The organism is Paracoccus sp. SMMA_5_TC (assembly GCF_009696685.2).
Taxonomy (GTDB): Bacteria; Pseudomonadota; Alphaproteobacteria; order Rhodobacterales; family Rhodobacteraceae; genus Paracoccus.
Window position 1 is genome coordinate 1277296 of the sequence record NZ_CP102355.1, and the last position, 214974, is coordinate 1492269.

Below are 214974 nucleotides of genomic sequence, written 5' to 3' on the forward strand. Positions count from 1 at the left end.
GGCGCCGGTGCCCAGCATGAAGCTGGCCGGATCGCCCGGCACCAGCTCGACCACGGCAAAGATTACCGCCGAGGCCACCAGCAGGCTCAGCCCCAGCGAAATCAGCCGTCTGGTCAGATAGCGCATCATGATGCGAAGGCTAGTGCGGGCGCGGGAATCGGTAAAGCGGTCATGGCACCTCGAGCTTGCCCAGCAGCGGCACGTCGTCGTCCAGGCTGACGGTGTGGCGTTCGATCATGCGATGCACCTGCGGCGGGCTGTCGCCGCGATGCAGGCGGTGCAGGTCCTGATAATTCTGGAAATCCGCCTTGGTGCGGCGCAGGTTGTGGCGCACATATTCGTCCCAGGTGGCGATGTGATAGCTTTCGGTCCAGCGCTCGGGCGCCTCCAGATCGCGCAGCAGGGCCCAGTTGCGGGCCCCGTCGCGGCGGCGGATGTTGCGGCGCATCGCCATCAGCCGCAGGAATTCCGGCACGTCCTTCTGGTCGATCACATAGTCGATCATCACCATGATCGGCCCCGACCGACCGCGCAGGTCCAGCGCCAGGGGCGGTTCGCGAAAGCGGTTCGCCGGGTCGAGGTCGAGGGTGCCGAATTCGGGGATGCGCAACCAGTGTCCCAGAACCGCCCCCAGCGCCAGCGGCAGCGCGGCGGCGGTGATGGCGGCGCTGACCCCATGCGCGCTGGCGATCGCCCCCCATGTCCAGCTGCCAAGCGCCATGCCGCCGAAGGTGGCGGTCTGATACAGCGCCAGCGCGCGCGCCACCACCCAGCGCGGGGTCGAAAGCTGCACGGTCACGTTGAACAGCGACAGCGCCAGCACCCAGCTTGCCCCCGCAGGCAGCATGGCCAAGGCATGCAGCCAGGTGCTGTCGGTCAACCCTAGCAGCAGCGCCGAACCCGCAAAGGCGGCAAAGGCGATGCGGACCACGTTTTCGTTGTCGAAGCGCTCGCGCACGCGCGGATTGATCATCGCGCCGCCGATCGCGCCCAACCCGAAACAACCGAGAAGCAGGCCGAACAGCAGCGACCCGCCTTGCGGGTTTTCCTTGGCCACCAGTGGCAGCAGCGCCAGCACCACCACCGCCGAAAAGCCGAACAGCGCCCCCCGTGTCAGCACCCGCACCAGGTTGGGCGACAGCGCCACATAGCGCAGCCCGGCGCCCACGGCGGCGACAAAGGGCTCGGGCGTGGTCAGGCGCGCCGGCGTGACCGGGTGCCAGCGCAGCAGCGCCCCCAGCAGCGGCAGATAGCTGACCGCATTGACGGCAAAGGCCGCAGCCGCGCCAAAGATCGCGGTGATGATCCCGCCGGCGGCCGGGCCGACGCTGCGCATCAGGTTGAATCCGACCGAATTCAGCGTGACCGCCGCCGGCAATTCCTCGCGGGGGACCAGATCCTGCATGCTGGCCTGCCACGGCGGGTTGTAGATCGCCTGCCCGACCCCGATCAGAAAGGTCAGCGTCAGCAGCAGCACCGGCGTCATCCAGCCCTGCCAGGTCAGCACCGCCAGCAAAAGCGACACCACCGCCATGAAGGTCTGCGCCCCCAGCAACAGCGTCCGCCGGTCGAGATTGTCCGCCAGCGCCCCCGAGATCAGGGCAAAGATCATGATCGGCAGCGCGTTTGATGCCTGCACCAGCGCGATCAGCGTTGCGGAATCGGTCAGCTGCGTCATCATCCAGGCCGCGCCGACCGATTGCACCAGCCCGCCGAAATTTGAAATCAGCGTCGCCGACCACAGCAGGCGGAAATCGGCATGGCGAAACGGGGCAAACGGGCTTTTGCGCGGCGGGGGGCTCATCACTTCCGGTCCGGGTTCCTGATCCCGACATTATCAGGCCGGTGCAAGGCTGCAATCGCCCGGATGATTCGAGGCAGAGCAGGCATAAATCCTGTGATCTGCAATATGTTGCGAAGATTGTTCTGTATTATGGGCGTATCGTGCTATAATCGTGCTGATCGAGGCCTTATTCGTCCAGACTTTCGGATTTCATTTCTGCGGTTGGCGCTATTCTTGGTCAACCTGTGATGAAAGGGTGCGCGAACATGAAAGTCATCGTTCTTGGGGCCGGCGTTCTGGGTGTGACCTCTGCCTGGTATCTGGCGCAGGCGGGGCATGAGGTGACCGTGATCGACCGTCAACCCGGTCCGGCCCTGGAAACCAGCTTTGCCAATGCCGGCGAAATCTCGCCCGGCTATTCCTCGCCCTGGGCGGCGCCGGGGATCCCGCTGAAGGCGATGAAATGGCTGTTCCAGCGCCATGCGCCCCTGGTCATCCAGCCGCGGCTGGACTGGCAGCGGCTGTCCTGGATGGCGCAGATGCTGTCGAACTGCACCTCGGCCGCCTATGCCGTGAACAAGAGCCGCATGGTGCGGCTGGCAGAATACAGCCGCGACTGCCTGGCAGAGCTGCGCGCCGATACCGGCATCCGCTATGACGAACGCACCCAGGGCACGCTGCAGGTGTTCCGCAAGCAGCAGCAGATGGATGCGGCCGGCAAGGATATCGAGGTGCTGCGCGCCGATGGCGTGCCTTTCGAGGTGCTGGACACCGACGGCTGCATCGCGGCCGAACCGGGTCTGGCCGGCGCCCGCGACCGCATCGTCGGCGGCCTGCGTCTGCCCGGCGATGAAACCGGCGACTGTTTCATTTTTACCAACCGGCTTGCAGAGATGGCCGCGGCGGCCGGCGTCACCTTCAAATGGGGCGTCGATATCCAGGCGCTCGAGGCCGAGGGCGGCCGCATCACGGCGGTGCGCACCGATCAGGGCCGCTTGATCGCGGATCGCTATGTCCTGGCGCTGGGCCCGCATTCGCCGAAACTGGCCCGGCCGCTGGGGCTGAAGCTGCCGATCTATCCGCTCAAGGGGTATTCGCTGACCATCCCGATCGAGAATGCCGAGCGCGCGCCGGTGTCGACGGTGATGGATGAAACCTACAAGGTGGCGATCACCCGCCTGGGCGACCGCATCCGGGTGGGCGGCCTGGCCGAGATTGCCGGCTATGACCTGACGCTGAACCCGCGCCGCCGTGAAACGCTGGCCAAATCGGTGTCCGAGATGTTCGTGGGCGCCGGCGATCCGGCCAAGGCCCAGTTCTGGACCGGTCTGCGGCCGATGACCCCGGATGGCACCCCGATCGTCGGCGCCACGCCCATCGCCAACCTGTTCCTGAACACCGGGCATGGCACGCTGGGCTGGACCATGTCGGCCGGCTCGGGCCGTCTGATCGCCGATCTGATTTCCGGTCGCCGCCCCGAGATCGAGGCCGAAGATCTGGGCTATGCCCGGTATATGCGCGGCCACAAGGACCAGGCTGCACGCGGTCTGCGCCCGGCGACCGCCTGACGCGACAGCCTTCGCCCATATGCGACTGCCCCCGGACCGCAAGGACCGGGGGCTTTTGCGTTTTCGCGTCGTCGAGTGACGGTCAGGCGCGCTGAACCAGGCGCACCACCAGCAGCAGGATCACCGCGCCGATGGTGGCAAAGATGATCGTGCCGACGATCGGGGCCGAGGCGGCAAGTCCGAGACCCATCATCGGGAACAGCCAACCAGCGATCACGGCGCCGATGATGCCGACGACGATGTTCATCAGCAGTCCCTGGCCATGGCCCTTGACGATCAGGCCGGCGAGCCAGCCGGCAATCGCGCCGATGATCAGGGTGACAAGCAAGGCGGTAAGAGTCATCTCAGATGTTCCTTGTGCTGCAATGTATGGCAGTTTTTTCTTCTGCACAGGCAACAACCTGGGGCCGTTCCGGGTTCCCTCATCAACCGTTTCGCCACAGTGTGCCGCGGAATCGGCCGCTCACCAAGGCTTGCCCTTGACGTGATCGGGGCGGGACGGGCTGATACGAGAACACGAATCGCAACCGCCCTCTGCTCGGGCCCGGCTGCGGTCTTACCGTGAATGCTGCTGCCACGGCCGCGCCAGCGCGCGCCGCGATACAAAGGAAAGACATCATGCGCCTTGCACCGCTCATGCTGGCGATGGGATTGGGCCTTGCCGCCTGCGCTCCCGCGCCTGCCCCCACCGCCCCCAGCACGCCCTCGGTCGATCAGGGCATCTATGGCGCCCGCACCGATACCGGTCCGCGCGGCGAACCGATCGAGATTCATGCCGTTCGCAAAGCCTATCTGACCGAGCGCAACCGCCGCCAGCAGGTCGCCTATAACGGCCCCGAGGCGCCGGGCACCATCGTGGTCGACCCCTATGCGCGGTTTCTGTATTACGTGATGGAGGGTGGCCAGGCCATGCGCTATGGCGTCGCCGTGGGTCAGGCCGGCAAGAACTTTCAGGGCACCGCCACCATCAATCGCAAGGCCGCATGGCCCAGCTGGACCCCCACCGCCAACATGGTGCGCACCATGCCCGAACTTTACGGACCGCTGAAGGGCGGCCTGGCCGGGGGTGTGGACAACCCGCTGGGATCGCGGGCGCTGTATCTTTACCAGAACGGCCGCGACACGATGTATCGCATCCACGGCACCATGGACCCGTCATCGATCGGCAAGGCGACCTCGGCCGGCTGCATCCGCATGTTCAACCAGGACATCATGGACCTGTTCGATCAGGTGCCGAACGGGACGCGCGTCAAGGTGCGCAGTCAGGCCGAAAGCCTCGCGCTGGAAGGGCCGCTGGTGCAGCAACCGAACGGCTATCTGGTGCCTGCCGCCAGCGTGACCACCGCCCAGGCCACCACGCCCTGACCCTGGAGGCGTATGTCAGCCATGATGCGCCCCGGCCTGGACGCCGGGGCCTTCGATCTGGCGCAGAACCCGCTGCCGTGGCAGATTGCCGATCAGCAACCGCGTCTTGAAGGATCGCCATGGCCGCTGACCCCGATTTGCCCCAATCCCCTGCCGAGCATCTGCAAGAGCCGCAGTTTGCGCCCGCCGATCCGGGAAGCGGCGCAGAGGACGCCCAGGCGCTGATTGCCCGCAGCCGCGCGGCAGGTCTGGCGGCGCTGGACCGCGCGGGGCTGAAGGCGTTGCACCAGCAGTTGCGCCATCTGAAAAAGACCACGCAAGACAAGCCTTTGGCCCAGGCCTTGGGTCTGGCCATCCGCCGGGTCCAGGCCGAGAAGGACCGCCGCAAGGAGGAGGGCGGTGCCGAACTGCGGGCACAGCGCAAGGCCGCCCGACAGGCCGAAAAGGCCGAGCGCAAGCGCCAGAAGGACGCCGAAAAGGCCGCGCGTCAGGCGGCACGCAAGGCGGCCCGGCCCGGCGCGGCCAAGGCCGAAGCCGCTGCGAAGCCGGGGGCAAGGCCGCGCCGCAAGCCGGCAGCGGGCAAGTCCTGAGCGTCTGAACTGTTTGCAACTGCCGGCGACGCTGCTATCTGGACATCATCCCGTTTCCGAGTATGCGATGTTCAGACTGCTGCTTGCCCTTGTCCTGGCGATCATGGCCACGCCGCTTGTGGCTTACGAGGCTTTGGATGCAGTGGCGGGGCGTGCCGCGCCGCGCCATCACGATCAGCTGCGCTGCACTGCCGACGGCGCCAGCTGCATCTCGCTGCGCAGCTATGTGCCGGACGTGTGCTTCGCCATCGAGCGTTCGGCCGGGCGGCACAATCTGGATCCGCATTTCCTTGCCCGCCTGTTGTGGAAGGAAAGCCTGTTCGAGCCGGGCGCCGTCAGCCCTGTCGGGGCCATGGGCATTGCCCAGTTCATGCCCAGCACGGCCGCCATGGTCGGGCTGGACGATCCTTTCAACCCCGCCAAGGCGATCGAGGCCAGCGCCGCCTATCTGCGGCGGCTGATCGACGGTTTCGGAAACGCCGGATTGGCGGCCGTGGCCTATAACGGCGGTGAAAACCGTGCAGCGCGCTTCATCGCGCAGGGCGGCAGCCTGCCCTGGGAAACCCAGGATTACGTGCAGGCGATCACCGGGCTGACGGCCTGGAACTGGCGCGACAACCCGCCGCAGCAGCTGGACATCCGCCTGGACAAGCAACGCCCGTTCCGCGATGCCTGTGTGCAGCTGGCCGGTTCGCGCAAGCTGCGCGAGTTCAAGACCCCCGATCACCCCTGGCCCTGGGGCGTGATCGTGGCCACCCATCCCAGCCAGTCGGGCGTCACCGAGCAGGTGTCGCGGCTGAACCGGCAACTGCGTCCCATCCTGGGCGGCAAGCGCGTCAGCTATGTGCGGCGCAAGGTCTCGGGCGGGCCGCGCACGCTTTATACCGCGCAGATCGGCTATTCCAACAAGACCGAGGCCTATGCCTTTTGCAACCGGCTGCGCAGCCTGGGCGGGCGTTGCCTGGTGCTGAAGAACTGATCGCCGCGACCAGACGGATCAATCCTTCCAGCGCACGGCAGTCAGATCATTGGCCGGCATCGGTGCGTTTTCCCACAACCCTTCCAGTTCGGCCTTGGCGACGCCGGTCTTGGCCAGCTGGAACAGGAATGCGTTGGCAGCATCGTCGGCAAGGATTTCTTGCGCCTGTTTCAGCAGTGCCGAACGCTCGCCCGCATCGGTGGCGGCCTCCAGCTGTGCCATCACCTCGGCAAAGGCGGGGTTGCTGTAGTTGAAGTAATATTTGTCGCGCCCATAGATGCCGATGTCCATGGGCTCGACATGGCTGATGACGGTCAGGTCGTAATCGGCCGTCTTGAACACCTGTTCCAGCCATTGCGCCCATTCCATGTTCGTCACCTGGGTCTGGATGCCGACCGCGCGCAACTGCGCCGCCAGGATCTCGCCGCCGCGACGCGCATAGGGGGTGGGCGGCAGGGCCAGGCGCAGGGTCAGATCCTGCACGCCGGCCTCGGCCAGCAGCTTGCGCGCCAGTTCGGGATCGTATTGCGATTTCGCAGTCAGATCGACGTAATCGGGATTGTGCGGCGCGAAATGGGTGCCGATGGGGGTGCCATAGCCGAACATGGCCCCCTCGATCAGTTCGGCACGGTTGATGGCGTGGCCGATCGCCTGACGCACCTTCAGCTGGGCCAGCGCCGGGTGTTTGTGGTTCATCGCCAGGATGGTTTCGCCCTCGGTCGTGCCCACCAGCACCTTGAAGCGCGGATCGGCCTGCAACTGCGCCAGGGTTTCGGGCGCCGGATAGATCGGGAAGGCGTCGATGTCGCCCGCCATCATCGCCGCAAATGCCGCGGTCGGGTCGCCGATGAAGCGGAAGGTGGCGGTCTTGATCGCCGGCTTTTCGCCCCAATAGCCGTCATATGCGGTCAGGGTGATGTGGTCGCCCTGTTTCCATTCGCCGAACCGGAACGGTCCGGTGCCCACGGGACGTGTGGCCAGATCGGCCACAGATGCCTGATCGACCATCACCGCGTCGCCCCAGGCCATCTTGAAGGGGAAGCCGCCATCGGGGGATTTCAACGTCACCCGCACAGTCAGCGGGTCCAGCGCCTCGACCTTGTCGATCCCCTCGAACAGCGCTTTCTGGGCATTGGTGCTGTCGGCGGCGCGGGCGCGATCCAGCGAAAAGATCACGTCCTGGGCGTCGAAGGCATTGCCGTCGTGAAAGGTGACGCCAGAGCGCAGGCGGAACAGATAGCTCTTGCCGCCATCCTCGGCCTGCCAGCTTTCGGCCAGCGCCGGCACCACGCTGCCGTCCGGGGCGATTCGGGTCAGCCCCTCGAACAGGTTGGCATAGACAACCTCATCGATGGCGGCGGCCGCGCCCCCGGTCGGGTCCAGATTCGGTGGCTCCAGCACCATGGCCAGGGTAATGCTGTCCTGCGCGGCCTGCGCCGGACCCACCAGCATGACGCCGATCGCCGCCGCCCGCATCAATCGTCCAAACATCGCTGCCCCCCGCCAGATGAATGTCACCGGTAGCTTTCCGGCAAAACGGGCCGCGATCAAGCCCTTCTCTGTGTCAGTTGCTGGGCAAGTCCGGCAAACATCAGCCAGAGCGAGGTCAGCAGCAGCCCCCAGCGCGCCACGCTTTCGGGGTGGAAGTCGACCATGACCGCCCAGACCGCAAAACCGATCCAGGCGGCGGTGATCGGCAGAGACAGCCAGCGCCAGCGTTCGGTTCGCACCGGATGGATGAATTTCACGTTGCTGAACATGGTCAGTGCCAGGGCGACCACCACCAGCAGGATAACCCAGAAGTTCGGCTTCAGCGCGAACAGGACCAGCACCACCATGTTCCAGCAGGCCGGAAAGCCGGCAAAGGAATTGTCCTTTGTCTTCATGCGGGTGTCGGCGAAATAGATCACGCTGCCATAGGTGATGGCGATGATCGCGATCCAGCCCGTCCAGCCCGGCAGCAGCCCCGACATGAACAGCGCATAGGCCGGGATGAACACATAGGTCAGATAGTCGATGATCAGGTCCATCAACACGCCGTCATAGGTCGGCCAGTTGGTCTTGACCTGATAGCGCCGGGCCAGCGGCCCATCGACCCCGTCCACGATCAGCGCGATGACCAGCCACAAAAACATCTGCGACCATTCCGCCTGAACCGCCGCCAGCAAGGCCAGCATCGACAGCACCGCCCCGGTGGCAGTCAGCAGATGAACGGAAAGGGCCTTGTAGCGCGGTTTCATGCGCTGCTTGTGTCACCGAAACGTTACCATCGCAAGCCGCACGGAAAGCCAATCCACGCTTTCCCGGCAAGTGATGCAGGCTTGCGCCGTAGGGCAGGGCGGTTCAGCGGGCAAATTCCTCGGCCGCGTAGCCTTGCAGATACAGAAGTGCCGTCAGATCGCCATGATTGACGCGCAGGCTGACCTGCGCGGCGACGGCGGGCTTGGCGTGCAGCGCCACCCCCATGCCGGCCAGTTGCAACATGCCCAGATCGTTGGCGCCGTCGCCCACGGCCAGCGCGTCCGCCGGGGCAAGGCCGCGGGCGGCGGTGATCTGTTCCAGCGCCTCGATCTTGGCCTCGCGGCCCAGCACCGGCAGGCTGACATGGCCGGTCAGCACGCCGTCCTCGGCTAAAAGCGTGTTGGCGCGGTGTTCGTGAAAGCCCAGCGCCGCCGCCACCGGCCCGGTGAACACCGTGAAGCCGCCCGACACCAGCGCAGTATAGGCGCCCTGCTCGCGCATGGTGGCCACCAGCTCGCGCCCGCCCGGCGCCAGGGTGATGCGGCTGTCCAGCACCTGGTCGATGACGCTTTCACGCAGGCCGGCCAGCAGGCCGACGCGCGCGATCAGCGCCTCGTGAAAATTCAGCTCGCCGTTCATCGCCGCGGCGGTGATGGCGGCGACGCGCGCGCCGACACCGGCGAAATCGGCCAGCTCGTCGATGCATTCCTGCTGGATCATCGTCGAATCCATGTCCGCCAGCAGAACCGCCTTGCGTCGCCCACGGGTCGCCTGGATCGCCAGATCCAGGCCGCGGTCCTGCAAATCCTGCCAGCATTCCCAGAAATCGGTCGGAACCTCAGCCAGCGCAAACTCTGCGGCGACCCCCTGGGCCAGCCAGATCACCGACCCGCCGGCCCAGCGATCGCGCAATCCGTTCACGATTGCGGGGGTCAGATCGGCCCGTGCGGGCGCGGCAAGGATGGTCACGGTATGCATGAAGGCTCCGGCGCAGGATATGGCCGCAGCACTAGCCCAAATTGCGGGCCGGCCGCAATCATGTGGCGCGTGCAAGATTTCGGTTGCAGGAATCGTGCGCCAGCATTATGGCGGTCAGCGGGACACGCCGCCCCAACGCGGCGCTTCATAGCTGGAAGGCTAGCATATGAGCATCACTGCTCCGGCCGCGCGACCGGTCAATCCGCGCTTCTCGTCGGGCCCCTGTGCCAAGATCCCCAATTTCTCGCTGGACATGCTTGCAGACGCGCCTCTGGGCCGTTCGCATCGCGCCGCCATCGGCAAGGCCAAGCTGGCCGAGGCGATCGAGCTGACGCGCGAAGTGCTGGGCGTGCCGGCCGATTACCGCATCGGCATCGTGCCGGCATCGGATACCGGCGCCGTGGAAATGGCGCTGTGGTCGCTGCTGGGTCCGCGCCGGGTCGAGATGCTGGCCTGGGAAAGCTTCGGCGAAGGCTGGGTGACCGACGTGGTCAAGCAGCTGAAGCTGGATGCGGTGGTGCGCAAGGCCGATTACGGCAAGATCGTCGATTTTACCCAGGTCGATTTCGACCATGACGTGGTGTTCACCTGGAACGGCACCACCTCTGGCGTGCGGGTGCCGAATGGCGACGCGATCCCGGCCGACCGCGCCGGGCTGACCATCTGCGACGCGACCAGCGCCGCCTTTGCCATGGACCTGCCCTGGGACAAGCTGGATGTGGTCACCTTTTCCTGGCAGAAGGTGCTGGGCGGCGAAGGCGGTCATGGCGTGCTGATCCTGTCGCCGCGCGCCGTTGCGCGGCTGGAAAGCCACACCCCCGCCTGGCCGATGCCCAAGATCTTTCGCCTGACCAAGGGCGGCAAGCTGATCGAGGGCATCTTCAAGGGCGAAACCATCAACACCCCATCGATGCTGTGCGTCGAGGATTACCTGGTGGCGCTGAAATGGGCGCAGGCGCTGGGCGGGCGCGGTGCGCTGATCGCCCGGGCCGAGGCGAATGCCCGCGCCGTGCGCGATTTCATCGCCGACAAGGACTGGATCGCCGACCTGGCCGAGGATCCGGCCACCGCCTCGACAACTTCGGTCTGCCTGCGCTTTACCGATCCGCGCATTCGCGACGGTGCGGCCTTTGCCAAGGCCGTAGCCAAGCGGCTTGAGAAAGAGGGCGTGGCCCTGGACGCCGGCAGCTATCGCGATGCCCCGCCCGGCCTACGCATCTGGTGCGGCTCGACCGTCGAGACCAGCGATGTCGCGGCACTGATGCCCTGGATCGAATACGCCTATCTGGCCGAGATCGAGGCCCAGGCCGCCGCCGCCTGACCGGCCGCCCGATCCGGCGGGCGACCGGCCGGATCGGCCCCACCCCCGACATGCCAGCCCGCGTCGCGCCCGCCGCGCCGCCGACCCTGCATATCCAGAAGGATGCTTCCCATGCCCAAGGTTCTTGTTTCGGACAAGCTTTCGGAAACCGCCGTCCAGATCTTTCGCGATCGCGGCGTCGATGTGGATTACCTGCCCGATCTGGGCAAGGACAAGGAAAAGCTGGCCGAGGTGATCGGCCAGTATGACGGGCTGGCGATCCGCTCGGCCACCAAGGTGACGGCCAAGCTGCTGGAAAACGCCCCCAATCTGAAGGTGATCGGCCGCGCCGGCATCGGCGTGGACAATGTCGACATCCCGGCGGCGTCGAAACGGGGGGTGATCGTGATGAACACCCCCTTCGGCAACAGCGTGACCACTGCCGAACATGCCATCGCGCTGATGTTCGCCGTTGCGCGACAACTGCCCGAGGCCTCGGTTTCGACCCATGCCGGCAAGTGGGAAAAGAACCGCTTCATGGGGGTGGAACTCTTCAACAAGGTGCTGGGCGTGATCGGCGCGGGCAACATCGGTTCCATCGTCATCGACCGTGCCCTGGGGCTGAAGATGAAGGTGCTGGCCTTTGACCCCTTCCTGTCCGAGGAACGCGCCGTCGAACTGGGGGTGAAGAAGGTCGAGCTGGACGAGCTGCTGGCCAAGGCCGATTTCATCACCCTGCACGTGCCCCTGACCGACAAGACCCGCAACATCCTGTCGCGAGAAAACCTGGCCAGGACCAAGAAGGGCGTGCGCATCATCAACGCCGCCCGCGGTGGCCTGATCGACGAGGAGGCGCTGGCCGAAATGCTGAAAAGCGGCCATGTCGCCGGCGCGGCGCTGGATGTGTTCGCGACCGAGCCGGCGACCGAAAGCCCGCTGTTCGGCCTGCCCAATGTGGTGGTAACGCCGCATCTGGGCGCCTCGACCAACGAAGCGCAGGAAAACGTCGCTCTGCAGGTCGCCGAACAGATGTCGGATTATCTGCTGACCGGTGCGGTGCAGAATGCGCTGAACATGCCCTCGGTCACCGCCGAAGAGGCTGCGGTGATGGGTCCGTGGATCAAGCTGGCCGGGCATCTGGGCGCCTTCATCGGTCAGATGACCGACGAACCGATCAAGGCGATCAACGTGCTTTATGACGGGGTCGCGTCGGAAATGAACCTCAAGGCGCTGAACGCCGCCGCGATCGCCGGGGTGATGAAGGCCACGAACCCCGATGTGAACATGGTTTCGGCCCCGGTGATGGCGCATGAACGCGGCGTGCAGGTCGCCACCACCACCCAGGCGAAGTCGGGAGTGTTTGACGGCTATATCAAGGCCACCGTGGTCACCGAAACGCGCGAGCGTTCGATTGCCGGCACGGTGTTCAGCGATGGCAAGCCGCGCTTCATCCAGATCCGCGGCATCAACATCGAGGCCGAGGTGGGCGAACATATGCTTTACACCCGCAACAAGGACGTGCCGGGGGTGATCGGGGCGCTGGGCATGACGCTGGGCGACCTGGGGGTGAACATCGCCAACTTTACCCTGGGCCGCACCCGCACCGGCGACGATGCCATCGCCATCCTGTATCTGGACGAGGCCCTGAAGCCCGAGGCACTCGAGGCGCTGCGCGCGACCGGCAAGTTCCTGCAGGTGCGCCCGCTGCATTTCGAGGTCTGAACCCGGCCATGGTCCCGGGCGTTCGGTCCGGGACCAAAGACAAGGGGGCGCGATGCGGATCTATGCCATCGGCGATATTCACGGCCATCTGCAACTGCTGCACCAGGCCCATGCCTTGATCGCGGCCGATCTGAGCCGTCATCCCGGCAAGGCTGCCGTCGTCCATGTCGGCGACCTGCTGGATCGCGGACCGGATTCGCGCGGCGTGGTCGATTACCTGATGCAGGGCCAGGCCGAAGGCCGGCCATGGATCGTGCTGTGCGGCAATCACGACCGCTTCCTGCCGCGCTTTGCCGCCCGGCCGGACTGGATCGATCCGGGGCTGGCTTCGGGGCAGCACTGGCTGGATCATCCGGGGCTGGGGGCGGCGGAAACGCTGGCCTCCTATGGTGTCCTCGAGACGGCGGACCATGCACGTGCCCATGCGCAGGTGCTGGAAAGGGTGCCGCAGGCGCATCTGCACTGGTTGGCAGCCTTGCCGCTGTGGCATCTGACACCGCAGGCGCTGTTCGTCCATGCCGGCATTCGGCCCGGTGTCGATCTGTCGCGGCAGACCGAACATGACCTTGTCTGGATCCGGCGCAGCTTTCTGGACAGCGGCAGCGACCATGGGGTGCTGGTGGTGCACGGCCATTCGCCGGTGGACCGGGTGACGCATTTCGGCAATCGTCTGGCGATCGATACCGGCGCCGCCTATGGCGGCCCGCTAAGTGCCGTGGTGATCGAGGGCGGGCAGCCGCAGCTGCTGACCGCAGAGGGACGTCAGCCGTTGACGCCGGGTCCGGGGGGCTTGTAGCCGCTGGCGGCCGTCGCCACATTGCTGCTGCCAAGCCTTGCGGAGGTCATGATGAAGGCAATTCCTGTCGCCTTGTTGCTGATGGCGGGCCCGGCGGCCGCCGAGGTGGTGGGCAAGGTCGGGGTGGATTGGGTCGGCAACGACATCGTGATCGAAGCGATCGCCGATCCCCAGGTATCCGGCGTGACCTGCCATCTTGCCTATTTCGACCGCTCGATGCTGGATCGGCTCAGCCAGGGCAACTGGTTCGAGGATCCGTCCAATTCGGCCATCGAATGCACGCGCACGGGACCGATCCGACTGGGCGATATCCGCCGTGGCGCCAAGGGCGAGGATGTCTTTTCCGCCTCGCGGTCGCTGATCTTCAAAAGCCTGCGGGTCAAGCGGATCTATGACGAAACCAACCACGTGCTGATCTATCTGGCCCATGCCAATCAGGTTAATCAGGGTTCGGCCAAGATGTCGATATCGACCGTGCCGCTGCTGCCCGAGGAAATTCCGCCAGCAACCCGGTGATGAGATCTCGCCTGCTCCCTTGCAAAGGTGGACAGGGCAGCGCCGGACCTGTAAGAGCCGCGCCAGACAGGAAGGATATGATGCGGATTCGGTCCAAGACCGCCAAATACAACCTCGGGCAGGTCGTCCGCCACCGCGAGCATCCGTTTCGCGGGGTGGTTTTCGACGTGGATCCCGAATTCGCCAATACCGAGGAATGGTATGAATCCATTCCCGAAGAGTCGCGTCCCAGCCGCAATCAGCCGTTCTATCACCTGTTTGCCGAAACCGAAGCGACCTTCTATGTCGCCTATGTATCCGAACAGAACCTGATTCCCGATCCGTCTGGCGAGCCCGTGGAACATCCGGAAGTGACCGAGATGTTCGGGGAATTCGAGGATGGCCGCTATCCGTTGCAGGTCGGGCTCAACTGATCGCAGCTTCGGCGTCGGGTTCAGGATCAGGTCGTGATGGCGCAGCGTGCAGCGGCTCGGTCACCGGGACGATGAAGGCCAGAAAGTTTCGCCGGCCTTCGCGAAAATAGCTCAGCGAAACCGTCAGCCCCTGGATCAGATACCAGCCAAAGCCGCCTTCGGGCAGCAGCATCAGCGCGTCGACCTGGTCAAGATCCATTTGCCCGAGCGGTAGCGGACGCGGATTGAGGCAGGATTCGGGCAGCGGCCGGCCGTCGTCTGTTATCGCACATGCGATCCCGCCGACATGGCGTGCCACGCACAGGTGGATCACCGGCGGATGGGTGGCGCCATCGATGCCGGGCGCATCGGCGTGAATGCCGTGTTCGCAGATGTTGTTCAGCACCTCTGCCAGGGCAAGTTCCAGCTTGCCGATTACCTCGTCCTGTGCGCTGCCCTGAAAGCGTTCGCGCAGGAACATCAGCGCCGCGCGCACCGTCATGGGTTCGGCGCGAAAGATGCGGTGAAAGATCGGCTGACGCGCAGGCAGGGGCTGGCGCAGCCGTGCGTTCGGGCCAATCGCTGCGGTTGCTGTGGCTGTCATCATTGCGGTTCCTCCGCTTGCGGAAGGGCATCTGGCGCGCGATCCGTGATGGTGAACACCTTGTCCATTCGCGTCAGCTCGAACACGCGCTGCACATTCGGGGTCAGCCCGGCCAGAACCAGCTGCCGCCCGGGAGGCATGGCCTTGAACAGGGCGATGACGGCACCAAGGCCGGAACTGTCCATGAAATCGACCTGCGACAGGTCCAGAACCACCTGTGGGCCCGAATCGCCCATCATGGCGCGCACCTTGTCCTTGAAGGCGATGGCGATTGCGGCATCCAGTCGTTTTTCCTCGACCCGCAGGGTGATGCCATCGGTGTGAGTAAGCAAGGTCATGTGCATTTATTCGTCCGGCTCAAAGGTCTCGCTTTCCCGTTTCTAGCCCGGGATTGCTGAAAAATCCGTAACCGACCGGACCCACAGGGGCAGAATCTCTGCGCAGTTCTAATCAAAGTTTTCCGGTCCGGCCCGGGCACCGGCGCGGGAACCGGATTGCCTGCCGCTGCCTTCCTTGCAGGCAGAAGCTGCTTTGGGCTTCTGCATCGGCCGGATTGCATGCGCTTGCCTGTCATGGGCTATGGACAGCCGCTCGACGCATGCCAAGATCGGGTTCATGGAAAGGGGGGCACAAGATGTATTTTAACGAGATGATGGACAACGGTCAGGTCCGCGAGCCCTATGCCATGCTGTCGGACTGGCTGGCGACCATGCCGGCCGAGATCCGCCAGATGAAACAGGCCGAGGCCGAGTCGCTGTTTCGCCGCATCGGCATCACCTTTGCCGTCTATGGCGAAGGTGGCGATCCGGACCGGTTGATCCCCTTTGACATGATGCCGCGGGTTTTCCTGCAAAGCGAATGGCGCAAGCTGGAACGCGGGATCAAGCAACGGGCCCGGGCGCTGAACGCCTTTCTGCGCGATGTCTATGGCCGCGGCGAGATCCTGCGTGCCGGCCGGATCCCCGCGCATCTGGTCTATCAGAACGAGGCCTATGAAAAATCGGTGGTCGGCTTCGTGCCGCCGCGCGGGGTCTATTCGCACATCGTCGGCATCGACATCGTGCGCACCGGCCGCGACGAGTTCCATGTGCTCGAGGATAACTGCCGCACCCCGTCCGGCGTCAGCTACATGCTGGAAAACCGCGAAATCATGATGCGCATGTTCCCGGCGCTGTTTCGCAACAACCGCATCGAACCGGTGGATCGTTATCCCGAACTGCTGCGCCGCACCCTGGCCTCGGTCGCGCCGGCGAAATGCGAAGGTGCGCCGACGGTGGTGATCCTGACGCCGGGCCATTTCAACAGCGCCTATTACGAACACAGTTTCCTGGCCAATCTGATGGGGGTCGAGCTGGTCGAGGGCAGCGACCTGTTTGTCGACAACGGCTTTGTCTACATGCGCACCACCCAGGGCCCCAAGCGGGTCGACGTGATCTATCGCCGTATCGACGATGCCTTTCTGGACCCGCTGTGCTTTCGGCGCGATTCCATGCTGGGGGTTCCGGGGCTGATGGATGTCTATCGCTCGGGCGGGGTCAGCATCGCCTCGGCGCCGGGGGCGGGGGTGGCCGACGACAAGGCGATCTATACCTTCGTGCCCGAGATGGTGCGTTTTTACCTGGGCGAGGAGCCGCTGTTGCAGAACGTCCAGACCTGGACGCTGTGGAACGACGACGACTACCGCTATGTCATGGACAATCTGGCCGATCTGGTCGTCAAGGAGGTGCATGGCTCGGGCGGCTACGGCATGCTGGTCGGCCCGCGCGCGACCCGCGCCGAGATCAACGAATTCGCCGAACGCATCAAGGCCAATCCCCACAACTACATCGCCCAGCCGACGCTGGCGCTGTCGACCTGCCCGACCTTCGTGGACGAAGGGGTTGCGCCGCGCCATGTCGATCTGCGTCCCTATTGCCTGTGCGGCGACCGCATCGAACTGGTGCCGGGCGGCCTGACGCGGGTGGCGCTGCGCGAAGGCTCGCTGGTGGTGAACTCGTCGCAGGGCGGCGGGGTCAAGGACACCTGGGTTCTGTCGGAATAAGGGGGATCAGCCATGCTCAGCCGCACCGCCGCCAACCTGTTCTGGATGGGCCGCCATCTCGAGCGCGCCGAAACCGCCGCACGTCTGCTGGACGTGGGGGCACGCATCACCCTGCTGCCCAACACCCCCGAGGGCTATCGCAACGAATGGGAATCGCTGTTGCGCGCCTCGGGCGCCAGCACGGCCTTTGCGCAGCATTACGGCGACCAGATAAATCAGGAAAACATCGAACACTGGCTTTTTTTCAACCACGACAACCCGTCCTCGGTCGCGTCCTGCATCGAAAAGGCGCGCGAGGGGGGACGGATCGTGCGCACTGCGCTGACCAGTCAGGTCTGGGATGCGCTGAACACGGGCTATCAGGAACTGCGCGAACTGGAAAAGCGCCCGCGAGATCAGCTGGATACGGCGATGCTGACCGATTTCACCACGCGTCACGGCGCCACCGTGCGCGGGGCAATGACCGCGACGCAGTTGCGCAACGACGGTTGGCATTTCATGAACCTCGGCTATTCGCTGGAACGCGCCGACGCCACCGCACGCCTGCTGGACGTGAAGTATTTCGTGCTGCTGCCGCGCGTCGAATTCATCGGCTCGGGTCTGGACAACTACCAGTGGCAGGTGATCCTGCGGGCGCTGTCGGCGCATCGCGCCTTTCAATGGGTCTATGGCGTTGATGTCACGGCCGCCAAGGTGGCCGAATTCCTGATCCTGAACGGGGAAAGCCCGCGTTCGCTGCTGACATCGCTTTACGAGGCGGTGTGGCATCTGGACGGCCTGGTGCGCCGTTATGGCGAGACCGCGCCGACCACCGCCGCCAATCATGCGCGCCAGACGCTGGATGCACTGGTTGCCCGCGATATCGATGCCATCTTTGACGAGGGGCTGCACGAATTCCTGTCCTGGTTCATCGGCGAGATCGCCGCCATATCCGACGCGGCGCATGAAGATTACCTGAGCGGCAGGATGTAAGGGGGGCAAGGAAATGCGGCTGAAGATCACCCATGAAACCAGCTATCGCTATGACGCGCCGGTGCAGGGGCTGGTGCAGAGCCTGCGCCTGACCCCTTCGGTATCCGAAGGGCAGAAGGTGCTGGACTGGACCATTGCCGTCAGCGGCGGTCAAAGGGGGGTGGGCTATCGCGACGGGGCGGGCGACTGGATCGAAAGCTGGACGGTGCGGGGCCCGGTGGCGGTTGTGGTCGTTTCCACCTCGGGCGAGGTCGAGACACGCGACACCGCCGGCGTGCTGCGCGGCCATCGCGAAACGATCAGCCCGTTAGTCTATCTGCGCGACACGCCGCTGACCCGGGCCGATGCGGCGCTGGCCGAGCTGGCGGGCGGCATCGCCGGTCAGGACAATCTGGACCTGGCGCATCAGCTGGCGCGGGCGGTCCATCAGGCCATCGCCTATGTCCCCGGCGTCACCGAATCGGCCACCTCGGCAGCCGAGGCGCTGGCCCTGGGGCAAGGCGTCTGCCAGGACCACGCCCATGCCCTGATCGCCTGCGCCCGCCTGCGCGGCCTGCCGGCGCGCTATGTGTCGGGCTATCTGCATTCGGGCACAGGCCAGGCCGGGCAGGACGCAGCCCATGCCTGGGCCGAACTGCACGTCGGCCCGCTGGGCTGGGTCGGTTTCGACGCGGCGAACGGCTGCTGCCCCGACGAACGCTATGTGCGCCTGGCCTCGGGTCTGGATGCGCCGGATGCGGCGCCGGTGCGCGGCACCACCTTCGGGGCCGGAGCCGAAAGCCTGGATGTCAGTGTTCTGGTCGAGGCGATGGAACAGTAGCGCGGCGCAAAACTTGCGCATCCCGCCCGGCCGCCTTATCCCCAAGACAAAGGCGCGGAGCATGACTCGCATGACCTATTGCGTGGGTTTGAAGCTGAACGAAGGGCTGGTGCTGCTGTCGGACACGCGCACCAATGCCGGGCTGGACAATATCTCGACCTATCGCAAGATGTTCTTTTTCGAGCAGCCGGGCGAACGGGTGATCGTGGTGATGACCGCGGGCAGCCTGTCGGTGACGCAAACGGCGCTGGGCCGGCTGCAAGAGGCCATCGACCACCCCGAGGCGGACGAAACCACCTCGATCATGCGCGCGCCCAACATGCTGAGGGTGGCGACGATGATCGGCGACGCGCTCAACCGCACCCGGCGCCATATCGTTGACCAGTGCCGCGATCTCAGCCAACAGGCCAGTGCCAGCATGATCGTGGCCGGCGAGATCCGCGGCGGCCCGCAGCGGCTGTTCCTGATCTATCCCGAAGGCAACTTCATCGAGGCAACCGAGGACACCCCCTTTCTGCAGATCGGCGAACACAAATACGGCAAGCCGATCCTGGATCGGGTGGTGCGGCCCGACACATCGCTTGCGGATGCGCAAAAGGCGGTGCTGCTGTCGATGGATTCGACCTTGCGATCCAACCTGTCGGTGGGAATGCCGCTGGATCTGGCCGTCATTCGCGCAGGACAGGCGCGGCTTGACCATCGTCGGCGCATCCCCGAAGGCGATCCGGCATTCATGGCCATGTCGGCCGCCTGGTCGGCGGCCTTGCGCGACAGTTTCAGCCGGGTGACGATCTAGCGTGGCGGCGGCCTGCTGCGGCCGGGGGGAGCGAAGATGTCGATGGAACTGCGACGGCCGCCTATGGGTGTGTTTCACATGCCCGGCCTGCATCCGGGCCTGCATTACCTGGCGCCGCGTCCCGGCTGGGTGATCCGCCCCGCGACCGGCGCCGCGGTGCGCCTGTTCGGCGAAAGCGATGAAGATGACTTGCGCGCTGCCCAGCAGGTCGCCATCGACCGCCAGCAGCAGCGCCTGCTGGGCTCGGTCATGGAAATCGCCACCGTTCCGGTGCTGCTGGAAAATGCGGTGTTTCGAAATTCCTTCGCGATGATCGACGGCAGGATCTGGCTGAACGGTGCGGCCGGCACCCGGATGCGCAAGAAATTCGACCAGCAGAACCCCGAGGATTGGCGCCAGGACCGGCTGCGCCAGGCCTTTCGCCGGGCCCGGCGCGATGCCCGCGTGCCTCTGCCGGTGTGGAAGGAAGATGTTTCAGACCTGCCCGTGGCCATCGAATTGAAGAATGGCTTCAACTATTTCCATTTCAGCACCGAAACCCTCGGCTGTCTGGCGCAGCTGGCCAGTGACGCCGGCGACCAGCCGATCAACCTGCACCTGCCGCATGACAATGTGCGCGGCTTTGTCGAAGGCTTCATCCAGGCGCTGTTTCCCGAACTGGCGTCGCGGGTGCAGTTCATCAGCGCGGCGCGCAGCTATGACCGGGTGCGTTCGCTGTATAACCACCGTCATTACCTTTATCAGGTCGAGGATCCCCGCATCGCCAAGGCCTTGGCCGGTCCCGGCGTCGATCCGCGCTGGGCCACGGCATTGCGCCATGACCAGTCCAGCCGCAAGAGCGTGGTCATGGCCAGTTTCGACAGCAGCTTGCGGCTGCTGCGCGATCATGCCCTTCGCCAGTTGCCGCACAAGGCCGGCGAGGGGTTGCCGCGGCTGATATGGATGGGCCGCGACGAGGGGGGAGAGGCGCGCGCCCGCGGCCTGACCGGGCATGGCGATCTGCTGGCGGCGCTTAAGGCGCGCGGCTTTGAACAGGTGGCCTTCGAGCATCTGCCGCCATTGCAGCAGATCGCGCAGATGCAGGCCGCCGACATCGTGGTGGCGCCGCATGGCGCGGGGCTGGCCAACATGATCTATGCCCGGCGCGATGCGCTGGTCATAGAAATCGGCACGCGCCAGACCCAGCTGCATCGCTGGGGCGATTTCCTGCCCTGTGCCCATGTCGCGCATTGTCGCTATGATACGGTCTTTGCCGATATCGCCGGCATCCCCGCCGCGGCCGAGGTGCCGCCGATCACCGAAGGGTTGCTGGGCATCCACATCGGCCGTCAGGCGACACGCCGCATCCTGACCCTTGTGGACGAGGCTCTGGACCAGGGCGGGCGCGCCTATTCGGCGGCAGGCTGATCCAGCATCGCCCGCAATTCATAGACCAGATCCAGCGCCTCGCGGGCGCTTATGGTGTCGGGGTTCAGGGCACGCAGCCGCTCTTCGACCTGCGAAGGGCGTATGGGCGGGGCGGGCGTGGCCGGGGGGGCGGCGCGGAACAGCGGCAGGTCATCAAGCAGCGCCGCCGGCTTGCCCACGCCCTCGCGCGCGCCGCTTTCCAGCTGTTCCAGGATGTCGCGGGCGCGGGCGACCACCGCCTCGGGCAGGCCCGCCAGCCGCGCCACCTGCACGCCATAGGATCGGTCGGCCGCGCCCTTGCGCACCTCGTGCAGAAAGATCACCTCTCCTTCCCATTCGCGCACCGCCACGGTGGCGTTTTCCACCCCGTCGAGCCGCGCCGACAGGGCCGTCATCTCGTGGTAATGGGTGGCGAACAGCGCCCGGCAGCGGTTCTTGGCATGCAGGTGTTCCAGCACCGCCCAGGCGATGCTGAGCCCGTCCCATGTGGCGGTGCCGCGGCCGATTTCGTCCAGGATCACCAGGGCCCGGTCATCGGCCTGGTTCAGGATCGCCGCCGTCTCGACCATCTCGACCATGAAGGTCGAGCGTCCGCGCGCCAGGTCGTCCGCGGCGCCGACGCGGCTGAACAGCTGGCTGACCAGCCCCAGTTCCGCCCGGCGCGCCGGCACGAAGCTGCCGGCCTGCGCCAGAATCGCGATCAGCGCGTTCTGGCGCAGAAAGGTCGATTTGCCGGCCATGTTCGGGCCGGTCAGCAACCAGATGGCGGGGGTGTCGCCCTGGGTCAGGGCGCAGTCATTGGCGACAAACGCCTGTCCCTTGCGCCTGAGCGCGCGTTCGACCACCGGATGGCGCCCCCCTTCGACGACAAGGCGACGGCTGTCGTCGATCTGGGGGCGGGTCCAGCCCTGCGCCGCGGCCAGGTCGGCAAAGGCCGCGGCCAGGTCGATTTCCGCCAGCGCCCGGGCGGTCTGGCCCAGGGGCCCGGCCTGATCCAGCACCGCGCGGTTCAGCCGGGCGAATACCGCCCGCTCGATCTCGAGCGCGCGGTCGCGGGCGTTGAGGATGCGCGCCTCGAGCTCGGAAAGCTCGACGGTGGTAAAGCGGATCTGGTTGGCGGTCGTCTGCCGATGGATGAAGCGCTGGCTCAGCGGCGGGGCCAGCATGCGTTCGGCATGGGTGGCGGTGGTTTCGATGAAATAGCCCAGGACGTTGTTGTGCTTGATCTTCAGGCTCTGCACGCCGGTTTCGGCGATGTAATCGGCCTGCATCCGGGCGATGACGGCGCGGCCTTCGTCGCGCAGGGCGCGGGTTTCGTCCAGTTCCGCGTCATGGCCTTGGGCGACGAAGCCGCCGTCGCGCAACAGCAGCGGCGGCTCCTCGACAAGGGCCGATTGCAGCAGCGCGATCAGCCCCTGATGCCCGATCAGGTCCGAGGCCGCTTGCGCCAGCAGCGGCGGGGGATCGTGTCGCAGCAGCGCCGCGATGCATTCGGCCTGCACCAGGCCCGCGCGGATCGCGGCCAGATCGCGCGGGCCGCCGCGATCCAGCGCCAGCCGCGACAGGGCGCGGTCGATGTCGGGCACCCGCGCCAGCGCCTCGCGCAGGCGGGCGGTCAGCGGCGGATCGTCCAGCAGCCATTCCACCGCGTCGTGACGCGCGCGGATGGCGGACAGATCGCGCGAGGGCGCGCTGATGCGCCGCTCCAGCAGCCGCGCGCCGGCGGCGGTCACCGTGGTGTCGATGGCGGCCAGCAGGCTACCCTCGCGCCCACCCGACAGTGCCTGGGTCAGTTCCAGGTTGCGGCGCGTCGCGGCATCGATCTGCATGCTGCCGCCCGGGTTTTCGCGCTGGGGCGGGCGCAGCAGCGGCATCCGCCCCTTTTGCGTCAGTTCCAGATAGTCGACGATCGCCCCCAGCGCCGCCAGCTCGGCCCGCGAGAACTGGCCGAAGCCTTCCAGCGTCTGGACCTGGAACAGCGCGCATAGCCGCCGGGCGCCGGCGCTGCTGTCGAAACTGGCGGCGGGCCGTTCGGTCAGCGCCGCCCCCGCCTCTTGCGCCAGCTGGTCAAGGCCGCTGCCCTCGACCGCCAGCAGTTCGCGCGGCGCGTGGCGCGCCAGTTCCGGTCCCAGTTGCGCCGGCGGGCAGGGCATGACCCGCAGCGCCCCGGTCGAGATATCGGCCCAGGCCAGCGCCGATTCCTCGCGCACGCTGGCAAAGCTGGCCAGGAAATTGTGGCGCCGCGCCTCGAGCAGGCTTTCCTCGGTCAGGGTGCCGGGGGTAACCAGGCGCACCACGTCGCGGGCGACCACGGATTTGCTGCCGCGCTTCTTCGCTTCGGCCGGATCTTCGAGCTGTTCGGCGATGGCGACGCGAAACCCCTTGCGGATCAGGGTCAGCAGATAGGATTCCGCCGCGTGCACCGGCACGCCGCACATCGGGATCGGCTGTCCCTGATGCGTGCCGCGCCGGGTCAGCGCAATGTCCAGCGCCGCCGCCGCCGCCACCGCGTCGTCAAAGAACATCTCGTAGAAATCGCCCATGCGATAGAACAGCAGCGCCCCCGGATTGGCCGCGCGGATCGCCAGATATTGCGCCATCATCGGGGTCGGTTGTTCGCTCATCTGCTGCCTTCATGCTGCGATGGCTGCTGTTCTAGGCGATGGAGACGGGGATGCAAACATCTGCCGGGTGCAGACGCAGAATCCCCGGTGACATGGCAGTCGTCTTGCGGCATCGTTGCAGGGCTGGCTTGAGGGGTTTTCGATGAGACTTTGTTATGTGGTTGCGGCCGCGCTGCTTTTCGGCGGGGCTGTGCATGCGGCGTGCCCGGACGCAACCTTGATGCAGAACGCAGCGCGCGGCTGGCTGGCCGGTCAGCGCCTGCCCGATCCGCTGGTGCGCACCGTCGAAGAGGGCGCCTGCGCTTATGCCAGCTTTCGCAGCGTGCTCGAGGCCGAGATGGGGCCGCCCGTCGGCGTCAAGGTGGGCTTCACCTCGCGCGAGGTGCAGCGCCGCTTCGGTGTCGACGGCCCGCTGACCGGGGCGCTGTTCGCCCCGATGCTGGTGCCCGACGGATCGCGGCTGAGCCTGGCGGGCAGCCGTGCGCCCATGTTCGAAGCCGATCTGGTCGTGACCGTGGAGGATGGCGCCATCATGCAGGCGCGCACGCGCGAAGAGGTCGTGCGCGCCTTGCGCGATGTCAGGCCCTTTATCGAAATCCCCGATCTGGCGCTGCGCAAGGATGTTCAGCTCAGCGGGCCGTTGATGGTCGCCTATGGCGCCGCGCCCTGGCGGGGGGTGCTTGGACGGGGTATCGCCATCGCCGATCTGGCCGATCCCGTGGCCGACCTGGCAACGCTGACGGTCGAGCTGCGCCGCAACGGTCAGGCAGTCACCACCGGGCGGGGGGATATGTTGCTGGGGCATCCGCTGGATGTGGTGCTGTGGCTGGTGCAAAACAGCCCCTATCAGCTCAAACCCGGTTCGGTGATTTCGCTGGGCTCGTTCGGTGCCCCCCAGCCGGCCGTCGCCGGCCAGCGGATCGAGGCGCTGTATCGGATCGGCGGACATGGCATGAAGGCCACGGTCACGCTGGTGCCATGACCGCAAGACAGCCATCCTTACCTTGGGTAAGCTTTGGAAAAAACCTTTGATTTGCCGTGGTCTGTGTCGCACAACTGTCACGGGGGACCGCTAGGTGGCTGACAGGCCGCCACCGGCGGCGCGTTCACAAGGGACGTTCACAAGGGAGTTGACGATGACTGTTCAATCGACGGCTGCGGGGCTTGCGGCGCTGATCGCGCTGGCGACCTCTGGCGTGGCTTTGGCACAGGATCTGGCGGCGCTGGAAGAGGCGGCCAAGGCCGAAGGCATGCTGACCACCATCGCCCTGCCGCATGACTGGTGCAACTATGGTGGCGTGATCGAGGGGTTCAAGAAGAAATACCCCGAAATCAAGGTCAACGAACTGAACCCCGACGCCGGTTCCGCCGACGAGCTTGAGGCGATCCGCGCCAACAAGGACAACAAGGGTCCGCAAGCCCCCGATGTCATCGATGTGGGCCTGTCCTTCGGGCCGCAGGCCAAGGCCGAGGGGCTGATCCAGCCCTACAAGGTGGCGACCTGGGACACGATCCCCGATGATGCCAAGGATGCCGAAGGCTACTGGTATGGCGATTACTACGGGGTGATGGCCTTTGGCGTGAACACCGACCTGATCGACGAGGTGCCGCGGACCTGGAAGGATCTGACCAAGCCCGAATATGCCAATGCCTTTGCCCTGGCCGGCGATCCGCGCGCATCCGCGCAGGCGATCATCTCGGTGATGGCGGCGGGCATCGCCGCGGGCGGCGAGCCGGGCGAGGCTTCGGGGCAGAAGGGCATGGAGCTGATGGCCGAGATCAACAAGGCCGGCAACTTCGTTCCGGTGATCGGCAAGTCGGCCACCATCGCCCAGGGCGCGACCCCGATCGTCACCGCCTGGGATTACAACCTGCTCAGCTGGCGCGACAGCCTGAACGGTAACCCGCCGGTCGAGGTGGTCATCCCCGAGGATGGCGTGGTCGCCGGGGTCTATGTGCAGGCGATTTCGGCCTATGCGCCGCATCCCAATGCCGCCAAGCTGTGGATGGAATACCTGTATTCCGATGAAGGCCAGCTGGCCTGGCTGAAGGGTTATTGCCACCCGATCCGCTTCAACGACCTGGTCGCCAACGGCAAGGTGCCGCAGGAGCTGCTGGACGCGCTGCCGCCAGCCGCCGCCTATGAAAAGGCCGTGTTCCCGACGCTGGAACAGCAAGAGGCGAACAAGAAGGTCGTGACCGAGGGCTGGGACCGCGTCGTCGGCGCGGCGGTCAAGGAATGATCGGCCGCGGCCCCGTTCCCGGACGGGGCCGCGCCTGCACGGACAACGAGGCAAGATGAAGCAGATCGGCTGGAACTGGTTGGGCGTTGTGCCCTTTTTCGCCTTTGCGGCGCTGTTTCTGATCTTGCCGACCATGAACATCGTCATCGGCGCCTTTCGCACGCCGCAGGGCGATTTTACCCTGGCCAATCTGGCCGGGCTTGGCGCGCCGCGCATCGTCGACAGCTTTGCCATCTCGATCAAGATTTCGCTGGCCTCGGCGCTGCTGGGCTGCCTGATCGGCTTTGCCATGGCGGCGGCGGTGGTGATGGGCGGCCTGCCCGGCTGGATCAAGGCGCCGCTGATGACCTTTTCGGGGGTAGCCTCGAATTTCGCCGGGGTGCCGCTGGCCTTCGCCTTCATCGCCACGCTGGGACGGGTCGGGCTGGTCACGCTGCTGCTGCGGCAGTGGTTCGGCATCAACATCTATGCCATGGGCTTCAACCTGCTGTCCTTCTGGGGCCTGACGCTGACCTATCTGTTCTTTCAGATCCCGTTGATGATCCTGATCATCACCCCCGCGCTTGAAGGGCTGCGCCGCGAATGGCGCGAGGCGGCCGAGGTTCTGGGCGCCAGCGGCGGGCAATACTGGCGGATGGTGGCGCTGCCCATCCTGTTCCCGTCGCTGCTGGGCACCTTTGCGCTGCTGTTTGCCAACAGTTTCGGCGCGGTGGCCACCGCCTATGCGCTGACCGGATCGTCGCTGTCGATCGTGCCGATCATGTTGTTTGCGCAGATCCGGGGCGACGTGCTGCAGGATCCGCACCTGGGCTATGCCATGGCCTTCGGCATGATCGTCGTCACCGGCCTGGCGAACCTCGCCTATGTCATCATGCGCAGCCGCGCCGAACGGTGGATGCGATGAAGCGGCTGTGGTCCTGGGTCGCGCTGCTGGTCGGCGGGCTGTATTTCCTGCTGCCGCTGATCGGCACCATCGAATTTTCCCTGCGGATGCGGCGCGGAGAATATTCGCTGGACGCCTATCGCTCGGTTCTGGGCGATCCGGCCTTTCGCCAGACCTTCACCTATTCGGTGGTCATGGCGTTGCTGACCATCGTGCTGGGGGTGCTGCTGGTGGTGCCCACCGCCTATTGGGTGCGGCTGCGGCTGCCGCGGCTGCGGCCTGTGATCGAATTCATCACCCTGCTGCCGTTGGTCATCCCGGCCATCGTGGTGGTGTTTGGCTATATCCGGCTTTACAACACCAGTTCGATCTTGCCGCTGACCGGATCGGCGGGGGGCACCAATCTGTTGCTGCTGTGCGGCTATGCCACGCTGGCGCTGCCCTATATGTATCGCGCGGTCGACACCGGACTGTCGACCATGGATGTGCGCTCGCTGACCGAGGCGGCGCAGTCGCTGGGCGCGGGGTGGGTGCGCATCATCGGGCGACTGATCCTGCCGAATGTTCTGGGGGCGGTGATGTCGGGGGCGTTCCTGTCCTTTGCCATCGTCATCGGTGAATTCACCATGGCGGCGCTGCTGAACCGGCCGGCATTCGGTCCCTACATGCAGCTGCTGGGCGCCAACCGCGCCTATGAGCCGGCGGCGCTGGCGGTGATCGCCTTTGCCGTCACCTGGGGTTGCATGGGCGTCATGCAACTTATTTCCCGCCTGTTCGGCGTGCGAAAGACTGCAAGATGAGCTTTCTGATCCTTGACCACCTGCGCAAATCCTTTGGCGACACCCAGGTCGTGCATGATTTCGACCTGCATATCGCCAAGGGGGAGTTCGTATCGTTCCTGGGCCCCTCGGGCTGCGGCAAGACCACTGTGTTGCGCATGGTGGCGGGTTTTGAAACCCCCAGCGCCGGCCGCATCGTCATCGACGGCCAGGACGTGACCGGGCTGCGTCCCAATCAGCGCCAGATCGGCATGGTGTTCCAGTCCTATGCCCTGTTTCCCAATCTGACCGTCGCCGACAACGTGGCCTTCGGGCTGAAGGTCGCCGGGGTGCCGCGCGCCCAGCGCGAGCCGCGCGTGGCCGAGATGCTGGCCCTGATCGGCCTGCCCGATCTGGGGCGGCGCTATCCCTGGCAGCTGTCGGGCGGCCAGCAGCAGCGCGTGGCGCTGGCGCGGGCGCTGGCACCGCGGCCCAGGGTGCTGCTCTTGGACGAGCCGCTGTCGGCGCTGGACGCCAAGATCCGCGTCAGCCTGCGCAACCAGATCCGCGAGATCCAGCAGCAGCTGGGCATCACCACCATCTTCGTGACCCACGACCAGGAAGAAGCGTTGTCGATTTCGGACCGCATCGTGGTCATGCACAAGGGGATCGCCGATCAGACCGGCACCCCTGCCCAGATCTACAACCAGCCCGCGACCAGCTTCGTGGCCGGATTTGTCGGCACGCTGAACCGGTTCCAGGCCCAGGTGCTGGACCCGGCGCGCGGCCTGGTGCAGGTAGGGCCGCATCAGATCCTGCTGAACCGGCCGCTGCCGACGGGCGCCGTGACCCTGGCCGCGCGCCCCGAAGCATTGCGCGCCGAGGACAGCGACGGCATCCCGGCCGAGATCACCGGGGCCGAGTTCCTGGGATCGGTGCTGCGCCTGCGCGCCCGCGCCCTTGGGCAAGAGGTCGTGCTGGACCGCTTCAACGCCCCGGGTCTGGAGTTGCCGGCGCCGGGCACGGCGGTGCATCTGTCGGCGCGTCCCGAAAGCTGGATGGTGCTGCCGGCCTGAGCCGGCGTCCTGCCGGCCCGCATCCACCTGTCCAAAAGATCAACTGCCCTTTCGCGGGCAGATGCACTTATATCGGCGTATATTCGCCGATCTGCGCAGGGATTTTGGTTAACTGCGCAAAGGTTAACGATTTTTTGCAGGTAGCAACATGGCCACCATTCCCGGCACCGGCGGCAACGACACCCTTCTGGGCACTGCGGACGACGATCTGATCGAAGGGGGCGCCGGAAATGACCTTCTGAACGGCGGCGCAGGCAGCGATACGGTGGATGGCGGCACCGGCGCGGACATGCTGTTCTGGGACGAAAATCCCGATGGCAGCAGCGATCATGACATCTACCATGGCGGCACCGGGGACGAAGGTTTCGATCCTTCGCCCTACACGCATCAGGGTGGCGATACGCTGAATCTGGGCCATGACGGCACCGGGCTTGGCGGGTTTCATGTGGTCTATACCACGGCCAGTTCCGGCACGGCTCAGGATGCCTATGGCAACAGCCTGAGCTTTGACGGGCTCGAGCGGACGTTTACGGGCGGCGGAAACGACTTTCTGGACGCCTCGGGGGCGGTGACGCAGGATGATGTCGGCATCCGCGTCTATACCGGCGGCGGCAATGACACCATCCTGGGCAGTTCCGCCACCGATTACATCCGCGCTGGCGACGGCGACGACCTGATCCACGCGGGCGACGGCAATGATGTGGTCGAAGGCGGCGCCGGCGACGACACCATCTATGGCGAGGGCGGCAATGACGGGCTGCGCTGGGGCGATGGCGGCTCGGACGCGGCGGTGGGCAATGATGTCTATTATGGCGGCACTGGCTATAACAGCCTGAACGCCTGGCAATACGACAGCAGCGGGCACGGTGTGCAGATGATCCTGGACACGTCCAGCAGCGGCACGGTGACGGCCACGGGGGCCGCCACCGGGCATCTGGAGTTTCACGATTTCCAGAACCTGCTGACCGGCCACGGCAATGACACGGTGGACGGCTCGGCCGCGGGGGTGGACGGCTTCCGGGTCTATACCGCCTGGGGCGACGATTCGATCATCGGCAGCGCCGGCGACGACACGATCGAGGGCGGCTATGGTGCCGACACCATCGACGCCGGCGCGGGGAACGATCTGATTTCCATGGTGGGCGACCTGTTCGCGGTCCACGCCTGGGACGACATTTCATCGGACCTGCTGGTGCTGCGCGACGGGTTCGGCCATGACACCGTGCGCGCCTTCACCATCGAGCCGGGCGTGGATCAATGGGGCAATGCCATCCCCGTCGATCGCCTGGATGTCAGCGGTCTGCACGATGCCGATGGCAATCCTGTCGATCTGAACGATGTGACGATCGGCAGCTTTACCGACCCTTACGGCAATATCCATGCGCAATTGCAGTTTCCCAATGGCGAGACCCTGGTGCTTTACGAGGTCGACCCGGCGGCACTGACCCGTGCCAAGCTGCACGAACTGGGCATTCCCTGCCTTTGCCGTGGCACGCTGATCGCCACCGATTGCGGCCCCATGCCGGTTGAACAACTTTCGGTTGGGTCTCTGGTCATGACCCGCGACCATGGATTGCAGCCGATTCGCTGGATCGGCTCACGGCGGCTGGATCAGATCGATCTGACCCTGGCTCCGCGTCTGCGCCCCATTCACATTCGCGCGGGGGCGCTGGGTGCGGGGCTGCCGGCTCGGGATCTGTGGGTGTCGCCACAGCATCGGATGCTGGTCAGTTCCGCCATTGCCCGCCGCATGTTCGGGTGTTCCGAAGTGCTGGTTGCGGCCCGGCAATTGCTGGCGCTGGACGGGGTTGCGCAGGATGCGTGCCTGGCAGAGGTGGAATATTTCCACCTGCTGTTCGATGCCCATGAGATCATCCTGGCCAACGGCGCACCGACGGAATCGCTTTATCTGGGCGATCAGGCGATGCGGGCGCTGGGCCCCGAGGCACGGGCCGAGATCCTGACCCTTTTTCCTCAGCTGGAGCACGCCCCACCTGCCGCCGCCCGACCGCTGGTGACCGGGGCAAAGGCAAGACAGCTGGCCACCCGCCATGCCCGCAACGGCAAGGCACTGAGCGGAGATCTTGCAACCCCAGAGTGAAAGTCGAACAGGAATCTGTCGATTTCTTGACCGAAAGGGCAGGTAACACAAAATCGTGGGTTTCGTCGATAACCGCCGCGGACGGCATGTCGCGGCGGCCCTGTCGGGTTTTCTGCTTTTTCCGTCCGCAATTCTGGCGACTTCGGAGAAAGCAATGCCTGTCATCACTGGAACCGCAGGGAACGACCGACTTGTCGGCACGAGCGGGCAGGACACCCTGACCGGGCTTGCCGGCCGGGACACCATAGATCCCGGCCATGGCAGCGACCGCGCGGACGGCGGCCACGGGGCCGATCTGCTTTTTTGGGATCAGAATCCCAATTCTACCGGGGTTATCGATACCTATATCGGCGGTGTCGGCGGCGAAGCCTATGATGCCAACCTTTACGGCGCCCTGTCCGGCGGGGACCGGCTGCATCTGGGCACCAGCGCCGGTTCGGGCGGCTTTCGTGTGACCTTCACCACCACCGAGGACGGTCATGCGCTTGACGCCTGGGGCAACCGGCTGAACTTTACCGGGTTCGAGCGGCTGCAGACCGGCGCCGGCGATGACCGGATCGAGGCGCGCGGCGCCAGCATCCTGCCGGCCCGAGGCAGCGGCAGCGATCACGTGCCGGTTCATGGGCTGACCGTGAACAGCGGCGCCGGCAACGACTATATCTCGGGCACGAATGCCGATGACGTGCTGTATGGCGGCACCGGCAACGATACGATCTATGGCAATGGCGGCACCGACCTGCTGATGTCCTCGGCCGGGGATGATTATGGCCATGCCGGGGACGGCGACGACAATGTGCGCTGGGGCAACAATGGCGGTCTGGATCCGATCACCAATATCGGTCGCGACACGCTGGTGGGCGGCAATGGCACCGATCTGCTCAATATCTGGGCCAAGGGTGACGGCGACAACAGCCCGGGTGCGCGGGTGGTGTTCACTACCGCCAGTTCTGGCACCGCCAGCTATCTCACCTATGGCACGCTGACCTTCAGCGAGTTCGAGCAATACTGGACGCACGAAGGCAAGGATACGGTCATCGCCTCGGGCGCGCGGATCGGCGTCAATGAACAGGGGATCTGGTTCAATACCCGCTGGGGCGATGATCGCATCACCGGCAGCAACGGCCGCGACTGGCTCGAGGGCGGGGACGGCGCCGATACCATCGATGGCGGCCGCGGCAATGACCTGATTTCGCTGTTCGAGGATATCTATATCGACGGTCTGGTAACACCCGACGCCTATCGCGATGTGCTGGTGGTGCGCGACGGCGCGGGCATCGACACCATTCGCGGGTTCCAGCTGGGCGACCTGCGCAACGCTGCAGGCGAGATCGTGCGCTATGGCGACCGGTTGAGCCTGGGCAACCTGCACGACGCCCAGGGCAACCGCGTGGATGTCAACGACGTGCGCGTCACCTCCAATCGCGACGGCCATGCGGTGCTGAGCTTTCCCAACGGCGAACAGCTGGTGCTGGAAGGGGTGAGTGCCGGTGCGTTGAACCGCACGATGCTGAACCGCATTGGCATCCCGAACCCTGTGGCCACCAACAGCACCGCCACGCCCACCACGGCGGCGGCGCGCACGGCCGAGCCTGCGCCGACGGAGTCGGCGGTTTCGGGGGCCAATCTGGCACTGGACGCGCCGATGAGCGAAGGTCCGGGTGCCGAAACTGCCCCGTCGCTGGCCCGCGCGCCTGCGCTGTGGCAGCAGATTTCGGAGGCGGTCGAATCGGCCTTGCAGGATCATAGTCACGGGCAGGCTTTGCCGGACCTGTATCTGCACCTTTCCCAGGCGCTGGAAAGGTCAGATTTCCACAGCGTGCTGACCGCTGACGGGTTTCAGTTCGACTGGACCTGACGGCAAGGACCGGGGCGCAGGCCGACTATTGCGGTTTGCGTCCCGCGAACCTCAGCGCCAGCGCCCGTCCCACATGGCCGGGCAGTATGGCGAATCCCCGCATGTAGCGCCCGAAAAGCCGGCGCGGATTCGACAGCATGCGCCACAGCCACTCCATCTTCAGGCGCCGCACCGCTTGCGGTGCGCGCCGCTGATGCCCTGACAGGAAATCGAGTCCCGCCCCGATCGAGGCGAAACCTGTCCGGCCCAGCGCATCGCGCGCCCGGATGGCCAGGATTTCCTGCCGCGGCGCCCCCAGGGCCAGAAAGCACAGCCGCGCCCCGGACCGGCGGATGGATTCGATCACGGCGTCGGCCTCTTCGCCCATGGGATCGAAGGGAAAGCCCGGCGCATGGGTCAGAACGATCCGCAGCCCCGGCACGGCCCTGGTCATGGCGGCGGCGGCGAGGTCCAGCGATTCCTGGCTGCCGCCGATCAGCGCCACCGGCAGGTCGGCCCGTGCCGCCTCGGTCGCCAGCGGCAGCACCAGATCCGATCCGGGTGCCAGCCTGACCGGCCGCCCGGCGATGCGCGACAGCCAGACGATGGGATTGCCGTCGGCGCAGACCAGGTCATGCGCGCCGTAGGCACGGCGAAAGGCTGCGTCCTCCGCCAGGCGTTGCAGGTGATCGACGTTCAGCGTGGCCAGCGCAAAGCCCTGGCCGGCCGCCAGACGCGCCCGAACCTGCGCCAGCAGATCGTCCGAATCCAGACAATTGATCCTGACGGCATTGCCGTCGGGAAAGGTGAAATGCATGATGGCCTCGGCCCCGCGGGGAAACTTGCGGCAGGATGGTGGGACTGAACGTGGAATGCAACGCCCTTCCCGCGTGATGACAGGATGCGGCTGAGTCCGCGCGACAGGAGACAGGGCCGTGCCCGTTTTCGCCTTTCTGGTGCTGTTGTTCTATCCGCTGGTGGTGGCGGTGCTGTTTGCGCGACTGGATAGGGTCCGGGCGCTGATCTGGTCGATCCTTGCAGGCTATCTGTTGCTGCCGCAGCTGATCGAGATCGACCTGCCGGGATTTCCTGGCCTCAACAAGGCGGTCATTCCCGCGACCGCCGCCGCCATCGCGATCTATTTCGGATCAGACAGCCGGCCGCGCGATGCGCTGGGACCGCCGCCGATGGGGCCGTGGGTGGGATTCCTGCTGGCGATGCTGTTCACCTCGCCGTTCCTGACCGCCGTGACCAATCCCGATCCGTTGATCGACGGCATCAACTATCGCCCGGCCATGTCGCTGTCGCAGGGGGTGGGGCATCTGATCCTGCAGGTGATGCAGATCTTGCCCTTCCTTTTGGGTTACAAGCTGCTGTGGAACGTCCAGGGTGCGCGGCAATGGATGCGGGCACTGGTGCTCGGGGTGCTGTGCTATACCGTGCCGATGCTGATCGAGCTGCGGCTGAGCCCGCAGATCCATGTCTGGGTCTATGGCTATTTCCAGCACGATTTCATCCAGACCATCCGCTATGGCGGCTATCGGCCGATCGTGTTTCTGGAACATCCGCTGTGGGTGGCGGTGATGACCATGACCGCCTTTCTGGCCGCCATTGCCTTTGCGCGCAACGATCCGACCCGGCGCAATGTGCTGATCGCGCTGTATCTGGGCTGCATCGTGGTGCTGTGCAAATCGGCAGGCGCGCTGATGCAGGCGATGATGGCGGCGCCGCTGGTCGCCTTTGCCCGGCCGCGGGCGATGGTGCTGATGGCTGTGCTGGTGGCCAGCGTGGCCTTTGCCTATCCGACGCTGCGCACCACCTCGTGGATGCCATTGCAGGGCATCGTCGATCTGGCGATGTCGATTTCGCCCGACCGCGGCCGCTCGCTCGAGTTCCGGCTGATGAACGAGGAGGCGCTGCTGGAACGCGCGATGGAGCGGCCTCTGTTCGGCTGGGGTAGCTGGGGCCGGTCGCTGTTCTATGATCCCTACAGCGGGCGGCTGGCATCGGTGCCCGACGGGCAGTGGATCATCTGGGTGGGCGCACGCGGCATCTATGGCTATCTGGCGCATTTCCTGCTTTTGTTGACGCCGATCTACATGCTGTTCCGGGCGATGCCGCGTGGCAGGGATCCGGCGCGCGAACCCGAACTGGTGCTGCTGGGTTGCCTGTCGCTGATGCTGGCGATGAACCTGCTCGATCTCATCCCCAATGCCACGCTGACGCCGCTGACCTGGCTGACTGCCGGCACGCTTCTGGGCAATGCCCGGCGTCTGCACCAGGGCCTGCCGCAACATGAGGGGCTTGGCCAGGCCGTGGCCGTTCTGCCGAAAAAGGCAGGCATCCAGACGCTAATATAGGTTGGTCACTGCAGCAGGATTCGATATGCCGAAACTGGCTGCCCATTATTAAGTTATTAGTCCCTTTGTGGGAATTTATCACAGTTCAGACGAGGCACCGATATGGCCTTTGACCAGACCGTTGTTGAAGACAGTGACATTGCCATCATCGGCATGGCCGCGCAGCTGCCGGGGGCTGCGGGGGTCGCTGAATTCTGGTCGAACCTGTGCCGCGGCGTCGAATCGATTCAGCCGGTTTCTGCCGCCGAATTGCTGGCGCGTGGGGAATCGCGGTCGCGTCTGGCCGACCCGAATTACGTGCCCGCCGCCGCAGTGCTGGATCATTACGACGAATTCGATGCCGAATTCTTTGGCCTGTCGCCGAAAGAGGCGGCGATCATGGACCCCCAGCATCGCAAATTCCTGGAAACCTGCTGGCACGCGCTCGAGGATGCGGCGCATGTCCCGGAACGCTTCCGCGGCAATATCGGGGTCTGGGCCGGCTGCGGCATGGGCAGCTATTTCTACTGGAACGTCTGCTCGAACCGGGATCTGGTCGATGGCGTGGGTCATTTCCTGCTGCGCCACACCGGCAACGACAAGGATTTCTTGTCCACCCGCGTCAGCCATGTGTTCGACCTCAAGGGGCCGTCGGTCAATGTGCAGACCGCCTGTTCGACCTCGCTGGTGGCGATCCACATGGCCTGCCAGTCGCTGCAGTCGGGCGAATGCGACATGGCGCTGGCCGGCGGTGTTACCATCGAGATGCCGCATGGCCTGGGCTATCTTTACAAGGAAAACGAGATCCTGTCGCCCGACGGGCATTGCCATGCCTTTGACCATCGCGCGCAGGGCACGGTGTTCGGCAGCGGTGCGGCGGTGGTGGCGTTGCGCCGGGCGCGGGATGCGATTGCCGATGGCGACCACATCTGGGCGATCATCAAGGGCTCGGCCATCAACAACGACGGCGCCGCCAAGGCCGGCTATCTGGCCCCCAGCGTCGAGGGTCAGGCCCAGGCGGTGGCCGAGGCGCTGGCGATGTCGGGGCTCAGCTCCGACGACATCGGCTATGTGGAATGTCACGGCACCGGCACGGCGCTGGGCGACCCGATCGAGGTCGCGGCGCTGAACCAGGCCTATGCGCGCATGTCTCGGGGCAGCCGCCAGGGGCCGTGCCACATCGGCTCGGTCAAGACCAACATCGGCCATCTGGATACGGCCGCCGGCAGCGCCGGGCTGATCAAGTCGGCGCTGGCGGTGCATCATGGCCGCATCCCGCCCAGCCTGGGTTACGAAAAGCCCAATCCGGCGATCGATTTCGACGGCGGGCCGTTCCGGGTCAACGACCGCCTGAGCGACTGGCCGATGCCGGGGCCGCGCCGCGCCGGCGTCAATTCGCTGGGCGTCGGCGGCACCAATGCGCATGTGATCCTGCAAGAGCCGCCGCCCAGGCCGGCCTCGGCCGACAGCGACTGGCCGATGCACATCATTGCGGTGTCGGGGCGCAGCAAGGCGGCGCTGGATGCCAACAGCGCCGCGCTGGCCGCATGGCTGGCCGATCATCCCGACACCAATATGGCCGACCTGTCCCATACGCTGATCCAGGGACGACGCCAGTTCGACCGCCGCCGGGTGCTGGTCGCCGAAAGCGCGGCTCAGGCGGCCGCGCTGCTGGCTGATCCGGACCCTCGGCTGGTATTTGACCACCAGTCGGTGGGGGATCCGGCGCAGGCGGTGTTCATGCTGCCCGGCGGCGGGGCGCAATATGCCGGCATGGCGCGCGGGCTTTACCAGACCGAGCCGGTATTCCGCGAATGGATGGATCGCGGCCTTGACCACATGGCGCGGGCGCATGGGGCCGATCTGCGCGCGCTGTGGCTGCCCGAACCCGGCGCCGAGGCCGAGGCGGATCGCCGGCTCTTGCAGCCCTCGTTGCAACTGCCGCTGCTGATGATTACCGAATATGCGCTGGCACAGCTGTGGATCAGCTGGGGCGTGCGGCCGGCGGCCCTGATCGGCCATTCGATGGGCGAAAACACCGCCGCCTGCATCGCCGGGGTGATGAGCTTTGAGGATTGCATCGGCCTGGTGCGCTTGCGCGGCCTGCTGATGGACCGTGTTCCTGCGGGCGGCATGCTGTCGGTGCCGCTGCAACCTGATGAATTCGCCGGCGAACTGGCCGATATGCAACTGGACCTGGCGGCGGTGAACGGGCCGTCGATGTCGGTGGTCTCGGGGCCTGATGCGGCACTGCGGGACTTTGCCGCCGCCATGGCCGCGCGCGACGTGGAATGCCAGCGCATTGCCATTTCCATCGCGGCACATTCGCGGCTGCTGGACGGGGTGCTGGACGAATTTCGCGCCTATCTGGCCTCGATCCGGCTGATGCCACCGCAGGTGCCGATCATCTCGAACCGCAGCGGCCAGGTGCTGACCGATGCCGAGGCGACCAGCCCCGATTACTGGGTGGCGCATCTGCGCGGCACCGTGCGCTTTGCCGACGGCATCGCGCATCTTGCCCAGCAGCCGGGGCGGGTATTCATCGAGGTCGGGCCGGGCCGCGCCATGCAGGCCATGGCCAAGGCCAACCCGGCGGTGGCGGCGCATCAGGTCATCACCACCCTGCGCCATCGCGACCACGATACCGCCGATGACAGCTTTTTCATGGCGGCGCTGGCGCGGTTCTGGGCCTGCGGCGGCCAGATCGACTGGCAGCAGATCTGGGGCGATGCCCCGCGTCAGCGCCTGTCGCTGCCCGGCTATGTCTTTCAGCGCAAGCGCTATTTCATCGACCGCGCCGCGCCCGTGGCCAGCGAGGCCGCGCAGGAACTTGCCCGGATCGACGCGCCCGAGCAATGGGGCTGGCGGCCGGCCTGGCGCCTGGCCGCGCCTGCGGTCGAGATCGGGCGGCAGGGCCCCGTGGCGGGCGAAACTCAGACCTGGCTGGTCTTTGCCGATGATCTGGGTCTGGCCGAACGCGTGATCGCGGGGCTGCGCGGTCTGGGGCAGCGCATGGCGGTGGTCGAGGTCGGCGACACTTTCGCCGACCGGGGCGAGGGGCGATTTGCCCTGCCGGTCGAATCCGACCGCGAAGGCTACGAGATGCTTCTGGCCGCGCTGGCCGCGCAGGACATGGTGCCGCAGCGCATCCTGCATCTGTGGTCGGTGACGCGTGGCGCGCGCTTCCGTCCCGGCTCCAGCCTGCTCAACGACCGGCTAGAGCGCGGGTTTTTCGGCCTGCTGCACCTGGCCCAGGCGCTGGGCGCGGAACTGCCCGATACAAGGGTCGAGCTGATCGCGGTCTGCAACGACGCGCTGCGCGTGGCGGACGAGCCGGCGCCGGCGCCGGAAAAGGCCACCGCGGCCGGTCCGATCCGGGTAATACCCCGCGAGATGCCGCAGATCGGCGCGCGTCTGGTCGATGTGCGCCTGCCGGCCAAGGGTGGCGTCGACAGCCTGGCCGCCCAGCTTCTGGAAGAGGCGCTGGCGCCCACCGCCGCCCCGATTGCCGCCTGGCGCGACGGTCGTCGCTTCGAGCAGGGACTTGAACGTATTGCCTTGCAGGATGATGGTCTGGCCGGGGTGCCGCAGGACGCCATCTGCCTGATTACCGGCGGCTTTGGCGGCATCGGTCAGGCGATCGCCCGTGAACTGGCCGGGCGCGGCAGGGCGCGGCTGGCGCTGACCACGCGCGGGCGGGTGGATACGCCCGCCATCGCCGCGTCGCTGCGGGCCTTGCAGCAACTGGGGGCCGAGGTTCTGGCCATCCGCGCCGATGTCACCAGCCCCGAGGACATGGCCCGGGCGGTGGCCGAAACCCGTGCCCGCTTTGGCGGGCTGGATGTAGTCATGCATGCCGCCGGCGTCATTCGCGACGGGCTGATCGCCGCCAAGACCGATGAAGAGGCGTGGGATGTGCTGGCACCCAAGCTGCTGGGCACACGGGCGCTGATCGAGGCGCTGTCCGAACAGCCGCCGCAACTGACTGTGCTGTTTGCCTCGACCTCGTCGGTGATCGCGCCGGCGGGGCAGGCCGATTACGTGGCCGCCAACGAATATCTGAACGCGGTGGCCCGTTCGGCGCCGGCGGCGCTGGGGCGCGTGTTGGCGGTCAATTGGGGGGTCTGGGCCGATACCGGCATGGCCGCGCGCGCCATGGGGCTGGACACCGCCGCGGCACTGGCAGTGCCGCAGGGGCGGCCGCTGCTGGAGGCCAGCCTGCCGGTGCCGGGTGGGCGCGAGTTCCGCAGCACCCTGCGGATCGAGGACTGGATCATCGGCGGCCATCGCACCGCGGCCGGCCAGGCGCTGATGCCCGGGACCGGCTGGATCGAACTGGTGACCGAGGCGGCGCTGGAATCCGGCCTGACCCTGCCCTTGGTGATCCGCGATCTGGAATTCCGCCGCCCGGTGCTGGTGGCCGACAAGGTGCTGGTGACCACCCGCGTCACTCCTGAAGGCGATGCCATGCGCATCGACATCCTCGACGACCCGCAGGGCGAGGCGAATGTCACCGCGCTGGTCGCTGCCCTGCACGAACCTGCGCCCCTGCCGCTGCCTGCGGGCAAGGACTGGGACCGGGACGGGCAGGGGGCCGCCTTGCCGTCGGCGCAGGAAGGTCAGATGAACTTCGGCCCGCGCTGGCAGGTGCTGCGCCGCTATTGCCTGTCGGGCGGCGAAGGTGTGGCCGAACTGGCGCTGGCGCCCGAATTCGCCGCCGAAGCGGGCGAATGGCTGGTGCATCCGGCGCTGATGGACATTGCCACCGGCTGGGCCATGGCGCTGATCCGCGGTTGGGGCCCGGATCACCTGTGGGTGCCGATGGGCTATCGTGCCATCCGGCTTTTCGCACCCTTGCCCGCGCAGGTTACCAGCCGCATCCGCAACGCCGGCGACAACAGCGACGCGCAGGGGTTGGCGCAATTCGACATCACCCTGGCCGGGCCGGACGGGGCGGTGGTCGCCGAAATCCGCGGGTTCGCCCTGCGCAAGCTGACGGGCGCCATGTCGGCGCAGCCGCCGCGCAGTCGCCCCGCGCGCAGCCTGTCGCCCGCGGAACGGCGTTTGCAGCACAACATCAGCCAGGGCATTCCTGCCGCCATCGGGCCGGCGATGCTCAGCCGGGCGATTTCGACCGGGTTGGGCCAGGTCTATGTCTCGTCGCTGGATCTGCCGGCGCTGATCGCCGAGGCCGGCGTGGCCGAACAGGCCGCCCCCGGCGAGGGCGGGTTCGAGCGGCCCGACCTTGACAGCGATTTCGTCGCCCCCGCGCCCGGCATCCAGAGCGAACTGGCGGCGATCTGGTCGGATCTGCTGGGCATCGCGCAGGTCGGCGCGCAGGACAGTTTCTTTGACCTGGGCGGTCATTCGCTGATCGCGGTGCGCATGTTCGGCCAGCTGCGCAAGCGGTTCGAGGTTGATCTGCCGATCTCGACCCTGTTCGAGGCGCCGACCATCGCCGCCCTGGCCACCCTGATCGAGGAACGGACCGGCCCGCGCGAGATCGTTTCGCCCGACAATGTTGCGCGGCTGCCGCTGTCGCAAAAGCCGCGGTTCCGCTTTGTGGTGGACATGGGCGGGCGCGGGCCGGGCACGCCGTTCTTCATCGTGGCCGGCATGTTCGGCAATATCATGAACCTGCGGCAACTGGCGCAACGGGTGGGCGCGGACAGGCGCTTCTATGGCTTGCAGGCCCGCGGCCTGCTGGGTGACGACGAGCCGCATCAGGATTTCACCGAGGCCGCGCGCGATTACATCCAGGAAATCCGTCAGGTGCAGCCGCATGGCCCCTATCTGCTGGGCGGGTTTTCCGGCGGCGGTTTGACCGCCTATGAAATGGCCCGTCAGCTGCGGGCTGCGGGCGAACAGGTGGCAATGCTCGTGATGCTGGACACGCCCTTGCCGCTGCGCGAAACCGTCAGCCGCAAGGATCGGCTGGCCATCCGCCTGGGTGAACTGCGCGAAGGCGGGCCGGCGTTCGTCTGGAAATGGCTGCGCGACCGCGTGGCCTATGAATTCCAGCGCCGCAGCAAGGCCCGCGCCGTCGAGGCGGAAGTCGCCGCCGAGGCCAGCGGGGCCTTCCACGATCTTGCGATCGAGGCTGCTTTCCTGGCGGCGCTGCCCAAGATGGAACTGTCAGTCTGGGACGGGCCGGTCGCACTGTTTCGCCCACCGCTGGATCGCCGCTGGAAGGTGACGGGGGGGCGCTGGATCAATTCCGGCCGCGATTACGTGATCGAGGACAACGGCTGGGGTGTCTGGATGCCGCAGTTGCGGGTGATCGAGGTGCCTGGGGACCACGATTCCATGGTGCTCGAGCCGAATGTGCGGCGTATGGCCAGCATCCTGCGCGAAATTCTTACCCAGGCCGACAGCCCCGACCCGGCCAGCATCAAGGCGGCCGAGTGACCATGACCATGACCGCTCCAAGCGTGCATGTCATCGTGCTGAACTGGCGCACGCCCGGGATGTCCCTTGAGGCCGCCACTGCCGCCATGCAGGAAATGCAGGGGTTGGACGGCGGCATCACCATTGTCGACAACGATTCGGGCGACGGCTCTTTCGATCAGATGCGGGCCGAGGTGCGGGCGCGCGGCTGGCCGGATGATCGCGTGGCGGTGGTGCAGTCGGGTTGGAATGGCGGCTATGGTGCCGGCAACAACCACGGCATCCGCCAGGGGCTGCCAGACGGGCGCCGCGCCGATCTGGTCTATCTGCTGAACTCTGACGCGATTCCGCAACCCGGCTCGATCCGGGCGCTGGTCGATTACCTGGGCGCGCATCCGCAGGCGGGCATCGCCTGTTCGCGGCTGCGCGGGGTGGATGATGTGCCCCATACCACCGCCTTCCGCTTTCCCACCGCTGCGGGCGAGTTCGAGCAGACCAGCCGCACCGGCCCGATCACCCGGCTGCTGCGCCGCCGCGTGGTCAGCCTGCCCCAGCCCGTGACATCCGGTCGCGTGGACTGGTCGGCGGGGGCATCCATGATGATCCGCATGGATGTGCTGGACAACATTGGCCTCTTCGACGAGGGTTTCTTTCTGTACTACGAGGAAACCGACCTGTGCCGTCGGGCCGCCGCCGCCGGCTGGCAGACCCATTATGTCGTCGAAAGCCTGGTGTTGCACATCGGTTCGGTCAGCACCGGCATGAAGCAATGGCGCCGCCCGCCCGATTACTGGTACGATTCGCGACGCCGCTATTTTGAAAAGCATCACGGTCGCTGGGGTGCGCTGGGCGCAACAGCGGCCCATCTGGCCGGCGCCGGGGTATTTTCGCTGCGCTGCCTGCTGTCAGGGCGGCGGCCGGATACCCCCCCGGGGCATCTGTCCTATCTGCTGCGCCACGCGCTGCGCGCGCAGCCTCGGCCCCAGCATGTTGAAAAGGGTAAGCCATGACGCAATTTTCGGCGATTCTGGTCGGCAACGAATCCCTGCTGCGCCACGCGGCCGAAACGCTGCTGTCGCGTGGGCATCGAATTGTCGCGGTGGTGACGCGCAACCCCGATCTTGGCGCCTGGGCGACCCAGGCCGGGCTGACGGTCGAGGACCAGGACGCAGCCATGCCCGACGATCCGCCTGCGGCCGACTGGCTGTTCAGCGTCGCGAACCTTTCGATCCTCAGCCCGCAGATGCTGGCGCGGGGGCGGCGCGGCGCCATAAACTTTCATGACGGCCCGCTGCCGCGGCTGGCGGGGCTGAATGCCCCGGTCTGGGCGATCATCGATCGCCAGCCGCAGCACGGCATCACCTGGCACCTGATTGAGGGCGGCATCGACGAAGGCGACATCCTGGCCCAGACCCTGTTCGACCTGCGCCCCGATGACACCGCATTGACGTTGAACGCCCGCTGTTTCGCGCGCGGCGCCGAAAGCTTTGCCGAGGTGGTGGCACAGCTTGAGGGCAGCGGCCCGCAGCGCCGGCCCCAGGACCTGTCGCAGCGCAGCTATGTGGGCAAAGACAAGCGCCCGCCGGCGGCAGCTGTGCTGGATTTTACCCGCCCTGCTGCGGAAATCTGCGCACTTGTGCGGGGATTGGATCACGGCGGCTACTGGAACCCGCTGACCGAACCGAAGGTGCTGCTGGCAGATGGCCAGGTGCTGTCGGTCGTGGCCTCGGCCGGGACCGAGCCGGCGCAGGCGGCACCGGGCACGGTTCTGGCGCATCATGGCGACATCGCGGTGATCGCCGCCGCCGATGCCGCCATCCGTCTGCAATTCCGCGGGCCATTGCCGCCGGTCGGGGCGGTGATCCCGGTGCTGGCAGCGGATCGCGCGGCAGAACTGACGGCCCTGGGCAGCCAGGCCGCGCGTCATGATGGTTGGTGGCGCCGGCGGCTGGCGCGGATGACGCCGGCCGTGCTGTCGGGCGAGGGCGCGGGCGAAAGCCGCCGGCTGACGCTGCTGCCCGGCGCCAGCCCCGAACGGCTGGCAGTTGCGGCGCTGGCCCTGGCGCGGCTGGCTGGCCAGACGGCCTGCGATCTGGCCTTGCGCCCGGCAGATCAGCCGCAGGCCCCCGGAATCGTCGCCGACTGGCAACCGCTGGCGGTCGCGCCTGACAGCAAGGACACCCTGGCCGATTTCGGCGCGACGCTGATGGCGCAGATCGCGGATCAGGCCCGGCACGGCTTTTTCATGACCGATCTGCTGCATCGCGCGCCCGAGTTGCGCGATGCGGCGGTGCCGGATCTGGCGATCAGCCTGGATCCACGCGGGACGGTCGCCGGCGCGGCGCTGACGGTCTCCCTGACCGACGAGGCGGCGTTTCTGGACCACGATCCGGCCCGGGTCAGCCCGGCGCAGGCGCAACGGCTGGCGGGCATCCTGGATGCAGCACTGGCGCTGCCCGCGACAACGGCGCTGGCCGATGTGCCGGTGATGGATGCGGCCGAACGCGAGGCGTTGCTGATTGGGCGCAACGCCACGCAGGCCCCGGTGCGCCTGGCCTGCATCCACGAGCTGATCGCCGAAAAGGCCGGCGAATCCCCCGATACCGTTGCGCTGGCCTTCGAGGATCGCAGCCTGACCCGCGGCCAGCTCGAGCGCGCGGCAAATGCCCTGGCAGCGCGGCTGGTGCAGATGGGCGTGGGGCCGGACCGGCCCGTCGGTCTGTTTGCCAAACGCTCGCCCGAACTGGTGATCGGCGCGCTGGCGATCTGGAAGGCAGGGGGCGCCTATGTGCCGCTGGACCCCGACTATCCGCCGGAACGGATCGCGCTTTATCTGCAGGATTCGGGCGCCGGGGTGGTGTTGGTCCAGGACGGACTGGCCGGGCGGTTGCCCCCGCATCAGGCGGCCTTGCTGACGATTCCCACCGACCTTCCGCAGGGTCTGATCGCGCCGCCGGTCACTGCCGTGGCGCCGCAGAACCTGGCCTATCTGATCTATACCTCGGGCTCGACCGGGCGACCCAAGGGGGTGATGGTCGAACATCGAAACGTCGCCAATTTCCTGGTCGGCATGGATGCGGTGATCCCGCATCAGCCGGGCGACAGCTGGCTGGCGGTGACCAGCCTGTCCTTTGACATCTCGGTGCTGGAAATCTTCTGGTCGCTGGCGCGCGGGTTGCGGCTGGTGATCGCGGGCGAGGAATCGCGACTGGCGGTGTCGGGGGCGACAGCGGCCGCGCCGCGGGCCGAGGTGCAGGGGGGGATGCAGTTCAGCCTGTTCTACTGGGGCAATGACGACGGACCGGGCCCGCAGAAATATCGCCTGTTGCTGGAGGGCGCGCGCTTTGCCGATCAGAACGGTTTTGTCGCGCTGTGGACGCCCGAGCGTCACTTTCACGCCTTTGGCGGCCCCTATCCGAACCCGTCGGTTTCGGGGGCAGCGGTCGCGGCGGTGACGCGCAACATCGCGGTGCGGGCCGGCAGCTGCGTGCTGCCGCTGCACCACCCCGCGCGGGTGGCCGAGGAATGGGCGGTCATCGACAACCTGACCGGCGGTCGGGCAGGGCTGGCCATCGCCTCGGGCTGGCAGCCGGATGATTTCGTGCTGCGTCCCGAAAACGCGCCACCCGCGAACAAGACGGCGATGATCGCCGGTATCGACCAGCTGCGCCGCCTGTGGCGCGGCGAGCCGGTCGAGTTTCCGCGCCATGACGGCACACCCTTTGGCGTGGTGACCCAGCCGCGGCCGGTGCAAAGGGATCTGCCGTTGTGGATGACGGTGGCCGGAAATCCCGACACCTGGGTCGAGGCCGGTCGGCTTGGCATGAATGTGCTGACCCATTTGCTGGGCCAGAGCATCGATGTGGTCGGTGCAAGGATCAAGGATTACCACGCGGCACTGCGCGCGGCCGGCCACGATCCGGCGGATTTCACCGTGACGCTGATGCTGCACACCTGCCTGGCCGAGGATCGCGAGACCGCGCGCGCCATCGCCCGCGAGCCGATGAAGAACTACCTGCGCAGTGCCGCGGCCCTGGTCAAGCAATATGCCTGGGATTTCCCGGCCTTTCGCAAGCCCGAGGGCATGACCAATCCCATGGCCATCGACCTGGGCAGCCTGACCGAAGAGGAACTGGACGGCATTCTGGAATTCGCCTTCCTGCGCTATTTCGAGGATTCGGGCCTGTTCGGATCGCTTCAGGACGGCATCGACCGAATCGAGCAGCTGAAGCGGATCGGCGTCGGCGAAGTCGCCTGCCTGATCGATTACGGCATCGCCCCCGATCAGGTGATGGCCGGATTCCCCCTGCTTGCCCGGCTGCGGGCCGAGGTAAACCCGGCAGATGCACAGCTGGACCCGCGCGATTTCTCGATCGCGGCGCAGATCCGGCGCTGGGGGGTGACGCATCTGCAATGCACGCCCAGCATGGCGCGCATCCTGGTGTCGGACCCGCAGGTGGCATCGGCCATGGCGGGGCTGAAATGCCTGCTGATCGGCGGCGAGGCGCTGCCGCCCGCCTTGCTTGCCGAGATCAAGGCCGTGACCCGGGCGCGCATCCTGAACATGTATGGTCCGACCGAAACCACCATCTGGTCGACCGTCGCCGATCTGACCACGGACGGGCAGGTGCATCTGGGCGGGCCGATCGCCAATACCCAGCTTTATGTGCTGGACGCAGACGGCGCACCGGTTCCGCCGGGAGTGCCCGGCGAATTGTGGATCGGTGGCCATGGGGTGACGCGTGGCTATTGGCAGCGCGACGATTTGACCGCCGCCGCATTTCGCCCCGACCCGTTCGTGCCTGCCGAGCGTGCCGCGCCCTGGGGCGCGCGGATCTATCGCACGGGCGATCTGGTGCGCTGGCACGATGACGGCAGGCTGGAATACCTGGGCCGGGCCGATCATCAGGTCAAGCTGCGCGGTTTCCGCATCGAACTGGGCGAGATCGAGGCGGCGCTGGCCGCGCAGCCCGGCGTGCGCGAGGCGGTAGCACTGGTGCGCGAGGATGTGCCGGGCGACCGGCGTCTGGTCGGCTATGTTACCGGCGATGCGACATTGTCCGAGGCCGCGCTGCGCGAAGCGCTGGCGGCCGCACTGCCCGCGCATATGGTGCCCGGTCGTATCCTGCGGCTGGAACGGATGCCCCTGACCCCGAACCGCAAGATCGATCGCAAGCAGCTGCCGATGCCCGGCGCTCAGCAACCTGCCGCCAGCGCCGCGATGAACGGGGCGGCGGCCGGGCCGGCCATCGAGGCCGCCCCGGCCGCCTCGACCGCTGTCGCGGCCGAGGATCTGACGGCAGCGGTTCAGGCCCTGTGGGCGGAAACGCTGGGCGTGGCGCAGATCGGAGCCAGGGACAATTTCTTTGCCCTGGGCGGGCATTCGTTGCTGGCAATTCAATTGCACCGCACCATGCGTGATCGCTTGGCACTGCCGCGGTTGGGAGTGACGGATATCTTCCGTTTTCCCGTGCTTGCCGATTTCGTGCGCCATGTCGCGGCGCTGGGCCCGGCGGCGGTCCCAGCAGCCAATCAACCGGCTGTTCCCGCGCCGGGAAGTGAACCGCCTGCGACACCGACGATTGTGTCCTCGTCCGCGACGGGCGACGCCATGGCCCGTCGCCGGGCCTTGCGGGCGCAGCTGCGCGAGGGACGATGACCGCAGCAGAGCAGCTGCACGATCAGGCCTTGCGGTTGCTGCCCCCCGGATATGGTTGTGCGGTCCTGTCGCTGAGGGATCCGGTGCCCAAGCTGCTGCCGGCCGAGGCGGCCTGCGTGGCGCGGGCGGTCGAACATCGGCAGCGGGAATTTGCCTTGGGGCGGCTGGCGTTGCGGCGCGCCATCGCATGTGCCGGCCATGACCTGCCGGGCGACATTCCGATCCGCATGCGCCCCGATCGGCGCCCTGATCTGCCCGCTACCATCCGTGCAAGCCTGTCCCACGCAGGCGAATACTGCATTGCCGTCGCTGCCCCGGTCGGGGGCGCAAGCCCGGGTGTCGATATCGAGCCATGCGACCGCGCCTTGCCCCCCGATCTGGCGCAGGCGATGATGCCCTATCGCGCGGGCGCGGATTCTTCGCCAATACTGGCTTTTTGCGCGAAAGAGGCGATGTTCAAGGCGCAATATCCGCTGACCGGCCAGATGCTGGATTTTGGCGCAGTGCCCCTGGTCATCGCGCGCCAGAGGTTCCGGGCCTGCCTTGGTCGGCGGCTGATCGGTGGGCGCTGGGCGCGCGCGGCGGGCTATTGGCTGGCTGTCAGCCTGTGGCGCGGCTGAACAGCGCGGCCAGCTGCTGCGCCGAAATTCGGATGTCGTGACGTTCCAGAACCCGTGCGCGGGCTGCTGCGCCCATTTCGGCCAAGGTTGCGGGCGAGCAGGCGGCCGCCTGCAACATCGCCTGTGCCAGGGCAAATGCATCGCCAGCCGGAACCAGCCAGCCATCCTGACCCGGCCGGACCAGTTCGGGAATTCCGGCGATATAGGTGGCAATCACCGGGCGGGCGCAGGCCATCGCCTCCATGATCACGACTGGCAAACCTTCGGCAAAGCTGGGTGTGACCAGCACATGGGCGGCGTCGATGGCTGCGCGAACGCCGGTTTCGTCCTGCCAGCCCAGAAGTTCCACGGCCGATTCCATGCCTGCCGCGGCGATCCTGGCCTCGATCTGCGGGCGTAGCTCACCGTCGCCCACCAGCGTCAGTCGCAGATCCGGGCGCTGCTGCCAGGCCTGGGCGAAAGCCTCGACCAGCAGACCGAACCCTTTCTGCTCGGCAAAGCGGCCGATCGCCACCATCCGCAGCGGGCCATCGGGCAGCGCGCGCGGGTCGGACCAGCGCGCCATGTCCAGACCGCAATGCACGACCTGCACCTTGGAGATGTCCGCGCCTTGCGCCCAGCGATACATCTGCGACCGGCCATAGCTGCTGACCGTCACGCAAAAGCGCGCAGCGGTCAGCTTGCCCGACAGATCCAGCCGTTGCGGAGCATCGAACTCCTCGGGGCCATGAACGGTGAAGCTGTAGCCGGGACCGCCGAGCAGATGCGCCATGGCCGCAACCCGCGTCGAATTGGTGCCGAAATGGGCGTGAACATGACCGATCCCAAGTTCTCGGGCGCGATGGGCGATCTGTGCCGCCTCTGCCAGATAGATCAGTTGGCGCAGCAGCGACGATTCGCCCTGTCGCGCCCGCTGCCAGGCCATTGCAAGCCCACTCGCCAAGGCGCGCGGATGTCGGAACAGCTGCACTACCCCCGGCAGCAGCCCCACAATGCCCCGCGCCAGGATGTGTTCGGTTCGGTCGTGTTCCGCCAGGTCGTCCGGGTCGTTCAGCGCCATGCGCTCGCCCCGCATGGCGAAGCGATGAACGCTCAAGCCCAGCGATTCGAGCGCGGCGATCTCGCGACGGATGAAGCTGTGCGACGGGCGGGGGTAGGTGTTGATCAGATAGCCGATTCGCACGCAAGGCGCCTTTCATCTGCGGCGAGAATACAGATTTGGCCGGATTCTCGGCGCCCTTCCGCCGATCGATCCGCAGATTCGTGCCGGAATCCGGCTATGGTGCCTGTTTGAACGCCGTTTTCAAAAGTTTGTCTAGCGATTTGTAAAATCTTCGGCACTATGGAACCAGACAGCTTTAAGGAGAATCGGGCGCTGATCGGTATTCTGGGCATAGGTGCGGCAACCGCGGTGGTTGTAACGTTGATCGGCGCGTCAGCCTTTGGGTTGTCGTGGATTGCCCTGCTTGCGCTTTATTCACTCAGCGGAACCGTCGCAACCCTGGTGGTTGCATGGCGGCGCATGCGGTGCATGGAATTTCATGATGACATGCGCCAGAACGCCGGAACCAAGGCCCGGCGCGCTGTTCAGTAGCCTGTGCAGCGCAGCACCACCCCGACAGTTCGGCCGATGATCGCCATGTCGCCGCTGAAGCTGAGATTGGCAGCGTATTGAGCATCGAAGGTGGCGCGGGCGGCAAAGCTGCTGTCGTTGCGGTCCGACACCTGCCACGGACCGGTGACGCCGGGACGCAGATGATAATAGTCTGCGCCCGGATACAGCTGTGCCTGATCCAGCATCATCGGGCGGGGACCAACCAGGCTCATGTCGCCCTTGAGCACGTTGAACAGCTGCGGCAGTTCGTCGAGCGAGGTCTTGCGCAGAAACCGACCGACGCGGGTGATGCGCGGATCGTTCTTCAGCTTCTGGGTCAGATCCCACTCTGCCTTGGCCGCGGGGTTGACCTGCAGGTATTCGGCCAGGCGGGCGTCCGCATCCTCGACCATCGTGCGCAGTTTCCACAGGCGAAAACTGCGGCCCGAACGCCCGATGCGGGGCTGGGTATAGAACGGCTTGTCACCGTGATACCAGATCAGCAACGCCAGTCCCAGAATCAACGGGACGACGATCGGCAGCACCATCAGAACCGCGGCAACATCCAGCGGACGTTTCAGAAATCTTGCGTAAAACGAGGCAACCCCCCTCGGTTCGGCTTTATCGTTCAGCGAAGCGGTGTGCAAAAGCGTGCTGAGCGTCTCGACATCAAAATCCGAGGTGTGCCGCATTTTATTAAACCTGTAACAATCACTACTCGGGCAGTATAGCTTTGCATTTGAATAAAACTAGAACGAACTGGCCGACTGCCGAAAAGTATAGGTTTGTTTGTTTTCAATAGCTTGCCGGCGAGTTTTTGGGGCGATTTCCGCTGATTCCGACATCGGGGCGCCATGCTGTCCGCAACGGGTTGCGGCGCTGGCGGGCGCGATTTCAAATATGCGCAACCTATGGTTGTGCGACTGCCGTTTTAGGGATCGCGCCAATATATCCGATAATAAAAGTCGTATTGCGGTAATTCATTGGCGGGCGCCCTATGTCTGAATGCGCGCCGCCTGATTACTTAACCTGCCCCCATACCGGCACGGTTGCGGGTATGGGTGCGCCTGCGGGGCCGCGATCGCGGGCGTCGCCCATCGGCAGCGGCATCTCTTGCGCCTGTGTTGCGCAGCCCGGTTCCTCGTGGCAGGGGGCGAAAAGCCCGTGCTGGGTCTTGTCCCAATAAAACGGTCTGGTGACCACTTCGTAGATCGCCTTCCACGCCGCCAGGCAGCCCAGCGGAAAATACAGGTGCATGCTGGCGATCCAGGGCCACAAATGTCGATGTTCGCGGCCGCGCACCGCCCATGCGGCGATGGCCAGGTTCAGCATCTCGGCCAGGATGAACAGGCTGAACAGCAGCGCGATGGCGTTGCCGCCCAGCCGCCCGGCCAGCATGTCGCGCATCGGATGCGGCAGGCCCAGCGCCAGCAGCCAGAAGCTCCACAGCACCGGGGCCAGCAGATATTGCGAGACCGAGGCGAAAAGCTGCACCTGCAGCGCCAGAAAGCGGCGCGGCCCGAGATCGCGCCACAGCGCTGCCGGATCGCGCATGTGAACACCCCAGGTCATCGCGAACCCCTTGAGCCAGCGCGACCTTTGCCTGATCCAGGGCAAAATGCGGCAGTTCGCCTCTTCATGGGTGACGGTATCCAGCATCAGCGTGCGATAGCCGCGACGGGCCAGGCGCACGCCCAGATCGGCGTCCTCGGTCACGTTCCACGCGTCCCAGGCGCCGATTTCCTCAAGCCGATCGCGGCGAAAGAACAGGGTGGTGCCGCCCAGGGGCACCACCAGATCCAGCGCGGCGGCCCCGGCCAGGGTGCCACGAAACCAGGCCGCGTATTCGATGGTAAAGGCTCGCGCCAGCCAATTGGTGCGGGGGTTGTAGTAATCCAGCACCCCTTGCAGGCAGACCACGTCATCGGGTGCGGCCTGAAAGCCGCGCGCGACTTTCAGCAACTGATCCGGCTCGGGCCGGTCCTCGGCATCCCAGATGCCGATGATGCTGCCGCGGCAGAAATTCAGCGCATAGTTCAGCGCCCGTGGTTTGGTGCGCAATGGGCCGTCGGGCACTTCGACGACGCGGATCCAGGGCGGCAGCGCGGCAGCCGCCAGGGCCGCGCGGGTGGGGTGGTCGCATTCCTCGACCACCAGCAGGATGTCGAGCAGTTCGCGCGGATAGTCGAGGCGCGCCAGCCGGCCGATCAGCCGATCGGCAATGTCGGCTTCGCCGAACATCGGCACCATCACCGAAATGACCGGCAGGGGCGCCTTTGTATCGGCCGGCCTCACGGGGCTTTTGGCCGCGCGGGCCCTCTGTTGCAGGATGGCGCGAAAGGACAGCAGCTTCAGTATCGATGACAGCAGCAGCATGGTCACGCACCAGGCGGTCAGGGCGGCTATCACGCTGCGCGGCGTCAGGAACAGTCCCAATGCCACGGCCGCGATCAGGATCAGGGCCAGATGGCCGACGCGTCGTTCATTTCGGGTGCGGCAGCTTTCTTGGGCCGGAACCCGCAATTCGGCCTGCCGGATCAGCGTGGTGCGCCGCTGGGCCAGAATGGCCTGTCGCGCGGCGGTTTCGGAACACAGCAGCATCCGCACCTGGCCCAGCGCGGCGGATAGCTGCGGGCGCAGGGCCGCGAACGCCTCGGGGCGCGAGGTGGCGATCCAGGTGACCCCGCCGATGCGCCGCCAGGGCACGATCCCTTCGGCCAGGCACAGCCTTGTGCCCAGCTGGTCGATCAGGCGCGGATCGGGGGGCAGGGCGTCCAGGTCCAGCACGCTGCTTTGCCATTGCTGCGCCAGGGCGCGGGCCAGGTCGGATTCGCTGACCCAGCCCCGCGACAGCAGGATTTGCCCCAGATGCGCTGATTGGCGTTGCTGGATCAGCACCGCCCGCAACAGGTTGCGGGGATCGACCGCGCCTTGTTCCAGCAGGATCTGCCCCAGGGGCCGCAATTCGCGGCGCACGGCGCCAGTGGCCAGGGAAACCGCGGCGGCGCCGGCGGCCGCAGAGGGCCGGGCGTCCCGCGAAAGGGGCCTTGCAAGCGCGGCGCCGGCCATGGGCGATTCCCGTTCAGCGTTGGCAACGCCCCTTCTGTCGCATGCAGAAGGTTAAGAACAGGTTAACGCCGCGGCCGCCTCAGGCGCGGCGGCCGCGCATCGCATCGGCAAAGCGTTGGAACAGATAGGCGCTGTCCTGCGGGCCGGGGCTGGCCTCGGGGTGATACTGCACCGAAAACACCGGCCGGTCCGCCATGCGCAAGCCGCAGTTCGAGCCGTCGAACAGGCTGACATGGGTTTCGATCACGCCCTGGGGCAGGGTCTGGGCATCGACCGCAAATCCGTGGTTCATCGAGGTGATCTCGACCTTGCCGGTTTCCAGATCCTTGACCGGATGGTTGGCGCCGTGATGGCCGTGGTTCATCTTGATCGTCCGTGCCCCCAGCGCCAGCGCGAGCATCTGGTGCCCAAGACAGATGCCAAAGATCGGCAGGTCGCGGTCCAGCAACGCCTGGATCATCGGCACCGCATAGCTGCCGGTCGCGGCCGGATCGCCGGGGCCGTTCGACAGGAACACGCCCTCGGGGTCATGGGCCAGAACCTCTTCGGCAGTGGCGGTGGCGGGCAGCACGACCACATCGGCGCCGCTTTGCGCCAGCGACCGCAGGATGTTGCGTTTGGCGCCATAATCGATCGCCACCACGCGGAAGGGCCGCGCCTCGGCGCTGCGGCCGAACTCGCCCGGCCAGTTCCACAGGCCCTCCTGCCAGCGATAGCTCTGGCGGCAGGTGACCTCCTTGGCCAGGTCCAGACCGACAAGGCCGCTCCAGTCGCGGGCGCGGGCGACCATGGCGGCGATGTCGAAGCGACCCTGCGGATCATGCGCCAGCACCACATGCGGCGCGCCCTGCTGGCGGATGGCGCGGGTCAGCCGGCGCGTATCCACGCCGCCGATGCCGATGCGGCCGCGCCGTTCCATCCAGGCGACCAGATCGCTGCTGGCGCGCCAGTTCGACGGTTCGGTCGGATCCCATTTGACGACGATGCCCGCGGCGACGGGCTCGGGGGCCTCGTCGTCCTGTTCGGTCACGCCGGTATTGCCGATATGGGGAAAGGTGAAGGTGACGATCTGGCTGGCGTAAGAGGGATCGGTCATGATCTCCTGATAGCCGGTCATGGCGGTGTTGAAGACCAGTTCCGCCACCACCTCGCCGGTTGCGCCGAAGCCCTGGCCATAGAACACTGTCCCGTCGGCAAGTGCTAGACATGCGGTCGGCTTCTGGGTCATCGTCATTCTCCGGCAAAATCGGCCGGAACCTAGGTAAAGGGGGCGCGGGCGTCAAGGCGGGAAGTCGCCGCGAAGGCCGCTTGCCGGAACTTTGCCGGAAGGGCACGGGTTGACGCGCCGTGCCAAGCCGGGCACCACCCGAACTTTGACTTGAAGCGAGGATCAGATGGGCGACAACCGACCGGGACTGCGCGAACGCATTCTGGCTGACACCAAGGAGGCGATGAAGGCCAAGGAGACCGCCCGGCTGTCGACGCTGCGGCTGATTTCGGCTGCGATCAAGGATCGCGAGATTGCCGCCCGCGCCGAGAGCGGCGAGGATCGCGGCCTGACCGAGGACGACCTGATCGCGATTCTGTCGCGCATGGTCAAGCAGCGCCAGGAATCGGCCCGCGCTTACGAAGAGGGCGGGCGTCTGGAACTGGCCGAGCGCGAACAAGAGGAAATCCGGATCATTCAGAACTATCTGCCCCGGCAGCTAGACGGCGATGAGATCGTCGCCGCCGTTGACCGGGCGATTGCCGCGCTGGGGGCAGATTCGATCCGCGACATGGGCCGGGTCATGGCCGAATTGCGCAGCCGTTACGCCGGCCAGATGGATTTCGGCGCCGTCGGCCCGCTGGTCAGGGAACGGCTGATGAAATAGCCGCGGCCCTCGGCCCCCCCCCCGGTGCCGCGCGCGCCGGTTGGGCAGCGATGCCGGGAACCCGTGGCCGTCGAGCTCGGTTTAGCCGGCACGCGCGACGGGCGCCGGTGATCACAGGGGGCGGCATCATGGCCGAGGAATTGCGGCGCATCCTGCTGGGCCAGCACGAATGGCTGTTCGCGCTGGAAATCCTGTTTCGCACCACCATCATCTATTTCTACACCCTGATGCTGATGCGCTGGCTGGGCGGGCGCACGGTGGCGCAGTTGTCGATCGTGGAATTCCTGCTGGTCATCGCCATCGGCTCGGCCGTGGGCGATTCGCTGTTCTACGATGACGTGCCGATGCTGCCGGCGATGCTGGCGATCTTTCTGGTGGCCGCCTACAACAAGCTGCTGGATCGGGCCATCCTGTCGTCGCGCCTGCTCGCGCGCCTGTTCGAGGGCTGTGCGCGCATCATCATCACCGACGGCGTGATCGACCGCGACCGGCTGGCGCGTCAGGGCATCGGCCAGGACGAACTGTTCCTGAAGCTGCGCGAGCGCGGAATCACCGATCTGGCGCAGGTCAAGTTTGCCATACTCGAGGCGAATGGCGCCATTTCGGTGCTGAAGCACGAGGATCGCCATGGCGAGGGGCTGTATCATCCGCCCGCCATCCCTGCGGCCGAGGCCATCCGGGCGGGGGGCCGTGCATGACCGCCGCGCGTCGCACCATTCATCGCGACCTGCGCAGCGGTCAGCCGTTCTGGGCGCAGACGCCGAATATCTCGGTGCCGCATGCGCCCACGCCCTCGACCCGTCGCTGGGACATGGTGATCGTCGGCAGCGGCATTTCCGCCGCCCTGCTGGCCGAGCGGCTGACCCGGCGCAAGCGGCGGGTGCTGATCCTGGATCGTCGGGTGCCGGTGCGCGGCTCCAGCCTGGCCTCGACGGCGATGATCCAGCATGAAATCGACGTGCCGCTGACGCAGCTTGCGCGCCAGATCGGGGCGGACAAGGCGGCGCGGGCCTGGCGGCGTTCGGTCAAGGCGGTGGAAACCCTGCTGCGGCTGGGCGACCGGCTGGGTCTGGATTGTCAGTTGCGGCGCCAGCGCGCGATCTATCTGGCCGGCGACCAGATGGGGGCCGAAGCCTTGCTGGCCGAGGTCGAGGCGCGCGATCATGCCGGCATCGCCGCGCAGTTCCTGTCACGCCAGCAGCTTGTCGACCGGTTCGGCATGGACCGGGCGGCGGCGATCCTGTCGCCGGCGTCGGCCTCGGCCAATCCGGGGCAACTGACCGCGGCGCTGTTGAGGGTGGCGCTGGAACGCGGCGCGGAAATGGTCTCGCCCTTCGAGGTGACGGATTTTGCCGAACTGGCCGACGGGGTTGCGCTGGCCTCGGGCGGGGGGCAGGTGGTGGTCGCCGGGCAGGTGGTGTTCTGCACCGGCTATGAATTTCTGCCGCAGCTGCGCTCGCCCCGGCATCGCATCATCTCGACCTGGGCGATCGCCTCGCAGGATGGGCTGCGGCTGCCCCCTTGGCTCGACCACCATCTGGTCTGGGAGGCAGCCGACCCCTATCTGTATTTCCGCGCCACCCCCAGCGGCCGCATCATTGCCGGCGGCGAGGACGAGGCCAGCGCCACCGCCCATCAGGATCCGCAGCGCCTGCGCCGCAACAGCGACGACATCCGCCGCAAGTTGCAGGAACTGACCGGCATCCGCATGGGCCGGCCTGCCTATCGCTGGGCCGCGGCTTTTGGCGACAGCGACGACGGACTGCCGATCATCGATGCGGTGCCCGGATGCCGGCGCACGCATGTGGTCATGGGCTTTGGCGGCAATGGCATCACCTGGTCGGTGATTGCTGCCGAAATCACCGCCCGCCGCATCGACGGCCGTGCCGACCCGGATGCCGACCTGTATTGCCACCGCTGAGGCTGGCGGCGTTTCACAGCCGGGGCAGGATCAGCCGCGGCACCGGCGCATGGCGCAGGATCTTGCCTGCGTTGGACCCCACGAACACCCGCATCAACCCGCCCATCCGGCTGGAACCAAGGACAAGCAGTTCGTCCTGCAACCACTCCAGCGCGGCCACCGCATCCTTCCACCGCCGGCCGTCGCCCAGGACTGATTGCGGGCGAGACGGGTCGGGCCAGTCGGCAAGGATACGCTGATGCACGGCCTGTGCCTGGGCGCGGAAATGGTTGGCGACCAGGTTCTCGACATCGTAACCCGCGCCGGTCGGATACATCTGCCGGTCACGCATGACAAAGCTGGCCAGTCGCAATGGCACTTGCAGATCCGTGGCGATGCGCCCGGCGCGGCGGGCCAGATCGGCCGCGCCCTCATCGGGTGCAATTGCGCAGGTGACGCGCCGCAGCCCTGCGGGCGCGGGGACATAGCCCTTGGGGGCCAGCGCCACCGGCAGGCTGGCGCTGCGCAAAAGCTCGTCGGCAACGGTGCCCTGCTGAAAGCGCAGGGGTGCGGCCTTGCGCGACGATCCCAGCACGATGGCATCGGCGCCGGTTTCCTGTGCCAGAGCCTGCAGGCCGGTTGCCGCCGATTCGGCATGACGCGACAGGAACTCGGCGGGAACGCCCGCGGGCAGGGCCGCCCGGGCATTGGCCAGGCTGCGCCGAGCATGCTGTTGCAGGAAGGCGGCATATTCGCCATCCACCATCGCGGGCGAGGGGTGGTCCCAGGTTTGCGGCAGAATCGCGGCCACCACCAGCCGCCCGCGTGCCGCCTGCGCCAGCGTCGCCCCCAGCGCCAGCGCCTCGCGCCCGCCCTTGTCGGCGGAGTATCCCACCAGCCAGGTTTTCATTCCGCTGCCTCGGGCGTGACGTTTTCCAGCGCAGAATTCCGCGACGAATAGGCCAGATACATGATCGCCGCCAGGATGGCCCAGATCGCGGTCAGCTTGAACACGATCAGCGACAGGCTGGATATCAGGTAAAGGCAGGACAGGATGCTGAGGATCGGCAGCAGCGGAAAGAAGGGCACGCGAAAGCCGCGATGGGCGTCGGGCCGGCGGTAACGCAGGATGATGACCCCGGCCGAGACAACGGTAAAGGCGACCAGAGTGCCCATCGAGGTCAGATCCCACAGCACATCCGACGGCAGGAAGGCGGCGATGGCCGCGACGCAGCAGCATACGATGATGGTGTTGGCGGTCGGCGTCAGCGTATGCGGGTTCACCCGGCTGAAGATGCGCGGCAGCATCCCGTCGCGCGACATCGCGAACAGAACCCGTGTCTGGCCGTAAAGCACCACCAGCGTCACCGAAAAGACCGAGATCACCGCACCCGCCGACAGGATCACCGAGGGAATCGTCGATCCGGTGATGTTTTGCAGGATCACCGACAGGCCAGCCTCTTGCCCGGCGAATTGCGATTGCGGCTGTGCGCCCAGTGCGGCCAGCGCGACAAGCAGGTAAAAGCTGATGACGATGACCAGCGCCAGGATGATCGCCAGGGGCAGGTTGCGCCGGGGGTTCTCGACCTCGTCCCCGGCGGTCGAAACCGCATCCAGCCCCACGAAGGTGAAGAAGATCGATCCGGCCGCGGCGCTGATGCCGGCAAAGCCATGCGGGGCGAAAGGCGTCAGGTTTTCCGCGCGATAGGCGGTCAGCGCCACGGCGATGAACAGCGCCAGCACCCCCAGCTTGATCACCACCATCACCGCATTTGCGCGTGCCGATTCCCGCGACCCCCGGATCAGCAGCAGGCAGCACATGCCGACCAGGATCGCGGCGGGCAGGTTGACATAGCCATCGCCCCCCGGATGCAGCGAATAGCCTTCGGCCACCAACGGGGCGTGCAGGAAGGCGCGCGGCAGTTCGTAACCGGTGGTGATCAACAGCAGGTTGTGCAGGTATTCGCTCCAGCCGACGGCGACGGCGCCGGCCGAAACGCCGTATTCCATGATCAGGCAGGCGGCGACCATGAAGGCCACGCCCTCGCCCAGGGTGGCATAGGCGTAGGAATAGCTCGACCCCGAGACCGGGATCATCGAACTCATCTCGGCATAGCAGAGCGCCGTCAGGCCGGCGGCAAGCCCGGCGATCAGGAAGGATACAAGCACCGCCGGGCCGGCGGTCGGCACCTGTTCGGCCAGCACAAAGAAGATCCCGGTGCCGATGGTCGCCCCGACGCCGAACATGGTCAGCTGGAACAGGCTGATGCTGCGGCGCAATCCGCCCTGGTCATGGGCCTGGGACTGGGCGATGAACTGTTCGATCGGCTTGCGGCGCAGCAGCCGCTGGGCAAGCCCGGTGCGCTGGGTCATGATGTCGTTCCCTGTGGCATGTCGGTGTTGTTGTTGTCGGGTTTCGGGTCTGGACGCGGCGCCAGCAGATATGCGTTGGCGTCGCGGTCGAAGTCCGCGATCTGCAATCCCTCGGCAAAGGCCGCCGTCAGGCTGGCGCGCAGCCGCAGCCGTTCCTGCAGGGCGGCGGCCGGATCGCGGCGCATCAGCGCGTCGAGGTCGGCGGGAATGCTCACGGTTCGCGCCACCTCTGGCGGTCGCGGCGGGGCGCGATCAGGATCGGCGGCCCTTGCCTCTACCCCCGGGGCCTGAAGATGCCAGTCCAGCATGATGCGGTCCGAGGGCAGGCCGGCGTTGATCCCGGGCATGGCGCCGTAATAATCGATCAGGTAGCGGTTCGATACGCCGCCCAGTGCTGCCACATTCAGCCCGGCATTGACCGCGCGCAGCGGGTCATAGGTCCAGCGCACATGGGTGATGCCACGATCAAGACACCAGCGACGCTGAAACCATTTCAACCCCAGCCCCAGCCGCAACCCGCGCGCAGCCGGCAGCACCGCCAGGCGATGCGAATGCTGCACCCCTGGCGCGGCGCTGGGAAAGGCAAACAGGAAACCCAGCATGGCGCCATCGTGGAACGCCCCGGCGATCAGCCCGCCTTCGTGCTGGATCGCCAGCATCAGATCGGCATTGTCGGGCGGGTCGTCGCGCCCCCAGACCTGGCGTTGCAGCTCCTCGGCCCGTTTCAATTCGCCCAGACCCTCGAGCTCGCGGATCAGCGGCGTGACACTCACGGGCGGAACTCCTCGATCTGGCTGCTGACGCTGGCCAGATAGCCGCGGTCCAGGGTGACGCCCAGCCCCGGCCCGTGGCGCGGCACCGACATGAGCCCGCCCTGTGCCTCAAGCGGCTGTTCGACGATATCGCGGCGGAAATAACGGCTGGCCGACGAGGTGTCGCCAGGCTTGCTGAAATTGGGCAGCGTCGCCAGGTGGATGTTCTGCGCCCGGCCGATGCCGGATTCCAGCATCCCCCCGCACCAGACCGGCACGTCAAAGGCGGCGCAGATATCATGGATCGCGCGAGCCGCCGCAAAGCCGCCGACGCGGCCGACCTTGATGTTGATGACACGCGCGGCATGGGCCACCAGCGCCTTGCGCGCGTCGCTGGCGCTGCGGATGCTTTCGTCAAGGCAGATCGGCGTCAGCAGATGCGCCTGCACGCTGGCGTGATCGTGGATGTCGTCATGGGCCAGCGGTTGCTCGATATAGTCGAGGCCATAGGCGTCCATGGCCTTCAGCAGCCCCAGATCGCTGAGCCGGTAATCGGTATTGGCATCGACGGTCAGATGCAGGTCCGGAAATTCGGCCCGCACCGCGTCGAGCAGCTTGAGGTCGTGACCGCGCCGGATCTTCAGCTTGATGCGGCGATAGCCGTCCTGCGCGGCGGCCTGCACGCGCGCCAGCGTGGCCGGAATCTCGGCGATGCCCAGGCTGACGCCGACCTCGACGCTGTTGCGCACCCCGCCCAGGGCGGCCGAAAGCGGCAGGTTCAGGGCCTTGGCCCACAGATCCCAGAACGCCATTTCGACCATGGCCTTGGCCATGCGGTGGCCGCGCCAGGGATCCAGCAGCGCGCCCAGTTCGGCCGGGCTGGACATGCGGCGACCGGTGACTGCCGGCAGGATCGCCTGACGCAGGAAGGCCAGCGAGCCGGCCTGCGTTTCCTCGAGATAATCGGGCAGAACGTCCATGACCCCTTCGCCGTAACCTTCCAGCCCCTCGCCGCGCAGTGTCAGCAGCGGAAACAGCTTTTCGGTCATGGTGCCGGTCGAGATGACAAAGGGCGTCAGCAGCGGCAGGCGCACCAGCCGCAGCTCCGCCGAATCGATGCGGATGCCGGGAAAGATCGGGGTCATCAAAGCTCCTTGTGGCGGGGGCGGCGCCGGGGCCGCCCCGCTGCGCCTCAGGCCGCCTGCGCGCGCAGGATCATGCCGAACAGGTCGCGCGGATCGTCCGGATCGGCGATCATGTCAAGATCCTGGAACAGGCCCGAGGCCTTGAGCCGCGAATGGACGTAGCGCAGGGCGCTGAAATCCTCGATGGCAAAGCCCACGCTGTCGAACAGGGTGATCTGGCGGGCATCGGTGCGGCCGGGCACCTGGCCGGCGATGACCTGCCAAAGCTCGGTCACCGGATGGTCGGGCGCCAGCTGCTGGATTTCGCCCTCGATCCGGGTCTGGGGAGGGTATTCGACAAAGATCGAGGACCGCAGCAGGATGTCGCGGTGCAGTTCGGTCTTGCCCGGGCAGTCGCCGCCGACGGCGTTGATATGCACCCCGGCGCCGACCATGTTGTCTGTCAGGATGGTGGCATATTGCTTGTCGGCGGTGCAGGTGGTGATGATCTGCGCCCCCAGGATCGCCTGTTCGGCGCTGGTGCAGGGCACAACCTTCAGCCCGCGCCCGGCCAGATTGCGGGCGCATTTTTCGGTGGCCGCAGGATCGATGTCGTAAAGCCGCACCTCGGTCACGCCGCAGATCGCCTTGAAGGCCAGGGCCTGGAACTCGGCCTGGGCGCCATTGCCGATCATGGCCATGGTCGTCGCCCCCGCGGGCGCCAGCCATTTCGCGGCCATGGCGCTGGTCGCGGCGGTGCGCAGCGCGGTCAGGATGGTCATTTCCGACAGCATCAGCGGATAGCCGGTCGACACATTCGCCAACAGGCCAAAGGCTGTCACGGTCTGCAGACCCTGCCGGGTGTTCGACGGATGCCCGTTTACATACTTGAAACCATAGGTTTCCCCGTCCGAGGTCGGCATCAGTTCGATCACCCCGATGTCGGAATGGCTGGCGACGCGCGGCGTCTTGTCGAACAGCGGCCAGCGGATGAAGTCAGCCTCGATCTGGGCGGCCAGTTCGGTCAGCATGGTCTCGACGCCGATGTGCAGCACCAGCCGCATCATGTTCTCGACGCTGACAAAGGGGACATAGGCGGTTTGCGAAGGTTTCAGCATCGGGCTTACCTAGTGAAAGCTGCGGGTGGGGCGGTCAAAGACCTTCTTGCCAAAGAGCGACCCGGTCAGATCGACCATCAGCCGGGCGGTGCGGCCGCGATCGTCGAGGAACGGGTTGAGCTCGACCAGGTCCAGCGAGGTCATCAGGCCGCTTTCGTGCAGCAGTTCGCAGACCAGATGCGCCTCGCGGAAGGTGGCGCCGCCGGGCACGGTCGTGCCGACGGCCGGGGCGATGGCGGGGTCGAGGAAGTCGACGTCCAGCGACACATGCAGCAGGCCGTTTTCGGCCCGCACGCGGTCCAGGAATTCGCGCAGCGGCGCGACGATGCCACGTTCGTCCAGCACCCGCATGTCATTGACGGCGATATCGGTGTCGCGCAGCGCCGCCAGTTCCGCCGCATCGACCGACCGGATGCCGAACATGCAGATGTTGCGTTCGGGCACCGGCGCCGGAAAGGCCGGAAAGGCGTCAAAGCCGGGGCGTCCTGCCGCATAGGCCATAGGCGTGCCATGCAGGTTGCCCGAAACCGTGGTCAGCGGCGTGTGAAAATCGCTGTGCGCATCCAGCCACAGCACGAACAGCGACCGCCCCGCGGCGCGGGCATGTTCGGCCGCGCCCGCCAGAGTGCCAAGGGCCAGCGAATGATCGCCGCCCAGCACCACGGGCATCGTGCCTTCGGCCAGCACCGCGGCGACCTTGGCGCGCAAGGCCGCGGTCCAGGCCAGCGTCTCGGGCAGTTGATCGACTGCGGGGTTGGCGCAATCGGCCGGGGTCTGCGCCGCGGGCGCCAGATCGCCAAGATCCTCGACCTGATGCCCCAGATCGCGCAGCAGGGGCAGGATACCCGCAACCCGATAGGCGGCTGGCCCCATCAGGCAGCCAAGGCGGCGTTGGCCGGTATCGACCGGTGCACCGATCAGCGAAATCTTGTTCATGCCATGCTCCTTTTGACGCAGGTTCGTGCCGGATTGTGGTGACTGCAAGCGCAAGTTTGGCTAATTTGCGCAGCATATAATCCATTATGGCAATACCGCGTGACAAAATGGACGAACTGGACCATGACCTGATTGCGGAGCTGCGCCGCGATGGCCGCGCCGCGATTTCCGACCTGGCCGCGCGGCTGCGCGTCAGCCGCGCCACGGTGCGCAACCGGATGGAGCGGCTGATCGCGGCGGGCGACATTGCCGGCTTCATCGTGCTGACCCGCGCCGATCTTTCCGAGGCTCCGGTGCGTGCATTGATGATGATCGGGATCGAGGGTCGGGGCGGTGACCGCATCATGGCGCGGCTGACGGGGATGCCGGCGGTGATGGCGGTGCATTCGACGAATGGCAAATGGGATCTGATCGTCGAACTGTCCACCGAATCCCTGATCGAACTGGACGAAATCATCCGGCGCATCCGCAACATGGAGGGCGTGATGACCTCGGAAACCAACCTTCTGCTGTCCACAAGGCGCGCGGCCGCGCGGCGTGCCTGGTCCTGAGGCAATGGGCTTGCGCGCGGCTGCCGATCATTGACGCCCGGCCGTGCTTCGGTCCAGCCTGCAGACACAGACCTGCAAGCAGGATGACAGGCCGATGACAAACGCAGATGACGACTATCCACAAGAAGAGCCGGCGATTCGCACCATTGCCATGCCGGCCGATACCAATTCGGCCGGCGACATCTTTGGCGGCTGGCTGATGGCGCAGATGGATCTGGCGGCGGGCAATGTCGCCGCGCGCCGCGCCCGCGGGCGCTGCGCCACCGTTGCCGTCGATTCCTTTACCTTTCATCACCCGGTCAAGATCGGCGACGAGGTTTCCGCCTATGCGCGCATCATCCGCGAGGGACGCAGTTCGATGCACGTGGCCGTCGAGGCCTGGCGCCGATCCCGCGGTGGCGAAGAGCGCCAGAAGGTGACCATGGCCACATTTGTCTTTGTCGCGCTGGACGATGATGGCCGGCCGCGGCCGCTGCCGGCGCATTCCCAATGCAGCTGAAAAAGGAAAGTTCCGTGACGTCTTGCCACAGCCCATCTGTCGCCCCGATCCCGCAACCCGCACGACAAGCAGGTTGCAAAGCGTGACACCCGCCGATTAGTCTGACCTTGCGGAACTAAGAACCATGACAAACAGGGAGCCCGCATCGTGACATCACAGCCCGGGGCAGAAGCCTTCGTTGTTTTTGATCACGTCCAGAAAAGCTATGATGGTCAGACGCTTGTGGTCAAGGATCTGAACCTTTCCATCGGAAAGGGCGAATTTCTGACCATGCTGGGCCCTTCGGGCTCGGGCAAGACCACCTGCCTGATGATGCTGGCGGGGTTCGAGACCGCCACCCATGGCGAGATCCGTCTGGACGGCCGCAACATCAATGACGTGCCGCCGCACAAGCGCGGGATCGGCATGGTATTCCAGAACTACGCCTTGTTTCCGCATATGACGGTGGGCGAGAACCTGTCCTTTCCGCTGGAGGTGCGCGGCATGGGCCGGGCCGAGCGCGAACAGCGCATCGAACGGGCGCTGGACATGGTGCAGATGGGCAAGTTTCGCAACCGTCGCCCGGCGCAACTGTCGGGCGGTCAGCAGCAGCGCATCGCGCTGGCCCGCGCGCTGGTTTTCGACCCGAAACTGGTATTGATGGACGAACCGCTGGGGGCGCTGGACAAGCAGTTGCGCGAACACATGCAGTTCGAGATCAAGGCATTGCATGATCGGCTGGGTATCACCGTGGTCTATGTCACCCACGATCAGGGCGAGGCGCTGACCATGTCGGATCGTATCGCGGTGTTCAACGATGGCCGCATCCAGCAGCTTGCGCCGCCGCCGGTGCTGTATGAACAGCCCGAAAACAGTTTCGTGGCCGGGTTCATCGGCGAAAACAACGCGCTGCGCGGAACGATCGAGCAGCTTCAGGGGGACAAGGCCCTGGTTCGCCTGGGCAATGGCGAACTGATCGATGCCACCGCCGTGAACATTCGCGAAAGCGGTCAGGCCACGACCGTTTCGATCCGCCCCGAACGGGTGGAATTCAAGCCCGAGCTGATGCCCGCGAATGCCCATACCATCGAGGCCAGGGTCTGCGACGTGGTCTATATGGGCGATATCCTGCGGGCGCGCCTGTCGGTGGCCGGACAGGACGATTTCGTAATGAAATATCGCAACACCCTGGGCCAGGTGAAGCTGACGCCCGGCCAGACCATCCGCATCGGCTGGCATCCCGAGGACGCCCGCGCCCTCGACCCGGTCTGAACCGCCATCGACACGAAGGAGCCATGATGAAACGCACTTTGATCCTGACCTCTGCCCTGGTGGCGGTGGCAAGCATGGGCCATGCCCAGGACAAGCAGGTCAACCTGCTGTCCTGGGGCGGCGCCTATGGCAACAGCCACGTCCAGGCCTATGCCAAGCCTTTCGAGGAAAAGACCGGCATCAAGGTCGTGGTCTCGGATGCCGACAACCCCGCCACCCCCGTGAAAGCCCAGGTCGAGGCGGGCAATGTCTCGATCGACGTGGCCTCGGTCGAATATGCCGATGCTGTGCGGCTGTGCGACGAAGGGCTGCTGGAGCCCATCGACCCGGCGATCCTGACCCCGGCGCCGGACGGCACCGCGGCTGCTGATGACTTCATCGAAGGCGCGATCACTGACTGTTTTGTCGGCACCGATGTCTATTCGATGATCCTGGCCTATGATGACGGCAAGTTCCCGGATGCCAAGCCGGCCGGTCCGGCGGATTTCTTCGATACTGCCAAGTTCCCCGGCAAGCGCACCATGCGCAAGGGCGCCAAGTTCAATCTTGAATTCGCGCTGATGGCCGATGGCGTCGCGCCCGATCAGGTCTATGAGGTGCTGGGCACCCCCGAAGGCGTCGACCGCGCCTTTGCCAAGCTGGACAGCATCAAGAAGGACGTGATCTGGTGGGAGGCGGGCGCCCAGCCGCCGCAGCTGCTGGCCGATGGCGAAGTCAGCATGGCCTTCGCCTTCAACGGCCGGATCTTCAACGCCGCGCAGGCCGAGGGCAAGCCCTTCAAGATCGTCTGGGACGGGCAGATCTACGAAATGGAAGGCTGGGTCATGCCCAAGGGTGCCCCCAACGCCGAGGCTGCGCGCGAGTTCATCGCCTTTTCCACCTCGACCGAACCGCAGGCGCGGGCGGCGGAATTCATCAGCTATGGCCCGCCGCGCAAATCCGCCGCGGCGCTGGTCGGCAATATCGACGGCACCGACGTGCCGATGGGGCCGAACCTGCCCACCTATGCCGACAACATGCAGCAGGCGCTGGCCTCGAACCTGGATTTCTGGGTCGATCATGATGCCGAGCTGCAAGAGCGGTTCAACGCCTGGCTGGCGGCGAACTGATGCAACCTGCCGCGGCGGGGCAGCCCTGCCGCGGCGCCACAAGCCCGATCAACGGGCACTTCCGGGCAAAGACCCGACAACCCAACAGGAGTGAAACATGCGTCGTATACTGATCCTGACCTCGGCCCTGTGCAGCCTGGGCCTGGCCGCACAGGCCCAGAACAAGGAGGTCAATGTCGTCTCTTGGGGCGGCGCCTATGAAAAGTCCCAGGTCGAGGCCTATAACAAGCCCTTTACCGAAAAGACCGGGATCAAGGTCAACATGATTGCCGCCGACAACCCGGCAACCCCGCTGAAAGCCCAGGTCGAGGCCAAGAACATCACCGGCGACGTGTTCGACATCGAGGTGTCGGACGCCATCCGCCTGTGCGACGAGGGCGCACTGGTCGAAATCGACCCCGCCAGCCTGCCGCCTGCGCCCGATGGGACGCCCGCGGCCGAGGATTTCATCGACGGGGCCCTTCAGGACTGCGCGGTCGCCAATATCTTCTGGGGCACCGTGATCGCCTTTGACACCACCAAGTTCAGCGGCGAAAAACCTTCGTCGGCCAAGGATTTCTTCGACACCGAGAAATTCCCCGGCAAACGCGGCCTGCCCAAGAATCCCAAGCGCACGCTGTATCTGGCGCTGATCGCCGATGGCGTCGCCCCCGACCAGATCTATGAACAGCTGTCGACCCCGGAAGGCGTCGACCGCGCCTTTGCCAAGCTGGACAGCATCAAGAAGGACGTGGTCTGGTGGGAGGCCGGCGCCCAGCCGGTGCAGCTGCTGGCCGATGGCGAGGTGGTCATGGCCACCGGCTACAACGGCCGCTTCTTCGATGCCATGGTCGGCGAGGGCAAGCCCTTCGAGATCATCTGGGACGGGCAATACATGGACATGGACATGTTCGCCATTCCCAAGGGCTCGCCCAACCCCGAAGCGGCCATGGAATACCTGAAATTCGCCACCGACACCCAGCGGCTGGCCGATCAGACCAAATGGATCGCCTATGGCCCGGCGCGGAAGTCCTCGGCGGCGCTTGTGGGGCTGTATCAGGACGGCAAGACCGAGATGGGGCCCTATATGCCCACTAATCCCGAATACATGAAAACCGCGGTGATGGATGATCCCGAGTTCTGGGCAGATCACTCCGCCGAACTGTCCGAGCGGTTTAACAGCTGGCTGGCCGCGAACTGAGCGGCCCAAGTCACGGCCCGGCGTGCCCGGGCCGTGGCCGATGTGACTTTTCTTCGGGGAAGGGATCGGAATGGCCAATGCGCTGGACCCCCATGCTGCCATCGCCACCCAGGCGGGCGGCGTCGATACCGACGGAGGCTTGAGGACAGCCGACGGCCAGCCTTTGGCACGGGCGCTGGCGCGCAGTTCGCGCCGGGCGCGTCGCCGTGCCTTTCTGCTGGTGCTGCCCTTGCTGCTGTTCGTGTTGATCACCTTCGTGCTGCCGATCGGGCAGATGTTGCAACGATCGGTCAAGAACGATGGCTTTTCGGCCAACATGCCGCAGCTCAGCGCCTGGTTCGCCGAAAACCCCCGCGGCACGGAACCGGATGAGGCTGCCTGGGCCGCATTGGCCGCGGACCTGACTGCGGCCGCGCAGAATCGCACCATTGGTGTTGTCGGCACCCGGATCAATTACGACATGCCGGGCACGCGATCGCTGTTCACCTCGGCCGGGCGCAAGCTGCGCGACGGGCTGGAGCCGCCTTATCGCGACGCCGTGCTGGCGCTGGATCGCAAATGGGGGGATGCACGGCTTTGGTCGGTGATGCGCGAGGCCGCCTCGCCCTATACCGGCAACTTCTATCTTGCCGCCATGGATCGCACCCGTGACGAGCAGGGCCAGATCGTGCAGGCGCCCGAACAGCAACGCATCTATCTGAAGCTGTTCCTGCGCACCTTCTGGCTGTCGCTGGTCATCACCGGAACAACCTTCCTTCTGGGCTTTCCGATCGCGCATCTTCTGGCGACCTTGCCCATGCGACAATCGAACCTGCTGATGATCCTGGTCCTGCTGCCGTTCTGGACCTCGCTTCTGGTGCGGACGACAGCCTGGATGGTGCTGTTGCAGCAGCAGGGCGTGGTCAACGACATCCTGGTCTGGCTGGGCATCATCGGGGACGGGTCGCGTCTGCAGATGATCTTCAACCAGACCGGCACCATTATCGCCATGACGCATATCCTGCTGCCGTTCATGATCCTGCCGCTGTATTCGGTGATGCGCACCATCAACCCGTCCTATGTCCGTGCGGCACGGTCGCTGGGCGCGACCAGCTGGACCGCGTTCCGGCGCATCTATTTCCCGCAGACCCTGCCTGGCTTGGGGGCCGGGGCATTGCTGGTGTTCATTCTGGCGGTCGGCTACTACATCACGCCGGCGCTGGTCGGCGGTTCGACCGGGCAGCTGATCTCCAACATGATCGCGATGCACATGACCCAGACGCTGAACTGGTCCATGGCGGCGGCCCTGGCGGCATTGCTGCTGGCCGGGGTGCTGATCCTTTACTGGCTCTATGACCGCCTTGTCGGCATCGACAACCTGAAGCTGGGGTAAACACGATGGCGCTTCCGACCTATGCCACGCCGCTGGAAAAAGCCTGGCACTATGCCTATCTGGCGATCTGCGCCGCGATCTTCTTCTTTCTGATCGCGCCGATTGTCGTGGTGATCCCGCTCAGCTTCAATGCCGAGCCCTACTTCACCTTCACCGACAAGATGCTGTCACTGGATCCTGATGGCTATTCGCTGCGATGGTATGATAGCCTGCTGACCTTTGGCATGGTGCGGGCAGATGCGCCGCGCGATGCTGCCTGGTGGTGGGACGTGTGGCAGAACGCCAAATGGGTGCAGGCGGCAAAGAGTTCGCTGATCATCGGCTTCTTCTCGACCATCCTGGCGACGGTTCTGGGCACGCTGGCGGCGCTGGGTCTGTCGCGGCCGGAAATGCCCTATCGCCGCATCATCATGGCGGTGCTGATTTCACCTATGATCGTGCCGATCATCATTACCGCCACCGGCATGTTCTTTTTCTATTCCAACCCCTGCGAGCCGCTGACATGGATCGGGCTGAACCCCAGCTGTGGGCGGCTGGCCGGCACCTATCTGGGGGTGATCCTGGCGCATGCGACGCTGGGCATTCCCTTTGTCATCATCACCGTGACCGCCACGCTGATCGGGTTCGACCAGTCGCTGGCGCGGGCGGCGGCCAGCCTGGGGGCCAACCCGCGCACCACCTTCTTTCGGGTGACGATGCCGCTGATCCTGCCAGGGGTGATCTCGGGGGCGCTGTTTGCCTTTGTCACCTCGTTCGACGAGGTGGTGGCGGTTCTGTTCATCGCCGGTCCCGATCAGCAGACCATCCCGCGCCAGATGTGGAACGGCATCCGCGAACAGATCTCGCCGGCGATCCTGGCGGTGGCGACGCTTCTGGTGATCTTTTCCATCGCGCTGCTGACCACGGTCGAGCTGCTGCGCCGCCGTTCCGAACGGCTGCGCGGGCTGAGCCCGCAATAGCCTTACGGCAGGACCGAGATCCAGAACCAGATGGTGACGATCGACAGCGCCGTCGACACCAGCACCGCCGAGGCCGAGACCCGCTTGGCCGCGTCATAGATCGAGGCGAATAGATAGGCGTTGACCCCCGGTGCCATGCTGGCGGTGATGACCGCCGAGCGCAGCGGCGCCGGGGGCAGCTGGAACAGATGCCCGAGCGCAAAGGTGACGGTGGGGTGGATGATCAGAGAACACAGGCAGCACAGCGCAATCGCCATGCCGTCTCCCTCGGGGCGATAGCGACACAGCACCCCACCTAATCCGAACAGCGCCGCCGGCAGCGCCGCCCGCGCCATCATGTCGGCGGCTGCCCAGAAGCCCTGCGGCATTACCAGCCCCGCGCGCATCAGCACGTTCATCAACAGCCCGCCCAGAATGCCGATGATCAGCGGGGTGTGCAGCACCCCCGACAGCGCCCGCATGGCGATGCGGCCGGCCGACAGGCTTTGGCCGCGTGCGCGCGTCACCTCCATCATGGTGATGCCAAAGGTGTAAAGCAGCGGCGAGTGAATCGCGATGATGGCGATGTTACCGGCCAGGGCCTGGCTGCCATAGGCGCGCTCCATGATCGGCACGCCCAGCAGCAGCGAATTTGAAAACAGGCAGCAGAAGCCGATCGCCACCGCGTCGGTCGGGCTGCGCCCCAGTCCGCGCAGCGCCACCCCCCAGCCGATGAAATAGGACAGGAAGGCGCCGGTATAGAAGGCCACCCACATGCCGACATTCACATCAGCCGCCAGATCCAGCCGTGCGACATTGACAAACAGCAGCACCGGCACCGCGAAATTCTGGGCAAAGCGCATCAGCCCATCGACCGCGACCTCGGAAAACAGCTTGCGCCAGGCGACCAGATAGCCAAATCCGATGACGATGAAGACCGGCAGGATGACATCGAAAAGGACTGTCATATCAGTTCGATCTGCAACCCGTCATGCGCTGGAATGACGTTGTCGGGGGTTTCGCGCATCACCGCGTCGTAATCCAGATCGATATGCATGTTGGTGATGATGCCTTGCCTGCAGCCAGAGCGCGCGATCCATTCGACTGCCAGCGCCAGGTGGGCGTGGCTGGGATGCGGGGTGCGACGCAGCGCATCGCAGATGAAAACATCGCAGCCCATGATCGTCGGCCAGGCCTCTTCGGGGATCGACAGCACGTCGGGCAGGTAGACCAGGCTTTCCTCCAACCCGCCGATGCGAAAACCCAGCGCATCGATGTCGCCATGATCGACCTCGAAGGGCGCCAGTTCGATGGTCCCGCCAGGTCCATCTATGCCGAACGGCCCGCAGATCGGCTGCAATCGGCAGACCGGGGGATAGGACGATCCGGGAGGGGTCTGGAAGATATAGCCGAAGCGGGTCTGTAATGCCTCGGCGGTCGCGGCATCGGCCCAGACTGGCATCATCCGGTGCATGTTGAAGGCGATCTGGCGCAGGTCGTCGATGCCGTGGATGTGGTCTGCATGCGCGTGGGTATAGACCACGGCGTCCAGTTCGCCGACCCCGGCATCCAGAAGCTGCGGCACCAGGTCGGGGCCGGTATCGATCAGCAACCGGGTCACGCCGTCATGGCCATGGCGCTCGACCAGCAGCGCACAGCGGCGGCGGCGGTTGCGCGGATTGTCCGGGTTGCATTCGCCCCAGCGGTTGCCCAGCCGCGGCACACCGCCAGACGAGCCGCAGCCCAGGATCGTCGCCCGGATCATGCCGCAGCCCGCGTGAACAGGCGGTCGAAATTGGCGGTGGTCAGCCGGGCGAATTCGGCCAGGCTCATGCCCATGATCTCGGCCCCGACGCGGGCGGTATGGACGACATGGGCCGGTTCGTTGCGCTTGCCGCGAAAGGGCGGGGGGGCCAGATAGGGCGCATCGGTTTCGACCAGGATGCGGTCGGCGGGTGCTGCGGCAAAGATCTGGCGGATCTCGGTCGAGCGCGGAAAGGCGGCGATTCCGGACATTGACAGGTAAAAGCCCAAGTCCAGCGCGGTCTGTGCCAGCTCCGGGCCGCTGGTGTAGCAATGCATCACGGCGGTGAACGGCCCGACGCGATATTCCTGTTCCAGCAGCCGGGCCATGTCGCGGTCGGCGTCGCGCGAATGCACGATCAGCGGCAGGCCGCTGCGGCGCGCGGCCTCGATATGCACGCGCAGGCTTTCGGCCTGCACCGCGGCGCTGTCGGCGGTATAGTGATAATCCAGCCCGGTTTCGCCGATGCCGACAAAGCGGGGATGTGCCGTCAGCGCCAGCAGTTGATCGACCGTCGCCATCGGTTCTTCGGCGGCATACATCGGGTGGGTGCCGGCAGCGTAGAACACCCCCTCATGCGCATTGGCCAAGGCGCGAATTGCGGGTTCGTTGCGCAGCCGGGTGCAGATCGTGACCATGCGCTCGACACCGGCGGCGCGGGCGCGGGCGACCAGATCGGCGGTCTCGCCGTCGAAATCGGGGAAATCTAGGTGGCAATGGCTGTCCACCAGGCAGATGGGGGCAGTATCGGACATGGGCGGGTTCCGTCAGGCGCCGGTCTGCTTTGCCAGCCCGATCAGCATATCCAACACCAGCGCAGAAGGGTCAAGGTTGACTGCCCTGCCCGCCCGTGCCCGCGCCGTCAGTTCGGCCTGGGCGACTGCCCAGCGGCGTGCCGCGCGTTCGTCGGGCGCCATGCGGGTCAGAACGGCAGGCTCTGCTGCTGCTGCGACCGGGTCCGGCGGCCTATGCAAACCGGTTCGTGCCGCGCGGCTGAGCAGCCGGTCCAGCAGCGTCAGCATCAGGTCGAAGGGATCGCCGTCCGCCCCCGGGCTGGCCCCGGCAGCTTCGGCCAACGCCAGCGCCGCGCTTCGGTCCAGCCGGGGAAAATCGGCCATCAGCGCCAGCAGTCGATCGTAAAGCTCCAGCCCGCCCTGTCGCGCCAGGCGCATTGCCTCACCTGCCGAACCACCAGACAGCGCCGATAACCGCATCGCGTCCTCGCTGACGCCCAGATCCGTCAGGATGCGGGCCATTGCATCAGGGTGCAGGGCCTGCAGACGCAGTTCCCGGCATCGCGAACGTATCGTGGGCAGCAGGCGCCCGGGCTGATGTGTCACCATCAGGATCAGCGCCTGGCGCGGGGGCTCTTCCAGCAGCTTCAGAAGCGCGTTGGCCGCGGCGATATTCATGTCCTCGGCCGCATCGATGATCGCGATGCGTCGGCCGCCTTCCGCCGCGCTCAGGTGAAAGAAGCCATGCAGCTGTCGCACGTCGTCGACCGTAATTTCTTGTCGCACGCGGCCGGAACGCTCGTCGACCGAGCGGCGCAGCAGATGCAGGCGCGGCTCGCTCAGCGCCATGACCCGGTGCAAGATGGGCAGGTCGCTTGGGATCGTCAGGTCATCGGATTCCGCGCCCGACAGCAGCCATTTCGCCATCGCCCAGGCCAGCGTGGCCTTGCCGATGCCGCGCGGGCCGGAAATCAGCCAGCCATGATGCAAGCGTGATGCGCGGTTCGCCGCGACGATCTCGGCCACCGCCGCGTCATGGCCGATCACCCGACCAGCCATGCGCGGATGCGGGCAGCCCGGGGCGCGGTCGGTTTCGATCAGGGCATCGTCGCTCATGGCAGGGCAGCCAGAACCCGCGCTGCGACCTCATCGGCGCTGCCGGTGCCGTCGATCAGCCTCATCCGTTCGGGATGCGACCGGACAAGGCGGTGGAATCCTGCGCGCAGCTTTTCCTGAAACTCCAGGCCAAGCGCCTCGAAGCGATCCTCTTGCCCGCCGCGCGCCATGCCACGGGCAAAAGCCACGCCCGGGTCGATGTCGATGACCAGCGTCAGATCGGGCTCGATCCCTATGGTCAGACGATGCAGCTCCTCGACCAGGCTGGCCAGATCGGCGCGGACCTGACCTTGGTAGACCCGGGTCGAATCGGCAAACCGGTCCGAGATCACCCATGAGCCTCGGGCCAGCGCAGGCTGGATCAGCCGCTCGACATGATCGCGCCGGGCGGCGGTGAAGAGCAGCAATTCCGTTTCCGGCGACCATCTCTCGCCCCCGCCTTCGACCAGAAGGCGACGGATTTCTTCGGCGCCGGGGCTGCCACCGGGTTCACGCGTCAGGACCACGTCCTGACCGCGGCGTGCCAGTTCCTGGGCCAAACGGCGGGCCTGAGTCGACTTGCCCGACCCATCGATGCCCTCGAAACTGATGAACATGGGCGCGGCCAGGATCAATTGCGCACGGAATGCAACGCCTTGTCACCCAGTCGCAGGGCTGCGCCTTGTATCCGGCCCAGCACCCCGCTGCGCGCCACATCGCTGGCGGCGAAAAGCGGCATCCTTGACTGGCCGGCGCCGGGGATGGTGATCACAAGTTCGCCCAGTCGGTCCCCCTTGCTGATCGGAGCCTCGATCGGGCCGTTGAACACGGCTTCGGCCGTGACATCGCCTTGGCTGCCCGCTGGCAACAGCACCTTCACCCCATCGGCCGTGGTCAGTCCGACCTTGCCGCGCTTGCCAAGCCAGACTGGCGCTTCGGCCACGATGTCACCCTTGGGCACGATCGTGCGCAGGGTGAATTGCCGGAAGGCCCAGTTCACGATACGCTCGGATTCCTCGGCCCTTGCCTTGTCGCTGGGCAGCCCCGAGATGACGAAGATGATGCGGCGATCACCCTGCACTGCGGATCCGACAAGGCCATAACCGGCCTCGGTGGTGTGCCCGGTCTTGAGTCCATCGGCACCGATACCCAGCCGCAGCAGCGGATTGCGGTTGTAGCGGTTGGCGGGCGCGCGATTGTCATAGCGGAATTCCTCAAGCGCGAAATTCCTGTAAAGATCGGGAAAATCCTCGATCAGGCGCTGCGCCAGAACGCCCAGATCGCGCGACGACATCCGGTGACGCGGGTCAGGCCAGCCCGAAGCATTGGCAAAGGTGGAATGGGTGAGACCCAGCGCCTTGCCGCGTTCCGTCATCTGGCGGGCAAAGGCCTCTTCCGTGCCGGAAAGGCCTTCGGCGACGACCACGCAGGCATCATTGCCCGACAGCACGATGATACCCTTGATCAGTTCCTCGACCGTGGGGCGGTCCTGTTCGTTGAGGAACATGGTCGAACCCTGCATCTGCCGTGCCTTGGTCGATACCGGGAACCGCGTCTCAAGCGTGACCCGACCCTCCTTGAGCGCCTCGAAAAGCATGTAGATGGTCATCAGCTTCGACATCGAGGCCGGCGGCAGCGGCTCGTTGGCGTTCTTTTCCATCAGCACCGTGCCGGTCGCCACGTCATAAACCCAGGCCGTGCCCGCGTTGGTATCGAAGGCCCGCGCCGGCAGTGCCAGCATCATCAGCATGACAAAGAAGCGGAACAGCAGAGCGCGCATGGATTTTCCTTGACCGATCGCGTTTCCTGCTTGGTTAGCGCAGCATGCCCGCGGCCGCAACGCTGCGGGGATGATCTGCCGCGCAAGTGAACGGCCCCAGGTTGCACGCAACTCAATAGCTGCGGATCAGACCGACCAGTCGTCCCTGGATGCGCACCTTTTCCTCGGGCAGCATGCGGGTTTCATAGGCGGGGTTTGCCGCCTCGAGCGCGATCATTCCGCCCTTGCGGCGATAGCGCTTCAGCGTCGCCTCGGTCCCCTCGACCAGGGCCACCACGATATCGCCATTGTCCGCCGTCGATTGCTCGCGGATCACCACCACATCGCCGTCGTTGATCCCCGCCTCGATCATCGAATCGCCGCGCACTTCCAGCGCATAATGGCGTTCCTGGCCCGAAAGCATCGAGCCGGGCACCGCAATATGGTGCGACACCTCCGAAATCGCCTCGATCGGAACGCCGGCAGCGATGCGGCCCATCACCGGCAGGTCCACGGCCGAAACCGACACTTCGAGCGCGCCGCGGGGCAGGCGGGCGGCTCGGTCGGCCGCGCTGCCTTCGATGACACGCGGCTGAAAGCCGCTGCCCTTGCTGAGACTGTCGGGCAGACGAACGATTTCAAGCGCCCTGGCGCGATGCGGCAGACGGCGGATGAAGCCGCGTTCCTCAAGTGCGGTCACCAGCCGATGGATTCCCGATTTCGAGCGCAGGTCCAGCGCCAGTTTCATTTCGTCGAAAGAGGGTGGCACCCCGTCACGGGCCATGCGTGCCTGAATGAACTCAAGCAACTGGATCTGCTTTCTGGTCAGCATTGTCTGTCCCTGCCGTGCTGCGGGTTCCATCGTGTTCCTTGAATGTTCTAGCGACTCCAATCTCTTGCGTCAATCTTTAAGCCGATTCGCGTAAATGACTGGTTAATTACAGCGCGATATAGCTGACCACCTCGCCCCGGCGACGGGCGGGATCGTGGGCGGGACGCAGCAGCAGCGCGTCGGCCCGCGCCAGAAGCCACAGCCGGGCCGAATCCTGATCGGAAAAGGCGGCTATTTCCGGCCTTTCATCGCCGGCGATCAGCTCGGCGCGCAGATAATGCTGGCGGTCGCCTTCCGGCGGCAGATCATGGGCCAGAGCCGCCTGTTGCAGCTGCGGACCCGGTGGCAGGCCCTGCATGGCCCGGATCAGCGGTTGCATGAACAGCACGGCGCAAACCATGGCCGAAACCGGGTTCCCGGGCAGGCCCAGCATGGCTGTATCGCCGATCCGGCCCGCCATCAGCGGTTTGCCCGGCCGCATCGCCAGCTTGTAGAAGGATCGCTGCATCCCCAGTTCGGCCGCCACCCGGCCGATCAGGTCGTGATCGCCAACCGAGGCGCCGCCGATGGTGACGATCAGATCGTGATCGCGCGCCTGGGCAAACCGGGCATGCAGGCTTTCCAGCGTGTCGCGGGCAAGCGGCAAGACCTGCACCTCGGCCCCGGCCTCGCGTGCCAGGGCGGCCACGGCGATGTCGTTCGAGCTGACGATCTGTCCGGGGCCGGGCATGGCGCCGGGGGGCACCAGTTCGTCGCCACCGGCCAGGATCGCGACCCGCGGCCTGCGCGCCACTGTGAGCTCGGCCACGTTCATCGCCGCGATCAGCCCAAGGTCGCGGGGGCGCAGCGGGCGGGCGGGGTCAAAGCCGGTTCCTTCGGCAAAATCATTGCCCTTTGGGCGGATATTCTTGCCGCCGCTGCTGTCGGTGACGGTGATCCGGTCGCCCTCGCGCTGGACATGTTCCTGCATCACCACGCGGTCATAGCCGGCCGGAACCGGGGCGCCGGTAAAGATGCGCACCGCGCTGCCGACCGGCGTCGGTCCGTCATAGGGGGCGCCGGCCGCCGCGGTGCCGATGACCTGCAGCGGTCCGGGCAGATCGGCGTCGCGCAGCGCATAGCCATCCATCGCCGAGGCATCGAAGGGCGGCTGCGTCAGCCGTGCCACCGCCGGCGCCAGCAAGGCCCGGCCAAGGGCCATTTCCACGGCGATGTTCTCGGGTTGCGGGTCGCGGGCAAGGGCCAGCACCAGATCACGGGCTTCGTCGACGCTGATCATCGGATTGCCTTTCACGGGATCGCCTTTCGTCGGGCGCGTCACGGGGCGCGATAGTCGCCGGATTTGCCGCCGGTCTTGGAAAGCAGGCGGATGCCTTCGATGCGCATGTCCTTTTGCGCGGCCTTGAGCATGTCATAGATGGTCAGGCAGGCGGTGCTGACCGCTGTCAGCGCCTCCATCTCGACGCCGGTCTTGCCGGTGGTGCGCACGGTCGCGGTGACGCGGACACCAGGCAGGGCGGAATCCGGTGTCAGATCCAGCGTGACCTTGGCGATAGGCAGCGGATGACACAGCGGGATCAGGTCCGACGTGCGCTTGGCCCCCATGATCCCGGCCAGTCGGGCCACGCCCAGCACATCGCCCTTGGCCGCGCCGCCCTGGGCCAGTGCCAGGGTCTGGGGCGACATCAGCACCAGGCCTTCGGCGACCGCCTCGCGCGCGGTGTCGGCCTTGGCCGAGACATCGACCATATGCGCCTGGCCCTGGGCGTCGAAATGCGTCAGGCTCATGCCGCCAGCCCCAGGATATGCCGCGTGGCGGCGGTGACGTCGTGCTGGCGCATCAGGCTTTCTCCGATCAGGAAGCGGCGGACGCCGGCCCCGGCCATGCGGTCAAGGTCGGCCGGGGTGAACAGCCCGCTTTCGCAGACCAGGTCACGGTCGGCGGGGACCATCGGCGCCAGCCGCAGCGTGGTGTCCAGGCTGACCTCGAAGGTCTTGAGATTGCGGTTGTTCACGCCGATCAGCGGCGATTTCAGCCGCAGGGCACGCTCCATCTCGGCCTCGTCATGAACCTCGATCAGCGCATCCATGCCCCAGTGCCGGGCGGCGTCCTCAAGCTCGGCGGCCAGCGCGTCGTCGACCGAGGCCATGATGATCAGGATGCAATCGGCGCCCCAGGCCCGCGCTTCGGCCACCTGATAGGGGTCATAGAGAAAATCCTTGCGCAGCGCCGGCAGATCGCAGGCGGCACGGGCAGCGGTCAGAAAGCCGGGCGCGCCCTGAAAGCTGGGGCCGTCGGTCAGCACCGACAGGCAGGCGGCGCCGCCCGCCTGATAGGCGCGCGCCAGCGCCGGCGGGTCGAAATCGGCGCGGATCAGCCCTTTCGAGGGGCTGGCCTTCTTGATTTCGGCGATCAGCGCGTGGCCGGTCGCGGCCTTCTGGGCCAGGGCGCGGGCAAAGCCGCGCGGCGGCGTGGCGACGCGGGCCTCGGCCTCGATCTCGGCCAGGGGCCGGGCGGCGCGGGCCGCGGCGATTTCCTCAAGCTTGTAGGCTTTGATGCGATCCAGAATGTCCATGATGCTGTCTTACTGTGCGGGGGCGGCTTCGGAAAGGGTCCAGTCGATCGGCGATTCGCCCTGCTCGCGCAGCCAGGCGTTCACCCGGCTGAACGGACGCGAGCCGAAAAAGCCGCGTCGCGCCGACAGCGGCGAGGGGTGGGCGCTGGCGATCAGCAGGTCTTGCGGCCGGATCAGGTCCGCCAGCGCCTTTTGCGCATGGGCGCCCCACAAGACAAAGGCCAAGGGTCGCACGCTCTGCGCCCGGGCCACCGCCTGACGTGCCAGCCGGTCCCAGCCCAGCCCCGCGTGGGCGCCGGCCTGACCAGGCAGAACCGACAGCGAGGTATTCAGCAGCAATACCCCCTGCCGCGCCCATTGGCTCAGGTCGCCATTCGCAGGGGCCGCGCCCAGATCCTCGCGCAATTCGGCATAGATGTTGCGCAGCGAGCGCGGCAGCGCGGTTCCGGGCGTAACCGAAAATGCCAGCCCGTTGGCATGGCCGGGGGTAGGGTAGGGGTCTTGGCCCAGCATCACCACCCGCACGTGCTGCGGTGCGGTCAGATGCAGTGCCGCGAACACGCGCTGCGGCCCCGGCAGCCAGTCCTGGTCGCGCAACCGCGCCGCGATCGCGGGCCAATCCTCGGTAAAGAACGGCAGGTCCGCCCAGGCCGGGGGGATCATCAGGGATGCGGCTCGGGGGCGCCGACCAGCGCCGTCAGCGCTGCCAGCTTGGCTCGAGCCTTGCCGCTATCGATCGATTCGCGGGCAATTTCCACGCCCTGGCGCAGGTCGGTCGCGGTGCCTGCGATCAGCAGCGCGGCGGCCGCGTTCAGCAGCACCGCGTCACGATAGGGGCCGCTGGCGCCGTCCAGCAGCGCGCGCAATGCCGCCGCATTCCGGGCCGGGTTTCCACCCAGGATCGTCTCGAACGGGTGGCGGGGCAGGCCGGCATCCTCGGGGGCGATCTCGAATTCCCGGATCTGGCCGTCCTTCAGTTCGGCCACCCAGCTGGGCGCGGCGATCGAAAGTTCGTCGGTGCCGTCGCCGCCATGGATCAGCCAGGCCGCCTCGGAGCCCAGTTCGCGCAGGGTTTCGGCCATGGGGCGGTTCCACGCGCGATCGAAAGTGCCGGTCAGCTGCCGGCGCACTCCGCCCGGGTTGGTCATCGGCCCCAGCAGGTTGAAGATGGTGCGGGTGCCCAGTTCCGCCCGCGCCGGCCCGACATGGCGCATTGCCGGGTGATGCACCGGCGCCATCATGAAGCAGATGCCGGTCTGGGCCAGGGCGCGTTCGGCCAGGTCGGGCGTGCCCATCACGTTGAGGCCCAGATGAGTCAGCGCATCGGCCGAACCCGATTTCGACGACAGGTTGCGGTTGCCGTGCTTGGCCACCGGCACGCCGGCGCCGGCGACCACGAAGGCCGTCGCGGTGGAAATGTTCAGCGTGCCCTTGCCGTCGCCGCCGGTGCCGACGATGTCGATGGCGCCCGCGGGTGCGCTGATGCGATGCATGCGCGCGCGCATGGCCCGGGTGGCGGCGGCCATCTCCTCGACCGTTTCGCCGCGCACCCGCAGCGTCATCAGAAGCCCGCCGATCTGGGCGGGGGTTGCCGCGCCCTCGAACAGGGCGCCAAAGGCGGCCTCGGCCTCGTCGCCGGTCAGCGGGCGCGTCGCGGCAAGGCCGATCAGCGGGCGGATGTCGGTGGCGCCGGTGGTCATGCGGCGCGGTCCAGGTTGGTGCAGCGGCGCAGGAAGTTGCGGATCATGTCGTGGCCGTATTCCGAGGCGATGGATTCGGGATGGAATTGCACGCCCTCGATCGGCAGGCTGCGGTGCATCAGCCCCATGATGGTGCCGTCGGCGGTGGTCGCCGTCACCCGCAGGCTTTCGGGCAGGGTCTCGGGTTCGACCGTCAGCGAATGATAGCGCGTCGCCGTCAGCGGCGAGGGCAGGCCGGCGAACACGCCGGTGCCGTCATGGCTGACCTGATCGGTCTTGCCATGCACGATGCGATTGGCGCGCACGACCTTGCCGCCAAAAGCCTCGCCGATCGCCTGATGGCCCAGGCATACGCCAAGAAGCGGCAGTCCGGTTTCGGCCACCGCGCGGATCAGCGGCACGATGATGCCGGCCTGGGCCGGGCTGCACGGCCCGGGCGAGACCACGATGCCCTGCGCGCCCATGGCCAGGGCTTCGTCCACGTCGAGCGCGTCGTTGCGGCGCACCACGACCTCGGCCCCGGCCTCGCCCAGGTAATGGACCAGATTCCAGGTAAAGCTGTCATAGTTGTCGATGAGCAGGATCATGGTCCGAGCCTTGGCGCCGGGGCGGCTTGCATTGGGGGGTGAACCCGGGAAAATCTGCGGCTATAGATGGGCCAAAGCCCCGCGCAGGGTCAAGCCCGCGGGGCAAGAAAAACCGGCCCGCCGCGCGGGCGCGGGGCAGAATGCGGGGCGGTCGGGCATGGCAAGGGGATTTGCGTCGGGGCTGGTTCACGGGGCACTGCTGGGCGCGCTGACGCTGGCGGGGCTCGCTGTCCTGTTGCCGCCGCCACGGCTGCCCGTGCCGCAGCCCGCCCTGTCGCCAGGGGCGCAGGATGCTCTGCCCTTGCCCGATCCCGCGCCGGCCCAGGCGCCTGACCTCGCAGTCGGCGCCCAGACAGGGGTGCAGACAGGGGCGCAGACCCCTGCGCAAAGCCTGGATCTGCCCGCAGGCTCGGGCTTTGCGCGCCCGACCGATCTGCCCCCCCGAATGCCCGATTCGCCTGCTGCCCCGCCAACCCGCTCGGTGCCGGGCACGCTGGCACCGCGCGGCGCGGATGAAAGCGGCCCGCCGCGCGATGATGCTGCGGGTCTGCGCCCCGATGCGGCAGCGCAATCCCCGGCAGTTCGCGATGGGCAGCTGCGGATCAAGGCGGCTGGCGAGCCGCACGATTCGCTGACAGCCCGACCGTTGCCCGATGCCGCACCGACCCGTCAGCCTTTGCCGCTGCGTCCCGCCGATATCTCTGCGGACGCAATGCCCGTCCGGCAGACGCCCACGGTGCGACAGATCGAGCCTGCACGGGTTGCATCCGACGCGCAGCCCGATCGGGCTCCGGCCCGGACCGACGCTATTCCCGAGAGGGAGGAAGCCGCGGCGCCGGATCTGTCGACCCCGCCCGATTTCGGTGCCCTGCGTCTGCAACCGTAATGGACCTGTCGCAATGATGCCGGTGAACCCTGCACTGCACTCCACCTTTGCCCCGCCGGTCATGCAGGCGCGCCGCTGGCTCGAGGGCGTCGAGTTCCCGTCCGACCGGCCCTTGATCAATGTCAGCCAGGCTGCACCTGTGGCGCCGCCGCCATTGGCGCTGCGCGAAGCCATTGCCCGCGCGGCGCTGGAACAGCCCGAGGCGCATCTATACGGTCCGGTGCTGGGCCGGCGCGATCTGCGCGAAGCGGTAGCGCGGCGCTGGTCGGCGGCCTATGGGGGCGGCATCGCCGCCGATCAGGTGGCGATCACCCAGGGCTGCAACCAGGCATTCTGCGCCGCCATCCAGTCCCTTGCGGCGTCGGGGGACGAGGTGATCCTGCCGGTGCCATGGTATTTCAATCACAAGATGTGGCTGGACATGCAAGGGATCGGGGCCATTGGCCTGCATTGCGGCCCCGACATGGTGCCCGACCCGCAGCGCGCCGCCGCGCTGATCGGGCCGCGCACCCGCGCCATCGCGCTGGTCAGTCCCAACAATCCCACCGGGGCCGAATATCCGGCATGGGTCCTGCGCGGCTTTCACGATCTGTGCCGCGCCCACGGCCTTGCACTGGTCCTGGACGAGACCTACCGCGATTTCGACAGCCGGCCGGAACCAGTGCATGATCTGTTCACGCGGCCCGACTGGACCGATACGCTGATCCATCTCTACAGTTTCTCGAAAGCCTATCGGCTGACCGGACATCGGGTCGGGGCGATCATCGCCGGGCGCGAGCGCCTGGCCCAGATCGAGAAGTTCCTGGACACGGTGGCCATCTGTGCCAACCAGCTGGGCCAGATCGCCGCCGGCTGGGGCATGGCGCATCTGGACGACTGGCTGGCGGCCGAGCGGGCCGAAATCCTGGCGCGCGCCGGGACGATGCGCCAGGGCATGGCGAGCCTGCCGGGGTGGCGGGTCAGGGGTTGCGGCGCCTATTTCCTGTGGGCCGAACATCCCTGGGATGTGGATTCGGCAGATCTGGCGCCGCGGCTGGTGCGCGAGGCCGGGGTGCTGCTGCTGCCCGGCGACATGTTCATGCCGGCGGGCGATCCGCAGGCGGCGCGGTCGCTGCGCATCGCCTTTGCCAATATCGATCGTGCGGGCATCGCCGAACTGCTGCGACGGCTGGCCGATTTCCGGCCCTGAGCCCCACCGGGGGCCGCAGCGCCCGATTGTGAAGCCGCTCGGGCCGTCCCGAATGCTGCGGCACTTGCCCGCAGGGCCGTGGCACCCTAAAGACTTGCGGCGACAAGAACAGCATACGGGGCAATGGCATCATGCGCGGCAAGGGCAAATCCACGATCGTATGGCTGCTGATGGGCATGCTGGTGCTGGGGCTGGGCGGCTTTGGCGTCACCAATTTTTCGGGCGGCACCAGCGATGTCGGCCAGGTCGGCGCGGTCGATGTGTCCTCGCAGGATTATGCCCGCATGCTGCGCAACGAGATGCAGGAATTTTCGGCCCGCACCGGCCGTCAGGTCACCGCGGCCGAGGCTCGCAGCCTGGGGCTGGATCAGGCGGCGCTGTCGCGGCTGTTCATCGCCGCCGCGCTCGAGGATGAAGCGCTGCGGCTGGGGGTTTCGGCCGGTGACCGGACCGTGGGCGAGCAGATCGCCGCATCCCCCGCGTTTCGCGGCATGAACGGTCAGTTCGACCGCAATATCTATGCCGACACCCTGCGGCGCGAGGGCCTGCGCGAGGCCGAGTTCGAGCATGACCTGCGCATGGACGTGGCGCGCGGCATCCTGCAAGCTGCGGTGCTGTCGGGCGTGAGCGCCCCCGATGCCGTGGCCCGGCGCAGTGCCGAATGGCTGCTGGAAACGCGCGACATCCGCTGGCTGGAACTGACCGCCGCCGACCTGCCCGCCCCGGTCGCCACCCCCGACGATGCCACCCTGGAGGCATGGCACAAGGCCAATGCCGCCCGCTTCACCGCGCCCGAGCGGCGCAAGATCACCTATGTCTGGCTGACGCCCGAAATGCTCGAGGGCAAGGTCGAGGTCGACGAGGCGGCGCTGCGGGCGCTGTATGACAGTCGCCTTGACGAGTTCCAGCAGCCGGAACGCCGCATGGTCGAGCGCCTGGTATTCCCCACTGTCGCCGCCGCCGAAGAGGCCAAGGCGCGGCTGGACAAGGGCGAGGTCAGTTTCGAGCAGCTGGCAGCCGAGCGCGGGCTGACGCTTGCCGACATCGACCTGGGCGAGGTGACGCAGGCGCAGCTTGGCGCCGCAGGCGAGGCGGTATTCGCGCTGGATCAGCCCGGCGTCGTCGGGCCGGCCAGTTCTGATCTGGGACCGGCGCTGTTCTCGATGAATGCGATCCTGGAACCGGTGGATATTTCCTTCGACGAGGCCCGCGACGATCTGCGCATCGAGGCGGCGATCGACCGCGCCCGACGCCAGATCGACGACCAATCGGCCGATTTCGCCGACCTACTGGCGGGCGGCGCCACGCTGGAGGATCTGGCCCGCGACACCCCGCTGGAACTGGGCCAGATCGAATGGACCGCCCAATCCGAGCCCGAGCCGAACAGCATCGCGGCCTATCCCGAATTCCGCCAGCGCGCCGCCCAGCTGACTGAGCGTGATTTTCCCGAGCTGATCGAGCTTGAGGATGGCGGCGTGCTGGCGCTGCGGCTGGACGAGATCAAGCCGCCGGAGCTGCTGCCCCTGGATCAGGTGCGCGCGCGCGTGGTCGAGGACTGGACCCAGAACGAGACCCATCGCCATCTGCTGGCGCTTGCCGAGGAACGCCGCGTTCAGGCTGAGGCTGCCGCCATGCCCGGCGTCGAGCCGGGCCCGACGGCGGCGCCCGTGCCGGGCGCCACCCCCAAGGGACAGGCGGGCGCGCAGGCCCCGGCTGCCGCGGCTGCGGCAGAGGCTGCGCCCCCGATCATGGCCGATGCCCAGTCTGCCACCGGCCTGGCGCGCGGCGGCCATATCAATGGTGTGCCGCAGGATCTGGTGACGCAGGCCTTCGCCATCCGCGAGCCGGGCGAAACCGAGGTAATCGATGCGGAAAACCGGGTTTTCCTGGTCACTCTGGACAAGATTAATCCCGCTGCGGGGCAGGGCGCCGAACTGTCCCAGATCAGCGATGGCATCAAGGGCCGGCTGACCGATTCGCTTTACCAGGATGTGTTCGACTATTTCGCCCGGGCGTTGCAGTCCCGCAGTGGCGCCACCGTCAACCAGGCCGCTGTCGATGCGGTCAATGCCCAGATGCCCTGATGGATATTTCCCCCGAGTTTTCCCTGTTCGAGCAAGGCTGGGCCGAAGGCCGCAACCAGTTGCTGACCATCCGCCTGGCCGCAGACCTCGACACCCCGGTCAGCCTGATGCTGAAGCTGGCCGAGGCTGCCCCGAACAGCTTCATCCTGGAAAGCGTCACCGGTGGCGAGATCCGTGGCCGCTATTCCTTTGTCGGCATGAAACCCGACCTGATCTGGGAATGTCGGGGCCAGAGGGCCCGCATCAATCGCAACGCCCGTTACAGCGATGAATTCGAGGACGATCCCCGCCCGGCGCTGGAGAGCCTGCGGGCGCTGATCGCGCAATCGCGCATGGACATGCCCGAGGGCGTGCCGGCGGGTGCGGCGGGGCTGTTCGGATATCTGGGCTATGACATGATCCGGCTGGTCGAGCATCTGCCCGATATCAACCCCGATCCCCTGGGTCTGCCCGATGCCATGCTGATGCGGCCATCGGTGGTGGCTGTGCTGGATGGCGTCAAGGGCGAGGTGCTGCTGTGCGCGCCCGCCTGGCAACAGCCCGGGCTGAACGCCCGCGCCGCCTATGCCCAGGCCGCCGAGCGGGTGATGGAGGCGCTGAGGGCGCTGGACCGCCAGCCGCAGGAACCGCGCGCCTTCGGCCAGGAACTGAAGATCGGCGAGTTGCGCAGCAATTTCAGCAAGGACGCCTATCTGCGGGCGGTCGAGAAGGCCAAGGAATACATCCGCGCCGGCGACATCTTTCAGGTCGTGCCCAGCCAGCGCTGGACGATGGACTTTCCGCTGCCGCCCTTTGCGCTTTACCGCAGCCTCCGGCGCACCAACCCGTCGCCCTTCATGTTCTTCCTGAACTTCGGCGGCTTCCAGATCTGCGGTGCCAGCCCGGAAATCCTGGTGCGTCTGCGGGGCGGCCAGGTCACGGTGCGCCCGATCGCAGGCACCCGTGCCCGCGGCGCCACCCCCGAAGAGGATCGCGCGCTCGAGGCCGAGCTGCTGGCCGATCAGAAGGAGCTGGCCGAGCATCTGATGCTGCTGGACCTTGGGCGCAACGATGTCGGCCGCGTGGCGCGCATGGGCACCGTTGCCCCAACCGAACAGTTCGTCGTCGAACGCTACAGCCATGTGATGCACATCGTCTCGAACGTGGTCGGCGAGCTGCGCGAGGGCGAGGATGCGCTGTCGGCGCTGCTGGCCGGGATGCCCGCGGGCACCGTCTCGGGGGCGCCCAAGGTCCGGGCCATGCAGATCATCGACGAGCTCGAGCCGGAAAAGCGCGGCGTCTATGCCGGCGGCGTCGGCTATTTCGCCGCCAACGGCGAAATGGACATGTGCATCGCCCTGCGCACCGGCGTGATAAAGGACGGCACCCTGTATATCCAGGCCGGCGGCGGCGTCGTCTATGACAGCGACCCCGAGGCCGAATTCATGGAAACCGTGAACAAGAGCCGCGCCCTGCGCCGTGCGGCCGAGGAAGCCGCCCGCTTCGTCCGCGGCAACAGCTAGGGATGCAGGCGCGCCGGCCACCCTGGGCCGGCGCCGGCGGCATCACGGCTTCAGCACATGCCAGACGCCGCCCATGCCGTCGCCGGTGGCATCGCCCGGTTTCTTGTCGCCGATGTAGTAATAGGCCGGCTTGCCGCCATGGGCCCATTGCATGGTGCCGTCATTGCGCGGCACCAGTGTCCAGCCCGCGGGCATGGTGTCGCCCTGCTTGCCCAGATAGGGCGGCCAGTTGACCGCGCATTTGTCATAACAGGCCGAGACGCCGTCCTTGTCCTTGTCAAAGGAATAGAGCGTCATCCCGCCCTGACCGGTCAGGACCGTTTGCGCCTGTGCCGTGCCCAGCGACACGATCAACACGCCGGCCGCGATGAAAGCCGAAAAAATCTTCATGATCTTTCACCCCGCATCAGAATGCATCGGCGCCCTTGGGCCCGCGCCGCGCGACAAGGCGGGGTGCAGGACCTGGATGCCGTGGGGTGATGATAGCACGGCTTCCCCGCGCTGCCGGTAAAATTGCCGGCATGGCAGCAGGGGCTGCGACCGGCTCAGTCCTCGCCGCGATAGGGCTGGACGTATTGCAAGGCCATATCCCAGGGAAAGAAGATCCAGGTGTCCTGGCTGACCTCGGTCACATAGGTTTCGACCATGGGGCGCCCCTTGGGCTTGGCGTAGACAGTGGCGAAATGCGCCTTGGGATACATGGTGCGCACGTGTTCCAGCGTCCGACCCGAATCCACCAGATCGTCGATGACCAGGATGCCGTCACCGTCCTGCATCACCGCGGGATCGGGAGCCTTCAGCACCGTGACCTCGCCGCGCTCCTGCCCGCCCTTGCCGTGATAGGACTTGACCGAGATGGTATCGATCACCCGGATGTCCAGTTCGCGGGCAACGATCATCGCCGGAACCAGCCCGCCGCGGGTAATCGCCAGAATGGCCCGCCATTGCCGATCCTCGAGCCGCCAGGCCAGGGCGCGGGCATCGCGGTGGATCTGGTCCCAGCTTATGTGGAATCCGCGTTCATGGGGCAGGCGATCGGTCATGCTTGGCTGGCTCCTTAATGGTTGAGGATCAACAACAGCCCCAGCCCGGCCATGGCCAGGCTGGCGGCGCGGTCGATCCAGAATTTTGCCGCAAAATAGCGCGCGCGCATGGCCGCTGTCGACATCAGAACCGCCACGGCCGCATACCAGAACAATTCCGTGCCGAGGCATGTCAGATAGATCAGCCCCTGTTGCAACGGCCCGACCGCCTGCGGAAAGATCGACAGGATCAGCGCGGCATAGAACAGCGCCGGCTTGGGGTTCGACAGGTTCAGCGCGATGCCGCCGAAAAACCCCCTGCGCCCGCTGGCGGCGGCCGGCAGCGGCTGGGTGGCGGCCTGCCACAGCCGCAGCGCGAACCACAGCAGGTAAAGCCCGCCCAGCACCTTGAAAGCGGCAAACCAGCCCGGGTGCAGCTGAAAGATCACGGCAAGGCCCAAAAGTGCGAAGATGCACCACAGCGAGGCGCCCGTGGCCAGCCCCAGCGCATAGGGCAGGGCCTGGGCCCGGCCATGGGCGAAGGCCGTCTGCACCGCGGCGATGATCGCCGGGCCGGGGGTCAGGATCGCAAGGGACAGCGCCGAAACAAGCGCGACAAGCTGCTCGACGCTCATGCCGCGGATCAGTCCTTGCGGGTGGTGGCGATGTCGGGTGCGTCCACGGCCTTCATGCCGACGATGTGATAGCCGGCGTCCACGTGATGGGTCTCGCCCGTCACGCCCGAGCCGAGGTCAGACAGCAGATAAAGGGCGGACTTGCCCACGTCCTCCTGGCTGACATTGCGGCGCAGGGGCGAATTCAGCTCGTTCCATTTCAGGATATAGCGGAAATCGCCGATGCCCGACGCGGCCAATGTCTTGATCGGGCCGGCCGAGATGGCGTTCACGCGGATGCCGTCCTTGCCGAAATCTTCGGCCAGATAGCGCACGCTGGCCTCGAGCGCGGCCTTGGCCACACCCATGACGTTGTAATGCGGCATCACCCGTTCGGCGCCGTAATAGGTCAGCGTCAGCATTGCGCCGCCGCGCGGCATCATCGCCGCGGCACGCCGGGCCACGGCGGTGAAGGAATAGACGGAAATATCCATCGTCATCAGGAAGTTGTCGCGGGTGGTATCGGCATAACGCCCGCGCAGCTGTTCCTTGTCGGAAAATCCGATGGCATGGACGATGAAATCCAGGCTGTCCCAGCGCTGCCCGATGGTGGCGAAGAGCCCGTCGATCGAGGCTTCGTCGGCGACATCGCATTCCGCCAAGAGGTCCGAGCCGACCTGCGCCGCCAGCGGTTCGACCCGGCGCTTCAGCGCCTCGCCCTGATATGAAAACGCCAGCTCGGCACCCTGGTCGGCCAGCGCTCTGGCGATGCCCCAGGCGATCGACTTGTCATTGGCCAGCCCCATGATAAGGCCGCGACGCCCTTTCATCAGCCCGTTTCCGGCTTCACTTGACATGATGCTGCCCCTCGCGCTTCTTCGGTTGCAGCAGGATTAGGACAACTGCAAGGAGGCATCAAGTGTTGGCGGACATCACGGCATGAGCGACCGGAGCGGTATTTTCGCGGGGGACGACCCCTTTGCCATCGCCCGCGCCTGGCTGAAGGAAGCTGCCGCCAGCGAGCCGAACGACCCCAATGCCATCGCCCTGGCGACCGTCGATGCGCAGGGGATGCCCGATGTGCGCATGGTGCTGCTGAAGGATATCGAAGGCTCGGGGGCCGACGGCGCCTTTGTCTTCTACACCAACTATGAAAGCGCCAAGGCGGTCGAGATCGAGGCGACGGGCATGGCGGCCTTTGTGATGCACTGGAAATCGCTGCGTCGCCAGATCCGCGTGCGGGGACATGTCAGCCGGGTCGAACCGGAACTGGCCGATGCCTATTTCGCCTCGCGCCCGTTGCAGTCGCGCATCGGCGCCTGGGTATCGCGACAAAGCCGGCCACTGCAAAGCCGTGCCGCGCTGATGGCGGATGTGGCGCGGCAGGGGATTGCTTTGGGGTTGAATCCGCCGCGGCCGCCCCACTGGGGCGGGTATCGAATCCGTCCGGTGCAGATCGAGTTCTGGGCCGATGGCGCCTTTCGGCTGCACGATCGCTTTCGCTGGACCAAAAGCAATGCTAACGATCAGGCCCCGGATCGGGGGGCGGAAACCTCGGCCGTCGGCGAATTAACGCAAAGTTCGTGGCATATCGTCCGTCTTAGCCCTTGATGCCTCGGATCGAAAACTCCATGGTATGGAAAACCTAACCAACTTGCCGCTGCACCTGTTCAGTTAGGCAGCGCCAGGTTGGCAGTTTTGGATTCGACTGTTCGTATGCAGGTAGTTTGGCAAGATGGTCATGGACGACGATGAGCAGCGCAGGATCGCCGGCGTCGTAAAGTGGTTCGACGGGACCAAGGGATTCGGCTTCATCAGCGATCCTCAGGGTGGCGGCGATATTCTGCTGCATGCCAACGTGCTGCGCAATTTCGGGCAAGGTTCGGTCGCCGAGGGTTCTGCGATCATTGCCATGGTGCAGAGGACGGCGCGGGGAATGCAGGCTGTCGAGATCCTCGAGATCACGCCGCCAGCCGCCGATCCGATGCCGCCGATTGCCGATCTTTGCGCATCCACCCCCGAGGAAATCGCGCAACTGCCGCTGTTGCCGGCGCGGGTGAAATGGTTCGACAAGGCCAAGGGATTCGGCTTTGCCAATATCTTCGGCGAACGTGCGGACGTGTTCCTGCATGTCGAGGTTCTGCGGCATTCCGGCTTTTCGGATCTGGCGGTGGGCGAGGCGGTGGCGTTGCGCGTGGTCGATGGTCGGCGCGGGCTGATGGCGGCGCAAATCGTTTCCTGGGAAAGGGCCTCGCAAGAGGTGCGCGTTCAGCCCCTGGGGGGAGGAACCGCGCTCGCTAAACCGCGGCTGGTGGCGAGCGCAGTATGATCCTGCGGGCCGCAGGGATTGTTCTGGCATCCCTGGTCAGTCTGGCCGACCCGGCGCTGGCTGAAAGCTGTGCGTCCGACCATGCCGTGCTGTCCGGGAATGGCCGGCGCATCCCGGTATCGGTGGAACTGGCGTCCACGCCCGATGAAAGGGCGCGCGGGCTGATGTTCCGCAAGGATCTGCCGCCCGGCCACGGGATGCTTTTCGTTTACGAACAGCCGCAACCTGTCAGTTTCTGGATGCGCAACACGCTGATCCCGCTGGACATCGTGTTTTTCGATTCGCGCGGGGTGGTGCGCCACATCCACCCGATGGCGCGGCCGCTCGATGAAACGCCGATCCCCGGCGCGGCCCCGGGGGATTCCCGGCCAGACCGGCTGCTGGTGCTGGAACTGCCAGGTGGCGATGCGGCCCGGTTGGGGATTGCACCGGGCATGGCGCTGACGCATCCGGCTGTGCCGCAGGACGCGGCTGCTGCGCCCTGTCGCTAGTATCCGGCCGCGAACAGTTTTCGCTTTCACCTGATCGCCGCAGCCGTTAGACAGCCCCTGAATCGGGGCGTAGCGCAGCCTGGTAGCGCGACGGTTTTGGGTACCGTAGGCCGGAGGTTCGAATCCTCTCGCCCCGACCATCACTTAGCTATCGCTTGGGATCGCCGGTTTGCACGCCGGTTTGCAACCTTGTTCGGGATTCGGCCCTGTTCAGCTTCTCTGCCAGGCCGTCCGTCATCCCCGGAGAAAGTGCAACATAGCGTTCGATCACCTCTGATGCGTGCTTGATCGACCAGCCCATGTGCGTGGCTATTTCCTTTAGTTCTGCGCCAGCGCTGAGCAGACGCGTGGCCGCCGTGCCGCGGGCATCATAGAGGCGCAGTTCGCTGCGGATGTTCAGCTTGTCCCGCCATTCCGAAACCGCGTCCCCGAGATAGTTTTCATGCTGGTAGGGGTGGCCTGCCTTGTTGACGATCAGGCGCTGCTGGTGGGCCGGGGTCTGGGCTATCAGCTCGGCCATGGTTGCGGTGACCGGTATCGAAGCGAGCCGGCGGCGCTTTTGGGTCCAGATCACGATCCGATGTCCGTGCGGCGTCCTGTGGATGTGTTCGCGCGACAGATTGGCCAGGTCGCCCGGCCGCAGTCCGGTTTCCAAGGCGATGGCGAGGATGCGCCAGACGTGATTCGGCGCGTGCTTGCGGAACCTTTCGATTTCCTCGGGCATCCAGAAGATCTCTGCCCGCTGACTCTTGTATGTCGACTTGATCCCCATGAGGTGGTGTTGGCGAATCATCGCCCTGTCGAGGGCGAACGCCACCAGACGCTGCAGGTGCCTGATCCGGTCGTCGCCCACCTTGCCACCGATCCTGTCCCTCCAATCCAGTGCCTGGCGGCGGATACGGGGGTCGTCGAAGGCCGCCAGAGGTGCATCGCCGAACTTCTGGTCGATGCCGTTCGTCGGATGGAAGAACGATTTGCGCATATCGGACTGTGTTCGCTGCGCAAGGCCGCTGAAATCCTGGCTTTCCAGAAATCGCAGGATGACCGACCGGAACTTGCCTTTTGCGGGAGTGCTGATTCGCGACGCTCTGGCAAAGGCTTCGACATATTCGGGCGATCCGACGCGGACAGGGGATGCGCTGTCCCAGAACTTCACCGCGCCCTTGCCGCGACCGGCATAGTGGTGTTCGCGGACGCTGCCGTCGGCAAGCCGCTTTCGAACGCGGTTGATGCCTTGAAGCTTAACCCTGGTCATTCGCCTCGAACCATCTGTCAACTTCGGAAATACTGGTGCGGACAGCCTCGGGCAGGATACGGATTGTGCCGTCGGCCGTCACCTCGACGATCGCGCGCGCATCTGCCTGGCGCGCGACCTTCATGGCGCGGCGCAATTGCGCCTCGGTAAATGTAACACGGCGTCCCATCAGCATAGTTCCCGGTTCTGCCTGAGCCTTGCCGAAGCCATGCCTACAAGCCGGAATGATCGGCCTGTGCGGCAACCCCTTCGAGCGAAGGCCGCGCATCGCTCATCCCCAGCGCGGCGAGATACAGCGCCATGATGGCGTCCTCCTCAGCCACATCGTCCCTGTTGCGCTTGCGCAGCGCGACCACCTTGCGCATGACCTTGGTGTCGTAGCCGCGCGCCTTGGCTTCGGCCATCAGTTCCTTCTGCTGTCCGGTCACATCCTTCTTTTCGGCTTCGAGCTGCTCGTATTGCTCGATGAACTGCCGCAGTTCGGCGATGGCATAGATGCAATTGCGTTCGGCGATGTCTGCGTCGGTTTCCTTCATCGGCAGGCGTTGCATGTTCATCGGGTGCTTTCCTTTCGAGCTTTTGCCATCGTGTCCTTGATCGCGGCGACGAACGCGCGCTTGCGCATATGGGCGGCCGGCTGCCCGGTCTCCTTCGCCGCGCGGTCCGCAGTCTCGATGACAAGCCAAGGCCGCTTGGCGCGCAGCGTCGTCAGCAGGTCATCCGTTGTCGCCGATGTTTCCGCCGCCGCCATAAGCCACGGCCGCAGCAGCAGATCGGAAAAATTGGCCGTCGCCGTGGGGTCGTAATCCATCAGCGCCCGCAGCCCGGCCGTCACAGCATCGCCCTTGCCTGCCGCGACCAGCTGACGGACAAGACTGATGCTGAAAACCATCCCGGGGCGCTTGTCCTTGTGCGACCACTTGGCGGTCATCAGCTGGCAGCCGGCAGAAGCGACGGCATCGCGGCAGGCTATCGCCCAGGGTTCCCCGGCCGTCAGTGCCGCGCGGTAAATCTGATGCTGCGACACTGCAATCTGTCGGGTGTTGATGTCGATAAATGCCAAGGCCTGTTCCTCGGGCGCGACCAGCGCCACCATCGCCGGGATGGACGCTATGCCGCACATCGCAGCCGCATGGGCGCGATGCTGGCCGTCTATCAGCGCATAGCGTCCGCCCTCGACCGGGGCCACGACGATTGGCGAGAAGCGCGACCACCTGAAATCCTGCGCGATCCTGCGGATTGCCGCGTAGTTGGCAGGCCCCAGAGGGCGCTGATACCTGTCATCCATGACCAGGCTGGCGATATCGACCCACAGCAGCTGCGGGGCCGCCTGCTGCGCCAGCTCGTATTGCGGCTGATCGCCGACTTCGACGGGGCGGAAGTGGGCGGTCACTGTTCTACCTCCGACAGCTTGCGTTCGGCGGCGGCGACCCAGTTCCGGAACGCAGCGTGCATACCGCCGGTGCTGGAGGCGCTGATGCCGTGCATGGTGATGCGGGTGATTTCTGGGCGCTGGGCGATCCTGGCGCCATAAGTATCGGTCAGGTATCTGCCCAGGCGTTCAGCCGCGGCGCGGTGTTGGCGGTGCTGATCCATCATGTCGCCCAGCTCGTGAGAGATGCGGGGCAGGACATTGATGCATCTGCGCAGGTCGGCGACAGTTTCCATGACTTGGGGGCGGTTCAGCGGCTTTTTCACGGCATCACCTCACTGTCCTGCGGCATCTCGCCCTCATGCGTCGGCAGGTAGCCGGTGCCGCGCAGCCATTCCCATTCGGCGTCAGATCCCAAGTGCTCGACCCATTGACCTTCGCCGCGCGTCTGACCGGGGCCGGGCATCCTGACCCAGCGCAGTGCCGGCACGATCCCGCGCTGACGGCGCAGGCAGGGGCAGGGGGTTTCCCCATCGGCACGCAGGCCATCGCCCAGGCAGATGTCGCAAGCCGGGTCGGCGTCATGTGCCGCGGGCCATTCGGCGCTGGGCGCGGGCGTGGTTGCGATGGATGACATGGCGTTTCCTTGCAAGTGTGGAAAAATTGCCCCGGACCCAAGCGACAAGACCGGATGACCGCGCGCGGCGAACGCGCGCCGCATCACCCCGGAAGTCTCGCAGCCGATCAGGATTCGCACGGCATCACCTCACTGTCCTGCGGCATCTCGCCCTCATGCGTCGGCAGGTAGCCGTCGCCGTAGCCGTCGCCGTAGCCGTAGCCGTAGCCGTAGCCGTCGCCGTAGCCGTAGCCGTAGCCGTAGCCGTCGCCGTAGCCGTAGCCGTAGCCGTAGCCGTCGCCGTAGCCGTAGCCGTCGCCGTAGCCGTAGCCGTAGCCGTCGCCGTCGCCGTCGCCGTCGCCGTAGCCGTCGCCGTAGCCGTCGCCGTCGCCGTCGCCGTAGCCGTCGCCGTAGCCGTCGCCGTAGCTGCTATGTATCGCACTGCCCTGCTGGATCACCGGAACGCCCGGTGCGTCGTATGTCGCAGATGCTCCCTGATCGGCGATCAGGGAGGGGGCCTCGGTGCTGTCCGTACCCATGTCACGCGCCCGCCAGGTGCTTGTCCCAGACGGCCGGGACAGCGTCGATCAGGTGCACGACCGAGCCCACGGGCGCGTGCAGCGTTCCGGCCGGGTCCAGCTTGGTGTTGGCCTTGGGCCCTTCCAGGGCCAGCTCGCCCAGACCGCGCGAGGTGCCCCAGCGGCGGATGCACTGCGCGCCGGTGACGGTCAGCGTGCCACCCTCCACGCTGCAGTAGCCGACATAGACAAAGCCGCGATCCAACACCGCGATCTGCGGTTGACGGTCGGTGGCCTCGGGCGCCGCGACAGGTGCGGCAGCGGTTGCGGTGTTCATCAACAAGTCCTCTTTCTGCAAAGCCCGGAACCGCCGGGCGCGGTGTGAAAGGAAAGGTGCTGGCCGCTCCGGACACGGAAGGGAGGGAGGAACTCAAGCCAGAGCGGCCAGCCAGTGAGGGTGCGACAAGCGATCAACGGCACCCATCTCGGGCGAGGGGCGGAACCCCCCGTTCATTCAGCGGCCGCCGCGCGTCGGCCAGCAGCTCGCGGATCTCGCAGGCCAGGGGCGTGTTGCCGATGGCCGGAACCTCGGCCAGCACGCGCTGGCACAACTCGATGGCGCGCAGATAGTCCGCCATCATCACCGGCATGCCCCCGGCGAAAGCGCGCGGCGCCGATCTGCAGGCTTGCTCATGGCAAAAGCCTCGCCGAGCCCTCCGATAAAGCGACCCAGCCCGCCTCGCGCGCCTGCACGGCCGTGGGCGACAGAAGGTCCAGCACCGCTTGACCGTCCAGACGGCCGACCAGCAGGCCGATCCCCATCCCGGCGAGCACCAGCACCAGAACCCCGATCCAGATGAACACCACGCCCCAGGCGATCGGCCGACGATCGGAACCTCGGCCATCAGCCTCGGGAACCCCGTAGATCACGAAGGGGTCGCCGCCAGGCGCAAAGTCATGAACGGGAACGCCATCCTGCCGCCGATGCACGGCCCGCATGGCGATCTCATCCGCCTCGGCCTCGACCCGCCGCCGACGCGCACCCTCGACCGAGAAATGATTGCGAGCGGGGGTCATGCTGCACCCTGAGGCTTGAACCGGACGGCGGACACATCAACCAGGTTGATCGCCACGGACCGCTCGGGCTGGCGAATGGCCGCAAAGCAGTTCGAAATCCCGTCCATGGGCATGTTGGCCAAGTGGCCGGACAGGGTGTCGGCGTCTTTCGCGCTGACGTTGCGGATCATGAGTTCCTGCCCATCGCGAAAACGCACAATCAGATCACCAGCAGCCGAAGCCTCGGCCGCCTGCGTCTCGGTCTTGAGGGGTGCTGTCGTCACCGGAGTTCTCCCAGTCGGCGGGGTGCCGATGGGTTATCGTTACGCGGTCAGATTACCGCAGTCAACAGAAAAGGCGGTAGTATGACCGCATATCCGCTTCACCCATCTGATTCGCCCTGCTATCCTGCCCGCAGGGTGGGCGACGGTGCGCACCCGCCGGCGCCGGGCCACGGCGCATGAAAAAGCCCGCCGGGTGACGGGCTGGGAGTGATGATGATCTGGTTCGGAAGGGATGTCCGAATCGTGAAGGGCTTCGGTTGCCGCTACCGCGTTACTCGTTGGGGGTTCGGGTGCTGGGATGGTCTGCCTGGGTTGTCGAGAGACGCAAAAGGCTTCCAAGCCGGATCACTTGAACCAGCCGATGATCTCTTCGCGCATGATGACCGCGACGATGCCCAGCACATAGACCGTCATCCACTTGTAGTCGATCTTGCTATCCAGCTTGGCATCGATCCTTGCCATGGCGGCTTTCAGGTCGCTCGCGCTGTCCTTCAGGCTTTCGCATGCGGCCTTCAGGCTCCGAAGATCATCTCGGGCCGCATCCATCTGTGCTTCCAGCTTGGCGATGCGAGGTTCCATGTTTCCCCCAGGCGGTTCCCCGCCTTCTTTGCGCCTCTGAGGATGGGGTGTGCTGCCTGTATTGTCAACCTCAAGGCGCACATGCTCAGCCATCTGTCGGCTCCGTCTTCAATCCCATCGATTCCGCTGAAAAATAGACAATATTCCCGCAATTTCTGCAAGTAAGGCGCACTTTGGGGGCTAGGTAAGCAGACGTCAGATACTGACCCTCAGCATCATAGAACGCCTCCCCAAGGGCTGTGGGGAATATTAGCCAGTCCTGCTCGCCACAGTTCCAGCACGCTGATTTCAGCCTTGTCGCGAGGCTTTGCTTGATCCTCGCCAGATCACTTTCGGCAAGTTTGCCTTGTTTGTCCATTTTCTTGTCCCGTCACAGCCGCTCAACCATCTCGGCCGGCAGCGCCAGCCTGACCCGCGCCGCCCACTTGATGCGCTGGTTGTGCCTGGTCTCCGAGGTCGGGTTCAGGCTGATCAAGTGGAACAGACCGGGCTCGTCGCCGCGCTTCACCTGCTTGACCCAGGCATTGCCCTCGGCATCCTCGACGATGCAGGGACGGCCGATGTCCTCCTCCGGGATGCCCTCATGGGTGGCGCGCGTGTAGAAAAGCACGTCGCCCGGCTGATACATCGGCACCATGGAATCGCCTTCGACCTCGACCGCAACGATCCCGCGCGGCGGACCGTGTCGCAGCAGCTGCGCCGGGGCGGCAACTCGGAAAAGGCCATCGCCTTTGGCGTAAGCATCAACCAGCGGGACCGCAGCGCCTGCACCAACTTGACCTGCAACCGCAATCGATGGCCGATCCGGTCCCTCACCAATGCCGTGGATCAACCAGGTTTCTGAAACGCCGAGTGCGCTTGCTACCCCGGCAAGGGCTGTGACAGTCGCCCCCGCCTCCTCACCGCCTTCAGTTCGCCGCCGCCAGTTCCGGATTCCGTCTCGCGACAGTCCGGCCCTCAGCGAAAGCGCGTTATCCGTCAATCCCAGCTGGGCGCTGCGATCTGAAATACGCTTCAGGATATCTTTCATGGTCATGCGGTCATTCTGCCGCCTCATGCCGAACGCGGTAGCGGTAAGATGACCATTGACGGCGCGGTCATATGACCGCATATCTATCTCATGATTGAGATCGATGCCCTCATCTCCCGCGCTGACGCCTACAAGGCGGCATCTGGGATCGTGGATGATACCACGGTGTCTTATCGCGTTTTCGGCGATACGAAGAAGCTCAGCGCCCTTCGCGCCGGAGCGGACATCACTGTGCGTCGCTTCAATCAAGCGATGCGCTGGTTTGATGATCACTGGCCCCGCGAAACCTCCGAGGACGCGGCATGACCGTTCATCATCCCGCGCCCTCTTTCCGTTCTGGTGATCGTCCGTCTGCACGCGGACACAACAGCACAGGATCATCTGAAATGTCTTTCCGAAAATGCGGCGGCGAGGAGGCCGAGCGCGCCTGGTTCGCCGGGCTGCTGTGGCGGGCGTTCCCGGATGCCCGGAGCGAGAACGAACTGGCCGAGCTGGCGGCGGATGTGCTGACCTCGGACAGCCGCCCGGTGACGCCGCGCACGGTGCGCAACTGGCTGCGCCGCGAGAACGCCCCGCATTTCCGCTATGTGCTGAAGGTGATCGCGCTGGTCGGTGCCGAGTCTGTGTTTCAGGTCATCGATCCGGAGGTGCAGTGATGCGGATCTGGTGGCGCATCGCCCAGCGGTATTATGCGGCCCGTCACCGGCGGGCCGTGCGGCTGGCGGGGGCATCCTCCGCCGCGGCTGCCCGGTTCAAGTCGCAGTCGGAAAAGTTTTTCCACAAGATCAAGGGGGCGCGGAAGCAATGACCTCCTCGCCCTCTGACAGCATCCCACATGGCACGTCTCGCGGCTATCAGTATTACAGGTGCCGCTGCGACGCCTGCCGCGCCGCCGAGATTGAGCGCCAGGCCGACTGGCGCCGCCGTCTGCGCGAGGGCAAGGTTCAGCATCGCCCGCATCACCCGTCCTGCGTTCCGGTCCGGGTGCGCGGCAAGGTCTATCCGTCGATCTCGATGGCTGCGGCCGCTCTGGGCATCGCTCCGACTTCGATCGGCCACCAGCTGCGCCAGCGCGGTGACGCAGACCGCGCGGGGCTGGGCGCGAAGGCGCCTCGGCGCTGGACCCGGCACAATTCCAAACCGGTGCGGATCCACGGCCGCGATTTCCGTCGATCCGCGCGGCGGCGCTGGCCATGGGTGTTTCGGAAGCGCATCTGCGCCGGCATTTGTCCCAGGCATGACACCGCGCTATTCGCAGTATCTGCTGGTCAAGATCATGCAGGCGGACGCGCGGGCCGGTGTCGGAGGTGCGGAATGATCGCTGCCGGTTACCCCAGCGCCTTGCGCAGCACCTCGTTCACGAAGGCACTCTTGTTGTCGAGCTTGTCGAGCTGGGCGGCAATCTCGGGCTCGATCATCAGGTTCATGCGCACTTTCCGCTCGGCGGCAGGCATGGCCGGGCGGCCGCGCTTCGCTGTGGCGAAAAACGTGTCGTCCAGTTCCCGGACCTCGCCGTCCTTGCCGATGAGAGCATCTCTGGCGGGCGAATTGTCCTGGCCGGAAGCGGCGCCGTTGTCAGTGCGCCGCATGGATCTCCGCCCGTGCCGCCGAGGACAGGAACGCGCTGCGCGTCATGCCGCGCCGCGCCGCCTCGGCGTCGATGGCGTCCAGAAGGCCCGGGTCCAGGGAAATGTTCACCCGCTTGGGCGATCCGCGGTCCAGGATCAGGGCGACATGGGCGATCTGCGCCCCTTCGCGCCATTCGGCAAGGGCGGGATCGGCCAGGATATCGTCAACGCTGCGGGGGGCAGGGACGTCGAGGCCGTCCTCGCGCATGCCCTGGACGTGGAAAGCCAGCGCCTGCTCGCCGCGCTGGATGGCCTGCTCGACCGTATCGCCGTCCGAGATGGCGCCGGGAAAATCGGGGAAGCTGATGCCGAAGCCGCCGGCTTCGTCAGTATGCAGGAAAGCGACGTAACGCATGCTGGTCTCCTTTCAGCGCCAACCGGCCTGTCGATAGATCGACATGACGGTGCCGGGTTTGATGTCCTTGTTCGGGTGCGGAACGGTCACGCGGCCGGGTTTCTCCGGGTGCTTGAACTGCCAGTGATCGCCCTTGACCGCGACCCGGACCCAGCCGTCCGCTTCCAGCATCTTGATCAGCTTCCGGCTGTTGCGTTCCATTTCCGCCCCTCTTTCTTGTGTATACTGATACACAAGGAAGGTGGCGACCGCAAGCGTTTTGTGTTTTATACTACACAATGTAAGGGGCGAATCTGCCTCTGCGTGTTGGATCGGGCGAACTGCCCCCAAGCTTGCCGCCCGATCCTTTTTTATGGCAGCGGAGCGAACCGCCGCCGGCGCTCAAAACAGCGAACCTTGGCCTTGGCGACCGCCGCTCCTACCATTGCCATGGCCAAGCGCTTCGTTTACCCGGCCTTGGTTGGTTCCGAGCATTGCTGCAATGTGTTGCTGCTTGAGGCCTTGCTGGTAGAGCAGGCGAGCGGTTGCTGCCTCCTTGTCGTCAAGGCTAGACCGCTGAACCGTGATATGGTTCAGCAAGACACCCGTTTCCGGGTGATAGTAAGTAGCCATGGTTCTTCCTTCCACGTGGCTGCTGTGGTGCCGCTGTCTGTGCGAGTGCAGCGGCTTCACCCGCAGGGCGACTCGTTGGCGCGAGTCGTCCTGCACCTCCCATTTTCTGGCACGAACAGGGAACAGTTCAATCCATATTTAGTGGATGGATCACGCGCAGCCACAAGCTTCTGGGGTGCTCGTCGCCTGAACGGGTGCGGACGAGGTGTAGAATGACCGCGCTATCCGCCAAGCCGCTTTTCCGGGCCATCAGTGGCCAGGGCGCGACGGTTAAAGAGCCGCTGCCGCTGATGCCTGAGGCCCCGGTCCATGTCCGGCCGCGTGTCGAGGTTCGCCGGGCCGAGGATTTCTACCCGACGGGCCAGCCCGAGGCGGTGCGCGGCCTGCTGGCCCGTGACGGCGAGCGGATTCGCGAATGCGGTGGCGTCTGGGAACCGGCCTGCGGCGATGGGGCGCTGGTGCGCGAGATACGGGCCTTCGGTCTCGACTGTCATGCCTCCGACCTGATCGACCGCGGTTGCGATGACGCGGTCGTGGCTGATTTCTATTCGTTCGACCGCAGCCCGGCGCGGGCGATCATCACCAATCCGCCGTTCTGCGAGATCAATGCCCGGGACGGGCATGGCCGCTGGCTGCGCCATACGCTGGACATGCCGGGCTGGGATTTCCTGGCGCTGCTGCTGTCCTGGGACTGGCCGGCGGCTCGGACCAACGGGCTCGGCGAGGCGAGGCGTTGGCGGCTATCGCGGCATCGCTGGGGGTCAGCGCGGACAGCCTGCGCATGGCCACACGGCGCGTGTTCGCGGCCGACCAGGCCGAAAGCGGCGAAATCACCCCGGCCGAAATTGCCGCCCACTATCCGTGGAGGCGCAGATGATGCCCGCGGCAGCAGCAACATCCGGCTGCCCGGCGCTGGGCGCAGCAACAGGGGCACGACATGGGCCACAGATCGCACATGCATCCAGGGACACAGGTTTCGCGGCGCGCGACAGCATGGACATGCCGCGCGCTCTCCGTGTCAATGCCGTCGCACCGCAGTCCGCCGGGTCGAGGTGGGGCATGAGCAGGATATTCCCTATGCCATGGGGTGAAACGCCATGAGCCATCGCGCGATGAACTGGGCGCTGGAACAGCGCCACCTGAAGCCTGGTGCGTGGATCGTGCTGATCCAGCTGGCCGACCGCCATAACAAGGACAGCAAGCTGTGCCGCCCCGAGCAGGCGCTGCTGGCGCATGACTGCAACATGAGCCGCGCCACCCTGAACCGGTATCTGACCGATCTTGAGGCAACGGGGCTGATCCGACGCGTTGCGCGGGTGCATCCGGCCACCCGGAAGCAGCTTGCGACCCAATACATCCTGGCCATCGATTTCGACGATCCGCCCCATGTCGATTTCCCGGCCTGCCCGGAACTGGCCCCCGTTCCGGTCGCGGCGGGGGCGGAACAAGCAGTGAACGAAACCGATAGCCGTGTCTCAAATCTAGACACGGAAACCGTGTCTCAAAATCCGGCAAATCCGTGTCTCAAAAATGGCCAAATCCGTGTCTCAAATCGAGACACCAGTAACCCTGTAAGGGAACCTAAAAGGGAACCTGACGCGCGCGCGGCGCGCGAGGCGGGGGTGGGTTCAGAACCTGGATCCGATGACGATGACCCGAACCCTGCCGACGCCGAAGCCGAGAGCCAGAACGACATCGACCTGGACGAAGCCTTTGCACAGTTCTGGGCCATCTATCCGCTGCCCGAGCAGCAGAACGCCGCACGGCGGGCATGGCGGCGAGTGGTCACCACCAGGACGGTCAACGCGGTTCTCGCCGCCGCACGCGCCTATCACGACGACGAGCGGGTCAGGCGGGGGTTTGCCAAGCTGCCAGCGAACTGGTTGCTGGATCGCTGCTGGCAGGATAGGCCGGTCGGTCCTGTGGCCCGGCTCCCTGCGCCACCACGCGAAGTGGACCTGGACGCGCTGGCGGGGCTGTGGGCGCCGAAGCTGGCGGCAGGGGCCTTTGTGCCGCCATCGGCAATCAGCGCTGCCCTGGCGCGCCACATGCTGGACCGGGGGCTTGTCACCCGCCAGGATCTGCGCCGCAGTGGGGTGAGCGCATGAGGATTGCCCCCTGTCCGGTCGTTGACAAGAACGGCACATGGTATCCGTCCCAACGGGCGTTCCTGGAGGCCGCGGGCATTGCAATGCCCACCCTGCAATACCACCTGAACCGGCACGGCAATCTGAACCGCGTCGGCATGGGTAACAGCCGGCCTGGCAATCGTTCAGCTGCCCGGAAAACGCGCGTCGGGTGCCGCAGCTTCGTTTCGCGCAAGGCTGCGGCGGAATGGCTGGGGATCAGCATCTACCAGTTCAACCGTTGGACACGCGCCAGTGCCAGCCCCAGATGCCGCGACATGCTGATGGCAGCCTATCTGACGGCGATCGCGACCAAGCCAGAGCCAAAGCCATGACAATGCGCGCAGATCGTTCGACCCGCTGCCCCGCAGACGCCCAGCGCCGCGCGAAAGGTGGCATTGATTGCAGCGTCGCGAACGTGCTGGGTCGCGGGGACGCATCACGAACAGCCGGGGCGGAATGTAGCGTCGGCATGATCACCGTCCGTCTGTGTGGCGCTGAGATGATCGAGATTACCCGCCGGGGCAGCGCCGGCGGATTGCCCCGGAGAAGGCAAATCCTGTGGGGGGCCGAGGAAATAGGCGTCGCCTATGCCGTGACGCTGAAACGCCGGGATCGCGACGGTCTGGATCAACAGCGCGCCCTGCGCTGGGCGATGGATCGCATGGAAATTGATCTGGATAAGGGGAAAGCACGGCGATGACGTCCCGGATGACAGCAGCAGCCTTGCGTGCCCAGCGCCCGCGCAAGGGCAAAAGGCGCCGCGATGTCGAGGGACCGATCCAGCGGCAGATAGTGGCCCATCTGCGCGCGCGCTTTCCCGAAGCCATCATCCACCACAGCCCCAACAGTATCGACATGTCAGGTTTGGCTATCATGCGGCAGATTTCCAGGAACGAGGCCATGGGCACGGTCAAGGGCTTTCCCGACCTGCAGTGCCTGTTGCCGGGCCCCCGCATCTGCCTGTTCGAGGTGAAGGCGCCGGGCAATTACCCGGATGCCGACCAGCGTGCGCTGCACCAGCGACTGCGGGCGCTGGGCTGCCTGGTTGCCGTGGTGCGATCGGTCGAGGACGTCGAGGCCGCATTGCAAGGCTGGACAGGAGTATCGTCATGACCAGACCGACTGCCGAGAAGCTGCACGGCCTGCTGGAACAGGTGGCATCAGATACGGGCGTTTCGGTTGAAACGATCTGCAGTAAGGATGCCAGCCCGCAGGCGAAGCTGGCGCGGCGCCGTTTCATGACATTGTGCCGCCGCGCCAGGGCAAGCCATCAGGCGATTTCCCGGGCGCTGGGCGGGGCATTGTCGAATTCGCGCATCCATCAGATGCTCTCAGGGCTGGACTGTTCTGACGATCCGCTGCCGGGCGAGGACGTCGTTACCCTTATCCTGGAAGAGATCGCGGCCGACAGTGGCATCCCGGCACAGGAAATTCAGGCCGACGGCAGCCGGCCGGCTGTGCGCGCCGCGCGGCGGCATGTCGTGCAGCGCGCCGCCGGTGCGGGTGTTTCGACGGCAGCGATTGCCCGCGTCATGGGTGGAACGGCCGACAGAATTGCGCGCCAGGTCGAAAGGGTGAATGTCTGGGAATTGCCGCCGCACGCGCTTGAGCCGTTCCGCCGCAAGGGCGAGTTCGTCCCGCTTACGCGTGAGGATTACGCCTTGCGCGCTGCGGTCAGCATGGCGGAAGCGATCAGGACGCTTGAACGGTTGGCGGTGGTCGGGGCGGTCACCGTCACCGCGGTGCCCAAGTTTGCGGGGTTGAAGGTTTATGAAGTTGCGGCCGACAGGCGGGGGCCGTGACGATATGAGTGACCAGGCCCGGTTTCGGCACTATCGCTTGAAGGGTCGGAAGATCGGTGCAGGGGAACTGGCCGATCTGTTCGGGGTCGAGCACGCGCAGGTGCGGCGTTGGGTGCAGATGGGTGCGCCCACTGTTCCTGCCGCCCCGGGGATTGCTGGCCCGCGTTTCGATTGCACCGAAGTGACACGCTGGCTGATCGAGTCCGGGCAAGCTCCACCCCAGAGTGCGAATGATAGCGAGCCCCTGCCGCCCAGCGCCCAGGAAATCGCCGATGTGATCGGGCGCCAGCGGACGCTGCAACTTATCGGTCAGTTGCCGCCATCGCCGGGTCGCAACTGGCGCGTCTGTCTTTATGTGCCCAAGCGACTGGGGCCGGATCATCCGCTGGTGCAGATGGTGGGTTGGCACGCGGCAAACCTGCTGGTGCGCGAGTTCGGAGGCATGATCCTGCAGCCCAGCAATTGCCGGATCTTGCAGCGTCGATGGCGGCATCGCGAAGTGCTGCGGATGCACCAGGATGGCGCCTCGCCCAGAGAGATCGCCGATGTCGTGGAGCTGTCGCCCCGGCAGGTCGCCAACATCATCGCCGCGCAGCAGCGGCAGGCGTGATGATCGCTGGTCGTCGCAACCGAGAATCGCAAGCGTGCCCGTTTTTTCGACCTACTGGCAGGTAAGAAAAACGGGCACGGGCAGCGTGCTGCGAAAATCGAGCACAAGGAGCGCCCTATTTGCGCCTGAGCAGAAGCCCGCCGGCCCGATCCGAGTTGACCGCGATTGCACAAGGAGCGCCCTATTTGCGCCTGAGCAGAAGCGCCAGCACGACGATCCATGCAGTCATGGTGATCGCCTGCATGGTCAGCGACAGGATTTCAAGGCTGGTCATGTCCTTTCCTCCAGGCGCCAAGATTGTGATAGATCGCCGTGCAGGCCAGGGCGATGTGCCGTGGTGCACCCTCGCGGCGGTATTTGACGACCGAATTCTTGGCGATGCCCAGCGCCTCGGCCGCCTGAAGGCCGGAAAGGCCCGTTCGATCCAGCCAGTCGTTGAAATCATCTGCGGTCATTGAAAGAATCTTTCCCTTGCGCTAATCTCTCTGGTGGAGCGGGCCTTTCGACCCGCCCCTTTCTTCACTTCCTGCGGCTGATCATCACAGCGACGGCAATCAACGCGACGATCAGCTGCAGGGTCTGAAGAACCAAGGAAAGCGTTTCGAAGCTCATCCTTGTCTCCCAGAGTTCCGATCATCCTTGCCCTGACCGGTTGAGCAGGTTGGCCTTGCGCCGCCCATGTCGCAGTATTGCGATACTGTGGGGTTCACACCAAGTCAAAATCGCAAACATGCGATGTTTTTCCAGAAGAATCATCGCAAATGTGAGACGGGAGGTTGAAGCTCGTGTGCCTTTAGTCGCCGCAGAATGAAAATGGGGCGGTTTCCCGCCCCATCTACTCGCTGAGATCCATCATTCAGGGATCAAAATGGGCCATGCCCTGAAGCCGTACATCTTCGCATAGATGCGCTGGCCGGTTTTCGGGCAGGTGCGCCAGGGTCGGAAAACCAGTCTGAAACCTGGCAGGATAGCAAACAGCTTTACAAACGCAACCGCAAAATATTCACGATAAAATTCTGCAAGTATCCTTTATCGGATAATCCACAGGGTGCTTTGTAATCATCCCGTGCTCGCCAGCACCCTCTGCGAGCGTGCGATGCCATTCCCCTTCTTAACGGCGAAATCCCGCCAGAGGAACCGCAGGCGGCGGGCTGACAACTTGCCCGTGCAATGCAGGAAAAGGGGCGGCCATGCGGGCCTGGTCAGGGCTGGCGGTCGATCATCGCGGAAGAATGCACGAGCCAGGCTGGACCGACCAGATTGCTATTTATGGCGCGCTGATATTTGCCTGGATCACCGGCGAGGCCGGGCGCGCGGCGCTGGCCGGTGCGGCAGGTGGGCTGGTGAGGTGGCTGGTATCCTCACGGCGCCGTTTGCGCGACGGCATCCCCTCGATCTTCGTGGGAATGTTGATGGCCAGTTATGCCACGCCGCTGATGGTCGTGTTGATCGAGCGTTACATCGGACCTTTGCGCGGCGACGTTCAGGGCACTGCGGGCTTTGCGGCAGGGATCATCGGCATGAGCCTGACCAAGCTGGTCATGGGGGTGCTGGACGCGCATACGCGCCGCATTTCAGGCGGGGGGCCGTCGGATGCCTGACTGGCTGCGCCTGTGGCTGCGGGACGAACTGCGGACATGGCTGGTGTTCATTGCCTGCATGCTCGCCTGGACACTGTTGCGATGATCGCAGTGTCCGGCGGGGGAACGCAATCAGACAGGACGAAGATCATGTATCCGGCAGGGTTCAAGGGCCGCGCGAAGCGGCTGCAGGCTATCGACATTCCGCGTATCGGCCGATTGATCGGCGTGGGCGAGGACGAAATTCGCGCCGTTCTCGAGGTCGAGACCGCAGGGGGTGGGTTCGACGCTCAGGGGCGTCCGCGGATGCTGTTCGAACCCCATGTGTTCTGGCGCGAACTGGGCGATGTGCCAAAGCGCACCGCTGCTGCGTCGACGGGGCTGGCATATCCGAAATGGGGTGCCAGGCCCTATCCCGACGACAGCTATCCCCGCCTGGCGCTGGCGCTCAAGATCGATGCGAATGCCGCCCTACGATCTGCCAGCTGGGGGATCGGGCAGATCATGGGGTTCAACCATCGCGCGGCCGGCTATGCCTCGCCCGGCGACATGGTGGCAGCATTTTGCGACAGCGAGGCAGCAGGGCTGGAGGCCATGGTCCGCTTTATCGAAAGCGAGGGCTTGGATGACGAACTGCGCCGGCACGACTGGTCGGCATTCGCCCGTGGGTATAATGGGGCCGGCTATGTCCATCACGGTTATCATACCCGGCTGGCGCGCGCTTTCGAGCGGTGGCGGCGCATCCCCGACGTAGACGTGTCTGCGCGCCCCAAGATCGGCCTGGGCTCTCGCGGGGATGCGGTGCGGATCGCCCAGGGCAAGCTTGTCGAGCAAGGCTTCGATCCGGGACCGGTGGACGGTTGGTTCGGGGCGCGGACGGTTCAGGCTGTCCGGGAACTGCAGAAATCCGCCGGTCTCGATCAGGACGGCATCATCGGGCCCAGAACCTGGGCCGCCCTTCATTCTGAGGTCTGACATGAATTCTGTCTTTGTCCGCATGGCAATCTATGTTCTGTCGCCGATGCTGAGCATGCTGGCGGGTATGCTGACAGGCTGGGGCGTCCACTACGATGCGGCCACGCACATGCTGGCAATTGATCTCGAGGCCGCGATCGGCGCGGCAATTGCTTCGGTGGGGCTTTCAGGGGCCGTGTTCGCGCGCTGGGGGGTGCGATAGACGAAAGCCGGGCGCTTGAGGTTGCCAAACTTCAAGTATCTGATGTAATTGAATTTTCGGTCCAGCGTCGTGTTGCGGGATCGGCATCGCACCCCCCCGTGCTGCAGGTTCTTTCGCAGGGGCATCGTATGCGGGGGGCAATTCCCCGCCAAAATCTGCATGTGGGTGGCCTTTGCGATCGCGTCTTATGTTTATCGCTGAGGTTGTGTCATGACCCGCAAGGGCAAGCTCGTCTCGCGCGCAGACCTCGCTGATACAATGGGGGTCACGCCCCCGACCGTTGACCGTTGGGTTGCCCAGGGGTGTCCCGTCGCCAAAGAGGGCGGTCGCGGTCGGGGTTAGCGTCCGAGGAGCTGGTGTAATTTCATCGCCGTCGGCGGTGTGATCCCAGGTGGCCATCGAGGTGTATGTTCGAGGTGGAGTTTGGCGACTTCAACCACGGCCCCTACGGAGACCCCGATGACCAAGACGAACATGGACCTGTCCGAGCTTCTGGCCAAGCACGATCAGGGCGACTTCTTGCGCGGCATTGCCGAAGCCGTGCTGCAACTGATCATGGAGACCGATGTGGAAGGCATCATCGGCGCCGGCCGGCATGAACGCAGCGGTGAACGCACGACCTGGCGCAACGGGTATCGAGAGCGCGCTCTCGATACCCGTTTGGGCACGCTGAACCTGCGGGTGCCGAAGCTGCGGCAGGGCAGCTATTTCCCGGGCTTCCTCGAGGCCCGCAAGACCTCCGAGCAGGCGCTGGTGGCGGTGATCCAGGAGGCTTGGATCGGCGGCGTCTCCACCCGCCGCGTCGACGAGCTGGTGCAGGCCATGGGGCTCAGCGGGATATCGAAGAGCACGGTCTCGAAGCTCTGCAAGGATATCGATGACAGGGTCGGGGAGTTCCTGAACCGGCCGCTCACCGGCGACTGGCCCTATGTCTGGCTCGACGCCACCTATCTCAAGGTCCGCCAAGGCGGGCGCATCGTGCCGGTCGCGGCCATAATTGCGGTGGCGGCCAACACCGAGGGCCGAAGGGAAATCATCGGCTTGGGCATTGGGCCCTCAGAGGCCGAGACCTTCTGGACCGAGTTTCTGCGTTCCCTCCGCGCCCGGGGGCTGAGTGGGGTCAAGCTGGTGATCAGCGATGCCCACACCGGCCTCAAGGCAGCCATTGCCCGGGTGTTCGAAGCGACCTGGCAGCGATGCCGCGTTCACTGGATCAGGAATGCTCTCGCCCACGTCTCGCGCGGCCAACACACCGTTGTCGCCGCCGCGATCCGCCAGGCTTTCGACCAGCCCGACCGCGCCCATGCGGGCGAAACCTGGCGCAAGGTTGCCGAACAACTGCGCCCGCGCTGGCCCAAGCTGGCCGATCTCATGGACGCCAGCGAGCATGACGTGCTGGCCTACATGTCCTTCCCGCGCCAGCACAGGACCAAGCTGCACAGCACCAACCCGATCGAGCGCCTGAACAAGGAGGTAAAGCGGCGCTCCGATGTCGTCGGGATCTTCCCCAACGAGGCCTCAATCATGCGCCTGATCGGCGCCGTGCTCTTCGAAGCCAACGACGAATGGCAGACCTCGAGCCGCTACATGATGGTCGAGGCCTTCGCCGAGATCGACAAGGAGGAGATCGACCCCATTCTCAGCATAACCACGAAAGCCGCCTGATCATGCCCTCAGGCCATCCAGGAATTTACACCAGCTTGACGGACGTGACCCGGTCGGGCCTATCAGTTCAATACTGCCGACGTGATCGCCTGGCGCGAGGACGGGCTGCGCAGTTCGCTATCTTCGACGGCGAAGGCGACGGAAGAGGAACTGATGCGGCGCGAGCTGGCCGCGAAGACAGAGTTGGCCGAACTGAAGCTGGCGCGGGAAAAGCGCGAGGTGGCGCCGATCAGCGAACTGACCCGCGCGATGTCGCTGGCCTTCGCTGCGGTGCGCTCGAACATGCGCACAATCCCGGATCGTGTTCCACGGATGATCGTGGGCGAAATGGATGAGCGCAAAATCAAGACCTTACTCCGGGAGGAAATCGACCAGGCACTGCTTGCTCTGGCGCGTGAAACACTGGTCGAATACGACGATCTTGCCGAAGACGAGGGGGAAGAATGACCTCGCATTTCAGCAATCGTAGGGCAGTCGCCGCTGCGGTCCGATCAGCACAGGAATTTCTCGAGCCGCCCCCGGATCTGAGGCCGAGTGATTGGGCGCAGCGCAATGTGGTGATCCCTATTGGGAATGCCGTTCCCGGCCCCATCCGCTTCGAGAATGCACCCTATCAGCGCGAACCCCTGGACATGACGGCCGATCCGGACTGCTACCGGGTATCACTGATGTGGGGTGCACAGGTGGGCAAGACATTGCTTGCGCTTTGCGCGCAGGGCTACCGGATCGAACAGAACCCGACATCGCAGATCATGATGCAACCGAGCCAGGGCGATCTGACCACATGGCTCGAAACCAAGTTCAATCCGCTTGTGGATGCAAATCCTCGCCTGAAGGCATTGATCGCCAAGCCCCGCGGCCGTGACGGCGTCAACAATCAGCGCATGAAATCCTATCCGGGCGGTTTCATGATGTTCAGTTGGGCAGGGTCGCCCAAGACGATGCGCGGCAGATCCGCGCCATTCATCGTTTGCGATGAAACCGACGGCTATGATCGCGCGGACGAAGGCGACCCGGTCGAACTGCTGGCACAACGATCGGCAACATTCGGCGATCAGCGTCTGCTGTTGGATATCTCAACCCCGACTTTTAAAGGTGCAAGCCGTATAGAGGCTGCCTTCCTGGCCGGCGATCAGCGGCGATTTCACGTTGCATGCCCATATTGCGGCCACCACCAGACCCTGCGGTGGGAGCGGGTGAGATGGGACAAAGCGGATGACGGCACGGATCTGCCCGAGACTGCGCGCTATCATTGCGACAACCATGATCCCGAGACCGGCGAGGTGTTCTGCCACGCCCGCTGGACGGATGGCGAGCGCGTTTCTGCCATCCGGCAGGCCGAGGCGTTGGGCGCCGGCTGGAAGGCCGCCAAACCATTTCGCGGCCACGCATCCTATCACCTGAACGAGCTTTATTCCTGTTTTCGGAAGCTGCGTGAAATCGTGCAGTCGTTCCTGGACAAGAGGGCGGCGAATGATCTTCAGTCATTCATCAATATCAGCTTGGCCGAGACCTGGGAAGAACAAGGCGAGCAGGTCGAGGCCGAGGGATTGGCCGCCCGTGCCGAGGTGTTTGCCGCGCCCGTTCCTGCCGGCGCCGTTGTGTTGACGGCGGGGATCGACATGCAGATGGATCGTCTGGAACTGGAGGTGGTGGGCTGGGGGCCCGGCGAGGAAAGCTGGTCGGTAGATTATCGCGTGCTTTGGGGCGATCCATTGCAGGGCGACGTCTGGGACGATCTGGATGCAGTGCTTTCTGAAACCTGGCTGCATGAGAGCGGGGCGCAGATGGCAATCAGCGCGGCGTGCCTGGACACCGGCGGCACCGCCGGAATGACCCAGGCGGCATATGAATATGCGCGCGGGAAAACCGGTAGGCGGCTCTTCGCGATCAAGGGTGTTCCGGGATGGGGGAGACCGATCGTTTCGTCGCCGTCGCGCAAGGCCAGCGGCAAGCGGGCGCGTAAGGTCGATCTTTTCGGCGTCGGCGTGGACGAGGCGAAAGTCGTCGTCACCCGCAGGTTGGGTATCCAGCAGCCTGGCCCTGGCTATTGTCACTTTCCCAACGATCGCGATGCAGAATATTTTGCCCAGATCACCGCCGAAAAGTTGGTCACAAGATCGGTCCGAGGTTTCGGTATTCGCGAATGGCACAAGACCCGCGAGCGCAATGAAGCGTTCGACTGCAGGGTATACGCAACAGCGGCGTTGAAACTGCTTAATCCAAATATCGGTCGCCTTGCCAAGAAGTTCGGGGTGCCGCCCGTCGACGGCAGCCGGCAGGATGTGACCGAAACGTTGACAGCTGCACTGCCTGAAATCGCGCCAGAGGAAACCCACGCACCACCGATGCAAGCTTCATCAAGGCCGGCAAAAGGCTCGCGCATGCGGCGGGGTGGCTGGATGAATGGATGGTGAGGCGTGGCGTGGCCCTATTGATCCCTGACGAATTCGTTGCTGGAACCACATTGGATATCCGGCTGAGCCTGACGGCATTTCCGGCGCCGGCTTGGCAGCTTGCGTGGATATTGCGCGGCCCGGCGGCGATTTCGGTCCTGGCCGAAGCATATGGTTTGCAGCATCGTCTGGGAGCTTCGGCCGAGGTAACGCGGGATTGGACGCCCGGGAACTATGTCTGGTCGCTGCGAGCCATGCGCGCAGGTGACGTGGTGCAGATCGAGACGGGCAATATGCGCCTGCGCCCTGATATCAGCCTCATTCCCGCAGGTCATGACGGACGTAGCCATGCGGCCCGGGTCTTGGACGCTATCGAGGCGGTGCTGGAAAACCGAGCGACCATGGATCAGCAGAAATATGCGATCAACAATCGCGAGCTTTGGCGGACCCCCATCCCTGAACTTTTGCTGCTACGTGATCGCTATCGGGCCGAGCTGCGCCGCGAGCAGCAGGCGGCACGGCGCGGCCAAAGCCTGTTGGGCCGTCAGGTCAAGGTGCGTTTCTGATGATCTGGTCCTTGTCGCGACGCAAAACCGCGCTTGAGAACGAACAGCAGCAGACACCCGACGCGGCAATAGAGGAAAGCCGTGTCCCGCGTGTGTCTGCCCGCAAGGCACCCACAGTTGCCATCAGGATGCACGAAGCGGCGGCGACAGATCGCCTGAACGCCAGCTGGTCCAGCAGCCCCATGCCGGCCGATTGCGTGATCCGGCGCAATCAGCGGATCCTGGTGGCCCGGTCGCGCGAGCAGGCGGCAAACAACGACTACATGCGCGGTTTCCTGCGGATGGTGCGGCAAAACATCGTGGGGCCGCAAGGTATCCGTTTGCAGGCGCAGAGCCGTGCGCGGGGGGGACGGCTGGACACAGCCGCCAATGATGCGATCGAGGATGCGTGGAGTGAGTGGTGGCGGGCTGAAAACTGCGACGTATCCGGCCGCAGATCGTTTCGAACCATTCAGGGCCTCTGCGCGACTTCCGCCGCCCGCGACGGAGAGTTCATGCTGCGCGAGATATGGGGGCCGGATGCCGGCCCGTGGGGATATGCCCTGCAGCTTCTGGATCCGCAGCGCTGCCCGGTCGATTACGATGAGGACAGGCGCGGGGACGGTTCGTTCATCCGACACGGCATCGAGTTCAATCGCTATGGCCGTCCGCTGAGCTATTTGTTCACGGCCACGGATGATCGTGATGCAGACTATGTTTATCGCGGACGCGCCTTCATCCGTATTCCGGCGCGAGAAATCATCCACGGTTTTGTCGAGGACTTCACTGGCCAGAAGCGAGGACTGCCTTGGGCGGCCACTGCGCTTTGGCGCATGCGCATGCTCCACGGCTTCGAGCAGTCGTCGATGGTGAATGCCCGCGTCAGCGCCAGCAAGATGGGGTTTTTCCAATGGCGCGACGGCTTCGGGCCAGATGATGCCGAAGACAGCGTTGATCTGGAAATCGAGGCGGAGCCGGGTGTGTTTCGCGAACTTCCCGAGGGGGTCGAGTTCAAGGAGTTCAATCCGCAGTATCCCGCGGGTGAGTTTGCGCCATTCGTGAAATCAGCGCTGCGAGGGATCGCAACAGGTCTTGGCGTGGCCTACAACAATCTGGCCAATGACCTCGAAGGAGTCAATTTCAGTTCGATCCGGCAGGGCGCCCTGGATGAGCGGGAGCACTGGAAAGATCTGCAGGAGTGGCTGATCGAGGCGCTGATCGAACGGGTCTACCGCAACTGGTTGAAGGTTGCGTTGCTGTCGGGCCGCATCATGGCCAACGGCAAACCCCTGCGGGCGGACAGGCTGCAAGCATATCAGGCGGTGTCATGGCAGCCACGGCGATGGGCATGGATCGATCCCCGCGCCGATGTCGCATCGGCGGTCGAGATGAAAAACAACCTCATGGGCAGCTTTGGCCAATTCATCCGCGACCAGGGGCGCGATCCGCAGACCGTCTGGCGAGAGATCGCGGAGGACATCGCGCAGATGCGCGATGCCGGGATCCCAGAAGACTACATTCTGCAGGCTATGGGACAGAAGCTTATTCCCCGATACCAGGACGAGAAAGGGAGCAGTGATGCCGAGACATGAAGCGGTCGTGCTTGAATACGGACAGTGGGTGCAACTGACTGTCGCCGATGTCACAGCGATTTCGTTCCAGGTAATCGCCGGTGCCGAGGTCCATATAACGGGCACCGACGGCCCCGTCCCGCCCGGTCCTGGCGCGGCAGGCTGGCAATACGCGCCGGGGCAAGGCGAAAGAAATGTGGCCCTGGCAGATCTGTTTCCTGGAATTGCGGCGAGCCGCGTGTGGGCCCAGGCAAGCGGGGGCGGCGGCGTGCCGGGGCGCGTGATGGTCAGTCATGCGTGATCTGGCATCACCCCTTGCGGGGATAAGGGGGCCCTTCGGCGTCAGGCGCGTGACGGGACCGTCACAGCCGACGCCACGCGTTATCCTTTCGGAAGCTGAATCGCTGGGGTTTTCCTGCCATTCCTTTCTCTATCAGGCTGTCGCCGGGGGCGATTTCGGAAACCTGGGCAGGGATTGGGGGGGCGATCTGCACATTGCCTATGCGGGATTTTCATCGCTGCGCCAAAGGTGGGAGGCGAATGGCGTGGACAGGACAGGAGCCTACGCCGGCGCACTGATCGTCACCGAAATCGGCGATCTGGCCAGCGGCCTGGCAGATCCGGCAAGCGCGCAGGGTATCGAGACCTTGCAGCATCTTTACTGGTTCGCACTGACCGCGCAGGCAAAGGGTTGCAAGGTTTTTGCCATTTACCCCCCGCATTCGCCCGAAGGACTGGATATGGATGCTGACGCCATGGCCAAGGCCCAGTATTGGGCGGAATGGCTGCGGGCGCGGTCCGAAGTTACCATTCCAGTGTATATCATTCCGGTGCCTGTTATGGTCAGGGCAATGATCCAGAGGTTTGCGCCCACAAGTGTGTATGCCGATGGTCTGCACCTGAAGACCCTGGCATATGCACCGCCCAATCACATGAATGCAGCTTTGGCCCAGATGATCCGCATGTTCCTGACAGGCGAGCGGGCCCAGAACGCGCACTGGTCGGCGGAGCTCTCGGAGCTGGTCGATATTGCGTGGTCGATCCTGCGGGATCACGCCTGCACGGGCTTCGGCGGCCCCATCATTACCGCGGCCTATCCGGTCTCGGGCGATCCTTTGCCCGATCCTGCGCCGCTGCCGGCCTGAAATCGCGCCAGAGGAACCGTGCACGGCGACGGAATTGAATGGTCTTGGAAAGCAACGAGGCCACGATGTCCGATCCGAACCCTGTCAATCCTGTTTCTGCTGCTTTGGGCGGCGGCCTTGTTCGTTCCGTCACCGCCGAACAGATCAATGCCAGAATGCGCAGCGCGGACGACTTTCGCCACCGGGGCGAGGTTCGTGGGGTAGATCTTGAAAGCCGTATTGTCGAGCTGGCCTTTTCGAGCGAGACGCCCGTTCAACGTTGGTTCGGCGATGAGGTTCTGGATCATTCCCCGGGATCAATCCGCATGCAGCGCCTGCAAGGCGGCGCTGCGCTGCTGGTCAACCACGATTGGGACGATCAGATCGGCGTCGTCGAAAGCGTTGAAATCGGCGCGGACCGGCGCGCCAGGGCCAAGGTTCGGTTCGGGCGCAGTGCGCGCGCGGATGAAATCCTGAAAGACGTGGCCGACGGCATCAGGCGGCACGTTTCATTTGGATATGTTGTTCACGCAATCCAGGTAGAAACCCGCCCCGGCCAGCCAGACCTGGTCCGGGTCACGGACTGGGAGCCCTATGAAATTTCCCTGGTCAGCGTGCCGGCGGACCCAACTGTCGGTGTCGGGCGTGCCGCGGAAATCGCGCCAGAGGAACGGGAGAGCCAGTCTGATCATCATGGGCGCAATCGGGCTGTGCCCGCTCATATTTCTGGAAACGAGGGATCTTCGATGAAGAAGAAACTCCAACGCAATGCCACGGGTCAGCTGGTCTGGGTCGAGATCGACGAGAACGGTGCTGTCCTGCGCGAGCTGGAGGTTGTAGAGGAAGCGGGTGCCGAACGCGGGGCGGGCGAGGCGGCCGAGCGCAGCCGTGTCAACACCATTCTGGAACTGGGTCGACAATATGACGCCGCAGACCTGGCACAGGCAGCGATCCGCGACGGTCGCAGCATCGACCAGTTCCGCGCCGCCGTGCTCGAGCAGCTGTCGGCGAACCGGCGCCATAGCCTGACCGACGGCGACGGAGGTATTGGGCTGACCGATCAGGAGGTTCGGCGTTTTTCCTTCATGCGCCTGTTCCGCGCCCTCGCCGATCCGACCGATCGGGCATTGCAGGAAGCCGCTGCCTTCGAATTCGAATGCGCCCGCGCCGCCGAAGAGCGTTCCCACCGATCGCCCAAAGGCACCTTGATCCCCATCGATGTCCTGACACGGGCACTGAATACCGGCACCGGCGGCGCAAATCTTGGCGATACCGGCGGGGTTCTGGTCGCCACCGAGCTCATGTCGCAATCCTTTGTGGACATGCTGCGCAACCGCGCCACGCTGATGCGGCTTGGCACCCCGATGGGCGGGCTCATCGGCAACATCGATATTCCCACGCAGACCGGTGGGGCCTCCGGCTACTGGATCGGCGAAGACGAAGAAGCGGTGCTCTCTGCAATGGCCTTCGGACAGTTCGGCTTGCGGCCGAAAACGGTGGCCGGCATGACCGAAATTACCCGCCGCCTGCTGATGCAATCGAGCCTCGATGTCGAGGCCCTGGCCCGTCGCGACCTGGCCACTGCGCTGGCGCTGACGGTCGACAAGGCCGGGTATTACGGTTCCGGCTCGGACCATCAGCCGCGCGGCATCATGCGCACCGACGGGGTGAATGCCGTCGACTTCGGAACGGATGGCGGGGGCGCAGGCATCGGACAGATGCCGAGCTATGCCGACATCGTCGAGATGGAAAGCCAGATTGCTGCCGAAAATGCCGACGTCGACAGCATGGCTTACGTTTTCAACGCCCGGATGCGCGGCCATTTCAAGACCACGCCCAAGTTCATGGCGGGCACCGATCAGGGTGTCATCTGGGAACCCGGACAGACCGTCAATGGATATCGCTGCGAGGTGACCAACCAGATCGCGAACGGCGACGTGATCTTCGGAAACTTCGCGGATCTGCTGATCGGGATGTGGGGCGGGCTGGATGTAACGGTCGACCCCTTTACGCATTCGGCCCGCGGCCGTGTCCGTATCGTGATGATGCAGGATGTCGATATCGCCGTGCGACGCCCGCAATCCTTCTGCCTCGGCCGCGATATCACGGCCTGAGTTCTTACATGCTTGGGCTGCGAATGTGGCCCGGGCATCGCACCCGAGGGTATCATGTCGAAAAAATATCAACTCAAACTGGCCTCGGCGGTGGTGGTCAACGGCCAGCCAGCGCCCGCCGGTAGCATCGTGCCCGTGGATGAGGCGCAGGCGCGGCGGCTGCTCGATGCCGGAAAGGCCGACCTGGCACGCATGGAGGACATCGCCTCGACCACTGCCGGAGAAACTCCAATCCTGGCCGAGGCGTCAGATGCGAAGCCCACGCCAGCGCGTTCCGCCAAAGCGAAGGGAGAGACCAAATGATCGCGCAAAAGCAACTGGCAGCGGTCGCCGCCGTCAACTCAACAGGTGGGCTGGCCGGGGTTTCGATGGCGGAGTTCCACGGCCGGGCCAAGGTCATCATCCTGCATGCTGCATCTGGTGGGCCCACCGCCACGATTGCCGCCAAGTTGCAGCATAGAAACGGATCGGAACCTTGGGAGGATATTCCCGGAGCGGCTGCGCCGGTGATCGACAATCAGGCAGGCGTCAAGGAGATCGAGGTGGATGCCGACGGCTTCAAGGATGAGGTGCGGCTACATTGCACGGTGAACAACGGTGCCGCAGCGGCATTGGGCGCCGTCGTGGTCGGCGCCCGGAAATACGCCAACTAGAGGATGCCTTTCGCTGAGGACATCGATGTGTTCCTGCGCGTCGACGAGTTCGCGCACGCCTGCGAACTGCGACTGGTGGGCGGAACCATCCGCGAGATCCACGGCATATTCGACGAAACGTTTCTCGATGCCGAATTGGGCGAATATGCATTGGATACGTCACAACCCCGGTTGCTCGGAAAGGCAGCCGATCTTGCCGGTGTAATCCGCGGCGACACCGTCGTTATCGCAGGCCGTGAGTTCGATGTCATGTCCGCGCCGCAGATCGACGGCACCGGTATGGCGACGCTGCGGCTTGGCCCCAAGGCAGGGCAGGGTGGGCGATGAGGCGATGGTCCCACCGCATTCGCGGCGCCGATTTCGAATTAGACATCGACCTGTCCGAAGTCGAAAGGCTGGAAAAGGAACTCGACAACACCAGCAAGGAAATCGGCGCAGCCGTTTCAAAGTCTTTGCGCCGGACAGCTTCCGCGCTGCGGGTCATGTCGTCGAAACGACTTGTGCCTGAACTGCAATTGCGCAAGGCGATGCACTTGCGCAGGCGTATGAAGGAGATGCGGGCGCGATTGAAGAGAACCGACAGTCATCAGGTGATCGGCCTCTGGTATGGGCTCAATGATCTGCCTGTGTCCTTCTTCAAGGGCACCCCACGACAAATGGCCAAAGGGGCAAAACTGGGTGGCCATGAATTTCCCGGGGCCTTCGTCGCAAAAGTCGGCAAGAAAAAGCCAAGATCGATTTACAGACGCAGCGGGCGTGGACGATTTCCGCTCATCGAACAGACGATACCGATCAAGGATCGGGTCGATCCGATCCTGGAGGATGAGATTTTTCCAGAGGCGACGCGGATATTCCTGAAAAACATGATGCACGAACTGAAATGGCAGCGCCGTCAGAGAGGCCGAAATGACAAGCCCTGACACCGCGCTTGACCTAGACCAGTTTTTTGCCGCCATCGAAGCATCGATCGCATCTGGGTTTCCGGGGTTTGTCACGGTCGCGGCCTATCCTGAGGACCGGGTCAACCTGTCAACGCCTGCCTGTGTGATCGAACTTGTCGAATTGGAGCCCGCCGCAGAGCCAGGCACTGGGCAATTGGCCGCTGTCGCCCGTGTCGAAGCCAGTGTCATCATCGGCTTCCGAGAGCCCGGTGCCAAACGCAGGGTCGCGAAGATGGCCGCGGCGCTGGCGCATCATGTCCAAGGCGAGCGCTGGGGCCTTCCGGTCGAGGCCGCGACCGTTACCGCCATCGCGCCCAGCGACTTTGCCCCCGAACTCGACCAGTTCGAGGTCTGGGCGGTCGAATGGCAGCAGACAGTGCACATCGGCCGAAGCATCTGGGGGGATGACGGCGTGCCGCCCGATCAGGTTCTGGCGTCGTGGTCGCCGGCTATCGGCCCCGCAAATGAGGAGGAATATCAGGACATCGGCGGAGCGGTGGCGTGACCAGGGATCGTCTTGCCATATCTGATCTGGAGCGTCGTCTGGCCAATGTTGTCCGTTATGGCACAATCACCGCGGTGGATCCGGCAGCCGCCCGTGCCAAGGTCACCTTTGGCGGCGAGACGCAAAGCGGCTGGCTGCCATTTGCCACTACGCGCGCCGGCGGCGCCCGGGTCTGGTCGCCGCCCGTGGCGGGCGAACAGGTGGTGGTGTTCAGTCCCATGGGGGAGACCGGATCGGGAGTGATCATGGGCAGCGTGCCCAGCAATGCGTTCCCCCCGCCCAGTTCGGATGGTGCGACCTATCGTATTGACATGCCCGGTGGAGTTTCGATCAGTGTCGCGGGCGGTGCGATCAGCATCACTGCGCCGGGCAATATCACCATCAATGGCGACGTTGTCGCTGACGGTATCAGCTTGAAATACCATGTGCACCGCGGGGTGATCAGCGGCGGGTCCAACACCGGAACCCCTGTCGGCTGAAATCCCGCCAGAGGAACGCGGCTTCGCCATCCCGGCATCATGCGCTCATGATCGGTATGAACGCATTTACAGGCCGACCGTTGGCCGGGCTTGACCACCTGCGCCAGAGCGTCCGCGACATCCTGACAACGCGGGTGGGCACTCGCGTTATGCGGCGAGCTTACGGGTCCATGGTGCCCGATCTGGTGGATGCGCCGCTGAATGATGAAACGCTGGTCGATCTTTACGCCGAAACTGTCGCAGCGCTGATGAAATGGGAGCCCCGGATTGACGTTGAACAGGTTAGCGCATCGATACCTGCGCCCGGGCGCGTGGAACTGTCGTTGGTGGGGGGTTACACGCCGACGGGCGAACCGGTGACCATCGACGGCATCGTGGTGGTCTGATGTCACGCGCATATTCCCCGATCGACCTTTCCGGGCTTCCGTTGCCGGAGGCGGTCGAGGTTCTGGATTACGAGGTGATCCTGGGCGAGCTGCGGGCCGACCTGCTGGCGCAGGCGCCGGAACTGGCCGAGGCGCTGGCGCTGGAAAGCGAGCCGCTGGTCAAGCTGTTGCAGGTCGCGGCCTTTCGCGAGCTCTTGACCCGCGCGCGGGTAAACGACAGCGTGCGTTCGGTGATGCTGGCGCTGGCCTCGGGCGCCGATCTGGACCAGCTGACGGCGCTTCTGGGTGTTGCGCGCCAGACCGTGGTCGAGGCCGATCCCGACGCCAGCCCGCCGCTTGCGGCGGTGTTCGAGGACGATGCCAGCCTGCGCCGCCGCGCCCAGTTGAGCTGGGAGGGCATGACCATCGCCGGCACCCCCGCGGCCTATGCCTTTCACGCGCTCAGCGCTGACGGGCGGGTGCGCGATGTCGCCGTCACCCGGCCGCGCCCGGGCACGGTGCGGGTCACGCTGCTGTCGCACGAGGCCGGCGGCATGCCCTCGGCGGGGCTGCTCTCGACGGTGGCGGCCGCGCTCGAGACCCTGCGGCCGCTGTGCGACAGCGTCGAGGTGGCTGCGCCGGCCTTTGTCGATGTCGCGCTGGTCGCGCGGCTGCAACTGGCCGGCGGGCCGGGGGCCGAACTGGTGCTGGACGCCGCCATCGCCGCCGCGACCGCCTATCTGCGCGACGAGCTGGCGGTGGGGCGCGTGCTGCGCCAGGGCGCGATCCTGGCGCGGCTCTATCAGCCCGGGGTCGAGGCGGTGCGGCTGCTCTCGCCCGTGGCCGACATCGATCCCGGCCCGACCGGGGTGGCGCGCGCCAGCCTGATCGACATCGCCCCGGAGCCGGCGCCATGAGCGACCTGCTGCCCCCCAACAGCACCGCGACCGAACGCGCGATCAGCCGCAGCCTGGCCCGCATCGGCGAGATCCCGGCCCCGGCCGGGCTGATGTGGGATCCCGGCCGCATCCCGGCCGCCTGGCTGCCCTGGCTGGCCTGGGCGGTATCGGTCGACGACTGGAACCCCGACTGGCCCGAGGCGGACCGTCGTGCGGCCATCGCGGGCAGCGCCGACTGGCACCGGCGCAAGGGCACCCTGGCCAGCGTGCTGGCGGTGCTGGCGCAGGCGGGCCATCCCGCCGCCACGGTGACCGAGGATCGCGACCTGCCGCGCCTGGGAGACGATGAGCTGACCCTTGACGCGGGCTGGGAGCTGGGGCCCGACGATCCGTCTTGGGCCGATTACTGGGTCACGCTGGCGGCGCCCGCGCTGCGGCCCGAGGCGCTGCGGATCATGGCGCGGCTGCGCGACACCGCCCCGGCGCGCTGCCGGCTGCGCGCGGTCGCACTGGGGCCGGCGCAGCTGCCGCTGGGCCATTCCGCGCTGGTGCTGGGCCCCGACATCGCCATCGGCAACATCTATTTCGAGGAGTGACTTTCGCATGGTCGATGAAGTTTCCGTCCCCCGGTTCGTCGAGCCCGACATCTGGCCCGCGACGGTGCCGATGCTGCAGAACGGCTGGCGCGGCACCGGCGGGCCGGTCGATCTGCCCGCCGACCAGGGGCTGCTGAACTGGCCCCTGCAGGAACTGACCCGGCGCACGCGCTGGCTTTACGAACGCCACCAGGAACGGCGGCTGGACGCGGCCATCACCCTGACGGTGGGGCCGGGGGGCGATCACGGCACGCTCAACCAGGCGCTCGAGCGGCTGTCGGTGATGGCGCCGCGCCTGCAGCCGCAGCCGATCACCGCCACCGTGCGGCTGCTCGCGGGTTACGAGATGGCCGAACAGGTCTTCGTGCGCGGCATCAACCTGGGCTGGGTGCGGATCCAGTCCGACAACCCCACCGTGCTGATCCGGCGCAGCGCCCTGACCCAGAGCTTCGGCGATCTGGTGCCGGCCTTCTTCGCCGGCGCGGGCGGGGTGCTGCCGCAGATCGCGGCGCTGTTTGCCATGACCACCGACGGCGCGGCGGCCGGGCGCACCGGCATCGCCGTCAGCCAAGGCGGATCGGTCCTGGTCGCGGCGGGCTGCGGGGTGCAGGCCGCCGGCAGCTATGGCGCCGTGGCCGAGCTGGGTGGCGTCATCAGCGCTGAAGAGGCCGATTTTCGCAGCGCCGGGCAGGACGCGGTGCGCGCATCCCGCGGCGGGCTGATCACCGTGCGGGCGGCGAACCTGTCGGGGGCCGGCGGCAATGGCGTCGTCTCGCATCGCGCCAGCACCGTCGATTGCGAATCGGCCGACATTACCGGCGCCGGCACCTATGGCATCACCGCCCAGCGGGGCGGGCGCATCAACGCCTATGGCGCGCAGTGCCGGCGCAGCCCCGGCGCCGACAGCAGCGCCGACATCCATGTCACCACCGGCGGCGTCATCGCCGCCGCCACCGCCGTCGGCGGCACCTCGATCGCCGTCAACACCCTGACCGCCAACGGGATGATCCTGCGATGACCGTGATCTACGCCGCCCGCACCGCCGAAGGCATCTGGACCGGGGCGCGATACGACCGCCTCACCCCCGCGATCCGCGTCCATCACCGCCAATACGGCGAGACCCTGCATCCGGTGGGGGCGCTCACCGATCGGGGAGGGGATGTCGCGCCCGACTGGCAGGCCAGCCCCGCCGAGCCCGAGGCGCTGCGCGCGGGCCTGGTCGTCAGCCGCTATCAGCTGCGCGCGGCGCTTGAGGCCGCCGGCCGGCTGGCGGCGGCCGATGCCGCGATGGCGGCCGCGCCCGAGCCGCTGCATCGCGACGCCTGGACCGGGGCGGCCGAATATCGCCGGTCCTCGCCGCTGATCGCCGCCCTGGGCACGGCGCTGGACCTGGGCGCGGCGGAACTGGACGCGCTGTTTCTGACCGCCGCCGGCATCGAGGCCTGAGCATGGCCCAGACCCCGCGCATCGACCGCAGGATGCTGGCAGCCTCGGGGCTGCCGGCGGCGCTGCAGGCGCTGATCCTGCAACTGGCCGCCCAGGCCGAACGCCCGGCGATCCGCGGCGCGCCAGGCCGCGGCATCGCCCATATTGCCGTGCATCCCGATACCGGGGCGCTGACCATCGCCCTGACCGACGGCACTTCGGTCGAGACCGTGCCCCTGCGCGGCCCCTCGGCCTATGACCTGGCGGTGATGCTGGGCTATGAGGGCAGCCTGGCCGACTGGATCGAGACCCAGCGCGGCGTCAATGGCGCGGCGCTGGAGGCGGCGCTGCAGGAGCTGCGCGGCCCGCAGGCGGTGCGCACCGACTTCGCCACGGGCCGCCACGGGTTGTGGCTGGATCGCGGCGGGCAGACGCTGCTGGCGCTGACCCCGACCGGGCTGGATTTCCGCGCCAGCACCGAACTGCTCGACCAGATCGCGCCGCCGCTGGCCGGGCGGCTGGGCATCGACAGCGCCCATGCCGTCGGCGAGGGCGCGGGCGGCTGGGATCTGATCCGCGACCGCGCCGGGCGCAGCCTGCTGCGGCTGACCCCGAGCGGGCTGGATTTCGCGCCCTCGGCCGAACTGGCGGCGCGGCTGCGCGCGGCGCTGGACCAGGTCGCCGTCGACAACCGCCATCTCACCCTGACCGTCTGCCTGACGCAAAGCCTGCTGTTCATGAACGGCGACAGCGAGACGGCGCCGGTCTATCCCGACGTCGATCCGCAGCTGGCGCTGCGCCTGGCGGGGCTGCGCCGGGCCGATGGCGTGGCGCTGACCATGGCGGGCCCCGGCAGCATGGGCTACGACACCGCCACCCCGGCCAGCGGTTTCGTGCCGGTCGATCCCGCGCCCGCCGATCCCACCGGCGCCTATTACGCGGTCAAGGGCTACAACGGCTTTCGCCGCCGCTTCGGCCTGCTGCCGCGGCGCACGGTCGGCACGCTCTGGGGGCAGGCGGGCGAACACATCACCCGCTTCAACGCCATCCCGGGCGATGCCCCGGCCGGGATCGCCGACGCCACGCATCACTGGACGAACCTGATGTTCTGGCTGTCCGAGGCGGCGCGGCTGGCGGCAGCGGCCGGGCTGACGCCGCGGCTGGACCTGCTGGTGGTGCAGGGCACCAGCAGCAAGCAGGACAGCGACCCGCATCTGCACGCGGCCAGCATGCGCGCGCTGATCGTGGCGCTGCGCCAAGCCTGCGACGAGCGCGGCATCGACGAGGTCGCGGTCTATTTCAGCCAGCCGGGCGGCGATACCGACACCTCGCCCGCCGTCGAGCACTGGCAGGTGGCGCAGGGCTATCTGGAGATGGCCGAACAGGGCTATGGCGTCCTGGTCGCGCCGGAAGCCTATATTCGCATCTTCGACAACAACGTGCATTTCGGCGAAGCCGCCGGCCAGCAGCTCATGGGCATGTTCAACTGGGCCCGCGCCGCGCGCGAGGCGGGGCGCGACTTCACCATCCACCGCCCGCGCGTCAGCCGCGCCGGCAATGTGGTGACGCTGGATTACGCCTCGCTCTGGGATGGCGAGATCTGGGAGATCGAGCCCGACCGCTATGCCGGCCAGGGCATCGACGCCAACCTGGGCTATACCGCCACCGGCGCCGCCATCACCGGCGTCGAGCTGATCGGCCGGCAGGTGCGGATAAGCTGCAGCGCGCCGCCCAGCCGCATCAGCTACATGATGCAGGCCCAGGACGTGCGGCCGCTGAACGACGGCTATACCGCCTGGCGCGGCCGGCTGGTGACCAGCTCGCGCCTGCGCGACCCGCTCGACCCCGCGATCCTGCATCGCCGCCGCATGCCGTCCCATCATGTCGACATCCCCTAGACCGCAACCCGGAACGGAGCATTCCCCATGGCCGGTATCCTGACCGCCGATATCGACGCGCCCCCCGCCGCCACGCTGGGCATCATCCCCTCGCTGGCCAGCGTCCTGGGCGCCATCCCGGGGCTGGTCGATGTCTGGCGCATCGACCCCGCCCGGATCGCCCGCGACGGCGACAGCCGCGTCTCGGCCTGGACCGGCAGCATCGCCGGCCGGCAGTTCACCCAGGCGAACGCCCTGCGCCGGCCGCTCTACGTCGCCCCCGGCCGGGTGGATTTCGGCACCGGCGCCGCCGCGCGCGCCACCATGCAGCTCGCGGGCACCCCCCTGGGCCAGCCCGCCAGCGCCAGCATCGGCCTGCGCCTGGTGCTGGCCGCCGAGGACGAGACCACCGACAACCAGTCCTTCGCCGGCCAGGACCTGGACACCACCGGCACCGGCCTGGTGCGGCTGGCCTGGCGCTACAATGCCGCCGGGATGGGCAATTACATCCGCCTGCAGATCGGCGCCGCGCAGCGCGACGTCGACCTGCCGGCAGGGGTGACCGATGCCATGGTCTGGCTGACCATCCAGTCGGGAGAGGTCTGGCTGAACGTCAACGGCACCGCCGCCGCCAGCGCCATCGCCGCCGCCACGCTGAACCTGCCCGGCTTCGCCATCGGGGGATCGCGCGAGGGCACCCCCGCCTTCGCCGGCAGCCTCACCGGCATCTGCATCGCCCAATCCGCCCTCACCCCAACCCAGCGCGCCGCCGCCGAATGGGCCATGCGCCACAGCGTCTGAGCCGGCACGAAATCCCGCCAGAGGAATGGCCGGTGGCCTTGCGCGAGTGTTCGCTCAGATGAAATCAATCCGCATGTGAGCAAAATGCCCGAGACCTTTCTGCACGGCGTCGAGGTGATCGAAATCGACACCGGTCCGCGGCCCATCCGCACGGTGCGCTCTTCAGTGATCGGCATCGTCGGCACTGCCCCCGGTGCCGATCCCGTGGCGTTTCCCCTGAATACCCCGGTGCTTGTCGCCGGCAGTCGGGCCGAAGCGGCAAAGCTGGACGTCACCCCGGACCACAGCGGCGGCGGCACACTGCCGGCAGCCTTGGATGGCATCCTGGATCAGATCGGAGCCGTTGTCGTGGTGGTCAGGGTTGCCGACGGCGCAAACGAGGCGGAAACCGTGGCAAATGTCCTGGGTGGCACGAATGCCTTGACGGGACAGTATGAAGGTGTCCATGCCCTGCTTGGCGCCGAAAGCGTGTTGGGTCATTCGCCGCGCATAATTTGCGCGCCGGGGTTTACGCATCAGCGGGCCGCGAACGGCATTTTGAGCGTGAGCGTTTCGACGCCAGGATCGGGTTATACCAACGGCACGCACCGCCTGACGGTCACTGGTGGCGCAGGTGCGGGCGCGCAAATCGATGTCACGGTTACAGCCGGAGCAGTCACTGCCGCCCGCATCGTCAAGCCCGGTTCGGGCTATACCACAGATCCGGCGCTGGAAATGCCGGGATCGGCAGGTGCCGGAGCCGGAGCCACCTTTGCGGTTACGCGCGGAACGGTAGGCAATGCCGTTGTTACCGAGATGATCGGCATCGCCGAGCGATTGCGCGCCGTCATCATCGCCGATGGCCCCAATACCACCGACACCGCAGCTGTCGCCTGGGCCGGCGATTTCGGTTCGCCCAGGGTATATGTGGTCGATCCCTGGGTGCTGGTGTCCGATGGCGCAGGCGGGGTGCGGTCCGAACCGGCCTCGGCCAGGGTGGCAGGGCTAATTGCACGGATCGACAATGATCGCGGCTTCTGGTGGTCGCCATCGAACCAGCTTGTCAACGGCGTCCTGGGCACCGCGCGTCCTGTCGACTTCAAGATGGGTGACGCAAACAGTCGCGCAAACCTTCTCAACGAGCGGAACATCGCAACGATCATTCGTGAGAATGGCTATCGTCTTTGGGGGAACCGGACCCTGTCTGCCGATCCAAAATGGGCATTCCTGTCCGTGAGACGAACGGCCGATATTCTGAACGAGAGCTTGCAGCGAGCCCATCTCTGGGCGGTGGATCGCAACATCACAAAGACCTATCTGCGTGAGGTCGAGGAAAGTGTGAACGCCTATATCCGCACGCTTGTGTCGCAAGGAGCGCTGTTGGGTGGGCGATGCTGGGCCGATCCCGACCTGAACAGCCCGAGCAGCATTGCCGACGGCAAGGTCTACTTCAACTTCGATTTCACCGCGCCATATCCTGCGGAGCACATCACCTTCCGCTCGATCCTGACGCTGGACTATCTTGAGGAGCTGGTTTGATGGCAGCCCGTGACGTTCTGAAGAACCTGAACCTTTTTGTCGATGGCAAGGGCTACGCAGGCCAGATCGACGAATACAACCCCCCGGATCTGGCCATTCAGGTCGAGGATTTTCGCGGTGGCGGGATGGATGCCCCCGTCGCGCTGGACATGGGGCAGGAGGGCATGGAAACAAGCTTTGCCTTGATCGCCTATGATGCCGATGTCCTCGCCCTGTGGGGCGTGGCCGAGGGCCAGACCGTCCCTTTTACCGCCCGGGGCGCGGTCGAAAGCTATGATGGAACCGTCAAGCCTGTCGAGCACAGCATGCGCGGGCGCATCACCACCATCGCCCGGGGCACCTGGACGCCCGGACAGAAGCCGACACTGACCATCACCATGCGCTTGGACTATTACAAGGAGATACACAACGGCGTGATCCTGCACGAAATCGATGTCGTGAACATGATCCGCATCATCGGCGGGGTCGACCGCCTGGCGCAGCAGCGCGCCGCGCTGGGTATCTGAGGATGCAACGATGAGCGAGCTTCCCGAATTCATCCAGGAAAACCACGACGGCAGCCTGTCCATCACGCTGCGCAATGGAACCATCATAGCCATGCGCGAGCCAACGGTCGCCGATCAGCTGGCCGCCAAGGGCGATGGGCAGCAGGCCGAAATCGCGCTGGTCGGCAACCTGTGCGGCCTTTCGCCAGAAGAGATCAAGGCGATGACATCGCGCAACTATCTGCGGATGCAGGCAGGGCTGAAGCATTTTTTCGACTGAGACCATCTGATGTTCGCCAGGGCGCGCTGACCCTGGCGAGCCATACCGGCTGGGGAGAGCGCGAAATCCTCGCCATGCCCGTCAGCCGCTTTCTTTGGTGGATAGAGGGGCTGCCTCGTGTCGTCAGGAAACAAGAGGCTTAATGCCACCATTACCATCGGGGGGGTCGTATCGGCCACCCTGAACAAGGCTGTGATCGAGGCCAACGCCAAGCTTGGCACCATCGGCGCCAGACTTGGGTCAGCGCACAATCAGATCGGCACTGCGATCCGGCGCAACGACGCTGCGCTTGAGCGTGCGCGCGCCGGCGTAATCGACAGTATCGGGGCCTACTATTCGCTCAAGGCTGCCATCGCCGCGCCGGTGCGCACTGCGGCAGATTTCGAATCCGTGCTGGAGGATATCGGACAGAAAGCCGATCTGCCGGTCGAGAAGCTGGGCGATCTGGGCGACAGGATCAAGCAGGTGGCGCGCGACACCAACATGGGCGCCATGCAGATCGGTGCGGCGGCCGACGCGCTGGCAGGGCGCGGTGCATCGCTTGATATCGCGCTGGGCGCTGCAGAGCCGATCGGACGGGCGGCAGTCGCATATCGCGCGGCGACCGATGACCTGGCTGCGGCGTCCTGGGCGGCGGTCGACAACCTCAAGGTGCCGGCTGGCCAAATCGAAACTGCGCTGGACGCGATGGCGCAGGCTGGGAAGGAGGGCGCGTTCGAGCTGCGCGACATGGCCACCTATTTCCCGTCTTTGGGCGCAGCCTATCAGGGGCTCGGGCAAAAGGGCGTTCCGGCGGTCGCTGACCTTGCGGCGGCGCTGCAGGTGGTGCGCAAGGGCACGGGCGATGCATCCACGGCTGCGACCAATTTGCAAAACGTATTGCAGAAGATCTATGCACCAGGAACCGTCAGGAAGTTCGGCGAAGCCGGCGTCGACGTGCACGAAGCCATGGCAGAGGCAGCCGAACGCGGATTGACACCGATCGAGGCCATTGCCGAACTGACGAACAAGACCCTGAACGGCGATCTGTCCAAAATGGGCAATCTGTTCGAGGATGCGCAAGTTCAAGCCGGCTTGCGGTCGCTGATCCAGGGGATGGAAGAGTATCGCGCCATTCGTGCCAAGGCGCTGGGCGCAGAAGGGGTGGTGGACGTCGACTACAAGCGCCGCATTCAGACCGCGCAAGGCGCCATAGATCGCTGGAACCAGAGCATCGAGAACCTGAAGCTCACGTTCGGCACGACGCTTTTGCCGGTGATCAACAGGCTGCTCGACACTGTAGTCCCGGTGATAGGGGCGGTCGGCGAATGGACTGCGGCAAACCCCGAGCTGGCAGCAACCTTGGCTACGGTTGCTGCCGGCGCGATTGCGTTCAGAGGCGCATTGGCCGGTCTGCGTTTCGTGGGATTGCTGGGCAAGGGCGGGGTGCTTTCGGCGATATCCTTGGGGTTGAAAACCATATCCCTGTCCATCGGCCCGACTGTCGCAGGCTTCGCCCGGCTGCGCGCTGGCATGATGGCCCTTTCAGCTGTGGCGGCTGTAGGGGGACCGGGCGCTGCCTTTGGCATGATCGGCAAGGCAGCGTTGGGCTTGCTCAACCCATTGAAACTGGTGGGGCTGGCCGTTCGAGGCCTGTCGGCGGTTTTCATGACGAACCCCATCGGTGTCGGTTTGGCCGCCGTGGTGGGCGGCGCCTATCTGGTCTACAGGCACTGGGACGGTGTGAAGGAGTGGTTCGGCCAGTTATGGCGCGGCGTCGAGGGGTATTTCCGGGGGTTTGGGAACTTCCTTGGGGGCGTGTTTACCCTGGACCTTGGTCGGACATGGAATGGCATCAGGACCATGTGGAGCAGTGCCGCCGGGTTTTTCGCCACGATCTGGAATGGTATTGCCAAGACCTTCACCGCGGCTTGGAGCACCTATCTCGCGCCGGTCCTCGAAAAGCTGGGTGTGCTCGATCCCATCGTCGCTGCCTGGAAAGGGCTCGAGGCGGCGCTATCGGGAATTCTAGATGCCATTGGGTCAAGTTTTGCAACCGCGCTGGGCAAGATCACGCCTGTCATGGATGCGCTGAAATGGGTCTGGGACAAGGGGGCCGAGGTAGGGGCAAGGATAGGCGATGCCTTCAAAGGGGACGCTGGCCCCCAGATCGACGGGTATCTTGCCAACAACCCGACCATGCGCGACCCCCGCGTGGGGACTGGGGTGCCAAAGCGCGCCGTGGGCGGACCGTTCCGTGCCGGCCCTGTTCTGGTCGGCGAACGCGGCCCCGAGCTGCGCTTTGAACACCGAGCGGGCTTCATCGCCACGAACCGACAGCTGGGCCAGATGGTGGCTCTGGCTACGCGTGCTGCGGCGCTGGGCGGGGCCTTGATGGCAGAGCCGGCAGCGGCATTGCCCGTCCAGGATTTCTGGCCGGCTGCCGGCCGAGCATCAGGTGCCACCGTGGCAAGCGGTGGGTCATGGAACATAGATGTCGGTGGCATCACTATCATAGCCCAGCCGGGACAATCCCCCCGCCAGATCGCCGATGAGGTGTTGAGGATGCTGCATTCCCGGGCGCGCGGCGCCTTGTTCGATGAGGGATTCTGATGGCTTGGGTGATGATGCGCTTGGGACTTTACAAGTTCGGCCTGGACACGGCGGCTTATCAGGAACTCAATCGCGTCGCCGCCTATCGGTGGGCGCGCCAGGAGCGTATGGGCACAAACGACGCGCTGCAGTTTACTGGAATTGGTCCAGAAACCATTGACCTGCGGGGTGTGATCTTCCCCGAGTTTCGTGGCGGGTTACGACAGATCGGCAAGATGCGACAGCAGGCATCGCTGGGTATGCCACTGCCCTTGATCGATGGTCTGGGCAAGGTCTGGGGCCTTTGGGTTATCGAACAGATCGGCGAGCGGCAGTCTGTGTTCATGGCGCGCGGAGCGCCGAAACGGATCGAATTCGACCTGCGTCTTTCGCGTTACGATGGGGGGCTGCGTGCGCTACTACCTTTCACGGCATGACGATACAGTCGATAGCATTGCCTGGGCGGTCTACGGCCGGCAGGACGGGCGATTGGTCGAGGGCTTGCTTGATGGCAATCCTCGGCTGGCGGATTTCGGCGCCATGCTGCCTCCGGGTGTGGTGGTGGTCGTCCCAGATGCTCCCGAACCCGCTCAATCCGAGGGTCTACGGCTTTGGGACTGACAAACTGGAAACCTGCCTTCAAGGTGACGGTGAATGGACAAGACAGGACATCGGTATTCCTGCCGCGCGTGCGATCTATCCGGGTCACCGACACGGCGGGCATCCAGTCCGACACCTGCGACATCCTGCTGTCCGACCACCTGCCATCGCTTCCAATAGAGCTGCCCCCCGCCGGTGCCGAGATCACCATTGCCTTCGGCTATCTTTTCGCCGCACAGCTCATGGGAGTGTATATTGCCGACGAGGTCGAGATCCTTGGGCCACCAGGGCAGATGCGGATCACGGGCTATGCCGCAGCGCATGGGACAAGCGCCGGCGGCAAAAAACCTGTCAGCACGGCCAGAACGCGTAGTTGGCAGGATGGCACGACCATCGAGGCGATGGTGACTACGATCGCTGCGGAAAGCGGGTTTCGGGCGGCAGTGTCTGCCGACGCAGGCAAGGTCGTCTTGCCGCATATCGATCAGATCGACGAAAGCGACATGAACCTGTTGACCCGCGTGGCGCGCGATCACGGCCTGATATTCAAGCCCGCGGGCGGTGCCTTGGTGATCTGGAAACCGGGTGAAGGCACCACCACTGCTGGCCGAGCATTGCCGGTCGTGTCGCTGACGCCGAATGATGTTACGGCCTGGTCCATGCGTCGCGCCAGGCGGCAAGCCTATGACAAGGTCGTGGCAACATACAGGGATTTCAACCAGAGCGAATCGATCGATGTCGAGGTAGATGCGCGCCCGCCAGGGGTTACAGGCGTTGCCCAGGTAAGGCGGCTGAAACCTGTCTATCCATCCGAACGCTCGGCCAGGGCGGCTGCCGCAGCTGAGGCTGGTCGTTCCCAGCGCGGCACGACAACGCTGCGCCTGACGTTGCCCGGACGAGCCGACCTGCAAGCCGAGGGTCGGCTACGCTTGTCGCGTTTTCGCCCCGGGGTCGACGGAGAATGGCTGGTAACTGCGGTGCAGCACAGCCTGGATGAGAGTGGCTGGATCGCAACGGTAGACGCCGAGATGTCGTAGCGCTGTGAAGGAAGCAAACATTCTTCCCGGCGCCGAGTTCCACAAGAAGGCCGTTCGTCATGGTCGAGGAAAGGGACGACCATGACGAACGGCAGATTGCGGCTTTAGGCGCCAGTGAGTTCATGGCGCGCTGCCGAGGCAAGAAACGACGAACGGGTCATGCCGCGTTCCTTTGCAGCCGCGTCGACAGCGCGAAGCAAGCCGCGCTCGATCGAGATGTTCACGCGTTCCAATGTCCCATCAGCGGGAATATAGGGGATCGTGATCAGAGTGGCGCCTTCTGCGAGGGCCTGGGCGACATCCTGTCGCTTGAGCAGGGCGTCCAGGGGTGACGGTGGAACCTCGGGCTGATCCTCGAACCACAGGTTAAGGGCCTCGGATGCAGCCTTCGGGACATCGTCCCAGCAATCGGCAGCCGCAAAGCATCCCGGAAGATCGGGGAAGGTCAGACCGAAAGCCGCCCCCGGATCGTGGTGGATGATTGCCGAGTATTGTTTCATCAATTCTCCTTCTGCGTTTGTGGCGAGGATCAGATGCGCCGGGCTCACAAGAGCCCGGCTTGTTGGTAGATGTTGCGGGCAGTTCCCAAGGGAAGGTCTTTCTTCGGGTGTGGCACGATCACGGTCCTTTCGCCTTTTCGCAGCTTGAGGTGCGACCCCCGTTTTGAGACCTCCTCGAACCCTGCTGCCTTCAAGACCTGTAGGATTTGCCGGCTGTTTCGTTCGATTTGCATCTTTCCTCCGTGTGTAAATAAATACACGCAGGCGGGCAAAACGTCAAGGGGAATGTGTATATATTTGTGTCGTGATCTGGTGCCCGATGACGGTTCCACGCCGACGGATAAAGTCCAAAACAGGCTTGGACGGTTTGAAAAGCATCTGTAACCGATTGAATCTTATAGAGCGGAAAAGCGTTTGGTTTGCACTATTCCAGTGCAGAAACCGGATTTTGCCACGGTTTTAGGTACCGTAGGCCGGAGGTTCGAATCCTCTCGCCCCGACCATGTTCTCTCCCTGGTGCGTTTTGCCATGCTGGGCCTGCCCAAAAAGCCAGCGTGACGTGAGCCCCTGTCTCACGGTTCAATCGGGTCAGGGCCGACCGGATTTTTGCGGCCGACTCGGTATTTTGTGCAGGCTCTTAGCGATTTTGTGGGGTTGCCATGAGTGCATGGTGGGGTGTTTCAGTTGGCATAAATCGCGCCCTGGGCGGGCAGGCAAGCGAGCCGCTGTGTTCGCGCGTCTATCGTCAGCCGCCCTCTATCTGGCGCAGCGCGTTCCTTTCGCTGATGGACCGCGCTTTTTCAGAAACCGCGCATTGCGAAAACATTCACAACCGATGGCGCGACCTGAACGGCGCCTAACGGTCTCGCTGGCGCGCGGCCAGTTCCTGCGCCAGTGCCTCAAGTGCTGCCAATGTGGCATCGTAACTGCTGCCTGCCCGCGGGCAGCGCTGGCGTCGGCTTCGGTAAAAGGCCAGCCACCTGGGCAGTTCTTCCAGCGGGTAGGTCGCCGACCAGACCTTGCCGGTCAGGGTGAATGTGGTTGCGTCATGTGTCGCCTTCATTTCCCCTGTCTGGGCCAGCGGGCGGCCGGCGGCAAGACGCTGTGGCGTCGCGGCGCGAAATAATCCCCGACGACAGGAACAGGCTCGCACGCCGGGCCTTGTTCTTTCCGCGCCCCACCCCTAGAACGCGCCCGGAAAACTGGTGATGCTGGGGGCAAGGGAATGCCGCTTCTGGTGATGAAATTCGGCGGCACTTCGGTGGCCGACCTGGACCGCATCAAGAACGCCGCGCTGAAGGTTCAGCGCGAGGTCGAGCGTGGCTATGACGTCATCGTCATTGTCAGCGCCATGTCGGGAAAGACCAACGAACTGGTCGGCTGGGTCGAGGCGACCTCGCCCCTGTTCGATGCGCGCGAATACGATGCCGTGGTTGCTTCGGGCGAAAACGTGACCGCCGGGTTGATGGCGCTGACGCTTCAGGAACTTGGTGTGCCTGCGCGCAGCTGGCAGGGCTGGCAGGTGCCGATCAATACCACTTCGCAGCATTCCGCCGCGCGCTTCGTGTCGATCCCGCGTCACAATATCGATCAGAAATTCGCCGAAGGGATGCGGGTGGCGGTGGTCGCCGGCTTCCAGGGGTTGGGTTCGGACAACCGCATCACAACCCTGGGGCGCGGGGGATCGGACACCACCGCGGTGGCCTTCGCCGCCGCCTTCGGCGCAGAGCGCTGCGACATCTATACCGATGTCGACGGGGTCTATACCACCGACCCGCGCATCACCTCGAAAGCGCGCAAGCTTGACAAGATCGCCTTCGAGGAAATGCTGGAACTGGCCAGTCTGGGCGCCAAGGTTCTGCAAACGCGCTCGGTCGAGCTGGCGATGCGCTACAATGTCCGCCTGCGGGTGCTGTCCTCGTTCGAGGATACCGATGAGACCAGCGGCACTCTGGTCTGCGATGAGGGTGAAATCATGGAATCGAAAGTCGTCAGCGGCGTCGCCTTTTCGCGCGAGGAAGCCAAGATCACGCTGGTCACCGTCGAAGACCGGCCCGGGATCTCGGCCGCGATCTTTGCCCCCCTGGCCGATGCCGGTGTCAATGTGGACATGATCGTCCAGAACATTTCCGAAAAGGATTACGAGGATCATCCCGGTGCTGTCACCGACATGACCTTTTCCTGCCCGGTCAACCAGGTTGCCCGCGCCAAGAAGGCGATGGAGGACGCAAAGGCCGCGGGCCAGATCGCCTATGACGACCTGGTGGTCGATACCGAGGTCTGCAAGGTGTCCGTGGTCGGCATCGGCATGCGCAGCCACGCCGGCGTTGCCGCGCGCATGTTCAAGGCACTGGCTGATGAAAACATCAACATCAAGGTGATCTCGACCAGCGAGATCAAGATTTCGGTGCTGATTGACCGCAAATATATGGAACTTGCCGTTCAGGCGCTGCATGATGCCTTTGATCTTGAGAAGGCCTGAACGCGGGTCGAACGCCTGAACCGGGAGGATCATGCCGGAGCGCAAGGAAAGCGATTCTCGCAAGTTGCTGAAGCGACTGCGCGATACTCTTGCCGCGCCCGGCAGCGGCCAGCACCGGCTGGATCAGATTACCCATCATATCGCCGATTCGATGGGGACCGAGGTCTGCTCGATCTATCTGTTCCGCGACGCCGATACGCTTGAGCTGTGTGCGACCGAGGGGTTGAAGCCCGAATCGGTGCACAAGACCCGCCTGCGCCTGGGCGAGGGGCTGGTGGGTCGCGTGGCGCGCACGGGCCGACACGTGAACACCGCCAATGCCCCGGCAGAGCCCGGCTTTCGCTACATGCCCGAAACCGGCGAAGAAGTTTATTCCAGCTTTCTGGGGGTTCCGATCCAGCGGGTGGGTGAACGGCTGGGGGTTCTGGTCGTGCAATCGCGCGAAGCCCGCCAGTTCTCTGAAGATGATGTCTACGGGCTGGAGGTGGTGGCGATGGTTCTGGCCGAAATGGCCGAACTTGGCGCCTTTCTGGGCACTCAGGCCGACAGCATGCCCCCCGCGCACCGTTTCCCGGTGATGTTTCGCGGCGGCATCGGCCAGGAGGGAACAGCCGAAGGTCGGGTCTGGCTGCATGAGCCGCGGGTGGTCGTCGCAAACCCTGTCGCGGATGATCCGCTCAAGGAAAAGGCGCGGCTGAACGAGGCCGTCGCGATGCTGCGCAGCACGGTCGATTCGATGCTTGCGGATGCCGACATGGGCAAGGGCGATAGTGCCGAGGTGATGGAAACCTACCGCATGTTCGCCCATTCGCGCAGTTGGCTGCGTCGCATGGAAGAGGCGATCGATCTGGGCCTGTCGGCCGAGGCCGCGGTCGAAAAGGAACAGAGCCACGCGCGCGCCCGCCTGGAAAGCGCCGCCGACCCCTATCTGCGCGACCGTCTGCACGACCTGGATGATCTTGCCCACCGGCTGCTGCGTATCCTGACGGGGCAGGGGCGTGATACGGGGGCAGAGATGCCCGACAATCCGATCCTGGTGGCCCGCAATATCGGCCCGGCCGAATTGCTGGAATACGGCCGGCGTCTGAAGGGGGTCGTGCTCGAGGAAGGTTCCGTCGGCAGCCATGCCGCGATCGTCGCCCGGGCGCTGGCAATTCCCCTGGTCATACATGCCGAACGCATCACCTCCGAGGCGCTGAACGGCGATCCGATCCTGGTCGATGGTGATGCCGGAACCGTGCATCTGCGTCCCGAGGAAACGATCATCAACGCCTTCCGCGACAAGATCGCGATGCAGGCCGAGGCCCAAAAGCGCTATGCCGGTCTGCGCGACCAGCCGGCAACCGCCCGCTGCGGCACCACCATCCAGCTTTACATGAACGCCGGTCTGATGGCCGACCTGCCCAGCCTTGAAAGTTCGGGCGCCGAGGGGGTCGGTCTGTTTCGCACCGAATTGCAGTTCCTGACCCGCACGCGCGTGCCGCGACGTGGTGAACTGGCTGCGCAATACAGTCGCGTTCTGGACAGTGCGCGCGGTCGGCCGGTGATGTTTCGCACCCTCGACATCGGCTCGGACAAGGTGCTGCCCTACATGAAGCCGCAGGACGAGCCGAATCCGGCCATGGGTTGGCGCGCGATCCGGGTGGGGCTGGACAAGCGCGGCGTGCTGCGCATGCAGTTGCAGGCCCTGATCCGCGCAGCGGTGGGCCGGCCATTGTTCGTCATGTTTCCGTTTGTCACCGAAATGGAAGAGTTCGAAGAGGCTCGCCGGCTGCTGATGGAGCAGCTGGCCCGGGAGCAGCGCCTGGGTCATCCGATGCCGTCGGACATCCGCGTCGGCGCCATGCTGGAGACGCCCTCGCTGGCCTTCGCGCCGACGAAATTCTTCCAGATGTGCGATTTCATCTCGGTCGGCGGCAATGATCTCAAGCAGTTCTTCTTTGCGGCTGACCGCGAAAACGAACGCGTGCGCCGGCGCTATGATACGCTCAACACATCGTTCATATCGCTGCTGGCACAGATCGTGCGGCGTTGCGACGAGGCGCGCGTGCCGCTGTCCTTCTGTGGCGAGGATGCCGGCCGTCCGATCGAGGCGGCGACTTTTGCCGCGCTGGGGTTTCGCCGCCTGTCGATGCGTCCCGCCTCGATCGGGCCGGTCAAGCATCTGATCCGCCGAATCGATCTGGTCGAACTGCGCAGAGTCATAGACGCGGCCTGCGCCGCGGGCGATACCAACCTGCGTCGGCCGATCACCGAATGGCTGGCCCGCCAACCCGCCTGAGCCCGACCGCTGCGGCTTGGCGCTGCGGCAGATGATTGCACGCGAAAACGCCCAACCTCTCCCAGGCCGCGCCTGGGTCACAAGCAAAACTGATATCTGGAAAAATGGCGGACCCGGAGCGATTCGAACGCCCGACCCCCAGATTCGTAGTCTGGTGCTCTATCCAGCTGAGCTACGGGTCCGCTGTGAGGCGGTTATCTAGAGACAGCGGCCGGGGGGTGCAAGGCCAAAAATGCGTCTCGCGCGATCTTTTTTGGCCCCTCGTCCCAAGTGGGGAGATCGCAGAAAATCAAGCCTGGGCCTGTGCGGTTTCGCTGCGTGATATGGCTGACGACAGTTCGCGGGGCAGATGCAGCATGAATTCGGTCCCGTCCTGATCGCTTCGCAGCAGCTCCAGCCGACCGCCATGGTTGCGCACCAGATCGGCCGCGATCGCCAGCCCCAGGCCGGTCCCCCCCTTGCGGCTGCCACCGGAAAACGGCTGGAACAGGAAATCGCGCGCCTTTTGCGGCAGGCCGGGGCCGGTGTCGCCGATGCGGATCCACCATTCGGCCTCATCCTCGCCGGCGCCGATCTCGATGGTTCCGGGCTGGCGGGTGGCCTCGATGGCCTGACGGGCATTGCGCACCAGATTGGACAATACCCGAAACAGCTGGTCACGGTCGGCGCGAACCGACAGGCTGGGGGGGATGTCGGTCAGGAATTCGATGGGCTCGGCGCCATCCGCCCGGTCTGCAGCCATCGATTCGCCCTCGGTCACCTCGGCGACCAGCGCCGACAGGTTGAAGCGCGACAGCGAGGGGGCGGGCTCCTCGGCCTTGCCGAAGGCCAGCGTGGTTTCGCACAGGTTGACCGCCCGGCTGATCGAATTGACCAGCTTGGGTGCCGCCCGCCGCACCGCCGGGTCGGCACTGGTTTCCAGACGGTCGGCAAAGATCTGGGCCGTGGTCAGGATGTTGCGCAGGTCGTGGCTGATGCGCGCCACCGCCTGACCCAGCTGCGCCAGCCGCGCCTTCTGCTTCAGCGCCGATGTCACCGTGCGCTGCATGGCGGCAAGCGCGGTTTCGGCCTCGTGCAGCTCGGCCAGGCGTGCGGTGGGGGTAATGATGGCGCGTGCGTCCTCGGGGGCATTGGCATAGGCGGTCATGTGGCTGATCACCCGCCGGATCGGGACCAGCAGCAGGCGTTGGGCGGCGATGTTCAGCAGCAAGGCTGTCAGCACCGAGAACGCCGCCGAAATCAGCAGCAGTCGCGCGCCATAGTCGATCATCTCGTTGCGCAGCTGCTGGGTATCGGTGGTGATCTCGATCAGTTGGCCGGCCTGATTGACCGGAGCACCGATCACGCGGATCACCCGGTTCTGCCGGTCCAGCAGCTGTGCCAGTGCATCGCCGATCGAGGTCCAGAACGGTTGGTCGCGCAGATCGAAGGTGGCAGCGATCGGTCCCGGAATGGGCGAGGACAGGACCAGTTGCCGCACGTCGTTGCGGCGCAGCACCACGTTGAACACGCCGGCGTTTTCCAGCAGCTCCGCCTCGAGGTCCGAGGCGATCGATTCGTCCGTCGCCAGCAGCGCAAGGCTTGCGATCTGTGCGCGCTCGAGCCGGGATTCGAGGAAATCCAGCCGGTAATTTGAAATGGAAGGCAACAGGATCAGCAATTCGGCCAGCAGCACGAACAGGCCCGTCAGCAGGGCAAAGCGACCGGAAAGGGTATTGAGGGACATGTCGAGCTCTGCAATTCCCCTTCGTCTTGGGCATCTGCCTTCACATAAGCGCGCCTGCAGCGCAGTTCAAACCTGCGTGACCGCATCGCGGTTCCCGTGGTGATCGTCGCCTTGCAACTTGCGGCGAAAACGGGTGCAGGGTGGTTGACTTGATGCGCGGCTGCGACTAAGCACCGGGCCTCGAATGACCGGCGCGTCTTGCGTGGGCTGTCTGCCCATACCCTGGCCCGCCCTGACCCGGAGTTGAAAGATGTCGAAACGCACCTACCAGCCGTCGAACCTGGTTCGCGCCCGCCGTCACGGCTTTCGTGCGCGCATGGCGACCAAGGGCGGTCGCCGCGTGCTGAACGCGCGCCGTGCCAAGGGCCGCAAGGTTCTGAGCGCGTAAGCCTGCCGCCGCAAGGCGCGGGCGCATCGCCGCGATGACGCATTCCGCAGAAGCCGCCGCCGCTGGCCGATCCGACCCATCGGAATCGTCCGCAGGGGCGGCTTGTGCCATTCAAAGGCCGGCCGTGGCAGTGCTGCGCAAGCGGGCCGATTTTCTGCGTGCGGCCAATGCCCGACGTCAGGGCACACCCGGTTTCCTGTTGCAGGCGCGGTGCCGAGAGGCTGCCGAACCGGCCGAGGCGCCGGTGCGCGTAGGTTTTACCTGCTCGAAAAAGCTGGGCAATGCCGTCATTCGTAACCGGGCAAAGCGCCGCCTGCGCGCCTTGGCCCGCGAAGTGATGCCAGGCGCGGCGCGGGCCGGGTGGGACTATGTGATGGTCGGGCGGCCCGAAACCACGGTGCAGCGCGATTTTGCCCTGATGGTTGGCGAACTGCGCCAGGCCTTGCTGCGGGTCCACGACAAATGACCCCGCTGGCCTGGGTGATGTCGATCCCTGTGCGTGCCTACCGGCTGGTGGCCAGTCCCTGGGTCGGACACGGCTGCCGGTTTCAACCGACCTGTTCAGCCTATGCGCTCGAGGCGCTGGCGCGACATGGCGGCTGTAAGGGGGGCTGGCTGACGCTGCGTCGGGTCTGTCGCTGCCACCCTTGGGGCGGATCCGGCTTTGACCCGGTGCCGGGAACCGGGACGCCCGATCAGGCGCCACCGGGGAACGATTAGCGCTGCTTGCATGCAGCAAGGATAGGCCAATGCGCGACGAAAGCTGCGACCACGACGATGATCTGGACCTGGGGGGCGAAATTCACCCCCTGTTTCGTGGCGCACCCAGCTCGACCGAGTTTCGCAAGCTGCGCAAGCGTCTGGTGCGCGAAACCCGCGCCGCCATCGAAACCTATGACATGATCCGACCCGGCGATCGCTGGCTGGTCTGTCTGTCGGGCGGCAAGGACAGCTATACCCTGCTGGCGGTGCTGCATGAACTGAAATGGCGCGGGTTGCTGCCGGTGGATCTGCTGGCGTGCAACCTCGATCAGGGCCAGCCCGGCTTTCCGGCCACGGTGTTGCCGGAATTCCTGACCGATCGCGGCGTGCCGCATCGCATCGAATATCAGGACACCTATTCCATCGTGAAGGAAAAGGTGCCGGCGGGCCGCACCTATTGCGCGTTGTGTTCGCGGTTGCGGCGCGGCAACCTCTATCGCATTGCCCGGGAGGAGGGCTGTCAGGCGGTGGTGCTGGGCCATCATCGCGACGACATCCTGGAAACATTCTTCATGAACCTGTTCCACGGCGGCCGCCTGGCGGCGATGCCGCCCAAGCTGCTGAACGAGGATGGCGATCTGAACGTGCTGCGGCCGCTGGCCTTCGTGGCCGAGGCCGACTGCGACCGCTTCGCCCGGGCGATGAATTATCCCGTCATCCCCTGCGACCTCTGCGGCAGCCAGGAGGGCTTGCAGCGCATGCAGGTCAAGAAGCTGCTGGACGAATGGGAAAGCCGCAGCCCCGGCCGACGGCAGGTGATGTTCCGGGCGCTGACCAATGTGCGCCCGTCGCACCTGCCGGACCCGAGGCTGTTCGACTTTGGCGCCTTGGCACCGGGTAGCTCGGATTTTAGCGAAATAGGGCCTCCGCGGCTGCGCGAACATTAACCGAACGCAAAGACTTCTGCGCCTAGACTGCCCTGACTGAAATGGAATGCAGGTCTGGCAATGGCGATCGGATTCGCAGGGTTGGCGCGGTGGTGGGCCGATGTTTTCGGGACCGGGGGCTGTCCGGACACACTCAGCCTTCTGGTCAGGCTTGAAAATGCCGATGACTTGCGGGCCGACCTGGGGTCCGAGCAGGTCGAACGGATGCTGGATCGTCTGACCTTGCGGCTTGTGGCCGATTTGCACCTTCTGCCGCAGCCGCGCCCGCCAGGCATGGCCGAAATCGGTGGCGCCCTTCGATGCGCTGCGGGCCAGAAGTCGTCGGTGCTGCTGGATCGTCTGCGCGAGGCCTGTCGCCGGCCGCTTGATCCGGGCGTGGGGCATCTGCTGCCTGAATGGCGAGGTATGCTGATCCACGATCCGGCCGGGCGGGGCCCGACGACAGGTCTGGAAAGGGGGCGTGCCTATCTGACGGACGCGGGGCGGGACGGTCATGGCTGGATCTGGCTCGACCTGACGCAAGCCTCGGCAGAGGTCTTGCCGGTTTCGACGATGCGTCCGACCAGGCTCGGCTACCAGCCGCAGATATGCAGCGATACGGGGGCGCTGATTTCGCTTTATGTGCATCGCGGGGGATGGACGGACCAGGGGATCTGCGTCGGGGACACCGCGGCCCTAGGCCCAATGGATGCCGATCTGCGTCAGGCGCTTTCCGATCTGCGCGGCTGGTTGGCGATCTGCCCGAGCTTGACGGGCCTGACATGGCCGCTGACGCAATCCGATCTGGACGCACCGGAACTTGCAGATACCTTGCTGTGGGAAATCGACCGTCAGGATCTGCTTCCCCGACATCTGGAACTGGAACTGTCCGAGCCGATGGCGCGCCTGACATCCGACAGCGTGGCCGCCAGCAATCTGCATCGCCTGGCTGCGGCGGGCTGCCGTCTGGCTCTGGGCAATTTCGGCGCGGGTGGGGCAGGGCTGGCCGGGTTGCGGCGTCATGGCATCGCCCGGGTCCGCATCGGCCGCGAATTCGTTGCCGAATGTGATCGCCGTGCGGATCAGCAGCGTATGATCCTGGCGGTTCTGGCACTGGCCGAGCATCTGCGGCTGGCAACAATTGCCGATGGCGTGGCAACCCGCGAGGAATGCGCCTTCCTGACCCAGATCGGGTTCAGCGCGGTGCAAGGGCCTGCGATTGGCCCGGTCCTGGCTGCCGAACGGGTGGCTGAGCATCTGCGGGCTCATGCCGCGCAGCTGCCGCAGCCTTACGAATTGCGACGCCGCGCCTGACCGGTGCCCGATTTGCAGGGCGAAACCATGGCAATGTTGATCGCTGAACCGGTCGGCTCACGGCTTCTTCGCGGATTGCGGGCAAATTCCCTTGACCTTTGCCGGTCGCTTCTGTTGAAGCGGCCCGAACCTACAGGTTGGGTGACGACGAAGGGCTGTCCGGAATGCAAGACAACAACCGCAACCTCATCCTGGCGATGGTGCTTTCGGCCCTCGTCATGCTGGTCTGGTCGATCTTCTTTGCCCCTGAGCCGGTGCCACCGGCGCAGGAACCGGCGCAAGTTGCCCAGGGCCAACCTCAGACCGGGTCGCCCGCCGCGCCTCCGGTATCTGCCGACAGTCCTGTCCCCGGCGCGGTGACGCAGGCGCCTGACCAGGGTGCCGCCAACGCGGACCCGTCAGCCAGCGCCGGCCGGGTCAAGATCGCCTCGCCCTCGCTGGCGGGCTCGATCTCGCTTGCCGGTGGTCGCATCGATGATCTGGAACTGACGGGTTATCACGAGACCTTGGATCCCAATTCGCCCTATGTGCGTCTGCTGACGCCGACGGCGCAAACCGCGATCAAGGCCGAAGGCAGCCCGGTGGCGCCCGGCGGCGACCTGACGGTCACCGTCCAGAAACCCTATTACGCGGTCTATGGCTGGACCCCCGCGGCGGGCACCGACCCGGCGCTGGTGCCTGGCCCGGCGACCGTGTGGCAGGTGGAATCGGGTGATGTGCTGGCACCGGGCCAGCCGGTAACCCTGCGCTGGGACAATGGTGCCGGCCAGATTTTTCGCCGCACCTATGAACTGGACGACAAGTTCCTGTTCACCGTCACCCAGACGCTGGAAAATACCGCGACAACCCCTTTTTCCGCCGCACCTTACGGCATCCTTGCCCGGCATGGCCGCCCGGACACGCAGAACTTCTTCGTGCTGCATGAGGGCGTCGTCGGCATGACCGATGGCAAGCTGCTCGAGGAAAAATACAAGAATCTGGTCGACCTCGACGTGGTTGCGGGCGAGGGCCCCGCAAAGGTCATCGACGTCACGGCGAATGGCTGGCTGGGCTTTACCGACAAATACTGGATGACGACACTGGCGCCGGCGCCGGGCTCGCCCTTTACCGCCGTGGTGCGTTATGCCCCGGGTGCCGACATCTACCAGGCCGAAACCAGATTGCCGATGCAGACGGTGGCGCCTGGTGCCACCGCCAGCAGCGCCAGCTATCTGTTTGCCGGCGCCAAGGTGTGGGAGGTCATCAATGGCTATCAGGAAAACCCCGGGATCGATCGCTTTGTCGATTCGATCGACTGGGGCTGGTTCTATTTCCTGACCAAGCCGATCTTCCGCCTGCTGCACTGGCTGCATGGCATGATCGGGAACATGGGCTGGGCGATCATCGCCTTGACCTTCGTGCTGAAGCTGCTGGTGTTCCCGCTGGCGCGCAAATCCTATGTCTCGATGGCCAAGATGAAGGAACTTCAGCCCGAGATGGAGGCGATCAAGGAGCGCACCGGCGATGATCGCATGAAGTTCCAGAAAGAGGTGATGGAACTTTACAAGCGCGAAAAGGTAAATCCGGCTGCCGGCTGTCTGCCGGTGCTGCTGCAGATCCCGATCTTCTTTGCGCTTTACAAGGTCATCTTCGTGACCATCGAATTGCGCCACGCGCCCTGGATCGGCTGGATTCGCGACCTTGCCGCGCCCGATCCGACCAGCCTTTGGAACCTGTTCGGCCTGCTGCCCTGGGCCGCGCCGGGGCAAGGCACCTTCCTGCACAGCTTCACGCTGCCGGTGCTGGCGATTGTGCTGGGCATCTCGATGTGGATGCAGCAGAAGCTTAATCCGGCCCCCGCCGATCCGGCGCAGAAGATGATCTTTGCCTGGATGCCGTGGATCTTCATGTTCATGCTGGGCGGTTTTGCCTCGGGGCTGGTGCTTTACTGGATCACCAACAACACCATCACCATCATCCAGCAATACACCATCATGTCGATGCACGGTCACCGGCCCGATCTGTTCGGCAACATTCGTGCCAGCCTGCCGGCCAGAAAGGGTGCGGGCAAGGGCGGCAAATGATCGCCCGTATTGCCCGCATCCGCCGCCACCCGATCAAGTCTGCGGGGGGCGAGGATCTTGACCGCGTCGGGCTGCACCCGGCGCGGCCGCTGCCGGGGGATCGGGAATGGGCTGTGCTGACCGAGGCGGGCGAGGCCCACGTCGGGCCGGGCGCCCCGGATCGCTGGCTGCCCAAGGGATGTTTCCTGCGTGGTGCGGCCTCTGCTTCACTGCAGGCGGTGCAAGGCGGCTGGCGCGATGGCGCATTGCAGTTGCGCCATCCCGATCATCCGCCCATCAGCGCCGATCCCCAGACCCAGGGCGAACGGCTGGTCGACTGGCTGGCGCAGATGTGGCCGCAAGACAAGCCGGCGCCCAGCCGGATCGTGCGGGCACCGACGGCATTCACCGATGTGCGCTGGCCGTGGATCTCGATCCTGTCGCTCGACAGCCTGCGGGCGCTGGAATCGCAGATGGGCCGGCCGCTGGGCATCGAACGTTGGCGTGGCAATCTGTGGGTCGAGGGCTGGGCGCCCTGGGCAGAACGGGGCCTGCCGGGGCAGATCCTGCGCATCGGTGAGGTCGAACTGCGCGTCACCCAGACCATCGGCCGCTGCGCGGCCACCAGCGCCGATCCGGCCACCGGCACGATCGATCTGGACATGCCCGAAGCATTGCAGCGGCTTTACGGCAACAGCGATTTCGGCATCTATGCCGAGGTGGCAAGCGGCGGCGAAATCGCCCTGAACGACGAGGTGCGCGCATGAAGGTCGCCTTCCCCCCGGCAGCAGACCCCGACCCCGAGACGGCCGAGGCCGCGCGCCAGCTGTTCGCCGGCCCGGTCGATTTCGTCAAGGGTGTGGTGTCCATGGACGGCTTGCCCGCGGCCGATCGGCCCGAAGTCTGCTTTGCCGGTCGTTCGAATGTCGGAAAATCAAGCCTTATCAACGCCCTGACCGGGCGCAAGGGACTGGCGCGGGCCTCGAATACCCCCGGGCGCACGCAAGAGATCAACTATTTTGCGCTGGGCGAGCGCGCCTATCTGGTCGATCTGCCGGGGTATGGGTTTGCCAAGGCGCCGGTTGCCGTGGTGGCAAAGTGGCAGGCGCTGCTGAAAAGTTATCTGGCCGGTCGGCCAACCTTGCGCCGGGCCTTTGCGCTGATCGATTCGCGCCATGGCATCAAGGATGTCGACCATCAGATCATGACGCTGCTGGATCGCTCTGCAGTGCCGTTCCAGGTGGTGCTGACCAAGGCCGACAAGGTGGGCGGCCAAAGCCTGGCGGCGACCATCGCGCAGGTGCAGGAATCGCTTCAGCAGCATCCCGCCGCCTATCCCGAACTTGTGGTGACCAGTTCCGACAAGGGGCATGGCATCGCCACGCTGCGCGCGATCATCGCCGGGCTGGACTGACCGCGCCATGCGCCCTAGGGTCTGGCGCGATGAACAGGGGCCCCATGATGAGAAAGCAGAAGATGAACCGTGACTGGATCGCGACCGCGCGCACCCTTTCCGAGGCATTGCCCTACATGCAGCGCTATTCCGGCGCCGTTGTCGTGGTCAAGTTCGGTGGCAACGCCATGGGCGATGATGCGGCGATGGCCGAGTTCGCCCGCGACATCGTGCTGATGAAACAGGTCGGCATCCACCCGGTGATCTGCCACGGCGGCGGCCCGATGATCAACGATCTGCTGGCCAGGCTGGGCATCGAAAGCCATTTCGTGCGCGGCAAGCGTGTGACCACCCGCGAAACCGTGCAGGTGGTAGAGATGGTGCTGTCGGGTCTGGTCAACAAGCGCATCGTGCAGGCAATCAATGATGCTGGCGGCCGGGCGGTCGGCATTTCGGGCAAGGATGACGACCTGATGGTTTGCGAACCCGACGATCCCGAACTGGGCTATGTGGGCCGGCCTGTGGAAATGAACGTGCAGATCATCCGCGATCTCTACAACGCGGGATTGATCCCGGTGATCGCCCCCGTCGCCACCGGGATGGAGGATAACGAGACCTTCAACGTCAACGGCGACACTGCCGCAGGCGCCATTGCCGGGGCGTTGCAGGCCGACCGGCTGCTGTTGCTGACCGATGTCGCGGGGGTCAAGGATGCCTCGGGCGAGGTGCTGACCCAGATGCACCCCGATCAGGTGCGGGCGATGATCGCCGACGGCACCATTGCCGGTGGTATGATCCCCAAGACCGAAACCGCCCTGAAGGCACTTGAAGAGGGCGTGCGCGCGGTGGTGATCCTGGATGGACGGGTGCCGAATGCCTGCCTGCTGGAACTGTTCACCGAACATGGTGCCGGCTCGCTGATCCGCTCGACCGAACCCAGGGTCAAGCCCCGGGGGCTGCGCCAGGGCGGCAGCCCGCTGTAAGCCCCGCGGCCCATCGGACAAAAGGACGCTTGCGGCGCCCGGTGAAGCTGTGGCAGGCTCGGCCACGCTGCAATCTTAACCGTCTGGCCCGAAAGGCTATTCGATGACTCCTGTCGGACACTGCCGCCTGATCCTGACCCGTCACGCCAAATCCTCGTGGGATGATCCGACGCAGCCGGACCACGACCGCCCGTTGAACGATCGTGGCCGCAGGTCGGCGCGCGAACTGGGCGACTGGCTGGCCAGCCGTGGTTACGAGCCCGAGGAAGTCCTGTGTTCGACCGCCGAGCGCACGCGCGAGACCTGGGCCAAGGTCGCGATGGCTCCGTTGGAGGTTCGGCCCTTGCTGCGTTTCGAGGCGGGGTTGTATCATGCCAGCCCCGAAAGGATGCTGGCGCTGCTGCACACGGCGACAGCGCCCACGGTCATGATGATCGGCCACAATCCCGGGATCGCCGAATTTGCCGCGATGCTTCCCGCGCGTCCGCCAATGGACCCGGAATTCCGTCGATACCCGACAGCCGCCACGCTGGTGGTGGATTTTCAGGCCGACCAGTGGTCCGAGGTGCAGCCGGGTCAGGGCAGCGTGCTGGATTTCGTCCGCATGGATGGGCGCGGCTGATTCAGGGGCGAATTTCGCTGACGACGCGGGCCGCAAACAGGCGTTCGACATCTTCGGCCCGGCACAGTTCAGTTGCCGGCGTCTGCACCGTGGCCGATGCCGCGGCGGCGGCCAGCCCGAGGGAATCGGGCATGCTGTATCCGCGGGCCTGCCCAAGGGTGAACCCTGCCAGAAAGCTGTCGCCGGCGCCCACCTTGCTGGCAATGGGCACGCGCGCTGCCTCTGCGTGCCAGATGCCGTCGTCACAGGCGATGATGTTGCCGTCGCGGCCGCGGGCGACGATGACCGCGCGCGCCGCGCCGCGCTCGACCAGGCCGACGGCAAAGCGCGCGGTATCGGCGCGATAGGGCAGGGGGCGGCCGGCCAGTGCCTCGGCCTCGACATCGTCCATGCGCAGGATGTCCACGCGGCGATCCCGACCGGCGGCGACCTGGGCCAGCGCCGCGCCCGAGGTATCGACCACCAGCCGCGCGCCGCTGCCCTGCAACCTGCGGGCAAGATCGTCGGCAAAACCGGGCGGAACCCCCGGCGGGTTCGAGCCCGACAGCACCACCAGCCCGTCGGGCGCGGCGCAGGAATGTGCCAGGTCCAGCGCGGCCGCAATATCCCCCGCAGCCCATTCCGGCCCCGGCATGACGAAACGGAACTGCTGGCGCAGGGTCTGGTCGTCCACGGTCACCGATTGGCGCGTCTCGCCCGGCGCGGGCAGGCTGCGGATGTGGATGCCGTCCTGTTCCAGCATCCGGGCGATGCGCTGCCCGGTGCTACCCCCCAGCGCCACCAGCGCGGTGCTGTGCCCGCCCATGATCCGGATGGCGCGGCTGACATTGATGCCGCCACCGCCGGGATCGAAACGCGGCTGGGCGCAGCGCAGCTTGATTTCCGGCAGCACCCGGTCGACTGCGGTCGTCATGTCCAGCGCCGGGTTCAGGGTGATGGTCAGCACCGGCGCCTGGGTCATCATTCCCACCAGCGGTCGATTGCGGCGATGTCCTCGTCGGACCAGCCGAAGTGGTGGGCGAATTCATGCACCACCACATGCGCCACCAGCGCCCCCAGCGTCACGTCGCCGCGGCTGGCCCATTCGTCCAGGATCGCGCGGCGGAACAGCCAGACCGTGTCGGGAAAATGCTGCGGTTCGCTGGTGCTTTTCTCGGTCAGCGGGATGCCGTCGTATAGCCCTGTCAGCTCAAGCGGGTCGTCGATCTGCAATTCGTCCAGAAACTCCTCGCTGGCGAAATCCTCGACGCGCAGGATCACCTGGGCGGCAGGGCCGGCGAACTCGGGCGGCAGCGCGGCAATCGCTTCGCGGGCCATGGCTTCGATCTGGGCGGCATCGGGGGCTTCGGCGTCTTTCCAGTCCAGCATCGCTTGCTCACCTTGGGGCTTTGCCCCGATATGGACAAAAACCGCAGCATGTGAAAGAGCGAAGCGGACAGGAGACCGCCCATGACCACCACCCGCTTTGCCCCTTCGCCCACCGGCCATATTCACGTTGGCAACCTGCGCACCGCGCTGATGAACTATCTGATCGCGCGCAAGGCCGGCGGCACCTTCATCCTGCGGCTGGATGACACCGACCGCGAAAGGTCGAAACAGGAATATGCCGACGGCATCCAGCGCGATCTGGAATGGCTGGGGCTGACCTGGGACCGGATCGAACGCCAGTCGGACCGGCTGGACCGCTATGCCGAAGCGGCCGAGGGCTTGCGCGCGGCGGGGCGGCTTTACGAAGTTTTCGAAACCCCGGTCGAACTGGACCTGAAACGCAAGAAGCAGCTGAACATGGGCAAGCCGCCGGTCTATGACCGCGCCGGGCTGGCCCTGTCCGAGGACGACAAGGCCCGCCTGCGGGCCGAGGGCCGCGAAGGCTACTGGCGGTTCCTGCTGGATCAGCAGCGCATCGAATGGACCGACGGCATTCTGGGCGACATCTCGATCGATGCGGCCAGCGTGTCGGACCCGGTGCTGATCCGGGCCGATGGGCAGGTGCTTTATACCTTTGCCAGCTCGGTCGATGATGCCGACATGGGGGTCACCGACATCGTGCGCGGTGCCGATCATGTGACCAATACCGCAACCCAGATTCAGATCATCGGCGCCCTGGGGGCGCAGCCGCCGCGCTTTGCGCATCACAGCCTGCTGACCGGCGCCCAGGGCGAGGAACTGTCCAAGCGTCTGGGCACGCTTTCGATCAAGGATCTGCGCGAAAGCGGCGTCGCGCCCGAGGCGCTGTTGTCGCTGATGGCGCGCCTGGGCTCGTCGCAGCCGGTCGAGTTGCGCATGACGCTGGACGAACTGGCCGCAGGGTTCGATGTCGGGCAATTCGGCGCCTCGCCCACGAAGTTCGATGCCGAGGATCTATGGCCGCTGACGCGCGAGGCCAACCAGTCGCGCCCATTCGATGCGGTGCGTGATCGCATCGCGGCGCTGGGTGTGCCGGATGCGCTGGCCGCACGCTTCTGGCGCGTCGCGTCCCAGAACATCACCCGGCTGGACGATCTGGCCGGCTGGTGGGAAATCTTTTCCAAAGGGGCCGAGCCCCAGATCGACCCCGAGGACGCCGATTTCATCGCCCAGGCGATGACATTGCTGCCGCCCCCGCCCTATGACGACGACAGCTGGTCGCGCTTTACCAATGCGGTGAAGGAGGCGACCGGGCGCAAGGGCAAGGCGCTGTTCATGCCGCTGCGCAAGGCGCTGACCGGTCAGGCCCACGGTCCCGACATGTCCGATGTGATGCCGCTGTTGCAGGTGGTGCGCGCCCGTCAGGGCTGACTGACACAGTCCGGCACGGCCTGCGCCGGTCCTCGACAGGGGCGGCCTTTGCTGGGCTTGGCGTTTCCGCCCGGTTGCGGGGCTGGTTTCCAGTGACTGGCAATTCGCTGCGGCGAAAAAATACAACCGGACAGTCACCCAGAGATGGTGACTGCCCGGTCGTCAGATACCATGCAAACCTGGAACCGCTTAAAAATCAGAACCACGAACCGCTTACCACTTGCTGCCTGTATGCCTGCACACGCGGGCAATGAAAACATGTCGATAAGTTAGGTATGAAGTGATGACCATATTCCGCGTAAATATCAGAAAATAATTCACTATTATTGTCATTTCCGGATGTCTGCATCGCTTTGCGGTTGATCTGCGGCCGGATCTGGCCGCAAATGCGGTCCGCAGATTGCTGCGGGGCATCGAATCCATGGACGCAAGCGGCCAAAACCCGCCTTCGTCCTTGCTATGGCCGGCGAAATCCCCTAGCTAGCGCGCTGAAACATGCGGGGCGCGCGCAGGCGCGGGACACGTTTTCTATCGGTCGCCGGGGCTGGGACGCCTCTCTCCGCGCACGGTTGGATGAAGGAACGGAAATGCAGGTCAAGGAAACCCAGAACGACGGGCTGAAGCGCGGCTATGAATTCACCCTGCCGGCGGCCGATCTGGCGGCGCAGGTGGATGCCAAGCTGAAGGAAGCCCAGCCCGAAATCGAGATGAAGGGGTTCCGCAAGGGCAAGGTGCCGATGGCGCTGCTGAAAAAGCAGTTCGGTCAGCGCGTGCTGGGCGATGCCATGCAGGAAGCCATCGACAAGGCGCTGCGCGATCATCTGGAAAAATCCGGTGACCGGCCCGCAGTTCAGCCGAAGATCGAAATGGTCAACGGCGAAGGCTGGAAGGAAGGCGACGATGTCGTGGTCACCGTTGCCTATGAGGCACTGCCCAACATCCCCGAGACCGACCTTTCCGGCGTCGAACTCGAGCGGCTGGTGGTCGAGGCCAGCGATGAGCAGGTGAACGAGACGCTGCAGGATCTGGCCAAGAACGCCCAATCCTTCGAGGATCGCAAGAAAGGCAGCAAGGCCAAGGAAGGCGATCAGGTGGTGATCGACTTCAAGGGCTTCGTCGATGGCGAAGCCTTCGAGGGCGGCGCGGCCGAAGATTATCCGCTGGTGCTGGGTTCGGGCAGCTTCATCCCCGGCTTCGAGGATCAGCTGATCGGCGCCAAGGCCGGAGATGAGGTCAAGGTCGAGGTCAAGTTCCCCGAGGAATACGGCGCCAAGCACCTTGCCGGCAAGGACGCCATTTTCGAGACCACCGTCAAGGCGGTCAAGGCTCCCAAACCGGCCGAGGTCGATGACGAGCTGGCGAAGAAATATGGTGCCGAGGATCTTGATGCGCTGAAGGCTCAGATCCGCGGCCGGCTCGAGATGGAATACAAGGGGGCGGCCCGTCAGGTTCTGAAGCGTGCGCTGCTGGACAAGCTGGACGCGCTGGTCAGCTTCGACCTGCCCGAATCCCTGGTCGAGGCCGAGGCGCATCAGATTGCCCATCAGCTGTGGCACGACGAGCATCCCGACGAGCACGGCCACGATCACGGCACCATCGAGCCGACCGAAGAGCACAAGAAGCTGGCCGAGCGCCGGGTGCGTCTGGGTCTGCTGCTGGCGGAAATCGGTCAGAAGGCCGAAATCACCGTCACCGACCAGGAAATGACCCAGGCGGTGCTGCGCCAGGCTCGCCAGTATCCGGGCCAGGAACGGGCCTTCTTCGAGTTCGTGCAGAAGAACCCGCAGGCTCAGCAGCAGCTGCGCGCCCCGATCTTCGAGGACAAGGTGATCGATCACATCGTCGAAGGCGCCAAGGTATCGGATAAGACCGTCACCAAGGACGAGCTGGAAAAGGCCATCGAGGCGCTGGACAAGGTCTGATCCCGACCCCAGCCCTGCTGCCATTTGTCCTGCACGCAAAGGGCCGCTGCAACAGCGGCCCTTTTGTATGTTCAGCCATGATAACCGGCGATCGACCCTCAGAGCCGGTGCAGCCGCGAACTGTCTGACCTGTCTGCACCAGAACCGTGGCCCTGGGATGCGGGGGCGTTGTCGGGATGGTCACCGCTCGGCGAGGCGGCGTTGGGCGCGGCGCTGGCACTTGCGGCTGCGCGCGTGGCGGCCGCGACCGCCGCACCCCCAGCCAGAATCCCCCGCACCAGATCGGCGGCGTCGCTGAACTCGCGCACGATATGTGCAGCCTGGCCCGCAACATCCCGGAAACCGCTCACGGCCGAGGACAGGCTGCGCATGACATTGTCCACGCCCTGCGACAGGCTGGCGGTATTGGCTTCCACCTCCTGCATCAGGCTCTGACGGCGCTGCGGGGGGCGGGAATTGCGGCGCGGGCGCGGGGGTGCATCGACGGGCTCTCTGTGGGCGTCGTGCGCCTGCGCGCGATGGGGGTGCTGCGCCTGCGCGCGATAGGTCTGCGGTGGCGGCGGCAGGCGTGGCGGGGAAACTGGCTTGCGCGCATTGTCACTGCCGTGCATGAGCTGTCTGCCAGCGACCACGACACCTGCGGTCAGCGTCGCGGCGATCAGGGCCGTCCCGCCCCAGACCAGCCAGCGCGCACCCCTGGAAGGCCGCGGCCAGGGCCTTGTGCCATCGGGCGAGACGTCGCCATGCGGTGGTATGCGACGAGGCTCGGGACGGTCGCGATGCGGGCGGTGGCCTTCGGGGACCGGGCGGGGGCCAAAACGGGTATGGCTGGTTTCATCGGCCTCGGTATGCGTAATCGGCGGGGCGTGATCCTGGGGCATCCCTGGCATCCTTTGTGATGGACTTTCTGGCGTTCAACATTCCAGGCGTGGCGATTGTTCCGTTCCGCCTTCCTGCTGCGGCCGCAGGCGCATGAAAAAACGCGCCGTAATACGGCGCGTTCTGTGATCCGGCGATTTCCGGACTGGGTCAGTTTCCGGCTTCGTCGTCGTCGCGACCGGCCGAACCGATGTCGTCGAAAAGTTCGGCGATCTCGAATTCGGCGGCGGCCTCTTCTTCGGCGGCCAGTTGCTGGATCGACTTGCCCGACGCTTGCAGTTCGGCCTCTTCGGGCGAACGGGCGACGTTCAGCTTGATCGACACATCGACTTCCGGGTGCAGGTGCACGCGGACCTCATGCAGACCCAGTTCCTTGATGGGCGCGGTCAGCACGACCTGACGGCGCTCGACCGCGAAACCGGCCGCATTCGCCGCTTCGGCGGCGTCGCGCGGGGTAACCGAGCCGTAAAGCGCGCCGGCATCCGAGGCCGAGCGGATGATGACGAAAGACTGGCCGTCCAGCTTTTCGGCCAGCTTCTGCGCCTCGGCGCGGGTTTCGTCGTTGCGGGCGGCCAGTTCGGCCTTGCGCTCTTCAAACGCCTTGACGTTGGCTTCGGACGCGCGCAGCGCCTTGCCTTGCGGCAGCAGGTAGTTGCGGGCAAAGCCGTCCTTGACCTTGACCACTTCGCCCATCTGGCCCAGCTTGGCCACGCGTTCCAGCAGGATGACTTGCATCTTGGTCTCTCCTTACTTCACGGCATAGGGCAGCAGGGCGAGGAAGCGGGCGCGCTTGATCGCGCGGGCCAGCTCACGCTGCTTCTTGGCCGAGACGGCGGTGATGCGCGACGGCACGATCTTGCCGCGTTCCGAAATGTAACGCTGCAGCAGACGGGTGTCCTTGTAGTCGATCGCGGGCGCGTTCTCGCCCGAGAACGGGCAGACCTTGCGGCGGCGGAAGAAAGGTTTGTTCGCCATGATCCTGGTTCCTTTCCCTTAGTTCCGGTCTTCGCGCTCGCGGCGCTCGCGGCGCTCGCCACGCTCGCCGCCACGTTCGCTGCGCTCACCACGCTCGCCGCGCTCGCGGTCGTCGCGTTTCTGCATCTGGACCGAGGGGCCTTCCTTGTGCTCGTCCACGCGGACGGTCAGCACGCGCATCACGTCGTCATGCAGGCGGGCCAGACGTTCCATTTCCTGCACGGCGGCCGAAGGCGCATCCGAACGCAGGAAGGCATAATGGCCCTTGCGGTTCTTGTTGATCTTGTAGGCCAGGGTGCGGACACCCCAGTATTCGTTGTCCACGACCTTGCCGCCGTTATCGGCCAGAACGGTCGAGAAATGTTCGATCAGCCCTTCGGCCTGCGCGTTCGACAGGTCCTGGCGGGCGATCAGCACATGCTCGTACAGGGGCATGTCTTCACCTTGTATCAGGGCGCATTTCAACGGCGGGACCAGACCTTCCGCGCCCCGCCACGAGAGGCTGCGCCGGTTTCGCATTTGCGGAAGGATGCGCCCTTATATCGGCGGCGCCCACGATTGCAAGGCGAATCCCCCGGCCTTGCGGCTTTCCGCCACGCCACACGCGATTGTCAGGCCGTGCGGATTGATTTGCGCAGGCTCTGGCTTCAGAACCCGGTTCAGGCCCCAGACCGGAGATCGCCGATGACCCGATTGCTTCTTGTCGCCGCCGGATTCGTCCTGACAGGCGCGACCCTTGCCCAAGCCGCGCCCGAGACCTATGAATTCGACCCCGACCACAGCCAGGCGGTGTTCCGATACAATCACATGGGCTTTTCGACCAGCACCGGCTTTGTCGCCGGCATCACCGGCAGGCTGGTCATCGATCCCGAGGCCCCGGAAAACGCGACTGTCGAGGCGACCATCCCGCTGTCGGGCCTGAGAACCCTGTCACCGGAACTGGACAAGCATCTGTTCGGGCCCGACTTCTTCGACACCGATCCGGCACAGGCGGTGGCCGAATTCCGCTCGACGCGGGTCGAGCCTGACGGCGGTGACGAGGCCCGCGTCACGGGCGAACTGACCTTGAACGGCGTTACCCGCACCGTCGTGCTCGAGGTCGATCTGAACAAGCGCGGCCCGCATCCGATGACGAAAAAGGAAGCGATCGGCTTTGATGCCGAAGCCAGGATCAGGCGAACCGAGTTCAATCTGGGCAAGTTCGCCCCCGCCGTGGGCGACGAAATCGAAATCGACATCTCGGTCGAGGCGATCAAGGCGCAGTAGCCGGGATCGGCCGCCGCGGCGGTTGCGGCTTGCCCCGGCACTGGCCAGCGGGTAATTCCCGGCCCATGTTGCCACAGGATCGCCTTTCCCAGATCGTTCAGCGCTTCGAATATCTCGAAGCGCGGCTGAACGCCGGCCCGGCGCCGGATGAAATCGCCGCCATCAGCCGCGAATATGCCGAACTGAAGCCGGTGGTGGCGCAGATCGGCGAATGGCAGGCGGCGCAGGCTGGCATCCGCGAGGCCCAGGCCATGCTGGCCGATCCCGAAATGCGGGAACTGGCCGAGGATGAACTGTCGCGTCTGCGCGCACGGTTGCCAGAGCTGGAACATGCCTTGCGCATTGCGCTTTTGCCGCGCGATGCCGCCGATGCCCGCCCGGCGATCCTGGAAATTCGTCCCGGCACCGGCGGCGAAGAGGCGGCGCTGTTCGCAGCCGATCTGCTGGCGATGTATCGCCGCTTTGCCGAATCGCAGGGCTGGCAGTTCCAGATGCTGGAACTGGCGGAATCTGACCTGGGCGGCGTGCGCGAGGCGGTGGCCCGGATCGAGGGCGAGGGCGTCTTTGCGCGGATGAAATACGAATCCGGCGTGCATCGGGTGCAGCGGGTGCCCGAAACCGAATCCGGCGGTCGCATCCACACCAGCGCCGCCACCGTCGCCGTCCTGCCCGAAGCGGCCGAGGTCGATATCGACATTCCGGCAAGCGACATTCGCATCGACACCATGCGCGCCTCGGGCGCGGGGGGGCAGCATGTGAATACGACCGATTCGGCGGTGCGCATCACCCACCTGCCGACCGGCATCGTGGTCACCAGCTCGGAAAAATCCCAGCATCAGAACCGGGCAAATGCCATGGCTGTGCTGCGCGCGCGGCTTTATGACATCGAACGCAGCCGCGCCGATGCGGAACGCGCCGCCGATCGCAAGTCGCAGGTGGGGTCGGGTGATCGCAGCGAACGCATCCGCACCTACAACTTTCCCCAGGGCCGGATGACAGATCACCGCATCGGTCTGACGCTTTACGCGCTGGATCGCATCATGCAGGGCGACCTGTCCGAAATCGTCGATGCCCTGGTCGCCCATGACCAGGCCGAGCGGCTGGCGGCGCAGGGACAGGAATGACCGCAGCCGAGGCCCTGCGCGCCGCCCGCGAGCGTCTGGCGGCAGCGGGCGTTGCCAATGCCGACCAGGATGCGCGGCTGTTGTTGGCGCATGCGCTGGATGTGCCCCGCCATCATCTGGCGACGGCGCTGTCGCAACCGCTGCCGGACCAGGCTGCAAGGCGTTTTCAGCAGGCGGTGGCTGCGCGCGCTGCCCGCCAGCCGGTCAGCCAGATTCTGGGTCGCCGTGCCTTCTGGCGCCACGAATTTCGCGTGACCGGCGACACGCTGGACCCGCGCCCGGAAACCGAAACACTGGTGCAGGCGGCGCTTGAACGGTGCTTTCGGTCCGTGCTGGATCTGGGCACCGGCACCGGGGCGATCCTGATTTCGCTGCTGGCCGAACGGCCGGGGGTCGCCGGACTGGGCACCGATCTTTCCCCGGCTGCGCTGGAGGTGGCGCGCGACAATGCCGCCCGCATCGGCGTCGCGGCCGAGTTCCGCCTGTCGGACTGGTTTGCACAGGTTCAGGGCCGCTTTGATCTGATCGTGTCGAATCCGCCCTATATCGCGCGCGACGAGATGCCCCTGCTGGCGCCTGAGGTGCGCGACTGGGAACCTCGCCAGGCGTTGACCGACGAAGGTGACGGCCTGGGCGCCTATCGCGCCATCGCTGCCGGCGCGCCAGATCATCTGACCCCCGGCGGATGGCTGCTGGTCGAGATCGGCCCCAGCCAGGGCGCCGCGGTGGCGGCGCTCATGGCACAGGCCGGGCTGGGCGCGGTGCAGGTGCTGCCCGATCTCGATGGCCGCGACCGCGTCGTTTGCGGCCAGCTTGCCCCCTGATCGGCAAGTTTCGGCGCCCCGGACGAAATTTTCCCTTGTATGCGCCGCTACGGCATGTTTATTCGCTGTTGTGACGGGGGCGAACAGCCCACGCACGGGTCAGCGATATTCGATATTCCAGCTTTTCACTGGTAACGCGGGAAACCGGAACGACCTTCCTTCCTGCTGCTGGCGCCCCGCCTTGGAAATGACCCCAACCAGATCCGGCAATGGCCGGGAAAAACCGATAACAAGCTGATGAGATCATCCAAATCCCGTTCGCGCAACAAGTCGAACCGCCAGCGTTCGCTGGGCAATATCGTCAACCGCGTCTTTGATTCCTCGGGCCCCGAGGGCAAGGTGCGGGGCACGCCCCAGCAGATCATCGAAAAATACCTGACGCTGGCGCGCGACGCGCAGCTGTCAAATGATCGCGTGGCCGAACAAAGCTTTCTACAGCACGCCGAACATTACACCCGCATGCTGGGCGAGGCGCAGCGCGAACAGGCCGAACGCCAGAACCAGTCCCAGATGCTGCGCGACGACGATGCGCGCGACGATAATGGCCAGGCACCGGAAAATGGCCAGCAGCACATGCAGCGCCAGGATCGCCAGGATCGCGGCGAGCCCCGTGATGAGCGCCGCGAACAGCGCCGCGATGATCGCCGGGATGATCGCCGGGATGACCGTCGCGATGACCGCGCATCCCGGGCCGAGGCTCCGGTGGCCGACAGCCAGCCCATGCCTGCCGAACCCCAGCCAGCCGCGGCCGAGGCGGCGCTGCCCCCGGTGATCGGCGGCGATAACGATCACGGCCCGGTCGAGACCCCAGAGACCGCGGCTGATGGTGCCGAGGATGAAGGCTTTGTTTTGGTGGCCGAAGCGGCCGAACCAGCCGAGGCGGCTGCACCGCGGCGTCGCCGTGCGCCTGCTGCGGCTGGCCGTGCCCCGCGCGCCCCGCGCAAGAAGCCGGACGTCCCCCGGAAGTCCGAGGCCGAGCAGGCTTCGGGCGATTGATCCCCTGCCTTAGCGCGGCGCGGCGGCCAGGCCCCGCGCCAGCGCGCAAAACTGCTCAAGGTCCAGTTCCTCGGCCCGGGCGGTGGGCGCGATGCCGGCGGCGGTCAGGATGTCCTCGATCGCCGGGTGCAATCCCTTCAGCGCGGCGCGCAGCATCTTGCGGCGCTGATTGAACCCGGCCGCCACCACCCGGTTCAGCACCGCCGGATCGGCCGGGTAACGCGGCTGCGGCAATGCGGTCAGGTGGACGACGGCGGAATGGATCTTGGGCGCGGGCACGAAAGCCTCGGGCGGCAGCGTCATCACGATCCGCGCGTCCGAGCGCCATTGCGCCAGCACCGCCAGCCGTCCATAGGCCTTGCTGCCAGGACGGGCGGTGATCCGTTCGGCCACTTCCTTCTGGAACATCAGGGTCAGCGACTGCCAGAATGGCGGCCAGGCGGGGGGCGTCAGCCAGCGGACCAGCAGCTCGGTCCCGACGTTATAGGGCAGGTTGGCGCAGATGCGGATCGGCGGCGTCAGATGCGCCAGCGGGTCGATTTCCAGCGCGTCGCCCAGGATCACCTGCAAACGCCCCGGATAGGCGGCGGCGATTTCGGCCAGGGCGGGCAAGGCGCGTTCGTCCTTTTCGATGGCCAGCACATGACGGGCGCCTTCGGCCAGCAGGCCGCGGGTCAGCCCGCCGGGACCGGGACCAACCTCAAGCACGTCGCAAGCGGTCAGGTCGCCGGCGGCGCGGGCGATCTTGGCGGTCAGGTTCAGGTCCAGCAGGAAGTTCTGGCCCAACTGCTTCCTGGCCCGCAGGTCGTGGCGCGCGATCACCTCGCGCAGCGGCGGCAGCCCGTCCAGCGCGCTCATGCCCGCCGCCCCGCCATGTCCCAGCCCAGCCGCAGGGCGGCGATGACGCTGGCGGCGTCGGCGATGCCGCGGCCGGCGATGTCGAAGGCGGTGCCGTGATCGGGCGAGGTGCGCACGAAGGGCAGCCCAAGCGTGACATTGACCCCGCCGGCGAAATCCAGCGTCTTGATCGGGATCAGCGCCTGATCGTGATAGGCGCAGATCGCGGCGTCATAACGGGCGCGGGCGGCGGCGTGGAACAGCGTGTCGGCGGGCAGGGGACCGGCAAGCTCCATGCCCTCGGCGCGCAGTCGCGCCAGCAGCGGCGCCATCCAGCGAGTTTCCTCGTCGCCCATGACGCCGTTCTCGCCGGCATGGGGGTTCAGCCCGGCAATGGCCAGCCGCGGGCGCTTCAGTCCGAAATCGCGGCGCAGCGCGGCATCGGTGATGCGGATCGCCTGTTCCAGCAATTGCGGGGTCAGCGCCGCCGGCACCTCGGCCAGCGGGATGTGGATGGTCGCCGGCACCACCCGGCAGGGCGGCGTGACCGTGGTCGAGGCCAGCATCATCACCACCGGCATCCCGCCGGCCAGATGCGCCAGATATTCGGTATGACCGGGAAAGGCAAAACCGGCGCCCTGTTTCAGCGCCTGCTTGTTGATGGGCAGGGTGCAGATGCCTCCGGCCGCGCCGGCCTGCACCAGATCGACCGCCCGGGCGATGACCTGGACCACGGCGGCGGCATTGGCCGGATCGGGCCGACCGGGCACGGCGGGCGCGGGGAAATCATGGCGCAGCACCGCCAGAATGCCCCTTGGGGCCGGCTGGTCGGGGGCGGCGACCTCGTGCCAGGGGGTGCCTGCGGGCAGGTGGCGCGGGTCGCCCAGATAGACGAATGGCACCCCCGCTTCCAGCGCCTTGGGCGCCAGTTCGGGGCCGATGCCGGCAGGTTCGCCGCAGGTCAGGATCAGGGGGCGGGGTTCAGGCATCGGTGCGGATCCAGAGGCGGGGCAGAGGCCGTGCCGGCTCAGCGGGCGGCGGCCGGATCAAAAGGCGCGGGCATTGCTGCCGGCGCCGGATTGCTGGTTCTAGGGCCGGCGAATGACGGCATTCGCGCGCAATTCGGCCAGATAGTTCTCGGCCGCCTGATTGACCTTGCGGTTGAAGATATTGTCGCGCAGCGTGTCGCGATCGGGCAGCGCGTCGGGGTCGGGGGGCAGCTCGGTCTGGCCAGGCTCGGCGCTGGTGGCCACGGGCATTTCCCCGCCGACCTGCGCGGGCGAGCGTTTGCACAGCATCAGCAATTCGGCCGCGCCGCCATAGCTGACCACCGTGCTTTCGTTATCGTCCAGAACTGCCAGACGGATCGCCTCGCCCGTGGGGATCTGGCTTTGCGGCAAGGTCTGGCGCTGGATCTGCTCGGGCGGCAATCCGCGGGCATGGACGAACAGGTCGGCGCAGGTGTCGGCGACGGCGGCGATGCGGCGCGCCTGATCGGCGCTGGCCATGCGAAAGCGCACATAATCCAGCACCTGATCGGTCGCACCGGGCCGCAGCGTCCCGCGCGTATCGCGCAGGAAGAACAGCACCACTGCCCCTTGCACGCTCAGCGGCTGGGTGATCTGGCCCGGTTTCAGCCCCAGGATCACCGGCCGCAGCGAGGGCGGCAGATTGGCCACGGGCATCCAGGGCAGGCGCCCGCCGCCCCCGGCCGAGGGCGTGGCCGAATATCGGCGCGCTGCGGCGGCGAAATCCGCCTCTGAGCGGACGCTGCCGACCAGCGATTCTGCCAGCTGCATCGCCCGCGCCTCTTGTCCCGGCGGGGCGGGGATGATCAGTTCGGACAGGGCGACATGGGTGACGCGCGGGGCCTCGATCAGGCGCTGCATTTCCTGGTCAACCTCGGCATCCGTCACGCGGACGGTCGGCAGCACGCGTTGGCGCACCACTTCGCGCCAGACCACGCCGGCGGTGACGAAATCGCGAAATGCCTGACGCTCGACCCCTGCCTGACCCAGGGCGCGCACGAATTCCTCGACCCCCAGATTGGCGCGACCGGCGAATTCGGCCAAACCCGCATCGATCTGTTCCTCGGTGGCCGTGATGCCCAACTGCTTGGCGGCAAAGACCCGCAGACGATCCTCGATCAGCGCCTTTTCGGCGGCGGCCTGGCCGGTTTCCGGCGCGCGCAACAGCTGCATGAAACGGATGCGTTGATCCAGTTCATAGCGGGTGACGGCAGAATCGTTGACATAAACCACGGGTTGGAACGGATTGCCCTGCGCCAGCACCGGACCGATTCCGGTCGCCGCCAGCATCGCGGCCATCGCCGCCCCCATCAGAATTTGCCGCATCAGCATCCTCGCCGCATGGTTTTGCCGCGACCTTAGCGCAGGCAGGCGCGTCGCGCCACCGTTCCCGGTGCCGCCGATTGCCGGCCAAAACCGCCAAGCCGCACGCCAAGGTCGAAACTGGTTTCAGGCCGCAACTCCTGCGACGAGGTAAAGCGGCGCTGCACCGCCATGTCGATGGTCAGGCATTCGTTGCGGTATTGCAGGCCCAGCTTGGCCTTCTGCGCGCGGTCGGCGCTGAAGTCGTAGCGGGTTTCGGTGCTGGCCCACCATCCCTGCGCCACCTGCCAGCCGGCGGTGGCGGTCAGTTCGGATACATCGTTGCTGCGGTTTTCCTCGGCCTGCGAATCAAGCCAGAGATAACCGGCGGACAGTTGCAGCCCCGGCTTCAGCCAACCCATGCGCAATTCGTTGCGGCTGACCGAAAAGCTGTCGTCGAAGAGGGTGCGGTTGGCAATGGCAAGGCCATTGGTATCGGAATAATGCGCCGCCAGCAGCCAGTCCGAGCGTTTCCCGCCCAGAGGCGCGGCCCCGTCAAAGGCGCGGTCGGGTTCGGCGCGGAACACCCGGCCCGCGGTCAGGCCCAGCGACCAGCCGGCAGGGTCGATGCGCGTCCAGCCCACGCCCAGATTGGCGCGCCAGCCGGTTTCGCGAGCGTCCCAGCCCGGAAAACGGTCCAGCGCGAACAGGTTGCCTTCGTCGAATTCGATCAGGCGGCTGTCCTCGTTGGGAACGTCATCCTCGCGCAGGCCCTTGGGCGACCAGACCAGCTGTGCCACCGGCTCGATCAGATGGGTGACGCCGCCGTCATGGCGGGCCAGCGGCCAGCGCAGTTCGGCTGCCAGCGTCGGATCGGTGCGCGCCACCCAGTCCTCATAGGCGCTGTCCTGGCGGATGCGATAGATGTCGGTGTCCAGGCGCGCCTGCAGGCTGCCGACCACCCCACCGGGCAGCGTTTCGCGGCGCTGCCAGTCCAGGGCAAAGGATCCGCGCGCCATGTCGCGGCCGATGCCGTCCAGCGTCGACGAGCGGCGATGCGCGTGCAGCGACCATTCCAGGCTGGCGATGCCACCCAGCCGCGCCGGCTGCCAGCGCCGCTTCCACAGCGCGTCGGCCACGACGGATGGGGTGAATTCGTCCGGCTCATCCTCGCGCAACGATTCATAATTGCCGATGCGGGCCAGCACCATGCGGTCGCTGCGCACCCGGTCCAGGGTCAGGCCGCTCCACAGCCGGTCGGCGTCGGAAATGCCGTATTCCAGCAGATAGGCGCGGCTGCTGGCCATCTGGACCTGCATGCCCAGGTTGTAGCCGCGCGGCAGCTCGAACCGCGCTGCCCCGAACAGGTAACCGCGGGTGCCGTCGCGGTCGATGTCATCACGGCTGATCGCGCCGTTCCATTCGGTCACGCCGTTGCGGAATGCCTGACGATAGCGCAGTTCCAGCGTGCGGGTGCGGCTGGCCGCGACATAGGGGGTCAGGGTGATGTCGGCGTGATCGCCCAGCGTGATAAAATAGGGCAGCTTGACGCCGAACCCCAGGCCCGAGGTGGTGCGGAAGCGCGGTTGCAGGAAGCCGGTCATGCGCTCGACCGTCGGATCGGGCGCGGTCAGCCAGGGCAGGGCCGCGATCGGCAGGCCCAGGGCGCGGAACTGCGGCCGGTCGAAATAGAGCTGCCGGCTGCGCGCATCGTGGGTGATCGCGCGGGCGCGGATTTCCCATAGCGGCACCGGATCCTCGGCGCAGATCTGACAGCTCGAGGCGACCACATTGTCCAGGTGCGTCACCGCCCCGTCCTGGCTGCGCCGCATCTGCCGCGCCGCCATCTGCATTTCCCGCGCCAGCACCAGCCGCGCGCCTTGCAGGATGCCGTCCTGCAAGTTGGGATCAAGCTGCGCTCGGTCGGCGATGATCACGGTTTCTTCACCCGTGCCGGCGCGGGCGGGCTGGGTCAGGTGGATCGGCCCCTCGATCACCGCGCCGCCCTGACGGGTGTCATAGGTGATGCGCTGTGCGATCAGCCGGGTGCCGCGATACCAGATCACCACCCCGCCCGAGGCCACCAGCCGCCCCTGCTGATCCAGTGTGACCTGATCGGCAAGCAGCGTGGCGGGGCCGGTCTGCGGTTCGGCCTCTGCCTCCATGCCCGTGACGGGCCGCGCCGGAATGGCGATGTTGCCGGCGGCCTGGGTCATCAGCGATGTCTGCGGTGTCTCGGTCCCGTCGGCATAGCGGTTGATGCCATCGGGTTCGGTCGGGGCCAGCGCCGGCCCGCCGTTCAGTTGGGACATCGCCGCGTAATCGGGCAGGGTCTGGCCCGCGGGGCCCAAGCTTTGCGCCGTCATCGTCACCGGTGCCAGTCCCAGCCCCAGCGCCACTGCGCTCAGCGTCCATCGTGATCGTCCTGGCGTCATCAACCATCCTCCAGCCGAAGCAAGGCCCCCAGGGCAAACAGCAGCGCCACGATCGGGGGCGCCCATCCGGCCAGGGCCGGTGCGATTGCGCCATTGTCCCCCAGCACCTGCGCCAGGTTGCGCAGGAAGAACAGGCCGATGCCGCTGCCGAATCCGGCCAGCACCAGCAAGCCCATCTTGCGCCCGCGCATATGGCGCATGGTGAACACCGCGGCAATGGCCACCATGGCCGCCATCAGCAAGGGCCGTGCCATTTCCATCTGGAACCAGACTTTGTGCCGGCGGGCGGAAAAGCCTGCGCGTTCGAGCCCGCGGATGAAATCGGGCAGTTGCCAGATCGGAACCGCCTCGGGGCGGCCAAAGCTGTCGCGGATGCGCGCTGCCGTCAGGTCGGTGGGCAGCTCCAGCCGCGGTGCGGTGCGGGCCACGGCCTCGGGGTTGGGCTGGGTCAGCGGCCATTCCTTGGTGTCGGTCAGCAGCCAGGCGCCGTCGGTCAATTGCGCCTGGGCGGCGTCGATGCGGCGGGTCGGGCCGGCGTCGGGGGCAAACACCATGAAGGTGGCATCGTAAAGCGTGGTGGCATCGGGGCTGGTGCGGCCGGCGCGGATCACCACCTGGCCCTGGGTCGCGGCGCCATTGGCGTCGCGTGTGGGCAGGGCCTGGCGCAGCCAGACCGCATTCTCGCCGACGCTGACGGTCTGGCCGCCGCCACTGCCGATGCGCGCCACCGCAGCGTCATAGCGTTTCGAGGTCGCGGCAACCATCGGGTTCAGCACCGCCACCGCCAGCATTCCGGCCAGCGCCGCCGCCACCGCCGGCGCGGCCAGAACCCGGATCCCCGATCGCCCCGATGCCCGGATCGCCACCATTTCCGAACTGCGCGACAGGCTCAGGAACAGCGCAATCCCTGCCAGCACCGTAATCAGCGGCAGGATCGAATAGAAACTCGCGGTGATGTTCAGCAAGGACAGCACCGCCGCGCCGGACAGGCCGATATCCGCATCCGAAAACCGGCGGATCTGTTCGACCATGTCGATCAGGAACAGGATGGCGCCAAAGATGGCCGCAATCATCAGCAGCATGCGCAGGAAGCGGCGCGCGACATAGGCCGACAGGATCATGCCGCCCCCTCGCCACCGCTTGGCGCCCTGGCCGGGCGCAGCCGTCGGGGTCGGGCCGCCAACCACAGGACCATCGTGCAGATGCCCGCCCCCACCAGCGGCGAAACCCAGATCAGCGGCCAGCGCGTGGCATCGCGCGCGACCTGGTTTTCTGCCGCAGTGGCCAGGAACTGCACCAGGATCAGCGCCAGAACCGCCCAGATCACCTGCCGCCACACCCCGAAGCGGCTGAAATTGCCCAGAAGCAGCATGGCAAAACCCAGCAGAGCCGCCACGGGGGCCTGAAACGGCCGCGCCAGACGCTCATGCGCCTCGGCCAGGGCCTTGTCGCGGGTGGCACCCGTGGCCGACAGCAGCTCGGCATCGGGGTTCAGAAGCCGCCCGGTCGGATAGGCCCGCAGATCGCGCAGCCTCTGGCCTCGGGTGTCGATCAGGCCGCCCAGATCATAAGCCAGTTCGGCAAAGCGCGTGACCGAAAGGCTTTGGCGGCCGTCGGCGCGGCGCAGGTTCTGGATCATGCCGCGCATCATCACCAGTCGCGGCCCGGCATCGGTGCGCACGATCAGCGCCTCGGTCGCGGTATAGGTGGTCTGGTTGTCGGGATCGCGGGCGTCCTCAAGGAACAGGTCGACCAGCCGGCCATCGGCGGCGATGTCGCGCAGATACAGCGTCACCCCGGCCACCGGATACTGAAAGGCGCCGGCGCGCAGGAACTGGGCGGTAACGTTTTCGGCGATCTCGGCCTGGCGGTCGGCCAGCCGGCCGCGCGCCATCGGCACGATGGCATGCACCAGCAGCGCCACCATCACCCCCACCAGCACGCCAAAGACCAGCACCGGCCGCGCCAGCCGCCAGGGCGACATGCCCGCGCCCTGCATCGCCACCAGTTCCGATTCCGACGACAGCCGGTTGGTGCCATAGGCGCTGGCGGCAAAGGCCGCGATCGGCAGCACCACCGAAATCACCAGCGGCAGCGTCAGCGCGGTGAATTCCAGCACCACCAGCGCCGTCTGCCCGTCCGAAATCAGCTGCTCGAACAAGGAAACCGCGCGGTTGATCCAATAGACCGACACCAGCACCAGCGCAAAGAACCCGAACAGCGTCAGGTATTGCGTCAGCAGGTAGCGGTCGATGCGGGGCATGAACTTGTTCCGGACACGGTCCCTGCCTGATTAGCGGCTGGTTGGGCATTGGAAAAGCCCCGGCTCTGGTCAAGGGCCGTCGTCGGGACTAGTTTCCGCCCATTGGCTTCATTGCGAAAGGCGGATCATGACGCACCCGGTCGAAATCTCTTTCACGGCAACGGATCTTTCGGGGCTGGCCGAACGGGCCGGACGCATCGCCATCGTGGTGTCGGAAAACGGCAGGCTGCCGGCGGGCCTGCCGCGCCCCACGCGCGAGGTTCTGGCGCGGGCGCTGAAATCGCGCGCCTGGCAAGAGATCAAGCCCGGCAAGGCGTTGGAACTGGCCTTTCCTGCCGGCCTGCGGGCCGAGGCCTTGCAGCTGGTGAACCTGCCGCGCCGCGCCGATGTCGCCCAGGCGCGCGCGGCCGGCGCCAGCATCGGCGCCCGTCTGGGGGTGGCCGATACGCTGGTGCTGGCGGGCGACCATGCGCAGGCGGCCGAACTGGCGCTGGGGCTGGCGCTGCGCGCCTATGATTTTTCCGCCTACAAGACCCGGAAATCCGACGCGGACGCGGCGGCAGAGGCGCCCGATCAACCCGCCGCCGCCACCGCCCGCAGCGGTCTGGCGGAAAACGCCCGGCTGGACGATGCCGCCGCGCCGGCACCCGACATGGCCGCCGATCAGGCTGACAACCCCGTGTCGGGCGCTCCGCGCGGGCGGGTAACGGTGATGCACAAGGATCCCGAGGCGCTGGCCCGCGCCGCCACTCTGGGGGCCGCCGTGGCCGAGGGCGTGTTCTTTACCCGCGATCTGGTCAACGAACCGGCCAATGTGCTGACCACCACCGATTTCGCCGATCGGCTGCTGGCGATGCGCGAACTGGGCCTGGAGGTCGAGGTGCTGGACGAGGACGCGCTGTCCGGGCTGGGGATGCGCGCGCTGCTGGGGGTCGGGCAGGGCTCGGAAAGCCCCTCGAAGGTGGTGGTGATGCGCTGGAACGGTGCCGGCGACCAGGCACCGCTGGCCCTGGTCGGCAAGGGCGTGGTCTTTGACACCGGCGGCATCTCGATCAAGCCCGCCGCCGGGATGGAGGAGATGACGATGGACATGGGCGGCGCCGCCGTGGTTGCCGGGGTGATGCGCGTGCTGGCGCTGCGCCGGGCGCGGGCCAATGTCGTGGGGCTGGTGGGTCTGGTCGAGAACATGCCCGACGGCCGCGCCCAGCGTCCCGGCGACATCGTGCGCTCGATGAAGGGCGACACGATCGAGGTCATCAACACCGATGCCGAAGGCCGCCTGGTTCTGGCCGATGTGCTGTGGTATGCGCAGGAGCGTTTCCAGCCGGCGGCGGTCATCGACCTGGCGACACTGACCGGGGCCGTCATCATAGCCCTGGGCCACGAACATGCCGGCGTGTTTTCCAATGATGAGGAACTGGCCACGCAGCTGCTGGCCGCCGCCAGGGCCGAAGGCGAGGGCGCATGGCGCCTGCCGCTGGCCCCGGCCTATGACAAGCTGATCGATTCGCGTCTGGCCGATGTCAAGAACACCGGCGGCCGGCCGGCGGGGGCAATCACCGCGGCGCAGTTCCTGCAGCGCTTCGTGCGCAAGGACACGCCCTGGCTGCATCTGGACATCGCCGGGGTGACGTTGCCGCCGGGCGAAACCGCCCTTGCCCCCAAGGGGGCCAGCGGCTGGGGGGTGATGACGCTGAACCGGCTGATCCGCGACCGGTTCGAGACCCGGGGCTGATGGGCGCGGCGCTGTTCTATCACCTGACCCGCTCGGGTCCGGGGCAGCTCTTGCCGATGCTGATCGGCAAGAGCTTGCAGGCCGGCTGGCCGGTCGAGCTGCGCGGCCGCGACCCCGCCCGCCAGCAGGCCCTGGACGAGGCGCTGTGGCTGGCCGAAGGTTTCCTGCCGCACGGCGTGGCGGGGGGGGATGATGACGCCCGCCAGCCGGTGCTGCTGACCCTGCAGGGCCAGCCGGCTGCCAATGCCCCGCGCTGCCTGATCGCCGTTGACGGCGCCCAGGTCGAGGCGGCCGAGGTGGCGGCGCTGGATCGGGTCTGTATCGTTTTTGATGGCAATGATCCGCAGGCGCTGGAGCAGGCCCGCGCGCAATGGCGGGATCTGCGCGCGCAGGGCGCGGCCGCCGAATACTGGTCCGAGGCCGACGGCCGATGGCAGCGCAAGCAGTAGCGGCCGCCGCCCGGCCTAGCGTTCCAGGATCATGCGCCGGCCCTCGATGCTGACGCGGGCGAAGCGCGACAGATAGGACATGCCCAGCAAGGATTGTTCCAGATCGCCGCGCAGCACCACCGCCGGCACCCGGCTGTCGCTGATCTGCCCCAGCTCGACACGCTCAAGCACCACCGGGGCGGTTTCGACCAGGCCGTTGGCCGTGCGCGCCTGGCCGGTATAGCTCAGCCGGTCGGGATCAAGCCCGGCGCGGCGCGCATCGGTCTGGCTCAGCGCGATGCTGCTGGCGCCGGTATCGACGACGAAACGGATGTCGGCGCCGTTGACAGTGGCCGACAGGTGGAAGTGCCCGTCCGACCCCATGGGCAGTTCGATGCGGTCGCCGGGCAGGAACCGCGGCTGGGGCCGGATCGCGTCCCAGATGTCGTGGCGCAGCCCGGCCAGCGCCATCAGCCCCAGAAAGATCATCGCCCAAGCCGCCGCCTGGCGCAGGGCCTGGCCGGGGCGGCCGCGGAATTCGACCAGCACGAACCCCGCAACCGCCACCAGCAGCAGGCCCAGATAGGCCAGCCGCGCCAGATCGTCGCCGATCACAGCAACCCCGAGCCGTCCAGCCCGTCGATGACGAACTGGATCGACAGCGCCGCCAGCAGCATGCCGAACAGCCGGGTGACAACCATGGTGCCGGTCTTGCCCAGCAGCTGCGCCAGCGGCCCGGCGATCGCGAACAGCGCCGCACAGATGCCCAGCACCACCAACATCACAAGATGGATCATCAGCGTGTGGGCGGGTGATTCGTTCTGGCCGACAAGCAGGATCATCGTCGCCAGCGCCCCCGGGCCCGCCAGCAGCGGCGTGGCCAGCGGAAACACCGACGGATCGTGGTCGTCGTCGCGGGCCTGGCCCTCGCGCCGCTCGGTGCGGCGCTCGAACAGCATGTCCAGCGCCGTCAGGAACAGCAGGATGCCGCCGGCGATGCGAAAGGCGGGCAGCGAGATGCCGATGCCCTTCAGGATCGATTCGCCCGCCAGGCCGAACAGGGTCAGCAACACCGCGGCAATGGCCAGCGCCCGCCAGCCGATGCGGCGACGATGCGCCGGCTCCATCTCGCGCGTCAGGGCGATGAACAGCGGCGCCAGGCCGATGGGATCGATGACGACGAAAAGCGTGACAAAGGCGCTGATGATCTGTGTGCTGTCCATGGCGGCGAATATTGCCCGGATCGCGCGCCAAGGAAAGACATGCTCGCAACCGCGTGAGGCGTGGCTTTCGGCTTTGCAATGGCGGCGCCAAAGACCTAGATATGGCGCATCAACGCCGGCCGGTCCGGCAAGGGAGTGAACGAAATGCTGAACAATATCGGCCTTCCAGGCCTGCTGCTCATCGCGGTGGTGGTGCTGGTCCTTTTCGGGCGCGGCAAGGTGTCGTCGCTGATGGGCGAGGTGGGCAAGGGCATCACCGCCTTCAAGAAGGGGGTGAAGGATGGCGCCGAGGAATACGACCGTGCCGCTGACGAGGCCAGAAAGCCGATCGCCCAGGATCCCGTCGATGACGCCGCCCGCGCCCGCAGCGAAGCCGATGCCCGCCTGCGCGACGTGACCCCGCGCGACGCCGACCGCCCCTGATCGCGGCAGGACCGGCCCATGCTGGATATCGGTTGGAGCGAGCTGCTGCTGATCGGCGTGGTGGCGCTGATCGTGATCGGCCCCAGGGATCTGCCGCATCTCTTTCATTCGCTGGGTCGGATCACAGCCCGCGCCCGCGCCATGGCGCGCGAATTTTCCACCGCCATGGAGGATGCGGCCAAGACTGCCGGCCTGGATGAGGCCGGTAATGCCCTGCGCGACGTCAAGTCGCTGACATCGAAGAAATCGCTGGGGCTCGATGCGCTGGAGCGCGCCGCGGACCGTTTCGAGAAATGGGAACCCGGTCTGCCGGCGCGGCACGAACGCGCGCAGCCCGATCCTGCGGCTCCGGTATCGGGGGCGTCGCCCGATGCGCGGCCTGCGACGCCTGCCCAGACCGAGACGGCAGCCTCTCCCGGTCGACGCCGGCTGCATGCCGTGCGCCGTTCAGACATGAAAGACAGCTGAGTGTCCGCCAAACCTGCCAAGCGCCCCGAAGACGATATCGATGACACCTCTGCGCCGCTGATCGAGCATCTGGCGGAACTGCGCACGCGCCTGATCTGGTCTGCGCTTGCCTTTGTCATCGCCATGGTGCTGGCCTATCTGGTGTGGAATCCGATCTACAATTTCCTGACGCGACCGATCTGTCACGCGCTGGAGATGCGCGGCCAGGAATGCGGCCTGATCCTGCTGAAGCTGCAGGAGGGCTTTTTCGTCGCGATCCAGATTTCCTTCCTGGGCGGTTTCATCCTGGCGTTTCCCGTGATTGCCTATCAGCTGTGGCGCTTCGTGGCCCCGGGGCTTTACCGCAGTGAAAAGGCTGCCTTTTTGCCGTTCCTGATCGCCTCTCCGGTGATGTTCCTGATCGGTGCGGCCTTTGCCTATTACGTCATCCTGCCGATGGCCTATGACTTTTTCCTGAGCTTTCAGCAGGGGCCGATGGCCTTGCCCGATGATCCGGCGGCGGCGGCCGCGCCGGAATCGCCGCTGGCGGGAATCGTGTTCCAGGGCTCGGTCAGCGAATATCTGGCGCTGACGACGAAATTCATCCTGGCCTTCGGCATTTCCTTTCAGCTGCCTGTCGCGCTGACGCTGATGGGCAAGGCCGGGCTGGTATCCTCGGAAGGGCTGGCAAGCGTGCGCCGTTACGCCATCGTCGTGATCCTGGTGCTGGCCGCCGTGGTCACGCCGCCCGATGTCATCAGCCAGGTGGTCCTGTTCACGGTGATCTACGGGCTTTACGAGGTGTCGATCCAGTTGGTGCGTCGCATCGAACGCCGTCGCGCCCTGGAGGAGCAAGCCAATGTCTGATGCCGCCTTGCTGCGCATTGCCGAGGCACTCGAACGGCTGTCGCCGCCGCCTGCGCCCCAGCCCAGCTTTGCCGAGGCCAGCGCCTATGTCTGGCAGCCCGATCCTGACCGCTTGCTGCCCGTCCCCACCGTCAGCCGCGTCGATCTGGTGCAACTGATCGGCATCGACCGCGCGCGCGATATCCTTCTGGCCAACACCTTGCAATTCGCGCGCGGCCATGCGGCCAACAATGCGCTGCTATGGGGCGCCCGCGGCATGGGCAAATCGTCGCTGGTCAAGGCCGTTCATGCCGAAGCGCTGCGTCAGGGCCTGCCGCTGGTCCTGGTCGAAATCGCGCGAGAGGATCTGGGCTCGGTCGGGCGGCTGTTGGCGATTCTGGGCCAAGCCAGCGACCGCCGCTTCGTGCTGTTTTCGGACGACCTGTCCTTCAGCCATGACGATACGCAATACAAGTCGCTCAAGGCGGTGCTGGATGGCGGGCTATCGGGGCGGCCCGCGAACGTGATCCTGTATGCGACCTCGAACCGCCGGCATCTGATGCCGCGCGACATGATCGACAACGAACGTTCGACCGCGATTCACCCGGGCGAAGCGGTCGAGGAAAAGGTGTCGCTGTCGGATCGATTCGGTCTGTGGCTGGGCTTTCATCCCTGTTCGCAGGATGAATACCTGGCCATGGTGCGGGGCTATTGCGACGCCTATGGCCTGACCATCGCCCCGGATCAGTTGCGGGCCGAGGCGATCGAATGGCAGGCGACGCGCGGCGCGCGTTCGGGTCGCGTTGCCTGGCAATTCTTTACCGATCTGGCCGGACGGCACGGGATTTCCGTGTGAGTTTTCCGATATTTGCCCGGGCTGGAAGCGCCCGCGCAAAAACTTTGCCGAAAGCGCTTTCTGGCCCTTGACGGCCCCGGCCCGGCGCCGTAAATCCCACCCACCCGTGGCGGAGTAGCTCAGCTGGTTAGAGCAGAGGAATCATAATCCTTGTGTCGGGGGTTCAAATCCCTCCTCCGCTACCATTTTCCCGAAAACAATTCTGGCAACACGGTCAGCGCATCCGGACATGGCGCGATGGCCCGAGCTTGTGCATAGTGGGGGTGCGGTCCCATCCGCAGACATGCCGTCCAGTCCGCGAAGCCAGATGCCATGAACGACAGTGCCCGGAACCCTGATCCGCGACGGCCTCCGGGTCTGCCGTTTCTGGGGCGGGGGCAGGCGCTGCGGCTGGGGCAAGCGGCGCTGATGGCGGGACCGGGCTATGTGATCACGGTCGAAAGCGGTGTCCTGACGCTGAGGTTGCCGGACCTCGACTCGGACGATCCACTGTTTGCCGATCCGCCCCGCTGGGGCGTTTTGCATCGTCTGGACGGGGGGGCGGCCTTGCGGGACGCCGGCATCATCTCGCTGCGGGTGACGGCGGTGGATCAGGCGCGTGTCGTGACTGAATTGCCGCCGACGGCCCGGCTGGCCGGGATCACCGATGAATTGTCGCCCCGCGCCAAGGTCGAGCTGATCCTGCCCGTGCCCGGTCCGGCCGAGCCCAATCTGGTGATCGGCAGCGGCCCTGCCTTGCCCATCCGCGGGGCTGATGGCGGGGCCTTGCCCACGGGCGCGCTGCGGGCGGGGCAATCCTATCTTCTGCGGCGCCGCAGCGGACAAGGCGGGCATTGGCGGGTGATCGCCGGAACCCTTGGCCCTGACGAAACCGAGCCCGCAGAACCTGGCGGCAAGACCTGGGCGCTGACGCAGGGTTCGCCCTCGGGTGTATTACCGCGGCCGGGGACGGGGTTGTTGACCAGCCAGATCGGCGGGGGCTTGCAGTTCTGGACCCGCGGCGCGGCGCCCTCGGACCTGCAGGAACGCGCCGATGTGAAGCTGGACGGGCAGGGCAACTGGTGGCGGCGTCGCCTTGACAGCCGGCAACTTTCGCAACTGGTCGATCTGGCGCGCAAGGATGGCGGGGGCAGCGGACGCCAGCCTTTCGCCGGCGCCGGTCATCTGCGCCGGGGCCCCCTGCGCTGGCGCGACCCCGAGGTGAACGAGCTGATCCTGTCCTGTGGCCTGCCGGGATGTCCCCCGCCGCTGACCGCCTATCCGCAGGCGGTGCCGCTGGGCGGCGACTGGCTGGGGGCGCATCGTGTGCTCCAGCCTGACCGGCATGTCCCCCTGCCCACCCCCTGGGAGGGTCAGGATGGCAATGTCATCCATCCGACGGTCCTGGAATTCTATCACGGCTTTCGCGGCTATCGCTATATCCTGGGCATCACCGGCTACCCCGATCGGCGCGAACGCCATGAAAACCCGCTGCTTTACGGGTCGAACGATCTGGCGCAGTTCACCTTGCTGTCGGGGATGCCGCAGCCTCTGGCCCAGGTCGGTGCCTTGCCCGAGCCGCAGAACGGCCACAATTCGGACATTTTCCTGTCGCATGATCCGCGCAGCGCCACGCTGATCGCGGCCTGGCGTCAGACCATTCGCCTGGACGGCAGCGATTCGGCACCGTCGCGGGTGCAGAACAGCCTGTGGTTCCGCCAAAGCCGCGACGGCTATGACTGGTCGCCGCCCTGCCGGATGATCGAGGCGAGCGCCGATCACGACAGCCTGATGTCGCCGTCGCTGACCTTTGATCCGGTGCGGTGCGAATGGCATCTGTGGTCGGTCTGCAAGCCCGACTTCCGGCATCGGGTGGCGCCGCGCCTGACCGGGCCGTGGTCCGCGCCCGACCGCATCCCGCGGCCGGCGGGCTTCATTCCGCATCATCTCGAGGTGCGCTATGCCGGAGACCAGTTGCTGGGGCTGATCCATTCGATGCAGCGCACCAACCTGTTCTGGTGCCGCATCGACAGCCCGACGCAGTGGCGGTTCAGCCCCCAGCCCGTGATCGACGATCCCCGCCACGGCTGCTACAAGGCCAGCTTTCTGCCGGTGATCGCCGATGACAGCCTGGCCTTCGACCTGATCTGGACCACCGGCGCCGGGGCGGTGCCGGATGTCGCGGCGGGCACGCCCGGGCCGCATTACCGCATGTTCGTGGCCCGCAGCACCGCCTGCCCGCGCCCGGGCGGCTAACGGCCCAGCCGCTGCATGGCGCGGATCAGCAGGTGAAAGCGCGTGCCATATGGCGGCGCCATCAGCCCGGCCGCGTTCCAGCGCCCCTGCCGCAGCACCGGCATCAGATGCGACATGCGATCGAACCCCGCCTTGCCGTGACAGGCCCCCATGCCGCTGGCGCCGACGCCACCAAAGGGCAGGTCGTTCTGCGCCACATGCAGCAGCGTGTCATTCACGGTGACGCCGCCGGCCAGCACGGTCGTGGTCAGGGCGGTCACCGTCTCGGGGTTGTCGGTAAAGGGATAGAAGGCAAGCGGTCGCGGCCGCGACAGGATATGGTCCACCGCCTCGCGCAGCCGGTCATAGGGCCAGAGCGGCAGGATCGGGCCAAAGATCTCCTCGCGCGCCAGCGGACCCTGCGGCTCGGTCACGATGACCGGCGGCATCAGCCGGGTCGAGGGGTCGGGGCCACAGTCGGCCAGGGGATGCATCCGGGCGCCGGCGGCCTCGGCTTCGGCCAGCCAGGCCGTCAGCCGGGCGAATTGCGCCATGTTGATGATCCGGCAATAGTCTGGATTGGTGGCCAGACGCGGATAGTGCTGCGCCACCCAGTCGCGGGCCAGGTCGATGAACGGCCCGACACTGCCCCGCGGCAGCAACACGTGATCGGGGGCGATGCAGGTCTGCCCGGCGTTCAACAGCTTGCCGGTCATGATCCGGTCCACCGCGCGCGCCAGATCGGCGTCGGGGGCGATCAGCGCCGGCGACTTGCCGCCCAGTTCCAGCGTGACCGGCGTCAGGTTCTCGGCCGCCGCCTGCATCACCTTGCGCCCGACCGCAGTCGAGCCGGTAAAGAACAGGTGGTCAAAGGGCAGGGCGCAGAACGCGGCCGCCACATCCGGCCCGCCGGTGACGACATGCAGCTCTTGCGGGTCGAAGTGCTGCGCCACCGCCTGGGCCAGCGCCTGGGCAAAGGCCGGCGCCTGTTCCGACGGCTTGATCATGGCGCGATTGCCCGCCGCCAGCGCATCGACCAGCGGTGCCACCGCCAGGAACAGCGGATAGTTCCAGGGCACGACAATGCCAACCAGCCCCAGCGGCCGCGGTTGCAGATGGGCGCGCGCCGGCCAGAACCACAGCCCGCTGCGAGCCGGTCGCCGCCGCATCCAGCCCCGGCCGTGGCGCAGGGCGTGGCCGATGGCGGCCAGCGCCGGATAAATCTCGGCCAGGTCGGTTTCGGCGCGCGGGCGCTGGCCGAAATCCTGGTCGATGGCGCGGGCAAATTCGCCGCGATGTTGGTGCAGCATCCGGCGCAGCCGCCGCAGCCGGTCGGCGCGCACCGACCACAGCGGCATCGGATCGGCGCGGCTGGCGGCAAGAAGGGATTCGAACTGGTCCTGCATCGATGGCTCGGCTTCGGGTCGGGGTCATGGTGGGCCAGCCTTTGCCGGGACGCAAGCCCGCCACCCGTCGCGACCATTGCCCCTTGCGGGGGCGGGCAAAGTTTGGCAGGGGGCGGGAATGGCAACGGTGTCGCAGCTGTATCAGGCCCGGGTGGCTGCGGGCGATCTGGAACCCGATGCGGCGCAAAAGGCGGTGCTGCCGGCTCTGGACCGGATCGCGCAGGATCTGGCGCATGCGCCGGCCCCGGCCGTGACCGCGGGCGGGCGCGGCAACGGCTGGCTGGCGCGGCTGATCGGGCAGGCGGCCCCGGCGGCGCAGGCCGGGCCAACGGTGCGCGGGCTCTATCTGTGGGGCGGGGTCGGGCGCGGCAAGTCGATGCTGATGGACCTGCTGATGCAGGCCGCGCCGATCGACGCCAAGCGCCGGGTGCATTTCCACGAATTCATGCAGGAAATCCAGGCCGCGCTGAACGAGGTGCGCAAGTCCGGACAACAGGACGCGGTGCGTCCCGTGGCGCTGGAGGTGGCGCGCCAGGCGCGGCTGTTGTGTTTCGATGAAATGCAGATCACCGACATCGCCGATGCGATGATCGTGGGCCGGCTGTTCCAGGTTCTGTTCGAGCAGGGGGTGACGGTGGTCACCACCTCGAACCGCGTGCCCGAGGATCTTTACAAGAACGGGTTGAACCGCGACCTGTTCCTGCCCTTCATCGCGCTGATCCGCGAGCGGCTGGATGTGGTCGAGCTGGACGGTCCGACCGATCACCGCCAGAACCGGGACGAGGGCGGGCCGGTCTGGTTCGTGCCCGCCGATGCCGAGGCGCGGGCGCGTATGGATGCGCTGTGGCAGGCTGCGACCGCAGGCGGCTCCGAGACGCCGCTGCGGCTTGAAGTCAAGGGGCGCCAGGTCGAGATCGCGCGCCATGCCGGGCGCGCCGCGCGCGCAAGCTTCTGGGATCTGTGCGGCAAGCCCCTGGGTCCGGCCGATTATCTGGCGCTGGCACAGGCGCTGGACGTGCTGTTCATCGATGCGATCCCGCGGCTGAGCCAGTCGAATTACAACGAGGCCAAGCGCTTCGTGACCCTGATCGACGCGCTTTACGAGGCGCGGGTGCGGCTGGTGGCCAGCGCCGCAGACGAACCCGAACGGCTTTACGCCGAGGGCGAGGGCGCCTTTGAATTCGAGCGCACCGCGAGCCGCCTGCACGAGATGCGCGACGCCGACTGGGGCCGCCGCGACGCCTAGCCGTTCTGGCGCAGCACCTGACCCGCCAGATAGAGCGAGCCGCAGATCAGGATGCGCGCGCCCGGATGATCCTGGGCGATGCCGCGCACGGCGCTCAGCGTGTCGCTGGCGATGGTGGTGGCCATGCCAGCCTGGGCCGCGGCGGCCGCCGTATCCTCGGCCGGCAGGGTGTTCGGCTCGCCCGGGATGGCGACGGCGGTCAGGCTGGCCGCCTGTGACGCCAGCGGGCGCATGTAGCCCAGCACATCCTTGGTGTTGAGCATCCCGCACACCAGATGCGTGGGCTTGCGCGGCATCTGGGCCAGGGTCTGGGCCACGGCCTCGCCCCCGGCGGGGTTGTGGCCGCCGTCCAGCCACAATTCGCAGGCGCCGGCCGCATCGACCAGCGGGCCGTGTTGCAGGCGCTGCATCCGCGCGGGCCATTCGGCCTCGGCCAGCGCCGCGCGCGCCTCGATCCGGCCAAAGCCCAGCTGGCGCAGCGCGGCGATGGCGGTGCCGGCGTTCACGATCTGATGCGGACCGGGCAGGATCGGCAAGGGCAGGTCCATCAGCCCGTGATCGTCCTGATAGATCAGGCTGTCGCCTTCGCGGCGGCTGTCCCAATCCTGCCGGCCGATGAACAGCGGCACGGACAGCCGTTCGGCCTTGTGTTCGATCACCTCGCGGGCGATGGCGTCCTGGGGGGCGACCACGCAGGGCACGCGGCGTTTCAGGATGCCGGCCTTTTCCGCCGCGATCTGCGCCAGCGTGTCGCCCAGATACTGGGTGTGGTCGATGCTGACCGGGGTGATGACCGTCAGCGCCGGCTGATCGACCACATTGGTGGCATCCAGCCGCCCGCCCAGCCCGACCTCGAGCAGGGTATAATCGGCCGGCACCCGCGAGAATGCCAGGAATGCGGCGGCGGTGGTGATCTCAAAGAAGGTGATCGGCGCGCCTGCGTTCGCAACCTCGCATTCCTCGAGCGTTGCCGCAAGATCGGATTCGGAAATCAGCGTGCCGGCCAGGCGGATGCGTTCATGAAAATGCGCCAGATGCGGCGAGGTATAGGCATGGACGCGCTTGCCTGCCGATTCTAGCCCGGCGCGGATCATCGCCTGGGTCGAACCCTTGCCATTGGTTCCGGCGATATGGATGACCGGCGGAATGGCCTTTTGCGGATCGCCAAGCGCCGCCAGCAAGCGGTGCATCCGGTCCAGTGACAGGTCGATCACCTTGGGATGCAGCTGCATCAGCCGCGCCAGGATGGCATCGGAATCGGTCATGCGGCGCGGCCCCGGGCTCAGGCCTGGCCGTCGGCGACAGTGGCCGGGGCGCTGGCCGCGCCAGAGACGATGTTGCCCGGCGCGGGCAGATCGCCGGCCACCGGCGCCGGCAGGCGGCCCAGCATCCGCAGGATCGACACCAGTTCCTCGCGCAGTTTCTTGCGGTGGGTGACGCGATCCAGCATGCCGTGTTCCAGCAGGTATTCGGCGCGCTGGAAACCCTCGGGCAGCTTTTCGCGGATGGTCTGTTCGATCACCCGCGGCCCGGCGAAACAGATCAGCGCGTTCGGCTCGGCGATCTGGACATCGCCCAGCATCGCATAGGAGGCGGTGACGCCGCCGGTGGTCGGATGGGTCAGCACCACGACATAGGGCAGGCCGGCTTCCTTCAGCATCTGCACGGCGACGGTGGTGCGCGGCATCTGCATCAGCGACAGGATGCCTTCCTGCATCCGGGCGCCGCCCGCGGCCGAAAACAGCACCAGCGGCCGCTTCAGCTTGACCGCGCGTTCGGCCGCTGCGACGATCGCATTGCCGACATACATGCCCATGGACCCGCCCATGAAACTGAAATCCTGGGCGGCGGCCACGATGGGGGTGCGCCCGATCTCGCCCTCGGCGACCAGCATGGCCTCTTTCTCGCCGGTGGATTTCTGGGCGGCCTTCAGCCGTTCGGGATATTTCTTCTGATCGCGGAACTGCAACGGGTCTGCGACAGGTTCGGGCACCTTCACCTCATTGAAGATGCCGCCATCGAACAGCGCCGCGAACCGCGCGCGCGGCGATATCGCCAGATGGTGGTCGCAATTGCTGCAGACATTCAGATTTTCGGCCAGTTCGCGATGAAACAGCATGGTCCCGCATTCGGGGCATTTCGTCCACAGGTTCTCGGGCACTTCGCGGCGCGAGAAAAGTGAGTTGATGCGCGGACGGACATAATTGGTGATCCAGTTCATCGACGGGCCCTTCGCTGCGTTCAGGGGCTCAGATAGGCAATAGCGGGCGCAATTGCAATTCCGCACGGCCCGGGCTTTGATGGCGGGCATGTGGACGCAGTTGATCGTTTTTCTGCATTATTCGGTCGCGCTGGCGGTCTCGATCCGGGTGCTTTTGCGCCCCCGGCTGGAACCGGCCGTGCGGCTGAGCTGGATTCTGGTCATCGAACTGGTGCCGCTGATCGGAATCCTGGCCTATTTCCTGTTTGGCGAAATCCGCATGCGCGGCGCCGAGGTCGAAACCATGGCCAATGTGCGGTCAAGGCTTTCTGGTCTGTGGCGCCCCAGCCCCGAGGCCGTGCGCCGCGCGCCAGAGTTCGCCGCACCGATCATCGCCGCCAACCGCGCCACCACCGGCTTTGGCGCCGTCGCCGGCAATCTGACGGAACTCCTGCCCGAGGATGACAGCGCCATCGATCACCTGGTGGCGGCCATGGATGCTGCGGGCGATCACATCCATATCCTGTTCTATATCTGGCTGGACGACGCCTCGGGGCGCAAGGTGGCAGATGCGGCAGCCCGCGCCGCTGCCCGCGGCGTCAAGGTGCGCGTGGTCATCGATGCCTTCGGCTCGCGCGCGTTTGCCCGGTCTGACAGCTGGCGGATGATGCAGCAGGCGGGCTGCGAATGCATCCAGGCGCTGCCGCTGTCGCTGCCGATCATCGGCGGGCTGTTTCACCGCATGGACCTGCGCAACCACCGCAAGATCGTCGTGATCGACGATGCCATCGGCTTTACCGGCAGTCGCAACTGTTCGGACATGGCCTTTGCGATCAAGCCGCGTTTTGCGCCCTGGGTGGATATCCTGCTGCGCATCGAGGGGCCGATCGTGCGCCAGATGCAGGCGGTGTTCCTGCAGGACTGGATGAGCTACACCGGCGAGGATCTGGGCGAGACGCTGCGCATGGTGCGCCCGGTCGCCGCGCCGGGCGAGATCGCGCAGGTGGTGGCCACCGGCCCCGACCACCGCCAGGGGTCGCTGTCCGATTGCATGGCGACGATGATTCACGCCGCGCGCGAACGGCTGGTCATCACCACCCCCTATTACGTTCCCGACAGTTCGCTGGACAGCGCCATCCGCACCGCCGCCCGCCGCGGCCTGGACGTGACCATGATCCTGCCCGAGCGCAACGATTCGCTGGTGGTGCAGGCCACATCCGAAGGGTTCTATTACGGGCTGGTCTCGGCCGGGGTAAAGCTGATGCTGTTCCAGGGCGGGCTGCTGCACTCCAAGATCATCACCGCCGACGGGCGGATGGCGATGCTGGGCAGTGCCAACATGGACCGCCGCAGCTTCGAGTTGAACTACGAAATGAACATGTTCCTGGTCAGCGAGGAATTGACCGAAGCGCTGGATCAGCGCCAGCAGACCTATATCCGCCGCGCCCGCCCCGTCGAACTGGCCGAGATCCGCGGCTGGTCGCTGTGGCGGCGGCTGCGCAACAATCTGCTGGCGCTGGCGGCGCCGATCCTGTGAGGATGCATCGACCAAAGGGGGGATGGCATGACATTGGCACAAGGCGACATCGTGCAGGGCGCGCCGGCACTGACGCTGGAACAGGTCGCGGCGGCGCTGGCCGATCTGCCGCAGTGGCAGCTGGACCCGGACGGGCCGGCGATCGCGCGCGAATGGCGGCTGCGCAATTTCGCCCAGGCCGTGCAACTGGCCAATCTGGTGGCCTGGGTGGCCGAAACCGGCAACCACCATCCCGACATCGGCCTGGGCTGGGGGTATCTGCGCGTCAGCCTCAGCACCCATTCGGCGCAGGGCGTGACCCTGAACGACCTGGTCATGGCCGCGCGGATCGAGGCGGCGATTGCCGCAGGGCAGGGGGCGGCGACCTGAGATGATGCGTGGCGCATGGCCTTGCCCGCCGGTCGGGCGCGGCATATCAGTCGGCTGCAAGTTCTGGGGGTGCGGCATGGTCGGATCAAGGTCTTGGGGTTGTGCCGCGGCGGGGGGCGCGGGCGGGTTCCGCGCCACGGCGGGCTGATGCGCAGCGGGCCGCCGCGCTGGCTGGAACGGCGACTGAACGCGCGCGCGCTGGCGCGTTGGCAGACGCGCGCATCCGAGGTCGAGGCGCTGGGTGCCGGCCGACGGCGTGCCCTGCGGGACGAAGCGCAGGGGCTGCGCGCGGTGCTGGACCGGTTTCTGGCCCGGACCGACAGACGTGCCATGCAGGCACGCAGCGGGCTGGCATTGCCGCCGCTGCCGGCAGGCAGCGACTGGCACTGGCGTCCCGAATGTCTGACCACCCCGCTGCTGCCAAGGGGGCTCGCCGCGCCCGACAGCGGCGCGCGGCTGTGCCCGGGCACGGCGCTGTGGCACGATTGTCCGGCGCGGGGGCTGGTTCTGGAACAGGTGCCCGCCACCGAGCGCACGGGCCTGACGCCCTTTGCGCTGCGGCTGGAGGTGTTCGGATTTTCCGGCAGCTATCTGTCGCTGGCACTGGACCTGCCGCAAGGGATGTTGCAGGGGCTGGGACGAAGCCATGTCGTGCGGCTGGAAACCGCCGGCCAGGCCGAGGCGCCGATCCGTGTCTATGCCCGGCTGAACATCGGCAACGGGCCGAATGTGGATGAGATGACGCTGAAACTGGCCGATTTCCCGGCCGGGCGTCACAGCACGCAGGTGACCGAGTTCGATCTGGCCTATACCGGGATCAACGAGCGGCGGCTGGAAAAGGCCTGGCTGGATCTGATCTTCGAGGCGCCGCGCATGAACGGCATTGTTCTGGAAGAAATTTTGCTGTCGCGGCATCTGCGGGCAGGGGTCTGAGGCGAAGGACGATGGACGATTTCGAATGTCATGGCCTGGCTGCGGGCGTCTGGCGCGGCATCCTGCGGCGGTCGCAGCCGCCGGGGCGGTTGCTGCTGACCCATCAGCAGGCCACCCTGGCCGAGGTGTCGGTGAACCCCGCCGGGCAGGATCTCTGGCAGATTGCCGTTCCTCTGCCGGCGGATCGCCTGGGCGACGGCATGCAGACCTTTCTGCTGGTCGAGGAGATTGCCTCGGCCAAGCCCGGCGGCAGGCCGGCGTTGCGGACGCTGGCGCAGATGACGCTGCTGGCCGGCACGGCGTTGGACCATGACCTGCGCGCCGAGATTGCACTGATGCGGGCCGAGCTGGACCTGCTGAAGCGCGAATTCCGCCGGCTTGCGGGCGATCAGCCGTCGGCCGGCCGGGGCGACCAGTAATCGTATTCGCCCAGCAGCCGGAACCCCAAGCCCTGGTATAGTGCCTGCGCCGCTTCGTTGCGGCGCGCTACCGCCAACGCCAGCCGGCTGGCGCCTTGCGACAGTGCCCACAGGGCCGCGCGCGTCAGCAGCCAGCCGGCGACGCCCTGGCGACGCTGGGCGGGCACCACCTCGATGGCGTGGATCATGGCCACGGGGCCGTCCGCGGCGACAAAGGCGGCGCCGGCGGCGCGATCGTTGACCCGCCCCAGCAGGGCGGTGCGCGGCACTGCGACCCGCGCCATCACCTGCTGGCGGGCGGGGCCGATATTGCCGTCGGACCAGATGTCGCGCTGCATCGCCAGGGGTGGCCAGATGGCAAAGGCGGACATCGGCGGCAGCGGCCGTTGCGCCAGGGCCGCGCAATCGGCCGCCATCACCAGTGTGGGCACCCGTGGCGCATAGCCCTGATCCGCCAGCGCCCGGCGCAGCCGTTCCTGGGTGCTGGCCACGCGAAACAGCGGCGCCTCGCCCCAGGCGCGCTGGGCGGCGGCGACCGCGGCAATGTCGGCCTCGGCCCAGTCCTCGGACAGGCTGCGGGCCGAACCGACCCTGCCGCCGCCCCCCAGACCGCGACCGACCTCGAACCCCCCGACGCGACGGCGGTCCGCCGCGGGCCAGGTGGTTTCAAAGGCGCGCGCGATCTCGGCGTCGGCGATCACAGCGCCAGCCTTTCGCGCAGGGCGGTCATCGCCTCGGTGACGCGCGCCGCATCCAGCCCGCGGATGACCAGCGTCGTGCCATAGCGCTGTCCGCGCTGAAATGGGTATGATCCCAGCGACAGGTCGTGGAACTGCCGGGCGATGTCGCGCAGGCCGTCCGCGACCTCGGATTCGGGCCGCAACACCTCGAGCGCCTCGCTGACCGAGGGGCGGCCCGTGGGCAGGTTGTCGACGATCGCCTCGACCATGGCGCGGAACACCTCGGGGACGCCGGCCATCACATAGGTATTGCCGATGTGAAAGCCGGGCGCCGCCGAATGTGCATTGGGAATTAGCGCCGCGCCCAGCGGGATGCGCGCCATCCGCAGGCGGTTTTCGGTGATCTCGACCCCGCGCGCCTGCCAGCGCTCGACCATCACGCGCTTGGCGTCCTCGTTGATCTCGATGCCGGTGCCGAAGGCGGCGGCGACGGCATCGGCGGTGATGTCGTCATGGGTGGGGCCGATGCCGCCGCTGGTGAACAGCATGTCCCAGGCCCCGCCCAGCGACTTGTCCAGCGCCCGGATCGCGGCCACGATCTGGTCGTGGTCGTCGCCCACGATGCGCACCTCGCGCAGGTCGATGCCGATGCTGTTGAGCACCTGCGACAGGTAATGGGCATTGCCTTCGCGGGTGCGGCCGGAAAGGATCTCGTCCCCGATGACCAGGATCGCGGCGGTGGGATTGTCGGATTGCATCGGCGCCTTCCTTGCGTTGTCGGCTGTCGGCAAATGTATAGGTCCGCTGCCGGGGCTGGAACAAGGGCCGGCATCGGACTATCTGTGTGCAGAGCGCACAGACCCCGAGGACGCCATGAACGACGCACGCCAGACCCGCGAAGGCATTCGCATTCACGATCCGCAGGATTTTGCCGGGATGCGCGTGGCCGGGCGGATGGCGGCGCAGATCCTGGACGAGGTCGGACCCCTGGTCCGGCCCGGCACCAGCACCGGCGCGCTGGACGATTTCATCCGCAACCGTGTCACCGAACTGGGCGCGACCAGTGCCACCATCGGCTATCGCGGCTATCAGCACGCCAGCTGCATCAGCGTGAACCATGTCGTCTGCCACGGCATCCCCGGGGACAAGCTGCTGGCCGATGGCGATATCCTGAACATCGACGTGACGGTGATCGTCGATGGCTGGTATGGCGACAGTTCGCGCATGTATGTGGCCGGCCGTCCCAGCGTCAAGGCGCGGCGGCTGATCCAGGTCACCCATGACGCGCTGATGCGCGGGATCGAGGCGGTGCGTCCCGGCGCGACCTTTGGCGACATCGGCTGGGCGATCCAGTCCTATGTCGAACAGAACCGCATGTCGGTGGTGCGCGATTTCTGTGGCCATGGCCTGGGCCGAACCTTTCACGCGCCGCCGAACGTGCTGCACTTTGGCCGGCCCGGCAAGGGGCCGGTGATCGAAGAGGGCATGTTCTTCACCATCGAGCCGATGGTGAACCTGGGCCGGCCCGAAACCAAGATCCTCGCCGACGACTGGACCGCGGTCACCCGCGACAAGTCGCTGTCAGCGCAGTTCGAGCATTCCGTGGGGGTGACCGCTACCGGATGCGAGATATTCACGCTTTCCCCGGCCGGGCTTTTCCTGCCCGATCTGGGTTAGCAAGGGCGTATCAACGCAGCGCGCCTTGTCGGATGGTGTCGCCAGGCAAGATGGTCGGCGACAATGCGATGATGCCATTGTCAGGCGCGCTTTCCTTGCCCGCCACCAGTCGCGCCGCGCGGCGGCCGATGTCGACGCGGCGCGCGTCGGTGGTGGTCAGCCGCATCGGCAATCCATCCAGCAGCTCGACGCCGTTGAACCCCGCAAGCCCCAGCTTGCCGGGAATGTCATAGCCGCGCTCCATGCACCACAACAGCCCGCCCGCGCCGATCATGTCATTCGAGAAATACAGAAAATCCAGATCGGGCTCGCGCATCAGGATCCTTTCGGTCAGTTCGCGGCCCTTGTGCAGCGATGATCCGCCCTGGTAGTATTCGCGCGCGGCCAGTTGCAGCCCGTGTTCGGCCAGGCGTGCCTCGAAGCCGGCCAGCCTTTTGCGGGCGCGGTGATCCTCGGGCATGTGGGTGCCGATGAAGCCGATGCGACGATAGCCCGCGTTCACGATTTCATCGGCCATTTCGGCGCCGGCGCGGCGGTGCGAAATGCCGACGGCGCAATCGATCGGCTCGCCGTCGATGTCCATGATCTCGACCACGGGCAGGCCGGCATTGTCCAGCATGGCGCGCGCTGCGCGGCTGTGTTCCAACCCGGCCAGAATCACCCCCGATGGACGCCAGCTGAGCATGTCATATAGCACCGCATCCTCGCGCGAGGGGCTATAGTTCGTCACCCCCACCACCGGTTGCAGGCCGGTGTCCTCAAGCTCGGCCGAAATGCCGCCCAGCACATCGGGAAACACCATGTTCGACAGCGACGGGATCACCACCGCTACCAGGTTCACGCGCTGGCTGGCCAGGCCCCCGGCGATCTTGTTGGGGACATAGCCCAGAGTGCGCGCCGCGGTCAGCACCTTTTCGCGGGTGGCCGCCGATACATCACCCCGGTTGCGCAACACGCGGCTGACCGTCATTTCGGACACGCCCGAGGCTTCGGACACATCGCGCAGGGTCAGGGGGCGGCGGGGCGATCTGGTGCTCATGTCGGATTCCGGCTGACAGTCATGTTACCGTTACCGTTTCAAGTGCCGCACGGCAACCTTGCCATTTTTCCCGCACGCAGGCAAAACGGTCTTGGCGGCCCCGTGGCTCAACTGGATAGAGCAGCCCCCTCCTAAGGGGCAGGTTGGAGGTTCGAATCCTCTCGGGGTCACCATAAATTTCAGGTAGTTATCAGTCATTATAAGGTATGCCCTTTGGTTTGTCGAACCGAAACGACAGGTCGAATCTCAAGAGCGCCGGCCGCTTTCCGCAGGTGCTGGGGGCTGAATCGGGCATAGGTTGCCCGCGTGATGTTCGGGTTCGAGTGGCCCAGGTATTCCGCGATTTCCTCGATAGGAACGCCCGCCTCGGCCATGAACCGGCCCGCCGTCCTGCGCAGGTCATGCCGGGTGCAATGAGCGATCCCGGCGCGCTCCACGGCGGCGTTAAATCCGGTCTTGATCGAACCGACCTTCCGCCCGCCCCACTCAATGACATAGTCCGAGACGCCCGATAGTTTCGCGGTTTGCAGGGCGGCCATCAGGCTATCGTTGATCGGCACCGTGGCCCGGCCCTTCCGTGGCCCCAGGTCGTTCGGCGCCAGCTTGATCACCCGGCGCGCGAGGTCCACCCGATCCCATGTCAGATCCAGCAGCGCGCCGATACGGCCGGCGGTGGTGACCATCAGCAGAATCGCCAGACGAATGTGCGGCGCGGACGCTGCGGCCAACAGCCGCTCAACCTCATCGCGCGTCAGGTAGCGGTCCCGAGGCTGCGGGGTGTGCGGCAATTCGATGCGCGGGGCGGCCTCGATCAGGCGGCTTTTCGCTGCCCATGACAGGCAGGTACGCAGGCAACCAAGGTCGGTCCTGATCGTGCCATCCTTGCGGCCTGCCCGGCGGCGCTTGGCGATGAAACTGCGGCAGTCCTCGGCGGTGATCTGGCTGGCTGACAGGTGGCCGAAGTCTGGCAGGACGTTCTTTCCGACCTGTCGCATCTTCGACGCCTGCCGCCGGCCCTCAACCTCGCGGGTGTAGGCTTCCCATATCTCCGAAACCAGCACCCCGGCCTTGGGCGCGCTGGCCTTTAGGATCAGGTCACGCGCTTCACGCTCGGCTTCCTTTGCCGTGTGTGCCTCAAGGCGATAACGCCGTCTGCCTCCATCGTCGTCGTTCCAGATGACGACAAATCGCCCTTTGAGACGGCCGATCCGATAATCCCGCATTCGTAAGCCTCCACAGTATCATGCGTGATCCGCAGCATGCGGCCGACGCGGAATGCCGGCAACTTGCCGGTTCGGATCAGATGACGAACCGTCTCGCCCGAGACGCCCCAGCGCTCGGCCAGCATGTCGGGGGTGTATGGCCTCCCCATCTACGCCTCCCTCTGTGCGGTGCGGCGGGCGGAACGAGCCTCGAACCGCGCAATCACGGTCGGAAACTCATCGCGATAGCGCAGCATTTCCTCGCGCTCATTGGACCATTCTTCGGACAGGTTGATGCCCTCGTCCCAGCATAGATCCTGATCCCGGTGCATGCGGGCGCTAAGCGCGGCGCAATCCAGGTGCGATTTCCATGACCACATATCGCCGCCGTCTTTCAGAAACGCGCGATGGTATTGCTCACCGGGGAAAATATCACACCCGCAATGGTCGCAGGTGTGAGCCTTCCGGGCGATGGACTTGCTTTCGGACAGGACTTCCATCACCCCTTCTCCCCCGTGCTGGACAGGGCGGCGCGGGCTCGGCGCAAATCTCCAACCGTCAAATATGGCGCACGATTAGCCCTGAGCATCGGGCGGAACACATCACAGTCTGCCTCGTCAGTCCCTATGTCATGCTCCGCAACATCTGCAAACGGTGACAGCGCCTCCCGCAGCCTCTGATTCTCGGTCTCCATCGCCTCGACCAGATCGGCTCGGATGTATTCAGGGGCCGCGCCATGGAGGCGGTGGGTGAACGGCCCATCTTGCGCGGTAATAGGGCTATTGCCGCTCATGTATACGGTGCAGTTGCGTTCCGGGACCGCCCATATGCGTTCTGGTGCGTCAGTCATGGCTGGCCTCCGTGCTGCGCAGCACGGCGCGGACTTCCGCGAACTCACATCGGCCAGTAGAGGCGATCTTTTCCAGCACCCCGCGCAGCCGCTGGTTTTCAGCCTCCAGTTTAGCGACCGCTGCCATAACCTGATTGGGTGTCAATGAATCCTCGCAGGGGCATTCGGGCCAATCTTCCCAGAAACAATCTTCTCCATAACCAGCCGAAATCCACTGTTCACATACGCGCTTTACAGCATCAGTCATGGCTGACCTCCCCGCTGGACAGGGCGACGCGGGCTTGCGTTAACGCACGGTCCACACCGTCAATTGCCTTGTGCCATCCCTCAAGCCCGTTGCCGTGATGGTGGGCGAAAACGAGGCTGTCGGCGCGGACTGTCAGAAGTTCCAACGCCTCCCGCAGCCTCTGGTTTTCCTCGGCCAGCGCGGTGATGAGGGTTTTCGCATCCATCAGATCAGCCCCCTCTCAAGAGCCAGCCATTCCGGCAGCGTGACGGTCATGATCCCGGCAATTCCGGTTTCGCTCAGTTCGATCTGGGACTTCGGAAGCCAGACGCCGTTATCAGGCACGTCCGGCGTCACCATCACCGCCTTGTCGGTTTCGTGCAGCACCTGCACATCAAGGTCGATCACGTTGCTACGCATCGCAGCCTCCTTCGGCTTCGGGGGTGGTGGGATAGAGCGTGGCCTTCACGCTGGCGATCCAGCCCTCAATCTCGCGGATCGCCTCGACGGCGTGAGCGTCCTCTGGCGCGTCGGACAGGCGGTCAGGATCGCCCACGATGCGGATGCTGTTGCGCAGCGCCTCGGCCTCGGCGGCGAGCAGGTCGCAGGCTTCGCGCAGAAGATATCTGGCTTCGTTCAGAGACGAAAGGTCACTCATCGCCGCCAACTTTCATCATTGAAATAATATTCCGCGCGCCGCTCTCGCCGCTTGCGAGATACGGCATCAATAATCCCACAAGGGGGCGGTCTTTGAAAAAGATTCGTATTGGACTTCCGGGGGCGGAAGCATCAATCTCGACGATATCGCCGTCGCATAGGCGCAGAAGCCTTTGGGTGTCGATGTAACCTTCGGCGCGGGAAAGCGCCTCATATTGCGGGTCTACAAAGCACTTTCGCCAGTTCGGAAACTTGTCTGCACAACCAAGGTCATCGGCGATGGCCATGGTCTGGACTATGTCACGCCGCATTATGCGAGCGACGGCGGCGGCCTCGGGGTTGACGGAAAAGCAAAGTCTTGCACCCACATAGCTGGGCGGCTGCCTCTCGCAGCAGTCGAAATCGCACAATCCGGGTTCCAATGGGGGGCTCTCCGGCAATAGCAGATCCACAACGGCACGTCTTGGGGCGCTGGCGCTTTCGTCCATGGCCGCTAAGATCATGCGCCCATCGGTCGCAACCAGCCAAGCTCCGCCACCGTCGATTGGGTCAATGAGCACGCCGCCTAGATAATGCCAGACATCTTCGCGAGACACCGCGCGCCGCACCGCCATGAACAGGTCGGCATCAAATTCAAAGTCATTCATCGCCGACCCCCTGCGCCGTCGTGCGCCCTGCGTGAAGCGCCGCCAGCGCGGCGCGGATCTGCGGCTGTGCATCAGCCTCGGCCGCCCACTCGTGGGTGATGCCGACACCGCCGGGCAGGCAGACCCGCAACATCGCGCCGCCGCCCATCTCGACGCCAACCGCCGCAGCATGGCCCCATCGGATGCCGTCAAGGATCGCGCCGTTAACCATGTCCTCTGCCCGATCCCCGGCCAGGTCGTCGCCAACCTCGGCCAGCAGATCGGCGGCGGCGTCAACGTCCAGGTCGCGGATGCCGCGCAGGACTGCCGTGATGTGGTGTTTCAGTTCGTCTTTATTCATCGCCGTCACCCTCAACTATCCATTCGCGGTGGCTGTGCAGCACGGGCTTCTGCCCCTCATAGATCAGGTGGATTGTCTCGCTGCGCGTGTAAGGCTGGTCAATGCAGCGGCAGGTTCCGCTGACGATGACCCCGACCGGATGCCGACCCGCCGCATCGCGGGGGAACGTGGCCAGATATTCCTGATGGCGCGCGCGTTCTTCATCCGTCATCACACCATCCCCAGCGCGGCGAGATACAGCGCCATGATAGCGTCCTCCTCGGCCACCTCGTCCCTGTTGCGCTTGCGCAGGGCGACCACCTTGCGCATCACCTTGGTGTCGTAGCCGCGGGCCTTGGCCTCGGCCATCAGTTCCTTCTGCTGGCCGGTCACATCCTTCTTTTCGGCTTCGAGCTGCTCATATTGCTCGATGAACTGCCGCAGTTCGGCGTTCGCGACGGCGGTCGGGGCGAAATCTTCGTTGGTCATGCTGTCCTCATGTGGTGTTTCATGGCGTAATCGCCCCATTGTTCAGCGCAGGCAGTGGCGATGCCGGGGAATGTCCGGCTGCGAACCTGCCAGCGGTCCGGGCCGGGGCTGGCGCGGTGGATGGCCGACCATTCGGCATGACGCGCTGGTTCCTCGCGCTTGCGGGGCGGCACCAGCTTGCGGGTTGCGATCAGCGGCGGCAGCCCGCGCAGATAGAAGCCTGTAGCCTTGAACGCAGGATCCCCGAACCACCACGGCTGCACGATTTGCGGCTTTGGCAGGTCAGCAGGAAGGCGCGCGCGGCCGTGCCTGTGCATCACCGGGTTTTCGATGGCGACACGCGGGATCGTGGCCTGCCAGCAAGCGGTGAACAGGGCGGCTGCCTCATCCAGTTCCGCCCACATTTCCGCGAGAGTCCGCCCCCGTGGCGGCGCGTGCAGCCACCTGACGCCGCTGTTGCACAGCCTGGTGCATGGCGGGTGCATCACTGCCAGCATATCCCAGCCGTCGCCTAGAATGTCGCGAATATCGCAGCGGATGTGCCGATTAGACCCATCTTCGGCGGGCAGAAGATCGCATGACCAAACGTCATGCCCGCGCGCGGCGAACGCGCGCCGCATCACCCCGGAAGTCTCGCAGCCGATCAGGATTCGCACGGCATCACCTCACTGTCCTGCGGCATCTCGCCCTCATGCGTCGGCAGGTAGCCGGTGCCGCGCAGCCATTCCCATTCGGCGTCCGATCCCAAGTGCTCGACCCATTGACCTTCGCCACGTGTCTGACCAGGGCCGGGCATCCTGACCCAGCGCAGGGGGGTAACTTCGTTGCTCATGCTCACTCCTCGCTGTCAAAAAAGCCCGGACGGATCGGGTATTTGACCCGTCCGGGCAGGTGGCCGCGCGCAGCGATCAACGCGCGGCTGGCAGAGGCGACGGAGGCGTCCATCTCGCCAATGTGAATCTGGTGGCAGTGCTGGCACCGATAGGCGTGCACCGCGCTTTCATGCTTCTGGCGCATCATCTTCGCCCGGCGCTTGGCGCGCTGCATCGTGTCAAAGATCATCTTGCCGGTGGCCTCGCAGCGAGGCGGCTTATCCTTCATTTCGGAACCCCTAACTTTCTGGTGAAAGAAAAAAGGCACGTTCTTTCGTCCGATGCGCGGCGAGCCTTCGTGATGGACCTCGACCGGGCAGAGGAATGTCATGCGAAACCGCTCCTCTCCGTTTCGGCCCACTGCACAGCGTGGCGCGAGCCGTATTCATAGATGACTTCGATCAGATCGCGCATTTGCTGCACGCTCAGGTGCGAGGACCGATATCCGACCGGGAACGGGCCGCTTCCGTCCAGCCCTTCGGCGAACTGGCACTGATGACCAGACGAGTGCATGAACGCGGCTTTCCATGTGTCAGGCACCCAAAGCCGCCCCTCTGGCTTGGCCTGCGCCACGTCGCGCAGCATGGCCCACATCTTCTTGTTTTGCGGCGGCGTCCGGGTCGGCGCGAGGATCGAGACGGTCGAGAACTGCGGTGCCTGCCGGATCGCTTCGGCGGCATAGGCGCGCTGACTGTCACCAAGCAGGTAGATCACCGGCATCAGCCAGACTCCTGCCGCATGGATTCCAGCACAGGGCGCAGGTAATGGCGGGCGTGCTCAATAGCCTCGTCGCTGGCCTGAAATCCAAGGATGTGCATGGCAGCGGCGTCAAGCAGCAGGTCGTCGCCGCGTGTCCAGCCGCCTTCCTGGACGGCTTGGATGGCGGCGCGGCAGACTGTTTCGGGGATTGGGCGAATGGCGGTCATCACAGCACACAGGGAGCAAAGGGAATTTCGTCCGAGAAACCGTCGCTGTAGCCGCCAGCGCCGCCAGATTGAGCGCCGTTCGATTGCCGGGGCTGTTGGCCTCCCTGTTGGTCATCATCTGCCTGATAGCGCATGATGCCGCGATGGATCAGCTCAGCCCCCTCCGGGGTTCCTGCGATCTGCGCCTTGATGCGCTTCGGAAGCTTGTCGAAAACGCCTTGCTCAAAGCTATCAAGATCGAAGAAGATCAGCTCGCCTTCCGCCTTCGGCCATGCTTCAGGCTTTCCGGGATAGCGCATGATCGAAGTCATGTTCGCATAGGTCCGACCATTCGCGCCTTGTTCGTGCATGATTTGCGCGTAGCACGGCACCCCGAGAAGCTTCTTGATATGGAAGCCGTTAGGGGGGCCGGAAAAATCTTCCGGCTTGAACGGAGAGCCGCGCCAGTTTTCCAGCGTCTTGCGAAGATTTGATTTCTCGTGAAACGACCACGTGAACCGCTCACTGTGGAGCGTGGGCACGTCCTTTCCGTCGATCTCCATGCGCACTGCGGGGATTTCCCACGAGATCAGGATTTTGCGGAGGAATCTGGCCTGCCCCTGAAATTCGGTTTGGTGGGTGCCGAGGTCGACCACCCGGCAGCAAACCATTTCGTGTTGACCTTCTGGCGTCGGTTTGAAATCGACACCTTTGCTTTCTTCGATGAATCCAACCATCTCTATTCTCTCCTGTTTTCACTCAGCGGAAGTTGGGAAATTCTGTTGCTGCGCCCACGATGGCGGGCGGGATGCGCCTCTGCGGCTGGCGTAGGCGCGGATATTGTCAATGGCGCGGCGCACATCCTGGGCGGCGTATTTGTTCGCGATAGGCAGATGCCGGGTAGCCCGGTAGGAGCGCCAGCATCGTGCCAGTTCTGCGCGGCAGAGGCGTTCTAATGAAGTCACTCCTCGTCCTCGATCATCTGGGCGCAGTGACGGCAGAGATTCGGGGCCTCTGCGTCCTGCCACACGGTTTCAGGGTCGCGTGTGGGATCGCCGAACGGGGCGCCGCATTCGCAGCAGTCCGTGAAAAAGTCCGGCGGCGGGGTCATTTCGAACGGGGACAGCATCATGCTGCATCCTCCTGTCTGATGATGACGAAGCTTTCGGCACCGGTCCCCATGCACAGATTGCACTGGACCATTTCACCGGGTGATCCGATGAAGCCCTTGCCGCGGCAGAGGTGGCAGTGCCGGTCGTTGTGGTCCGCGATCTCTGCGAAGATCGAGGGGCCGTTGATGCGGGCATACTCGGCTTTGACCTGGGCCTTGATCGCATCGATATGGTCCTGCTCGGCATTGAAGGCATCAATGTCGATGGGGTCAACTTCACGGTCATCGCGCCATCCGGTCCATTCATCGTATCTGTCCGATTTGTAAACGTCGGGGTTATAGGCGTCTGGGTCGTAGGAACGGCTTGCCATCACCGCTCCCCCATGACAGCAGCGCAATCCGAGCGGTCATAGCCTGCGCAGGCGGCGGGATTGCTGGCGGCCTCTACGATGGCCTTGGCGGCCGGGATGGCGATGAAAGCGATGATCGCAATCCATACAGCGACGGACCAAGCAAGGAGCGCGGACCAGACGAAGGCGCGCAGGCGGTAATCGGCGGGGCTGCGGTAGGTCATTGCCGGACCTCACACACCGGGCGCTCGGGAAGCGGGGCGGAAAGCGTGACGCCGCCCATGCTGATGAAGCAGTGCCGGATCGCGTCAACAACGTCCGGGTTGTCGAGGCAAAGACCGGCAATCAGGCCGGCGGGGTTCGCCATGGCCGGGGATGCCGACAGGGCGAGGATGGCGAGGGCGCGGATCATTGCACCACCTCGACCAGCTTCCCGCCCTCAGCGCGATACACGCCGTCTTTTTCCACCTTCCCGGTGCCGAAGCCGATGCAGTGCCCCTCGTCGTCGTATTCGGCGAGAGAGAGCCATGTTCCGGCAACGGCGGTGACGACCGTATCGTATCCGGCCGAGGCGACTACGGAACCGCTGCCGGACACATTGATCTGGGCGTAGTTGCCGCTGGATCCGATCTTGGCGTAGTAGCCGCTGGATCCGATCTTGGCGTAGTTGCCGCTGGATCCGATCTGGGTGTAGTCGCCGCTGGATCCGATCTTGGCGTAGTTGCCGCTGGATCCGATCTGGGTGTAGTCGCCGCTGGATCCGATCTGGGTGTAGTCGCCGCTGGATCCGATCTTGGCGTAGTTGCCGCTGGATCCGATCTTGGCGTAGTAGCCGCTGGATCCGATCTTGGCGTAGTCGCCGCTGGATCCGATCTTGGCGGAGTAGCCGCTGGATCCGATCTGGGTGTAGTCGCCGCTGGATCCGATCTTGGCGTAGTTGCCGCTGGATCCGATCTTGGCGGAGTAGCCGCTGGATCCGATCTGGGTGTAGTCGCCGCTGGGATCGTCACCCATTACCTTCGTCGCGTCGATAACCCAAGCGACGGCGCGCTTGATGAAATCGGGCATTCGGATCTCGGCCTTGATGGTGATCTGCGCGGCGGCGATCTTATCGCCGTCCTTGTCCATGGCGCCGGAAAGCTCGACCTCAGCGTAGCGGGTCAGTGCGCCCTTTCCGTCCACGATGGGGTAGTAGCCCCAGACATCCAGCGGGTTCTCGCAGGCATGGAATCCGCCGGAGCAGGCAGCGACCTTCCCCTTGTGGGTGTAGGTGGCACCGATTTCGTATTGGAACCCCCGGCAAGTGAGGTCTGCGTTAAATGCTTTGTAGGCGGTGATGGTTTCGCTCATTGCGCAATGACCTTGTAATCGTTGCCGTGCTCAAGCCTGATGGTCGGGCGCTCGGGCAGGATCGACAGGGGCTTCATCTGCCAGTCGCGCTTGGCGGATCGGAACCGCTCGATGCGGGACAGGTCGCGAAGGCAGAGATCGGCGATCACGCCGGGCGGGACGGGGGATAGCGGGGCTTGCATGGCAGGGGGTGTTCCTTTCGTGATGATGGTGGTGGTGGTGGTGGGGATTTGGGGCGGAAGATCAGCCGTAGCCGTAGCCGTAGCCGTAGCCGTCACCTTCGCCGTAGCCGTAGCCGTAGCCGGAGCCGGAGCCGTAGCTGTAGCCGTAGCCGTCACCTTCGCCGTAGCCGTAGCCGTCACCTTCGCCGTAGCCGTAGCCGTAGCCGTCACCTTCGCCGTAGCCGTAGCCGTAGCCGTAGCCGTAGCCTTCGCCGTAGCCGTAGCCGTAGCCGCTGCCGTCAACGTCCTCGGCGGGGTCGTAATCAGTGAACCGGAGCACCTTCATCACACCGCCTCGATGCTGGCGGCGGCGGTGGCAGTCACATCGATCAGAGCACAGGCGTTGAACACGGTGACGGTCGCCGCAGCGTCGCTGAACTTGCATTCCGAGGCGTTTACGCCGTAGGTTGCGACGTCGATCAGGCTGATGCCTTTGGCGGCACACCATTTCCAAAGCTGCCGACCGTTCGCGACATGAACGGTGGACCCGTCGCTTCCTGCATATTCGCCGTAGATCACGCCCGCATCGCGGCTGCGGACGATAACCTTGCGTCCGATCTCACCAATGGTTTCCGGGGCGCTCTGCACTCCGCCGAACATGGCGGCGATCCGCTTGGCCTCGCCGATAGTCAGGTTGTCGATGTTCACGGGGGTTCCTCTCATCTCGGGGTGGTGCCAAGGCTCGGCTTCGTCGCTTGGCTTGAGATAAGGATGGGGTAAGTTTACCCCTCTGTCAACAAGAAAAGAGTAAAAATACTCCACATTGCTTCCGCCCCCGATTCGCCCATGCTATACAGGGCAAGCCGGGACTCGGTTCCTGGCGCGGAAGAAAGGGTGTGATTCGGGGTGTGGAAAGGTGGTAGGGGAGGCCGTAACCTCCCCTGGGGATCAGAACAGCTTCTCAGCTATGACGATGGCCCCGACGATAATGGTGAACACGTCCGCCATCATCGCCACCGCCGAACGAAACCGCATGGATGTCTCCGTAGTGCGGTGCTCGACCGGTCGAGCGTGTTGCCACACTCAGTATTTATACCCCGCCCTAGCGAGGCGGCTTGGCATAGGTGAGCGCTCACCGGCAGCCGGGCGACAGGGCGAGGCAGGGGTGTTCACGGTGGAGTCCCTGCCACGTCTGCCTTAGCAGCCCTTGCCGGGCCACACAGGGATGCCTCCCTACCTGCCGGTCTGAGCGGTCAGGGTTCTGCTAGTCTGGCATCTTCCGCGCCGGAGTCGAGTCCCGGCAAGCCGGCGCGGTGCCGGCGGACAGCAAAAAGCCCACCTGATTCGGGCCATCTGGGGTGGTGCGCAACATTGCGCCGGGCTACTGAGGCGTTCTCAAGGAGACGGTCATGCAGCAGAACACTTCGCACGCAGTGATGGCGCAACGGCATGAGCCGAAGGATAGTCGAGATGACTTCCCAACGCCGCCATGGGCGACCAGAGCTCTGATGGAGCATGTGATCGGCACAGATCGTGTGAAGGGCATGGACTGCCTAGAGCCTGCCTGTGGGCGTGGCTACATGGCCAGGCCGCTGTCAGAGTATTTCGCCGCAGTTGTAGCTGCTGATGCCCATCACTACGGCTATGCGCCTGTTCGTGACTTTCTCAGCTATCCCTATGAGACCGGTGCGCACGATTGGGTCATCACCAACCCGCCGTTTCGCCTAGCCGAGGAATTTGTTGAGCGGGCGCTATCAGTGGCCCGTGTGGGGGTCGCCATTCTTGCCAGGACTGTTTTCCTGGAAAGCGTCGGTAGATACCGATCGATCTTTCGCGAGCGCCCGCCAGCGATTTTTGCTCAGTTCTCCGAGCGTGTTCCTATGATCAAAGGCAGGGTTGACCCGAAGGCCACCACAGCCACCGGTTACGCGTGGTTCGTATGGATGCATGGCAGCGATAGCCAGCCGAAGTTGGCATGGGTGCCGCCCTGCAGGAGATCATTGGAGCGTCAGGGGGATTACGATCAATATTCGTTACGGTCGTAAGCCGCCAACCCGTCTCGCAGAACCTTCTCTGCTTCAGCAGCATTGCCGTTTTCAATGGCTTTCAAAGCCTTAGCAGCAAACGCGCGCATCCTTCTCCCTTTAGGTCCCGGAGAACCCTTCGGGGGGAGGTCCGCTGCGGGCGCTGCAGGAAGAACCCCATACATGCGACCGCTTTCTACATCGGCAACGCGTCCTTGGTTCTCTCCAAACCAAGCGGCAATGTCGTGATGGTTATCCCCCCTGGCCAGCATCCCCATGACAATCTTAGCGTCGTTCTGAGTTAAAGCCATATTTGTCCTCCGTTTCTGTAATCGTTAATCTTCCCAGTCCCTCAACACATCCGCCCAGTCGCACAGCATCCGCTCGGCGCCGAAATCGCCCTGGCGGTGGCGTTCCTCGGCCGCTTCCAGCAGCAGGAAGGGCAGGGCCTTCATCTCCACGGATCCAGGATGTTCGACCAGGCCGCGCAGCAGCCCCAGCACCACGCGCGCGGCTGCCTCGATCTGTTCGGATTCCTCGCTGCGCGGCGTCTCCGACATGCTTACCCCTTGTTAACAAAGGCTAACCGCCTTCCCTGACGCAACCGTCTTTTCGGACAATTGACCGGCTGGCGGATTCTTGCCTAACATCAAGTTCACGGTCTGTTCTTGAGTCGCTGGGAGGGTGGTATGCGGGACGAATCGGTTGTTAAGACGTTTATGAAGCTGAGTCCGCAGGGTCGCTCCGATCTTCTTCGCTTTGCAGAGATTCTTCTTCAGCGCGAAGAAGAGACTGAGCAAAGAGACGCAGTTGCTCGTGGCTGCTCGGCTTCCGAAGGCGGCGCATGATGCTGTTCATCTTGGCCACACCCTGGACGACCTCAGAATTAACCTCGTCACCGAGGTATCGAACATTCCCTGCGTAAAAGTCAGACAGTGACACCTCGAAGAAGTCTGCGATCTTCGTCGCATCTTCGGCGTTCGGCTTCTCTGACTTGCCCTGATTTACGTTCTTCAGAATGTCGTATGATACACCGGATCTGGTGGCCACGTCGCGGAGAGATTTCCCGCGTCCAGTGACCTTCATGGCGTGCCTAAGTGCTTCAATAAAAGTCATTTCCATGGGGCAAATATACCCCATGCCCTTGGCCATGCGAATGGCGTAAATCTGCGCTTGCCTTATGGGGTAATTATACCCCATAATGCGCGGCATGGAACAACTCATCTCAGACATCGAAGCCTACTGCGTGCGCGAGGGGGTTAGCCCCCAGAAGCTTCTCCGGGATGCCATCAATGCTCAATGGGGCCAGTGGCAGAAGTGGAAGGACGGCGAAGCCAGCCCGACGATGAAGGTCGCTGACCGCATCCGAGAATACATGAAGCAAAACAGTTCGGTGCATGCAATTGCACGTGGGGATTCCTCCCCCACCCGTCAACCCCGCCGCCAGTCTGGCAAGCGAGGTGTGGCATGAGCGACATTGTCTCATCCATGATTGATATGTGGGATCGCGCGCTGGATCATTACGACCGGCCCGAGGATGCGCTCGCACTGCTGGCTGACACAATCGCCTTTGGCCTGAACGAGGGTGATTTCGACTACCGCCCGATCCTTGATCGCATTGTCTCATCCTTTGATCAGCTTCATGTCGCCAAGCACATGAGGGTGAAGCAATGACCGCATTCGGCCTCGCCCTGCTGGCTCCTGTCGCCATCGCCTTCCTGATCCAGATCGGCGTGGAGGTGATGGAGTGACATGGCCCACACCCCTCATCGCTGTGGCTCCGGTCAACGCCGCTTTAGGCGGTCTGATGCTGTCGGAGGTGATCAGGTGAGCATCGCCGTCGATGAGAAACGCCGCAAATATCGCAACAAGACCGCCATCGTGGACGGCATCCGGTTCGACAGCCAGAAGGAGGCCCATCGCTGGGGTGTCCTGCGAATGCTGCAACGGAACGGCCTGATCCGCGATTTGCAACGGCAGCTGCGCATCCCGTTGCGCGGTGCTGACGGCAAGCCGCTGCGGTTTGTGCCGTCTGGCCGACCGGCATTCTACGTTGCCGACTTCGCCTATCACGATGTGCCGAAAGGCGTGGACGTGATCGAGGACGTTAAGGGCGTTCAGACGCCGGAATTCAAGCTCAAGCGGGCAATTCTCGCATCGCAGGGCGTGGAGATCATTCTGACATGACCAACTACGGGCACAATGAAACCGCCGTTCGACTGGCCGCGCTTGCTGGTGATGCGCAGATCGCGCTGGACAAGGTAGCGAAGGGCGAGGCCGACGCAATCGAGGGCTGGCTTGCCTATGGCGCGGCGCTGAATGAAGGGCGGGCGCTGTTCCCGAAAGATGAAGATTTCGGGAAGTGGGTTGTTGAAAATGGTCTCCGCCAAGTTGGCGGTCACGAAATCCACGATCACGAACGCGCCGCCGCCATGTGGGCCGCTGCCAACGCCGATCAATTGGCCGAGGCCCGCGCCAACAGCAAGGCCCGCACCCTGCGCGGCTGGCATGACCAGTGGAAGAAGATCGAAGCAGAGCGCGAAGCGGCCCGCCAGAAGGCCGAGCGTGAGGCAGAGGCTGCCCGCAAGCGCGAGGAAGCCGAAGCCGCCCGGAAAGAGGCCGAGGCGTTGGCTAAGGCAGAAGCCGAAGCCCGCGCTGCTGCTGAAAAGGCCGCAACCGTGGATGAACGGAAAGAGGCAGAAAAAAAGGCCGAAGAAGCCGCCGCTGCCAAAGCCGAAGCAGAGAGGGTCGCGGAAAAAGTTGAGGCTGAAATCCCGCCTGCGGAACAAGAGGTCGATCCCGAAACCGCGAAGCTGCGCCGGGAAATCGGCAAGCTGACGCCAGATGCCATGGTGGACGAGATCATTGGCCTGCGCGCCGACCTGGCCGAGCGCAAGGCGCTGATCGCAGAACTGCGTAGCGAAATCTCCGCGCTGAAATCTGAAAACTCGCTCTATCGGCAGGACAACCTTGGCCGCGCCCTTGGCAATGAAAAGCGCCGCGCTGACGCCGCCGAGGGCCGTATGCGCGAGCATCAGGCCAATGCCGCCCGTCTGCAACGGCAGGTCAACGCTCTCAAGGCCGAAATCGCCCGCCTCAAGAAAGAGGCGGAAAATCAGGTGATTCCGCTCTGATGGCGATTTTGGAGCGCATACGCGCCCATGGCGGCGAGGTGATCCGCGACAAGTGGACCATCACCCTGCGCAAGGGGCGTCTGACGCCTGCGGCGCTGGCATGGGTGAAGGATCACCGTGACGACCTGATGCGCGAGGTGTGGCCGGAATTTGACGACTTCGAAGAACGCGCGGCGATCCGGGAATTCGAGGGCGGCATGAGCCGTGCCGATGCCGAGGCCGCTGCCTATGCCGAGGTGATGGATGCTTAACTTTGCCCCGACCAAGGAAATTTGCCTGCGTCCCTATCAGGCCGACGCAATCGAGAACCTGCGCAAGGGCATTCGCGCAGGAAAGCGCCGCCTGCTGCTGGTAGCCGGAACCGGAGCCGGAAAAACGCTGACTTCTGCACACCTGCTGCAAGAGGCAGATCGCAAGGGCAGTTATGCGCTGTTCATCGTGGACCGTGTTGCGCTGGTGGATCAGACGAGCGCCGTCTTTGATGAATATGGTATTTCGCACGGTATCGTTCAGGGGATCAATAGCCGCTGGACCCCGCGCGAAAACGTGCAGGTTTGCTCTGCCCAGACTCTGGCCCGGCGCAGCTTACCGCGCGACCCGGACTTGATCGTGGTGGACGAGGCGCATTGCCAGTATAAAGCCACGCTGGACTTCATGGCCCGATACCCCAACGCGGTGAAAATCGGCCTGACCGCAACCCCGTTCACGAAGGGCATGGGGGAGCATTGGGACGATGTGGTCAACGTCATCCCGACCCGACAGCTTATCAATGACGGCTTCCTGATCGAGCCGAAGATCTATGTCGCCAAGTCCCCTGATGATGCCGATCTTGGCCTCAACAGCTATGGCGAGTTTTCTGACGCCAGTGCCACGGCTGCGGGCATCCAGATCGTTGGAGATGTCGTCCAGGAATGGATTGCCAAGACCAATGAACACTTTGGCGGCCCTGTAAAGACCATAGTCTTTTCCCCGACCGTTGAGCATGGCCGTGAACTGTGCGCAGCGTTCAGCTCCGCGGGCTTCAATTTCCAGCAGATCAGCTATCTGGACAGGGACGACGCCGAGCGCGCCGAGAAGATCGCAGAATTCCGCCGTGATGACAGCGTAATCCACGGGCTGGTGTCCTGCGGCGTGCTGACCAAAGGGTTCGATGTGCCGGACGTTCGGTGCGGCATTTCCTGCAAGCCCTATCGAAAGAGCCTGTCCAGTCACATGCAGGAGATCGGCCGCATCATGCGGACCTGCGAAGGCAAGGACAAAGCGATCTGGCTGGATCATTCGGGAAATATCGAGCGGTTCGGACTGGATATGTTCGATGTGTGGGAAAATGGCGTTGGTGATCTGGATCACTCCACGAAGCGCGACAGCAAGCCGAGAGAGCGCAGCGAACGGGAAAGAGAGAAGGTCGTTTGTCCAGAATGTTCTGGTGCTCTGCGCGGCAACACCTGCCTGTGCTGCGGATGGGAAAAACCAGCCCGCTCCGGCATCGTCACGGTCGCTGGTGAGATGCATGAGTATAATCCCCGGACTCTGGCGATGGAGCCGCGCGCCGGGTTGCGAGCTGACTGCCTGAAAGAGCCGCGCAGGGTGTGGGATGCTGCGTTGTGCTACACGTCCGAGCACAGCCGTAAGGGCGAGGACCACGCACGCAGATGGGCTTATGGAATTTTTAGAGGCATCTACCCGAATGACAAATTGCCATTTGGGTGGTTCGACGCTCCGATCCAGCGCACGGTAGATCAATCGGCCTATGCTCTGATCCAGCGGGAAACTCAGCGATTCCGCAAAAACAGCAAGCGGAGGGCAATGGCATGAGTATTCACGCCGCCATGTCTGACGCCTGCCGCGCCGTTGGCATTATCCCACCGACCAAAACAAGGCACGGCCAATGGGTACAGTGCCCGGCTGAAGGGAAGAGCAAATCAAACACGTCTGGCCGCGTCCTGATATTTGACGATGGTCGCGGTGGCATCTGCTGGAACTGGATCACCGGCCAGCAGCAGCGATTTACAGTCGATGGGCTGGCGGGCCAGAACGAGGTAAAAGCCCCGCCGCGCGACATTGAGGCCGAACGCAGGGCTGAAGCCGAGCGTCGGGAGGTGTTCGCCACATGTCAGCGCATTGTGGCGGCCTGCGATCAGGCGCAGCACCCGTATCTGGCGCGCAAAGGGTTTCCAGATGAGCGGGGGCTTGTCATTGACGATCCCCGCAAGTTCATGCCGATCGGTCGGCTTGGGGATGCCATGGCCGCCGCGCTGCCTGATGGCGATGGGCCGCTGTTGGTCATTCCAGGCCGTATCGCTCAGCAGATCACCACGCTGCAATTCATCACCCCCGATGGGGCCAAGAAGAACATCCTCAAAGGGACGATGGGCGGTGCAAGCCACAGGGTCGCCACAGGGCGCGAAACGTGGGTGTGCGAGGGCATTGCCACCGCATTAAGCGTCAGGGCTGCCCTGCGGCTTCTGGGGCGCTCTGCGACGGTCCTGTCTGCATTCTCGGCCAGCAATGTCGGCAAGGTCGCGTCTGGCCTGTCCGGGGCCATTGTCGCGGCCGACCACGACGCTCCGCAGGAAGCCTTGGGCGGATTTGGGGCTGGCGAATATTACGCCGTTAAATCCGGTCGCGCATGGTCAATGCCCACCGCGGTTGGCGATTTCAACGACATGCACATGACTGACGGACTGCGGGCCGTAGCGCTCCATCTGCGGGAGGTCGTGATGGGGTGATTTCAAAGAGTAACCCCGCGCACTCGAAAGCTGCGGGGCTGTTCCAGCGGTCGGTTAGGAATCCTTGGCGGGATGATGACGGTGGCGCTGGATACAGAAAGCCTACCATGGGGCGGGACCAAAGGCAAAGCGCAGTCCGAAAGAGCGAAGCGCGGTCCCCGGCAGAGTGGCAAATCTGCCGAAATGATAGCGCTCAACGATCTGGGGAACGCCACGCCACCAGATCGGCCAAAGCGACGGCTCGGCTCGGCCAGCAAGATCGCGGAGGCATAGGGACTAAACCCCGGATTTCCCCGGGGCTTAGTCGTCCTATGCCTTCTGCTCAGGCTCTCTCAACCAGCAAGACTGGTTAATTACTAGGTAGGTATAAGACGATGGCTAAGACAAAGGCGAAACAGATCAAACGAAACGCAAAGCGCCTTCCCCGGGAGCGCGAGCAGACGCCGACAGAGCGCCGCGCCTTTGCGCAATGGGCCGGCATAACCCAGCACATGATGGAGGCAGCAGAATGACCCGCCGTCCGCCACTCATCCCGCCGCCCGGCCTTACGGGCGCCCGCAACACCGGCGACATGACCGTCCGCCGCGCCAGAGCTCATGCCCTCCGCAAATGGGTCGCCGAGATGCTGGATTACGGCTATAGCCGCGCCGAGATCGCCGAGGCGCTAGAGGTCGGCGTGGCATGGGTCAATGCCCTCGCCAGGTCCGGGAGTGACGATTTGCGGGGGACACAGGCCCGGAAGTTTGCCGCAGCTACTACCCCCGCCGAAGGGTGCGTTACCCCCGCTCAGCGGCCCGCTCATCGCCTGTCAGGCGGTATCTCACTGCCCCCCGAGCCCTGGACGCACGACATCGAGCCAATCGGCACCGTCAAGCCGTCCCGGCGCCCCGTCGCCAGTCGCCCCCGCAATGGCCACGGCATCACCGACTGGCGACAGGTCATCTGATGCCGGACCATCCGAAGGAGTGCAGAATGACCCTGACCGCCCCGTCCCACCTGCGCGGCCGCATGACGCGCTGGACCCCGCAGGAGATCCGCGACGAGCGTATCGGATGGGCGCTGGCCCGAGCGGCAGAGGGGTGGACCACGCCCAGGATCGCCGCTGCCATCGGCGTGGACGACTCCGGTCTCCGCTCCCAGATGCGCGCCCATGGCTGGCGATGGTGGGATCAGCCCCGCCGGATCGTGCGGAGATACCGCAAGCGCCCGGCAGGCGATCAATGACCAATTCCGACCATCCGCCAGACCCCGGAAAGCGCAAGCGCCGCCAGAAGGCCGCACAGCGCGAGACAGCCCGCAAGGCGAGGCAGGCGGAGCGCAGGCACCAACACCAGGCCGATCACCGCCTGACCCGCGACATCAGAGAGGGACGATTCACAGATGACCAGTAAAGCCGAGCGCCGCCGCCGCCGCCGCAGGATCGCCGAGGCAGGCATCACCCTGCCAGGTGCGGACCCCGTGCCCCAGCGCCGCACCGGGCCGGGTCGGCCGCGCAAGACGCAGGAAGATGCCCGCCTGCAAATGCTGCGCGCCCGCTGCGCGATCATGGGCTGGCCCCCGACCGCCGACACCCTGCGCGAGGTCGCCGCGCCGTGGTATGGCTGCAACGCAGGCCGCGCTGTCGCCACCCATGCCCCACGCGCGGACCACCCGGCGCTATGGGATGCGATCGTGTGGATACGCCGCGCTGTCGCCGCCTATGACGCCGCTATCGGCGCACCCCGCCGCCATGCCGTCTGCCTGTCCCTGCTGGCCCCGCCCGAGACGACCGAGGTCAGCGCCGACAGCCCGCCCCCGGACCTGCGCAGCGACACCGAGCGGCACAACCAAGCCGTCGCCGCGTGGATGCGCCTGCACGGCATCATGGGCAGACACGACGCCGCCACCGCGTCCATGGCCCTGCGCTGCGTGATCGATGACGGCCCCGCGCGGGATCCGGCGGGGCTGCTCAAGGTGCTGCGCGGGGTTATGGATGGGTGACGCTGCACGCCACGGTTGACACCTGCCGGGATCGAGAGTATACAAATTGCAAGATCGGGACGGGCGTGCGCGAGAGCGGCGCCCTTTCCGCTCTTTGGCGGATCATCTACCGGGCAACAGGGGGTCGGCAAAACAACCTGCCCGGTTGAGCGCCTAGAGCGGCAGATGATCCTCCTGAGCGCGGCTAATGGGCCTAGTTGCAACGCTGACCACAGGCGGCCCGTCATTTTGGTGGCGCGATCTACATTGCAGCGTAGAGCAGCGGTAGCTCGGGACGCTCATAACGTCACAGGTCGCTGGTTCGAATCCAGCCGCTGCAACCAAATTAACCGCCCCGCCCTTTTCTCGGCTCATCGCGTGCGGTGAACCGAGATGAGCGCGGTGCCAGCAGGATTAAAGTGGGCGCAGGGTTGTGCGTCCGCCGCGCTCAACGCTCCGAAAGGGGCAAACGAACGCCGCTGATCGGTTATGAGGTTTCGCGCCTGGGCGGAACGGAAGCTGCGGCACCCAGGCACCATTCCCCCTGCGCGCTACGGTTCGCAGACAGCCCCGCCCGGCGTCAGTCAGGCGGGGTTTCCCACATGAGGATCCCCATGCTCATCTTTCTCGCCCTCATCCTCGCCGCATCCCTCATCGCCATGCAGGCGGCGGGACTGTGGGTGGACCGGAGGTAGCGCCATGCCTGACAGCATCGAATGGGAGCTGCGCGCCAGCAACGGCACCGTGATCAAGGTGACGGATGTGGTGATCAGCCGGGAAGTCGTTGATGTCCCCGATGTGGACCGCCCCGGATGGGTTTATCGAGAGGTGGTAGGCCCGATCCGAGTTAGCGCCCTGGTTTCCGGCACCGAGGCGCTTGTGCCCTCGAAGAAATGACCCGCAAGCCATGGGCTGACAAGGGCAGCAAACACAATGGCTAGACTGACAACCCTCAAACCCAGGTTGTCTGCGCCGACCGGACGCCTGTCAGCAAGGCCCACCGAGAAAGACCGATCTGCGCAACGCCTCAAGGACAGCCCGTGGCGCAAATGGTATGGCACTGAACGCTGGAAGACTCTGCGCTGGCAGGTTCTCACAGATGCCGGGTTCACTTGCGCAATGTGCGGGAAGGTGGAGACGGACACATCGCAACTCGTCGCTGACCACACCCAGCCGCATAGGGGTAATGAGGAACTGTTCTGGGACAGGACCAACATCCAATGCGTTTGCGCCCCGTGCCATAACAGCCGCAAGCAGGCCATGGAGCGCGCCGACAAGAAGGCGGCATCTCACCCGTCATGGCTTAAGCCGTCGATCATCCCGCTGACCATCGTGTGCGGGCCGCCTGCATCGGGGAAAACATGGTATGTCACCGAGAACGCTGGGCCTAACGACCTGGTGGTAGACCTGGATGTGATCGCATCGCGTCTCGCCCGATCATCGCTGCATGGATGGGACAGGGATGCATGGATCAACCCGGCCCTGTGGGAGCGCAACAGGATCTTGGGTGACCTGTCAAAGCCCAGCCGTTACCCAGCAGCATGGCTGATCGTGTCGGAGCCAAAGGCAAGGCTTAGGGAGTGGTGGGCGCAGACACTCAAGCCGCAGCGCATCGTGGTCATGGAAGCGGATGAGCGAACCTGCATGGCGAACGCGGCGAATGATCAGGACCGCGATCCGCTCAAGGTGATGCAGGCCGCGACCGAGTGGTGGGCGCACTACCAGCGGCGTATCGGGGACGTGCGGATCGTGCCGCAGGGGCGCGGAACCCCGGCCTGAGGTCGAGATTTCCGCGATTTTCCGAAGTGTTGCAGAAACGCAACCATAATGGGTCCGGATCGAACCGATTTTGACCGAAAATGCCCTAAAAAGTGGCAGACCGGCCCGAGAGGGGGGGGTAGTGCCGACTTGGGAGCGATTTTGCCCCCGACCCGCGGCCCCCATCCACTCAGAGATTTTTTCCCTGCTGGGAAGTTGGAGGGCGCGGACTTTCCGCGCGGACTGATCATGGCCGATGAGAAAAAGCCGATTGATTGGGCTAGCATCCGGTCAGATTGGGAGAAATCAGATTGGAGTATCAGACGGATAGCCGATTGGTATCAGGTCTCGGAGCGCGGTATCCGGAAAAAAGCCAAGGCTGAATCTTGGCCTGACCGTCCGCAAGCTGGTTCCAAACCTGTCCGCACCGAGTCCGCACCCGTCATCATGGCCGGTATAGATGCTACTGACCCGGATCAGATTGTCGGAAAGGGCCATAACCTGATTTTCCGGCTTCTCGACGAACTGGACGCTGCGACGACGCATCATGGCGAGTTGGCGGAACTGATAGAGGCGCATGAGGATGACCCCCGTCGTCGTGCCGCGATGATGAAGGCGATTGAGCTTCCGGGCCGGGCAAACGTGGTGAAGGCTCTGGCGACTGCGTTCAAGACGTGGAATGAAGCGAAGGCACCCGAGGGAAAGAAGGCGCAGCGTCAGGCCGCAGCCGAGGAAGTTGCGGCAGGTGGTCGGTTCGCTCCCCGGTCTCGCCCCAAGCTGGCGGTTGACAACGGCTAATGCTGGACTGGTCTACATCGTGCCCCGACTGGTCTGACAGGATCGTCGCCGGCAAAGGGCTTATTCCATTTCCGCCGCTGTTCCCGGATGAGGCGGAATATGCGCTGGGGGTGTTCAAGGCGCTGCGGGTGCCGGATCTGCCGGGCAAGCCGACATTTGGAGAGTGCTGCGCGCCGTGGGTGTTCGATTTTGTGGCAGCGATTTTTGGGGCAAATGACCCGGAGACAGGAAAGCAGCTGATCAGCGAGTTTTTCCTTTGCATCAGCAAGAAAAATACGAAGTCCACCCTTGCCGCTGGCATCATGCTGACGGCGCTGATCATTGGCATTCGGGAAGAAGAAGAATTGCTGATCCTTGCGCCAACCATCGAGGTGGCCGGCAACAGTTTCAAGCCAGCTGCTGCGATGGTTCGAGCAGATGACGAGCTGGGCGCCCTGCTTCATGTGCAGGATCACGTAAGGACGATCACGCATCGCGTCAGCAAGTCATCGCTAAAGGTGGTGGCGGCAGATACTGACACGGTTTCGGGCAAGAAGTCTGGCCGCATCCTGATTGACGAATTGTGGGTGTTCGGGAAGCGGCCGAACGCGGACGCGATGCTGCGCGAGGCAACGGGCGGTCTGGTGTCTCGGCCCGAGGGGTTTGTGATCTACCTGACAACGCAATCCGACGCGCCCCCGGCGGGCGTATTCAAGGACAAGCTGGACTATGCCCGCGATGTGCGGGACGGCAAGATTGATGACAAGCGGTTTCTGCCGGTGCTGTATGAGTTCCCGCAGGCGATGCTGGACGCAGAGGCATATCTGGACCCGGCGAATTTCTACATCACCAATCCGAACATTGGCCGGTCGGTATCGCAGGAATGGCTTGAGCGCGAGATGAGGAAGGAACTGGCGAAGGACGCCAGCACCCGCGCCACGTTCCTCGCCAAGCACCTGAACGTCGAGATCGGGATGAACCTGCGGGCCAACCGCTGGCCTGGCGCGGACTACTGGTCGAAGCGCGCGCGTAAGGGCCTTGATCTGGCCGAGGTGCTGGATCGCAGTGAGGTTGTTGTGGTCGGGGTGGATGGCGGCGGCCTCGATGACTTGTTCGGGCTGGCTGTGGTCGGCCGGGACCGGGAGACGAAGGATTGGCTCGCCTGGTGCCATGCGTGGTGCCACGACGGGGTTCTTGAGCGCAGGAAGGGCATCGCGGCGCGGCTGCGGGACTTTGAGCGGGAAGGCTCGCTCACCATCGTGGACGACGAGCTTGCCGACATATCGGCGATCATCGAGATCGTGCGTGATGTCAAGGCCCGTGGGCTGCTGGCTGCGGTCGCTGCCGACCCGGCCGGGCTGGGTGAAATGGTCGACGCCTTGGCGGAAATCGACGTAACCCCGGAGAACGGCAAGGTCATCGGGGCGCCGCAGGGCTACGCGATGATGAACGCGATCAAGACGGCCGAACGCAAGCTTGCGAACGGCACGCTCTGGCATGACGGGTCCGCGCTGATGGCGTGGTGCGTCGGCAACATCAAGATCGAGCCGACTGCCACGGCGATCCGGGCAACGAAGGCGAATGCCGGGGACGCCAAGATTGACCCGGCAATGGCGCTGTTTGACGCCGTTACGGTTATGAGCCGTAACCCGGAAGCGCCGCGAGAGCCGCAATATCAATTCATGGTATTCTAGGAGGCCGGCATGGATATGGCAGGTCGCGCATACGCTATTTTCGAGACGAAGGCGGTTGACGAAAAGCGCCGGGTTTTCACCGGCTGGGCCACCACGCCGGCCCCGGATCGGGTGCAGGACACGATTGATCCTTTGGGTGCGGTGTTCAAGAATCCTCTGGTTCTGCTGCATCAGCATCGGCATGACGCACCGATCGGTTCGGTAACGTTCGATAAGCCGACTGCCAAGGGCATTCAGTTCACGGCGGAAATCCCGATCATTGATGAACCGGGGCCGCTGAAAGACCGCGTTGACACCGCATGGGGCGAAATCAAGGCGGGGATCGTGCGCGCGGTCTCGGTCGGCTTCCGACCCCTGAAATATGCCTATCGCGAGGACGGCGGAATCGACTTCCAGGAGGTCGAAATCTACGAGCTTTCCACGGTCAGCGTTCCGGCGAACGCACAGGCCGTTATCACTGCCATCAAGAGCCTGGACAAGGCTGCGATGGTGGAGGCGGGCGTTGACCCGCATCAATTCGCAGCCAAGCCAGAACAGGCCGCTGCAATCGTTCAGCCTGACCAGAAGCCCGCCGCGTCCGGCAAGAAGGGCCTGCCTGTTGTCAAGCTGAACGATCCCGCCCGCGTCCGGGCAAATCCGTTCGTGATCCGGAAGATCCACATCATCTGAACGGTCGCCCGTAACCGCCCGTGGGCAGGGCATCCAGAAAAATGGTGAATGACATGGCATCCTATGCCGAACAGATCGGTGCGTTCGAGGCGAAACACGCTGCGAACGTAGCCACCATGAAGTCCCTGATGGACGCTGCGTCCGAGAAGGGCGAAACCCTCGACGCCGAGGCTCAGGACCAGTTCGATGAACTGCAATCCGAGAACGAGGCCGTCGAAAAGCACCTGTCGCGCCTGCGCCAGATGGAAAAGATGGCCGCCGCTGGTGCCAAGCCGGTGGATGGTTCGGCGGCCAAGGCCGCGTCGGATTCGCGTGACCCGCGCATCCCCGCGCAGGTGAAGGCTGCCGAGAAACTGGACAAGGGCATTGCGTTCGCCCGGCTGGCGAAGGTGAAGGCGCTGGCGAAGCTGGACGGCGAGAGCGTCCGCGAGGTCGCAAAATCGTTGTATGGCGAGAATTCGTCGGTCTATGGCATTGTCGCCAAGGCGGCCGTCGGCGCTGCCACCACCACGGGCACGACCTGGGCCGGCCCTCTGGTCGGTGAGGAAAGCAGCCTGTTCGCGGACTTCGTGGAGTTCCTGCGCCCGCAAACGATCCTCGGCCGCTTCGGCGCGAACGGGGTTCCCTCTCTGCGTCGGGTTCCGTTCCGCACTGCCCTGATCGGGCAGACCACCGGCGGCAACGGCTATTGGGTCGGTGAAGGCGCTGCGAAACCGCTGACCAAGTTCGATTTCAACCGCACCGTGCTGGAGCCGACCAAGGTCGCGAATATCGCGGTCGTGACCGAGGAAGTTCTGCGTGATTCCAGCCCGTCTGCCGAGATGATCGTCCGCGACCAGCTGGCCGCCGCGCTTCGCGAACGTCTGGACATCGACTTCATCAACCCTGCCAAAGCTGCGGTTGCTGGTGTTTCCCCGGCCTCGATCCTGAACGGCGTGACGCCGGTTGCGTCCTCGGGCGTCGATGCGGATGCGGTTCGCGCAGACATCCGGGCGCTGTTCGGCGCGTTCATCGCCGCGAACAACGCGCCGACCTCGGGCGTCTGGATCATGGAGGCGACCACCGCTTTGTCTCTGTCGCTGATGCAGAACCCCTTGGGTCAGGCGGAATTCCCCGGCATCACCATGAACGGCGGCACGCTGTTCGGCCTGCCGGCCATCGTGTCGGAATACGTGCCGACCGGGATCGTTGCCCTGGTGAACGCCAGCGACATCTACCTGGCCGATGATGGCGGGATCTCGGTGGACATGAGCCGCGAGGCGTCGCTGCAAATGGACGACGCGCCGACCAACAACTCGGCCACGCCCACGGCAACATCGCTGGTGTCGATGTTCCAGACCAACTCGGTGGCGTTCCGTGCCGAGCGCACGATCAGTTGGGCTCCCCGCCGCACGTCAGCTTCGGCCTATCTGACCGGCGTTGCCTGGGGCGGCTCGGCCGCGCCGTAATGAATATGGCGGGCTGTAGCGGCCCGCCATCCACTTCCTTGCCAGCCGAGGGCACCATGAAAAAGAACAGCAGCTACATGACGCGTGCGCTGTCGCATCGCGATCCGCGCTTTGCGCGCATTCTCGGACGCCTGGGCTACGAGGGCCGGGCCATGGTTGCAGAGGATCCGAATACGGATGAACTGTCGGCACTTCGCGATCAGTATCAGGCCGTCGTTGGCAAGCGTCCGTTCATGGGCTGGGACGCTGACACTTTGCGGCAGAAGATGGCTGAGGCGCAGGAATCGTGATTGGCTTCGCGCGGGATATTCAGTTCATCGGCCGCAGCGGGCGGGCTGGCGGTGGCGCGCCGCCTGCGCAGCGCGTCACGCTGACCGGCGCCGAGGGGCTGGGGTTCTCGGCGCACTCATTCCTGCAGCAGGCGGTGGCGCCGGGCGACTTCGGCAATCTCGGCGCCTACTGGGCCGGCGCGCAGCACATGAACTACGCCGGGTTTTCGTCGTTGAAACAGCGATGGGACGCGAACGGGGTTGACCGGACCGCCAGCTATGACGGCGCGCTGCTGCTGACCGAGATCGGCGACCTTGAAACCGGGTTGGCCGACCCCGCCAGCGCGCAGGGCATCGAGACGCTGCAATACCTCTACTGGTATGCGCTGACGGCGCAGGCCAAGGGGTGCCGGCTGCTGGGCATTTATATCCCGCATAGCCCCGAGGGGGTCAACATCGACGCAGATGCGCTTGCCAAAGTTCAATACTGGCTGAACTGGCTGCGGGGTCAGCCGGCGATCACGATCCCGGTCTATGCAATCCCGGTGCCGGTGATCGTTCGGGCTATGATAAATCGCTACGCCCCGGCCAGCGTCTATGCTGACGGGCTGCATCTGCGGACCCAGGCCTATCCGGCGCCGAACCAGATGAATAATGCGATGGGTCAGGCGGTCAGGATGTTCCTGACCGGCCAGCGCCCGGCGAACGATCCGGGGTGGAGCGCCGATCTGGTCGCGCTGGTCGATGATGCGTGGTCGATCCTGCAAGCCTACGAAATGACCGGCCTCGGCGGCGACACTGTGGTCGAGGCTTATCCGGTGACTGCCGATCCGCTGCCTGATCCAATTGAGGTGCCATGATGTGGCCGTTCAGTCGAAAAGAGAAGGCGCTGTACAACATCCCGTCGCGTGGCGGTTGGCGCGTGCTGGAATCTTTCCCCGGCGCCTGGCAGAGGAATGTGGAGGTCAACAAGGAGTCCGTCCTTGCCTTCCATGCCGTCTTTGCCTGCATGACGCTGATCGCGCGCGACATTGCCAAGCTGCGTGTCAAGCTGGTCCAGAAGGACTCGGGCGGTATTTGGTCCGAAGTGACGAACCCGGCCTATTCCCCGGTCCTGCGCAAGCCAAACGGCTACCAGACCCGGATCCAGTTCTGGGAAAGCTGGGTTCTGTCCAAGCTGTCCTGCGGCAATACCTATGTCCTCAAGGTGCGGGATGGTCGCGGCGTCGTGACGCAGATGCACATTCTGGACCCGGCGCGGGTGAAGCCGCTGGTGTCGGACAGTGGGGATGTTTTCTACGAAATCCAGCCCGACAACTTGTCGGCGGGCAAGGAGAGCATCACGGTCCCGGCGCGTGAGATCATTCATGATCGGTTCAACACGCTGTTTCACCCGCTGGTCGGGCTGTCTCCAATCTTCGCCAACGGGCTGGCCGCCACGCAAGGGCTGAACATCCAGAACAACAGCGCGTCGTTCTTCGGTAATCGGTCGGTCCCTGGCGGCATCCTGACGGCCCCAGGCGCGATCTCGGACGAGACGGCGGCGCGGCTGAAAGAGACGTGGGAAGAACGCTATTCGGGGCGCGGCGGTGGCAAGATCGCCGTTCTCGGTGATGGGCTGAAATTCGAGGCGTTGGCGATGAAATCGACCGATGCCCAGATGATTGAACAGCTAAAATGGACCGCCGAGGTGGTGTGCAGCACCTACCATGTGCCGCCCTACAAGATCGGCATCGGGCAGATGCCGACCTATAACAATATTCAGGCGCTGAACGTCGAATATTACAGCCAATGTCTTCAGTCGTTGATCGAGGACGTGGAACTGTGTCTCGATGAAGGCCTGGGGATGGCTGAGGGGATCGGAACCGAGTTCGATCTTGACGGCCTTCTGCGCATGGATTCCGTGACCCAGATGGAGGTCATGGACAAGGCTAAGGGTATCTTCTCGCCCAATGAGATGCGGCGCCGATTTGATCTTGCGCCGAAAACCGGCGGGGACAGCGTGTTCCTGCAAGAGCAGAACTATAGCCTTGAGGCCCTGGCGAAGCGTGATGCGCGTCCTGATCCATGGGCGAAAGCCGAAGCGGCCCCGCAACCGGACGCATCGGCGCAGGACGAAGCCGAGGAACGCGCCTTCGTGGCGGAGACGCTGCTTGCGATGCGCAAGAGCTTGGAGGCCGCATGATCGACGCAAAAGCATTTGGCGAGGAACTGGCTGGCATCGTGAAGGCGGCAACCGCGCCGCTTCTGGCCCGCATCGAGGCGCTGGAAGGGCAGGTGAAGGCGGTCGAGGCTCGACCGGCGGGCCTTACCGCAGAGGCGCTTGCCGAGCAGGTGGAGGCTGTAGAGGCGCGCGTCAAATCGCATGCGGACGAGGCGATGCGGAAGGCGATGGAGCGTGGGTTTGCTGCTCAAGAGGATGGCCTTAGGCAGATCGTGAAAGAGTGCAGTGAACTGTATGACCCTGAACTTCCCGACATTCCTGCCATGGTGGCCGAGGCAGTCGAGGAAGCCGTGAAATCGATCCCCGCGCCGCAGGACGGCAAGGACGGTGCCCGCGGTGAACGCGGCGAGCCGGGCCGAGACGGGTTGGACGTGAAAGACCTGTTCCGCGCCGATGGCGGTCGCCTCATCGCGGTGATGAGCGATGGCACCACGAAAGATCTGGGCGTGTTCGTCGGCAAGGATGGTGAACCGGGCCGCGATGGTGCCGATGGGAAAGACGGTTCTGATGGCCTTGGCTTCGAGGACATGAGCTTTGAATTCGATGAGCACGGCAGGGTTATCGCCAAGTTCCAGCGCGGCGACGTGGTGAAATCCGTTCGCCTTCCAGGCATCGTTGACCGAGGCCCTTACAAATCGGGCGAAAGCTACGAGAAGGGAGATGCAGTCAGCTACGGCGGCTCGCTGTGGATCGCGCAGGATGCGACCAACGAAAAGCCAGACGGCGGCAAGGGCTGGCGGCTAGCGGTCAAGAAGGGCCGGGATGCGAGGGCTTCGTGATGGTGCAGCTTGTTGATCTGGACGAAATCAAGGCCGCGCTCCGTATTGACGGCGACGACGAGGATGCGGCTCTTGAACTTCTATGCGAGGCCGTCAGCGAGGCTGTCATTGCCTATCTGAAATCCGGCGCTGATGCGTTTATCGAGGATGGTGAAGTTCCGTCTGGTGCCGTTGTTCCGAACCGGGTGAAGGTCGCGACGATCTACTGGATTGGCGTTCTGCGCCGGAACCCCGACAACGATACCGAGGGCGCTTTCCAGTTGGGCTATCCGCCGCTTCCGGTGGTGTCGATGCTCTATCAGATGCGAGACCCGGCCCTTGCTTAGGTCGTATCAGCCAATGACGGCCGGCCAACTCACCAAGCGCGCCACGTTGCTTGAGCCGTTCGAGGCGGTGGACGCCGACGGGCAGGTCGTGCAGTCGTGGACGGATCGTGGTGCGGTCTGGTGCAACCTCGCCCCTCGGCGCGGGGGTGAATCCGTGATGCAGGCCCGTCTGGAGTCGAAGAACCCGGCGATTATCACGGTGCGTGCGTCCACCCTGACGAGGGAGATCACCAGCGAATGGCAGGTGCAGATCGACGGGCGGAAGTATGACGTGCGCGAAGATCCGCAGGAAACCGAGGATCGGGCGTTCCTGCAATTCTACGCCGAAACGAGGGGGCAGGAATGAGAGCCGGCCGCGCCCTGCGCCAAATCGTTATCGCCCGACTTCGCGACCAAATCCCAGGTGTCCAGATTGTGGACAAGCCGACCGAAAAGACGCCGATGCCCTATATCGTCCTTGGGCCATCCTACTGGGTCAACGCGGATGCGGAGTGCATCGAGGCGAGGGATATCACGCTGCAAGTCGATGCCTATGACAGCGCGTCGAGCAAGGGCAAACTCGAGGATTTGGTGGACGACATCACCACAGCCCTGCGCGGCTGGGCCGATCAGGTCGCGCTAACGATGCACCCCATGCGCGTGTCGTTGGCGCGGGTCATGGATGACCCGAGCGGCGCCGTGCACGGCGTGGTGCAGGTCGAAGCGATGGTGGAAGACGATGGTTAACGGCATCCCCGAAGTTCAAGCCATGTTTCGCCGGAAGGCTGCGAAGGTGGCGGCGGCGGCTAAAGCGCAGGCGCAGACCAGCGGTGAACAGGTTGCCTCGGCGATGCGTTATCTGGTGCCCAGAGAGCAGGGCGAATTGATCCGGTCCATCAGGGTAGAGGACGCCGCCTCTATCGAGACGAGTAAAGGGGCGCGCGGATTTATCGGTGTGGTGGTCAAGGCGGGCGATGAGACTACCATCGTCACCAATGAGCGCGGCCAGCGTTTCCAGAACGCCAAGCTGCAAGAGAATGGCACGAAGAACATGCCTGCCAACCCGTTCTTCAACCCGGCATGGCGGGCGAACCGGACCCGTGTCCGTTCGG

247 protein-coding genes, 5 tRNA genes and 2 pseudogenes (2 of these 254 cut by a window edge) are annotated in these 214974 nt (G+C 65.4%); 145 read left to right on the forward strand and 109 right to left on the reverse strand.

The window, feature by feature from the left end; translation table 11 throughout:
* Positions 1-129 carry the 5' portion of an ABC transporter permease gene (locus tag GB880_RS06425; RefSeq protein ID WP_154490372.1) on the reverse strand. 810 nt of this gene lie to the left of the window's left edge, so the window shows 129 of its 939 coding nt (coding positions 1-129); it begins with the start codon at positions 127-129; its stop codon lies beyond the left edge, outside the window.
* A 40-nt stretch (positions 130-169) separates the two neighbouring features.
* Positions 170-1804, reverse strand: coding sequence for an MFS transporter (locus tag GB880_RS06430; RefSeq protein ID WP_154490370.1), 1635 nt, complete (start codon positions 1802-1804; stop codon positions 170-172).
* Positions 1805-2049: 245 nt separating this feature from the next.
* Here GB880_RS06430 and GB880_RS06435 point away from each other — a divergent pair, with 245 nt between their 5' ends.
* On the forward strand, positions 2050-3351 hold the full coding sequence (locus GB880_RS06435; protein ID WP_154490368.1) for a D-amino acid dehydrogenase: 1302 nt from the start codon (positions 2050-2052) through the stop codon (positions 3349-3351).
* A gap of 82 nt (positions 3352-3433) precedes the next feature.
* Here the strand turns inward: GB880_RS06435 and GB880_RS06440 are convergent, their stop codons facing one another.
* Positions 3434-3694, reverse strand: coding sequence for a GlsB/YeaQ/YmgE family stress response membrane protein (locus GB880_RS06440; RefSeq protein ID WP_154490366.1), 261 nt, complete (start codon positions 3692-3694; stop codon positions 3434-3436).
* A 275-nt stretch (positions 3695-3969) separates the two neighbouring features.
* Between GB880_RS06440 and GB880_RS06445 the strand changes: the two genes are divergently transcribed.
* From GB880_RS06445 to GB880_RS06455, 3 genes are all read left to right on the forward strand, one after another.
* Positions 3970-4716 carry a L,D-transpeptidase gene (locus GB880_RS06445; RefSeq protein ID WP_154490365.1) on the forward strand — a complete coding sequence of 249 codons (747 nt, stop codon included), beginning with the start codon at positions 3970-3972 and terminating at the stop codon, positions 4714-4716.
* A gap of 119 nt (positions 4717-4835) precedes the next feature.
* Positions 4836-5306 carry a hypothetical protein gene (locus GB880_RS06450; RefSeq protein ID WP_154490363.1) on the forward strand — a complete coding sequence of 157 codons (471 nt, stop codon included), beginning with the start codon at positions 4836-4838 and terminating at the stop codon, positions 5304-5306.
* Between the two features lie 67 nt (positions 5307-5373).
* On the forward strand, positions 5374-6285 hold the full coding sequence (locus tag GB880_RS06455) for a lytic transglycosylase domain-containing protein (RefSeq protein ID WP_154490361.1): 912 nt from the start codon (positions 5374-5376) through the stop codon (positions 6283-6285).
* An 18-nt stretch (positions 6286-6303) separates the two neighbouring features.
* Here the strand turns inward: GB880_RS06455 and GB880_RS06460 are convergent, their stop codons facing one another.
* The 3 genes from GB880_RS06460 to serB form a co-directional block, all read right to left on the reverse strand.
* On the reverse strand, positions 6304-7776 hold the full coding sequence (locus GB880_RS06460; protein WP_154490359.1) for an ABC transporter substrate-binding protein: 1473 nt from the start codon (positions 7774-7776) through the stop codon (positions 6304-6306).
* 56 nt (positions 7777-7832) lie between these two features.
* Positions 7833-8525, reverse strand: coding sequence for a CDP-alcohol phosphatidyltransferase family protein (locus tag GB880_RS06465; protein WP_154490357.1), 693 nt, complete (start codon positions 8523-8525; stop codon positions 7833-7835).
* A 103-nt stretch (positions 8526-8628) separates the two neighbouring features.
* Positions 8629-9504 (reverse strand): phosphoserine phosphatase SerB, encoded by an 876-nt coding sequence (serB, locus tag GB880_RS06470; RefSeq protein ID WP_154490355.1) that lies wholly within the window; start codon positions 9502-9504, stop codon positions 8629-8631.
* 166 nt (positions 9505-9670) lie between these two features.
* Here serB and GB880_RS06475 point away from each other — a divergent pair, with 166 nt between their 5' ends.
* The 5 genes from GB880_RS06475 (at position 9671) to hspQ (ending at position 14251) form a co-directional block, all read left to right on the forward strand.
* On the forward strand, positions 9671-10825 hold the full coding sequence (locus tag GB880_RS06475; protein ID WP_154490353.1) for a phosphoserine transaminase: 1155 nt from the start codon (positions 9671-9673) through the stop codon (positions 10823-10825).
* Positions 10826-10936: 111 nt separating this feature from the next.
* Entirely contained in the window at positions 10937-12526 is a 1590-nt protein-coding gene (serA, locus tag GB880_RS06480) for a phosphoglycerate dehydrogenase (protein WP_154490351.1), read from the forward strand.
* 52 nt (positions 12527-12578) lie between these two features.
* Complete coding sequence (locus GB880_RS06485; protein ID WP_154490349.1) at positions 12579-13322, forward strand: metallophosphoesterase; 744 nt, start codon at positions 12579-12581, stop codon at positions 13320-13322.
* A 51-nt stretch (positions 13323-13373) separates the two neighbouring features.
* The gene (locus GB880_RS06490) at positions 13374-13838 is read left to right on the forward strand and encodes a CreA family protein (RefSeq protein WP_154490347.1); all 465 of its coding nucleotides are present in this window, start codon (positions 13374-13376) and stop codon (positions 13836-13838) included.
* An 80-nt stretch (positions 13839-13918) separates the two neighbouring features.
* A complete protein-coding gene (hspQ, locus tag GB880_RS06495) occupies positions 13919-14251 on the forward strand; it encodes a heat shock protein HspQ (RefSeq protein ID WP_154490345.1) in 333 nt (110 codons plus the stop codon).
* Here the strand turns inward: hspQ and GB880_RS06500 are convergent.
* Both GB880_RS06500 and GB880_RS06505 read right to left on the reverse strand, forming a co-directional pair.
* A complete protein-coding gene (locus tag GB880_RS06500) occupies positions 14244-14837 on the reverse strand; it encodes an ATP-binding protein (RefSeq protein WP_229774264.1) in 594 nt (197 codons plus the stop codon). The genes hspQ and GB880_RS06500 overlap by 8 nt on opposite strands.
* Positions 14834-15178 (reverse strand): STAS domain-containing protein, encoded by a 345-nt coding sequence (locus GB880_RS06505; RefSeq protein WP_195840750.1) that lies wholly within the window; start codon positions 15176-15178, stop codon positions 14834-14836. The genes GB880_RS06500 and GB880_RS06505 overlap by 4 nt, the downstream gene beginning before the upstream one ends.
* A gap of 290 nt (positions 15179-15468) precedes the next feature.
* Between GB880_RS06505 and GB880_RS06510 the strand changes: the two genes are divergently transcribed.
* The 5 genes from GB880_RS06510 (at position 15469) to GB880_RS06530 (ending at position 20870) form a co-directional block, all read left to right on the forward strand.
* Positions 15469-16875: a circularly permuted type 2 ATP-grasp protein gene (locus tag GB880_RS06510; RefSeq protein ID WP_154490339.1), complete on the forward strand. Its 1407-nt coding sequence runs from the start codon at positions 15469-15471 to the stop codon at positions 16873-16875.
* 12 nt (positions 16876-16887) lie between these two features.
* Positions 16888-17847, forward strand: coding sequence for an alpha-E domain-containing protein (locus GB880_RS06515; RefSeq protein ID WP_154490337.1), 960 nt, complete (start codon positions 16888-16890; stop codon positions 17845-17847).
* A gap of 13 nt (positions 17848-17860) precedes the next feature.
* Positions 17861-18667 (forward strand): transglutaminase family protein, encoded by an 807-nt coding sequence (locus GB880_RS06520; RefSeq protein WP_154490335.1) that lies wholly within the window; start codon positions 17861-17863, stop codon positions 18665-18667.
* Positions 18668-18737: 70 nt separating this feature from the next.
* Positions 18738-19463, forward strand: a complete 726-nt coding sequence (locus tag GB880_RS06525) for a peptidase (RefSeq protein ID WP_154490486.1) — start codon at positions 18738-18740, stop codon at positions 19461-19463.
* Positions 19464-19499: 36 nt separating this feature from the next.
* On the forward strand, positions 19500-20870 hold the full coding sequence (locus GB880_RS06530; protein WP_154490333.1) for a glycosyltransferase 61 family protein: 1371 nt from the start codon (positions 19500-19502) through the stop codon (positions 20868-20870).
* On the opposite strand, the gene mutS is transcribed toward GB880_RS06530, so the two are convergent.
* Positions 20852-23494, reverse strand: coding sequence for a DNA mismatch repair protein MutS (gene mutS, locus GB880_RS06535; protein ID WP_263467367.1), 2643 nt, complete (start codon positions 23492-23494; stop codon positions 20852-20854). The genes GB880_RS06530 and mutS overlap by 19 nt on opposite strands.
* Positions 23495-23714: 220 nt before the next feature.
* Between mutS and GB880_RS06540 the strand changes: the two genes are divergently transcribed.
* The 7 genes from GB880_RS06540 (at position 23715) to GB880_RS06570 (ending at position 32410) form a co-directional block, all read left to right on the forward strand.
* The gene (locus tag GB880_RS06540) at positions 23715-24476 is read left to right on the forward strand and encodes a 2-keto-4-pentenoate hydratase (protein WP_229774397.1); all 762 of its coding nucleotides are present in this window, start codon (positions 23715-23717) and stop codon (positions 24474-24476) included.
* A 154-nt stretch (positions 24477-24630) separates the two neighbouring features.
* Entirely contained in the window at positions 24631-25737 is a 1107-nt protein-coding gene (locus GB880_RS06545; protein WP_154493699.1) for an ABC transporter substrate-binding protein, read from the forward strand.
* Positions 25738-25792: 55 nt separating this feature from the next.
* Positions 25793-26641, forward strand: coding sequence for an ABC transporter permease (locus GB880_RS06550; RefSeq protein ID WP_154493700.1), 849 nt, complete (start codon positions 25793-25795; stop codon positions 26639-26641).
* Positions 26638-27420, forward strand: coding sequence for an ABC transporter permease (locus GB880_RS06555; protein WP_154493701.1), 783 nt, complete (start codon positions 26638-26640; stop codon positions 27418-27420). Before GB880_RS06550 ends, GB880_RS06555 begins: the two co-directional genes overlap by 4 nt.
* Positions 27417-28454, forward strand: a complete 1038-nt coding sequence (locus GB880_RS06560) for an ABC transporter ATP-binding protein (protein ID WP_154493702.1) — start codon at positions 27417-27419, stop codon at positions 28452-28454. Before GB880_RS06555 ends, GB880_RS06560 begins: the two co-directional genes overlap by 4 nt.
* A 148-nt stretch (positions 28455-28602) precedes the next feature.
* A complete protein-coding gene (locus GB880_RS06565; protein WP_154493703.1) occupies positions 28603-30555 on the forward strand; it encodes a Hint domain-containing protein in 1953 nt (650 codons plus the stop codon).
* 154 nt (positions 30556-30709) lie between these two features.
* Positions 30710-32410, forward strand: a complete 1701-nt coding sequence (locus GB880_RS06570) for a calcium-binding protein (protein ID WP_154493704.1) — start codon at positions 30710-30712, stop codon at positions 32408-32410.
* A gap of 25 nt (positions 32411-32435) precedes the next feature.
* Here the strand turns inward: GB880_RS06570 and GB880_RS06575 are convergent, their stop codons facing one another.
* Positions 32436-33206, reverse strand: coding sequence for a WecB/TagA/CpsF family glycosyltransferase (locus tag GB880_RS06575; protein ID WP_154493705.1), 771 nt, complete (start codon positions 33204-33206; stop codon positions 32436-32438).
* Positions 33207-33324: 118 nt separating this feature from the next.
* On the opposite strand from GB880_RS06575, the gene GB880_RS06580 reads away from it, so the two are divergent.
* The 5 genes from GB880_RS06580 (at position 33325) to GB880_RS06600 (ending at position 47394) form a co-directional block, all read left to right on the forward strand.
* Entirely contained in the window at positions 33325-34749 is a 1425-nt protein-coding gene (locus GB880_RS06580; RefSeq protein ID WP_263467368.1) for a hypothetical protein, read from the forward strand.
* A gap of 102 nt (positions 34750-34851) precedes the next feature.
* Positions 34852-41136: a type I polyketide synthase gene (locus tag GB880_RS06585; protein WP_154493706.1), complete on the forward strand. Its 6285-nt coding sequence runs from the start codon at positions 34852-34854 to the stop codon at positions 41134-41136.
* 2 nt (positions 41137-41138) lie between these two features.
* Positions 41139-42125, forward strand: coding sequence for a glycosyltransferase family 2 protein (locus tag GB880_RS06590; RefSeq protein ID WP_229774399.1), 987 nt, complete (start codon positions 41139-41141; stop codon positions 42123-42125).
* The gene (locus GB880_RS06595) at positions 42122-46774 is read left to right on the forward strand and encodes a MupA/Atu3671 family FMN-dependent luciferase-like monooxygenase (RefSeq protein WP_263467369.1); all 4653 of its coding nucleotides are present in this window, start codon (positions 42122-42124) and stop codon (positions 46772-46774) included. Before GB880_RS06590 ends, GB880_RS06595 begins: the two co-directional genes overlap by 4 nt.
* Complete coding sequence (locus tag GB880_RS06600) at positions 46771-47394, forward strand: 4'-phosphopantetheinyl transferase family protein (protein ID WP_154492397.1); 624 nt, start codon at positions 46771-46773, stop codon at positions 47392-47394. The genes GB880_RS06595 and GB880_RS06600 overlap by 4 nt, the downstream gene beginning before the upstream one ends.
* Here GB880_RS06600 and GB880_RS06605 read toward each other — a convergent pair.
* Positions 47375-48577 (reverse strand): glycosyltransferase, encoded by a 1203-nt coding sequence (locus GB880_RS06605; RefSeq protein ID WP_263467370.1) that lies wholly within the window; start codon positions 48575-48577, stop codon positions 47375-47377. The genes GB880_RS06600 and GB880_RS06605 overlap by 20 nt on opposite strands.
* Positions 48578-48736: 159 nt before the next feature.
* Between GB880_RS06605 and GB880_RS06610 the strand changes: the two genes are divergently transcribed.
* The gene (locus GB880_RS06610; protein ID WP_154492399.1) at positions 48737-48988 is read left to right on the forward strand and encodes a hypothetical protein; all 252 of its coding nucleotides are present in this window, start codon (positions 48737-48739) and stop codon (positions 48986-48988) included.
* On the opposite strand, the gene GB880_RS06615 is transcribed toward GB880_RS06610, so the two are convergent.
* From GB880_RS06615 to carA, 3 genes are all read right to left on the reverse strand, one after another.
* The gene (locus GB880_RS06615; RefSeq protein ID WP_154492401.1) at positions 48982-49680 is read right to left on the reverse strand and encodes a sugar transferase; all 699 of its coding nucleotides are present in this window, start codon (positions 49678-49680) and stop codon (positions 48982-48984) included. The genes GB880_RS06610 and GB880_RS06615 overlap by 7 nt on opposite strands.
* 328 nt (positions 49681-50008) lie before the next feature.
* Positions 50009-52057: a glycosyltransferase family 2 protein gene (locus GB880_RS06620; protein WP_154492403.1), complete on the reverse strand. Its 2049-nt coding sequence runs from the start codon at positions 52055-52057 to the stop codon at positions 50009-50011.
* Between the two features lie 79 nt (positions 52058-52136).
* Entirely contained in the window at positions 52137-53285 is a 1149-nt protein-coding gene (gene carA, locus GB880_RS06625) for a glutamine-hydrolyzing carbamoyl-phosphate synthase small subunit (RefSeq protein WP_195840778.1), read from the reverse strand.
* A gap of 166 nt (positions 53286-53451) precedes the next feature.
* Between carA and GB880_RS06630 the strand changes: the two genes are divergently transcribed.
* From GB880_RS06630 to GB880_RS06640, 3 genes are all read left to right on the forward strand, one after another.
* Complete coding sequence (locus tag GB880_RS06630) at positions 53452-53931, forward strand: GatB/YqeY domain-containing protein (protein WP_154492407.1); 480 nt, start codon at positions 53452-53454, stop codon at positions 53929-53931.
* 128 nt (positions 53932-54059) lie between these two features.
* Positions 54060-54629, forward strand: coding sequence for a DUF421 domain-containing protein (locus tag GB880_RS06635; protein ID WP_195840777.1), 570 nt, complete (start codon positions 54060-54062; stop codon positions 54627-54629).
* On the forward strand, positions 54626-55852 hold the full coding sequence (locus GB880_RS06640; protein ID WP_154492411.1) for an NAD(P)/FAD-dependent oxidoreductase: 1227 nt from the start codon (positions 54626-54628) through the stop codon (positions 55850-55852). The genes GB880_RS06635 and GB880_RS06640 overlap by 4 nt, the downstream gene beginning before the upstream one ends.
* 13 nt (positions 55853-55865) lie before the next feature.
* Here the strand turns inward: GB880_RS06640 and GB880_RS06645 are convergent, their stop codons facing one another.
* The 6 genes from GB880_RS06645 to rocF are packed head-to-tail and all read right to left on the reverse strand — an operon-like array spanning position 55866 to position 62134.
* Positions 55866-56741, reverse strand: coding sequence for a universal stress protein (locus GB880_RS06645; RefSeq protein ID WP_154492413.1), 876 nt, complete (start codon positions 56739-56741; stop codon positions 55866-55868).
* Complete coding sequence (locus GB880_RS06650) at positions 56738-58204, reverse strand: amino acid permease (protein WP_154492415.1); 1467 nt, start codon at positions 58202-58204, stop codon at positions 56738-56740. The genes GB880_RS06645 and GB880_RS06650 overlap by 4 nt, the downstream gene beginning before the upstream one ends.
* Positions 58201-58977 carry a GNAT family N-acetyltransferase gene (locus GB880_RS06655; protein ID WP_263466975.1) on the reverse strand — a complete coding sequence of 259 codons (777 nt, stop codon included), beginning with the start codon at positions 58975-58977 and terminating at the stop codon, positions 58201-58203. Before GB880_RS06655 ends, GB880_RS06650 begins: the two co-directional genes overlap by 4 nt.
* Entirely contained in the window at positions 58974-60101 is a 1128-nt protein-coding gene (gene menC / locus GB880_RS06660) for an o-succinylbenzoate synthase (RefSeq protein WP_154492417.1), read from the reverse strand. The genes GB880_RS06655 and menC overlap by 4 nt, the downstream gene beginning before the upstream one ends.
* Positions 60102-60148: 47 nt before the next feature.
* Entirely contained in the window at positions 60149-61198 is a 1050-nt protein-coding gene (locus tag GB880_RS06665; protein ID WP_154492419.1) for an ornithine cyclodeaminase, read from the reverse strand.
* 9 nt (positions 61199-61207) lie between these two features.
* Complete coding sequence (gene rocF / locus GB880_RS06670; protein WP_154492421.1) at positions 61208-62134, reverse strand: arginase; 927 nt, start codon at positions 62132-62134, stop codon at positions 61208-61210.
* Positions 62135-62241: 107 nt separating this feature from the next.
* Here rocF and GB880_RS06675 point away from each other — a divergent pair, with 107 nt between their 5' ends.
* The 7 genes from GB880_RS06675 to GB880_RS06705 all read left to right on the forward strand — a co-directional run bounded on the left by GB880_RS06675 (position 62242) and on the right by GB880_RS06705 (position 69055).
* Positions 62242-62685 carry an Lrp/AsnC family transcriptional regulator gene (locus GB880_RS06675; RefSeq protein ID WP_154492423.1) on the forward strand — a complete coding sequence of 148 codons (444 nt, stop codon included), beginning with the start codon at positions 62242-62244 and terminating at the stop codon, positions 62683-62685.
* A gap of 94 nt (positions 62686-62779) precedes the next feature.
* Positions 62780-63184, forward strand: coding sequence for an acyl-CoA thioesterase (locus GB880_RS06680; protein WP_154492425.1), 405 nt, complete (start codon positions 62780-62782; stop codon positions 63182-63184).
* Between the two features lie 147 nt (positions 63185-63331).
* On the forward strand, positions 63332-64435 hold the full coding sequence (locus tag GB880_RS06685) for an ABC transporter ATP-binding protein (protein WP_263466978.1): 1104 nt from the start codon (positions 63332-63334) through the stop codon (positions 64433-64435).
* 26 nt (positions 64436-64461) lie between these two features.
* A complete protein-coding gene (locus GB880_RS06690; protein ID WP_195840776.1) occupies positions 64462-65544 on the forward strand; it encodes an ABC transporter substrate-binding protein in 1083 nt (360 codons plus the stop codon).
* A gap of 97 nt (positions 65545-65641) precedes the next feature.
* On the forward strand, positions 65642-66724 hold the full coding sequence (locus tag GB880_RS06695) for an ABC transporter substrate-binding protein (RefSeq protein WP_154492429.1): 1083 nt from the start codon (positions 65642-65644) through the stop codon (positions 66722-66724).
* Between the two features lie 70 nt (positions 66725-66794).
* Positions 66795-68096: an ABC transporter permease gene (locus GB880_RS06700; RefSeq protein ID WP_154492431.1), complete on the forward strand. Its 1302-nt coding sequence runs from the start codon at positions 66795-66797 to the stop codon at positions 68094-68096.
* 5 nt (positions 68097-68101) lie between these two features.
* Positions 68102-69055, forward strand: coding sequence for an ABC transporter permease (locus tag GB880_RS06705; RefSeq protein WP_154492433.1), 954 nt, complete (start codon positions 68102-68104; stop codon positions 69053-69055).
* 2 nt (positions 69056-69057) lie between these two features.
* Here GB880_RS06705 and GB880_RS06710 read toward each other — a convergent pair whose 3' ends face one another.
* The 13 genes from GB880_RS06710 to GB880_RS06770 all read right to left on the reverse strand — a co-directional run bounded on the left by GB880_RS06710 (position 69058) and on the right by GB880_RS06770 (position 80121).
* On the reverse strand, positions 69058-70002 hold the full coding sequence (locus GB880_RS06710) for an AEC family transporter (protein ID WP_154492435.1): 945 nt from the start codon (positions 70000-70002) through the stop codon (positions 69058-69060).
* Positions 69999-70799, reverse strand: coding sequence for an MBL fold metallo-hydrolase (locus tag GB880_RS06715; protein WP_154492437.1), 801 nt, complete (start codon positions 70797-70799; stop codon positions 69999-70001). Before GB880_RS06715 ends, GB880_RS06710 begins: the two co-directional genes overlap by 4 nt.
* Positions 70796-71593: a TatD family hydrolase gene (locus tag GB880_RS06720; RefSeq protein ID WP_154492439.1), complete on the reverse strand. Its 798-nt coding sequence runs from the start codon at positions 71591-71593 to the stop codon at positions 70796-70798. The genes GB880_RS06715 and GB880_RS06720 overlap by 4 nt, the downstream gene beginning before the upstream one ends.
* A 12-nt stretch (positions 71594-71605) precedes the next feature.
* Positions 71606-72688 carry a DNA polymerase III subunit delta' gene (locus tag GB880_RS06725; RefSeq protein ID WP_154492441.1) on the reverse strand — a complete coding sequence of 361 codons (1083 nt, stop codon included), beginning with the start codon at positions 72686-72688 and terminating at the stop codon, positions 71606-71608.
* Positions 72685-73284, reverse strand: coding sequence for a dTMP kinase (gene tmk, locus GB880_RS06730; protein WP_154492443.1), 600 nt, complete (start codon positions 73282-73284; stop codon positions 72685-72687). The genes GB880_RS06725 and tmk overlap by 4 nt, the downstream gene beginning before the upstream one ends.
* 14 nt (positions 73285-73298) lie before the next feature.
* The gene (locus GB880_RS06735; protein ID WP_154492445.1) at positions 73299-74447 is read right to left on the reverse strand and encodes a D-alanyl-D-alanine carboxypeptidase family protein; all 1149 of its coding nucleotides are present in this window, start codon (positions 74445-74447) and stop codon (positions 73299-73301) included.
* Positions 74448-74559: 112 nt separating this feature from the next.
* Positions 74560-75258: a transcriptional repressor LexA gene (gene lexA, locus GB880_RS06740; RefSeq protein ID WP_154492447.1), complete on the reverse strand. Its 699-nt coding sequence runs from the start codon at positions 75256-75258 to the stop codon at positions 74560-74562.
* A 106-nt stretch (positions 75259-75364) separates the two neighbouring features.
* Positions 75365-76537, reverse strand: a complete 1173-nt coding sequence (locus tag GB880_RS06745) for a molybdopterin molybdotransferase MoeA (protein ID WP_154492449.1) — start codon at positions 76535-76537, stop codon at positions 75365-75367.
* A gap of 38 nt (positions 76538-76575) precedes the next feature.
* Complete coding sequence (gene moaC / locus GB880_RS06750; protein ID WP_154492451.1) at positions 76576-77046, reverse strand: cyclic pyranopterin monophosphate synthase MoaC; 471 nt, start codon at positions 77044-77046, stop codon at positions 76576-76578.
* Positions 77043-77834 (reverse strand): indole-3-glycerol phosphate synthase TrpC, encoded by a 792-nt coding sequence (gene trpC, locus GB880_RS06755; protein ID WP_263466983.1) that lies wholly within the window; start codon positions 77832-77834, stop codon positions 77043-77045. Before trpC ends, moaC begins: the two co-directional genes overlap by 4 nt.
* A gap of 9 nt (positions 77835-77843) precedes the next feature.
* Positions 77844-78497, reverse strand: a complete 654-nt coding sequence (locus GB880_RS06760) for a uracil-DNA glycosylase (protein WP_154492453.1) — start codon at positions 78495-78497, stop codon at positions 77844-77846.
* The gene (gene trpD / locus GB880_RS06765; RefSeq protein ID WP_154492455.1) at positions 78497-79534 is read right to left on the reverse strand and encodes an anthranilate phosphoribosyltransferase; all 1038 of its coding nucleotides are present in this window, start codon (positions 79532-79534) and stop codon (positions 78497-78499) included. The genes GB880_RS06760 and trpD overlap by 1 nt, the downstream gene beginning before the upstream one ends.
* Complete coding sequence (locus GB880_RS06770; RefSeq protein WP_154492457.1) at positions 79531-80121, reverse strand: anthranilate synthase component II; 591 nt, start codon at positions 80119-80121, stop codon at positions 79531-79533. The genes trpD and GB880_RS06770 overlap by 4 nt, the downstream gene beginning before the upstream one ends.
* A gap of 157 nt (positions 80122-80278) precedes the next feature.
* On the opposite strand from GB880_RS06770, the gene GB880_RS06775 reads away from it, so the two are divergent.
* The 4 genes from GB880_RS06775 to trpE all read left to right on the forward strand — a co-directional run bounded on the left by GB880_RS06775 (position 80279) and on the right by trpE (position 85782).
* Positions 80279-81007, forward strand: a complete 729-nt coding sequence (locus GB880_RS06775) for a hypothetical protein (protein WP_154492459.1) — start codon at positions 80279-80281, stop codon at positions 81005-81007.
* Positions 81008-81020: 13 nt separating this feature from the next.
* A complete protein-coding gene (locus tag GB880_RS06780) occupies positions 81021-82196 on the forward strand; it encodes an aminotransferase (protein WP_154492461.1) in 1176 nt (391 codons plus the stop codon).
* A gap of 131 nt (positions 82197-82327) precedes the next feature.
* On the forward strand, positions 82328-84280 hold the full coding sequence (locus tag GB880_RS06785) for a peptidyl-prolyl cis-trans isomerase (protein WP_263466984.1): 1953 nt from the start codon (positions 82328-82330) through the stop codon (positions 84278-84280).
* On the forward strand, positions 84280-85782 hold the full coding sequence (gene trpE, locus GB880_RS06790) for an anthranilate synthase component I (protein WP_154490769.1): 1503 nt from the start codon (positions 84280-84282) through the stop codon (positions 85780-85782). Before GB880_RS06785 ends, trpE begins: the two co-directional genes overlap by 1 nt.
* Positions 85783-85824: 42 nt before the next feature.
* Here trpE and GB880_RS06795 read toward each other — a convergent pair whose 3' ends face one another.
* From GB880_RS06795 to fabI, 4 genes are all read right to left on the reverse strand, one after another.
* On the reverse strand, positions 85825-86172 hold the full coding sequence (locus tag GB880_RS06795) for a COG4315 family predicted lipoprotein (protein WP_154490766.1): 348 nt from the start codon (positions 86170-86172) through the stop codon (positions 85825-85827).
* A 155-nt stretch (positions 86173-86327) separates the two neighbouring features.
* Positions 86328-86825, reverse strand: a complete 498-nt coding sequence (gpt, locus tag GB880_RS06800; RefSeq protein ID WP_154490763.1) for a xanthine phosphoribosyltransferase — start codon at positions 86823-86825, stop codon at positions 86328-86330.
* Between the two features lie 14 nt (positions 86826-86839).
* The gene (locus GB880_RS06805) at positions 86840-87439 is read right to left on the reverse strand and encodes a LysE family translocator (RefSeq protein ID WP_154490760.1); all 600 of its coding nucleotides are present in this window, start codon (positions 87437-87439) and stop codon (positions 86840-86842) included.
* 8 nt (positions 87440-87447) lie between these two features.
* Entirely contained in the window at positions 87448-88275 is an 828-nt protein-coding gene (fabI, locus tag GB880_RS06810; RefSeq protein ID WP_154490757.1) for an enoyl-ACP reductase FabI, read from the reverse strand.
* Between the two features lie 82 nt (positions 88276-88357).
* On the opposite strand from fabI, the gene pdxH reads away from it, so the two are divergent.
* The 4 genes from pdxH to GB880_RS06830 all read left to right on the forward strand — a co-directional run bounded on the left by pdxH (position 88358) and on the right by GB880_RS06830 (position 90378).
* Positions 88358-89029 carry a pyridoxamine 5'-phosphate oxidase gene (pdxH, locus tag GB880_RS06815; RefSeq protein ID WP_154490754.1) on the forward strand — a complete coding sequence of 224 codons (672 nt, stop codon included), beginning with the start codon at positions 88358-88360 and terminating at the stop codon, positions 89027-89029.
* 124 nt (positions 89030-89153) lie between these two features.
* Positions 89154-89747 carry a cold-shock protein gene (locus GB880_RS06820; protein WP_154490751.1) on the forward strand — a complete coding sequence of 198 codons (594 nt, stop codon included), beginning with the start codon at positions 89154-89156 and terminating at the stop codon, positions 89745-89747.
* A complete protein-coding gene (locus GB880_RS06825; RefSeq protein WP_154490748.1) occupies positions 89744-90238 on the forward strand; it encodes a DUF192 domain-containing protein in 495 nt (164 codons plus the stop codon). The genes GB880_RS06820 and GB880_RS06825 overlap by 4 nt, the downstream gene beginning before the upstream one ends.
* Positions 90239-90301: 63 nt before the next feature.
* Positions 90302-90378, forward strand: a tRNA-Pro gene (locus tag GB880_RS06830).
* Positions 90379-90386: 8 nt separating this feature from the next.
* Here the strand turns inward: GB880_RS06830 and GB880_RS06835 are convergent.
* The 13 genes from GB880_RS06835 to GB880_RS06895 all read right to left on the reverse strand — a co-directional run bounded on the left by GB880_RS06835 (position 90387) and on the right by GB880_RS06895 (position 96954).
* Positions 90387-91493, reverse strand: a complete 1107-nt coding sequence (locus tag GB880_RS06835; RefSeq protein WP_154490745.1) for a tyrosine-type recombinase/integrase — start codon at positions 91491-91493, stop codon at positions 90387-90389.
* Entirely contained in the window at positions 91480-91662 is a 183-nt protein-coding gene (locus GB880_RS06840; protein WP_154490742.1) for a hypothetical protein, read from the reverse strand. Before GB880_RS06840 ends, GB880_RS06835 begins: the two co-directional genes overlap by 14 nt.
* A gap of 43 nt (positions 91663-91705) precedes the next feature.
* Entirely contained in the window at positions 91706-92050 is a 345-nt protein-coding gene (locus GB880_RS06845) for a DUF2312 domain-containing protein (RefSeq protein WP_327077738.1), read from the reverse strand.
* Positions 92047-92682, reverse strand: coding sequence for a ParB N-terminal domain-containing protein (locus GB880_RS06850; RefSeq protein ID WP_263466987.1), 636 nt, complete (start codon positions 92680-92682; stop codon positions 92047-92049). The genes GB880_RS06845 and GB880_RS06850 overlap by 4 nt, the downstream gene beginning before the upstream one ends.
* A gap of 200 nt (positions 92683-92882) precedes the next feature.
* A complete protein-coding gene (locus tag GB880_RS06855) occupies positions 92883-93191 on the reverse strand; it encodes a hypothetical protein (protein WP_154490736.1) in 309 nt (102 codons plus the stop codon).
* Positions 93188-93502 (reverse strand): hypothetical protein, encoded by a 315-nt coding sequence (locus tag GB880_RS06860; RefSeq protein WP_195840822.1) that lies wholly within the window; start codon positions 93500-93502, stop codon positions 93188-93190. The genes GB880_RS06855 and GB880_RS06860 overlap by 4 nt, the downstream gene beginning before the upstream one ends.
* A 107-nt stretch (positions 93503-93609) precedes the next feature.
* The gene (locus tag GB880_RS06865; RefSeq protein ID WP_263466989.1) at positions 93610-94020 is read right to left on the reverse strand and encodes a hypothetical protein; all 411 of its coding nucleotides are present in this window, start codon (positions 94018-94020) and stop codon (positions 93610-93612) included.
* Position 94021: 1 nt separating this feature from the next.
* Positions 94022-94336, reverse strand: coding sequence for a hypothetical protein (locus tag GB880_RS06870; protein WP_154494122.1), 315 nt, complete (start codon positions 94334-94336; stop codon positions 94022-94024).
* Positions 94337-94469: 133 nt separating this feature from the next.
* A complete protein-coding gene (locus tag GB880_RS06875) occupies positions 94470-94640 on the reverse strand; it encodes a hypothetical protein (RefSeq protein ID WP_154494121.1) in 171 nt (56 codons plus the stop codon).
* Positions 94641-94689: 49 nt separating this feature from the next.
* Positions 94690-95076 (reverse strand): hypothetical protein, encoded by a 387-nt coding sequence (locus GB880_RS06880; RefSeq protein WP_154494120.1) that lies wholly within the window; start codon positions 95074-95076, stop codon positions 94690-94692.
* Positions 95073-95339, reverse strand: a complete 267-nt coding sequence (locus GB880_RS06885) for a hypothetical protein (RefSeq protein ID WP_154494119.1) — start codon at positions 95337-95339, stop codon at positions 95073-95075. Before GB880_RS06885 ends, GB880_RS06880 begins: the two co-directional genes overlap by 4 nt.
* Before the next feature lie 345 nt (positions 95340-95684).
* Entirely contained in the window at positions 95685-96011 is a 327-nt protein-coding gene (locus GB880_RS06890; RefSeq protein ID WP_154494118.1) for a hypothetical protein, read from the reverse strand.
* A 277-nt stretch (positions 96012-96288) separates the two neighbouring features.
* On the reverse strand, positions 96289-96954 hold the full coding sequence (locus GB880_RS06895; RefSeq protein WP_154494117.1) for a S24 family peptidase: 666 nt from the start codon (positions 96952-96954) through the stop codon (positions 96289-96291).
* Between the two features lie 84 nt (positions 96955-97038).
* Here GB880_RS06895 and GB880_RS06900 point away from each other — a divergent pair, with 84 nt between their 5' ends.
* Together GB880_RS06900 and GB880_RS06905 are read left to right on the forward strand one after the other, a co-directional pair.
* Positions 97039-97254 (forward strand): hypothetical protein, encoded by a 216-nt coding sequence (locus GB880_RS06900; RefSeq protein WP_154494116.1) that lies wholly within the window; start codon positions 97039-97041, stop codon positions 97252-97254.
* 80 nt (positions 97255-97334) lie between these two features.
* Positions 97335-97604, forward strand: coding sequence for a hypothetical protein (locus tag GB880_RS06905; protein WP_028716904.1), 270 nt, complete (start codon positions 97335-97337; stop codon positions 97602-97604).
* 672 nt (positions 97605-98276) lie between these two features.
* On the opposite strand, the gene GB880_RS06910 is transcribed toward GB880_RS06905, so the two are convergent.
* From GB880_RS06910 to GB880_RS06925, 4 genes are all read right to left on the reverse strand, one after another.
* A complete protein-coding gene (locus GB880_RS06910; protein WP_154494115.1) occupies positions 98277-98537 on the reverse strand; it encodes a hypothetical protein in 261 nt (86 codons plus the stop codon).
* Positions 98524-98931 carry a type II toxin-antitoxin system HicB family antitoxin gene (locus tag GB880_RS06915; protein WP_028716903.1) on the reverse strand — a complete coding sequence of 136 codons (408 nt, stop codon included), beginning with the start codon at positions 98929-98931 and terminating at the stop codon, positions 98524-98526. Before GB880_RS06915 ends, GB880_RS06910 begins: the two co-directional genes overlap by 14 nt.
* 12 nt (positions 98932-98943) lie before the next feature.
* Entirely contained in the window at positions 98944-99132 is a 189-nt protein-coding gene (locus tag GB880_RS06920; protein WP_028716902.1) for a type II toxin-antitoxin system HicA family toxin, read from the reverse strand.
* 180 nt (positions 99133-99312) lie between these two features.
* Positions 99313-99543 carry a hypothetical protein gene (locus GB880_RS06925; RefSeq protein WP_154494114.1) on the reverse strand — a complete coding sequence of 77 codons (231 nt, stop codon included), beginning with the start codon at positions 99541-99543 and terminating at the stop codon, positions 99313-99315.
* A gap of 212 nt (positions 99544-99755) precedes the next feature.
* Between GB880_RS06925 and GB880_RS06930 the strand changes: the two genes are divergently transcribed.
* The 7 genes from GB880_RS06930 (at position 99756) to GB880_RS06960 (ending at position 104084) form a co-directional block, all read left to right on the forward strand.
* Positions 99756-100634: a hypothetical protein gene (locus GB880_RS06930; protein WP_154494113.1), complete on the forward strand. Its 879-nt coding sequence runs from the start codon at positions 99756-99758 to the stop codon at positions 100632-100634.
* Between the two features lie 6 nt (positions 100635-100640).
* A complete protein-coding gene (locus GB880_RS06935) occupies positions 100641-101651 on the forward strand; it encodes a helix-turn-helix domain-containing protein (RefSeq protein ID WP_154494112.1) in 1011 nt (336 codons plus the stop codon).
* Positions 101648-102004 carry a hypothetical protein gene (locus tag GB880_RS06940; protein ID WP_154494111.1) on the forward strand — a complete coding sequence of 119 codons (357 nt, stop codon included), beginning with the start codon at positions 101648-101650 and terminating at the stop codon, positions 102002-102004. Before GB880_RS06935 ends, GB880_RS06940 begins: the two co-directional genes overlap by 4 nt.
* Before the next feature lie 137 nt (positions 102005-102141).
* Positions 102142-102372: a hypothetical protein gene (locus GB880_RS06945; protein WP_154494110.1), complete on the forward strand. Its 231-nt coding sequence runs from the start codon at positions 102142-102144 to the stop codon at positions 102370-102372.
* A gap of 8 nt (positions 102373-102380) precedes the next feature.
* A complete protein-coding gene (locus tag GB880_RS06950; RefSeq protein ID WP_195840834.1) occupies positions 102381-102785 on the forward strand; it encodes a VRR-NUC domain-containing protein in 405 nt (134 codons plus the stop codon).
* Complete coding sequence (locus GB880_RS06955) at positions 102782-103474, forward strand: hypothetical protein (protein ID WP_154494108.1); 693 nt, start codon at positions 102782-102784, stop codon at positions 103472-103474. Before GB880_RS06950 ends, GB880_RS06955 begins: the two co-directional genes overlap by 4 nt.
* A 4-nt stretch (positions 103475-103478) precedes the next feature.
* Complete coding sequence (locus GB880_RS06960; RefSeq protein WP_154494107.1) at positions 103479-104084, forward strand: hypothetical protein; 606 nt, start codon at positions 103479-103481, stop codon at positions 104082-104084.
* A 260-nt stretch (positions 104085-104344) separates the two neighbouring features.
* Here GB880_RS06960 and GB880_RS06965 read toward each other — a convergent pair whose 3' ends face one another.
* Positions 104345-104539, reverse strand: coding sequence for a hypothetical protein (locus tag GB880_RS06965; protein ID WP_154494106.1), 195 nt, complete (start codon positions 104537-104539; stop codon positions 104345-104347).
* A gap of 735 nt (positions 104540-105274) precedes the next feature.
* On the opposite strand from GB880_RS06965, the gene GB880_RS06970 reads away from it, so the two are divergent.
* From GB880_RS06970 to GB880_RS07125, 31 genes are all read left to right on the forward strand, one after another.
* Positions 105275-105685, forward strand: coding sequence for a hypothetical protein (locus tag GB880_RS06970; protein WP_154494105.1), 411 nt, complete (start codon positions 105275-105277; stop codon positions 105683-105685).
* 129 nt (positions 105686-105814) lie between these two features.
* Positions 105815-106639: an N-acetylmuramidase domain-containing protein gene (locus GB880_RS06975; RefSeq protein WP_154494104.1), complete on the forward strand. Its 825-nt coding sequence runs from the start codon at positions 105815-105817 to the stop codon at positions 106637-106639.
* Position 106640: 1 nt separating this feature from the next.
* Positions 106641-106841 carry a hypothetical protein gene (locus GB880_RS06980; RefSeq protein ID WP_154494103.1) on the forward strand — a complete coding sequence of 67 codons (201 nt, stop codon included), beginning with the start codon at positions 106641-106643 and terminating at the stop codon, positions 106839-106841.
* 459 nt (positions 106842-107300) lie between these two features.
* Positions 107301-108506 carry an IS256 family transposase gene (locus tag GB880_RS06990; RefSeq protein WP_013654810.1) on the forward strand — a complete coding sequence of 402 codons (1206 nt, stop codon included), beginning with the start codon at positions 107301-107303 and terminating at the stop codon, positions 108504-108506.
* Between the two features lie 81 nt (positions 108507-108587).
* Positions 108588-108953, forward strand: a complete 366-nt coding sequence (locus GB880_RS06995; RefSeq protein ID WP_154494165.1) for a terminase small subunit — start codon at positions 108588-108590, stop codon at positions 108951-108953.
* Positions 108950-110923: a phage terminase large subunit family protein gene (locus tag GB880_RS07000; protein WP_154494164.1), complete on the forward strand. Its 1974-nt coding sequence runs from the start codon at positions 108950-108952 to the stop codon at positions 110921-110923. The genes GB880_RS06995 and GB880_RS07000 overlap by 4 nt, the downstream gene beginning before the upstream one ends.
* A gap of 251 nt (positions 110924-111174) precedes the next feature.
* Complete coding sequence (locus GB880_RS07005; RefSeq protein WP_229774447.1) at positions 111175-111468, forward strand: hypothetical protein; 294 nt, start codon at positions 111175-111177, stop codon at positions 111466-111468.
* Positions 111468-113039, forward strand: coding sequence for a phage portal protein (locus GB880_RS07010; RefSeq protein ID WP_154494163.1), 1572 nt, complete (start codon positions 111468-111470; stop codon positions 113037-113039). Before GB880_RS07005 ends, GB880_RS07010 begins: the two co-directional genes overlap by 1 nt.
* Positions 113026-113319, forward strand: a complete 294-nt coding sequence (locus GB880_RS07015) for a hypothetical protein (RefSeq protein ID WP_263466994.1) — start codon at positions 113026-113028, stop codon at positions 113317-113319. The genes GB880_RS07010 and GB880_RS07015 overlap by 14 nt, the downstream gene beginning before the upstream one ends.
* Before the next feature lie 49 nt (positions 113320-113368).
* Positions 113369-114163 (forward strand): hypothetical protein, encoded by a 795-nt coding sequence (locus tag GB880_RS07020; protein ID WP_154494162.1) that lies wholly within the window; start codon positions 113369-113371, stop codon positions 114161-114163.
* 65 nt (positions 114164-114228) lie between these two features.
* The gene (locus tag GB880_RS07025; RefSeq protein ID WP_154494167.1) at positions 114229-116256 is read left to right on the forward strand and encodes a phage major capsid protein; all 2028 of its coding nucleotides are present in this window, start codon (positions 114229-114231) and stop codon (positions 116254-116256) included.
* 54 nt (positions 116257-116310) lie between these two features.
* Positions 116311-116559 (forward strand): hypothetical protein, encoded by a 249-nt coding sequence (locus GB880_RS07030; protein ID WP_154494161.1) that lies wholly within the window; start codon positions 116311-116313, stop codon positions 116557-116559.
* The gene (locus tag GB880_RS07035; RefSeq protein ID WP_154494160.1) at positions 116556-116909 is read left to right on the forward strand and encodes a hypothetical protein; all 354 of its coding nucleotides are present in this window, start codon (positions 116556-116558) and stop codon (positions 116907-116909) included. Before GB880_RS07030 ends, GB880_RS07035 begins: the two co-directional genes overlap by 4 nt.
* A gap of 27 nt (positions 116910-116936) precedes the next feature.
* Complete coding sequence (locus GB880_RS07040) at positions 116937-117236, forward strand: head-tail joining protein (RefSeq protein ID WP_154494159.1); 300 nt, start codon at positions 116937-116939, stop codon at positions 117234-117236.
* The gene (locus GB880_RS07045) at positions 117233-117829 is read left to right on the forward strand and encodes a hypothetical protein (protein WP_154494158.1); all 597 of its coding nucleotides are present in this window, start codon (positions 117233-117235) and stop codon (positions 117827-117829) included. The genes GB880_RS07040 and GB880_RS07045 overlap by 4 nt, the downstream gene beginning before the upstream one ends.
* A complete protein-coding gene (locus tag GB880_RS07050) occupies positions 117816-118355 on the forward strand; it encodes a hypothetical protein (protein WP_154494157.1) in 540 nt (179 codons plus the stop codon). The genes GB880_RS07045 and GB880_RS07050 overlap by 14 nt, the downstream gene beginning before the upstream one ends.
* Positions 118352-118834, forward strand: coding sequence for a phage baseplate assembly protein V (locus GB880_RS07055; RefSeq protein WP_263466995.1), 483 nt, complete (start codon positions 118352-118354; stop codon positions 118832-118834). Before GB880_RS07050 ends, GB880_RS07055 begins: the two co-directional genes overlap by 4 nt.
* Before the next feature lie 56 nt (positions 118835-118890).
* Positions 118891-119220 carry a GPW/gp25 family protein gene (locus GB880_RS07060; RefSeq protein ID WP_229774445.1) on the forward strand — a complete coding sequence of 110 codons (330 nt, stop codon included), beginning with the start codon at positions 118891-118893 and terminating at the stop codon, positions 119218-119220.
* Positions 119220-120116: a baseplate assembly protein gene (locus GB880_RS07065; RefSeq protein ID WP_263466997.1), complete on the forward strand. Its 897-nt coding sequence runs from the start codon at positions 119220-119222 to the stop codon at positions 120114-120116. Before GB880_RS07060 ends, GB880_RS07065 begins: the two co-directional genes overlap by 1 nt.
* Positions 120113-120694, forward strand: a complete 582-nt coding sequence (locus GB880_RS07070; protein ID WP_263466998.1) for a phage tail protein I — start codon at positions 120113-120115, stop codon at positions 120692-120694. The genes GB880_RS07065 and GB880_RS07070 overlap by 4 nt, the downstream gene beginning before the upstream one ends.
* 7 nt (positions 120695-120701) lie before the next feature.
* The gene (locus GB880_RS07075) at positions 120702-121712 is read left to right on the forward strand and encodes a hypothetical protein (protein ID WP_154494637.1); all 1011 of its coding nucleotides are present in this window, start codon (positions 120702-120704) and stop codon (positions 121710-121712) included.
* Entirely contained in the window at positions 121709-122140 is a 432-nt protein-coding gene (locus tag GB880_RS07080) for a hypothetical protein (protein ID WP_263466999.1), read from the forward strand. Before GB880_RS07075 ends, GB880_RS07080 begins: the two co-directional genes overlap by 4 nt.
* Before the next feature lie 2 nt (positions 122141-122142).
* Positions 122143-124017, forward strand: coding sequence for a hypothetical protein (locus tag GB880_RS07085; RefSeq protein ID WP_154550781.1), 1875 nt, complete (start codon positions 122143-122145; stop codon positions 124015-124017).
* Between the two features lie 27 nt (positions 124018-124044).
* Positions 124045-124797 (forward strand): hypothetical protein, encoded by a 753-nt coding sequence (locus tag GB880_RS07090; protein WP_263467000.1) that lies wholly within the window; start codon positions 124045-124047, stop codon positions 124795-124797.
* 114 nt (positions 124798-124911) lie between these two features.
* Positions 124912-126315 (forward strand): phage tail sheath subtilisin-like domain-containing protein, encoded by a 1404-nt coding sequence (locus GB880_RS07095; protein ID WP_327077739.1) that lies wholly within the window; start codon positions 124912-124914, stop codon positions 126313-126315.
* A complete protein-coding gene (locus tag GB880_RS07100) occupies positions 126315-126821 on the forward strand; it encodes a phage major tail tube protein (RefSeq protein ID WP_195840765.1) in 507 nt (168 codons plus the stop codon). Before GB880_RS07095 ends, GB880_RS07100 begins: the two co-directional genes overlap by 1 nt.
* Positions 126822-126831: 10 nt before the next feature.
* Positions 126832-127080 (forward strand): phage tail assembly protein, encoded by a 249-nt coding sequence (locus tag GB880_RS07105; RefSeq protein ID WP_154492192.1) that lies wholly within the window; start codon positions 126832-126834, stop codon positions 127078-127080.
* Positions 127081-127197: 117 nt separating this feature from the next.
* Complete coding sequence (locus GB880_RS07110) at positions 127198-129672, forward strand: phage tail tape measure protein (protein ID WP_263467001.1); 2475 nt, start codon at positions 127198-127200, stop codon at positions 129670-129672.
* Positions 129672-130088: a phage tail protein gene (locus tag GB880_RS07115; protein ID WP_154492188.1), complete on the forward strand. Its 417-nt coding sequence runs from the start codon at positions 129672-129674 to the stop codon at positions 130086-130088. Before GB880_RS07110 ends, GB880_RS07115 begins: the two co-directional genes overlap by 1 nt.
* Positions 130051-130272, forward strand: coding sequence for a tail protein X (locus GB880_RS07120; RefSeq protein ID WP_154492186.1), 222 nt, complete (start codon positions 130051-130053; stop codon positions 130270-130272). Before GB880_RS07115 ends, GB880_RS07120 begins: the two co-directional genes overlap by 38 nt.
* 29 nt (positions 130273-130301) lie before the next feature.
* On the forward strand, positions 130302-131288 hold the full coding sequence (locus tag GB880_RS07125; RefSeq protein ID WP_154492184.1) for a phage late control D family protein: 987 nt from the start codon (positions 130302-130304) through the stop codon (positions 131286-131288).
* Between the two features lie 104 nt (positions 131289-131392).
* Here GB880_RS07125 and GB880_RS07130 read toward each other — a convergent pair whose 3' ends face one another.
* From GB880_RS07130 to GB880_RS07140, 3 genes are all read right to left on the reverse strand, one after another.
* Entirely contained in the window at positions 131393-131788 is a 396-nt protein-coding gene (locus tag GB880_RS07130) for a type II toxin-antitoxin system HicB family antitoxin (RefSeq protein ID WP_154492182.1), read from the reverse strand.
* A 44-nt stretch (positions 131789-131832) separates the two neighbouring features.
* The gene (locus GB880_RS07135) at positions 131833-132021 is read right to left on the reverse strand and encodes a type II toxin-antitoxin system HicA family toxin (protein WP_154492180.1); all 189 of its coding nucleotides are present in this window, start codon (positions 132019-132021) and stop codon (positions 131833-131835) included.
* A gap of 623 nt (positions 132022-132644) precedes the next feature.
* Complete coding sequence (locus GB880_RS07140) at positions 132645-132851, reverse strand: hypothetical protein (protein WP_154492177.1); 207 nt, start codon at positions 132849-132851, stop codon at positions 132645-132647.
* A 162-nt stretch (positions 132852-133013) separates the two neighbouring features.
* Here GB880_RS07140 and GB880_RS07145 point away from each other — a divergent pair, with 162 nt between their 5' ends.
* Both GB880_RS07145 and ptsP read left to right on the forward strand, forming a co-directional pair.
* A complete protein-coding gene (locus tag GB880_RS07145; protein ID WP_154492174.1) occupies positions 133014-134270 on the forward strand; it encodes an aspartate kinase in 1257 nt (418 codons plus the stop codon).
* 31 nt (positions 134271-134301) lie between these two features.
* Positions 134302-136551: a phosphoenolpyruvate--protein phosphotransferase gene (gene ptsP, locus GB880_RS07150; protein ID WP_154492171.1), complete on the forward strand. Its 2250-nt coding sequence runs from the start codon at positions 134302-134304 to the stop codon at positions 136549-136551.
* Positions 136552-136656: 105 nt separating this feature from the next.
* On the opposite strand, the gene GB880_RS07155 is transcribed toward ptsP, so the two are convergent.
* A tRNA-Arg gene (locus GB880_RS07155) sits at positions 136657-136733 on the reverse strand.
* A gap of 107 nt (positions 136734-136840) precedes the next feature.
* Positions 136841-138277 carry a sensor histidine kinase gene (locus GB880_RS07160; RefSeq protein WP_154550551.1) on the reverse strand — a complete coding sequence of 479 codons (1437 nt, stop codon included), beginning with the start codon at positions 138275-138277 and terminating at the stop codon, positions 136841-136843.
* 250 nt (positions 138278-138527) lie between these two features.
* Between GB880_RS07160 and rpmH the strand changes: the two genes are divergently transcribed.
* The 10 genes from rpmH (at position 138528) to GB880_RS07210 (ending at position 146647) form a co-directional block, all read left to right on the forward strand.
* Positions 138528-138665: a 50S ribosomal protein L34 gene (gene rpmH, locus GB880_RS07165; RefSeq protein WP_154492168.1), complete on the forward strand. Its 138-nt coding sequence runs from the start codon at positions 138528-138530 to the stop codon at positions 138663-138665.
* Positions 138666-138699: 34 nt separating this feature from the next.
* Complete coding sequence (rnpA, locus tag GB880_RS07170; RefSeq protein ID WP_154492165.1) at positions 138700-139131, forward strand: ribonuclease P protein component; 432 nt, start codon at positions 138700-138702, stop codon at positions 139129-139131.
* Complete coding sequence (yidD, locus tag GB880_RS07175) at positions 139128-139385, forward strand: membrane protein insertion efficiency factor YidD (protein WP_154492162.1); 258 nt, start codon at positions 139128-139130, stop codon at positions 139383-139385. Before rnpA ends, yidD begins: the two co-directional genes overlap by 4 nt.
* A 29-nt stretch (positions 139386-139414) precedes the next feature.
* Positions 139415-140314, forward strand: a complete 900-nt coding sequence (ttcA, locus tag GB880_RS07180) for a tRNA 2-thiocytidine(32) synthetase TtcA (RefSeq protein ID WP_154492159.1) — start codon at positions 139415-139417, stop codon at positions 140312-140314.
* Between the two features lie 60 nt (positions 140315-140374).
* Complete coding sequence (locus tag GB880_RS07185; RefSeq protein ID WP_154492156.1) at positions 140375-141607, forward strand: EAL domain-containing protein; 1233 nt, start codon at positions 140375-140377, stop codon at positions 141605-141607.
* A 164-nt stretch (positions 141608-141771) separates the two neighbouring features.
* Entirely contained in the window at positions 141772-143670 is a 1899-nt protein-coding gene (gene yidC / locus GB880_RS07190) for a membrane protein insertase YidC (RefSeq protein ID WP_154492153.1), read from the forward strand.
* A complete protein-coding gene (locus GB880_RS07195; protein WP_154492150.1) occupies positions 143667-144416 on the forward strand; it encodes an MOSC domain-containing protein in 750 nt (249 codons plus the stop codon). Before yidC ends, GB880_RS07195 begins: the two co-directional genes overlap by 4 nt.
* The gene (gene yihA, locus GB880_RS07200; protein WP_263467003.1) at positions 144413-145063 is read left to right on the forward strand and encodes a ribosome biogenesis GTP-binding protein YihA/YsxC; all 651 of its coding nucleotides are present in this window, start codon (positions 144413-144415) and stop codon (positions 145061-145063) included. The genes GB880_RS07195 and yihA overlap by 4 nt, the downstream gene beginning before the upstream one ends.
* A 62-nt stretch (positions 145064-145125) precedes the next feature.
* Complete coding sequence (gene argB / locus GB880_RS07205) at positions 145126-146025, forward strand: acetylglutamate kinase (protein WP_154492198.1); 900 nt, start codon at positions 145126-145128, stop codon at positions 146023-146025.
* A 103-nt stretch (positions 146026-146128) separates the two neighbouring features.
* Positions 146129-146647, forward strand: coding sequence for a SixA phosphatase family protein (locus GB880_RS07210; protein WP_154492144.1), 519 nt, complete (start codon positions 146129-146131; stop codon positions 146645-146647).
* A 1-nt stretch (position 146648) separates the two neighbouring features.
* On the opposite strand, the gene GB880_RS07215 is transcribed toward GB880_RS07210, so the two are convergent.
* Positions 146649-147608, reverse strand: a complete 960-nt coding sequence (locus tag GB880_RS07215; protein ID WP_263467375.1) for a 1-phosphofructokinase family hexose kinase — start codon at positions 147606-147608, stop codon at positions 146649-146651.
* The gene (locus tag GB880_RS07220) at positions 147608-148015 is read right to left on the reverse strand and encodes a metallopeptidase family protein (protein ID WP_154492141.1); all 408 of its coding nucleotides are present in this window, start codon (positions 148013-148015) and stop codon (positions 147608-147610) included. The genes GB880_RS07215 and GB880_RS07220 overlap by 1 nt, the downstream gene beginning before the upstream one ends.
* A gap of 81 nt (positions 148016-148096) precedes the next feature.
* Here GB880_RS07220 and gltX point away from each other — a divergent pair, with 81 nt between their 5' ends.
* Positions 148097-149425 (forward strand): glutamate--tRNA ligase, encoded by a 1329-nt coding sequence (gltX, locus tag GB880_RS07225; RefSeq protein ID WP_154492138.1) that lies wholly within the window; start codon positions 148097-148099, stop codon positions 149423-149425.
* Positions 149426-150012: 587 nt separating this feature from the next.
* A complete protein-coding gene (gene tig, locus GB880_RS07230) occupies positions 150013-151347 on the forward strand; it encodes a trigger factor (protein WP_154492135.1) in 1335 nt (444 codons plus the stop codon).
* A 98-nt stretch (positions 151348-151445) separates the two neighbouring features.
* Here the strand turns inward: tig and GB880_RS07235 are convergent, their stop codons facing one another.
* The 4 genes from GB880_RS07235 to rpsF all read right to left on the reverse strand — a co-directional run bounded on the left by GB880_RS07235 (position 151446) and on the right by rpsF (position 153636).
* Complete coding sequence (locus tag GB880_RS07235; protein ID WP_154492132.1) at positions 151446-152228, reverse strand: hypothetical protein; 783 nt, start codon at positions 152226-152228, stop codon at positions 151446-151448.
* 148 nt (positions 152229-152376) lie between these two features.
* The gene (rplI, locus tag GB880_RS07240) at positions 152377-152961 is read right to left on the reverse strand and encodes a 50S ribosomal protein L9 (RefSeq protein ID WP_154492129.1); all 585 of its coding nucleotides are present in this window, start codon (positions 152959-152961) and stop codon (positions 152377-152379) included.
* 12 nt (positions 152962-152973) lie between these two features.
* On the reverse strand, positions 152974-153201 hold the full coding sequence (gene rpsR / locus GB880_RS07245; RefSeq protein ID WP_020949472.1) for a 30S ribosomal protein S18: 228 nt from the start codon (positions 153199-153201) through the stop codon (positions 152974-152976).
* Positions 153202-153219: 18 nt separating this feature from the next.
* The gene (rpsF, locus tag GB880_RS07250; RefSeq protein WP_154492126.1) at positions 153220-153636 is read right to left on the reverse strand and encodes a 30S ribosomal protein S6; all 417 of its coding nucleotides are present in this window, start codon (positions 153634-153636) and stop codon (positions 153220-153222) included.
* Positions 153637-153885: 249 nt separating this feature from the next.
* On the opposite strand from rpsF, the gene GB880_RS07255 reads away from it, so the two are divergent.
* From GB880_RS07255 to GB880_RS07270, 4 genes are all read left to right on the forward strand, one after another.
* On the forward strand, positions 153886-154467 hold the full coding sequence (locus GB880_RS07255) for a YceI family protein (RefSeq protein WP_154492123.1): 582 nt from the start codon (positions 153886-153888) through the stop codon (positions 154465-154467).
* Between the two features lie 65 nt (positions 154468-154532).
* Positions 154533-155591, forward strand: a complete 1059-nt coding sequence (gene prfA / locus GB880_RS07260) for a peptide chain release factor 1 (protein WP_154492120.1) — start codon at positions 154533-154535, stop codon at positions 155589-155591.
* Complete coding sequence (prmC, locus tag GB880_RS07265; RefSeq protein ID WP_154492117.1) at positions 155588-156415, forward strand: peptide chain release factor N(5)-glutamine methyltransferase; 828 nt, start codon at positions 155588-155590, stop codon at positions 156413-156415. The genes prfA and prmC overlap by 4 nt, the downstream gene beginning before the upstream one ends.
* A 237-nt stretch (positions 156416-156652) precedes the next feature.
* Positions 156653-157411, forward strand: coding sequence for a DUF4167 domain-containing protein (locus GB880_RS07270; protein WP_154492114.1), 759 nt, complete (start codon positions 156653-156655; stop codon positions 157409-157411).
* A gap of 9 nt (positions 157412-157420) precedes the next feature.
* Here GB880_RS07270 and rsmA read toward each other — a convergent pair whose 3' ends face one another.
* From rsmA to lptF, 6 genes are all read right to left on the reverse strand, one after another.
* Positions 157421-158269 (reverse strand): 16S rRNA (adenine(1518)-N(6)/adenine(1519)-N(6))-dimethyltransferase RsmA, encoded by an 849-nt coding sequence (rsmA, locus tag GB880_RS07275; RefSeq protein WP_154550547.1) that lies wholly within the window; start codon positions 158267-158269, stop codon positions 157421-157423.
* The gene (gene pdxA, locus GB880_RS07280; RefSeq protein WP_154550545.1) at positions 158266-159237 is read right to left on the reverse strand and encodes a 4-hydroxythreonine-4-phosphate dehydrogenase PdxA; all 972 of its coding nucleotides are present in this window, start codon (positions 159235-159237) and stop codon (positions 158266-158268) included. The genes rsmA and pdxA overlap by 4 nt, the downstream gene beginning before the upstream one ends.
* Before the next feature lie 99 nt (positions 159238-159336).
* A complete protein-coding gene (locus tag GB880_RS07285) occupies positions 159337-160602 on the reverse strand; it encodes a peptidylprolyl isomerase (RefSeq protein ID WP_229774318.1) in 1266 nt (421 codons plus the stop codon).
* A 32-nt stretch (positions 160603-160634) separates the two neighbouring features.
* Entirely contained in the window at positions 160635-163013 is a 2379-nt protein-coding gene (locus GB880_RS07290; RefSeq protein WP_154492105.1) for an LPS-assembly protein LptD, read from the reverse strand.
* Complete coding sequence (gene lptG, locus GB880_RS07295; protein ID WP_154492102.1) at positions 163013-164134, reverse strand: LPS export ABC transporter permease LptG; 1122 nt, start codon at positions 164132-164134, stop codon at positions 163013-163015. Before lptG ends, GB880_RS07290 begins: the two co-directional genes overlap by 1 nt.
* Positions 164131-165276, reverse strand: coding sequence for an LPS export ABC transporter permease LptF (gene lptF / locus GB880_RS07300; RefSeq protein WP_154492099.1), 1146 nt, complete (start codon positions 165274-165276; stop codon positions 164131-164133). The genes lptG and lptF overlap by 4 nt, the downstream gene beginning before the upstream one ends.
* Positions 165277-165403: 127 nt before the next feature.
* Between lptF and GB880_RS07305 the strand changes: the two genes are divergently transcribed.
* Positions 165404-167011, forward strand: coding sequence for a leucyl aminopeptidase (locus GB880_RS07305; RefSeq protein ID WP_263467007.1), 1608 nt, complete (start codon positions 165404-165406; stop codon positions 167009-167011).
* On the forward strand, positions 167011-167460 hold the full coding sequence (locus GB880_RS07310; protein WP_154494249.1) for a DNA polymerase III subunit chi: 450 nt from the start codon (positions 167011-167013) through the stop codon (positions 167458-167460). Before GB880_RS07305 ends, GB880_RS07310 begins: the two co-directional genes overlap by 1 nt.
* A 15-nt stretch (positions 167461-167475) precedes the next feature.
* Here GB880_RS07310 and GB880_RS07315 read toward each other — a convergent pair whose 3' ends face one another.
* Together GB880_RS07315 and GB880_RS07320 are read right to left on the reverse strand one after the other, a co-directional pair.
* Complete coding sequence (locus GB880_RS07315; protein WP_263467008.1) at positions 167476-168054, reverse strand: retropepsin-like aspartic protease family protein; 579 nt, start codon at positions 168052-168054, stop codon at positions 167476-167478.
* Positions 168051-168662, reverse strand: a complete 612-nt coding sequence (locus tag GB880_RS07320; RefSeq protein ID WP_154550698.1) for a MarC family protein — start codon at positions 168660-168662, stop codon at positions 168051-168053. The genes GB880_RS07315 and GB880_RS07320 overlap by 4 nt, the downstream gene beginning before the upstream one ends.
* Positions 168663-168806: 144 nt before the next feature.
* Between GB880_RS07320 and GB880_RS07325 the strand changes: the two are divergent.
* The 6 genes and pseudogenes from GB880_RS07325 to GB880_RS07350 form a co-directional block, all read left to right on the forward strand.
* Positions 168807-169001, forward strand: a pseudogene (locus GB880_RS07325) (twin-arginine translocase TatA/TatE family subunit); the annotation flags it as partial.
* 102 nt (positions 169002-169103) lie between these two features.
* The gene (tatB, locus tag GB880_RS07330; protein WP_154494247.1) at positions 169104-169553 is read left to right on the forward strand and encodes a Sec-independent protein translocase protein TatB; all 450 of its coding nucleotides are present in this window, start codon (positions 169104-169106) and stop codon (positions 169551-169553) included.
* A complete protein-coding gene (gene tatC / locus GB880_RS07335) occupies positions 169554-170399 on the forward strand; it encodes a twin-arginine translocase subunit TatC (RefSeq protein ID WP_263467011.1) in 846 nt (281 codons plus the stop codon).
* On the forward strand, positions 170392-171234 hold the full coding sequence (locus GB880_RS07340) for an ATP-binding protein (RefSeq protein WP_154494246.1): 843 nt from the start codon (positions 170392-170394) through the stop codon (positions 171232-171234). Before tatC ends, GB880_RS07340 begins: the two co-directional genes overlap by 8 nt.
* 108 nt (positions 171235-171342) lie before the next feature.
* Positions 171343-171419 (forward strand) — tRNA-Met (locus GB880_RS07345).
* 127 nt (positions 171420-171546) lie between these two features.
* A complete protein-coding gene (locus GB880_RS07350; protein WP_154494245.1) occupies positions 171547-173469 on the forward strand; it encodes a hypothetical protein in 1923 nt (640 codons plus the stop codon).
* Here GB880_RS07350 and GB880_RS07355 read toward each other — a convergent pair.
* Entirely contained in the window at positions 173466-174854 is a 1389-nt protein-coding gene (locus GB880_RS07355) for a coniferyl aldehyde dehydrogenase (RefSeq protein ID WP_154494244.1), read from the reverse strand. The two genes, GB880_RS07350 and GB880_RS07355, sit on opposite strands and share 4 nt — an antisense overlap.
* 118 nt (positions 174855-174972) lie before the next feature.
* On the opposite strand from GB880_RS07355, the gene zapE reads away from it, so the two are divergent.
* Positions 174973-176100, forward strand: a complete 1128-nt coding sequence (gene zapE, locus GB880_RS07360; RefSeq protein ID WP_263467012.1) for a cell division protein ZapE — start codon at positions 174973-174975, stop codon at positions 176098-176100.
* On the opposite strand, the gene GB880_RS07365 is transcribed toward zapE, so the two are convergent.
* Entirely contained in the window at positions 176097-177365 is a 1269-nt protein-coding gene (locus tag GB880_RS07365) for a bifunctional folylpolyglutamate synthase/dihydrofolate synthase (RefSeq protein WP_154550740.1), read from the reverse strand. The genes zapE and GB880_RS07365 overlap by 4 nt on opposite strands.
* Before the next feature lie 17 nt (positions 177366-177382).
* Complete coding sequence (accD, locus tag GB880_RS07370; protein WP_154494529.1) at positions 177383-178321, reverse strand: acetyl-CoA carboxylase, carboxyltransferase subunit beta; 939 nt, start codon at positions 178319-178321, stop codon at positions 177383-177385.
* Between the two features lie 100 nt (positions 178322-178421).
* On the opposite strand from accD, the gene cls reads away from it, so the two are divergent.
* The 4 genes from cls to GB880_RS07390 are packed head-to-tail and all read left to right on the forward strand — an operon-like array spanning position 178422 to position 181558.
* Positions 178422-179837, forward strand: coding sequence for a cardiolipin synthase (cls, locus tag GB880_RS07375; RefSeq protein WP_229774495.1), 1416 nt, complete (start codon positions 178422-178424; stop codon positions 179835-179837).
* A gap of 27 nt (positions 179838-179864) precedes the next feature.
* Complete coding sequence (locus GB880_RS07380) at positions 179865-180206, forward strand: 4a-hydroxytetrahydrobiopterin dehydratase (RefSeq protein WP_154494531.1); 342 nt, start codon at positions 179865-179867, stop codon at positions 180204-180206.
* A 15-nt stretch (positions 180207-180221) separates the two neighbouring features.
* Positions 180222-181139 carry a DUF6478 family protein gene (locus GB880_RS07385; protein ID WP_263467014.1) on the forward strand — a complete coding sequence of 306 codons (918 nt, stop codon included), beginning with the start codon at positions 180222-180224 and terminating at the stop codon, positions 181137-181139.
* An 11-nt stretch (positions 181140-181150) separates the two neighbouring features.
* On the forward strand, positions 181151-181558 hold the full coding sequence (locus GB880_RS07390; RefSeq protein ID WP_154494639.1) for a hypothetical protein: 408 nt from the start codon (positions 181151-181153) through the stop codon (positions 181556-181558).
* Here the strand turns inward: GB880_RS07390 and GB880_RS07395 are convergent.
* Positions 181528-182259 carry a GNAT family N-acetyltransferase gene (locus GB880_RS07395; protein WP_263467015.1) on the reverse strand — a complete coding sequence of 244 codons (732 nt, stop codon included), beginning with the start codon at positions 182257-182259 and terminating at the stop codon, positions 181528-181530. The genes GB880_RS07390 and GB880_RS07395 overlap by 31 nt on opposite strands.
* The gene (locus GB880_RS07400) at positions 182256-182996 is read right to left on the reverse strand and encodes a competence/damage-inducible protein A (protein ID WP_154494319.1); all 741 of its coding nucleotides are present in this window, start codon (positions 182994-182996) and stop codon (positions 182256-182258) included. Before GB880_RS07400 ends, GB880_RS07395 begins: the two co-directional genes overlap by 4 nt.
* A gap of 115 nt (positions 182997-183111) precedes the next feature.
* Between GB880_RS07400 and map the strand changes: the two genes are divergently transcribed.
* A complete protein-coding gene (gene map / locus GB880_RS07405) occupies positions 183112-183915 on the forward strand; it encodes a type I methionyl aminopeptidase (protein WP_154494332.1) in 804 nt (267 codons plus the stop codon).
* Positions 183916-183925: 10 nt separating this feature from the next.
* On the opposite strand, the gene GB880_RS07410 is transcribed toward map, so the two are convergent.
* Positions 183926-184954: a LacI family DNA-binding transcriptional regulator gene (locus GB880_RS07410; RefSeq protein WP_154494320.1), complete on the reverse strand. Its 1029-nt coding sequence runs from the start codon at positions 184952-184954 to the stop codon at positions 183926-183928.
* 96 nt (positions 184955-185050) lie between these two features.
* Here GB880_RS07410 and GB880_RS07415 point away from each other — a divergent pair.
* Positions 185051-185127: transfer RNA gene (locus GB880_RS07415), tRNA-Arg, on the forward strand.
* Between the two features lie 24 nt (positions 185128-185151).
* Here GB880_RS07415 and GB880_RS07420 read toward each other — a convergent pair.
* The 26 genes from GB880_RS07420 to GB880_RS07540 all read right to left on the reverse strand — a co-directional run bounded on the left by GB880_RS07420 (position 185152) and on the right by GB880_RS07540 (position 194801).
* Entirely contained in the window at positions 185152-186162 is a 1011-nt protein-coding gene (locus tag GB880_RS07420; protein ID WP_442793774.1) for a tyrosine-type recombinase/integrase, read from the reverse strand.
* On the reverse strand, positions 186045-186326 hold the full coding sequence (locus GB880_RS15865) for a helix-turn-helix domain-containing protein (protein ID WP_442793746.1): 282 nt from the start codon (positions 186324-186326) through the stop codon (positions 186045-186047). The genes GB880_RS07420 and GB880_RS15865 overlap by 118 nt, the downstream gene beginning before the upstream one ends.
* Entirely contained in the window at positions 186327-186656 is a 330-nt protein-coding gene (locus tag GB880_RS07425; protein WP_154494322.1) for a hypothetical protein, read from the reverse strand.
* Positions 186656-187006, reverse strand: coding sequence for a hypothetical protein (locus GB880_RS07430; protein WP_154494323.1), 351 nt, complete (start codon positions 187004-187006; stop codon positions 186656-186658). The genes GB880_RS07425 and GB880_RS07430 overlap by 1 nt, the downstream gene beginning before the upstream one ends.
* Positions 186999-187253: a hypothetical protein gene (locus tag GB880_RS07435; RefSeq protein ID WP_154494324.1), complete on the reverse strand. Its 255-nt coding sequence runs from the start codon at positions 187251-187253 to the stop codon at positions 186999-187001. The genes GB880_RS07430 and GB880_RS07435 overlap by 8 nt, the downstream gene beginning before the upstream one ends.
* A complete protein-coding gene (locus tag GB880_RS07440; protein ID WP_154494325.1) occupies positions 187246-187458 on the reverse strand; it encodes a hypothetical protein in 213 nt (70 codons plus the stop codon). Before GB880_RS07440 ends, GB880_RS07435 begins: the two co-directional genes overlap by 8 nt.
* A complete protein-coding gene (locus tag GB880_RS07445) occupies positions 187458-187652 on the reverse strand; it encodes a hypothetical protein (protein WP_154494326.1) in 195 nt (64 codons plus the stop codon). The genes GB880_RS07440 and GB880_RS07445 overlap by 1 nt, the downstream gene beginning before the upstream one ends.
* Positions 187645-187890, reverse strand: a complete 246-nt coding sequence (locus GB880_RS07450) for a hypothetical protein (RefSeq protein ID WP_154494327.1) — start codon at positions 187888-187890, stop codon at positions 187645-187647. Before GB880_RS07450 ends, GB880_RS07445 begins: the two co-directional genes overlap by 8 nt.
* A complete protein-coding gene (locus tag GB880_RS07455; protein ID WP_154494328.1) occupies positions 187883-188536 on the reverse strand; it encodes a hypothetical protein in 654 nt (217 codons plus the stop codon). Before GB880_RS07455 ends, GB880_RS07450 begins: the two co-directional genes overlap by 8 nt.
* Positions 188529-188876, reverse strand: a complete 348-nt coding sequence (locus GB880_RS07460; RefSeq protein ID WP_154494329.1) for a hypothetical protein — start codon at positions 188874-188876, stop codon at positions 188529-188531. The genes GB880_RS07455 and GB880_RS07460 overlap by 8 nt, the downstream gene beginning before the upstream one ends.
* On the reverse strand, positions 188869-189087 hold the full coding sequence (locus GB880_RS07465; RefSeq protein WP_154494330.1) for a hypothetical protein: 219 nt from the start codon (positions 189085-189087) through the stop codon (positions 188869-188871). The genes GB880_RS07460 and GB880_RS07465 overlap by 8 nt, the downstream gene beginning before the upstream one ends.
* Positions 189087-189344 carry a DUF2312 domain-containing protein gene (locus GB880_RS07470; protein ID WP_154494331.1) on the reverse strand — a complete coding sequence of 86 codons (258 nt, stop codon included), beginning with the start codon at positions 189342-189344 and terminating at the stop codon, positions 189087-189089. The genes GB880_RS07465 and GB880_RS07470 overlap by 1 nt, the downstream gene beginning before the upstream one ends.
* Entirely contained in the window at positions 189341-189964 is a 624-nt protein-coding gene (locus tag GB880_RS07475; RefSeq protein ID WP_154550635.1) for a hypothetical protein, read from the reverse strand. The genes GB880_RS07470 and GB880_RS07475 overlap by 4 nt, the downstream gene beginning before the upstream one ends.
* A 23-nt stretch (positions 189965-189987) precedes the next feature.
* Positions 189988-190176, reverse strand: a complete 189-nt coding sequence (locus GB880_RS07480) for a hypothetical protein (RefSeq protein ID WP_154490730.1) — start codon at positions 190174-190176, stop codon at positions 189988-189990.
* A gap of 2 nt (positions 190177-190178) precedes the next feature.
* The gene (locus GB880_RS07485; RefSeq protein WP_154490727.1) at positions 190179-190547 is read right to left on the reverse strand and encodes a hypothetical protein; all 369 of its coding nucleotides are present in this window, start codon (positions 190545-190547) and stop codon (positions 190179-190181) included.
* On the reverse strand, positions 190544-190936 hold the full coding sequence (locus tag GB880_RS07490; RefSeq protein WP_154490724.1) for a recombination protein NinB: 393 nt from the start codon (positions 190934-190936) through the stop codon (positions 190544-190546). Before GB880_RS07490 ends, GB880_RS07485 begins: the two co-directional genes overlap by 4 nt.
* Positions 190936-191142: a hypothetical protein gene (locus GB880_RS07495; protein ID WP_154490721.1), complete on the reverse strand. Its 207-nt coding sequence runs from the start codon at positions 191140-191142 to the stop codon at positions 190936-190938. Before GB880_RS07495 ends, GB880_RS07490 begins: the two co-directional genes overlap by 1 nt.
* Positions 191142-191858 (reverse strand): phage replication initiation protein, NGO0469 family, encoded by a 717-nt coding sequence (locus GB880_RS07500; RefSeq protein WP_154490718.1) that lies wholly within the window; start codon positions 191856-191858, stop codon positions 191142-191144. The genes GB880_RS07495 and GB880_RS07500 overlap by 1 nt, the downstream gene beginning before the upstream one ends.
* A gap of 224 nt (positions 191859-192082) precedes the next feature.
* The gene (locus GB880_RS07505) at positions 192083-192253 is read right to left on the reverse strand and encodes a hypothetical protein (protein WP_154490715.1); all 171 of its coding nucleotides are present in this window, start codon (positions 192251-192253) and stop codon (positions 192083-192085) included.
* Positions 192250-192603 carry a hypothetical protein gene (locus GB880_RS07510; RefSeq protein ID WP_154490712.1) on the reverse strand — a complete coding sequence of 118 codons (354 nt, stop codon included), beginning with the start codon at positions 192601-192603 and terminating at the stop codon, positions 192250-192252. Before GB880_RS07510 ends, GB880_RS07505 begins: the two co-directional genes overlap by 4 nt.
* Positions 192603-192806: a hypothetical protein gene (locus GB880_RS07515; RefSeq protein WP_154490709.1), complete on the reverse strand. Its 204-nt coding sequence runs from the start codon at positions 192804-192806 to the stop codon at positions 192603-192605. Before GB880_RS07515 ends, GB880_RS07510 begins: the two co-directional genes overlap by 1 nt.
* Positions 192803-192994 (reverse strand): hypothetical protein, encoded by a 192-nt coding sequence (locus GB880_RS07520; RefSeq protein ID WP_154490706.1) that lies wholly within the window; start codon positions 192992-192994, stop codon positions 192803-192805. The genes GB880_RS07515 and GB880_RS07520 overlap by 4 nt, the downstream gene beginning before the upstream one ends.
* Entirely contained in the window at positions 192991-193932 is a 942-nt protein-coding gene (locus GB880_RS07525; RefSeq protein ID WP_263467021.1) for a DUF7666 domain-containing protein, read from the reverse strand. The genes GB880_RS07520 and GB880_RS07525 overlap by 4 nt, the downstream gene beginning before the upstream one ends.
* Positions 193929-194114, reverse strand: coding sequence for a hypothetical protein (locus GB880_RS07530; protein ID WP_154490698.1), 186 nt, complete (start codon positions 194112-194114; stop codon positions 193929-193931). The genes GB880_RS07525 and GB880_RS07530 overlap by 4 nt, the downstream gene beginning before the upstream one ends.
* A gap of 61 nt (positions 194115-194175) precedes the next feature.
* Positions 194176-194439, reverse strand: coding sequence for a hypothetical protein (locus GB880_RS07535; RefSeq protein WP_263467022.1), 264 nt, complete (start codon positions 194437-194439; stop codon positions 194176-194178).
* A complete protein-coding gene (locus GB880_RS07540) occupies positions 194439-194801 on the reverse strand; it encodes a DUF6948 domain-containing protein (RefSeq protein WP_154490695.1) in 363 nt (120 codons plus the stop codon). Before GB880_RS07540 ends, GB880_RS07535 begins: the two co-directional genes overlap by 1 nt.
* A gap of 701 nt (positions 194802-195502) precedes the next feature.
* On the opposite strand from GB880_RS07540, the gene GB880_RS07545 reads away from it, so the two are divergent.
* Positions 195503-196138: an SAM-dependent methyltransferase gene (locus GB880_RS07545; protein WP_154490692.1), complete on the forward strand. Its 636-nt coding sequence runs from the start codon at positions 195503-195505 to the stop codon at positions 196136-196138.
* Here GB880_RS07545 and GB880_RS07550 read toward each other — a convergent pair.
* From GB880_RS07550 to GB880_RS07560, 3 genes are all read right to left on the reverse strand, one after another.
* Positions 196117-196428, reverse strand: coding sequence for a hypothetical protein (locus tag GB880_RS07550; protein ID WP_154490689.1), 312 nt, complete (start codon positions 196426-196428; stop codon positions 196117-196119). The two genes, GB880_RS07545 and GB880_RS07550, sit on opposite strands and share 22 nt — an antisense overlap.
* A 24-nt stretch (positions 196429-196452) precedes the next feature.
* Entirely contained in the window at positions 196453-196677 is a 225-nt protein-coding gene (locus tag GB880_RS07555; protein ID WP_154490686.1) for a hypothetical protein, read from the reverse strand.
* A gap of 157 nt (positions 196678-196834) precedes the next feature.
* Entirely contained in the window at positions 196835-197329 is a 495-nt protein-coding gene (locus GB880_RS07560; protein WP_154490683.1) for a helix-turn-helix domain-containing protein, read from the reverse strand.
* On the opposite strand from GB880_RS07560, the gene GB880_RS07565 reads away from it, so the two are divergent.
* From GB880_RS07565 to GB880_RS07690, 26 genes and pseudogenes are all read left to right on the forward strand, one after another.
* Positions 197328-197588 carry a hypothetical protein gene (locus GB880_RS07565; RefSeq protein ID WP_154490680.1) on the forward strand — a complete coding sequence of 87 codons (261 nt, stop codon included), beginning with the start codon at positions 197328-197330 and terminating at the stop codon, positions 197586-197588. The genes GB880_RS07560 and GB880_RS07565 overlap by 2 nt on opposite strands.
* A complete protein-coding gene (locus GB880_RS07570; protein ID WP_154490677.1) occupies positions 197585-197791 on the forward strand; it encodes a hypothetical protein in 207 nt (68 codons plus the stop codon). Before GB880_RS07565 ends, GB880_RS07570 begins: the two co-directional genes overlap by 4 nt.
* Before the next feature lie 153 nt (positions 197792-197944).
* Positions 197945-198304: a DUF1064 domain-containing protein gene (locus GB880_RS07575; protein ID WP_263467023.1), complete on the forward strand. Its 360-nt coding sequence runs from the start codon at positions 197945-197947 to the stop codon at positions 198302-198304.
* Positions 198301-199251, forward strand: a complete 951-nt coding sequence (locus tag GB880_RS07580) for a hypothetical protein (protein WP_154490671.1) — start codon at positions 198301-198303, stop codon at positions 199249-199251. The genes GB880_RS07575 and GB880_RS07580 overlap by 4 nt, the downstream gene beginning before the upstream one ends.
* Positions 199251-199502, forward strand: coding sequence for a hypothetical protein (locus tag GB880_RS07585; RefSeq protein ID WP_154490668.1), 252 nt, complete (start codon positions 199251-199253; stop codon positions 199500-199502). Before GB880_RS07580 ends, GB880_RS07585 begins: the two co-directional genes overlap by 1 nt.
* Entirely contained in the window at positions 199495-201066 is a 1572-nt protein-coding gene (locus tag GB880_RS07590; RefSeq protein WP_154490665.1) for a DEAD/DEAH box helicase, read from the forward strand. The genes GB880_RS07585 and GB880_RS07590 overlap by 8 nt, the downstream gene beginning before the upstream one ends.
* On the forward strand, positions 201063-201980 hold the full coding sequence (locus GB880_RS07595; protein WP_154490662.1) for a toprim domain-containing protein: 918 nt from the start codon (positions 201063-201065) through the stop codon (positions 201978-201980). The genes GB880_RS07590 and GB880_RS07595 overlap by 4 nt, the downstream gene beginning before the upstream one ends.
* A 508-nt stretch (positions 201981-202488) precedes the next feature.
* On the forward strand, positions 202489-202926 hold the full coding sequence (locus tag GB880_RS07600; RefSeq protein ID WP_154490659.1) for a hypothetical protein: 438 nt from the start codon (positions 202489-202491) through the stop codon (positions 202924-202926).
* Positions 202927-202952: 26 nt separating this feature from the next.
* Positions 202953-203204, forward strand: coding sequence for a hypothetical protein (locus GB880_RS07605; RefSeq protein ID WP_154490656.1), 252 nt, complete (start codon positions 202953-202955; stop codon positions 203202-203204).
* Positions 203205-203360: 156 nt separating this feature from the next.
* Entirely contained in the window at positions 203361-203960 is a 600-nt protein-coding gene (locus GB880_RS07610) for a hypothetical protein (protein ID WP_154490653.1), read from the forward strand.
* A gap of 247 nt (positions 203961-204207) precedes the next feature.
* A tRNA-Met gene (locus GB880_RS07615) sits at positions 204208-204283 on the forward strand.
* A gap of 355 nt (positions 204284-204638) precedes the next feature.
* Entirely contained in the window at positions 204639-204836 is a 198-nt protein-coding gene (locus GB880_RS07620; protein WP_154490651.1) for a hypothetical protein, read from the forward strand.
* Between the two features lie 222 nt (positions 204837-205058).
* Positions 205059-205130: pseudogene (locus GB880_RS07625) on the forward strand (HNH endonuclease); the annotation flags it as partial.
* Positions 205131-205199: 69 nt separating this feature from the next.
* Positions 205200-205718: an ATP-binding protein gene (locus tag GB880_RS07630; RefSeq protein WP_229774280.1), complete on the forward strand. Its 519-nt coding sequence runs from the start codon at positions 205200-205202 to the stop codon at positions 205716-205718.
* A gap of 228 nt (positions 205719-205946) precedes the next feature.
* Positions 205947-206495, forward strand: coding sequence for a hypothetical protein (locus GB880_RS07635; protein WP_229774276.1), 549 nt, complete (start codon positions 205947-205949; stop codon positions 206493-206495).
* A complete protein-coding gene (locus GB880_RS07640) occupies positions 206495-208168 on the forward strand; it encodes a terminase large subunit (RefSeq protein WP_154490645.1) in 1674 nt (557 codons plus the stop codon). The genes GB880_RS07635 and GB880_RS07640 overlap by 1 nt, the downstream gene beginning before the upstream one ends.
* A 9-nt stretch (positions 208169-208177) precedes the next feature.
* Positions 208178-208837: an HK97 family phage prohead protease gene (locus tag GB880_RS07645; protein WP_195840754.1), complete on the forward strand. Its 660-nt coding sequence runs from the start codon at positions 208178-208180 to the stop codon at positions 208835-208837.
* A gap of 53 nt (positions 208838-208890) precedes the next feature.
* Positions 208891-210285 (forward strand): phage major capsid protein, encoded by a 1395-nt coding sequence (locus GB880_RS07650; RefSeq protein ID WP_154490642.1) that lies wholly within the window; start codon positions 208891-208893, stop codon positions 210283-210285.
* Between the two features lie 56 nt (positions 210286-210341).
* On the forward strand, positions 210342-210575 hold the full coding sequence (locus GB880_RS07655; protein WP_154490639.1) for a hypothetical protein: 234 nt from the start codon (positions 210342-210344) through the stop codon (positions 210573-210575).
* A complete protein-coding gene (locus GB880_RS07660; RefSeq protein WP_154490636.1) occupies positions 210572-211414 on the forward strand; it encodes a hypothetical protein in 843 nt (280 codons plus the stop codon). The genes GB880_RS07655 and GB880_RS07660 overlap by 4 nt, the downstream gene beginning before the upstream one ends.
* The gene (locus tag GB880_RS07665; protein ID WP_154490633.1) at positions 211411-212739 is read left to right on the forward strand and encodes a phage portal protein; all 1329 of its coding nucleotides are present in this window, start codon (positions 211411-211413) and stop codon (positions 212737-212739) included. The genes GB880_RS07660 and GB880_RS07665 overlap by 4 nt, the downstream gene beginning before the upstream one ends.
* A complete protein-coding gene (locus GB880_RS07670) occupies positions 212736-213557 on the forward strand; it encodes a hypothetical protein (RefSeq protein WP_154490630.1) in 822 nt (273 codons plus the stop codon). The genes GB880_RS07665 and GB880_RS07670 overlap by 4 nt, the downstream gene beginning before the upstream one ends.
* Positions 213557-213883: a head-tail connector protein gene (locus GB880_RS07675; RefSeq protein WP_154490627.1), complete on the forward strand. Its 327-nt coding sequence runs from the start codon at positions 213557-213559 to the stop codon at positions 213881-213883. The genes GB880_RS07670 and GB880_RS07675 overlap by 1 nt, the downstream gene beginning before the upstream one ends.
* Positions 213884-213896: 13 nt before the next feature.
* Positions 213897-214229 carry a phage head closure protein gene (locus GB880_RS07680; protein ID WP_154490624.1) on the forward strand — a complete coding sequence of 111 codons (333 nt, stop codon included), beginning with the start codon at positions 213897-213899 and terminating at the stop codon, positions 214227-214229.
* Positions 214226-214609: a DUF3168 domain-containing protein gene (locus GB880_RS07685; RefSeq protein ID WP_154490621.1), complete on the forward strand. Its 384-nt coding sequence runs from the start codon at positions 214226-214228 to the stop codon at positions 214607-214609. The genes GB880_RS07680 and GB880_RS07685 overlap by 4 nt, the downstream gene beginning before the upstream one ends.
* Positions 214602-214974: the 5' portion of an HK97-gp10 family putative phage morphogenesis protein gene (locus GB880_RS07690; protein ID WP_154490618.1), read on the forward strand. Its footprint extends 41 nt past the window's final position; 373 of the gene's 414 nt are visible here — the first part of the coding sequence; it begins with the start codon at positions 214602-214604; the stop codon falls past the right edge of the window. The genes GB880_RS07685 and GB880_RS07690 overlap by 8 nt, the downstream gene beginning before the upstream one ends.

What these genes read in the sequence shown, in the direction of transcription:
- GB880_RS06430 (WP_154490370.1), bottom strand. Translation starts at nt 1,804, where the DNA reads ATGAGCCCCCCGCCGCGCAAAAGCCCGTTTGCCCCGTTTCGCCATGCC.
- GB880_RS06435 (WP_154490368.1), top strand. Translation starts at nt 2,050, where the DNA reads ATGAAAGTCATCGTTCTTGGGGCCGGCGTTCTGGGTGTGACCTCTGCC.
- GB880_RS06440 (WP_154490366.1), bottom strand. Translation starts at nt 3,694, where the DNA reads ATGACTCTTACCGCCTTGCTTGTCACCCTGATCATCGGCGCGATTGCC.
- GB880_RS06445 (WP_154490365.1), top strand. Translation starts at nt 3,970, where the DNA reads ATGCGCCTTGCACCGCTCATGCTGGCGATGGGATTGGGCCTTGCCGCC.
- GB880_RS06450 (WP_154490363.1), top strand. Translation starts at nt 4,836, where the DNA reads ATGGCCGCTGACCCCGATTTGCCCCAATCCCCTGCCGAGCATCTGCAA.
- GB880_RS06455 (WP_154490361.1), top strand. Translation starts at nt 5,374, where the DNA reads ATGTTCAGACTGCTGCTTGCCCTTGTCCTGGCGATCATGGCCACGCCG.
- GB880_RS06460 (WP_154490359.1), bottom strand. Translation starts at nt 7,776, where the DNA reads ATGTTTGGACGATTGATGCGGGCGGCGGCGATCGGCGTCATGCTGGTG.
- GB880_RS06465 (WP_154490357.1), bottom strand. Translation starts at nt 8,525, where the DNA reads ATGAAACCGCGCTACAAGGCCCTTTCCGTTCATCTGCTGACTGCCACC.
- serB (WP_154490355.1), bottom strand. Translation starts at nt 9,504, where the DNA reads ATGCATACCGTGACCATCCTTGCCGCGCCCGCACGGGCCGATCTGACC.
- GB880_RS06475 (WP_154490353.1), top strand. Translation starts at nt 9,671, where the DNA reads ATGAGCATCACTGCTCCGGCCGCGCGACCGGTCAATCCGCGCTTCTCG.
- serA (WP_154490351.1), top strand. Translation starts at nt 10,937, where the DNA reads ATGCCCAAGGTTCTTGTTTCGGACAAGCTTTCGGAAACCGCCGTCCAG.
- GB880_RS06485 (WP_154490349.1), top strand. Translation starts at nt 12,579, where the DNA reads ATGCGGATCTATGCCATCGGCGATATTCACGGCCATCTGCAACTGCTG.
- GB880_RS06490 (WP_154490347.1), top strand. Translation starts at nt 13,374, where the DNA reads ATGAAGGCAATTCCTGTCGCCTTGTTGCTGATGGCGGGCCCGGCGGCC.
- hspQ (WP_154490345.1), top strand. Translation starts at nt 13,919, where the DNA reads ATGCGGATTCGGTCCAAGACCGCCAAATACAACCTCGGGCAGGTCGTC.
- GB880_RS06500 (WP_229774264.1), bottom strand. Translation starts at nt 14,837, where the DNA reads ATGATGACAGCCACAGCAACCGCAGCGATTGGCCCGAACGCACGGCTG.
- GB880_RS06505 (WP_195840750.1), bottom strand. Translation starts at nt 15,178, where the DNA reads ATGCACATGACCTTGCTTACTCACACCGATGGCATCACCCTGCGGGTC.
- GB880_RS06510 (WP_154490339.1), top strand. Translation starts at nt 15,469, where the DNA reads ATGTATTTTAACGAGATGATGGACAACGGTCAGGTCCGCGAGCCCTAT.
- GB880_RS06515 (WP_154490337.1), top strand. Translation starts at nt 16,888, where the DNA reads ATGCTCAGCCGCACCGCCGCCAACCTGTTCTGGATGGGCCGCCATCTC.
- GB880_RS06520 (WP_154490335.1), top strand. Translation starts at nt 17,861, where the DNA reads ATGCGGCTGAAGATCACCCATGAAACCAGCTATCGCTATGACGCGCCG.
- GB880_RS06525 (WP_154490486.1), top strand. Translation starts at nt 18,738, where the DNA reads ATGACCTATTGCGTGGGTTTGAAGCTGAACGAAGGGCTGGTGCTGCTG.
- GB880_RS06530 (WP_154490333.1), top strand. Translation starts at nt 19,500, where the DNA reads ATGTCGATGGAACTGCGACGGCCGCCTATGGGTGTGTTTCACATGCCC.
- mutS (WP_263467367.1), bottom strand. Translation starts at nt 23,494, where the DNA reads ATGAGCGAACAACCGACCCCGATGATGGCGCAATATCTGGCGATCCGC.
- GB880_RS06540 (WP_229774397.1), top strand. Translation starts at nt 23,715, where the DNA reads ATGCAGAACGCAGCGCGCGGCTGGCTGGCCGGTCAGCGCCTGCCCGAT.
- GB880_RS06545 (WP_154493699.1), top strand. Translation starts at nt 24,631, where the DNA reads ATGACTGTTCAATCGACGGCTGCGGGGCTTGCGGCGCTGATCGCGCTG.
- GB880_RS06550 (WP_154493700.1), top strand. Translation starts at nt 25,793, where the DNA reads ATGAAGCAGATCGGCTGGAACTGGTTGGGCGTTGTGCCCTTTTTCGCC.
- GB880_RS06555 (WP_154493701.1), top strand. Translation starts at nt 26,638, where the DNA reads ATGAAGCGGCTGTGGTCCTGGGTCGCGCTGCTGGTCGGCGGGCTGTAT.
- GB880_RS06560 (WP_154493702.1), top strand. Translation starts at nt 27,417, where the DNA reads ATGAGCTTTCTGATCCTTGACCACCTGCGCAAATCCTTTGGCGACACC.
- GB880_RS06565 (WP_154493703.1), top strand. Translation starts at nt 28,603, where the DNA reads ATGGCCACCATTCCCGGCACCGGCGGCAACGACACCCTTCTGGGCACT.
- GB880_RS06570 (WP_154493704.1), top strand. Translation starts at nt 30,710, where the DNA reads ATGCCTGTCATCACTGGAACCGCAGGGAACGACCGACTTGTCGGCACG.
- GB880_RS06575 (WP_154493705.1), bottom strand. Translation starts at nt 33,206, where the DNA reads ATGCATTTCACCTTTCCCGACGGCAATGCCGTCAGGATCAATTGTCTG.
- GB880_RS06585 (WP_154493706.1), top strand. Translation starts at nt 34,852, where the DNA reads ATGGCCTTTGACCAGACCGTTGTTGAAGACAGTGACATTGCCATCATC.
- GB880_RS06590 (WP_229774399.1), top strand. Translation starts at nt 41,139, where the DNA reads ATGACCATGACCGCTCCAAGCGTGCATGTCATCGTGCTGAACTGGCGC.
- GB880_RS06595 (WP_263467369.1), top strand. Translation starts at nt 42,122, where the DNA reads ATGACGCAATTTTCGGCGATTCTGGTCGGCAACGAATCCCTGCTGCGC.
- GB880_RS06600 (WP_154492397.1), top strand. Translation starts at nt 46,771, where the DNA reads ATGACCGCAGCAGAGCAGCTGCACGATCAGGCCTTGCGGTTGCTGCCC.
- GB880_RS06610 (WP_154492399.1), top strand. Translation starts at nt 48,737, where the DNA reads ATGGAACCAGACAGCTTTAAGGAGAATCGGGCGCTGATCGGTATTCTG.
- GB880_RS06615 (WP_154492401.1), bottom strand. Translation starts at nt 49,680, where the DNA reads ATGCGGCACACCTCGGATTTTGATGTCGAGACGCTCAGCACGCTTTTG.
- GB880_RS06620 (WP_154492403.1), bottom strand. Translation starts at nt 52,057, where the DNA reads ATGGCCGGCGCCGCGCTTGCAAGGCCCCTTTCGCGGGACGCCCGGCCC.
- carA (WP_195840778.1), bottom strand. Translation starts at nt 53,285, where the DNA reads ATGACCCAGAAGCCGACCGCATGTCTAGCACTTGCCGACGGGACAGTG.
- GB880_RS06630 (WP_154492407.1), top strand. Translation starts at nt 53,452, where the DNA reads ATGGGCGACAACCGACCGGGACTGCGCGAACGCATTCTGGCTGACACC.
- GB880_RS06635 (WP_195840777.1), top strand. Translation starts at nt 54,060, where the DNA reads ATGGCCGAGGAATTGCGGCGCATCCTGCTGGGCCAGCACGAATGGCTG.
- GB880_RS06640 (WP_154492411.1), top strand. Translation starts at nt 54,626, where the DNA reads ATGACCGCCGCGCGTCGCACCATTCATCGCGACCTGCGCAGCGGTCAG.
- GB880_RS06645 (WP_154492413.1), bottom strand. Translation starts at nt 56,741, where the DNA reads ATGAAAACCTGGCTGGTGGGATACTCCGCCGACAAGGGCGGGCGCGAG.
- GB880_RS06650 (WP_154492415.1), bottom strand. Translation starts at nt 58,204, where the DNA reads ATGACCCAGCGCACCGGGCTTGCCCAGCGGCTGCTGCGCCGCAAGCCG.
- menC (WP_154492417.1), bottom strand. Translation starts at nt 60,101, where the DNA reads ATGACCCCGATCTTTCCCGGCATCCGCATCGATTCGGCGGAGCTGCGG.
- GB880_RS06665 (WP_154492419.1), bottom strand. Translation starts at nt 61,198, where the DNA reads ATGCTGAAACCTTCGCAAACCGCCTATGTCCCCTTTGTCAGCGTCGAG.
- rocF (WP_154492421.1), bottom strand. Translation starts at nt 62,134, where the DNA reads ATGAACAAGATTTCGCTGATCGGTGCACCGGTCGATACCGGCCAACGC.
- GB880_RS06675 (WP_154492423.1), top strand. Translation starts at nt 62,242, where the DNA reads ATGGACGAACTGGACCATGACCTGATTGCGGAGCTGCGCCGCGATGGC.
- GB880_RS06680 (WP_154492425.1), top strand. Translation starts at nt 62,780, where the DNA reads ATGACAAACGCAGATGACGACTATCCACAAGAAGAGCCGGCGATTCGC.
- GB880_RS06690 (WP_195840776.1), top strand. Translation starts at nt 64,462, where the DNA reads ATGAAACGCACTTTGATCCTGACCTCTGCCCTGGTGGCGGTGGCAAGC.
- GB880_RS06695 (WP_154492429.1), top strand. Translation starts at nt 65,642, where the DNA reads ATGCGTCGTATACTGATCCTGACCTCGGCCCTGTGCAGCCTGGGCCTG.
- GB880_RS06700 (WP_154492431.1), top strand. Translation starts at nt 66,795, where the DNA reads ATGGCCAATGCGCTGGACCCCCATGCTGCCATCGCCACCCAGGCGGGC.
- GB880_RS06705 (WP_154492433.1), top strand. Translation starts at nt 68,102, where the DNA reads ATGGCGCTTCCGACCTATGCCACGCCGCTGGAAAAAGCCTGGCACTAT.
- GB880_RS06710 (WP_154492435.1), bottom strand. Translation starts at nt 70,002, where the DNA reads ATGACAGTCCTTTTCGATGTCATCCTGCCGGTCTTCATCGTCATCGGA.
- GB880_RS06715 (WP_154492437.1), bottom strand. Translation starts at nt 70,799, where the DNA reads ATGATCCGGGCGACGATCCTGGGCTGCGGCTCGTCTGGCGGTGTGCCG.
- GB880_RS06720 (WP_154492439.1), bottom strand. Translation starts at nt 71,593, where the DNA reads ATGTCCGATACTGCCCCCATCTGCCTGGTGGACAGCCATTGCCACCTA.
- GB880_RS06725 (WP_154492441.1), bottom strand. Translation starts at nt 72,688, where the DNA reads ATGAGCGACGATGCCCTGATCGAAACCGACCGCGCCCCGGGCTGCCCG.
- tmk (WP_154492443.1), bottom strand. Translation starts at nt 73,284, where the DNA reads ATGTTCATCAGTTTCGAGGGCATCGATGGGTCGGGCAAGTCGACTCAG.
- GB880_RS06735 (WP_154492445.1), bottom strand. Translation starts at nt 74,447, where the DNA reads ATGCGCGCTCTGCTGTTCCGCTTCTTTGTCATGCTGATGATGCTGGCA.
- lexA (WP_154492447.1), bottom strand. Translation starts at nt 75,258, where the DNA reads ATGCTGACCAGAAAGCAGATCCAGTTGCTTGAGTTCATTCAGGCACGC.
- GB880_RS06745 (WP_154492449.1), bottom strand. Translation starts at nt 76,537, where the DNA reads ATGATCAGCGTCGACGAAGCCCGTGATCTGGTGCTGGCCCTTGCCCGC.
- moaC (WP_154492451.1), bottom strand. Translation starts at nt 77,046, where the DNA reads ATGAGCCTGACGCATTTCGACGCCCAGGGCCAGGCGCATATGGTCGAT.
- trpC (WP_263466983.1), bottom strand. Translation starts at nt 77,834, where the DNA reads ATGGACATTCTGGATCGCATCAAAGCCTACAAGCTTGAGGAAATCGCC.
- GB880_RS06760 (WP_154492453.1), bottom strand. Translation starts at nt 78,497, where the DNA reads ATGATCCCCCCGGCCTGGGCGGACCTGCCGTTCTTTACCGAGGATTGG.
- trpD (WP_154492455.1), bottom strand. Translation starts at nt 79,534, where the DNA reads ATGACCACCGGCGCCACCGACATCCGCCCGCTGATCGGCCTTGCCGCG.
- GB880_RS06770 (WP_154492457.1), bottom strand. Translation starts at nt 80,121, where the DNA reads ATGATCCTGCTCATCGACAACTATGACAGCTTTACCTGGAATCTGGTC.
- GB880_RS06775 (WP_154492459.1), top strand. Translation starts at nt 80,279, where the DNA reads ATGGCAAGGGGATTTGCGTCGGGGCTGGTTCACGGGGCACTGCTGGGC.
- GB880_RS06780 (WP_154492461.1), top strand. Translation starts at nt 81,021, where the DNA reads ATGATGCCGGTGAACCCTGCACTGCACTCCACCTTTGCCCCGCCGGTC.
- GB880_RS06785 (WP_263466984.1), top strand. Translation starts at nt 82,328, where the DNA reads ATGCGCGGCAAGGGCAAATCCACGATCGTATGGCTGCTGATGGGCATG.
- trpE (WP_154490769.1), top strand. Translation starts at nt 84,280, where the DNA reads ATGGATATTTCCCCCGAGTTTTCCCTGTTCGAGCAAGGCTGGGCCGAA.
- GB880_RS06795 (WP_154490766.1), bottom strand. Translation starts at nt 86,172, where the DNA reads ATGAAGATTTTTTCGGCTTTCATCGCGGCCGGCGTGTTGATCGTGTCG.
- gpt (WP_154490763.1), bottom strand. Translation starts at nt 86,825, where the DNA reads ATGACCGATCGCCTGCCCCATGAACGCGGATTCCACATAAGCTGGGAC.
- GB880_RS06805 (WP_154490760.1), bottom strand. Translation starts at nt 87,439, where the DNA reads ATGAGCGTCGAGCAGCTTGTCGCGCTTGTTTCGGCGCTGTCCCTTGCG.
- fabI (WP_154490757.1), bottom strand. Translation starts at nt 88,275, where the DNA reads ATGTCAAGTGAAGCCGGAAACGGGCTGATGAAAGGGCGTCGCGGCCTT.
- pdxH (WP_154490754.1), top strand. Translation starts at nt 88,358, where the DNA reads ATGAGCGACCGGAGCGGTATTTTCGCGGGGGACGACCCCTTTGCCATC.
- GB880_RS06820 (WP_154490751.1), top strand. Translation starts at nt 89,154, where the DNA reads ATGGTCATGGACGACGATGAGCAGCGCAGGATCGCCGGCGTCGTAAAG.
- GB880_RS06825 (WP_154490748.1), top strand. Translation starts at nt 89,744, where the DNA reads ATGATCCTGCGGGCCGCAGGGATTGTTCTGGCATCCCTGGTCAGTCTG.
- GB880_RS06835 (WP_154490745.1), bottom strand. Translation starts at nt 91,493, where the DNA reads ATGACCAGGGTTAAGCTTCAAGGCATCAACCGCGTTCGAAAGCGGCTT.
- GB880_RS06840 (WP_154490742.1), bottom strand. Translation starts at nt 91,662, where the DNA reads ATGGGACGCCGTGTTACATTTACCGAGGCGCAATTGCGCCGCGCCATG.
- GB880_RS06845 (WP_327077738.1), bottom strand. Translation starts at nt 92,050, where the DNA reads ATGAACATGCAACGCCTGCCGATGAAGGAAACCGACGCAGACATCGCC.
- GB880_RS06860 (WP_195840822.1), bottom strand. Translation starts at nt 93,502, where the DNA reads ATGTCATCCATCGCAACCACGCCCGCGCCCAGCGCCGAATGGCCCGCG.
- GB880_RS06865 (WP_263466989.1), bottom strand. Translation starts at nt 94,020, where the DNA reads ATGGGTACGGACAGCACCGAGGCCCCCTCCCTGATCGCCGATCAGGGA.
- GB880_RS06870 (WP_154494122.1), bottom strand. Translation starts at nt 94,336, where the DNA reads ATGAACACCGCAACCGCTGCCGCACCTGTCGCGGCGCCCGAGGCCACC.
- GB880_RS06875 (WP_154494121.1), bottom strand. Translation starts at nt 94,640, where the DNA reads ATGATGGCGGACTATCTGCGCGCCATCGAGTTGTGCCAGCGCGTGCTG.
- GB880_RS06880 (WP_154494120.1), bottom strand. Translation starts at nt 95,076, where the DNA reads ATGACCCCCGCTCGCAATCATTTCTCGGTCGAGGGTGCGCGTCGGCGG.
- GB880_RS06890 (WP_154494118.1), bottom strand. Translation starts at nt 96,011, where the DNA reads ATGGCTGAGCATGTGCGCCTTGAGGTTGACAATACAGGCAGCACACCC.
- GB880_RS06895 (WP_154494117.1), bottom strand. Translation starts at nt 96,954, where the DNA reads ATGACCATGAAAGATATCCTGAAGCGTATTTCAGATCGCAGCGCCCAG.
- GB880_RS06900 (WP_154494116.1), top strand. Translation starts at nt 97,039, where the DNA reads ATGATTGAGATCGATGCCCTCATCTCCCGCGCTGACGCCTACAAGGCG.
- GB880_RS06905 (WP_028716904.1), top strand. Translation starts at nt 97,335, where the DNA reads ATGTCTTTCCGAAAATGCGGCGGCGAGGAGGCCGAGCGCGCCTGGTTC.
- GB880_RS06910 (WP_154494115.1), bottom strand. Translation starts at nt 98,537, where the DNA reads ATGCGGCGCACTGACAACGGCGCCGCTTCCGGCCAGGACAATTCGCCC.
- GB880_RS06915 (WP_028716903.1), bottom strand. Translation starts at nt 98,931, where the DNA reads ATGCGTTACGTCGCTTTCCTGCATACTGACGAAGCCGGCGGCTTCGGC.
- GB880_RS06920 (WP_028716902.1), bottom strand. Translation starts at nt 99,132, where the DNA reads ATGGAACGCAACAGCCGGAAGCTGATCAAGATGCTGGAAGCGGACGGC.
- GB880_RS06925 (WP_154494114.1), bottom strand. Translation starts at nt 99,543, where the DNA reads ATGGCTACTTACTATCACCCGGAAACGGGTGTCTTGCTGAACCATATC.
- GB880_RS06930 (WP_154494113.1), top strand. Translation starts at nt 99,756, where the DNA reads ATGACCGCGCTATCCGCCAAGCCGCTTTTCCGGGCCATCAGTGGCCAG.
- GB880_RS06935 (WP_154494112.1), top strand. Translation starts at nt 100,641, where the DNA reads ATGAGCCATCGCGCGATGAACTGGGCGCTGGAACAGCGCCACCTGAAG.
- GB880_RS06940 (WP_154494111.1), top strand. Translation starts at nt 101,648, where the DNA reads ATGAGGATTGCCCCCTGTCCGGTCGTTGACAAGAACGGCACATGGTAT.
- GB880_RS06945 (WP_154494110.1), top strand. Translation starts at nt 102,142, where the DNA reads ATGATCACCGTCCGTCTGTGTGGCGCTGAGATGATCGAGATTACCCGC.
- GB880_RS06950 (WP_195840834.1), top strand. Translation starts at nt 102,381, where the DNA reads ATGACAGCAGCAGCCTTGCGTGCCCAGCGCCCGCGCAAGGGCAAAAGG.
- GB880_RS06955 (WP_154494108.1), top strand. Translation starts at nt 102,782, where the DNA reads ATGACCAGACCGACTGCCGAGAAGCTGCACGGCCTGCTGGAACAGGTG.
- GB880_RS06960 (WP_154494107.1), top strand. Translation starts at nt 103,479, where the DNA reads ATGAGTGACCAGGCCCGGTTTCGGCACTATCGCTTGAAGGGTCGGAAG.
- GB880_RS06965 (WP_154494106.1), bottom strand. Translation starts at nt 104,539, where the DNA reads ATGACCGCAGATGATTTCAACGACTGGCTGGATCGAACGGGCCTTTCC.
- GB880_RS06970 (WP_154494105.1), top strand. Translation starts at nt 105,275, where the DNA reads ATGCGGGCCTGGTCAGGGCTGGCGGTCGATCATCGCGGAAGAATGCAC.
- GB880_RS06975 (WP_154494104.1), top strand. Translation starts at nt 105,815, where the DNA reads ATGTATCCGGCAGGGTTCAAGGGCCGCGCGAAGCGGCTGCAGGCTATC.
- GB880_RS06980 (WP_154494103.1), top strand. Translation starts at nt 106,641, where the DNA reads ATGAATTCTGTCTTTGTCCGCATGGCAATCTATGTTCTGTCGCCGATG.
- GB880_RS06990 (WP_013654810.1), top strand. Translation starts at nt 107,301, where the DNA reads ATGACCAAGACGAACATGGACCTGTCCGAGCTTCTGGCCAAGCACGAT.
- GB880_RS07000 (WP_154494164.1), top strand. Translation starts at nt 108,950, where the DNA reads ATGACCTCGCATTTCAGCAATCGTAGGGCAGTCGCCGCTGCGGTCCGA.
- GB880_RS07010 (WP_154494163.1), top strand. Translation starts at nt 111,468, where the DNA reads ATGATCTGGTCCTTGTCGCGACGCAAAACCGCGCTTGAGAACGAACAG.
- GB880_RS07015 (WP_263466994.1), top strand. Translation starts at nt 113,026, where the DNA reads ATGCCGAGACATGAAGCGGTCGTGCTTGAATACGGACAGTGGGTGCAA.
- GB880_RS07025 (WP_154494167.1), top strand. Translation starts at nt 114,229, where the DNA reads ATGTCCGATCCGAACCCTGTCAATCCTGTTTCTGCTGCTTTGGGCGGC.
- GB880_RS07030 (WP_154494161.1), top strand. Translation starts at nt 116,311, where the DNA reads ATGTCGAAAAAATATCAACTCAAACTGGCCTCGGCGGTGGTGGTCAAC.
- GB880_RS07035 (WP_154494160.1), top strand. Translation starts at nt 116,556, where the DNA reads ATGATCGCGCAAAAGCAACTGGCAGCGGTCGCCGCCGTCAACTCAACA.
- GB880_RS07045 (WP_154494158.1), top strand. Translation starts at nt 117,233, where the DNA reads ATGAGGCGATGGTCCCACCGCATTCGCGGCGCCGATTTCGAATTAGAC.
- GB880_RS07050 (WP_154494157.1), top strand. Translation starts at nt 117,816, where the DNA reads ATGACAAGCCCTGACACCGCGCTTGACCTAGACCAGTTTTTTGCCGCC.
- GB880_RS07060 (WP_229774445.1), top strand. Translation starts at nt 118,891, where the DNA reads ATGAACGCATTTACAGGCCGACCGTTGGCCGGGCTTGACCACCTGCGC.
- GB880_RS07065 (WP_263466997.1), top strand. Translation starts at nt 119,220, where the DNA reads ATGTCACGCGCATATTCCCCGATCGACCTTTCCGGGCTTCCGTTGCCG.
- GB880_RS07070 (WP_263466998.1), top strand. Translation starts at nt 120,113, where the DNA reads ATGAGCGACCTGCTGCCCCCCAACAGCACCGCGACCGAACGCGCGATC.
- GB880_RS07075 (WP_154494637.1), top strand. Translation starts at nt 120,702, where the DNA reads ATGGTCGATGAAGTTTCCGTCCCCCGGTTCGTCGAGCCCGACATCTGG.
- GB880_RS07080 (WP_263466999.1), top strand. Translation starts at nt 121,709, where the DNA reads ATGACCGTGATCTACGCCGCCCGCACCGCCGAAGGCATCTGGACCGGG.
- GB880_RS07085 (WP_154550781.1), top strand. Translation starts at nt 122,143, where the DNA reads ATGGCCCAGACCCCGCGCATCGACCGCAGGATGCTGGCAGCCTCGGGG.
- GB880_RS07090 (WP_263467000.1), top strand. Translation starts at nt 124,045, where the DNA reads ATGGCCGGTATCCTGACCGCCGATATCGACGCGCCCCCCGCCGCCACG.
- GB880_RS07100 (WP_195840765.1), top strand. Translation starts at nt 126,315, where the DNA reads ATGGCAGCCCGTGACGTTCTGAAGAACCTGAACCTTTTTGTCGATGGC.
- GB880_RS07105 (WP_154492192.1), top strand. Translation starts at nt 126,832, where the DNA reads ATGAGCGAGCTTCCCGAATTCATCCAGGAAAACCACGACGGCAGCCTG.
- GB880_RS07115 (WP_154492188.1), top strand. Translation starts at nt 129,672, where the DNA reads ATGGCTTGGGTGATGATGCGCTTGGGACTTTACAAGTTCGGCCTGGAC.
- GB880_RS07120 (WP_154492186.1), top strand. Translation starts at nt 130,051, where the DNA reads ATGGGGGGCTGCGTGCGCTACTACCTTTCACGGCATGACGATACAGTC.
- GB880_RS07130 (WP_154492182.1), bottom strand. Translation starts at nt 131,788, where the DNA reads ATGAAACAATACTCGGCAATCATCCACCACGATCCGGGGGCGGCTTTC.
- GB880_RS07135 (WP_154492180.1), bottom strand. Translation starts at nt 132,021, where the DNA reads ATGCAAATCGAACGAAACAGCCGGCAAATCCTACAGGTCTTGAAGGCA.
- GB880_RS07140 (WP_154492177.1), bottom strand. Translation starts at nt 132,851, where the DNA reads ATGAAGGCGACACATGACGCAACCACATTCACCCTGACCGGCAAGGTC.
- GB880_RS07145 (WP_154492174.1), top strand. Translation starts at nt 133,014, where the DNA reads ATGCCGCTTCTGGTGATGAAATTCGGCGGCACTTCGGTGGCCGACCTG.
- ptsP (WP_154492171.1), top strand. Translation starts at nt 134,302, where the DNA reads ATGCCGGAGCGCAAGGAAAGCGATTCTCGCAAGTTGCTGAAGCGACTG.
- GB880_RS07160 (WP_154550551.1), bottom strand. Translation starts at nt 138,277, where the DNA reads ATGTCCCTCAATACCCTTTCCGGTCGCTTTGCCCTGCTGACGGGCCTG.
- rpmH (WP_154492168.1), top strand. Translation starts at nt 138,528, where the DNA reads ATGTCGAAACGCACCTACCAGCCGTCGAACCTGGTTCGCGCCCGCCGT.
- rnpA (WP_154492165.1), top strand. Translation starts at nt 138,700, where the DNA reads ATGACGCATTCCGCAGAAGCCGCCGCCGCTGGCCGATCCGACCCATCG.
- yidD (WP_154492162.1), top strand. Translation starts at nt 139,128, where the DNA reads ATGACCCCGCTGGCCTGGGTGATGTCGATCCCTGTGCGTGCCTACCGG.
- ttcA (WP_154492159.1), top strand. Translation starts at nt 139,415, where the DNA reads ATGCGCGACGAAAGCTGCGACCACGACGATGATCTGGACCTGGGGGGC.
- GB880_RS07185 (WP_154492156.1), top strand. Translation starts at nt 140,375, where the DNA reads ATGGCGATCGGATTCGCAGGGTTGGCGCGGTGGTGGGCCGATGTTTTC.
- yidC (WP_154492153.1), top strand. Translation starts at nt 141,772, where the DNA reads ATGCAAGACAACAACCGCAACCTCATCCTGGCGATGGTGCTTTCGGCC.
- GB880_RS07195 (WP_154492150.1), top strand. Translation starts at nt 143,667, where the DNA reads ATGATCGCCCGTATTGCCCGCATCCGCCGCCACCCGATCAAGTCTGCG.
- yihA (WP_263467003.1), top strand. Translation starts at nt 144,413, where the DNA reads ATGAAGGTCGCCTTCCCCCCGGCAGCAGACCCCGACCCCGAGACGGCC.
- argB (WP_154492198.1), top strand. Translation starts at nt 145,126, where the DNA reads ATGAACCGTGACTGGATCGCGACCGCGCGCACCCTTTCCGAGGCATTG.
- GB880_RS07210 (WP_154492144.1), top strand. Translation starts at nt 146,129, where the DNA reads ATGACTCCTGTCGGACACTGCCGCCTGATCCTGACCCGTCACGCCAAA.
- GB880_RS07215 (WP_263467375.1), bottom strand. Translation starts at nt 147,608, where the DNA reads ATGACCCAGGCGCCGGTGCTGACCATCACCCTGAACCCGGCGCTGGAC.
- GB880_RS07220 (WP_154492141.1), bottom strand. Translation starts at nt 148,015, where the DNA reads ATGCTGGACTGGAAAGACGCCGAAGCCCCCGATGCCGCCCAGATCGAA.
- gltX (WP_154492138.1), top strand. Translation starts at nt 148,097, where the DNA reads ATGACCACCACCCGCTTTGCCCCTTCGCCCACCGGCCATATTCACGTT.
- tig (WP_154492135.1), top strand. Translation starts at nt 150,013, where the DNA reads ATGCAGGTCAAGGAAACCCAGAACGACGGGCTGAAGCGCGGCTATGAA.
- GB880_RS07235 (WP_154492132.1), bottom strand. Translation starts at nt 152,228, where the DNA reads ATGCCCCAGGATCACGCCCCGCCGATTACGCATACCGAGGCCGATGAA.
- rplI (WP_154492129.1), bottom strand. Translation starts at nt 152,961, where the DNA reads ATGCAAGTCATCCTGCTGGAACGCGTGGCCAAGCTGGGCCAGATGGGC.
- rpsR (WP_020949472.1), bottom strand. Translation starts at nt 153,201, where the DNA reads ATGGCGAACAAACCTTTCTTCCGCCGCCGCAAGGTCTGCCCGTTCTCG.
- rpsF (WP_154492126.1), bottom strand. Translation starts at nt 153,636, where the DNA reads ATGCCCCTGTACGAGCATGTGCTGATCGCCCGCCAGGACCTGTCGAAC.
- GB880_RS07255 (WP_154492123.1), top strand. Translation starts at nt 153,886, where the DNA reads ATGACCCGATTGCTTCTTGTCGCCGCCGGATTCGTCCTGACAGGCGCG.
- prfA (WP_154492120.1), top strand. Translation starts at nt 154,533, where the DNA reads ATGTTGCCACAGGATCGCCTTTCCCAGATCGTTCAGCGCTTCGAATAT.
- prmC (WP_154492117.1), top strand. Translation starts at nt 155,588, where the DNA reads ATGACCGCAGCCGAGGCCCTGCGCGCCGCCCGCGAGCGTCTGGCGGCA.
- GB880_RS07270 (WP_154492114.1), top strand. Translation starts at nt 156,653, where the DNA reads ATGAGATCATCCAAATCCCGTTCGCGCAACAAGTCGAACCGCCAGCGT.
- rsmA (WP_154550547.1), bottom strand. Translation starts at nt 158,269, where the DNA reads ATGAGCGCGCTGGACGGGCTGCCGCCGCTGCGCGAGGTGATCGCGCGC.
- pdxA (WP_154550545.1), bottom strand. Translation starts at nt 159,237, where the DNA reads ATGCCTGAACCCCGCCCCCTGATCCTGACCTGCGGCGAACCTGCCGGC.
- GB880_RS07285 (WP_229774318.1), bottom strand. Translation starts at nt 160,602, where the DNA reads ATGCGGCAAATTCTGATGGGGGCGGCGATGGCCGCGATGCTGGCGGCG.
- GB880_RS07290 (WP_154492105.1), bottom strand. Translation starts at nt 163,013, where the DNA reads ATGACGCCAGGACGATCACGATGGACGCTGAGCGCAGTGGCGCTGGGG.
- lptG (WP_154492102.1), bottom strand. Translation starts at nt 164,134, where the DNA reads ATGATCCTGTCGGCCTATGTCGCGCGCCGCTTCCTGCGCATGCTGCTG.
- lptF (WP_154492099.1), bottom strand. Translation starts at nt 165,276, where the DNA reads ATGCCCCGCATCGACCGCTACCTGCTGACGCAATACCTGACGCTGTTC.
- GB880_RS07305 (WP_263467007.1), top strand. Translation starts at nt 165,404, where the DNA reads ATGACGCACCCGGTCGAAATCTCTTTCACGGCAACGGATCTTTCGGGG.
- GB880_RS07310 (WP_154494249.1), top strand. Translation starts at nt 167,011, where the DNA reads ATGGGCGCGGCGCTGTTCTATCACCTGACCCGCTCGGGTCCGGGGCAG.
- GB880_RS07320 (WP_154550698.1), bottom strand. Translation starts at nt 168,662, where the DNA reads ATGGACAGCACACAGATCATCAGCGCCTTTGTCACGCTTTTCGTCGTC.
- tatB (WP_154494247.1), top strand. Translation starts at nt 169,104, where the DNA reads ATGCTGGATATCGGTTGGAGCGAGCTGCTGCTGATCGGCGTGGTGGCG.
- GB880_RS07340 (WP_154494246.1), top strand. Translation starts at nt 170,392, where the DNA reads ATGTCTGATGCCGCCTTGCTGCGCATTGCCGAGGCACTCGAACGGCTG.
- GB880_RS07350 (WP_154494245.1), top strand. Translation starts at nt 171,547, where the DNA reads ATGAACGACAGTGCCCGGAACCCTGATCCGCGACGGCCTCCGGGTCTG.
- GB880_RS07355 (WP_154494244.1), bottom strand. Translation starts at nt 174,854, where the DNA reads ATGCAGGACCAGTTCGAATCCCTTCTTGCCGCCAGCCGCGCCGATCCG.
- zapE (WP_263467012.1), top strand. Translation starts at nt 174,973, where the DNA reads ATGGCAACGGTGTCGCAGCTGTATCAGGCCCGGGTGGCTGCGGGCGAT.
- GB880_RS07365 (WP_154550740.1), bottom strand. Translation starts at nt 177,365, where the DNA reads ATGACCGATTCCGATGCCATCCTGGCGCGGCTGATGCAGCTGCATCCC.
- accD (WP_154494529.1), bottom strand. Translation starts at nt 178,321, where the DNA reads ATGAACTGGATCACCAATTATGTCCGTCCGCGCATCAACTCACTTTTC.
- GB880_RS07380 (WP_154494531.1), top strand. Translation starts at nt 179,865, where the DNA reads ATGACATTGGCACAAGGCGACATCGTGCAGGGCGCGCCGGCACTGACG.
- GB880_RS07385 (WP_263467014.1), top strand. Translation starts at nt 180,222, where the DNA reads ATGGCCTTGCCCGCCGGTCGGGCGCGGCATATCAGTCGGCTGCAAGTT.
- GB880_RS07390 (WP_154494639.1), top strand. Translation starts at nt 181,151, where the DNA reads ATGGACGATTTCGAATGTCATGGCCTGGCTGCGGGCGTCTGGCGCGGC.
- GB880_RS07400 (WP_154494319.1), bottom strand. Translation starts at nt 182,996, where the DNA reads ATGCAATCCGACAATCCCACCGCCGCGATCCTGGTCATCGGGGACGAG.
- map (WP_154494332.1), top strand. Translation starts at nt 183,112, where the DNA reads ATGAACGACGCACGCCAGACCCGCGAAGGCATTCGCATTCACGATCCG.
- GB880_RS07410 (WP_154494320.1), bottom strand. Translation starts at nt 184,954, where the DNA reads ATGAGCACCAGATCGCCCCGCCGCCCCCTGACCCTGCGCGATGTGTCC.
- GB880_RS15865 (WP_442793746.1), bottom strand. Translation starts at nt 186,326, where the DNA reads ATGGGGAGGCCATACACCCCCGACATGCTGGCCGAGCGCTGGGGCGTC.
- GB880_RS07425 (WP_154494322.1), bottom strand. Translation starts at nt 186,656, where the DNA reads ATGGAAGTCCTGTCCGAAAGCAAGTCCATCGCCCGGAAGGCTCACACC.
- GB880_RS07430 (WP_154494323.1), bottom strand. Translation starts at nt 187,006, where the DNA reads ATGACTGACGCACCAGAACGCATATGGGCGGTCCCGGAACGCAACTGC.
- GB880_RS07435 (WP_154494324.1), bottom strand. Translation starts at nt 187,253, where the DNA reads ATGACTGATGCTGTAAAGCGCGTATGTGAACAGTGGATTTCGGCTGGT.
- GB880_RS07440 (WP_154494325.1), bottom strand. Translation starts at nt 187,458, where the DNA reads ATGGATGCGAAAACCCTCATCACCGCGCTGGCCGAGGAAAACCAGAGG.
- GB880_RS07445 (WP_154494326.1), bottom strand. Translation starts at nt 187,652, where the DNA reads ATGCGTAGCAACGTGATCGACCTTGATGTGCAGGTGCTGCACGAAACC.
- GB880_RS07450 (WP_154494327.1), bottom strand. Translation starts at nt 187,890, where the DNA reads ATGAGTGACCTTTCGTCTCTGAACGAAGCCAGATATCTTCTGCGCGAA.
- GB880_RS07455 (WP_154494328.1), bottom strand. Translation starts at nt 188,536, where the DNA reads ATGAATGACTTTGAATTTGATGCCGACCTGTTCATGGCGGTGCGGCGC.
- GB880_RS07460 (WP_154494329.1), bottom strand. Translation starts at nt 188,876, where the DNA reads ATGAATAAAGACGAACTGAAACACCACATCACGGCAGTCCTGCGCGGC.
- GB880_RS07465 (WP_154494330.1), bottom strand. Translation starts at nt 189,087, where the DNA reads ATGACGGATGAAGAACGCGCGCGCCATCAGGAATATCTGGCCACGTTC.
- GB880_RS07470 (WP_154494331.1), bottom strand. Translation starts at nt 189,344, where the DNA reads ATGACCAACGAAGATTTCGCCCCGACCGCCGTCGCGAACGCCGAACTG.
- GB880_RS07475 (WP_154550635.1), bottom strand. Translation starts at nt 189,964, where the DNA reads ATGCGGCGCGCGTTCGCCGCGCGCGGGCATGACGTTTGGTCATGCGAT.
- GB880_RS07480 (WP_154490730.1), bottom strand. Translation starts at nt 190,176, where the DNA reads ATGAGCAACGAAGTTACCCCCCTGCGCTGGGTCAGGATGCCCGGCCCT.
- GB880_RS07485 (WP_154490727.1), bottom strand. Translation starts at nt 190,547, where the DNA reads ATGACATTCCTCTGCCCGGTCGAGGTCCATCACGAAGGCTCGCCGCGC.
- GB880_RS07490 (WP_154490724.1), bottom strand. Translation starts at nt 190,936, where the DNA reads ATGCCGGTGATCTACCTGCTTGGTGACAGTCAGCGCGCCTATGCCGCC.
- GB880_RS07495 (WP_154490721.1), bottom strand. Translation starts at nt 191,142, where the DNA reads ATGACCGCCATTCGCCCAATCCCCGAAACAGTCTGCCGCGCCGCCATC.
- GB880_RS07500 (WP_154490718.1), bottom strand. Translation starts at nt 191,858, where the DNA reads ATGGTTGGATTCATCGAAGAAAGCAAAGGTGTCGATTTCAAACCGACG.
- GB880_RS07505 (WP_154490715.1), bottom strand. Translation starts at nt 192,253, where the DNA reads ATGATGCTGTCCCCGTTCGAAATGACCCCGCCGCCGGACTTTTTCACG.
- GB880_RS07510 (WP_154490712.1), bottom strand. Translation starts at nt 192,603, where the DNA reads ATGGCAAGCCGTTCCTACGACCCAGACGCCTATAACCCCGACGTTTAC.
- GB880_RS07515 (WP_154490709.1), bottom strand. Translation starts at nt 192,806, where the DNA reads ATGACCTACCGCAGCCCCGCCGATTACCGCCTGCGCGCCTTCGTCTGG.
- GB880_RS07520 (WP_154490706.1), bottom strand. Translation starts at nt 192,994, where the DNA reads ATGATCCGCGCCCTCGCCATCCTCGCCCTGTCGGCATCCCCGGCCATG.
- GB880_RS07525 (WP_263467021.1), bottom strand. Translation starts at nt 193,932, where the DNA reads ATGAGCGAAACCATCACCGCCTACAAAGCATTTAACGCAGACCTCACT.
- GB880_RS07530 (WP_154490698.1), bottom strand. Translation starts at nt 194,114, where the DNA reads ATGCAAGCCCCGCTATCCCCCGTCCCGCCCGGCGTGATCGCCGATCTC.
- GB880_RS07535 (WP_263467022.1), bottom strand. Translation starts at nt 194,439, where the DNA reads ATGAAGGTGCTCCGGTTCACTGATTACGACCCCGCCGAGGACGTTGAC.
- GB880_RS07545 (WP_154490692.1), top strand. Translation starts at nt 195,503, where the DNA reads ATGCAGCAGAACACTTCGCACGCAGTGATGGCGCAACGGCATGAGCCG.
- GB880_RS07550 (WP_154490689.1), bottom strand. Translation starts at nt 196,428, where the DNA reads ATGGCTTTAACTCAGAACGACGCTAAGATTGTCATGGGGATGCTGGCC.
- GB880_RS07555 (WP_154490686.1), bottom strand. Translation starts at nt 196,677, where the DNA reads ATGTCGGAGACGCCGCGCAGCGAGGAATCCGAACAGATCGAGGCAGCC.
- GB880_RS07565 (WP_154490680.1), top strand. Translation starts at nt 197,328, where the DNA reads ATGGAACAACTCATCTCAGACATCGAAGCCTACTGCGTGCGCGAGGGG.
- GB880_RS07560 (WP_154490683.1), bottom strand. Translation starts at nt 197,329, where the DNA reads ATGCCGCGCATTATGGGGTATAATTACCCCATAAGGCAAGCGCAGATT.
- GB880_RS07570 (WP_154490677.1), top strand. Translation starts at nt 197,585, where the DNA reads ATGAGCGACATTGTCTCATCCATGATTGATATGTGGGATCGCGCGCTG.
- GB880_RS07580 (WP_154490671.1), top strand. Translation starts at nt 198,301, where the DNA reads ATGACCAACTACGGGCACAATGAAACCGCCGTTCGACTGGCCGCGCTT.
- GB880_RS07585 (WP_154490668.1), top strand. Translation starts at nt 199,251, where the DNA reads ATGGCGATTTTGGAGCGCATACGCGCCCATGGCGGCGAGGTGATCCGC.
- GB880_RS07590 (WP_154490665.1), top strand. Translation starts at nt 199,495, where the DNA reads ATGCTTAACTTTGCCCCGACCAAGGAAATTTGCCTGCGTCCCTATCAG.
- GB880_RS07595 (WP_154490662.1), top strand. Translation starts at nt 201,063, where the DNA reads ATGAGTATTCACGCCGCCATGTCTGACGCCTGCCGCGCCGTTGGCATT.
- GB880_RS07600 (WP_154490659.1), top strand. Translation starts at nt 202,489, where the DNA reads ATGACCCGCCGTCCGCCACTCATCCCGCCGCCCGGCCTTACGGGCGCC.
- GB880_RS07605 (WP_154490656.1), top strand. Translation starts at nt 202,953, where the DNA reads ATGACCCTGACCGCCCCGTCCCACCTGCGCGGCCGCATGACGCGCTGG.
- GB880_RS07610 (WP_154490653.1), top strand. Translation starts at nt 203,361, where the DNA reads ATGACCAGTAAAGCCGAGCGCCGCCGCCGCCGCCGCAGGATCGCCGAG.
- GB880_RS07620 (WP_154490651.1), top strand. Translation starts at nt 204,639, where the DNA reads ATGCCTGACAGCATCGAATGGGAGCTGCGCGCCAGCAACGGCACCGTG.
- GB880_RS07630 (WP_229774280.1), top strand. Translation starts at nt 205,200, where the DNA reads ATGGAGCGCGCCGACAAGAAGGCGGCATCTCACCCGTCATGGCTTAAG.
- GB880_RS07635 (WP_229774276.1), top strand. Translation starts at nt 205,947, where the DNA reads ATGGCCGATGAGAAAAAGCCGATTGATTGGGCTAGCATCCGGTCAGAT.
- GB880_RS07640 (WP_154490645.1), top strand. Translation starts at nt 206,495, where the DNA reads ATGCTGGACTGGTCTACATCGTGCCCCGACTGGTCTGACAGGATCGTC.
- GB880_RS07645 (WP_195840754.1), top strand. Translation starts at nt 208,178, where the DNA reads ATGGATATGGCAGGTCGCGCATACGCTATTTTCGAGACGAAGGCGGTT.
- GB880_RS07650 (WP_154490642.1), top strand. Translation starts at nt 208,891, where the DNA reads ATGGCATCCTATGCCGAACAGATCGGTGCGTTCGAGGCGAAACACGCT.
- GB880_RS07655 (WP_154490639.1), top strand. Translation starts at nt 210,342, where the DNA reads ATGAAAAAGAACAGCAGCTACATGACGCGTGCGCTGTCGCATCGCGAT.
- GB880_RS07665 (WP_154490633.1), top strand. Translation starts at nt 211,411, where the DNA reads ATGATGTGGCCGTTCAGTCGAAAAGAGAAGGCGCTGTACAACATCCCG.
- GB880_RS07670 (WP_154490630.1), top strand. Translation starts at nt 212,736, where the DNA reads ATGATCGACGCAAAAGCATTTGGCGAGGAACTGGCTGGCATCGTGAAG.
- GB880_RS07675 (WP_154490627.1), top strand. Translation starts at nt 213,557, where the DNA reads ATGGTGCAGCTTGTTGATCTGGACGAAATCAAGGCCGCGCTCCGTATT.
- GB880_RS07680 (WP_154490624.1), top strand. Translation starts at nt 213,897, where the DNA reads ATGACGGCCGGCCAACTCACCAAGCGCGCCACGTTGCTTGAGCCGTTC.
- GB880_RS07685 (WP_154490621.1), top strand. Translation starts at nt 214,226, where the DNA reads ATGAGAGCCGGCCGCGCCCTGCGCCAAATCGTTATCGCCCGACTTCGC.